This window comes from Mucilaginibacter gossypii (assembly GCF_900100945.1).
Classification (GTDB): domain Bacteria; phylum Bacteroidota; class Bacteroidia; order Sphingobacteriales; family Sphingobacteriaceae; genus Mucilaginibacter; species Mucilaginibacter gossypii.
Genome location: NZ_FNCG01000011.1, coordinates 1 through 230,686 on the forward strand (window position 1 = coordinate 1; position 230,686 = coordinate 230,686).

192 protein-coding genes and 3 tRNA genes are annotated in these 230,686 nt (G+C 43.2%); 110 read left to right on the forward strand and 85 right to left on the reverse strand.

The genetic code is table 11. The features are described from left to right. Nucleotides 1-531: 531 nt before the first annotated feature. A complete protein-coding gene (locus BLS28_RS18770; protein ID WP_091171000.1) occupies nucleotides 532-1,110 on the reverse strand; it encodes a Crp/Fnr family transcriptional regulator in 579 nt (192 codons plus the stop codon). A 130-nt stretch (nucleotides 1,111-1,240) separates the two neighbouring features. Between BLS28_RS18770 and mgrA the strand changes: the two genes are divergently transcribed. From mgrA to BLS28_RS18785, 3 genes are all read left to right on the forward strand, one after another. Further along, nucleotides 1,241-2,236 (forward strand): L-glyceraldehyde 3-phosphate reductase, encoded by a 996-nt coding sequence (gene mgrA, locus BLS28_RS18775; protein WP_091171003.1) that lies wholly within the window; start codon nucleotides 1,241-1,243, stop codon nucleotides 2,234-2,236. A gap of 225 nt (nucleotides 2,237-2,461) precedes the next feature. After that, nucleotides 2,462-3,172 (forward strand): RNA ligase family protein, encoded by a 711-nt coding sequence (locus BLS28_RS18780; protein ID WP_091171006.1) that lies wholly within the window; start codon nucleotides 2,462-2,464, stop codon nucleotides 3,170-3,172. Then, nucleotides 3,141-4,271 carry an AAA family ATPase gene (locus BLS28_RS18785; protein ID WP_256337485.1) on the forward strand — a complete coding sequence of 377 codons (1,131 nt, stop codon included), beginning with the start codon at nucleotides 3,141-3,143 and terminating at the stop codon, nucleotides 4,269-4,271. The genes BLS28_RS18780 and BLS28_RS18785 overlap by 32 nt, the downstream gene beginning before the upstream one ends. Before the next feature lie 50 nt (nucleotides 4,272-4,321). Here BLS28_RS18785 and BLS28_RS18790 read toward each other — a convergent pair whose 3' ends face one another. From BLS28_RS18790 to BLS28_RS18815, 6 genes are read right to left on the reverse strand one after another with little or no spacing between them, the layout of a single operon-like run. Next, nucleotides 4,322-5,401: a hypothetical protein gene (locus BLS28_RS18790; RefSeq protein WP_091171012.1), complete on the reverse strand. Its 1,080-nt coding sequence runs from the start codon at nucleotides 5,399-5,401 to the stop codon at nucleotides 4,322-4,324. Beyond that, nucleotides 5,388-7,073: an FAD-dependent oxidoreductase gene (locus BLS28_RS18795; protein ID WP_091171015.1), complete on the reverse strand. Its 1,686-nt coding sequence runs from the start codon at nucleotides 7,071-7,073 to the stop codon at nucleotides 5,388-5,390. The genes BLS28_RS18790 and BLS28_RS18795 overlap by 14 nt, the downstream gene beginning before the upstream one ends. Continuing rightward, the gene (locus BLS28_RS18800; RefSeq protein ID WP_176844511.1) at nucleotides 7,051-8,559 is read right to left on the reverse strand and encodes a polyamine aminopropyltransferase; all 1,509 of its coding nucleotides are present in this window, start codon (nucleotides 8,557-8,559) and stop codon (nucleotides 7,051-7,053) included. The genes BLS28_RS18795 and BLS28_RS18800 overlap by 23 nt, the downstream gene beginning before the upstream one ends. Nucleotides 8,560-8,564: 5 nt before the next feature. Beyond that, on the reverse strand, nucleotides 8,565-8,744 hold the full coding sequence (locus BLS28_RS18805) for a hypothetical protein (protein WP_091171023.1): 180 nt from the start codon (nucleotides 8,742-8,744) through the stop codon (nucleotides 8,565-8,567). Continuing rightward, nucleotides 8,741-10,225 carry a DUF4178 domain-containing protein gene (locus tag BLS28_RS18810; protein WP_091171026.1) on the reverse strand — a complete coding sequence of 495 codons (1,485 nt, stop codon included), beginning with the start codon at nucleotides 10,223-10,225 and terminating at the stop codon, nucleotides 8,741-8,743. The genes BLS28_RS18805 and BLS28_RS18810 overlap by 4 nt, the downstream gene beginning before the upstream one ends. Nucleotide 10,226: 1 nt before the next feature. Further along, nucleotides 10,227-10,580 (reverse strand): S-adenosylmethionine decarboxylase family protein, encoded by a 354-nt coding sequence (locus BLS28_RS18815; RefSeq protein ID WP_091171030.1) that lies wholly within the window; start codon nucleotides 10,578-10,580, stop codon nucleotides 10,227-10,229. A 409-nt stretch (nucleotides 10,581-10,989) separates the two neighbouring features. Here BLS28_RS18815 and BLS28_RS18820 point away from each other — a divergent pair, with 409 nt between their 5' ends. From BLS28_RS18820 to BLS28_RS18855, 7 genes are all read left to right on the forward strand, one after another. Continuing rightward, nucleotides 10,990-11,613, forward strand: a complete 624-nt coding sequence (locus BLS28_RS18820) for an RNA polymerase sigma-70 factor (RefSeq protein ID WP_091171034.1) — start codon at nucleotides 10,990-10,992, stop codon at nucleotides 11,611-11,613. Between the two features lie 56 nt (nucleotides 11,614-11,669). After that, the gene (locus BLS28_RS18825; RefSeq protein WP_091171038.1) at nucleotides 11,670-12,752 is read left to right on the forward strand and encodes a FecR family protein; all 1,083 of its coding nucleotides are present in this window, start codon (nucleotides 11,670-11,672) and stop codon (nucleotides 12,750-12,752) included. Nucleotides 12,753-12,912: 160 nt separating this feature from the next. Beyond that, nucleotides 12,913-16,257, forward strand: coding sequence for a TonB-dependent receptor (locus tag BLS28_RS18830; protein ID WP_091171041.1), 3,345 nt, complete (start codon nucleotides 12,913-12,915; stop codon nucleotides 16,255-16,257). A 30-nt stretch (nucleotides 16,258-16,287) separates the two neighbouring features. Further along, nucleotides 16,288-17,844 (forward strand): RagB/SusD family nutrient uptake outer membrane protein, encoded by a 1,557-nt coding sequence (locus BLS28_RS18835; RefSeq protein ID WP_091171045.1) that lies wholly within the window; start codon nucleotides 16,288-16,290, stop codon nucleotides 17,842-17,844. A gap of 236 nt (nucleotides 17,845-18,080) precedes the next feature. Then, on the forward strand, nucleotides 18,081-19,523 hold the full coding sequence (locus BLS28_RS18840) for an arabinan endo-1,5-alpha-L-arabinosidase (RefSeq protein ID WP_256337488.1): 1,443 nt from the start codon (nucleotides 18,081-18,083) through the stop codon (nucleotides 19,521-19,523). 538 nt (nucleotides 19,524-20,061) lie between these two features. Continuing rightward, entirely contained in the window at nucleotides 20,062-20,496 is a 435-nt protein-coding gene (locus BLS28_RS18850; RefSeq protein WP_090524079.1) for a CBS domain-containing protein, read from the forward strand. A gap of 99 nt (nucleotides 20,497-20,595) precedes the next feature. After that, a complete protein-coding gene (locus BLS28_RS18855; protein WP_091171057.1) occupies nucleotides 20,596-21,888 on the forward strand; it encodes a DUF885 domain-containing protein in 1,293 nt (430 codons plus the stop codon). Nucleotides 21,889-22,011: 123 nt separating this feature from the next. Here BLS28_RS18855 and BLS28_RS18860 read toward each other — a convergent pair whose 3' ends face one another. Continuing rightward, nucleotides 22,012-22,638 carry a CatA-like O-acetyltransferase gene (locus BLS28_RS18860; RefSeq protein WP_091171060.1) on the reverse strand — a complete coding sequence of 209 codons (627 nt, stop codon included), beginning with the start codon at nucleotides 22,636-22,638 and terminating at the stop codon, nucleotides 22,012-22,014. A 143-nt stretch (nucleotides 22,639-22,781) separates the two neighbouring features. On the opposite strand from BLS28_RS18860, the gene BLS28_RS18865 reads away from it, so the two are divergent. Next, nucleotides 22,782-23,624 (forward strand): isocitrate lyase/PEP mutase family protein, encoded by an 843-nt coding sequence (locus tag BLS28_RS18865; protein ID WP_091171062.1) that lies wholly within the window; start codon nucleotides 22,782-22,784, stop codon nucleotides 23,622-23,624. Nucleotides 23,625-23,789: 165 nt separating this feature from the next. After that, nucleotides 23,790-25,034, forward strand: coding sequence for a beta-ketoacyl-ACP synthase II (fabF, locus tag BLS28_RS18870; RefSeq protein WP_091171066.1), 1,245 nt, complete (start codon nucleotides 23,790-23,792; stop codon nucleotides 25,032-25,034). Nucleotides 25,035-25,093: 59 nt separating this feature from the next. Here fabF and BLS28_RS18875 read toward each other — a convergent pair whose 3' ends face one another. The 4 genes from BLS28_RS18875 to BLS28_RS18885 form a co-directional block, all read right to left on the reverse strand. Next, a complete protein-coding gene (locus BLS28_RS18875) occupies nucleotides 25,094-26,767 on the reverse strand; it encodes a patatin-like phospholipase family protein (RefSeq protein WP_091171069.1) in 1,674 nt (557 codons plus the stop codon). Between the two features lie 93 nt (nucleotides 26,768-26,860). Then, the gene (locus BLS28_RS30950; protein ID WP_176844512.1) at nucleotides 26,861-27,034 is read right to left on the reverse strand and encodes a hypothetical protein; all 174 of its coding nucleotides are present in this window, start codon (nucleotides 27,032-27,034) and stop codon (nucleotides 26,861-26,863) included. A gap of 311 nt (nucleotides 27,035-27,345) precedes the next feature. Next, nucleotides 27,346-28,173 carry a hypothetical protein gene (locus tag BLS28_RS18880; RefSeq protein ID WP_091171575.1) on the reverse strand — a complete coding sequence of 276 codons (828 nt, stop codon included), beginning with the start codon at nucleotides 28,171-28,173 and terminating at the stop codon, nucleotides 27,346-27,348. Between the two features lie 14 nt (nucleotides 28,174-28,187). Continuing rightward, nucleotides 28,188-30,005, reverse strand: coding sequence for a PAS domain-containing sensor histidine kinase (locus BLS28_RS18885; RefSeq protein ID WP_091171072.1), 1,818 nt, complete (start codon nucleotides 30,003-30,005; stop codon nucleotides 28,188-28,190). Nucleotides 30,006-30,291: 286 nt separating this feature from the next. Here BLS28_RS18885 and BLS28_RS18890 point away from each other — a divergent pair, with 286 nt between their 5' ends. The 6 genes from BLS28_RS18890 to BLS28_RS30955 all read left to right on the forward strand — a co-directional run bounded on the left by BLS28_RS18890 (nucleotide 30,292) and on the right by BLS28_RS30955 (nucleotide 36,555). Continuing rightward, nucleotides 30,292-30,759: a hypothetical protein gene (locus BLS28_RS18890; RefSeq protein ID WP_143020820.1), complete on the forward strand. Its 468-nt coding sequence runs from the start codon at nucleotides 30,292-30,294 to the stop codon at nucleotides 30,757-30,759. 122 nt (nucleotides 30,760-30,881) lie between these two features. Then, complete coding sequence (locus tag BLS28_RS18895) at nucleotides 30,882-33,842, forward strand: ligand-binding sensor domain-containing protein (RefSeq protein ID WP_143020821.1); 2,961 nt, start codon at nucleotides 30,882-30,884, stop codon at nucleotides 33,840-33,842. A 2-nt stretch (nucleotides 33,843-33,844) separates the two neighbouring features. After that, on the forward strand, nucleotides 33,845-34,471 hold the full coding sequence (locus BLS28_RS18900; protein WP_090524105.1) for a response regulator transcription factor: 627 nt from the start codon (nucleotides 33,845-33,847) through the stop codon (nucleotides 34,469-34,471). A 277-nt stretch (nucleotides 34,472-34,748) separates the two neighbouring features. Then, nucleotides 34,749-35,114: a VOC family protein gene (locus tag BLS28_RS18905; protein ID WP_091171082.1), complete on the forward strand. Its 366-nt coding sequence runs from the start codon at nucleotides 34,749-34,751 to the stop codon at nucleotides 35,112-35,114. A gap of 12 nt (nucleotides 35,115-35,126) precedes the next feature. After that, entirely contained in the window at nucleotides 35,127-35,993 is an 867-nt protein-coding gene (locus BLS28_RS18910) for a helix-turn-helix transcriptional regulator (RefSeq protein ID WP_091171085.1), read from the forward strand. Between the two features lie 388 nt (nucleotides 35,994-36,381). Then, nucleotides 36,382-36,555 (forward strand): hypothetical protein, encoded by a 174-nt coding sequence (locus tag BLS28_RS30955; protein ID WP_176844513.1) that lies wholly within the window; start codon nucleotides 36,382-36,384, stop codon nucleotides 36,553-36,555. 80 nt (nucleotides 36,556-36,635) lie between these two features. Here BLS28_RS30955 and BLS28_RS18920 read toward each other — a convergent pair whose 3' ends face one another. The 11 genes from BLS28_RS18920 to BLS28_RS18970 form a co-directional block, all read right to left on the reverse strand. Beyond that, nucleotides 36,636-38,708: an alpha-amylase family protein gene (locus tag BLS28_RS18920; protein WP_091171093.1), complete on the reverse strand. Its 2,073-nt coding sequence runs from the start codon at nucleotides 38,706-38,708 to the stop codon at nucleotides 36,636-36,638. A 161-nt stretch (nucleotides 38,709-38,869) separates the two neighbouring features. Then, nucleotides 38,870-41,209, reverse strand: a complete 2,340-nt coding sequence (locus BLS28_RS18925) for a glycoside hydrolase family 95 protein (RefSeq protein WP_091171578.1) — start codon at nucleotides 41,207-41,209, stop codon at nucleotides 38,870-38,872. A gap of 31 nt (nucleotides 41,210-41,240) precedes the next feature. Then, complete coding sequence (locus BLS28_RS18930; protein ID WP_091171095.1) at nucleotides 41,241-42,548, reverse strand: alpha-L-fucosidase; 1,308 nt, start codon at nucleotides 42,546-42,548, stop codon at nucleotides 41,241-41,243. 95 nt (nucleotides 42,549-42,643) lie between these two features. Then, nucleotides 42,644-43,873, reverse strand: a complete 1,230-nt coding sequence (locus BLS28_RS18935; RefSeq protein WP_091171098.1) for a DUF4998 domain-containing protein — start codon at nucleotides 43,871-43,873, stop codon at nucleotides 42,644-42,646. A gap of 27 nt (nucleotides 43,874-43,900) precedes the next feature. After that, a complete protein-coding gene (locus BLS28_RS18940; protein ID WP_091171126.1) occupies nucleotides 43,901-45,139 on the reverse strand; it encodes a DUF5000 domain-containing lipoprotein in 1,239 nt (412 codons plus the stop codon). 47 nt (nucleotides 45,140-45,186) lie between these two features. Continuing rightward, nucleotides 45,187-47,097, reverse strand: a complete 1,911-nt coding sequence (locus BLS28_RS18945; RefSeq protein WP_091171129.1) for a RagB/SusD family nutrient uptake outer membrane protein — start codon at nucleotides 47,095-47,097, stop codon at nucleotides 45,187-45,189. A gap of 26 nt (nucleotides 47,098-47,123) precedes the next feature. Beyond that, complete coding sequence (locus BLS28_RS18950) at nucleotides 47,124-50,441, reverse strand: SusC/RagA family TonB-linked outer membrane protein (protein ID WP_091171132.1); 3,318 nt, start codon at nucleotides 50,439-50,441, stop codon at nucleotides 47,124-47,126. A 194-nt stretch (nucleotides 50,442-50,635) separates the two neighbouring features. Then, entirely contained in the window at nucleotides 50,636-52,624 is a 1,989-nt protein-coding gene (locus BLS28_RS18955) for an SGNH/GDSL hydrolase family protein (protein ID WP_091171135.1), read from the reverse strand. 401 nt (nucleotides 52,625-53,025) lie between these two features. After that, nucleotides 53,026-54,324 (reverse strand): L-fucose:H+ symporter permease, encoded by a 1,299-nt coding sequence (gene fucP, locus BLS28_RS18960; protein ID WP_091171138.1) that lies wholly within the window; start codon nucleotides 54,322-54,324, stop codon nucleotides 53,026-53,028. Between the two features lie 15 nt (nucleotides 54,325-54,339). Then, nucleotides 54,340-55,104: an SDR family NAD(P)-dependent oxidoreductase gene (locus tag BLS28_RS18965; RefSeq protein WP_091171140.1), complete on the reverse strand. Its 765-nt coding sequence runs from the start codon at nucleotides 55,102-55,104 to the stop codon at nucleotides 54,340-54,342. 9 nt (nucleotides 55,105-55,113) lie between these two features. Further along, complete coding sequence (locus tag BLS28_RS18970) at nucleotides 55,114-56,343, reverse strand: enolase C-terminal domain-like protein (protein WP_091171143.1); 1,230 nt, start codon at nucleotides 56,341-56,343, stop codon at nucleotides 55,114-55,116. Between the two features lie 219 nt (nucleotides 56,344-56,562). Here BLS28_RS18970 and BLS28_RS18975 point away from each other — a divergent pair, with 219 nt between their 5' ends. From BLS28_RS18975 to BLS28_RS18990, 4 genes are all read left to right on the forward strand, one after another. Continuing rightward, complete coding sequence (locus BLS28_RS18975; protein WP_091171146.1) at nucleotides 56,563-57,438, forward strand: AraC family transcriptional regulator; 876 nt, start codon at nucleotides 56,563-56,565, stop codon at nucleotides 57,436-57,438. 378 nt (nucleotides 57,439-57,816) lie between these two features. Beyond that, nucleotides 57,817-61,257, forward strand: coding sequence for a ThuA domain-containing protein (locus tag BLS28_RS18980; RefSeq protein WP_091171149.1), 3,441 nt, complete (start codon nucleotides 57,817-57,819; stop codon nucleotides 61,255-61,257). A gap of 125 nt (nucleotides 61,258-61,382) precedes the next feature. Further along, complete coding sequence (locus tag BLS28_RS18985; RefSeq protein WP_091171152.1) at nucleotides 61,383-62,240, forward strand: sugar phosphate isomerase/epimerase family protein; 858 nt, start codon at nucleotides 61,383-61,385, stop codon at nucleotides 62,238-62,240. Between the two features lie 3 nt (nucleotides 62,241-62,243). Further along, nucleotides 62,244-63,179, forward strand: a complete 936-nt coding sequence (locus BLS28_RS18990; protein WP_091171155.1) for a sugar phosphate isomerase/epimerase family protein — start codon at nucleotides 62,244-62,246, stop codon at nucleotides 63,177-63,179. A gap of 183 nt (nucleotides 63,180-63,362) precedes the next feature. Here BLS28_RS18990 and BLS28_RS18995 read toward each other — a convergent pair whose 3' ends face one another. Then, nucleotides 63,363-63,884 carry a protease gene (locus BLS28_RS18995; protein ID WP_091171157.1) on the reverse strand — a complete coding sequence of 174 codons (522 nt, stop codon included), beginning with the start codon at nucleotides 63,882-63,884 and terminating at the stop codon, nucleotides 63,363-63,365. Nucleotides 63,885-63,997: 113 nt separating this feature from the next. Here BLS28_RS18995 and BLS28_RS19000 point away from each other — a divergent pair, with 113 nt between their 5' ends. Next, nucleotides 63,998-65,140, forward strand: a complete 1,143-nt coding sequence (locus BLS28_RS19000) for a metallophosphoesterase family protein (protein ID WP_218134477.1) — start codon at nucleotides 63,998-64,000, stop codon at nucleotides 65,138-65,140. Nucleotides 65,141-65,188: 48 nt separating this feature from the next. Here BLS28_RS19000 and BLS28_RS19005 read toward each other — a convergent pair whose 3' ends face one another. Next, a complete protein-coding gene (locus BLS28_RS19005) occupies nucleotides 65,189-65,785 on the reverse strand; it encodes an FMN-dependent NADH-azoreductase (RefSeq protein WP_091171585.1) in 597 nt (198 codons plus the stop codon). 419 nt (nucleotides 65,786-66,204) lie between these two features. Here BLS28_RS19005 and BLS28_RS19010 point away from each other — a divergent pair, with 419 nt between their 5' ends. The 21 genes from BLS28_RS19010 (at nucleotide 66,205) to BLS28_RS19110 (ending at nucleotide 98,945) form a co-directional block, all read left to right on the forward strand. After that, nucleotides 66,205-66,789 (forward strand): Pvc16 family protein, encoded by a 585-nt coding sequence (locus tag BLS28_RS19010; protein WP_090524152.1) that lies wholly within the window; start codon nucleotides 66,205-66,207, stop codon nucleotides 66,787-66,789. 39 nt (nucleotides 66,790-66,828) lie between these two features. Then, nucleotides 66,829-68,013 (forward strand): hypothetical protein, encoded by a 1,185-nt coding sequence (locus BLS28_RS19015; RefSeq protein ID WP_091171160.1) that lies wholly within the window; start codon nucleotides 66,829-66,831, stop codon nucleotides 68,011-68,013. Nucleotides 68,014-68,031: 18 nt separating this feature from the next. Further along, nucleotides 68,032-69,486: a phage tail sheath family protein gene (locus tag BLS28_RS19020; protein WP_091171163.1), complete on the forward strand. Its 1,455-nt coding sequence runs from the start codon at nucleotides 68,032-68,034 to the stop codon at nucleotides 69,484-69,486. A gap of 11 nt (nucleotides 69,487-69,497) precedes the next feature. After that, complete coding sequence (locus BLS28_RS19025) at nucleotides 69,498-71,489, forward strand: phage tail sheath C-terminal domain-containing protein (protein ID WP_091171165.1); 1,992 nt, start codon at nucleotides 69,498-69,500, stop codon at nucleotides 71,487-71,489. A gap of 124 nt (nucleotides 71,490-71,613) precedes the next feature. Beyond that, a complete protein-coding gene (locus BLS28_RS19030; RefSeq protein WP_090524162.1) occupies nucleotides 71,614-72,045 on the forward strand; it encodes a phage tail protein in 432 nt (143 codons plus the stop codon). Nucleotides 72,046-72,047: 2 nt separating this feature from the next. Next, nucleotides 72,048-72,506 (forward strand): phage tail protein, encoded by a 459-nt coding sequence (locus BLS28_RS19035; protein WP_091171169.1) that lies wholly within the window; start codon nucleotides 72,048-72,050, stop codon nucleotides 72,504-72,506. Nucleotides 72,507-72,510: 4 nt separating this feature from the next. Continuing rightward, nucleotides 72,511-72,693 (forward strand): DUF5908 family protein, encoded by a 183-nt coding sequence (locus tag BLS28_RS19040; RefSeq protein WP_091171172.1) that lies wholly within the window; start codon nucleotides 72,511-72,513, stop codon nucleotides 72,691-72,693. Continuing rightward, a complete protein-coding gene (locus BLS28_RS19045; protein ID WP_091171174.1) occupies nucleotides 72,693-73,364 on the forward strand; it encodes a CIS tube protein in 672 nt (223 codons plus the stop codon). The genes BLS28_RS19040 and BLS28_RS19045 overlap by 1 nt, the downstream gene beginning before the upstream one ends. A gap of 6 nt (nucleotides 73,365-73,370) precedes the next feature. After that, nucleotides 73,371-75,122, forward strand: coding sequence for a type VI secretion system tip protein VgrG (gene vgrG / locus BLS28_RS19050; protein WP_091171176.1), 1,752 nt, complete (start codon nucleotides 73,371-73,373; stop codon nucleotides 75,120-75,122). Between the two features lie 9 nt (nucleotides 75,123-75,131). Then, nucleotides 75,132-75,422, forward strand: coding sequence for a PAAR domain-containing protein (locus BLS28_RS19055; RefSeq protein ID WP_091171180.1), 291 nt, complete (start codon nucleotides 75,132-75,134; stop codon nucleotides 75,420-75,422). Nucleotides 75,423-75,425: 3 nt separating this feature from the next. Continuing rightward, nucleotides 75,426-75,848, forward strand: coding sequence for a GPW/gp25 family protein (locus BLS28_RS19060; RefSeq protein WP_091171184.1), 423 nt, complete (start codon nucleotides 75,426-75,428; stop codon nucleotides 75,846-75,848). A gap of 9 nt (nucleotides 75,849-75,857) precedes the next feature. Beyond that, nucleotides 75,858-79,154: a baseplate J/gp47 family protein gene (locus BLS28_RS19065; RefSeq protein ID WP_091171187.1), complete on the forward strand. Its 3,297-nt coding sequence runs from the start codon at nucleotides 75,858-75,860 to the stop codon at nucleotides 79,152-79,154. Beyond that, the gene (locus tag BLS28_RS19070; protein WP_091171191.1) at nucleotides 79,151-81,862 is read left to right on the forward strand and encodes a baseplate wedge protein; all 2,712 of its coding nucleotides are present in this window, start codon (nucleotides 79,151-79,153) and stop codon (nucleotides 81,860-81,862) included. The genes BLS28_RS19065 and BLS28_RS19070 overlap by 4 nt, the downstream gene beginning before the upstream one ends. Before the next feature lie 18 nt (nucleotides 81,863-81,880). Then, nucleotides 81,881-86,071, forward strand: coding sequence for a hypothetical protein (locus tag BLS28_RS19075; RefSeq protein ID WP_091171195.1), 4,191 nt, complete (start codon nucleotides 81,881-81,883; stop codon nucleotides 86,069-86,071). 9 nt (nucleotides 86,072-86,080) lie between these two features. Next, nucleotides 86,081-87,553, forward strand: a complete 1,473-nt coding sequence (locus tag BLS28_RS19080; RefSeq protein WP_091171199.1) for a contractile injection system tape measure protein — start codon at nucleotides 86,081-86,083, stop codon at nucleotides 87,551-87,553. Then, entirely contained in the window at nucleotides 87,550-91,119 is a 3,570-nt protein-coding gene (locus tag BLS28_RS19085; protein ID WP_176844514.1) for an eCIS core domain-containing protein, read from the forward strand. The genes BLS28_RS19080 and BLS28_RS19085 overlap by 4 nt, the downstream gene beginning before the upstream one ends. Continuing rightward, a complete protein-coding gene (locus BLS28_RS19090) occupies nucleotides 91,116-92,099 on the forward strand; it encodes a tetratricopeptide repeat protein (RefSeq protein ID WP_091171206.1) in 984 nt (327 codons plus the stop codon). The genes BLS28_RS19085 and BLS28_RS19090 overlap by 4 nt, the downstream gene beginning before the upstream one ends. A gap of 7 nt (nucleotides 92,100-92,106) precedes the next feature. Further along, a complete protein-coding gene (locus BLS28_RS19095; RefSeq protein ID WP_091171211.1) occupies nucleotides 92,107-93,060 on the forward strand; it encodes an eCIS core domain-containing protein in 954 nt (317 codons plus the stop codon). A 1-nt stretch (nucleotide 93,061) separates the two neighbouring features. After that, nucleotides 93,062-94,390, forward strand: a complete 1,329-nt coding sequence (locus BLS28_RS19100) for an ATP-binding protein (RefSeq protein ID WP_091171216.1) — start codon at nucleotides 93,062-93,064, stop codon at nucleotides 94,388-94,390. 289 nt (nucleotides 94,391-94,679) lie between these two features. Beyond that, a complete protein-coding gene (locus tag BLS28_RS19105; RefSeq protein WP_091171219.1) occupies nucleotides 94,680-96,992 on the forward strand; it encodes a sensor histidine kinase in 2,313 nt (770 codons plus the stop codon). 3 nt (nucleotides 96,993-96,995) lie between these two features. Beyond that, nucleotides 96,996-98,945, forward strand: a complete 1,950-nt coding sequence (locus BLS28_RS19110; protein ID WP_091171222.1) for a sigma 54-interacting transcriptional regulator — start codon at nucleotides 96,996-96,998, stop codon at nucleotides 98,943-98,945. 67 nt (nucleotides 98,946-99,012) lie between these two features. Here the strand turns inward: BLS28_RS19110 and BLS28_RS19115 are convergent, their stop codons facing one another. Together BLS28_RS19115 and BLS28_RS19120 are read right to left on the reverse strand one after the other, a co-directional pair. After that, nucleotides 99,013-100,170 (reverse strand): trans-sulfuration enzyme family protein, encoded by a 1,158-nt coding sequence (locus BLS28_RS19115; protein WP_091171223.1) that lies wholly within the window; start codon nucleotides 100,168-100,170, stop codon nucleotides 99,013-99,015. A 2-nt stretch (nucleotides 100,171-100,172) separates the two neighbouring features. After that, nucleotides 100,173-101,501: an APC family permease gene (locus BLS28_RS19120; RefSeq protein ID WP_091171226.1), complete on the reverse strand. Its 1,329-nt coding sequence runs from the start codon at nucleotides 101,499-101,501 to the stop codon at nucleotides 100,173-100,175. 399 nt (nucleotides 101,502-101,900) lie between these two features. Here BLS28_RS19120 and BLS28_RS19125 point away from each other — a divergent pair, with 399 nt between their 5' ends. The 3 genes from BLS28_RS19125 to BLS28_RS19135 all read left to right on the forward strand — a co-directional run bounded on the left by BLS28_RS19125 (nucleotide 101,901) and on the right by BLS28_RS19135 (nucleotide 106,399). Further along, nucleotides 101,901-102,932, forward strand: coding sequence for a LacI family DNA-binding transcriptional regulator (locus BLS28_RS19125; RefSeq protein WP_218134478.1), 1,032 nt, complete (start codon nucleotides 101,901-101,903; stop codon nucleotides 102,930-102,932). A 342-nt stretch (nucleotides 102,933-103,274) separates the two neighbouring features. After that, nucleotides 103,275-103,946 (forward strand): basic secretory protein-like protein, encoded by a 672-nt coding sequence (locus tag BLS28_RS19130; RefSeq protein WP_091171233.1) that lies wholly within the window; start codon nucleotides 103,275-103,277, stop codon nucleotides 103,944-103,946. A gap of 164 nt (nucleotides 103,947-104,110) precedes the next feature. Further along, complete coding sequence (locus tag BLS28_RS19135) at nucleotides 104,111-106,399, forward strand: GH92 family glycosyl hydrolase (protein ID WP_091171236.1); 2,289 nt, start codon at nucleotides 104,111-104,113, stop codon at nucleotides 106,397-106,399. A 229-nt stretch (nucleotides 106,400-106,628) separates the two neighbouring features. Here the strand turns inward: BLS28_RS19135 and BLS28_RS19140 are convergent, their stop codons facing one another. From BLS28_RS19140 to BLS28_RS19150, 3 genes are all read right to left on the reverse strand, one after another. After that, nucleotides 106,629-107,705 (reverse strand): DNA polymerase beta superfamily protein, encoded by a 1,077-nt coding sequence (locus BLS28_RS19140; protein ID WP_091171239.1) that lies wholly within the window; start codon nucleotides 107,703-107,705, stop codon nucleotides 106,629-106,631. After that, a complete protein-coding gene (locus BLS28_RS19145; RefSeq protein WP_091171243.1) occupies nucleotides 107,702-108,457 on the reverse strand; it encodes a nucleotidyltransferase domain-containing protein in 756 nt (251 codons plus the stop codon). The genes BLS28_RS19140 and BLS28_RS19145 overlap by 4 nt, the downstream gene beginning before the upstream one ends. A gap of 903 nt (nucleotides 108,458-109,360) precedes the next feature. Beyond that, complete coding sequence (locus tag BLS28_RS19150) at nucleotides 109,361-110,932, reverse strand: TROVE domain-containing protein (protein WP_091171247.1); 1,572 nt, start codon at nucleotides 110,930-110,932, stop codon at nucleotides 109,361-109,363. A 422-nt stretch (nucleotides 110,933-111,354) separates the two neighbouring features. Here BLS28_RS19150 and BLS28_RS19155 point away from each other — a divergent pair. From BLS28_RS19155 to BLS28_RS19165, 3 genes are all read left to right on the forward strand, one after another. Beyond that, nucleotides 111,355-111,428: transfer RNA gene (locus BLS28_RS19155), tRNA-Pro, on the forward strand. Between the two features lie 14 nt (nucleotides 111,429-111,442). Continuing rightward, nucleotides 111,443-111,514: transfer RNA gene (locus tag BLS28_RS19160), tRNA-Ile, on the forward strand. A gap of 6 nt (nucleotides 111,515-111,520) precedes the next feature. Continuing rightward, nucleotides 111,521-111,594: transfer RNA gene (locus tag BLS28_RS19165), tRNA-Cys, on the forward strand. Between the two features lie 610 nt (nucleotides 111,595-112,204). Here BLS28_RS19165 and BLS28_RS19170 read toward each other — a convergent pair. After that, the gene (locus BLS28_RS19170) at nucleotides 112,205-112,996 is read right to left on the reverse strand and encodes an NIPSNAP family protein (RefSeq protein WP_091171251.1); all 792 of its coding nucleotides are present in this window, start codon (nucleotides 112,994-112,996) and stop codon (nucleotides 112,205-112,207) included. Between the two features lie 192 nt (nucleotides 112,997-113,188). On the opposite strand from BLS28_RS19170, the gene BLS28_RS19175 reads away from it, so the two are divergent. Then, nucleotides 113,189-113,875, forward strand: coding sequence for a DUF2461 domain-containing protein (locus BLS28_RS19175; protein ID WP_091171254.1), 687 nt, complete (start codon nucleotides 113,189-113,191; stop codon nucleotides 113,873-113,875). Here the strand turns inward: BLS28_RS19175 and BLS28_RS19180 are convergent, their stop codons facing one another. Continuing rightward, entirely contained in the window at nucleotides 113,876-114,196 is a 321-nt protein-coding gene (locus BLS28_RS19180; RefSeq protein WP_091171258.1) for a hypothetical protein, read from the reverse strand. A 134-nt stretch (nucleotides 114,197-114,330) separates the two neighbouring features. Continuing rightward, nucleotides 114,331-114,486 (reverse strand): lmo0937 family membrane protein, encoded by a 156-nt coding sequence (locus BLS28_RS30570; protein ID WP_112652139.1) that lies wholly within the window; start codon nucleotides 114,484-114,486, stop codon nucleotides 114,331-114,333. Between the two features lie 162 nt (nucleotides 114,487-114,648). Here BLS28_RS30570 and BLS28_RS19185 point away from each other — a divergent pair, with 162 nt between their 5' ends. Next, a complete protein-coding gene (locus tag BLS28_RS19185) occupies nucleotides 114,649-114,984 on the forward strand; it encodes a hypothetical protein (RefSeq protein WP_091171261.1) in 336 nt (111 codons plus the stop codon). An 86-nt stretch (nucleotides 114,985-115,070) separates the two neighbouring features. Here the strand turns inward: BLS28_RS19185 and BLS28_RS19190 are convergent, their stop codons facing one another. From BLS28_RS19190 to BLS28_RS19205, 4 genes are all read right to left on the reverse strand, one after another. Further along, nucleotides 115,071-116,204: a glycoside hydrolase family 76 protein gene (locus BLS28_RS19190; RefSeq protein ID WP_091171264.1), complete on the reverse strand. Its 1,134-nt coding sequence runs from the start codon at nucleotides 116,202-116,204 to the stop codon at nucleotides 115,071-115,073. A 483-nt stretch (nucleotides 116,205-116,687) separates the two neighbouring features. Then, nucleotides 116,688-118,121, reverse strand: coding sequence for a tetratricopeptide repeat protein (locus BLS28_RS19195; RefSeq protein WP_091171268.1), 1,434 nt, complete (start codon nucleotides 118,119-118,121; stop codon nucleotides 116,688-116,690). Nucleotides 118,122-118,204: 83 nt separating this feature from the next. Then, entirely contained in the window at nucleotides 118,205-118,384 is a 180-nt protein-coding gene (locus BLS28_RS19200) for a hypothetical protein (RefSeq protein ID WP_090524279.1), read from the reverse strand. A 233-nt stretch (nucleotides 118,385-118,617) separates the two neighbouring features. Continuing rightward, nucleotides 118,618-119,220 carry an NUDIX hydrolase N-terminal domain-containing protein gene (locus tag BLS28_RS19205; RefSeq protein WP_091171274.1) on the reverse strand — a complete coding sequence of 201 codons (603 nt, stop codon included), beginning with the start codon at nucleotides 119,218-119,220 and terminating at the stop codon, nucleotides 118,618-118,620. A 374-nt stretch (nucleotides 119,221-119,594) separates the two neighbouring features. Here BLS28_RS19205 and BLS28_RS19210 point away from each other — a divergent pair, with 374 nt between their 5' ends. Then, nucleotides 119,595-120,188, forward strand: coding sequence for a dihydrofolate reductase family protein (locus tag BLS28_RS19210; RefSeq protein ID WP_091171276.1), 594 nt, complete (start codon nucleotides 119,595-119,597; stop codon nucleotides 120,186-120,188). Nucleotides 120,189-120,208: 20 nt separating this feature from the next. Here BLS28_RS19210 and BLS28_RS19215 read toward each other — a convergent pair whose 3' ends face one another. From BLS28_RS19215 to BLS28_RS19225, 3 genes are all read right to left on the reverse strand, one after another. Then, nucleotides 120,209-120,952, reverse strand: coding sequence for an AAA family ATPase (locus tag BLS28_RS19215; RefSeq protein WP_091171278.1), 744 nt, complete (start codon nucleotides 120,950-120,952; stop codon nucleotides 120,209-120,211). A gap of 36 nt (nucleotides 120,953-120,988) precedes the next feature. Beyond that, the gene (locus BLS28_RS19220; RefSeq protein WP_143020822.1) at nucleotides 120,989-121,768 is read right to left on the reverse strand and encodes a hypothetical protein; all 780 of its coding nucleotides are present in this window, start codon (nucleotides 121,766-121,768) and stop codon (nucleotides 120,989-120,991) included. Nucleotides 121,769-121,969: 201 nt separating this feature from the next. Next, complete coding sequence (locus BLS28_RS19225; protein WP_091171283.1) at nucleotides 121,970-123,424, reverse strand: RtcB family protein; 1,455 nt, start codon at nucleotides 123,422-123,424, stop codon at nucleotides 121,970-121,972. A gap of 271 nt (nucleotides 123,425-123,695) precedes the next feature. Here BLS28_RS19225 and BLS28_RS19230 point away from each other — a divergent pair, with 271 nt between their 5' ends. The 3 genes from BLS28_RS19230 (at nucleotide 123,696) to BLS28_RS30960 (ending at nucleotide 125,769) form a co-directional block, all read left to right on the forward strand. Then, a complete protein-coding gene (locus tag BLS28_RS19230; RefSeq protein ID WP_091171286.1) occupies nucleotides 123,696-124,757 on the forward strand; it encodes a helix-turn-helix transcriptional regulator in 1,062 nt (353 codons plus the stop codon). A 24-nt stretch (nucleotides 124,758-124,781) separates the two neighbouring features. Then, entirely contained in the window at nucleotides 124,782-125,336 is a 555-nt protein-coding gene (locus BLS28_RS19235) for an RNA 2'-phosphotransferase (RefSeq protein ID WP_176844515.1), read from the forward strand. Between the two features lie 295 nt (nucleotides 125,337-125,631). After that, nucleotides 125,632-125,769, forward strand: coding sequence for a hypothetical protein (locus tag BLS28_RS30960; RefSeq protein ID WP_167516184.1), 138 nt, complete (start codon nucleotides 125,632-125,634; stop codon nucleotides 125,767-125,769). 229 nt (nucleotides 125,770-125,998) lie between these two features. On the opposite strand, the gene BLS28_RS19240 is transcribed toward BLS28_RS30960, so the two are convergent. Continuing rightward, on the reverse strand, nucleotides 125,999-127,564 hold the full coding sequence (locus tag BLS28_RS19240; RefSeq protein ID WP_091171288.1) for a M20/M25/M40 family metallo-hydrolase: 1,566 nt from the start codon (nucleotides 127,562-127,564) through the stop codon (nucleotides 125,999-126,001). 354 nt (nucleotides 127,565-127,918) lie between these two features. Between BLS28_RS19240 and BLS28_RS19245 the strand changes: the two genes are divergently transcribed. Next, nucleotides 127,919-128,380, forward strand: coding sequence for a hypothetical protein (locus tag BLS28_RS19245; protein WP_143020823.1), 462 nt, complete (start codon nucleotides 127,919-127,921; stop codon nucleotides 128,378-128,380). Between the two features lie 182 nt (nucleotides 128,381-128,562). Here the strand turns inward: BLS28_RS19245 and BLS28_RS19250 are convergent, their stop codons facing one another. Then, nucleotides 128,563-128,772, reverse strand: coding sequence for a hypothetical protein (locus tag BLS28_RS19250; protein ID WP_090524308.1), 210 nt, complete (start codon nucleotides 128,770-128,772; stop codon nucleotides 128,563-128,565). 171 nt (nucleotides 128,773-128,943) lie between these two features. Between BLS28_RS19250 and BLS28_RS19255 the strand changes: the two genes are divergently transcribed. Continuing rightward, nucleotides 128,944-129,951: an ABC transporter ATP-binding protein gene (locus BLS28_RS19255; protein ID WP_091171294.1), complete on the forward strand. Its 1,008-nt coding sequence runs from the start codon at nucleotides 128,944-128,946 to the stop codon at nucleotides 129,949-129,951. A gap of 160 nt (nucleotides 129,952-130,111) precedes the next feature. Here BLS28_RS19255 and BLS28_RS19260 read toward each other — a convergent pair whose 3' ends face one another. Both BLS28_RS19260 and BLS28_RS19265 read right to left on the reverse strand, forming a co-directional pair. After that, nucleotides 130,112-131,068, reverse strand: a complete 957-nt coding sequence (locus tag BLS28_RS19260; protein ID WP_091171296.1) for an EamA family transporter — start codon at nucleotides 131,066-131,068, stop codon at nucleotides 130,112-130,114. Between the two features lie 6 nt (nucleotides 131,069-131,074). Next, entirely contained in the window at nucleotides 131,075-131,554 is a 480-nt protein-coding gene (locus BLS28_RS19265) for an Lrp/AsnC family transcriptional regulator (RefSeq protein WP_091171299.1), read from the reverse strand. Between the two features lie 237 nt (nucleotides 131,555-131,791). Between BLS28_RS19265 and BLS28_RS19270 the strand changes: the two genes are divergently transcribed. From BLS28_RS19270 to BLS28_RS19280, 3 genes are all read left to right on the forward strand, one after another. After that, nucleotides 131,792-132,367: an RNA polymerase sigma factor gene (locus BLS28_RS19270; RefSeq protein ID WP_243770747.1), complete on the forward strand. Its 576-nt coding sequence runs from the start codon at nucleotides 131,792-131,794 to the stop codon at nucleotides 132,365-132,367. Nucleotides 132,368-132,387: 20 nt separating this feature from the next. Then, nucleotides 132,388-132,789 carry a hypothetical protein gene (locus BLS28_RS19275; RefSeq protein ID WP_176844516.1) on the forward strand — a complete coding sequence of 134 codons (402 nt, stop codon included), beginning with the start codon at nucleotides 132,388-132,390 and terminating at the stop codon, nucleotides 132,787-132,789. Nucleotides 132,790-132,876: 87 nt separating this feature from the next. Beyond that, complete coding sequence (locus BLS28_RS19280; protein WP_091171302.1) at nucleotides 132,877-133,092, forward strand: hypothetical protein; 216 nt, start codon at nucleotides 132,877-132,879, stop codon at nucleotides 133,090-133,092. Between the two features lie 240 nt (nucleotides 133,093-133,332). Here BLS28_RS19280 and BLS28_RS19285 read toward each other — a convergent pair whose 3' ends face one another. From BLS28_RS19285 to BLS28_RS19305, 4 genes are all read right to left on the reverse strand, one after another. Beyond that, nucleotides 133,333-133,821 (reverse strand): VOC family protein, encoded by a 489-nt coding sequence (locus BLS28_RS19285; RefSeq protein ID WP_091171304.1) that lies wholly within the window; start codon nucleotides 133,819-133,821, stop codon nucleotides 133,333-133,335. A 1,035-nt stretch (nucleotides 133,822-134,856) separates the two neighbouring features. Beyond that, nucleotides 134,857-135,057, reverse strand: a complete 201-nt coding sequence (locus BLS28_RS19295; protein ID WP_091171309.1) for a hypothetical protein — start codon at nucleotides 135,055-135,057, stop codon at nucleotides 134,857-134,859. Nucleotides 135,058-135,167: 110 nt separating this feature from the next. Next, the gene (locus BLS28_RS19300) at nucleotides 135,168-136,025 is read right to left on the reverse strand and encodes a glycoside hydrolase family 16 protein (protein WP_091171312.1); all 858 of its coding nucleotides are present in this window, start codon (nucleotides 136,023-136,025) and stop codon (nucleotides 135,168-135,170) included. Between the two features lie 170 nt (nucleotides 136,026-136,195). Next, the gene (locus BLS28_RS19305; protein ID WP_143020824.1) at nucleotides 136,196-136,408 is read right to left on the reverse strand and encodes a hypothetical protein; all 213 of its coding nucleotides are present in this window, start codon (nucleotides 136,406-136,408) and stop codon (nucleotides 136,196-136,198) included. A 181-nt stretch (nucleotides 136,409-136,589) separates the two neighbouring features. Between BLS28_RS19305 and BLS28_RS19310 the strand changes: the two genes are divergently transcribed. The 3 genes from BLS28_RS19310 to BLS28_RS19320 all read left to right on the forward strand — a co-directional run bounded on the left by BLS28_RS19310 (nucleotide 136,590) and on the right by BLS28_RS19320 (nucleotide 141,354). Continuing rightward, the gene (locus BLS28_RS19310; RefSeq protein ID WP_091171319.1) at nucleotides 136,590-137,855 is read left to right on the forward strand and encodes a metallophosphoesterase; all 1,266 of its coding nucleotides are present in this window, start codon (nucleotides 136,590-136,592) and stop codon (nucleotides 137,853-137,855) included. 86 nt (nucleotides 137,856-137,941) lie between these two features. Continuing rightward, nucleotides 137,942-138,157, forward strand: coding sequence for a hypothetical protein (locus BLS28_RS19315; RefSeq protein WP_091171323.1), 216 nt, complete (start codon nucleotides 137,942-137,944; stop codon nucleotides 138,155-138,157). A gap of 356 nt (nucleotides 138,158-138,513) precedes the next feature. Next, nucleotides 138,514-141,354, forward strand: coding sequence for a TolB family protein (locus BLS28_RS19320; protein ID WP_091171326.1), 2,841 nt, complete (start codon nucleotides 138,514-138,516; stop codon nucleotides 141,352-141,354). 13 nt (nucleotides 141,355-141,367) lie between these two features. Here BLS28_RS19320 and BLS28_RS19325 read toward each other — a convergent pair whose 3' ends face one another. From BLS28_RS19325 to BLS28_RS19340, 4 genes are all read right to left on the reverse strand, one after another. Then, a complete protein-coding gene (locus BLS28_RS19325) occupies nucleotides 141,368-142,129 on the reverse strand; it encodes a hypothetical protein (RefSeq protein WP_091171330.1) in 762 nt (253 codons plus the stop codon). Nucleotides 142,130-142,133: 4 nt separating this feature from the next. Next, complete coding sequence (locus BLS28_RS19330; protein WP_091171332.1) at nucleotides 142,134-142,880, reverse strand: copper homeostasis protein CutC; 747 nt, start codon at nucleotides 142,878-142,880, stop codon at nucleotides 142,134-142,136. Nucleotides 142,881-143,033: 153 nt separating this feature from the next. After that, entirely contained in the window at nucleotides 143,034-144,044 is a 1,011-nt protein-coding gene (locus tag BLS28_RS19335) for a glycosylasparaginase (protein ID WP_091171335.1), read from the reverse strand. A gap of 149 nt (nucleotides 144,045-144,193) precedes the next feature. Continuing rightward, on the reverse strand, nucleotides 144,194-144,634 hold the full coding sequence (locus BLS28_RS19340; RefSeq protein ID WP_091171339.1) for a putative signal transducing protein: 441 nt from the start codon (nucleotides 144,632-144,634) through the stop codon (nucleotides 144,194-144,196). A gap of 54 nt (nucleotides 144,635-144,688) precedes the next feature. Between BLS28_RS19340 and BLS28_RS19345 the strand changes: the two genes are divergently transcribed. The 4 genes from BLS28_RS19345 (at nucleotide 144,689) to BLS28_RS19360 (ending at nucleotide 147,177) form a co-directional block, all read left to right on the forward strand. After that, the gene (locus BLS28_RS19345; protein ID WP_091171343.1) at nucleotides 144,689-145,636 is read left to right on the forward strand and encodes a helix-turn-helix transcriptional regulator; all 948 of its coding nucleotides are present in this window, start codon (nucleotides 144,689-144,691) and stop codon (nucleotides 145,634-145,636) included. A gap of 122 nt (nucleotides 145,637-145,758) precedes the next feature. Continuing rightward, nucleotides 145,759-146,214: an EVE domain-containing protein gene (locus BLS28_RS19350; RefSeq protein ID WP_091171346.1), complete on the forward strand. Its 456-nt coding sequence runs from the start codon at nucleotides 145,759-145,761 to the stop codon at nucleotides 146,212-146,214. After that, nucleotides 146,202-146,624: an SRPBCC family protein gene (locus BLS28_RS19355; RefSeq protein WP_091171350.1), complete on the forward strand. Its 423-nt coding sequence runs from the start codon at nucleotides 146,202-146,204 to the stop codon at nucleotides 146,622-146,624. The genes BLS28_RS19350 and BLS28_RS19355 overlap by 13 nt, the downstream gene beginning before the upstream one ends. A gap of 94 nt (nucleotides 146,625-146,718) precedes the next feature. Beyond that, entirely contained in the window at nucleotides 146,719-147,177 is a 459-nt protein-coding gene (locus BLS28_RS19360; RefSeq protein WP_091171354.1) for a GyrI-like domain-containing protein, read from the forward strand. 166 nt (nucleotides 147,178-147,343) lie between these two features. Here BLS28_RS19360 and BLS28_RS19365 read toward each other — a convergent pair whose 3' ends face one another. From BLS28_RS19365 to BLS28_RS19375, 3 genes are all read right to left on the reverse strand, one after another. Further along, the gene (locus BLS28_RS19365) at nucleotides 147,344-148,678 is read right to left on the reverse strand and encodes a dihydroorotase (protein WP_091171358.1); all 1,335 of its coding nucleotides are present in this window, start codon (nucleotides 148,676-148,678) and stop codon (nucleotides 147,344-147,346) included. Nucleotides 148,679-148,774: 96 nt separating this feature from the next. Further along, on the reverse strand, nucleotides 148,775-149,338 hold the full coding sequence (locus BLS28_RS19370) for a hypothetical protein (protein ID WP_091171361.1): 564 nt from the start codon (nucleotides 149,336-149,338) through the stop codon (nucleotides 148,775-148,777). An 11-nt stretch (nucleotides 149,339-149,349) separates the two neighbouring features. Further along, nucleotides 149,350-149,766: a winged helix-turn-helix transcriptional regulator gene (locus BLS28_RS19375; protein ID WP_091171363.1), complete on the reverse strand. Its 417-nt coding sequence runs from the start codon at nucleotides 149,764-149,766 to the stop codon at nucleotides 149,350-149,352. Between the two features lie 80 nt (nucleotides 149,767-149,846). Here BLS28_RS19375 and BLS28_RS19380 point away from each other — a divergent pair, with 80 nt between their 5' ends. The 9 genes from BLS28_RS19380 (at nucleotide 149,847) to BLS28_RS19420 (ending at nucleotide 160,299) form a co-directional block, all read left to right on the forward strand. Next, nucleotides 149,847-150,731 (forward strand): NmrA family NAD(P)-binding protein, encoded by an 885-nt coding sequence (locus tag BLS28_RS19380; protein WP_091171367.1) that lies wholly within the window; start codon nucleotides 149,847-149,849, stop codon nucleotides 150,729-150,731. A gap of 245 nt (nucleotides 150,732-150,976) precedes the next feature. Beyond that, nucleotides 150,977-152,329 carry a DEAD/DEAH box helicase gene (locus BLS28_RS19385; RefSeq protein ID WP_091171370.1) on the forward strand — a complete coding sequence of 451 codons (1,353 nt, stop codon included), beginning with the start codon at nucleotides 150,977-150,979 and terminating at the stop codon, nucleotides 152,327-152,329. Nucleotides 152,330-152,338: 9 nt separating this feature from the next. Beyond that, nucleotides 152,339-152,605 carry a hypothetical protein gene (locus tag BLS28_RS19390; RefSeq protein ID WP_091171373.1) on the forward strand — a complete coding sequence of 89 codons (267 nt, stop codon included), beginning with the start codon at nucleotides 152,339-152,341 and terminating at the stop codon, nucleotides 152,603-152,605. Nucleotides 152,606-152,613: 8 nt separating this feature from the next. Beyond that, nucleotides 152,614-152,946 carry a gliding motility protein GldC gene (gldC, locus tag BLS28_RS19395; protein WP_090524371.1) on the forward strand — a complete coding sequence of 111 codons (333 nt, stop codon included), beginning with the start codon at nucleotides 152,614-152,616 and terminating at the stop codon, nucleotides 152,944-152,946. A 10-nt stretch (nucleotides 152,947-152,956) separates the two neighbouring features. Continuing rightward, complete coding sequence (locus BLS28_RS19400) at nucleotides 152,957-153,394, forward strand: hypothetical protein (protein ID WP_091171377.1); 438 nt, start codon at nucleotides 152,957-152,959, stop codon at nucleotides 153,392-153,394. Nucleotides 153,395-153,480: 86 nt separating this feature from the next. Then, nucleotides 153,481-156,933, forward strand: a complete 3,453-nt coding sequence (locus BLS28_RS19405; protein ID WP_091171380.1) for a response regulator — start codon at nucleotides 153,481-153,483, stop codon at nucleotides 156,931-156,933. A gap of 2 nt (nucleotides 156,934-156,935) precedes the next feature. Further along, on the forward strand, nucleotides 156,936-157,766 hold the full coding sequence (locus tag BLS28_RS19410; RefSeq protein ID WP_176844517.1) for a CheR family methyltransferase: 831 nt from the start codon (nucleotides 156,936-156,938) through the stop codon (nucleotides 157,764-157,766). Next, nucleotides 157,756-158,343: a chemotaxis protein CheB gene (locus tag BLS28_RS19415; RefSeq protein ID WP_091171384.1), complete on the forward strand. Its 588-nt coding sequence runs from the start codon at nucleotides 157,756-157,758 to the stop codon at nucleotides 158,341-158,343. The genes BLS28_RS19410 and BLS28_RS19415 overlap by 11 nt, the downstream gene beginning before the upstream one ends. A 27-nt stretch (nucleotides 158,344-158,370) precedes the next feature. Next, nucleotides 158,371-160,299 carry a hybrid sensor histidine kinase/response regulator gene (locus tag BLS28_RS19420; RefSeq protein WP_091171388.1) on the forward strand — a complete coding sequence of 643 codons (1,929 nt, stop codon included), beginning with the start codon at nucleotides 158,371-158,373 and terminating at the stop codon, nucleotides 160,297-160,299. On the opposite strand, the gene BLS28_RS19425 is transcribed toward BLS28_RS19420, so the two are convergent. Further along, nucleotides 160,296-160,781, reverse strand: coding sequence for a methylated-DNA--[protein]-cysteine S-methyltransferase (locus BLS28_RS19425; protein WP_091171391.1), 486 nt, complete (start codon nucleotides 160,779-160,781; stop codon nucleotides 160,296-160,298). The genes BLS28_RS19420 and BLS28_RS19425 overlap by 4 nt on opposite strands. A gap of 92 nt (nucleotides 160,782-160,873) precedes the next feature. On the opposite strand from BLS28_RS19425, the gene BLS28_RS19430 reads away from it, so the two are divergent. The 9 genes from BLS28_RS19430 to BLS28_RS19470 all read left to right on the forward strand — a co-directional run bounded on the left by BLS28_RS19430 (nucleotide 160,874) and on the right by BLS28_RS19470 (nucleotide 170,259). Further along, on the forward strand, nucleotides 160,874-161,557 hold the full coding sequence (locus BLS28_RS19430; RefSeq protein ID WP_091171395.1) for a heme exporter protein CcmB: 684 nt from the start codon (nucleotides 160,874-160,876) through the stop codon (nucleotides 161,555-161,557). Between the two features lie 191 nt (nucleotides 161,558-161,748). Beyond that, nucleotides 161,749-162,933: a carboxypeptidase-like regulatory domain-containing protein gene (locus BLS28_RS19435; RefSeq protein ID WP_091171399.1), complete on the forward strand. Its 1,185-nt coding sequence runs from the start codon at nucleotides 161,749-161,751 to the stop codon at nucleotides 162,931-162,933. Between the two features lie 79 nt (nucleotides 162,934-163,012). Then, a complete protein-coding gene (locus BLS28_RS19440) occupies nucleotides 163,013-163,723 on the forward strand; it encodes a leucine-rich repeat domain-containing protein (protein WP_129567542.1) in 711 nt (236 codons plus the stop codon). An 82-nt stretch (nucleotides 163,724-163,805) separates the two neighbouring features. Beyond that, complete coding sequence (ccsA, locus tag BLS28_RS19445; RefSeq protein ID WP_426589359.1) at nucleotides 163,806-164,480, forward strand: cytochrome c biogenesis protein CcsA; 675 nt, start codon at nucleotides 163,806-163,808, stop codon at nucleotides 164,478-164,480. Nucleotide 164,481: 1 nt separating this feature from the next. Then, nucleotides 164,482-164,691 carry a CcmD family protein gene (locus BLS28_RS19450; RefSeq protein WP_091171407.1) on the forward strand — a complete coding sequence of 70 codons (210 nt, stop codon included), beginning with the start codon at nucleotides 164,482-164,484 and terminating at the stop codon, nucleotides 164,689-164,691. A gap of 152 nt (nucleotides 164,692-164,843) precedes the next feature. Then, nucleotides 164,844-166,280, forward strand: coding sequence for a Glu/Leu/Phe/Val family dehydrogenase (locus BLS28_RS19455; RefSeq protein ID WP_091171410.1), 1,437 nt, complete (start codon nucleotides 164,844-164,846; stop codon nucleotides 166,278-166,280). A gap of 375 nt (nucleotides 166,281-166,655) precedes the next feature. Further along, the gene (locus BLS28_RS19460; RefSeq protein ID WP_091171412.1) at nucleotides 166,656-167,066 is read left to right on the forward strand and encodes a cytochrome c maturation protein CcmE domain-containing protein; all 411 of its coding nucleotides are present in this window, start codon (nucleotides 166,656-166,658) and stop codon (nucleotides 167,064-167,066) included. Between the two features lie 9 nt (nucleotides 167,067-167,075). Continuing rightward, on the forward strand, nucleotides 167,076-169,538 hold the full coding sequence (gene ccsA, locus BLS28_RS19465) for a cytochrome c biogenesis protein CcsA (protein WP_091171415.1): 2,463 nt from the start codon (nucleotides 167,076-167,078) through the stop codon (nucleotides 169,536-169,538). A 10-nt stretch (nucleotides 169,539-169,548) separates the two neighbouring features. Beyond that, nucleotides 169,549-170,259, forward strand: coding sequence for a phytanoyl-CoA dioxygenase family protein (locus BLS28_RS19470; protein ID WP_091171418.1), 711 nt, complete (start codon nucleotides 169,549-169,551; stop codon nucleotides 170,257-170,259). Here the strand turns inward: BLS28_RS19470 and BLS28_RS19475 are convergent. After that, on the reverse strand, nucleotides 170,256-170,642 hold the full coding sequence (locus tag BLS28_RS19475; RefSeq protein WP_091171420.1) for a hypothetical protein: 387 nt from the start codon (nucleotides 170,640-170,642) through the stop codon (nucleotides 170,256-170,258). The genes BLS28_RS19470 and BLS28_RS19475 overlap by 4 nt on opposite strands. A gap of 8 nt (nucleotides 170,643-170,650) precedes the next feature. Next, nucleotides 170,651-171,571: an alpha/beta fold hydrolase gene (locus BLS28_RS19480; RefSeq protein ID WP_091171422.1), complete on the reverse strand. Its 921-nt coding sequence runs from the start codon at nucleotides 171,569-171,571 to the stop codon at nucleotides 170,651-170,653. 82 nt (nucleotides 171,572-171,653) lie between these two features. Between BLS28_RS19480 and BLS28_RS19485 the strand changes: the two genes are divergently transcribed. The 6 genes from BLS28_RS19485 (at nucleotide 171,654) to BLS28_RS19510 (ending at nucleotide 175,449) form a co-directional block, all read left to right on the forward strand. Beyond that, nucleotides 171,654-172,436, forward strand: a complete 783-nt coding sequence (locus BLS28_RS19485) for a Rossmann-like and DUF2520 domain-containing protein (protein WP_091171426.1) — start codon at nucleotides 171,654-171,656, stop codon at nucleotides 172,434-172,436. Between the two features lie 19 nt (nucleotides 172,437-172,455). Next, on the forward strand, nucleotides 172,456-172,788 hold the full coding sequence (locus tag BLS28_RS19490; protein WP_090524420.1) for a 2Fe-2S iron-sulfur cluster-binding protein: 333 nt from the start codon (nucleotides 172,456-172,458) through the stop codon (nucleotides 172,786-172,788). Nucleotides 172,789-172,878: 90 nt separating this feature from the next. Continuing rightward, nucleotides 172,879-173,121 carry a Fe-S cluster assembly protein IscX gene (iscX, locus tag BLS28_RS19495; protein ID WP_091171429.1) on the forward strand — a complete coding sequence of 81 codons (243 nt, stop codon included), beginning with the start codon at nucleotides 172,879-172,881 and terminating at the stop codon, nucleotides 173,119-173,121. A 149-nt stretch (nucleotides 173,122-173,270) separates the two neighbouring features. Then, complete coding sequence (locus BLS28_RS19500; RefSeq protein WP_091171433.1) at nucleotides 173,271-173,792, forward strand: KdsC family phosphatase; 522 nt, start codon at nucleotides 173,271-173,273, stop codon at nucleotides 173,790-173,792. 185 nt (nucleotides 173,793-173,977) lie between these two features. After that, nucleotides 173,978-174,550: a Maf family protein gene (locus BLS28_RS19505; protein ID WP_091171436.1), complete on the forward strand. Its 573-nt coding sequence runs from the start codon at nucleotides 173,978-173,980 to the stop codon at nucleotides 174,548-174,550. A 233-nt stretch (nucleotides 174,551-174,783) separates the two neighbouring features. Further along, a complete protein-coding gene (locus tag BLS28_RS19510; RefSeq protein WP_091171439.1) occupies nucleotides 174,784-175,449 on the forward strand; it encodes a DUF4136 domain-containing protein in 666 nt (221 codons plus the stop codon). A gap of 48 nt (nucleotides 175,450-175,497) precedes the next feature. On the opposite strand, the gene BLS28_RS19515 is transcribed toward BLS28_RS19510, so the two are convergent. From BLS28_RS19515 to BLS28_RS19525, 3 genes are all read right to left on the reverse strand, one after another. Next, on the reverse strand, nucleotides 175,498-175,698 hold the full coding sequence (locus BLS28_RS19515) for a hypothetical protein (RefSeq protein WP_091171442.1): 201 nt from the start codon (nucleotides 175,696-175,698) through the stop codon (nucleotides 175,498-175,500). 16 nt (nucleotides 175,699-175,714) lie between these two features. Next, nucleotides 175,715-180,358 (reverse strand): DUF8693 domain-containing protein, encoded by a 4,644-nt coding sequence (locus BLS28_RS19520; RefSeq protein ID WP_091171444.1) that lies wholly within the window; start codon nucleotides 180,356-180,358, stop codon nucleotides 175,715-175,717. A 682-nt stretch (nucleotides 180,359-181,040) separates the two neighbouring features. Then, a complete protein-coding gene (locus tag BLS28_RS19525; protein WP_256337486.1) occupies nucleotides 181,041-183,026 on the reverse strand; it encodes a M1 family metallopeptidase in 1,986 nt (661 codons plus the stop codon). 160 nt (nucleotides 183,027-183,186) lie between these two features. Here BLS28_RS19525 and BLS28_RS19530 point away from each other — a divergent pair, with 160 nt between their 5' ends. From BLS28_RS19530 to BLS28_RS19545, 4 genes are read left to right on the forward strand one after another with little or no spacing between them, the layout of a single operon-like run. Next, nucleotides 183,187-183,894, forward strand: a complete 708-nt coding sequence (locus tag BLS28_RS19530; RefSeq protein ID WP_091171451.1) for a carboxypeptidase-like regulatory domain-containing protein — start codon at nucleotides 183,187-183,189, stop codon at nucleotides 183,892-183,894. A gap of 22 nt (nucleotides 183,895-183,916) precedes the next feature. Continuing rightward, entirely contained in the window at nucleotides 183,917-184,669 is a 753-nt protein-coding gene (locus tag BLS28_RS19535) for a prolipoprotein diacylglyceryl transferase (protein WP_091171455.1), read from the forward strand. Continuing rightward, the gene (locus BLS28_RS19540; protein WP_091171458.1) at nucleotides 184,662-186,059 is read left to right on the forward strand and encodes a radical SAM protein; all 1,398 of its coding nucleotides are present in this window, start codon (nucleotides 184,662-184,664) and stop codon (nucleotides 186,057-186,059) included. The genes BLS28_RS19535 and BLS28_RS19540 overlap by 8 nt, the downstream gene beginning before the upstream one ends. Then, nucleotides 186,056-186,334 carry a hypothetical protein gene (locus tag BLS28_RS19545; RefSeq protein WP_091171461.1) on the forward strand — a complete coding sequence of 93 codons (279 nt, stop codon included), beginning with the start codon at nucleotides 186,056-186,058 and terminating at the stop codon, nucleotides 186,332-186,334. The genes BLS28_RS19540 and BLS28_RS19545 overlap by 4 nt, the downstream gene beginning before the upstream one ends. Nucleotides 186,335-186,613: 279 nt before the next feature. On the opposite strand, the gene BLS28_RS19555 is transcribed toward BLS28_RS19545, so the two are convergent. From BLS28_RS19555 to BLS28_RS19575, 5 genes are all read right to left on the reverse strand, one after another. Then, complete coding sequence (locus BLS28_RS19555) at nucleotides 186,614-187,540, reverse strand: Ppx/GppA phosphatase family protein (RefSeq protein ID WP_091171468.1); 927 nt, start codon at nucleotides 187,538-187,540, stop codon at nucleotides 186,614-186,616. Nucleotides 187,541-187,635: 95 nt separating this feature from the next. After that, nucleotides 187,636-188,889 carry an ABC transporter permease gene (locus tag BLS28_RS19560; protein ID WP_091171470.1) on the reverse strand — a complete coding sequence of 418 codons (1,254 nt, stop codon included), beginning with the start codon at nucleotides 188,887-188,889 and terminating at the stop codon, nucleotides 187,636-187,638. Continuing rightward, nucleotides 188,882-189,802 (reverse strand): ABC transporter ATP-binding protein, encoded by a 921-nt coding sequence (locus BLS28_RS19565; protein ID WP_091171473.1) that lies wholly within the window; start codon nucleotides 189,800-189,802, stop codon nucleotides 188,882-188,884. The genes BLS28_RS19560 and BLS28_RS19565 overlap by 8 nt, the downstream gene beginning before the upstream one ends. 55 nt (nucleotides 189,803-189,857) lie before the next feature. Then, the gene (locus tag BLS28_RS19570) at nucleotides 189,858-190,517 is read right to left on the reverse strand and encodes a hypothetical protein (protein WP_091171475.1); all 660 of its coding nucleotides are present in this window, start codon (nucleotides 190,515-190,517) and stop codon (nucleotides 189,858-189,860) included. Nucleotides 190,518-190,652: 135 nt separating this feature from the next. Beyond that, nucleotides 190,653-191,807 carry an exo-alpha-sialidase gene (locus BLS28_RS19575; protein WP_091171477.1) on the reverse strand — a complete coding sequence of 385 codons (1,155 nt, stop codon included), beginning with the start codon at nucleotides 191,805-191,807 and terminating at the stop codon, nucleotides 190,653-190,655. Between the two features lie 229 nt (nucleotides 191,808-192,036). On the opposite strand from BLS28_RS19575, the gene BLS28_RS19580 reads away from it, so the two are divergent. Beyond that, a complete protein-coding gene (locus BLS28_RS19580; RefSeq protein ID WP_091171594.1) occupies nucleotides 192,037-194,010 on the forward strand; it encodes an alpha/beta hydrolase family protein in 1,974 nt (657 codons plus the stop codon). Between the two features lie 17 nt (nucleotides 194,011-194,027). Here BLS28_RS19580 and BLS28_RS19585 read toward each other — a convergent pair whose 3' ends face one another. After that, nucleotides 194,028-194,399, reverse strand: a complete 372-nt coding sequence (locus BLS28_RS19585) for a hypothetical protein (RefSeq protein ID WP_091171479.1) — start codon at nucleotides 194,397-194,399, stop codon at nucleotides 194,028-194,030. A gap of 234 nt (nucleotides 194,400-194,633) precedes the next feature. Between BLS28_RS19585 and BLS28_RS19590 the strand changes: the two genes are divergently transcribed. Next, nucleotides 194,634-196,526 carry an alpha/beta hydrolase family protein gene (locus tag BLS28_RS19590; protein ID WP_218134479.1) on the forward strand — a complete coding sequence of 631 codons (1,893 nt, stop codon included), beginning with the start codon at nucleotides 194,634-194,636 and terminating at the stop codon, nucleotides 196,524-196,526. 335 nt (nucleotides 196,527-196,861) lie between these two features. Here the strand turns inward: BLS28_RS19590 and BLS28_RS19595 are convergent, their stop codons facing one another. The 5 genes from BLS28_RS19595 to pyrG form a co-directional block, all read right to left on the reverse strand. Further along, on the reverse strand, nucleotides 196,862-197,398 hold the full coding sequence (locus BLS28_RS19595) for a pyridoxamine 5'-phosphate oxidase family protein (RefSeq protein WP_091171485.1): 537 nt from the start codon (nucleotides 197,396-197,398) through the stop codon (nucleotides 196,862-196,864). Between the two features lie 176 nt (nucleotides 197,399-197,574). Further along, on the reverse strand, nucleotides 197,575-198,183 hold the full coding sequence (locus BLS28_RS19600) for a transposase (RefSeq protein ID WP_091171489.1): 609 nt from the start codon (nucleotides 198,181-198,183) through the stop codon (nucleotides 197,575-197,577). Next, entirely contained in the window at nucleotides 198,183-199,547 is a 1,365-nt protein-coding gene (locus BLS28_RS19605; RefSeq protein WP_091171493.1) for an exonuclease domain-containing protein, read from the reverse strand. Before BLS28_RS19605 ends, BLS28_RS19600 begins: the two co-directional genes overlap by 1 nt. 225 nt (nucleotides 199,548-199,772) lie before the next feature. Then, on the reverse strand, nucleotides 199,773-201,623 hold the full coding sequence (gene yidC / locus BLS28_RS19610; RefSeq protein WP_091171497.1) for a membrane protein insertase YidC: 1,851 nt from the start codon (nucleotides 201,621-201,623) through the stop codon (nucleotides 199,773-199,775). A gap of 22 nt (nucleotides 201,624-201,645) precedes the next feature. Next, nucleotides 201,646-203,256: a CTP synthase gene (gene pyrG / locus BLS28_RS19615; protein WP_091171501.1), complete on the reverse strand. Its 1,611-nt coding sequence runs from the start codon at nucleotides 203,254-203,256 to the stop codon at nucleotides 201,646-201,648. Between the two features lie 156 nt (nucleotides 203,257-203,412). On the opposite strand from pyrG, the gene BLS28_RS30965 reads away from it, so the two are divergent. Next, the gene (locus tag BLS28_RS30965; RefSeq protein WP_176844519.1) at nucleotides 203,413-203,556 is read left to right on the forward strand and encodes a hypothetical protein; all 144 of its coding nucleotides are present in this window, start codon (nucleotides 203,413-203,415) and stop codon (nucleotides 203,554-203,556) included. Between the two features lie 234 nt (nucleotides 203,557-203,790). Here the strand turns inward: BLS28_RS30965 and kdsB are convergent, their stop codons facing one another. From kdsB to trpS, 4 genes are all read right to left on the reverse strand, one after another. Then, entirely contained in the window at nucleotides 203,791-204,525 is a 735-nt protein-coding gene (kdsB, locus tag BLS28_RS19620) for a 3-deoxy-manno-octulosonate cytidylyltransferase (protein ID WP_091171504.1), read from the reverse strand. After that, complete coding sequence (locus BLS28_RS19625) at nucleotides 204,522-205,196, reverse strand: hypothetical protein (RefSeq protein ID WP_091171510.1); 675 nt, start codon at nucleotides 205,194-205,196, stop codon at nucleotides 204,522-204,524. The genes kdsB and BLS28_RS19625 overlap by 4 nt, the downstream gene beginning before the upstream one ends. Before the next feature lie 14 nt (nucleotides 205,197-205,210). Further along, nucleotides 205,211-205,825 carry a deoxynucleoside kinase gene (locus tag BLS28_RS19630; protein WP_091171513.1) on the reverse strand — a complete coding sequence of 205 codons (615 nt, stop codon included), beginning with the start codon at nucleotides 205,823-205,825 and terminating at the stop codon, nucleotides 205,211-205,213. Between the two features lie 125 nt (nucleotides 205,826-205,950). Beyond that, entirely contained in the window at nucleotides 205,951-206,946 is a 996-nt protein-coding gene (gene trpS / locus BLS28_RS19635) for a tryptophan--tRNA ligase (protein WP_091171518.1), read from the reverse strand. A 37-nt stretch (nucleotides 206,947-206,983) separates the two neighbouring features. Here trpS and BLS28_RS19640 point away from each other — a divergent pair, with 37 nt between their 5' ends. From BLS28_RS19640 to BLS28_RS19660, 5 genes are all read left to right on the forward strand, one after another. After that, entirely contained in the window at nucleotides 206,984-207,739 is a 756-nt protein-coding gene (locus tag BLS28_RS19640; RefSeq protein ID WP_256337487.1) for a lysophospholipid acyltransferase family protein, read from the forward strand. A gap of 40 nt (nucleotides 207,740-207,779) precedes the next feature. Then, on the forward strand, nucleotides 207,780-208,166 hold the full coding sequence (gatC, locus tag BLS28_RS19645) for an Asp-tRNA(Asn)/Glu-tRNA(Gln) amidotransferase subunit GatC (protein WP_369596633.1): 387 nt from the start codon (nucleotides 207,780-207,782) through the stop codon (nucleotides 208,164-208,166). 179 nt (nucleotides 208,167-208,345) lie between these two features. After that, a complete protein-coding gene (locus tag BLS28_RS19650) occupies nucleotides 208,346-209,086 on the forward strand; it encodes an ABC transporter ATP-binding protein (RefSeq protein WP_091171524.1) in 741 nt (246 codons plus the stop codon). Nucleotides 209,087-209,141: 55 nt separating this feature from the next. Then, complete coding sequence (locus BLS28_RS19655; protein WP_091171527.1) at nucleotides 209,142-209,975, forward strand: helix-turn-helix domain-containing protein; 834 nt, start codon at nucleotides 209,142-209,144, stop codon at nucleotides 209,973-209,975. 44 nt (nucleotides 209,976-210,019) lie between these two features. Then, nucleotides 210,020-211,669 (forward strand): serine hydrolase domain-containing protein, encoded by a 1,650-nt coding sequence (locus BLS28_RS19660; protein WP_091171530.1) that lies wholly within the window; start codon nucleotides 210,020-210,022, stop codon nucleotides 211,667-211,669. A 93-nt stretch (nucleotides 211,670-211,762) separates the two neighbouring features. On the opposite strand, the gene BLS28_RS19665 is transcribed toward BLS28_RS19660, so the two are convergent. From BLS28_RS19665 to BLS28_RS19675, 3 genes are all read right to left on the reverse strand, one after another. After that, a complete protein-coding gene (locus BLS28_RS19665; protein ID WP_091171533.1) occupies nucleotides 211,763-212,170 on the reverse strand; it encodes a hypothetical protein in 408 nt (135 codons plus the stop codon). Between the two features lie 47 nt (nucleotides 212,171-212,217). Next, a complete protein-coding gene (locus BLS28_RS19670; RefSeq protein ID WP_091171536.1) occupies nucleotides 212,218-212,841 on the reverse strand; it encodes a hypothetical protein in 624 nt (207 codons plus the stop codon). A gap of 72 nt (nucleotides 212,842-212,913) precedes the next feature. Continuing rightward, a complete protein-coding gene (locus BLS28_RS19675; protein ID WP_091171538.1) occupies nucleotides 212,914-213,921 on the reverse strand; it encodes a chitinase in 1,008 nt (335 codons plus the stop codon). Between the two features lie 241 nt (nucleotides 213,922-214,162). On the opposite strand from BLS28_RS19675, the gene BLS28_RS19680 reads away from it, so the two are divergent. The 3 genes from BLS28_RS19680 (at nucleotide 214,163) to BLS28_RS30575 (ending at nucleotide 215,287) form a co-directional block, all read left to right on the forward strand. Further along, nucleotides 214,163-214,711: a cob(I)yrinic acid a,c-diamide adenosyltransferase gene (locus tag BLS28_RS19680; RefSeq protein WP_091171542.1), complete on the forward strand. Its 549-nt coding sequence runs from the start codon at nucleotides 214,163-214,165 to the stop codon at nucleotides 214,709-214,711. 94 nt (nucleotides 214,712-214,805) lie between these two features. Further along, nucleotides 214,806-215,027, forward strand: coding sequence for a DUF2795 domain-containing protein (locus BLS28_RS19685; protein ID WP_002996718.1), 222 nt, complete (start codon nucleotides 214,806-214,808; stop codon nucleotides 215,025-215,027). Between the two features lie 110 nt (nucleotides 215,028-215,137). Further along, nucleotides 215,138-215,287, forward strand: a complete 150-nt coding sequence (locus BLS28_RS30575) for a lmo0937 family membrane protein (protein WP_110585189.1) — start codon at nucleotides 215,138-215,140, stop codon at nucleotides 215,285-215,287. Nucleotides 215,288-215,328: 41 nt separating this feature from the next. Here BLS28_RS30575 and BLS28_RS19690 read toward each other — a convergent pair whose 3' ends face one another. Together BLS28_RS19690 and queA are read right to left on the reverse strand one after the other, a co-directional pair. After that, nucleotides 215,329-216,057 carry a 2-C-methyl-D-erythritol 4-phosphate cytidylyltransferase gene (locus BLS28_RS19690; RefSeq protein WP_091171545.1) on the reverse strand — a complete coding sequence of 243 codons (729 nt, stop codon included), beginning with the start codon at nucleotides 216,055-216,057 and terminating at the stop codon, nucleotides 215,329-215,331. 151 nt (nucleotides 216,058-216,208) lie between these two features. Next, on the reverse strand, nucleotides 216,209-217,258 hold the full coding sequence (queA, locus tag BLS28_RS19695; protein WP_090524496.1) for a tRNA preQ1(34) S-adenosylmethionine ribosyltransferase-isomerase QueA: 1,050 nt from the start codon (nucleotides 217,256-217,258) through the stop codon (nucleotides 216,209-216,211). Nucleotides 217,259-217,519: 261 nt separating this feature from the next. Here queA and BLS28_RS19700 point away from each other — a divergent pair, with 261 nt between their 5' ends. Next, nucleotides 217,520-218,767: an ABC transporter permease gene (locus BLS28_RS19700; protein WP_091171548.1), complete on the forward strand. Its 1,248-nt coding sequence runs from the start codon at nucleotides 217,520-217,522 to the stop codon at nucleotides 218,765-218,767. Nucleotides 218,768-218,774: 7 nt separating this feature from the next. Then, the gene (locus BLS28_RS19705; protein ID WP_091171550.1) at nucleotides 218,775-219,308 is read left to right on the forward strand and encodes a DUF3347 domain-containing protein; all 534 of its coding nucleotides are present in this window, start codon (nucleotides 218,775-218,777) and stop codon (nucleotides 219,306-219,308) included. A gap of 383 nt (nucleotides 219,309-219,691) precedes the next feature. Here BLS28_RS19705 and BLS28_RS19710 read toward each other — a convergent pair whose 3' ends face one another. Continuing rightward, nucleotides 219,692-222,973 carry a PAS domain-containing hybrid sensor histidine kinase/response regulator gene (locus BLS28_RS19710; protein ID WP_091171553.1) on the reverse strand — a complete coding sequence of 1,094 codons (3,282 nt, stop codon included), beginning with the start codon at nucleotides 222,971-222,973 and terminating at the stop codon, nucleotides 219,692-219,694. A gap of 132 nt (nucleotides 222,974-223,105) precedes the next feature. Here BLS28_RS19710 and BLS28_RS19715 point away from each other — a divergent pair, with 132 nt between their 5' ends. Further along, nucleotides 223,106-224,392 (forward strand): citrate synthase, encoded by a 1,287-nt coding sequence (locus BLS28_RS19715; RefSeq protein ID WP_091171554.1) that lies wholly within the window; start codon nucleotides 223,106-223,108, stop codon nucleotides 224,390-224,392. A 344-nt stretch (nucleotides 224,393-224,736) separates the two neighbouring features. Here the strand turns inward: BLS28_RS19715 and BLS28_RS19720 are convergent, their stop codons facing one another. Genes BLS28_RS19720 through BLS28_RS19730 form a run of 3 tightly spaced genes read right to left on the reverse strand, consistent with a single transcriptional unit; the run spans nucleotide 224,737 to nucleotide 230,469 of the window. After that, nucleotides 224,737-225,765 (reverse strand): SusE domain-containing protein, encoded by a 1,029-nt coding sequence (locus BLS28_RS19720; RefSeq protein ID WP_176844520.1) that lies wholly within the window; start codon nucleotides 225,763-225,765, stop codon nucleotides 224,737-224,739. A 58-nt stretch (nucleotides 225,766-225,823) separates the two neighbouring features. Further along, nucleotides 225,824-227,413 carry a RagB/SusD family nutrient uptake outer membrane protein gene (locus BLS28_RS19725; protein WP_091171562.1) on the reverse strand — a complete coding sequence of 530 codons (1,590 nt, stop codon included), beginning with the start codon at nucleotides 227,411-227,413 and terminating at the stop codon, nucleotides 225,824-225,826. A gap of 32 nt (nucleotides 227,414-227,445) precedes the next feature. Further along, on the reverse strand, nucleotides 227,446-230,469 hold the full coding sequence (locus BLS28_RS19730; protein ID WP_091171564.1) for a SusC/RagA family TonB-linked outer membrane protein: 3,024 nt from the start codon (nucleotides 230,467-230,469) through the stop codon (nucleotides 227,446-227,448). Nucleotides 230,470-230,686: the final 217 nt, after the last annotated feature.

Sequence of the window (230,686 nt, forward strand, 5' to 3'; positions counted from 1 at the left end):
CACTGGTGAAAGTCTCAAACGAACGAACCGGCTGGCCTTCAAGACCCACAAATACCTTGCGGGCTCCAATATCTATACCTGCCGCATGAAAATGCATCTTTTCCATACTTATAACGCTTTTTAAACCGTGCCCGAAGGAGTTTAAAGAAAAGACAGGCTACCCATCGGACAAATCACCCACACAAGGGATCGTACCATACCTTCAGACTCTTGCTTCGGAACCATACTCAGCAACAGGCAATAAGCACTATAACTCGGTCGGCCACACTGCACGGTTCAGCAAATCTATGTCATTTCACCTTCAGAGGCCACGGATTTAAACACTCAGGATGACAATAAGCGTTAATGTCATACATCCTTCAGAGGCCCCGGATTTAAACACTCCGCATGACACTCATTTTTAAACATATCAAGGGTAAGAACTAAACAATCCCCGATTAGCAGATTCTTCCTGCCTATTTGGGATTGCTTCGTTCCTCAATGATGCCTCTTATATTAATTAGTATAAAAATCAGACGGCAAATGAATATCTTACTTCTTCAAACTCCTCGTCCTCAATTTACTTAAAAACTCGGGCGAGATTCCTAAATATGAAGCTATATAATGCTGCGGCACCCGTTGCGGGATGCTGGGATAGCGGTTAATAAATTCAATGTATTTTTCCATGGCTGTGGTTGCTATGGTTTTAAACAGCCGTTTTTGAACTACCGTTAAATGCCTTTGCAGCATGAGCCTGAACATGCGCTCAAGCTTGGGTATTTCATTAAGTAAGCGTTCTTTTGAGGCGCGGGTGAGGATGAGCAATTCGCAATCTTCTAACGTTTCGATGTACATACTGCATGGGGTTTGATCCTCAAAGCTGGCCAGGTCGCTTACCCACCAGTCTTCAATGGCAAATTGCAGGGTTACTTCGGCGCCGTTTTCGTCGATGATATACTCGCGGATGCAGCCTTTGTTTACGTAGGCTTCAAAATTGCAGATATCTCCGGCTGCAAGTAAACGTGTTTTTTTAGGTATTTTCCGGTATTCCAATATCTCATTAAACAGCGCGGTTTCTTCTGTAGTTAAACTAACCGACCGCGCCGCGTAATGATTGATATTTTGAAACATGGCTCAAATATAAGCCCGGAGCGGGGGATACCCACAAATATGCGCCTGTAAATAATTTTATTTCTTGTCCCAGTTCAATGGATTTTTGTGGCAGATAAGCCAACTTTGGACTTTACTAATTATTTAAGATATGACTTATCTACCTGATGCAAACCGTTACCAAAGCATGGAATATCGCCGTTGTGGTAACAGCGGTTTAAAGTTGCCGGCGGTATCGCTTGGCTTGTGGCACAACTTCGGCGGTATCGATAGCCTGGAGAATGCTCGTAACATTTTACGTTTAGCCTTTGATAAAGGCATCACCCATTTTGACCTGGCCAACAACTACGGCCCGCCGCCGGGCTCGGCCGAAGAAAGTTTTGGCCGTATTTTTAAAGATGATTTTAAAAACTACCGCGATGAACTTATTATTTCAAGCAAAGCCGGATGGGGTATGTGGGAAGGCCCGTATGGCGACTGGGGCTCAAAAAAATATTTGGTAGCCAGTTTAGATCAAAGCCTTAAACGTATGGGGCTTGATTATGTAGATATTTTCTATCATCACCGTCCTGACCCTGAAACCCCCATCGAAGAAACTATGGGCGCGTTGGATCTGATAGTACGCCAGGGTAAAGCCCTGTATGTTGGGATCTCAAGCTACAGCGCTTCCGAAACTGAAAAGGCAGTTGCCGTATTGAAAGAGCTGGGCACACCATGCCTCATTCATCAGCCTAAATATTCCATGTTCGATAGGTGGGTTGAAGGTGGCTTGCTTGATGTGCTGGAAGACAAAGGTGTAGGCTGTATACCATTCTCTCCGCTGGCACAGGGGTTATTAACCAATAAATATCTGAAAGGTATTCCGGAAGGATCGCGGGCAGCTGCCCATCGTGGTAACGGCGCTATCGACGAAGATGCCATAACCGAACAAAATATAGCCAAAGCAGCCAAGCTAAACGAAATTGCATTGCAGAGGGGCCAAAACCTGGCGCAGATGGCCTTATCGTGGATCTTGAAAGATAAACGCATCACTTCGGTGTTGATCGGTGCAAGTAAGCCGGAGCAGGTTACAGATTCTATCGGTTGTTTAGCCAATACATCATTTAGTGATGAGGAGTTAAAGCTGATCAACAATATACTGGCGTAAGACTAACCAATTCTGATATATTACAATCGACTATTGTTAGCCTTCGGTGTAAACCGGAGGCTTTTTTGTTTTTAATTATAAGGTAGTTTTTTACCTTTGCACCAGTAACAACAAAAACTCTCAAAAATTTGAGCCATGTAATCTCATTAGCATAAACGTTTAATGAGCTTCCCCATCCCAGGGGAGGAGGTGAATTTCTATTTCTTTTAATTAAAATTTTACAACATGGCTATATCACAAAAATATGGTCGTACGTATCATTATCCGTTTTCGCCGGGTACAACCAGCGATGACAGGATACAGCACGACTATTGGCAACACATACAAAAAATACCCGCGCTTATCCATACTGAAAAGCTGGATGGCGAGAATAACTGCTTATCGCGGCACGGCGTTTTTGCACGGTCTCATGCAGCACCAACGGTCTCTGCCTGGACGGAGAGCATCCGTAGGTTTTGGCAGTTGATCAAAAATGATCTGGGTGATATGGAGATCTTCCTTGAAAATCTCTACGCTGTCCATTCTATCGAATACCGGAACCTCGAACATCATTTTTATGTGTTCGGGATCCGCGAGCATAACCGTTGGTTAAGCTGGGAGGAGACAAAGTTTTATGCCGCAATGATCGGTTTGCCAACCGTTCCCGAACTGGGCGTTGTTCATTTGCCTGTTGAGCAGTTAAAGTTTGAGCATGATGTTTTGGCTCTTACCAAAAGCAGGGGGACTTTTGAGCCTTATGATGTGTTGGACGGAAAACCTGCAACTATCGAAGGCATAGTATCCCGCAATGCGGATGGATATGCAGCAGATGATTTTGCGTATAATGTATTTAAATATGTAAGGAAAGGGCACGTTAAAACCAGCCAGCACTGGACACGAAGCTGGAAACGTGCACCATTAAAAAATGAAGGAGGTAACTATGTGGGCCATTACTAAAAATAAAGACTGGACATATCTCGAAACCCGTTTTGATTGGGTACAACGGATGAAGGATGTACCGCAGGATGCCATATACCATGCCGAAGGCAATGTTGCCATCCACACCCAAATGGTACTTGAAGCACTAACTGCTGAGCAAATTTATAAGGAACTGTTAGCCCAGGAACAGGAAATACTTTGGGCAGCTGCTTTGCTGCACGATGTTGAAAAATATAGCACGACAGTAATTGAGCCGGATGGACGGATTACTTCAAACGGACATGCCCGTAAAGGAGCTATGACAGCCCGGCAGATATTGTACAGGGAAATACCAACGCCTTTTGCTATACGTGAACAGGTAGCCGGGTTGGTGCGTTATCATGGTTTGCCACTTTGGATATTCGAAAAAAGCGACCCGGTAAAGTCCCTGATTATGGCAAGCATGGAGGTTAACACGCAATGGCTTGCTTTGCTTGCCCGTGCTGATATGTTGGGCCGAACCTGTGAGGACAAGGATGAAATGTTGTACAAAGTGGATTGCTTTGAAGCTTTTTGTCGGGAGCAAAATTGCTGGGGTGTTGCCCGGGCATTTACAAGTGATGAAGCGAAGATATATTATATGCAGCACGAAGATGGATATGCAGATTATGTACCTTTTGAACAGCCCGTTAACGAAGTGATATTGATGAGTGGCTTGCCCGGAGCAGGTAAAAATACTTATATCCAAAAGAATTATCCTGATATGCCGGTAATATCACTCGACGATATCCGTGCAGCAAAAGGTATTTCGCCTACGGATAAAAGCGGTAATGGTATAGTAATACAGGAAGCCAAAGAACAGGCCCGTGTGTTTTTGAGGAAACAAAAAGGCTTTATCTGGAATGCTACCAATATTACCCGGCAAATGCGTTTACAATTGATCGAACTATTTGCCACTTACAAAGCCGCGGTAAAGATTATTTATGTGGAAGTACCCTACGTCGGATTACTAAAGCAGAACAGGAACCGCGAAGCAGCCATACCAGATGCGGTACTTGAAAGGTTGATTGATAAGTTGGAAACTCCGGCATTGTGGGAGGCTCATACAGTGGTTTACCAGGTGAATGATACAGTTTGAAAATTAAGCGCCGCCAATGCTGGCGGCGTTTTTACCAATCCCAGTTGGTGCTATGCTTCTTGTTGCTTTCGCATACGCCATATAAAACCATCAAGTACATAATGGGTTGACTGTGGCAAGGCTAAAAGCGGAACGGTTAAGGCGAGGATCATATCGCTGTTAATGGATGGTAACCCTGCAAAGATCCTGAATACCGAAACGTGCTCTTTCCAGATCAGGCCATCCCAAAGACCTTCTTCTACATAAGCAAACAAAATAAGCAGGCCGATAAATGAAAGTACCCCGTATTTGCTAAAAGTAAGTTTCATGAACCCTGTCTGGTAGTTTTTTTGACCGGTAAATTTTTTCTGCTCATAAAACCACACTAATGCCATGTACGGAATGCCATGCGATACCACGTTGAGCGTGGTGAAAGCCATATCGCCATTATAATATACAATCCCGAAATACCACGACAGGAACGTGCCAAGCACCACCATGTTTTTGGGTAAATTAAACTGTTGTTTTTTAATGTAAAGCCATACTTCCTTAATGATAAACAGCGCTATGCTAAGGAGGTAGATGACTTTGGCGGCTATAAGTAAACCATCAAAATGGAATAAAACAAAATCCCCGTTAACAAACCAGTTGAAGTTTTTTTTGTAGCCTGCAAAATGCCAGTATAGCAAGGGATATATGGTAGCTATATAAATAGCTGTATTGTCAATATACTTTAATAATGATGTTTGATTTTCCCGGCGCGAGTAAATGCGCAGAAAACCATACTGTTGCCTGATAAAGTGATAGACGGCAAGGTAAGCTAATAGCCGCCAAAAAAATATACCGCCGGCCAGGTAAAGCATCACACCACCTATATAACAAAACAAGGGAACAGCTATCAGTATATGCGGCTGCTTTTTAAATTCGGGCGGATTAAAATAAGTTCTGTAAAGGGTGCTGTAAACATGGGCTACATCAATCATTACAATCAGCACAACCCAATACTGCACCGGCATAAGCGCTGAGTTTTTAAATTGTGCCGGAAAAAGCGCTACGGTAAGCAGCGCAATAAATGGAGGCGACAGGATGAAGACCCCATCGGTAAGGCTATTCTTTACCCATGGTTGGGTACCTGTTTTAAGCTGCTCCATTGTTATGTTCAATAACTTGCTGTGCTGCCCGGATGCCCTGGTGAAAGGCCTCTTCAAAAATGGAAATCCCGCTTAGATCGGTATGCGCAAAAAAGATTTGATTATTGATAGCCTGCTTTGCTTGTTGGCGGTTACTGCCCCAGATATAATTTACCGACGGTGCTATCATGCCATGGCCCCAAAGCCACATATCGGCCTGTTCAATATGCTCCGTTATACCGGGGTGCATCTGTTCCATTTCACTTATTACTATATCCAGCCATTGTTCATACGTACGGGTATAGGCTGCAAGACGGGCTAATCTGGGCTCTTTATCGCAAAGCGGTAGGTAGTAGGTAATGACCTTTTTTGCTTCAACCAGTTTTGTGTCCTGCTGGTTGGCATTTACATAACCTACTGATGCCGTGTTGTAAGCCACATTATCCCAGCAAAGCACCATGCCTTTAGCAGCCGTTGGGATTTCGTTAACGGTAAGGTTGGCGATGAGCCATGGCGAATAATGCAGCATACTTGCATCAAAGCCAGGTCGTGCTATGTTTTTAAGAAGTTTTTGATTAACAAATTGAGGCGAGGCCATGATCACTTTATCTGCATGGAAAATAGCAGATGTATTTTGTTTCAGATCAAGGACTTTTACTGCTACTTTACCGTTTTTATCCAGTTGAATATCATAGGCTAAATGCGATGTTTGCACGTGATCTTTAACAGTTTCCCTTAGTCTTTTCATTAGCCAGCCATTACCCTCGGGCCAGGTAATTACTGCATTGGGATCGGCATTGGCAGCTGTTCCTTTCCTGGCCGAAAAATAATGAAGGCCGGCCCATGCACTAACATTCAAGGCCGGTGTACCATAATCATCCTTGCAGCAATAGTTTAGGTACCACAATAAATAAGGAGAATTAAAGCCGTTTTGTTGTAAGTAATCATGAAAACTTATCCTGTCGAGCTTACGGTAAGTATCATCGGCCGAGCTGTTATCCAACGGGATATCAAAAACGTATTTGCTATCGTTGCCCCGGGCGTTTTTGAGTTGGGTTATCAGGTTGAAAAAGCGAATGACCTGTTTGCGGTCATTATCGGTAACACCAAAATCGGGTACTATGCCTTCCTGCCAGTGGCCGTTGATGAGCAGGCGTTCTTCAGGGTCGAAACAGAGGTAAAACTCGTTGTAATAAGGCTGCCCTTTTTCGTCGAAGTGGGTTATTACGCCGTTCTCCTGTAAAAAGTCTACCAGTGGTTTATCGTAATTATTTACAATAGGAATGTAATGAGCTCCTAAGGGGTAAGAGGAAACACTATTTGTGCCAAAGAATGCGTTGCCACCAGTGTGATCTTCCAGTTCCAGTAATTTAAAATCTGTTTCTCCCTGTTTCTGCAGCCATCTTGCGGCCGATAGCCCGGAGATGCCGCTGCCGATGATCAGTGTTTTAACTGATTGCTGCGAGGATGGAATTGGCATAGGCAACTTATCGCGCAGTGCATGACCCGCTTTTGCGTTCGGCCCCGAAAGTTTACCTTTTATGTGTGCATAAGCCGGTTTACCACCACCTATTTTTCGGATGCACCCGTTAAAAAAAATAGCGCCTGTTACCAGGCCAGCCTGCAACAGGAATGACCGGCGGCTTAAAGGTTTTACGCCAGATGAGCGGTTATAAAACAGTCGACCACTCATCTTCAAAGTATTTTACTAAGATCTGGTTGTTTAGCTTGTTTACCTGCGCCGGTACCCGGGCCATATCCTTGGGGAAGTAAAGCATTTGCTCAAGACATTGTTTCGACATAAAGCGCAAGCCCGGCAGGTAATGATCTGGTACCTTATAAACAGGTTTGCTCATGGCCATGATATAGCCCCATTCGCCAAAAGATGGTACATAGTTGTGGTATGGTACTGTATGCAAACCAACAGATTGCAGTGTTTTTTCAACCGTGTAGTATGATTTTGGAGCTATATATGGTGATGTAGACTGCACCACCATAATGCCATCGGGTTTAAGCAGGTGTTTAACAATAGCATAAAAAGTATTGGTGTACAGCTTGCCTACCGAGTAATTTGATGGATCCGGAAAGTCGATAATAATGGCATCATAAACTTTACGTTGCTCGCGGGCCCATGAAAAAGCATCAGCATTAATAACCGTAACCTTGGGTGAAAGAAATGAGCGGTTGTTCAGTTTCAACAACATTTCGTTGGTGCGGAACAGTTTGGTCATTTCCTTATCCAAATCAACAAGGGTAACGGTTTGAATTTGTGGATATTTCAGGATCTCGCGTACCGCCAGTCCGTCGCCTCCGCCCATTACCAGCACGTTTTTAGCATCAGGCAATGCCTGCAATACCGGGTGGATCAATGCTTCATGATACCGGTATTCATCAACCGAACTGAATTGCAGGTTGCCGTTGAGAAATAGCCGCAGATCGCGCCCTTTTTTGGTGATGATAATGCGCTGATATGGCGTGCTTTTTGAAAATATAATGGTGTCGCTGTACGTTAAACTTTCGGAAAAATTAGTGATGGTGTTGGCGTATATAAAGCCGGTTAATAACGCCACAAGGCTAATGATAGATGCGCTTTGCAGGTATTTAGCCCCTTTAATTTCATGTTTAAAGTTGATGCAGGTAATCAGCGCTACCAGTACATTCAACATGCCAAATAAATAGGCGGTACGGACAATACCCAGGTAGGGGATAAGCAGCAACGGGAACACCAGTGATGCTATCAGCGCGCCAATATAATCGAAAGTGAAAACCTTTGATACGAGGTCCTTAAATTCAAACCTGTCTTTCAAAATCCGCATTAACAGAGGGATTTCCAGGCCAACCAATATCCCGGTGATGGAGATAAGGCCATACAGGATGATGCGGAATGAACTTACACTTTCAAATACCAGGAAAAGGATTGACGAGCTCGTACCGCCTACAAGGCCTACCAATATTTCAATGCGGATAAACCAGCCTAACAGGTTTTTATCAAAATATTTGGATATCCATGAGCCCAAACCCATCGAGAACAAATAAACACCAATAATGGTTGAAAATTGGGTAACCGAATCACCAAGAAGATAGCTGGCCAGTGTACCTGCTATCAACTCATAAATAAGGCCGCAGGTGGCAATTATAAAAACCGAAACGAGTAATAATACGGGGAGTTTTTTATTCATATCCATTATTTGTGATAAAACCTAACCCCATACCCAGAGTGCGCTACCGTACCATGATATCCTGCATTACGTTCTACATCATTACTTTGCCAAAAGGCTATGCCATTAAATGCATCGAAAGTAAAATACACTACTATCAATGATGCTATAACTATATATGCTATGTTTGATTTGATGAGTTTCATTCGTCGTCGTCTTTTTGATAAGGTGAAAAGTCGCTGTTCATCCAGCGGTTAACTTCAAATCTGCGTGCGCGGTACCAGCAATACAGCGGATAAAGGCACAGTATTAAAAATGTGATCAGAATATTTCTCCATAAAGTCACGCTTTCGGTAACCTTTACATCAAGCGAATTGACCAAACTTGAACCCGAATAGGGATACATGTTTACATGGTATTTGCCCGGCGGGATCTCTGAAAGCAAAACCGTTTCATGTAAGCCGCCTTCGGACCAGCTTTCGCCGTCCTCAACACCGTGATAGTATTCAATGTCTTTGGTAAGGCTCCAGGTTTGATTGTCTTTTTCGCTTACCAGTTCAATAGTTGTGGAAAGCCAGTTATTATCAACTTGCGATGATAGTTCTATTTCCAAAGGCACCGGGCCATCTTCTATTTTAAATGTTGGCGTTTTGAATGATTTAAATTCAAAGTTGCCTGCGCTGTCAGGCTTTACATTTGCACCGGCAGTGTCCCGGGCAAATGAGTCAATGGCTTTGGCGCTGTCCTGTAATATGTTACCTATAGCGGTAGCTGTACTATCGGTTGTTTTATGATCTCCCGTAACCATAACACTTTTTCTTTTTGCAGTATCTGCAGGCCGGGGCCGTAAATCAAGCGAATAGCTATGTTCAAGTAAAACTGTTTCGGGCCGCAAGTATCCAACCCAAAGCTGTATCAATAAAAAAGCGATAATGGCAATGCCGCTTATCATCAAGGCGCCATTCCAGCGTGCCCTGTGTTTGGACGCCTGGTTTGCCCCAATACCAACTTTTGAAGGAAAGTTACCCAATGGAATTTTAAAAGCAGCTGCGATCTCTCGCTCTTCAATGTATTCGCCAAGATACCAGTCCTCTTGTTGGGTACGCTGATTTTGCTCCCATGTTAGTAAAAATGGTGGCCTGATGTATTCACGCGCTTTGATCCTTTCGTCGCGGATATCCCAGTCAAATTCTCCGATGAGCGAGTGAATTACGGGGCGGTAAGAGTTAAAAAGGTTAAACTCAAGCCCCTGGTATAAGGCTGTATTTTCGAGGCTCTTTTTTGATTTTTCAAGATCTGGAAAAAAGCTTTTGCCTGCAATTAGCGACCAGTGCCCATCAAATTCGGCCAAAAAAGCGTAGCCTTTGGCGTAATTGTAAAGCATGTATTCGCGCCATTGGTATTGGTTGTAGGCTGCTTCCTTCTTTTCGATATAGGCTATCACTTTATACTCCACATCGCGGAGCAGACCTTCGGTACCTATGGGCAAAACAGGTTTGTTTTGAATTGAAACAAGGCGGTCTTTAACGTAAGATTTGCCATCAGTGCCAAATAACAGATAGGAGTAGCATGAAGGGCAAGCCGCTGCCTCACAAGCAATATGATCATATAGTGTGATGGGCTTGTGGCAATTAGGGCAGGTAATCGAATCCGAAAAAGGAAATGCTTTAGGGTTTAATGTGGCCATGCTATCTCTTTATTTCGTTTTTCTGTAGTTCAACCCCTTCAAAAAATTCAAGCACGCTGCTGTATAAAGCACGGGTCTTGTCATCATTTTCGCGCTGGTAATTAGAAAGGAACACATCAAAGGTAGCTGTGCCATATTCGGGCCAGGTATGGATAGACATGTGCGACTCTGTAAGGCAAATAACCGCAGTAAAGCCGCCACCCTCAAAATCATGATAAACCTCACCAACCTTATTTAGCTGGAAGTGGGTAATAAGCTCATCGAATAATTGATGACAATCTGCACTGGATAACAGTTGGCTATGTTTAGCAGATGTAAATTCAGATAAAATGTGAAGTCCAGGTTTGTAGGGCATTAGTGTAAATAAATTCGGAACTAAATATATGAAAATATTTATTGTACCTGTTTTTTGATTTTATTCCCCTGAAGCGGTTAATTGGGATGGGAAACATTAATTTAAATCAAAAAATGCGTTGTTTTATTATTGTTTATTTGACAATTAAAATTAATATTAAGTACAGGTAAAAGTCAGGCAGTTGGATTTTATGCTATTTGAAGGCGTTTTTTAGCTGTTGTATGTTTTAGTTGGATAAAACAATTTAGCATACCGTATTTTGTAAAGGCAAAAAAATATTTTAATTGTTTTTTGAACAATTAAAATAAAATGTCATATCTTAGATTTTAATTAGGGCAATGACTTTGCTTTAATGAAGACCAATAGCCAATTATATTAATTTAACTATACAAGAACTGTTTCACGGTTTTTGATCAAAGTAAATACAACCGATAAGGAGATGCTGGACACCGAGATTAGGTACTTACTTAATGATATTGCTTTAAACAGCAGCAGGGCTTCCTTTAAAAGGCTGTACCTGGCTTATTATGGTAAATTATTTAACCTGGCAAAATCACTGGTAAAGCAGGATGAACTGGCCGAAGAAATCACCAACGATGTTTTCATGAACCTTTGGGGGCGCCGGGCTTCTATTGCGGAGATCAATAACCTTACTTATTACTGCTATACATCGGTTAAAAATAAGTCGCTTACCTGCCTATCCAAAAATCAGCTTAAAAGCGTAAATATTGATGATATAAACGTAGACGTTGCCGATTCGGGCGCTACAGGTGAAGACAAGCTGGTTTATGAAGATCTTACCAAACTCATCAATACTACTTTAAACAAACTTTCCGAACAATGCCGCCTGGTTTTTAAGCTGATAAAAGAGGACGGCTTGAAATATCGCGAAGTAGCCGACCTGCTCGATATCTCTATAAAAACGGTTGAATACCATATGGGCAACGCGTTGAAAACCCTTGCGCAAGGGTTAAAAGACACCGAAAAAGCGGCGATGCCTGCCAGCCCCGAAAAAATTTCAAAAAATATTTGATCTGCCCACTGGGGTATCCTGATTATTTACAGTCTTTATATATAGAGCTGTAAATAATGATCAACAACATCTGGATACTTATTGGTAAAAAGTTAAATGGTGAAGCTTCGCCCGAAGAGTTACTTGAACTTGAACAACTGTTGCAGCAACAGGAAGCCGCCGGTATGTACCCAATGGATGGACTGGAAGCGATCTGGAAAAATGATCAGCAAGCAAGCCAGGATGAAAAGCTGTTAAGCAAATGGGATGCTTTTGAAACCGAACTTGATGTCATTGAAGAAAAAGAGGCTGAACAAGCCGCTCAAATTATCTCAATCCAAAGCAAAAGAAAAAAAAACGGGATCATTAAACTGGGATCGTTATTAGCTGCCGCATGTTTGATGCTGGGCATATTTTGGTTTACCCGCAAAGAAACTATCACTACCGGGAAACCCAATGAAATAACTGCTCCTAAAAACGGCATCAGCAAAATTCAATTGCCCGATGGCAGTCGTGTTTGGCTTAATATGGGCAGCAAGCTTACTTATAATAATGATTTTGGCACCGAGGAAAGAAAAGTATCCCTGGTGGGTGAGGCTTTTTTTGATGTTGTTAAAGATCCGCAGCACCCTTTTGTAGTTACTACCACAACTATCAGTATCAGGGTGTTAGGTACTAAATTCAATGTGCGTTCATATAATAATGATAAAACATCCGAAGCCGCACTCATTCGCGGTAAAATTGAACTTACCGTTTTAAAAAATCCCGAAAAAAAGATCATCCTTAACCCATCAGAAAAAATTACGGTGATCAACAACCAGGAACTGCAACTTAAAAGTAATACCCCAACATATAAGATAGCCGAAGAAACTCCGCTTATAGCACTGAGCCGCATTCACCAGGCCAAAAAGGATACCTTGCCGTCAGAAGCCTTATGGCTTGAAAATAAACTGGCCTTTGACGCTGAAGATTTTGAAAACATCGCCCAAAAAATGGAGCGCAGATATAATGTGAACATCGTTTTTGAAAATGAAGATGTAAAAAAGCTGCGCTTTACGGGGAAATTTCAAAAAGAATCGATTAATAAGGCTTTATTGAGCCTGCAGAAAACGGCGGCGTTTCGTTATAAAATTGACACTAACCAAATTGTAATTTATTAATTAATAAACCTTTATGAAAGAGCCTATGCGTAAATAAGTATCAAATCTGAAACCATAAAAAATGGGAAGATGTTCCCGCATCCCCCCATTATAATGTGGTACAAGTTAACTACCAGTCCTTCTATAAACCAAATAGTTAAAATAACCTTAATGCTAAATTATGAAAAAAAATGCACACCGCATTAACCCATTGCGGCTGAACCAATTTTTGAAAGTACTTCTTATGTTTAAATTTATCTGTATCCTGGTACTCGCCTCCTCGTTGCAGGCGTTTTCAAAGGGATATGGTCAGACCCGCATCAACGTTAATTTTCAAAACATGCCCCTGAAAAAGGCGTTAAAGGAAATCGAAAAAAAGTCTGACTATCGCTTTTTGTATAACGACGATATGTTGTTGAAAAACGATATGCCCGCCAGTTTAAATACAAAAGATGCATCGCTTGAAGAGGTGATGAAAATTGTACTTAGCAATACCAACCTGAGTTATACGCTGGGTGATAATAACCTGGTTATACTTACAGAAAAGGGCAAGGCAATGGCCCCCGGTACTGTGAGTGGTAAGGTAACCGATGATGAAGGCCTGCCTTTGCCTGGCGTTACTGTAAAAGTAAAAGGGACGAACGTAAGTGCACAAACCGACGTGCAGGGCCGTTATAATATAAAAATACCCGATGTTAACACGGAAGGTGTGGTGCTTGTATTTTCATTTGTTGGCTACACTTCACAGGAGGTGACAATAAGTGGCAATTCGCTCATCAATATACAGTTGAAAGCAGCATCCAATTCTTTAAACGAGGTAATTGTGGTTGGATACGGCACACAGAAAAAGGAAAATCTTACAGGTTCGGTTGCTGTGGTGAACGTAAAGGACGCCAATAAACGTGTAACTCCCGATGTTGCAAGGGCCTTGCAGGGGCAGGTTGCGGGCGTACAGGTAAATGGTTCAGGTGTACCGGGCGAAGGCGTTTCTATCCGGATTCGTGGTGTGAGCTCGCTGATCAACAACAACCCGCTATATATCATTGATGGTGTACCAACTATGGAACCTTTCGATTTCCCTACAACTGATATCGAAAGCATGCAGGTAATTAAAGATGCGTCGGCAGGTGCCATTTATGGTTTCCGCGGTGCCAATGGTGTGGTTATCATCACTACTAAAAAAGGCCGCAACGGCGCCATGAAGATCAACTACAATGGTTATGCAGGCTTCCAGAAAAATCCAAAAACACTGTCTGTTACTGACAGGGTAGGGTACCAAAAAATTGCCAATGCTGCCGAAACCAATGCTGGCTTATCATTGGCTCCGGGCAATGATCCGTCATCAAGCAAATTTATCAGCAACGTAAATACCGACTGGCAAAAATCGGGCTTCAGAACAGGCTACACCCAAAGCCATGACCTTGGCTTATCCGGCGGTAACGAAAACATGAGCTATAACGTCGCCTTTGATTATTTTAACCAAACCGGCACAACCGTGTCTGGCCCTTCATATACGCGCTATAACCTGAGTGGTAATATCCAGGGTAAAAAAGGCATCGTGTCTTTCGGTACTAAGTTTGCCTATACCGAAGGCGATTATAACAATCTGGCATATCCACATTTACATGGTACAGGTAACCAGATAGTTGATCTTGTTACAGCTATCCCTACCATGCCTATTTACGATCCTAACCGTGTTGGTGGTTATGGCGGTGTTGATCAAAATACCCAAAGGGCCATCTCTTTGAATATTATTGGTGTAAATAATTTGTTAAACAGCACGGGGCAACGCAATCGTATGCTGGCATCGGCATGGATGGAGATTGAGTTTATCAAAAACCTGAAATATCGTCTTAACGCAAGCTATGACCGTAACGATTTCAAGAACACTTATTTCGACCCTATTTATGACCTGGGCTGGTTTTATCCCAACACAACGGCTTACTACAGCGATGCCCGTGGTAATTACTATACCGCCCTTGTTGAAAATACGCTGAGCTACAAATTCAATATCAAAAAGCATAATGTAGAATTACTGGCAGGTACGGCTTATCAAAAAGATAAGAATGATAACCTTACCGGTATAGCCTATAATCTGCCGCAGCCATACCTGTTTGCGTTTGATAATGTGAGTAACACTACCGATAAAACAGTATTTGGCAACAGCAACGAGCGTAAATTTTACTCGCCAATATTTGGCCGCGTAAACTACAACTATGATGATCGTTACCTGCTAACCGCCAATTACAGGCGTGATGGTACATCGCAGTTGCCAGCGTATAACCGCTTTGGTAATTTTGCCGGCGTATCTGTTGGCTGGAATATCAATAAAGAAAAATTCCTGCACCTGCCCGAAGCTATTACCCAATTAAAATTAAAGGCGGGATACGGTACATTGGGTAACGTAAACGCGCTTGCATTTTACCCATACCAGGCCGTTGTAAATGCCAATGCCAGTTATGTATTTGGTAATACATTGGCGCCTGGCGCAACCCAAACACAGGTATTTGACCAAACTAACAAATGGGAGCAAAAACGTACCAGCAACGTTGGTTTGGATTTGAGCCTTTTTCAGGATCGGTTAAGCTTTTCGTCGGAGTATTATGTTAACAAAATTATAGGCATTCTTTTACCTGTGCCAATCCCGGTTTCCGTAGGCGCTATTAACACTCCACTGGTTAATGCTGCTTCTTTTACCAATAAAGGTATTGAGTTTACGGTCACTTATCGCAGCAGGGATAACGGTCCGTTCAATTACACCATCAGCGCAAACGCTTCAACGGTTAAAAATAAAGTATTATCCTTAGGCAATGGTGGTAACCCAATTTACGGTGCATACAGCAAAACAGCTGTTGGCGGTGAGGTAGGCGAGCTGTATGCATTTAAAACTGAAGGTATTTTCAAAGATGCAGCAGATGTAGCGGCTCATGCCACCCAAACAGGGGCAGCCCCGGGCGATGTTAAGTTTGTTGATACTGATCATAACGGCATCATCAACGATAACGACCGTGTTTACTTAGGCTCCGCTATACCAAAACTTTACTATGGCTTTAACTTCAGTGCTAATTATAAAAGCTTTGATGCATCAGTATTTATACAAGGTAACTATGGCAGTAAAATAGCCAATGGGGTGTACCAGTCTTTAATGACAGGCCAATATACCAACGCCAGCACTGATGAATTAAATTACTGGACACCAACTAATACCAACACCAACGTGCCCCGCCCTATCATAGGTGATCCTAATGCCAATAACCGCAATTCGGACAGGTTTATTCAGAGCGGCTCTTACGCCCGCCTGCAAACCGCGCAATTGGGTTATACGCTCCCAACAAGTTTGCTGAACCGTACACATGTGATCAGGAGCTTGCGGGTTTACCTGTCTGGACAAAATCTGTACACCATCACTAAATACAAGGGCTTCGACCCGGATTTTATTAACGATGGTACCATTAACCGCGGTTTTGATTACGGTTCGTTCCCTAATCCGCGCACTTTACTGGTAGGCTTACAATTAGGATTATAAAAACTGATTAACGATTTAACATTATTTATAATGAAAACGATATATACAAAGGCATTATTAACGCTATTGTTGGTAGCTGCATTTGCCATGGGATGCAAAAAGAGTGATTTAACCACAGTAAACCCTAACGCACAAACCACCCAAACGTTTTGGCAAAATGCCAGTGATGCCGTAAAGGGAATCAATGCGGTATACGGCAGTTTAATCATTGATGGTTCATACATGCGCTTTTCGCCGATAGTGGAAAACACAAGGGGCGATGATGCGACAAGCTATAGCCCCTGGGACCAGATCTATAACATGGGTAAGTTTAATATGCAAAGCACCGGTGCCGGTGTGCTGTTTTCATGGACAGCCTACTACCAGGGTATTTTACGCGCAAACGAAGTGCTGAAATATGTACCCGCCATTAATATGGATGCCGAACTGAAGAAACGTGTATTAGGCCAGGCTTATTTTCTGCGAGGCCTGTACTATTTTCACCTGGCCGATTTTTATAAAAACGTGCCTATGCCGTTGGTTCCTGCCGGCTCAAGTGCCGATTATTTTCAAAAACAACAGCCCCAGGATGTAGTTTGGGCGCAAGTGATCAGCGATTTTAAAGCTGCCGAAGGTATGCTGCCAACAACTTACAGTGGCTTATCGCCCGATGGACAGATAGGTCGCGCTACCAGGGGAGCAGCAGCGGCGTTTCTGGGGAAAACCTACCTGTTTACAAAAAAATACGCCGAAGCTGCTGCCGAGTTCAAATCAGTTATTGATATGGGTACTTATAGCCTTGTGCCTAATTACTACGATAACTTTTTTGCCAATAATGAAAATAACTCCGAATCAATTTTTGAGGTTCAGTTTTCAAGGGATGCCGGAGGTACTGATCTGGGCTGGGGAGGCGATCCGTCATCAGGATGGGGCCGTACATCTGCCCGTGCCATCACCTTTGGCGCGGCGAGCTTTGGTTTTACAGATGTGCAGCCAACGCCTGCATTATACAATGAATATCTGCAGGAGAAAACAACCAGCGGCGGTGTCGACCCACGTTTGGATGTAACCATGTATTACAACAAACCCGGCGAAAAATTATATAACCAGGATTTTGCCGCCCGCTACGCCGGCAGCTCCTCATTAAATGCCCTGTTTTGCCATAAGTATGAAAATGGCGACAGCGGCCAGGCCGATGAGTATGACTGGAGATCAGGTATCAACGAAAGATTGATGCGTTATGCTGATGTACTGCTGATGTACGCTGAGTGTTTGAACGAATTGGGCCAGACAAACGATGCTTATCAATACATCCAGCGGGTACGCAGCCGTGTTGGTTTGCCAAACTTAGCTACGGTAAAACCGGGCATGAGCCAGGCTGAGATGCGCGATCAGATAGGTCACGAACGTTTCCTGGAGTTTTCGTTGGAAGGTCACCGTTTTGATGATATCCGTCGCTGGGGCTGGTTACAGGATGCAACTAAACTGGCCTGGCTAAAGTCCCGCGACCCGGAATTTAATACCTATACCGCAGGTAAGGAGTATTTGCCGATACCGCTTAGCGAAGTGCAAACCAATGTTGGTTTGGTACAAAATACGGGGTATTAGCCCCATCCAACCTTAGTTAACAACCCTTGTCATTTCGATAGAGCAAGGGGGGGGACGAGCGAGGGGGCGAGAGAGAAATCTTGTACGATACACAAAGCGGATAAGCAAGTCCACAAAGTATGTAGTATAAGATTTCTCGCTATCACTCGAAATGACATGAGTTTTTAGATAAGAACGAGACGAACACGACGATGAATACAGCGAAAAATCTATATTTAATAACCGCATTGACAACAGTGCTGTTTTCCTGCTCAAAAAAGGAGACACCTGCGCCAACTAAAACGGATACTACCACGACTCCACCGGTAACAACAGCGTTTGATATCAACAGTATCAGTGATACTTATGCGGATATTGCGGCATTTACCTATTATCCTAAGTGGACAGTGTATAACGTGCATGACCCATCCATTAAAAAGTTTGGTGATTATTATTATTGCTATAGTACTGATGTGGCTTTTGGTACTGATGTAAGGCCGGGCCTGCAAATCCGCAGGTCGAAGGATTTGGTGCAGTGGGAGTATGTGGGTTGGGTATTTTCGTCATTGCCGGCGCAGGGATCTGCCTATATTACGGGTAAAGGCGGTACGCCTTACAACGCCTTATGGGCACCTTACGTAATGAAGGTGGGTTCGGAGTACAGATTGTATTATTCGCTTTCATCGCCTGTAGCACGCCTGAGTGTTATCGGTATGGCGACGGCTTCATCGCCTGACGGCCCCTGGACGGAGAAAGGCCTCGTTGTAACATCAACCAATGATGCCAGTATCCAAACCAACGCTATCGACCCAACCGTAATAACTACAACCACCGGCGAGCAGTATATGTACTATGGCTCGGCCTGGGACGGGATCTATATCCTTAAACTTGATCCTTCAACCGGCCTGGCGGCCAGTTCGGGCGATAAGGGCAAGCGCATAGCTAACCGCGGTTTTACCGGCGGCAAATACAATGGTAACATTGAAGGCGCGGAAGTGATCTACAACCCCGATCTGAAAAAGTATTTCCTGTTTATCAGTTATGACTGGCTGCAAACCAAGTATAATGTTAGGGTTGGGCGGGGCGATAGCCCGACCGGTCCGTTTTATGATTATAACGGGCATGACATCAATACCAATGAAGATCATGGCCCTATGATCCTTGCGCCATACCAGTTCAGCAACCAAAGCGGCTGGCAGGGCACAGGGCATTGCGCAGTGTTTGACAACGGTAGCGGGCAATATTACATGGCGCACCAGGGCAGGCCGGGTATTAACTCGTACTTTATGGACCTGCACGTTCGTAAAATATCATGGACAACCGACGGCTGGCCAATAGTATCGCCTGAGCGCTATGCCAATGTTGCTCAAACAACTATAGCTGCGACCGATGTGGCAGGGACCTATGAAAAAATCACGCTGAATTATCATGTTGTACCGGGTTATGGTACCGAGCAAACCAATCCGGATTTCCAGGTTTCAACAACCTTTAAACTGGACGTTGCCGGTACTATTGATGGTAACGCTGCTGATAAATGGACATTTACCGCTCCATGGCTTGAGCTTAAATACAGCAACGGCGATAATTACAAGCTAAAAGTTGAACGCGAGCGCGACTGGGAAAACAAAATAACATCAACCCTGATATTTACCGGGTTAGATAACCATGGCACTGCCATTTGGGGAAAGAGAAAACAATAGGTTTGTTTTTATATAGGTTGGTAGCCCTTCGGTTTAATTACCGGGGGGCTTTTTTAATCAAAGAAACCGAGATTGTTGGTGAAGCTATTTTGTCAGCGCCTTTTATTATTAGAGTAACTTATTCAAAAAGTTACGATAAAAACAAAAAAAGAGGTTGAATAAATATGGCGTCAAATCTTCTGTAAAACCTCCGCTGTTTTTACTCTTATCAGTTTTATTATCTGATTTTTAATTAGTTATGTATGTTTCATCGAATATACTAATTAGCTGATTATCAATTTGTTTTATTTTTATGCTGTCCCGCGTTTCAGACTCAAAAAATGGAACATTTGTTTTTCTGCAAAAAAGACAGCCGGCATTTTTTTAATTTTTTTTCGGGAATCAAAAAATTGGGACACCCGTTTTGTTACAATATAAGGATTGGTTTAACTGCATGGCCGAACGGTTTTTTTAGCCTGAATAGATTTTGTTTTCCACAATCCATTGTTTTTCTGTTACTTATTCGTATCTTGAATTTACCAAATTAACCTGAGTATTTATGAAAAGTGTAAAGCATATCCTGGCCCGTAAGGGAAACAATGTTACTGCAGTACCTGCTGATACCACCGTGTTTAACGTGTTGAAACTGATGGCCGAAAAAAACATCGGCTCGGTAGTGGTAACTGAAAATGGCAGGTATATGGGCCTGATGACAGAGAGGGATTACTCCCGTAAAATCATTTTAATGGGTAAACACTCCGACGAAACCACCGCTGGCGAGATCATAAGTACCAATTTCCCGAGGATCACCCCCGAATCATCAGTTGATGAATGCATGCTGATCATGAGCGAAAATAATATCAGGTATTTACCGGTGTTTGATGTGGCCGATCAGCTATGCGGTATTATTTCAATGAGTGATGTGGTGTACGAAACTATCCATTCGCAACGGGAAACCATTGAGCAATTGCACAGCTACATCCAGTCAACTTAAGCAAAATGCTTTTGGATTGCTGATAATGGTTAACAGGAGTTTTGTTTTTGCATAAATTAATCAAAGCAAATATTTAGGTTTGTTAACCACTCCGTTGTTATGAGGCGACCTCTTGTTTTTTTGTTTTTTATTTTAACTTCTTCTTTTGCTTTTGGTCAGCAAACGTTTGATGCTTTTTGCAATGATTTTGTAGCCGGCTACACTAAATTGCATTTGCCCCAACTTGAACTAAGCTACACAAACGGATTAGAACATATCGGCACCGCTGCTGATGTGCAAAAACAGTTAGCTTTTTTTAAAAAAGTTAAGACTGATTTATCAGCCTTCAAAGCAGGTCAGCTCAGCGAACCGGAAAACGTAGATTATCAGCTGATCAGCTATGAAACCGCCCTTAATTTAGAGCGGATTAAACTTGAGCAGGATTGGTTAAAAAATAAACCTGCTGTAATCCCCACAGGCGGCATTATCACTATCCCCAACGGCAAAGCCTGGTATGCCTACCTGCTAAAACGCTGGACCAGTGCCAGCGCCACTCCTGATGAGATCTACCAGTTTGGCCTTAGCGAAGTGGCCCGCGTTCAAAAGCACATCGAAGCTATCCGCCAGCAAACCGGGTTAAACGAAGATGATTTTTATAAGCACCTCAATGATCCTTCCTTTTTTATCATCGACCCGAAGTTAGTTCAGCAAGCCTTCGAAAATACCAAAGAGGTTATTTATGCCAACATGCCCAAACTTTTTAGTAATACCAACATAGCCCCGCTAAAAATTGTAAAAGGCGAAAACAGGCAACTGGCACAAACGCCCGGCTATTACGATAATAATGCGTTTTACTATAACCTTTTTGATAAGCCATACAATAAGCGGCAGGTCGACTGGCTTTTTATGCACGAGGGAGTTCCCGGCCACCATTACCAGGCGGGTACGGAGGCGCAAACCAAAACGTCGGCAGTGCAGCAGTTGTTTTATTATATGGGCTTTGCTGAGGGTTGGGCGGCATATACCGAAGAGTTAGGCAAACAACTTGGCGTATACAAAATGCCTTATGATGAGCTGGGTAAATGGGAGTGGGATATTGTACGGTCGGTACGCGTACCCTTGGATGTAGCGCTTAATTATTACGGCTGGACAGATGAACAGGCGCTGGCATTTTGGAGAAAGAATATCCGGGGGCAGGATGATATTGCCATGCGCGAAATTGCCCGCATGCGCCGCTGGCCGGCACAGGTAGTTACCTACAAGTATGGCGCATTACAAATACTGCACTGGAAAGAGGAATTGCAGCAAAAGCAGGGTGCCCAATTTAACATCAGGGATTTTCATTCACGCGTGCTTGATCATGGCTCGCTGCCATTGTTTATGGTTAAGGAGAATGTGTTTAAAAAAAGTTAAACTTTTTATCTTGTAAATCAATAGATGGAAAGATAGCACCAGAGGTGCTAAAGGGTTGTAGAATAATTATTAAAGGGTTTTAGCGTGCCTGAGGTACGCAACTTCTGCGCGTTTTACGGTAGCCTAAAATCCTTTGTTCAGCAGCTCCTGGTAACAATCTATATACTGGCCCACGTGGATGCCATCAATCAACGCGTGATTTACATGCACGGATACCGGCATGGTGCGCTTACCATGATGTTCTGTCATTTTACCAAACGAAACCTTAGGGCAGCTATCCATAAATGAAAACATGCGTGCATGTGACAGTGAGGTGAAATTGATCCAGGGTAGCGAAGAAAAACGGATTACATTGTTTAAAGCCTTGCGTTCAAGCAGGTTGTTACTTTGTACCCGTTCAATTTCCTTGTTGGCGTCGCGGGCAAAATCTTCGAACAAGGGATGAAAGGGCCATTCACCAAAGCCAAACGTGCCATTAGCCCGCGGAACTGTTGAGCTGGCATCAATCTGGTCGTAAATAAAAACATCATTGCCCTCCATACGATATTTGAAAGGCTCAATAATTTGCGAGGCAGCTAAAGACTGATACATGGTATAAAGGAAAAATGAGATCCCGTTATCCTTCACAAACTTATAGGCGGCTGTTACATCAACGTTTACGTTTACGCCATAATAGGGCTCCTCAAACTGTTTAAAAAAGTTGTAATGCTCTTTCCTGGTCCAATTTTCAATATCTATTTTTTGTTTCATAACTATTGCTGTTGCAATAATAGGGATATTAAGTCGGAAGTTAGAAGTCGTAAGTCTTAAGTCAAAAAGCAAATTTGTGGCTTAAGACTCATGATTGCAGGTTAACTTTTGCTTAATTTCGATAAACACTAATCTGCTTTCAAATGTCATCTGCAATAAACGATTCCCAATATCAAAAAGCCGAAGTTTTTAAAGCCCTGCATGAACGTGATGGCCTGTTTGTTATCCCTAATCCCTGGGATGCCGGTTCGGCTAAGATTTTAACAGGGTTAGGTTTTGAAGCTTTTACTACTACAAGCGCCGGATTGGCCTATGCGCTCGGCCGACCGGACGGGCATGCGATGATCGGTCGGGAGGAAACGCTTGATAATGCATTGGCTATTATCAATGCCACACATTTACCGGTAGCTGCCGATTTGGAGAATGGTTTTGGCGATACGCCGGAGATTTGTGCCCAAACTATCTTAGCCGCAGCGGGAGTGGGACTGGTTGGCGGCTCGATAGAGGATGCCACAGGTAACGACCGTGATCCCATTTACAATTTTGAGCTTTCGGTTGCACGGGTAAAGGCTGCTGTTGAAGCGGCGCGGAGTTTACCTTTTCATTTTATGCTAACCGCCAGGGCCGAAAATATGATCCACGGGAAAATAGACCTGCAGGACACCATAAAACGCCTTGTTGCTTTTGCCGATGCAGGTGCTGATGTTCTTTTTGCGCCAGGCCTCAAAACGAGGGAGCAAATAAACGAAGTAGTGAAGGCCGTAGCCCCCAAATCAGTAAATATTGTACTTGGCGCAGCAGGTTTTGATATTAGCTTCAATGAACTTGCCGGCCTGGGTGTAAAAAGGGTAAGTCTTGGTTCGGCATTGGCAAGGGCTGCTTTGGGCGCTTTTCAGCGGGCCGCTGTTGAACTTTCACAGGGAAGTTATGGTTTTGTAAATGATGCTGTTCCTTATTCGGAATTAAATAAGATTTTTGGAAAATAATCGAATCTGTTTCCTTGATTTAACCATGATGGTTTTTGAACTATTTTAACTTTTGGTCATGCCATAACCTGGTAATTTTCAGCGTGTAAAACCGATACATGTTGAATTGTCAAAATACCATTTGGTATATTGTTATATCTTTGCGCCGATTTTAATAAAACCATCATGTTAAACAGAGTAGTTATAACAGGTCTGGGCGCTTTGACACCGCTTGGAAATAATGTAAAAACTTATTGGCAAAACTTAATTGCCGGTAAAAGCGGCGCTGCAACCATCACCCGTTTTGATGCATCATTATTCCGTACGCAATTTGCCTGCGAACTGAAAGATTTCAATATCACAGATCACCTGGATAAAGCCGAATTAAAACGTACCGATACCTTCACCCAGTATGCGCTTGTTGCAGCCGATGAAGCTATCAAAGATTCGGGTTTTGATCTGAGCAAAATGGATCCCTTTGATGTTGGTATTATCTGGGGCAGCGGACAAGGCGGTATGGAAACTTTTGAGGAGCAGGTAACTGAGTATGCCAGGGGTAACGGACAGCCCAGGTTTAGCCCGTTCTTTGTACCTAAGTTCATTTCTAATATGGCTTCGGGAATGATCTCTATCCGTAACGGTTTTATGGGGATTAACTACACAACGGTTTCGGCCTGTGCAACATCAAATACAGCTATTATGGATGCTTTTAATTATATCCGTTTGGGTAAGGCTAAGATCATAGTTACTGGTGGTTCTGAAGCGCCTATAACCCCGGCTTCAATTGGGGGTTTTAGTTCGATGAAAGCTATGTCTGCCCGTAATAATGATCCGCAACACGCTTCAAGGCCATTTGATATTGATCGTGATGGTTTTGTTATGGGCGAAGGCGCAGGCGCTTTGGTGCTTGAAGATTATGAACATGCAGTGAGTCGTGGTGCCCATATTTATGCTGAAGTTACCGGAGCATCTATGACTGCTGATGCATACCACATGACAGCCACTCACCCGGAAGGATTAGGTGCTGCCCGTGCCATGCAGCAGGCCCTTACCGAATCGGGTTTAAGTATTGAAGACGTCGACTACCTGAACATGCATGCTACCTCAACTCCGGTTGGTGATCTTTCAGAGATCAACGCCCTGCTTGCGGTTACAAAAGGCAAAGCAACAGATACTATTATAGGTTCAACCAAATCCATGACTGGCCACCTGCTGGGGGCCGCCGGAGCTATTGAAGCTATCGCAGCCATAAAATCAATTGAAAATCAAATAATACCACCAACAATCAATACCACAACTTTAGACCCCGCTATTCCGGATAATTTGAAGTTTGTATTGAAAGATGCCATCGACCATAAAGTAAAAGTAGCCATGAGCAATACTTTTGGCTTTGGCGGGCATAACGGAATAGTGGTATTTAAAGCAGTATAAAAGCCATTGAAGCCTTACGAAGTTTTAAGAAACTTCGTAAGGCTGAATTTTTTAGACCGCTACGGCAGCAGTTTCCATGTTTTAAGTTCTTCTTTGATCACTACCATTATTTTGTTGGTTACCATACGGTTCAGGATCACTTTAGCGCCTATCCATAATAAGCTTTTGGTGAGCCAGCCAAGGTCTGCCACATTAAGCATAATGGTTTGGATACGATCTTTCAAGCCGCTGCTAAACCTGTCGATATCTTTTTCTTTAAGCGTGGGCCAGTTGGTACCCGAACTGAATTTAATATCGGGGAATTTGATATCTTGTTCAAATACCGGGATGATTTGGTAGCTATCGTTTTGTGTCGATTTAAATCTGGCCAGATCTGCATTAGCATAGCCATCTTTAAAAATGGGGTTAGTGGTAAGTGCTTTGGCTGGTATGGTAAAGTAATCACGCAAAAAGATCTTACAATTGTGCCGGCCTAAAAAGAAATCATGTACCCTGAATTCTTTATTTAAAAATCCGCTAAAACCGCTCAACGCACCACAGGCAATGGCTTGTTCGCCGGTTAGGTCTGTCGATTTGCCATCGGGCGTATCTACACGGCGCGATGGCGTGATCAGGTACTGACCTGCGCAATCATCATCCATTGCGTCTTTAATATTAACCGCTTTTGAGCGCATTTGCGATAGCATGGATGATAGCGTTAAACCTATCACATTTAATATAGCCCGTGATTGCGAAATTGGTTTTGGCGGTTGGGTAGGAAAAGGTTCAATCATCAGTACGGTTGAAACAAATTTGTTAAAGTTGTTATAATCAACGCTCGGTTGGGCTGTAAGGTCGTCTAAAACACTGCGTACTTTATCAAACGGCTCGTTGTTGATCATACCACCGTCGACGTTCAGGGTTTGATAACCGCCTGCATCAATTGGAGCATTGGTTAAGTAATTGCTTAACCATGGGTTATTGTTAACATACTGGGCGTCGCGTTTAACTATCCTTGATTGCAACCCAACCGGAAAGGCGCCGGTAGCCATTGCAGCGTCGGCGGCTATATCCGTGTTAATATTATTTTTCAGGTCAAGCGGCATCCATCCGTTATTATGCCCGGCAATGGCGTTTTCGGTAAGCTCAAAGCATGCGTAATCATTATGGATGCGCATATTATATTTGGTACGCTGTGAAGATGACGAATTGAACGGAACATTGTAGGCGTAGCCCTGCAGGTTTGTAAGCGTGGTAAAGATCTTTAAACCGGGTTTAATATAAGTGGGCAGCGGTTGCCATTGTTTTGGATCGGCGGTAACTACCCGTTTGGCAACATCATTAATAAAATCAGAATTCAGTGCCGATATTACACCCGAGCTTTTAATGTCGCTGGTATCCAGCATTTTTGTGAACATATCAGCCTGAATAAGGTCGACCCAGGAGTGGTAGAGCTTGTTTTCGGGATGCTCGGCTAAAAGATCTCCTGATGGCTTGTCGATATGGGTTATCGGGTTGTTAAGGGAGGATGCGGCCATTATACTGGTCATACCGCCTGCCGACGCACCGCCCATTACCGGGATCTGCACTTTGTGCGATGGTACGCCTGGCTCACTGCGGTGCTTGTCCCATTCGGCTAATGCCTGGAGCAGGTAATCAATAACGCCTGCTGTGTAAGCCCCGGCAGACACGGCTCCGGCCATACAAAGTCCTACATAAAATACTTGCTGATCTGAAGTTTTATCTGCTTCCATGAGATAGATATTAGGTTGGGTTGCTAAATTTAAAAAAATGACTGCACAAAATGATACGTGAAACTACGTGAGTTGATAGCGGGTTTTACCCGATCACATGGCTTTATCGGCTTTTTGCGGTTTGGGATGTTCCCTTGGTTTAAGTTCCCGGTCAATAATTTGTTGTTCAAAGCTTTTCTCGTCTTTGCGGTCGGTTTTTACTATCCATACTATTAATGTTATTAACAAGGTTATTACAATGCCTACTGTAAAATAATTGATTTGCATGTTTATATATTTGGTTAGCTAAATTTACCCCGGCTGTATTAACTGACAATTAAATTTAAGCATGAAATAAAATCAGCCACAAACCCTGATTCATGATTGGATAGGATCTAATAAAAAAATACACTATGCAGGCCCATGTAGCCGCATTACTCTTGCAGTTAAAGATCTTTGAGGCTGGCAGAAGTACAAATCCTGAAGCATCCGGCTGAACCTTTCTGGGGCGGTTATGCCGGTTTTATTGCCCATCCTGAAGGCAATTCCTGGGAAATCTGTTATAATTCGTATGTTGAAAAATGATGAATGCTTTAAACCTATAGTTGGACATGAATATGGTCGTCATGCCTTACCGCACGGCATCCGTGAAATCGTAGCTTGGGTGTTTGGATGCCCAGACGATTTTTTAAATGAGGTTCGATAAATATTTTATTGATGACATATTGCGATGCAAAGAGGGTTACAAGTGCCTTTGTTCGTAAACTATCAAAAGTAAAATTAACTTTATTGCTCTGGGGAACCATTTTAGTCAAAAAGCTGTACTGCCAATAACCCTTTATCAGGCAGGCCTGTGTTGTGTTGATTTCACCGGCGCGCGGCTCTTCACTAATTCCGTATCCGATTGGCGAAGGTGTTTTATCGGTTTCTAAGCCTGTTTTGTTATCAATATAAAAAAATGCAAGATCGAGTTTTTTACCATCGTTATGACTCAGGTGGGGCATAAGCGGAAACCCATTAATGAACGGAAAGCTCGCGTCAAGATAATTCAGGGCACTTCCCGGATATTTATGGTTCATTTCGGCAGCTACGGCAAATGCAGCCTGCTTAAGTTGTGGGCGAACATAATTACGATTGAACAGGCAGGTTAGCCGGTTTAGCGGCTTTAAATGATTGATTTGGGAGAAGGGGAGCGGCACCCTGCCCGAAAGTCTGGCAAGCGGAGGTACAATTAAAAAAGTGGTAAGGCAATATAACACCATAAAAACTACAGCCTTGGTGATTTGGCGGTAATATTTATTATTTAAGGTTTTGTTGATTAGTTTGTGCAGGCTAATTGAAATGAGATAAACCAGCCCACCAATTTGTGTAAAAACAGTGAGCAGGCAAAACAATAAAACGATGATTATGGGTTTTACTATTTTCAATCGGGATTTAAATTTCAATTTAGCGGTATCGTAAACCAAAAAGTACTGCCTTTGTCCACTTCGCTTTCAACCCCCATTTCGCCGCCGTGAAGCTCAATGATCTCGGCGCTGATATATAAGCCAAGTCCAAGCCCTGAATATTGAATACCCGAAGTATCAACCCGGTAGTAGCGTTCAAATAAATGCGGGATGTTTTCCGGCGGGATTCCCCTGCCGAAATCCTGTACCGATATTTTGGCCATGTTGTCCTGTTTACTGATATTGATGACAATCCGGTTGCTGTCGGGCGCATATTTAACCGCATTGTTTACAAAATTAACAACAACCTGGTCTATCCGTTGCCTGTCTGCGTATAGTTCCAGATCGGTGTCGCCTGTAAGCTCAAGTTCATGCGTACCTGCAAGCCTCACGTGGTCGCAGCATTCATTGATCATTTGGGCTGCCAAAAAATGTGTTTTATGAAGTGCAAGCTGCCCGGCGGTAATTTTTGAAACGTTAAGTAAGCTATCAACCAGCTGCTGCATTTTATTCAGGCTGCTGTTGCCGCGGTTAATAAACTGAGGGATCTTATCAGATGAGGGATCAACCTTGATCAATCTGTCGAGCAATTGCATGGACGCCTTGATCGATGTCATCGGTGTTTTTAGCTCATGACTGGCAACGCTTATAAAATCATCTTTTTGTTGTTGCAGGTGTTTAAATTCGGTTATATCAAGCAAGGTGCCCAGAATACGCAACGGTTTGTTTATTGAACCATAATAAACTTTGCCTTGCGCCCTGATCCAGCGTAAAGAGCCATTTGGCCAGATAATTCTTGCCTCATAAAAAAGTTTTCCGGTAGTAAGCGCGGTTTTATGAGCATTATTACGTAGTTCAAGGTCATCGGGATGCAGTGCTTTCAAAAATAAATCGCGGGGGGCATCTCGGCCAACTCCAAAAATAATGTTAAACCTTTCGGATGTAAGTATCTCTTCGGTAACCAGGTCAAGATCAAAGGTGCCTATTTCAGCAGCTTCAACGGCCAGCCTGGCCCTTTCTTCAGCTTCCTCAATTTTGCGGCGTGCAAAAACTTTTTCAGTTACATCAATGGCAATTACCATAATGGCGCTTATCTCGCCGTCAAAACCTTTAACAGGTTCATAAACAAAATCAATAAATACCATTTCGGGTACGCCATTGCGTACAAGCAGCAGTTTATGCTCCTTGGCGGTAATCGGTTGCCCTGTTTCAATAACATTATCCATTACGGGGGCATACAATTCGGCCGTTTCAGGGATGGCTTCCCAAACGCCCCGGTTTTCCATTTCTACACGTTTACGGCCTACCAGCTCAAGATACGAGTCATTCACTACTTCAATTACCAGATTATCGCTGTTTATAATGCAAATGCCCACGGGTGCTTGCCTCACCATGTTATACAAGGTATGCCTGCTCTCTTCCATAGCCTGTCTGGCATGTTCAATTTCGGTAACATCTGTCGAGAAACAAATAACGCCAACTATTTTACCGCGCGAGTTACGTACAGCCTGATAGGTAAACTTGTAATAATTAATTTGCCGTTTGCCGTTAATTATAAATTCGGCAGGTGCATTGTTGCCGTGATAAGTTTCGCCGGTACGGTATACTTCGCTTATGAGGCTGCTGAACGGCTGGCCCTGAAGGTCGGGTAGCGCCTCGTCAAAAGGTTTTCCAATTATCGACTTATCTTTCCCCCATGCCTTTAAGGTAGCATCATTGGCTATGGCAATGAGCTTATCCGGGCCCATACACATATACACCGGAAAAGGCGAGGCCTCAATAATGCTTCGGAAAAAGTTTTCTGTAGGTTCCAAGTTATGGCGTGGTTTTATTCGGTAAAAGATGCTCCCAAAAATAAAAATATTTTCGTACAGATTTAAATATGCAGGGCAGGTTCTGTTATGGTTTATTGATAATTAAAGAATTATCCGCACAGATTTTCAGATTAATTGCAGATCTGCTCAAAAAGTGCAAAAAATGATCTTTATAGGCGAAAGACACCAGCTTGCTGTATGGCCGGGTACGGTTGCATTGCTTAGGTGTGATAGGCATATTTTTTTGATCAAAGCCTACCCACATTTGATCAAAAAAATATCACAAATGAAAAATAAATTTTTATTGGCATGTATAGTAGGGTTATTATCTGCCAGCACCATGTATGGCCGTACGGCCGCCGAAACAGGATACGCCGGCGTGATCCGCGATTTCATTGACAGCCACATGACCTCCAACTTTAAAAAATTAAAATCAATAATGAGTGACAATTCTGTATTGAAGTTACCCCGCGGCGAAAAGGTACTTGTACAGGAAAAAGACGACCTGGTAAGCATGATGAAAAAGGATGCCGGTACCCAGCAAAATTGCCAGTCGGGTTACGAAGTGCTTGCCAAAAGCGATGCCATGGTAATTGCACGGGTTGATTTTAATTATGAAAACTGCACACAGCATGATTACCTGATCATCGAGAAAAATGAGCGGCAGGACTGGAAAATTACCCAGGTTTGCAAAATGTTTGAGGACATAAAAACACCTTTAAATAGCGACAATTCTGTGGTAGCCAAAAACTAAATTTTACTTCCTTAACCGACAATAATTAATCACCCTATTGGGGTGATTTTTTTTATTTTAATTAGCTTTAATTTAACTTTTTAATTGCACCCCCATACAGGTAATTTAATTTACGTTTTTAATTGAATAAGCTATCGCGTTTCCCCGTTTTTCTGGTTTTGTGTTTCCTGGCAGGTATGCTATTGTTTACAGGCCGGGCCCATGCACAGAAATACATTTTTGCGCACTATGATATTGAGGATGGGCTCATCCAGTCGCAAATAAACAAGCTATCCATGGATACCGATCATCGTTTGTGGATAGGTACATTTGGTGGCGCCTGCCGTTTTGATGGAAAGGATTTTACTGCTTATACCCGCTTAACAGGTTTACCTGATAATTACGTTGCAACCGTTTTTTCGGATAAGGGGGGCTGTACCTGGTTTGGTACCATGAACGGGCTTGCAAGGCTTTATAATGGGCGGATTATAAAGTATAAACCGGATATACCGGTTAAACGCTCTTTTGTAGGTAACATAACCCAGGATGGAGAGGGGACTATCTGGGTTACAGCTGCAGGGATGTTGTTCAGGGTGAAGAATGATAAGATGCAGCATGTCCCTATTAATGATGATCCTGATATTTTTATCACCAGTTTGGCTGTTAATAGCACAGGTTCGTTATATGTGTCTGTTTACAAAAAGGGTATATATCGCCTTAAAGGGCAAAAATGGGAACATGTAATTGATATTGATTCCCAATTTAGTGAGCAAATTATCAAAAGGATTTTTTTCGACCGTTTTGATAAAAACAAAACTTATCTTCTAACCCGCTCGGGTTTGTTATGCGCCAGGAATGGTATGGCTAAACCACTGGATGAAAAAAATATTACCGGAAAAATAAAAGGTCAGTTATTGTGCATTGAACAGGACGCTGATGCCAATATTTGGCTAGGTACCGATAATGGAGCCTATTGTATTATGAGTGATGGTGTGATCCACTATAACTCATCAAACGGACTTACCGATAACTCTGTCCCTGATATTTATTTTGATGCAGATAAAAACTTGTGGCTGGGCAGCCTTGGCAATGGCCTTTACCGCTGCGAAGGCGACAGATATACCGTTTTTGATCGTACACAGGGTATCCCCGAATCAAAAATAGTAATGTCGGTGACTGAAGACTGGAACAAAAATGTTTTAATGGGGATAGATGGAGCCGGTCTTTTGCGATATGACGGGAAAAAAACCAGCGAGGTACCTGTACCAATTGGTTCGCCATATTTAAAGGGGGTGCAGAGTTTATATACGGATAAAAACGGCACTGTTTGGATTGGTACCGGGCAAACCGGTTTATGGCAGTATGATAAAAAGGGTTTCAGACAGGTAAAAAATAGTTCATCTTTTGCCTGCAATTTTATTACTGCCGATGATAACGGTACTATATGGCTGGGCACGTCAATGGGCTGCTTCTATTACCAAAACGGCGGGCTGAAACAATTGGAGGGTATTCCCCCTTATTCGTCTGCAATGCTTAGCCTGGGGCGCGATTCTATTTTGATAGGCACCCAAAACGGTGTTATGCTTGCTGTAAATAAAAAGATAGTTTCGGGGTTTAAACTTAAATCTTTCCCGGCAACGGCTGTTTACAGCATGATCCGATATCGCGACCTGCTGCTGGTTGGTACAGATGATAGCGGGTTATACACCTGGGATATGACAACCGGGGCGGTAAATATCTATAATGTTGATGACGGACTCAAAGCGAATAGCATTTACAGTCTTGTTGCTGATGAACGCGGCCGCCTTTGGATGGGTACCGGTAAGGGAATTAACCGGATGCAATATGACCCTGCAAAGAAAACTTTTTGGGTAATTGATAACATAGGCTCAAAGGAGCCAGTGGTAGAGGCCAACCAAAACGCTATTATGCACCGTGGGCACGAGGTTTGGATAAGTACCACCAAGGCTGTTATGGTGTATAATACCATGACAAAAATGGTTCCCGCGCCGCCACCGCATGTGTTCATCAAATCGGTACAGTTGATGAAGGAGGATGGCGAAAAACGCTCTTCAATTGACCTTAATGACTGGGCCGAGCTTAAACATAATCAAAATCATTTATCGATATCTTTTCTTGGTGTTTACCTCAAAAATCCTGACGCGGTATCTTACCAGTATAAGCTGGTTGGGCTGGATAGTGCTTTTAGTTCGCCCATGCGCAATAATGTGGTCAATTATCCTTCGCTGCCGCCGGGTACATATACTTTCAAGGTAAAAGCCATAAGCCCCGACGGGCAGGTATCGCCCAAGATGGCCAGTTTCAGTTTTGTGATCATTCCGCCTTTTTATCAAACTTTTACCTTCAGGTTATTAGCCATTATATTTTTAGTTCTGCTGGGTTTCGGGGTACAAAATTTAGTTCATCAACGTAAAATAAAACGTCAAAAGGCAATTGAAGCCATGAAGCGTGAAGAGAAATTAAAGATCCGCCAGCAAACAGCCGAAGATTTTCATGACGATCTGGGTAACAAATTAACCCGGATCACCGTCTTATCAGAAATACTGAATGCCAAAATAGATAAAGAGCAAGCGGATCAGCGCGGAATTGTGGATCAAATAAAGCAAAACGCGGCATCACTATACAACGGTACAAAGGATATCCTGTGGGCGCTCGACCCTAAAAGTGATAACTTATATGAAACCCTGAACCATATCCGCGAAATAGGGATAGAGGTTTTTCATGATGTATCGGTTGATTTTGAGTTTGCTGCCGTTGATGAAGATATACAGCTGGTAAAACTGCCTATGGAATACAGCCGTAACATCACCATGATATTTAAGGAACTGTTAAATAACATCCTTAAACATGCCGATGCCGGACAGGTAGTTTTTGAGCTTGATCAGAGCGATAAAAACGCGATAGCACTCCGGGTTACCGATGATGGTAAGGGGTTTGATAGCAGCGCCGCCCATCGCGGCCGGGGGATCAATAACATTAATGCCCGCGCAAAACGGATCAATGCATCATTGCTCATTAATTCGGAAACAGGTAAAGGCACATCAGTAACATTAAAGTTTAGTAAAAATCAGTTAAGCAATTAAGCATGGCCCGTAACATTAAGGTAAGTATTATTGAGGATGATGAAACCCTGCGCGATGGCTATGCCTTTTTAATTGGTGCTACCGAGGGCTATGATGTGATAAGTACCTATTGTTCATATGACGAGGCTGCTAAAAAAATAGCTGCGGATAAACCCGATGTAATCCTGCTGGATATAGAGCTGCCCGGAGTTAACGGCATTGATGCTATACCCAAATTAAAAAAGCTGTTGCCCAATTGTTATATCTTGATCCTTACTGTTTATGAATCTGAAAAGCAGATTTTTAACGCGCTGGCCAACGGGGCATCGGGCTATCTTACAAAAAACACCCCATCAACCAAGATCATCGAATCGATAAAAGAAGTACGTGAAGGCGGCGGCCCTATGAGTATCAACATTGCACGCCTGGTGATCCGCTCATTTCAAAAAAACCAGGAATCGCCCTTATCCAAGCGGGAAACCCAGATCCTGGAGTTGATAGGCGAAGGCAAAAGCCGTGGTCAGATTGCCAATGAATTGTTCATTGACCTTGAAACAGTACGCAGCCATATCAAAAATATCTACCTTAAGCTTGATGTAAACTCCCGTGCTGATGCCATTAAACTGGCCAGGCAAAATAAGTTGATATAGTTAACGATGCTCCAGTGTTTGGGCACGGTCGCCTCGTTAGATAATCATATCCCCGATTCTGTCCCCACAGATTGCCTATTGTGAACTGATTTCACTAATTCACAAATCCCCCAAATAGGGGGATACTATCCCCCCGCGGGTAAAGTACCTTTGATATGTTAAGTAGTTTTAACTGACCGGCTACTGTAAACCCGCTTCAAAAATTATCCTGTTTGCTGCCCCTGACTAACAGGTTGGTTTCCATCATTAAAATCTGGTTTCCGTTAGCTACTGTAAAATGAAATTGAAATATATACCTGTGTATACAGCCGACTTTGAGGGGCAAATTGATTTTTATACTCAAAAATTAGGTTTCAAAATAACAGGTACAATGACATTTTACGAAGGCAGGGAAAGCACGGTGATCCAGTCGGATAAATTAAATGTGGCGTTGCTTGTAACTAATAATGACAGCAACAGTGATAAGAGTAATATTATCATTAACACTGCCGACTGTTTGAACGATTATCATGTGCTCCGTACGGCTGGCGTATTTTTTTGCAAATCGCCTGCGTATTTACCGGCCGGACTGGCAGCCGAATTTTTAGACCCGGCGGGGAACAAATTTATGTTACTGGAAGAAAGAAATTATAACGAACAATAAAATCATATCACAATGGACTATTCAAAAGTATTACGCAACAACAACAAGATTGTAAGCCGCACCGGCGGCCAGAGGCAGGGGCCGCAGTATACTTCAGATTTAAGCCTTCGCTTTGTATTAAGCGGTAATGAACGTTATGATATTGGCCGCAGGCATTTGTCCATATATCCCGATTCGTTCCTGATCCTGAACAGGGGTACACAATATTCAACCGATACCGATCTGGGGCAGCAGGTACAATCATTTGCCATCAATTTTGATCAGCAGTTTTTGCAGGATTTTAAAGATTGCTGGACCTTTGACAATGACACTTTGTTAACTAAAGGCTATGATAACGGCAAAATACAGCCCGAGTTTAATGAAACTATATATCCGTTTGCGGGCGATATCAAGTACAATGTATGTCACCTGAAACAACACCTGGATAATGGGATGCAGGATGAAATGCTGATCAACGAATACCTGCACCATACGCTCATTAATTATTTTCATATTTATAATGATGAGATCTGTAAAAAAGCAGAAAAACTCGACTTTTTGAACCAGGGTACCCGGGTTGAGATCCTGCGCCGTCTTAACCTGGCTAAGGAGTACCTGTACAGCAATTATAATCAGAATATTAGCCTTGAAGACCTTGCCGAACATGCCTGCCTTTCGGTTAATCACTTGCTGCGCACTTTTAAGCAGGCTTTTGGTTTAACACCGCATCAGTTTTTGATCCAGCTGCGTTTAAGACGCTCATTAATGTTGCTGAAGGACACCCGGTTTCCTGTAAATGAGGTAGTTGGCATGGTGGGTTTTGAATGCCCAAGTTCATTTATCAGGCTGTTCCGTACGCATTATAAAATAACACCGTTAAAATACAGGCAATCAGCATGATACGAAAATTTTTTTTGTGTGCCAAGATGGTGCTTTTCACACATGTAGCACGTACTTAACACACTATGTTTGCAGTACCAGATAGTTTTTTGTTAAGGATATTTGGTCAGTTAATAGTTAATGAAAAAGTCAGTAACGCGAGGTCACTGACTTTTTGTTTTTGAGGGTAGGAGGATGAGGAGAACATACAAATGATGTCATTGCGAGCGTAGCGCGGCAATCGCACGGAAGCATGACCGCCCTGTACGGTATGCGATTGCTTCGTCGTTCCTCCTCGCAATGACATTGAATGATGGTCCTGTCAAAAAAATATGCGAAAATCAACATTTGCCTTCCTTGCTGTAACATTCGCAAAAAAACATCGTCTTTTAAGTTAAAACCTACTGCTATGAAATTTTTTACCATACTGGCCGTTACCGGCGGATTGTTTTTTACTTCGCTCCAGATAGAAAAGACTAACATTGCGGGCATTAAACACAAAAACAAATGCTGCATGGACGCCAAAAAATCAAAATGCCCGCTTGCATGCAAACGGGCAAAATCGGCTAAATTGAACAGTTAAAAACGATACAGGGTTTCATCCCCTCAAAAGGCGTCCGGCGATTAAAGGGGAATCTGTTGCCGGCGCCTTTGCAGTGTTTATTAGTTCAGTTCAAATTTTAATAATTCAGCATCTCCTGCTTTTAGCAAAACGCTTTTTGTGTTTACATTAGTGCCTTGCAGTAACGATTTCGCATTTGCTGCTTTTCCGGCCTCCATACCAATCCTTTTCGGGTCGATAGTATAAACTTTATCAGTTTCACCATAATTAAACAGGGCCAGGTAAAAGCTGTTGCCAATTTTTTGCGTAAACTGCTCGGTTGTACCTGTTTTGGTGTTACCTTCAACTGGCCTGAAGGCTTTTCCATTTTGCACAATTTTCAAAATCTCAGGATTCTGGTACATAGCTTTTGCTCTGCCAGTCCATTGCCCATGTGTCGAAAAATCATCACCGGTTATGAACGTGCCGGTAACAACTGCCGAGAGCATCCTTGCCCTGTTTGCGCCCTCACTTTCGGTTGAAAGTACAACATGGTCGGCATCAATGTAATTATATAAGTAAGTTTGCCACCAGCCGTAATTTACGCTGTTGAGGGTATAGCGGGTATCTTTTACAGTTTTAAAAGCATCGCATGCAATGCGCCTCATATGCGCGTAACGCCCGGTTGCCAGGCTGGGAGAAATGGCAGCGTAAACCAGCATCTGATCACCCAACTGATCAATCAGGTGTTCCATCCCCCTTTTATACGCCTGCATACCGGTGGTGATTTTCGGGTCATAAAAATGGCTTGATTCGGCAGCCGCATGACCCAGAAAGTCGATCTTGATCATTTTAAAACCACAGGCTTTTAATTTACCAATTACATAGTCAATATGTTGAAGGGTACCCGGATGGGTTGGATCGGTTGCACGCGCACCGTCAATATCATGATAGGTGTCGCCAACTTTTGTCCATGTTTCGCCGTAGGTGTAGTTGCTGCCTAAAACTTTGCGGTCGGGGCCGCCTTTCCAGCCCCAGTCGGTAAAGGGGGCCCAATACACGCCGGGTTGCAGGCCTTTGCTTTTACAATAATCCGCAAATGATTTCAGCTTACCAAAATCACCTTCCCAGCCACCGCTGATCATATTATCCCAAAACGAATCGAGATCAATAAACGCCGTATTGCCGTTGCGGAATGCAGGGATGCTATCGGCAAAAAAATCCGCTACTTTGATAGCTTTATCGTAGTTGAGTTTTTCCTGCATAACGCCCCAGCTGTTCCAGCCAACAGGAGTGGGTTTTGTCCAGTTAAAAATGTAAGGTGGTTCGGCAATGCGGTTGGCTTTACCAAACTCTTCCATGCCTTTGCGCCAGTCGGCAAACCAGCCTACAAATACTTTAGGCGATTTAACTGTATTGCCGCTGATATAGCCATGGGCAATTTTATCGCGGTTTACAGCTTCCTCGGTGTAGCCTCCCCATACTTCAAAGGTGTTGGCACTATCTTTTTTGGCGATGGTACGCACACCAGTTTTCCAGGTTTCATGCTCAACGGATCCAAACACCAGGCCTTTGCGACTACTGTTATCAAAAACAGTCCCTACTTCGGCACTGGTATTGGTGAGCGGTGCTTTAAATGCTTTTGAATCATAGCTAATGAAGGTATCATTATCAAAAGGCACAAATACCGAACGGGTATCGCCGGGTATTGCTGCCATATTACCGGCTATTGGCTCCATGTAATTTGTTTTCAGGTTTTTGCCTTCAACATAAAGCTCCACAAAAAAGTAACCTTTATGCGATGGGTAAGTATAAAACACCTGCATCATGTTTGGCAAATTATTGCCTGTTAAAGTGAAAGTGTGTTTTACACCTTTGCCAAAGCCATCGGTTATTAAGGTTTTGGCATAAGCAATGCTTTTGTATGCTGTTGAAGTAATAAATTTTCCGTTGACGCTTGCCTTGCTATAGCAATTGCTAAGTACAGTTTTGCCGTTTTCGATAACAGAAAAAGTGCCGGTTTTTTGGTCATAGCTGATGTTGCCGGCCGGGCTATATGAAAATGATATGCCGCCTTGTTGGGAGGGTTGATTAGTGCTGGTTTTAGCTGATGCTGAAGCAATTGCCGGCTGCCAAACGCAAAGCAAACCGGACAATTGCACAGCAATTATAAAACAATTAAGAAATTTTCGCATGAATTTTAGGTTATTAAATGTCTAAGTTACATTTTATTAATTATGTACAAATATGCTATTGGAATTTTAGCGGATTCGTTACACCGTGTGGATTTAATAAAGAAAAACTTGTTGTAAATAAGGCGTCCTTTTAGGATGCCTTATTTGTTTGTAAGAGCTTATTAAGCTTTAACGGCCATTATGCTCTTGATCTGTCCGTTAATTTTTACTTTAACTGTGCGCGGAGTGGGTGAGGTTACTTTGTAAGAGGTTATTTTACCATCTTTCCATTTCATATCGACGGTAAAATTGCCGCGGGCTTTAAGGCCTTTAACCTCGCCCTGTGCTTTCCATGCATCAGGGATAGAAGGAATAAAATCAATAAACCCTGCATGGCTCTGGATCAGCATTTCAGCAATACCTGCTGTTGCTCCAAAGTTACCGTCGATCTGAAACGGAGGGCCTGCGGATAACAAGTTAGGGTATACGCCGCCGCCTGCACCGTAGTTAATATCGGTTTTGATGGTTGGCTTCATCAACTCTTTAAATAGTTTGTAAGTGCGGTTTCCGTCATGCAAACGTGCCCACCATAGTATTTTGTAAGCGATAGACCAGCTTGGGCCGTCGTCGCCACGTACTTCCAATGTTTTCTTAGCGGCTTCGGCAAGGGCGGGAGTAGCTTCCGGAGTTATTTCAGATGCAGGGAATAAACCATACAAGTGGGATACGTGGCGGTGTTGCGGTTCGGTTTCTTTATAATCCTCCAGCCATTCCTGGATGCGCCCATCCTTAGATATAACACCCGGGGGCGGGAGCTTTTTCACTTTAGCAGCCAGTGTTTTGCTGAATGCCTCGTCCTTACCCAGCACTTTACTTGCGGTGATCACATTGTTGAACAACTGGCGGATGATCTGGTTATCGATAGTTGGACCTACGCAGATGCTGGCATGTGTGCCATCGGGCAGATAAAAACTGTTTTCGGGCGATGATGAAGGTGAGGTGACCAACCAACCTGTTTTGGCATCACTGATCAGCATACTGTTGTAAAATTGGGCGGCACCTTTCAGTATCGGATAAATTTGTTTCAGGTAATTTTTATCGCCTGTAAAATCATAATGTTGCCACAGGTTATCGCAAAGCCAGCCCGAACCTACCTTACAAATGCCCCATGATGCGCTTTCGCCAGGCTCGGTAAAGCCCCAGGGGTTAGTAATTACGTGGGCTACCCAACCATCGGCGTTATAGTAGGCTTTAGCTGTTTTTTCGCCATGTGGTACCATGCCTTTAACCAGGTCGGCAAGGGGCAGGTTAAGTTCTGACAGGTTAGAAACTTCAACCGGCCATTGGTTCATTTCAATGTTAATATCCAGGTGATAATCGCCGTTCCACGGGGTGTGCACTTCGTTAGCCCATAAACCTTGCAGGTTGGGTGGCAACAGGCCTACACGGGTGCTGCAGATGCTGAGGTAGCGGCCAAACTGGTAGAATAAAACAGGAAGCCCTTTATCCGCATCTGGATTAGTATGGAAAGCGAGAAGCCTTTGATCGGTGGTTAGTTTATCTGCTTCTGAAGCGCCAAGATCAACTTTTACGCGGTTAAAGAGTTTCTGGAAGTTGGCGATATGCTGCTGTTTTTCCAAAGCATAAGGCTTTTTCATAGCGGTCTTTAGTGCGCCGTCCATTTTGCTGAGATATTGCGGATTCTTAAAATCTGTACCCGCCGATATATAAATGATCACCTCGGTTGCGTCTTTAATAACCAGCGAAGTAGGGGTGCTGCTTAATGAACCGCCGGTTAGTTGCGCCTTTACCCTTGCTTTGTAAGCTACGCCTTTGCCGTCGGTACCATTATCCAACTGACCGGTAAGATCAAGCTCGTTACCTGCTGTACTGGTAGCCCCACGTTCCGGGCGACTGATATTAATGTTCAGGTTAAGCATTCCCGGTTTATCAGCGCTTAGTTTAATCACGTCTACATCATCGCCAAAACTGGTAAAGTACTCACGTTTGTAAGTAACGCCTTTTACCTGGTAAGTGGTTTTGGCCAGCGCGTTGTTTAATGAAAGCTCACGTTCATAGTTTTCGTATTTTACGTCATTGCCCTCAATGCCATTGTATTGGTAGTTCAGGTTCAAGTCGCCCAGCATCTGGAAGCAACCGAAAGGCACTCCGCCCGATCCTTTACCCGTGCATACAAATGATTTATCGATAATGGCTTGCGCTTCCACATTTTTTCCGGCGGCAAGCAAGCTTCTTATTTCGGGCAGTTTTTTATAAGCTTCGTAGTTATTGGCATCCTGCGACGATCCTGACCACATGGTGATATCATTCAACACTACTTTTTCGGCAGTAACATTGCCATCGGGCATCATTCCTAACCTTCCATTGCCAAGTGCAACGGTTTCTTCCCAGCGCTGTGCAGGCTGTTTATACCAAAGTTTTAATTGTTTTGTTTGTGCGTGAGTAAACGTTGTAATACCTGTTATTATTACAGTTATTAGCAGGGGCGTTCTTTTTAGCATGTTTATGTTAATTAGGTTTTCTGTTTTTATTTTATTTACCTGCGGCAATTACAGGGATTTCTTCGGCGTTTTTATTCAATTCCAACACAATCACATTGCTGTTAGCATCGGGTAAGGTTTGCGGCAGGTCAATGATATAGCCTGTGGCATCCGGTTTATAATTTACTTTGGTCCCGCCCAGCACGTAGGCATTGGTTATGTTAACACCCGGCAGGTTAGGCAGCACAATTTTATCACCTTTTTTCTGAAATATGTGCAAATAGATCTTGTTTCCCTTGCGTGTAACAGCATAGTTATCATTAGGGGCAATGGGCCCGCCTTTGGTGCCATAAATGCTTTCACCGTATTTTTTTAACCATAAGCCCATTTGCTGCAGGGTTTCAACCTGTCGTGCTTCAATGCGGCCATCGGGCATTGGCCCAACGTTAAACAACAGGTTCCCATTACCGGCGGCAGTTTTCACCAGAGTTTGGATACATTCCTGCACTGTTTTCATTTTATCATTAGGTTTCCATGCCCATTGCTGGCAGATGGTAATGCAGCTTTCCCAGGGCTCATTCATATTAAGCTGACCGATGTGCTGCTCGGGGGTAAGATAATCACCTACCGATTGATCGTTCAGCTTTTCACTTTCTTTGCCTAAGCGGTTGTTCACAATAACGTTTGGGTCAATACCTTTGATGAATTTGTAAATTTCCTGTCCGTCGGCGTTGGTCCAGGGTTTTTCCCAGTAACCATCAAACCAAAGCAGGTAGGGATGATATTTGGTGATGAGTTCTTTCAACTCATTCTTCATTTGCGTTTTAAAAGCTACCATATCGCCCTTAACGTTCTTTGTCGAATCGTAAGGGTTTGGGATAGGATAGTTAGGGTCGTGCCAGTCGAGCACAGTATGATAGATACAAAAAAGCATGCCCTGCTTTTTGCAGGCTGCGGCAAGTTCGGCTACCATATCGCGTTTATATGGCGTTTTGCTGATGTTATAGTCGGTAAATGCCGATGGCCATAAGGCAAAGCCATCATGGTGTTTAGCAGTGATTACCAGGTATTTCATGCCTGCATCTTTGGCAGCTTTTACAATGGCATCGGCATTAAATAAAACCGGGTTAAACTCCTTGTACAGGTTATCATAATCACCCTGCGCTACTTCTTTGTTGCGGCTCCAGCCAATTTCGGTACCGCGTAAGGTTACCGGTCCAAAGTGTACAAACATGCCGAAGCGTTTGGTCATGAAGTCATCCAAAACCGCTTTGGGCGTTTTTACAGATGCAGTTTGCTGAGCAAAGCTGAGTTTGATTACAGAAAACAGGTAAAGGAGAATAATTGCCGGTTTTTTCATTGCGGAATTTTTGGGGTGAACATTATAGAGGTCTTGGTCTTTATACTTTGTAAAATATGACCAGGCCGCAAGTCAGCCCGGTCATTGGGGTGTTATTAAAGTAGTGCGTTATTCCAGAAGGTAAGCTCGCTCATATTGGTGTAGTTACCCTCGTTGTTTGAGTTGTGTTTGATCCTGATGCGGATGTAACGTACCGCCGGAGGATTAGGATCGAAGTTTACCTTTAATGGCGCGCTGCCGTCGTCGGTTCTTTTGATCTCTTTAAGCAGTTTCCAGCCTTTGGAAATAGATTCGGCAGTCCAGCCAGCATCATTAGCTTTCAGGGTAGTAGCAGCGTTGGTAATATCCGCAATGCCCCATACTTCAAAATTATCGGGGTTGTGGCAGCAGTTACGGCCGGTTTCTTCAATAGCTACCAGGCCTTTGTACAGTGCGCCCATATCAAAAGTGATAACTACAGGCAGCGGACCATTGCCATCGCTATGGAAAATGTTAGGGAAACCCTGCGGGCCTGTACTGCCATCCCAAAGTCTGTCGATATCAGTATCTCCTTCATAAGGCTTGGCATCATTGGCTAAATAAACTTTTTTGAAGAGTTTTTTATCGCAAACAGCAACAGAATTAATGGTTGGGAAATCCTCATAGTTAGCTACATAAAAGGTGTCAAGAGCATTTACCGTTGGTTTAAAGGCTGACAGGAACTGGATCTTCGTATCCGCCTTATAGTCTGCAAGGGTAACCGACATGCTATCAGCACTAAGTTTTCCGAAACTTTCTTTCCCGGCTTTGTTAGTGTATTTTATGTTTGTGAACACATTATGAGCACTGGTATCAACCTTTAAGAAATTAAGTGTGAGCTTTCCATCGGCACTAATTCCATATGGATTGGTAACATTATACCCCCTGTTTGATAAGCCCGATTGATAAATAGGCCCATAAACTCTTACATTGTTGATATCAAGCGGAATAGAGCGGTTGCCTTTGGCATCGTACGAGAAAACAGTGAACGAATAAATGTATTCGTTCAGGTTTGGTATAACAACCGTTAAACTATCCGACGTATTGTGGTTGGTGGAATTGTAAATGATGGAATCAGCCTTGTTGTTCCAGTATATTACGTAACGGGTTATGCTGGGATCGGAGCTTGGGTTCCAGGTAAGGGCTGCGCGCAGGTTTCCGGGGCGCGAGTGTGCGTTGGCAACTGTACCCGGATACTTAACTTCATGACCGTTTAAGTATGATTCAAACTGTGTGTCTTGCTTGCTGCAACCATACAACAGGTATCCAAGCAAATAGAAAGCAGCTATTCTGACAATATTTTTCATGTTCGTTTAATCTAAATGAGTTAATACCTATTGTGGGTTACCATAAATTGAAAGCTCCATCATGTGTGCAAAGTCACCGTTTGACCACGTGTCATGCACCATAAAGCGGAAGTATTTAATAGGCGTTGAACCCGGAGGGATATTAAAGTTAACCCCTGCCGCAACAAAGTCGGCATCGGCAGCATTGGTGAAGCCGGGTGTAAGGCCCGACGGCGGGTTTGGATAATGGTAGTTACCGATATTAATCCAATCGCCAATTACGGTTCCAACAGGGGCATAGTCTGGCAATCTTACATCCTGTGGTGCGTTAATGTTTGATCCCCAAATGCTGAAATCTTTAGGGTTACCATGCGCGTAGGCATACTGATTTGGCCTTTCCCATAATACAAAGCGGCTTAATTGTGCTGATACACCCAGGCTAAAGGTAACCTGTATGGGTGCGGGTGCTCCCGGAGCAGTGTGCCAGCCGTTTGAGTAGCCGTCGGTTTTGTTATCCCAAAGATATGGTACTTCCCAGCCGTATGCGGTCGGACTGTCGGTAGGGGTTTTATATACTGAGAATTTGCTCTTATCCAGCAGTGTTTCAAATATGGGTGTGATATTTACAACGGTAGTATCAGAGATATTGCCAAACTTATCCGTTACATATACACCGAATTTTTGGGATACCGCCGGATACCCTCTTATAGAGTAATTAATGGTATCGACCTTGGTATAATGCTGATCTACAACTTCCAGTGCCTGCGTTGATTTATCAAAGGCCAATAAAATTACACCTATATCTTTTTGATTAGGGTTCATCGCCTTGATGTTTACGCCGCCAAAATCAGATGTGATAGTTAATGTTGGTTTGATGAGCTTGTAAAAAGGCGTATCAGGGTGTACTTTAACGACAAGCGGATCTGACTTTACGTTAGCCCGGCTCACCGAGTAAAGAGTTACCTCGTATTCCTGGCTTTTGGCAAAACCATCAACCGTAACGGTATCTGAGTAATAGCTCGATTTTGTTTGGCGTGTAGTTTTATCATTGATGCGGTACTCGGCCTGCACGTATAGCAGGTTATCTGAGTTTGGCAAATCGTAGGTAATATAAGCACCGCCGTTAAAGTTTTTAACTTTAACATTGGTCACTGCGGCAGGCTTGCTCATATCGGTCGAAACCTCTTTAACGTACCCGTCGTTTTTTTTGCATGAATTTAAGCACGCCATAAACAACGCTGCTGCAAGCACCAGTGCCGTTACCGAATAATTTTTAATGCGTTTCATAATTCTTATCTATGTTGAATTAATTCATTTTTATTTGATGGAGACACTTACCAATAGGTAGTTTGTACCAGGTTGTTGTTAACGATCAGGTCATTATCCTTTATAGGCCAGAAGTAGTTTTTTAGCCCGAAAACCGGCGTTAACACGGTATGCAGCCTGTAATAGTTGCCGGCTTCGGATTCATATATATTCCAGCCCTGTAGCGGTACACTCAATACGCCCTGAATCTCTTTCCAGCGGCGAAGGTCCCATCCGCTTTGTGCCTCAAAACATAGTTCGATACGTCGCTCACGGTGTATGATATCCCGTAGTCCTTCTTTAGTTGTTGGCTTGCCCGGATTTTTTGAATAGGTTGACCATGACTCCAACACCCCTTTTAAACCTGCTCTTGCCCTTACTTTATCAATATAGTTGTAGGCGTCGGCAGTTGGGCCGTTTGCTTCGTTCAGGGTTTCGGCATATAACAGATATAAACCGGCGAGCCTCATTAGCGGCAGGTGATACTCAATAGGCTGAAAACCATCATCATAAACTGAAAGATAATTAGCCAGCTTTTTAGGCCAGTAACCGGTAATGTTAAGGGTGTTCAGGTCTTTAGGGCCTGCCAGTGATCCCGAACCGCGTGCTTCAACATGGTAAGCCTGGTCCTGGTTGTAAATGCCGTTACCATACCAGATGCTGCCATCAAAAGCGATATTAGCATAAAAGCGGCTTTCGCGGCCATAATGCTCATTGATAGTTGTATATCCTTGAGCTATATAGTATTTATCGGCGTCGCCTGCTGTTTTCAGGGCGAAACGGTTGGCATAATCATAATCTTTATCCTCTGTTAACGGTACGCCGTTAGCAGTATAAAAAAGCTCCTGCGTTGAAATCGGAACAGCGAATGTTGACGGGTTTGAGAAGATATTAACGGCTGATTTTGGCGTTAACCTTGGTGTTGCATAGCCCTGGCATGGGAAGGTAGGGTTTAATGCCCAGATCAGCTCGGGGTTTACATCCCATTTTTCGGTAACCGCGTTTTGGATGGTTAGCTCGTTACGCAACTGATCTGAAAGGGAACCAACTGTAGGTGGTGCGACAAAGGTGTAAAGTTTAAGCCCGTTGGCTTCGCAGGCATCAATGGCAGCTTTACAGGCATCGGCGGCACGTTTCCATTTTTGCGGGTCGGCAGTACTTGAAAATAAAGGCTGGCCATCTTTGTTTTTCATGCTGGCGTAGTCCGGGTTGCCGTTGAAAAGGGGACTGGCCTGAGTGGCTAACATTTCGGCTTTAATTGATAAAGCGGTTAGCTGGGTAATGCGGCCAAGCTCTTTTGCCTGGTTGGTGATAACCGGCGGTAAATCTGGAATAGCCTCATCCAGTAATTGCACGCAATAGTTAAATACCGAATCAACCGGCGAGCGTTTTACCCTAACCTCTTCGGTGCTTGCTGTTATATCAATATTGGTTTTTACCAGTGGTACAGGGCCGTATAAGCGGCACAGGTAATAATGGTAATATGCTTTAAGGAACTTTACCTCGGCAATCCATCTTGCTTTTTCAGATGGTGAAAGATCAACAGGCTTGTCAATGTTTTCAAGCATGATGTTGCACCTGCGGATAGAACGGAACAACGCCTGCCCGCCATTTTCTCCATCCCACCAATTTACACCGGGGCTTGCGCTGTTTTGCGTGCCACGGATAAGGCTAAAGCCATTTTCATTTAGCGGGTGGTTGGTGAGGTTGTTTGGATAAATGATCTCCGATGATGTGGTGAAGCCGATATTTGATGTAGGATCTGAAAACTGCTGTAAAGTTGCATAGCAGGTAAACAGGTAGTTTTCGGCCTCATTACGGTTCCTGAACGCGTACTCAAGGGTGCCGGTATTATCTGGCGTAACATCAAGATATTTTTTACATGATGCGCCCGAAACCAGGAGACCTACCAGTAATAAAATTTTATAATATTGTTTCATAATACTAAGTATTGATCAGTAAAAAATTACAGGTTAACGTTTATGCCTAAGTTGAACACCTTTTGTATTGGGTAGGCAAAGCCATTACCGCCAAGTTCAGGGTCCCAAAGTTTAAAGGCGCTCCATGTGTACAGGTTAAGGCCGTTAAAGTAGATGCGGCATTTGGTTACATTTAAGCGCTTTAAAATAGATGGCGGTAATGAGTAACCTATCTCCACCGATTTAAGTCTGAGGAAACTACCATCGCGCATCCACCACGTACTGTTTTGACGGTTGTTTTCGATCTGGTTCCCGGTTACACCTAACCTTGGATAGGTTGCATATAAATCCTGGTTTTCTTCGCTCCAGTGACTATCAGCAAATGCTTTGATCAGCTGGGTATTGCCATATATGTACGGATCGGGGCTTTGAATGAATGGACTGGTACGGCTCGGATCGATAAAGAACGACACACGAGCCTGGCCCTGGAAAAAGCAGGAGATATCAAAGTTTTTAATCCCGGCTGATAAGCCGTAGCCATATACAATTTCGGGCACCGTTGGATAACCAATAAAAGTTTGATCGGCGCCGTCAATTTTACCGTCGCCGTTTAAGTCGCGGTATTTAATATCGCCACCACCCGGAGGAATGCCGTTGGTTGAAAAAATCTGCGAAGGGGAGTTTCTGGCTTCGTTATCGTCTACGAATAAGCGTTCGGCAATATAGCCGTATTGCCTGTTTATTTCCTGGCCTTGATGGTAACGGTAAGCTTCTTTATACTGGGGCTCTTCATAGTTACCGTATTTACTGCTGGCCAGGGTAAAGTTGCCGCGGCCCTGCAGCCAAACATCTTTGTTTATAGCGGCCTTATAATCCATTTGCAGGTCGATACCTTTTGTATCGGCCGTGCCTATATTGGCAGTAACATTTGGGTTTCCATATTGGTCAAGTGCCTCAAGACCCAGTGTTGTTGGCAGCGAACTGCGTGTTTGAAGAATATTATAACGGTGATATTTGTAAACCTCGGCTACTACATTGAGGTTTTTAAACATGGTGAACTCCAGGCCAAGATTTAGCTGGCGCGATGTTTCCCAGGTTACGTTAGGGTTTTCGTAGTTGTTAATGTAAACGCCCTCGCGCCTGTAACCGTTAAAGGTACCAAAATAGGCAGGGTTGCCGCCGTTAAGATTAACATCCGAAAGGAAGAAGAAACGTTGTGAACCGATGGCATCATTACCTACTAAACCATAGCTGGCCCTCACCTTCATGCGGGAGATAACGTCATAAAGCCCCTGTCCCCAGAATTTTTCGTCAGATACGATCCATGAACCACCAATGGTAGGGAAGAAACCATATCTATGACTTGACGAAAAGCGCTCGGTACCGTTATAACCAAAGTTAAATTCCAGGAAATAACGGCTTTTAAATGAATAAGTAGCGCGGCCTGCAAGGGTGAGGTTACGGTAAGGCAGCGAGTATTGAAGGGTTGGCCTGTCAAGTACCGGATCTTTAGCTGCCGAATAAACCGTTTGCTGGCGCGTACCTATCAATGATGCGCTCAGGTTATGGCTGCCAAAAGCGTGATTATAATCCAATACACCCTGAAAATAGATGTAGGTATTTAGGTTATCGGTGCTTGGGTCGCGGTAATAGCTTAGGTACTCGGTGGCTACGTTATTGCCGGTTGGCTGCGGGTTAAGCCAGGTTAAAGTATATTTATTAGTGGCTTTATCGTAGGTATTTACATTATAGTAAAATGGAGAGTAACCCATTTGCGACTGAAAGTATGAATACCTGTTGGTATGGAATAAGCCATGAAAGTTAAGCCCGTCGGTTATAAAATCCAGTTTCTGATTTAACTCCAACTGGGCAGATAACCTTGATTCTGAATAATTTTTATGGCCACGCAATAACGCAGCATATGGGTTATTATATGCGATGGCATTTGATGTTGACCCTGCGTTTGCTGGTGCCGCGTTACCGAACAGGATGTGCTTAACATCGCGGTTGGCCGAATCTGCGGGGAAGTAAGCAGGGAACAATACCGGGCTGGTGTGTACGGCAACGTTATAAAGGTCGGTCGAGAATGAAGCATCGGCAGTAAGAGGGCCATTATACTCATTGAATGAACCGGCAAGCCTTACAATAAGCTCGGTGCTTTTACTTAAGTTGATATTAACGTTTGACCGCAGCTGGTAGTTTTCAAACTTTACGTTGTTGTTGTTATTGTTGGCAATATCCTGCCTCAAAATGCCATGGTCAACATTGTATGAGCCTGACACATAGTAGCGGGCTACGTCGCCGCCACCGCTTACGCTCATATCTGCACGCTGCGTAGCTGTGCGTTTTTTGAAAAGCATATCCAGCCAGTCCACGGCAGGGTAAACATATTTATTGCTACCGGGTGCATTACTGAGCGTTGCTTCGGTATTTAATATTTTATTTTGAGAGAAGGGGAGCGGGCTTAACGGATCGCGGGTTATGGTAGCTTCGTTAAACAGCTTCATATAAGTGATAGGATCGGCCAGCTGCAGCGTTTTGGCCGATTGCGATATGGAGTTTTCCACACGTACATTGATCTTGGCTTTGCCAATTTTACCTTCTTTGGTGCTTACTAAAATTACACCGTTGGCACCACGCGCACCGTAAAGTGCAGTAGCACTTGCGTCTTTCAGTATCGAAAAGCTGGCGATATCATCAACCTGCAGGCGGGCAAGGTCGGTTGTGGAAAGTTCAACGTTATCTATCAAAATAAGCGGATCTTTTTTGTAACCAAAAGTGGTTACACCGCGGATAAAGAAACTGGAATTATCCTGCCCTGGCTGGCCGCTTGGCTGAAAGGCGATGATACCTGCAACCTGTCCGGCAAGTGCATTGGTTAAGTTACTGGCGGGTATTTTCAGGTCGGCGGGTTTAACGGTGGTTACCGAACCTACTACGGCTTCTTTTCGTTCTTTTTTGCCGTAGGCCAATACCACAACCTCATCGAGGCCGCGTTTGGATTCTTTAAGCACAATATTTACTACCAGCTTACCGGTCGAAACGGTGAAGGTTTGATCAATAAAAGTTACGTACGATACTTTAAGGATAGTACCGGGCTCGGCATCTATCACAAACTTGCCGTTAACGTCGGTAGTAGTGCCCAGGTTTTTGCGGTTGACAGCCACAATATTGGCACCTGCAATTTTGCCGCCCAGTGTGTCGGTCACGAGGCCGGTAATGGTTACCTTACTTTGCGCGTGTGTAAATTGCGCTGAGCAGATAAAACTCAGTAGTAATAATACAAAGCAATAAAAACCCGGTGCAGGCCTGTGAAACTGTCTAGGCTCCCGCCGGTTTTTGATCCGTTGGTAAAATTCTTTCATAAAAAATGGTTTGATAATGGTTCTTTATTTTTGAGATTTGGTTGATGGGTTTATTGGTTTCAGGCACCGTTTAAATGCGCAAATGGTAAAAGGTTTTTCCAATGGTAAAAGGATTGATCATTTTTAAAATATGTTAAGTTGACAATTAAAAGTTTTGAGCTGCGTTTACAGCGTATTGCTGTTTTTTAAAAAAATCAATTGGTTAAAAAATAGAGTACCTGGCACGTGTTCCCCTTGCTGTTTTTGTTGCTATCGGTTTCAATTTTCAGGCTGAGCGTATGCGGGCCTTTTTTGAGGTCGGTACTAAAGGTTACATACCAGGGCAGATAAATCCATGAGCTGAACTCTGTGTACAGGTCCATCTTTTTTTCAATGCCACCATCGATATTGTAGCTGATGATTCCTGCATCAGGCCCGGATACAATGGCCATGCCTATAGCGGTGCCGGTAAATGGCAATGTTAATGATGAGCCCGGTTTTGTGGCAATAAGCATTGGTTTGTGTACAAAACCTTCGCGGGTGCTCAGGTTATTGTTGGGTGCCCAATCGGGATTAAAGGCCCATCCGTTCAAATTTTTTGCGTTTTGAATACTGTAATAGCGGCCATTATTGAGGTTAAGCGCGTTAAGCGGTTTGGGCAAGGGATTTGCTTTAGTAGCAGCAGCCGGCTGTTTGTTAAAACATGAATTGAGCAGGCTTTTTATGGTGGCGAAGTAAAGTTCCTGTCCGTAAATCGCTGGGTGCAAGTCTTTAAAATCATATTGCCATGAAAACTCATGGTTATTAAGTTTATCCGTAACCTCTTTGGCCAGGTTAATGGATGGCAAGCCATAATGTTCTGCAATTAATTCGTGATTTTTGATTTGCATCGGGATTTTGCCATTGTTGTAATCTTTGATCTTATCCGGATCAACAAATGACATCATGACGATGTCAATCAGCGGATTGGCTTTTTTTGCATGCCTTACAATTCCTTCGAGGGCCTGTACCTCGGTAAGGCTGTCCAGTCCGTTCACGTTATCGTTTACCGCGGCTTCAACAAACATCAAATCAACCTTGCCCGAATCAAGCACATCCCGCTGTAAACGGAATGCATGCGGTACACTACCTAACGAGGGTATGCCGGCCTGTATAAGATGAAAACTGGTTGCGGGAAAACGTTCGGTAAGGTAACGGCTTATCTTTTCGCGCCAGCCGGGGTTATAAGTAATTGATCCGCCTAAAAAAGCTACTGTAGCTTTCTTGCCTGCACTGAATACACTAAGACTGTTGGCCAAGCCGTTACGGGTTATAAAGTAATCGGTATATGGCAGCACTTTTTTTACAGGATAGCAGTAGCTTATGATCATATCAGCCCAGTGCCCGGGATTTTCGATAGGGAAGTGGTGCCCGTTCAATTCCTGCGGACCGGCAGTTACCGGATATATCATCATCGGCCCGCCTAATGCGGTATAACGTTGAGCAAGGATGTTGGTGTTTTCGGCATTGGGTACCAGTTTATCATTGATACCTATGATATGCATAACCGGTACCTTAAAAGCAGCAAGGCCGTCAAGGTTATCAATAGGATTGTCTTTGTAATCAAGCGCTTGTTGTTCGGTAAAGTGATACACCTGTTGCAGCTGTTTCCACAGAGCGGCATCGCCCGGGGCACTTAGTTTACCTCCCGGCCAGCTTTCAATATTGCAAACAGGGGCTTCATTATAAATGCAACTAATTTTATCAGGATTGCGTTTGGCCCAGCCATATACATATAAACCGCCACGACTAACGCCTTCAAGGGCAACTTTGGCAGCGAAAGCTTGTTTAGCTGTTAAATACTGATAAAAAGCATCCCAAACCTGCAATGCATAGGGGCTGCCATATTGATCATCAACATTTACGAAAGCTACATGAAAGCCTTTGGCTAACAGGATACTATCAATATCGGTATGCCAATCCGGAAATGAAGCCCGCCAAACCCATGGATTACCTTCGAGCGCCTTTTTAGGTTTTACATAATAAGCTTTGTGGGGGCCTATGGTAATATTAACACGTTCAAATCCCTTCCAGGTATCGTTAGGTGCATTTTGAATAGTATATACGGCGTGGGTATTGCCCGCACTTACATTTTCATGATCTTGTGCTGAGGCAATACCGGCCGTGAACCCAAATAATAGCGTAATTAGTAAAGTTTTAATCATTCAATTTTGGATATAAAAATTCCACTTCAAAAACTTCGTCCTTTTTTTGGATTCTGGTTTTTGATTAAAAAATGTTTTGTAAACTTTTAGTAGCTGGCGTTTATAATCAAGGGTAAAAATATGGAGGGTATTGGCAATAAATTGTACTTAAATTGATTTGTTTCGATACTATTTTGACATCGGTTTTTTGATTTTGAGTAAAAAATGACTTACTGAAACAATTTAGTTGTATTAAGTGTAGTTTTCACAACAAAATAATATTGAAACGCAAAAAGTTGCGCAATATGGTATTGGCTACTTTTAGTTAATGGTTCATTGTTGATGGTTCACGGCAGCATCAGGTGCAGCGAACGCTCAGAAACTTGCGAGGTATTTAAAACTTCGTAAGCTTAATAAGTAGGTTAGTGTCCTATTGCTGTCAACTGTGGTTCTTCGGATTCATTCGAATAAGTTTTGTTTTTTACCATATAGCCTTTAATTCCGTAATATAGTACGTACACATAGCAAACCAGTGGTGCAATGAATGCCATCTTAATGCCTGAATGATCTGATATCAAGCCCATTATTGGCGGAATAATGGCTCCGCCTACAACTCCCATGATGAGCAGTGATGAAGCTACCTTGGTATAGTCCCCTATGCTTTTGATGCTAAGCGTAAAAATGATAGGATACATCACCGAGGTAAACAGTCCTACTATTGACAGTGAAATTATGGATAAGTAACCGCCGGTAAGTACCGATATCAATATCAGCGTAAATGCTCCGATACTGCATAGGGTAAGCACTTTATTGGGTTTAACCTGCTTAAGCAAAAACGCACCCAGCAAGCGCCCGGTTAAAACCAGCGCCATGTAAAGTGTAATAAACAGGGCCGATTTTTGCTCGGTAATACCAGTAATATTCAATGATTTTGTATAGCGAATGATAAAACTCACCACGCCAACTTCGGCACCCAAATAGGCAAAAACTGCTAATACGCCCAGCATAGTATGCCTGAATTTAAATACTCCCGATAGTTTTTGACGGTTGTTACCCTCATGGATAACCGGCAATTTCAAAAAATAAAGTACCACGCAAAGGGCAATAAATAGCGCAGCCAGTGTCAGATAGGGTGGGATAACCAAATGCGCCTCGTTGTTTAAAAACGCCTTTAGTTGTTCGGGGCTAAAGGATTGGATAAGCTTTGCAGGGATATCCTTTTCGTGCAATAAAAATTTAGAACCGATGAATGGCCCTATAGTGGCGCCCATTGAACCAACGGCCGCAGCTAAGCTTAGCCGGCTCGACGCATGATCCGGATCGCCAAGTTTTGAAATATAGGGAGTAGCCGTAACCTCCAGTATGGCAAAACCCGATGCCATGGTAAACAATGCCAGCAGGAACACAGGATAATACCTGGTGGTTGCTGCCGGATAAAATATGGCAGCTCCAATAGCAGCTAATATAAGCCCGGTAAGCATCCCGGCCCTGTAACCCATGTTTTCAATGAAACGCCCTGCAGGCAAGGCCATCAAAAAATAAGCCCCAAAAAATGCCGACTGGATTAGTGACGATTGCAGGTCGGTTAGCTGGCAGGCACGCTTGAGGTGTGGAATAAGCACATCATTGATATTGCGGCTCAGGTTCCAGAAAAACATCAGGCTCATTACTATCAACAGCGGAGCCAGATATTTTGATGCATTACCATTGATTTTGTTCATGGTTAATATCTTGTTTTATCGTCTGTATCCAAGTTCGGCGCCACCGCTTACGGGCATAATGCAGCCGGTTACAAACCGGGCCGCGTCCGAAAGCAGGAAAACTGCGGCATCTGCTACTACATCGCCCTCAGGGCAGTAACCTAATGCATGGATATCGTTTAAGTATTTTTCTATCGATCCTGGATCGGGTTGTTCGGCAGCCCATTGTTTAAGCAATGGTGTCCATACGCCGGCAGGCGAAACAGCATTTACCCTGATACCATATTGTGCATAATCAAGCGCCATTGATTTGGTTAGGGCATTGGTGCCGCCTTTAGCTGCTGTATAAGCAGCATGCAGGCTTTGACCTATATCCCCGGCCATACTGCTGGTGTTTAAAATGCAGCCTTTTGAAACTTTGAGCAGATCAATACCATATTTGGTTGTCCAGAACAGGCTTTTGAGGTTAATGCTCATAAGTGCGTCCCATTCGTCTTCTTCGGTTTCATCAACCGGTTTTGAGGGATGGGCTATAGCGGCATTGTTATGAATAGCATCAAGCCTGCCGTAGTGTTTCCGTATGGCATCGAAAGCAGCCTTTACATCAGCCGCCTTTGATACATCACCAGGAATACCTTCATGGTTGCCACCAAAACGGTCGAGGGTTTTATACAGGGCGCGCTCATTTACATCCATTATAAAAACGGTTGCTCCCTCACGGATATAAGCTTCGGCACAGGCCAAACCAATGCCCGATGCCCCTCCGGTAATAAATATTACTTTGTTTAATAATTGGTTCATCTTTGGTTTTTAGCTGGTTACAAGGTCGCTGCTGTTGCCTGCTTCGGCAGGTACGGCGTAATAGCCCCCGCTAATATTGGCCGGATTTTTAAAATACTTGGCCAAATGCGGTATATGTTCCAAAAATAAGTTTTCGTGTCCAATAGCCACATGGTTGAACAGCACTAAGTGTTGATGGATCTGCCCCATGTCGCCAACGTGCGGAACTACCGGTATGTTGAATTTTTTTGCCAGCAGGCTTATCGTCAAAAACTCGGATACACCGCCAACACGCACGCAATCAACCTGGCAAAAATCTATGGCGCCGGCCTGAAAAAAGTTTTTAAATATGATTTTATTAGGGATATGCTCGCCCGCAGCGATTTTAAGGGGCGCAATATCTTTAGCTAATGTTTGATGCGCCAAAACATCATCAGGGTGCGTGGGTTCCTCTATCCAGTAAGGGTTTATGCTGCTCAATTCTTTACAAATAGAAATAGCCTGAGGCAGGTTCCATTTTTGGTTGGCATCAAGCATAATGGTTGTTTTGTTGCCGGCTTCGGCCCTAACCAGCTTTGCCCTGCGGATATCACGTTGCGGATCATCTGAGCCAACTTTTAACTTCATGGCGGTAAATCCCCGGTCAATGGCGCGTGCTACGTTCTCTTTGATCTTCTCATCCGAATAATTAAACCAGCCCACTGATGTATCATACGCCTTATAACCTGTTTGCAAAACGCCGTTGCGTAATGTGCGGCCTGTAAAATTGCCCTTTAAAATATTTTCTGCTTCTTCAACAGTCAATACATCTTCAAGGTAGTTGAGGTCGAGCGTTGCCACCAGTTCTTTCGGGCTTAAATCAAGCAAAAGTTTCCAGAGCGGTACCTGGCGACTCTTGGCCCAAAGATCGAAGCATGCATTTACTATAGCTGCAAGGGCTAATTGCATAACGCCTTTGTGCGGACCCAGCCAGCGGTAGGTGGGCGAATCCAGTATCGAACGGTAAACCGAACCAAAATCGGCCATAAGTTCCTCAATTTCTCGCCCCTGTAATGTTTCGGAAAGGTATTGGATGGCTTTGCATACCAGGTCATTACCGGCACCAAGGGTAAAGGCCAGGCCAATGCCTTTTACGCTACTATCGGTATGCAGTTCGCAAATGGCATAAGCATACTGGGTTGAATCGTTTACTGCATCAGAGCCGGCGCCATTGCCTAAATTAAAACGCTTGTCGGTAACTTCAATTTTATTGATATACATGTAGGTAAATATATTTTGCAAATAGTTTCAGGCCGTTCTATGTCGAAAAGCCCTAATGAAATTTTGTTCCTTGTGTTTATAAATCGGTTTATTATACCTTTCCGGATAAGGTATGGTGCTGTAAAATTAGTGCCGTTTGATTTTTTACTTTCACTTTAATTGGCAACTTTCGATAGTATTTTTGCTTATATTTAGCTTTTCTCTTCATGTTTTGTTAAAATGAAACCAATTTTAGCCGTATTGTCTGACGGGGTACAGTCGGATGACCTATTTGTTGCACGGGAGGTGAAACTTCCTTTTTTCTCAAGTGAGTTCCATTTTCATGAAGAATGCCAGTTGGTGCACATTGTAAAAGGCTCGGGTAAGCGCATCATCGGCGATCTGGTTGATTATTTTGAAAGCGGCGAGCTTATTTTTCTTGGTTCAAATATTCCGCATGTTTGGCATAATACCCAGGAACAACCCAATGAGGATGACCCTGAACATTATGCGCATTCACTATCTATTCACTTCAATCCGTCAAAATTGCTCATGAATCTTTCGGCATTTGGTAACATACGCAAAGTGGAGTTGTTTTTAAGTAAGGCGCAAAGAGGGATGGAGCTAAAGGGTAAAAGCCGTGATATGGTAATAAAACTGATGTACCAGATAGTACAGCAGGAAGGGTTGCAAAGGATCATCACCCTGCTCGAGATCCTCAATATCATGAGTGCAGACCCGGAGCATAACCTGCTGGCCAGTATCAACTATATCAACTATTATCAATATCATGATAGTAAGCGCATGGACCAGGTATTTAAGTATATCTTTGATAATTTCAGAGAGGATATTTCACTAAATACCATTGCCGATGTGGCTAACATGAACACTTTTGCCTTTTGCCGGTTTTTTAAGGCGCGTACCCAAAAGTCGTTTACTCAGTTTGTAAATGAAACAAGAATTGGTTATGCCTGCAAACTGCTAAGTAATAAAGATTACAGTATTACAGATATAGCCTATGAATGCGGCTTTAATAATGTATCAAACTTTAACCGCTTTTTTAAAGTGATTAAAAAGGTAAGCCCGCGCCAGTACCGGAACCAGATTTTGTCTTAGTATATGATAGTTACTTACCGGCGAAGTGAGCTTTCGCTGCAAGGTGACTTACTTCCTTAAAAATGTCCCTCACCTTACCTTCAGAATGAAGCCGGCGGAGGCTCGGTTATGCACTTCTGCATCCGGCAGATCTCATCTTGTATTGATGGTAGTAACAATTCAATTACAAATCCATTCCTGCTAAAAATAAAAGTGTAATTAATACACAGTGAGTTTTTTAAATAGTAATATTGTGTTAGCCAATTGTTGAACAGCCTTTTTAGCGATACTGCATTTCATATTTTTTGCCTTGTTTATAAATCCTTTTAGCAAGGCGATGGGATTAATGCTGCTTTTATGGCTATTCATTAAAAATGTAAACCAATAATAACCTCAAACATGTCATTAAAAACAAAACTCACCTTCGTTTTTTTGACAGGATTAACTTTCCTGCTCTATTCCTTTAAAAAACCATCTGATAAGCCGCGGGTGCTGGTGTTTTCAAAAACTTTAGGCTGGCACCATTCATGTATCCCGTTTGGGATAGCGGCCATTCAAAAATTAGGTAACGAGAATGGCTTTGATGTGGATACCACCACCAACTCTGCTAATTTTAACGACGATAATCTGAAGAAATACCGGGCAGTAATATTTAACTGCACTACAGGCAATGTGCTTAATGCGGTTGAGCAGGCAGCTTTTGAACGTTATATACAGGCAGGCGGTGGTTTTATGGGTGTACACTCTGCGGCTGATACCGAGTACGACTGGCCATGGTACGGCAAGCTGGTTGGGGCTTATTTTTCAAGCCATCCTAACAACTCTAATATCCGGAAGGCTACTATTGATGTAACCGATAAAAGCCAGCCGGCCACCGCCAACTTGCCCACAAGGTGGGAGCGTACTGACGAATGGTACAATTACAAATCTATATATAGTGGCATCCATGTGCTGGCAAGCCTCGATGAAAATACTTACGACGGTGGCACCAACGGCGCTAATCATCCCATAACCTGGTATCATGAGTTTGATGGCGGCCGGGCATTTTATACAGGCTGCGGCCATACCGACGAAAGCTACAGCGATCCCCTGTTTTTGGGGCAAATGCTCGGCGGGATCAAATACGCTATGGGCAGTGGCAAACCGCTTGATTATGGTAAATCATATTCTAAAGTAGCGCCCGATCAAACCAGGTTTATTAAAACGGTGCTGGTAAGTAACATTGCTTCGCCTATGGAACTGTCGGCAGCAAAGGATGGTCGTGTGTTTTTCACCCAGTTATTGGGCAATTTTTCCGTTTATAATACAAAAACCAATAAGTTTAAATTAATCCATAAATTCCCGATCACCTATGAAGGCGGCACGGGTGTTATCGGCCTCACGCTCGACCCTGATTTTGACAGGAACCAATTTGTTTATATCTACTATATGCCCGCCGGGCAAACCATTGAACCGCTTAACTTCCAGCTTTCGCGCTTCAAGTTAAGTCCGGCGGATGTGCTCGACCTTAAATCGGAGAAAATCCTGCTTAAAGTACCGGTACAAAAGGTGAGCGGTGCTCACCATGGTGGTTCGCTGGCCTGGGATAAGAATAAAAACCTGTACTTGTCAACGGGTGATAGCTCAAGCCCCTTTCCTTCTGATGGTTATGCACCGCTGGATGAGCGCCCCGGAACGGAACATTACAGCCTTGACGCGCAGCGGAGCGCCGGCAATACCAACGATTTTAAAGGCAAGATCCTGCGGATCCACCCCGAGGCTGATGGAACTTACACCATCCCCGAAGGAAACCTTTTCCCGAAAGGGATGGCTAAAACCAAGCCCGAAATTTATGTTATGGGCTGCCGTAATCCATACCGGATTGCGGTAAATCCTAAAACATCGGTTTTATACTGGGGCGAGATTGGGCCGGATGCAGGTAAAGATTCACCGCGCGGGCCACGCGGGTACGATGAGTTTAACCAGGCGCGCAAAGCAGGAAACTTTGGCTGGCCATATTTTGTGGGCAACAACTTTGCTTACTCGCACTGGGATTTTGTGAATGCCAGGCCAGGGCCAAATTTTGATCCTAAAGCACCGGTAAATAATTCGCCGAATAACACCGGCTTAAATATACTACCTCCTGCTACCCCGGCCATGATCTGGTATCCTTACGCCGCTTCCGACGAGTTTCCGGAGTTGGGTATGGGAGGCCGTTGCGCCATCGGCGGCGATTTTTATGAGTTCGATAAGCATATTAAAAACCCGAACAAATTCCCTGAATATTATGACGGCGCCTTGTTTGTGGCCGACTGGATGCGCAACTGGGTGATAGACCTGAGGTTTGATAAAGATGAGAACTATTTACGCAACGAAGCCTTTATGCCTGCCAACGGCGATTTCCGCCGACCAATTGATATGGAGTTTGGCCCGGATGGCGCCCTGTATATGCTGGAGTATGGCTCGGTTTATGGTGCCCAAAATGAAGACGCCCGTTTGGTTAAAATTGAATACAATACCGGTAACCGTGCGCCGATTGCTAAAGCAAGTATTTCGGATACAGCGGCATTTAATAAATTCGCCAAAACCAGGTTTTTAACCGCGGAGTTAAAAGAGTTTCCTGCTAAAAAGGAAATAGCCGGCCAGGCCCCGCTTAAAGTAACTTTCAGCAGCCAGAACAGTAAAGATTTAGATGACGACGATAAGATCACTTATCAGTGGTTGTTTGATGGTAAAACTGTTGGGGCTGCCACTCCATCGGCAAGTTATACTTTTACTAAGCCGGGTGTTTATAAAACCATATTGAAAGTAACGGATAAGGGCGGCTTGTCCGGTCGGGATACGGTAATTGTAAGGGTTGGCAATACCAAACCCGAAGTGACCATAGCCAGTGCTGATAATAAATCATTCATCTGGAAAGGCAAGCCTTTCCGCTACCATGTAGTGGTTAGTGATAAGGAGGACGGTAAAATAGATCCCAAAAGGGTAAAATTATTTTATATCTACAACCCGCAGCCCTCGGCCAATAGTACCACACAAAACTTAACGGCTTTGTCAACTACCGAGGTAAGCTATCCGGGTAAGGGGCTGATGGCTAATAGTGATTGCAAATCGTGCCATACTGTTAATAAAACTGCCGTTGGGCCAAGCTTTTTAGCTATTGCAAAACGGTACAAAACACAAAAGGGAGCTATTGATCAGCTCTCCAAAAAGATAATTGCGGGCGGCGCGGGTAGCTGGGGTACCGAGCATGTAATGAGCGCGCATCCGCAACTATCAAATGCCGATACGCGAGAAATAGTGAAATACATTTTTTCGCTTACGGATAAAAAGAGCCCGGTATTGCCTTTGCTCTTAACCGGAACACTCAATCTGAAATTTAATGATGCCGAACCGCGCGGAGAATACACACTGCTGGCATCTTATACCGATAAGGGCGGTAAAGTTGTTGGTCCGCTGAAAGCTACGGATATGGTGGTGTTGCGGAATGCTGCAGAGAAGGCTGTTTATGCCGATGAGTTGAAAGGCTTTAATAGATTTAAAGATGACCTGTCGGCGGGTAACCATAAATCATATGTACTGTTTAGGAATATTGACCTGACCAACATTAGCAAGTTTGCTTATAAATATGCTTCGAAGGATTATGACGGGGAGATAGAGGTGAGGCTCGATTCGCAGGCCGGGCCGGTGATCAGCTCTGTGGCTTATTCAACCACGGGTTCCTGGGATAAAACCGGTGAAGTAACCGGGGTGTTGGGTAAGCCAGTAAGGGGAAAACATGATGTATATTTCTTCGCCATAAAACATTCTAAACCGAGTGATGGTATTTTAAATTTAAAGGATATTCAGTTTGTTGAGTAACGATTTCGAAGCGCAAAAACATGCAACCTCTGAAAGTGAAATGACAAAGCAGCTAAAGACTTACGAAGTTTTTAAAACTTCGTAAGTCTTTAGCTGCAATTATTAATCGTTAACCAATTTTAACCATGAAAAAATCAACCATTTTTATAGCCCTCGTAGCCGTCATGGCTTGGGGACAAAACAAAGCTTCAGCACAAGGCAAACCATTATTTACCGGCCCGATAGGGGTGCAGGCTTACACATTTCGCAGTAGTATGCCAAAAGCTACCGCTGCCGTGCTGGATACTATAAAATCATTGGGCATCACTGAAATTGAAGGCGAAGGGCCGAAAGGGATGCCACCCGAAGAGTTCAGGAAAATGTGCGATGACCGCGGTATCAGCATCCCATCAACCGGGGCAGGGTATGACGCAATTGTTAATGATCCGGGTAGTGTGATCAAGCTGGCTAAAATACTGGGCGCCAAATATGTGATGGTTGCCTGGATCCCACATGGTAAAGAGTTTACTTTGGATGATGCCAAGAAAGCCGCTGCCGATTTTAATCGGGTGGGTAAGATCCTGAGTGAAGCGGGTTTAACCTTCTGTTACCATAATCACGGTTACGAGTTTGGAACTTATAACGATGGTACATTGTTTGATTATATCGCCCAAAATACCGATCCGAAATATGTCTCGTTCGAGATAGATATCCTGTGGTCGTTCCATGGTGGGCAGGACCCGGCTGCATTGATCAATAAGTATCCGTCGAGGATGAAACTGATGCATCTGAAAGATATCCGCAAAGGCGTAGCTAACGACCTTACAGGTGGCACCGATACCAAAAATGATGTTGCCTTAGGCACCGGGCAAATTGATATCCCCGGAGTGTTGAAAGCTGCAAAAAAGGCAGGGATCAAACATTATTTCATCGAGGATGAAAGTCCCTCATACAGCCAGCAGCTACCCATTACCATTGCTTATATAAAAGGTTTAAAAGATTAATATATGAGTAATTTAAACCGCCGACAAGTGTTAAAGGCTATAGGTTTAACAGCGGGGGCTGCCGTATTGAGCGAAACTGGAGCGGTAGCAGCGCCCATAGCTCCAAAAGCTGGCAGCGGCTTTGTTTACTCATTAAATATGAGCACCATCCGCGGGCATAATCTTGGTTTTGTTAAAGAGCTTGAAGTAGCTGCCAAAGCCGGTTTTACCTCAGTAGAGATCTGGATAGATACCCTGCAAACTTATCTGCAAAGCGGCGGGTCATTAACCGAAGCCAAAAAGATCATCAAGGGATTAGGCCTTAAAGTTGAAGATGCTATCGGTTTTGCCCCATGGCTGGCTGATGATGAAACTATCCGTAAAAAAGCGCTGGAGCAGCTTCAACGGGAAATGGAAATGCTGGCACAGATAGGCTGTTATCGTATTGCAGCCCCTCCGGCGGGCGTGACCAAAGGCCCTGTACTTGATCTGGATGTGGTAACCGAACGATATCTTACCATCCTGAAAATGGGTGAACAAACCGGTGTTATGCCTCAACTGGAAATGTGGGGCGGCTCACAAAATCTGAAACACATAAGCCAGGTACTTTATGTAGCTACGCAATGCGGTAAAGCGAATGCCCGCATTTTGCTCGATGTGTTCCACATTTTTAAGGGTCAATCGGCTGTAGAGAGCCTGAATTATGTTGGTCATCGCGCACTGGATATTTTTCATGTAAATGACTATCCGGCAGGTATCAGTCCTGAGCTGATCTCCGAACCCGACAGGATCTATTGCGGAGATGGTATCGCCCCGATTAAACAGATCCTGCAAATAGTTAAAAACCCCGAACGGCCGCTGGTGATCTCGTTCGAGGTTTTTAATAAAAGTTATTATGCACAGGATGCTTTAACGGTGGCTAAAACAGCATTGAAGAAAATGAAGGAGGTAGCCTCTTGATTTTCGGAGGGATTAAGCACCGTATAGACTTACCCCGACATCGCTGCGCTCGTCACCCCTCTCTACGCGAGCGTAAAGAGGTGGGCATTTTTATTTTCGTTTCCCTCTTTGCGGCGAAGCCGGAGAGAGGGTGGTCCAGCGAAGCGCAGACCGGGTGAGTTGACTGTGCGCGAAGATGGGGGTTTACTTCCCTTCATAAACAAAAGCTACACTGTCTTTCACGGTAAGCCCGCTCATATTTTGCCCTACGTAAATAACAGTATATTTTGATGGTTTACTGATATCATAAGCCTTTAGCAGGTCAATAGTAGCCATTAAGCTATCCTTTGGATTAACTTTAATATAGCTGCTGGGCGGGGGCGGCATGATTCTTTTGGCCATAGCGCCTTTGTATAGTATTTCCTGACCACTTGCATCTTTTACGTCGAGGTATTTGCTCATCAACGGCTCAAATGGGGTATGCCATTTGCAAAATTGACGGGCAGTGTCGGCATCGTTGTAAACGGTGAATTTTAGCTCAACGGCGGCTCCAATTTTAATTGTTGGCTTTATTTGCATTTTGGCAAACAGGCTGGCGCTTATAGCAGGGGCAGAACTTTGATTTTTAGCAGAATCAGAACCGGCAGATGTGTTTTTAACATGATTAACACTACATGCCGATAAAGTAAGCAGGGTTGCAGATAAGATTGTTTTGTAGTTTTTCATGCCGCAAAGGTAAGCACTTCAATTACCATTGGCCTGATAGAATTTTGAACCCGTGATCTCAGGCTGGCCCTGTTAAACCCTAAACCCCAATTTAACCCTGCCTTAATATTAGGTTGCGTAATTTTGTTGACATCATGGAGCAGATGGCTTTAATTTCCTCGTTAAAACACACAGGCCCGGTCATCAAAAAAGATCAGCCGGATGACAGCTATAAATTTCAGCCCCTGCCCGAACCCTCCGGCAATTATCCCTATCATCTATCCATACATGATGTAGTGCCCGGCATTGCTGATGACAAAATGGTTTTTCATATGGTAGGGGATACCGGCAGCATCCGTAATCCGGGTTCGCAAAGGCGCATAGCAGCTTTAATGGCTGCACAGTATAAAGTGCTTTCCGGCGCCGGTAAACCAAAGTTTTTGTACCATTTAGGTGATGTTGTTTACAACTACGGAGAGGCTCAAAACTATTATGAACAGTTTTTTGAACCCTATAGCCTTTATCCGGGGCCGATATTCGCGATAGCCGGTAACCATGATAGTGATGTAAATCCTTCCGCTGCGATGCCGTATCAAAGCCTTGATGCTTTTACAACTGTGTTTTGTGATACTGTTTCGCGCCAGGTAATGCTGAGCCGAAGGATAGACCGCAAAAGCATGCCGCAGCCCAATATTTACTGGACAATGGACACCCCGCTGGCAACCATCATCGGTTTACATACCAATGTACCTAAGTACGGCGTTGTTACCCGCGAGCAGCGTGAATGGTTTATGGAGGAACTGCGATCTGCCGATATGCAGCGGCCAGATAAGGCAATTATCCTTTGTATGCACCATGCCCCTTATTCGGCAGATATTAATCATGGAGCCAGTTTGCCGATGATTGATTTCCTGGAAGGTGTTTTTGAAGAAACCGGCGTCAGGCCTGATATAGTTTTTAGCGGGCACGTACACAATTATCAGCGTTTCAGTAAGCAATATGATGACTTAACCATGATGCCTTATATTGTAGCCGGTACCGGTGGTTTTGATGAGTTGCATCCAATTGCTTTGACCGACAATACGGGTTTTACTGCCGAAGATTCCAGGTTTGATGGGGTTAGCCTTGAATACAGTTGCGATACCCGTCATGGTTTTTTAAAGATCGCTGTTGAAAAGATTAACAATGGGCTCACCTTAACCGGTGAATATTACACCGTAGCTGATGAGGACGAAAATACAGCTGTTTTAACGGATAGCTTTGTTATTAAAATTTAAAACAAAAACACCCGAAGAAAGCAACTACTTCCTCCGGATGTTTTAATATTAAAGCTCAATTGCCTGTATCGCTTTATCTAAAGCAATTTCCTGCATGCCCGGTACCTTTACGCCTTCAACTCTAAATGCTTTAATATCCGTCATCCCCATAAAGCCCAGTACAGCCCTTAAATAGGACTCGGTGAAATCATAAGCTTTCATGAATCCTTCAGAATATACTCCGCCAGATGAAATGGCAAGGTATACTTTTTTATTTTTAACTAATCCCTCAGGTGTTTTTCCATCGTATTTGAAAGTTTTGCCCGCACGGGCAATATGGTCTATCCATGTTTTTAAGGTTGACGGAATGCCGAAGTTGTACATTGGTGCATCAATAACTACAGCATCGGCATTCATTAGTTCGGCAATTGCCTCGTCCGAATGTTTAACGGCTTCAACAAGCGCTGGTGTCCTTTTTTCTTCAGGAGTGAAAAAAGATGTTATGTGTGCTTCTTCCAGGTGCGGGAATGGAGTAGTGGTTAAATCATGAGTAGTTAATGTATGATCGGGATGGGCCGATTGTAATTCACTTACGATGGCCCTGCCTAATTTTACGCTGAATGATGCTTCGCCCCTCGGGCTGCTGATTAGATGTAATATTTTCATTGCTGTATGTTTTGTAGCAGCAAAATTACCTCTCATAACTATCAAAAAGATACTACTATCCTAAAGGATACCGGTATCCTTTAGGATAGTAGTATCCTGATTTTGAGATATTTGTTTGAACATCAATTAGATACGAGGTTCTCCGGTTATGTCGATGTTACGCCGCGCTTAAATTATGGAATTTGAAGAAGAGTGCGCCGTGACAACTGGTTATCCATTTTAAAAAGTTCGTTTTTGATGAAATTTTCAGGTTTTGTGTTGTTTTAACCTGTTCATTACCACGTATTTATACGTGCCTTAATTGCGTATAAATACGTGGTAATTAGCGTGCATACACTTGCAGGTTACTAAAGCCTGATGCCCAATTTTGGATTAACATCAGCAGCTAACCTGCAAACACCTATAAACATCTAATTATCATGATTTACCAAACCGTAAGTTTTTTAGCCGAGCAGTTGAATAACTATCTCAAAACAACCGACGGGAACAGCGGGCTCAGCTCAAGCTTCACCCAGCTTAAAAACGTAGCCCACCTGAGCGATGATGAGATCAAAGGGCTTGAGAATATCCTGGTAACGCTGGTAAATATATCCGAGGAGTTTACCATGAAAAATATACCCAATTACGTACGCAACGGCGATGATATTAACTATCGTAACGCGCCGATGTACCTTAACCTGTATGTTTTGTTTTCGGCCTGTTTGCATTCTTCTTATGAAAAATCACTGATCTTCCTGTCGCATATCGTCGAATTTTTTCAGGGCAAGAGCACTTTTACCAAACAAAACAGCCCGACCACGAAAGTTGGCCTCGGCGATTTTCGCCTTATACTTGATATCTACTCGCCCACATTTGAGCAGGCCAATTATCTGTGGAGCACGTTGGGTGGTAAACAATTTCCATATGTATTGTACCGCGTCAGGCTGATTGAAATACTGCGCGATAATGTGACCGAAACACGTGGCATCATTAAAAAGATAGAACTGAGCGATAAACTGAGCTAACGATTAGTGCCGGCGATTAACCTGTAAATTATAAACCCGATGGTACTGGACCTGAACTACGAAACGCTTTTTGAGGTTGACATCCGTCATCATTATCACCTGGATGACGGGATCACACTCTTTGACACGCTGAGCGCCGATGCGCGCCTGGCCATGCTGGAGCGTTATGACATAGGCAGTTTCATGAGCGTAACGCCTACTAAAGCTACAAGGGCGAAGTTCGCAGGCTTGCACATGGTTTATAAACAAACCGAAACCGGCATTATTACCGGCATCCCATACACCTTGAACGGGGGCAAGGAGCAGCCGCAGATAGTACCGCCGGATAACACCGTTTTTAGCTTCAGTTTGGCTATTAACGATGGGCTTTTTGCCAACTACAGCTCACTGCCTTTAAAGGCGCCGGATGGTATGGTATACTTTTTTACCAACGATCCTTCGTATTCGCCGCGTGTGGCGCCGTTTTTAACAGCGACACCGAATGTTTACAAGGCTGCTACCGATTATTACCCGGGCGATATGCTGGTAGATAACCAGGCTGCGCCAACTAAATTGTTCATCGCCCAGAAAAAAAATAACCTTGATCCGGCAGCGGGCGCTACCCCGGCGGGCAACTGGGTAACCGATCCGCTGGTAGGCGGAAAACCGCTGGCCTACGCAAGTAATAATGATTTGATCCGCCAGTTTGGGCGCATATTTACCTACCAGGTAACGGTGGCAAATAAAACCCCGGCACTCACTATAAAAGATCGCTTTGGCAATGTGGTAAACGTGTCCGGCAGTGTGGAAACCGGGCCTTTGAATATCATCAAAGCTGATATGGGCAATTTGCCTGAAGGCTTATATACTGCCCACCTGGCAACTGCAGGTTATACTGACGACTTTCCGTTTTATTACAGTATGGACTCATCGGCCTGGGCTTTTATTGATATCTGTGTTAAAACAAGCGGTGCAACCTATAACCTGTTACAGACGGATACTACGCTTAAATCGCCGGTGTTTAGCTTACGGTTTAAAAACCGGGCGACCTACTGGCGCTACATAGGTAAAACCTTTGGCGCGGCATCAGTAACTGATAATGCGCTGCCCCTTACCCGGCAGGGTTTTATAGCTGTGAAAGTAAAGGATAAAAATAATCATCCCACCACTATCGACCTGCCCAATGCAACGGCATCCCTTATTAAACCAGAAACCAATCAGATTTTTTCAGACATATTTTTTTAGGAAGTAAAAAACAGTAATATGGCAACAACATACAAAACTCCGGGTGTTTACGTGGAAGAAATTCCACTCCTACCTCCATCGGTAGCCGAGGTTGAAACGGCTATCCCGGCCTTTATAGGCTATACACAAAATATTAGCTATAACGGGGCATCGCTGCAGTACAACCCTGTCAGGATCAAATCGCTTAAAGAGTATGAGCAGATCTTTGGTTTTGCCGAGGATACCCTGTTCACCACAACCGGAACAGCAACCGGTATCAAGATCAAAAAGGCGGCCGGTGTATTTTCATTTGATGCCGCGGTTGACGATCCTTACGCAGCCTTGAAATTCAGGATGTACTATTGCCTGCAGCTTTACTTTGCCAATGGCGGCGGCCCTTGTTACATTGTTTCAGCAGGCCAAACTGGTGCAGCTGTTAATGTTGACAAAGCTTTGCTTGGAAACGCGCTTGCCGCGGTTCAAAAGGAAGATGAGCCCACAATCTTGCTGTTTACCGATGCCGTAACCCTTACCGCACCTGCAGACTATTATGGCTTGTTTACCGCAGCATTGGCCCAGGCTGCATTTCTGCAGGATAGGGTAGTACTTATTGACCCCTATGTGGCGGTAGCCGATAAAGGGAAAAAAGCGTTTGGCGATATCGCAACTGCGTTCCGTACGGCTATTGGGGTTAATAACCTTAGTTATGGTGCTGCCTATTATCCATGGCTGCAAACCAGCATCAACTATTTCAGCAATGAAAGCAAACAACTGATCGTTTCCGGAACAGGCGTTACACCAACGGATTTTCCGGCCACTGCCGTTCTGCGCGATGATGCCAACACAGCCAATTCTATCTATCACTTAAACAGTGATCTGTATAATTATATCAAACAGCAAACCAGCCTGTTCTCGGTTATTTTACCTCCCGCAGCGGCAATAGCAGGTGTATACGCTTCTGTTGATAATACGCGGGGTGTTTGGAAAGCGCCGGCAAATGTGAGCCTTAACATGGTAGCAGCCCCAATGGTAAAAATTGATGATGCCGACCAGGAAGATATGAATGTTACCAGCACCGGTAAATCGGTAAATGCCATCAGGGCATTTTCGGGCAAGGGTGTATTGGTTTGGGGAGCACGTACGCTGGCAGGTAATGACAACGAATGGCGTTACATATCCGTAAGGCGTTTCTTTAACATGGTTGAAGAATCGGTTAAAAACTCAACCCAACCCTTTGTATTTGAGCCTAATGATGGTAATACATGGGCAAAGGTACGCGGTATGATAGCCAACTTTTTAATACTGCAATGGCGTGCGGGAGCTTTACAGGGCGCCAAGCCTGAGGATGCCTTCTTTGTACACGTTGGCCTTGGCGAAACCATGACCTCGTTGGATATCTTGGAAGGCAGGCTCATTGTTGAAGTAGGCATGGCTGTGGTCCGTCCGGCCGAGTTTATCATTCTTCGTTTCAGTCATAAAATGGTTCAATCTTAAATCAATTAGTCATGGCTTATAAAACACCCGGAGTTTACGTGCAGGAGATTGCACTGTTTCCGCCATCAGTTGCCCAGGTTGAAACCGCTATACCCGCCTTTATAGGTTTTACAGCTTTTGCATTAACTCCTGAAGGCAAATCATTGGTAAATGTACCAACCCGCATAAAATCGTTGCTGGAGTTTGAAAGCTTATTTGGCGGCGGCTATGTACCGGCAACCATTAAGGTTACTGTTAACCCGGCTACAAACCAGATCCTGAATGTGGTACCCGATAAGCGGTTTCACCTGTATGTATCGCTCAGGCAGTACTTTGATAACGGCGGCGGACCGTGTTATATCGTTTCGGTAGGAGATTTTTCATCTGCAGTAACAGCGCCACCCATATCAGGAGGTATCGATACCCTATCGGCCGAGGATGAGCCTACACTGATCCTGTTTCCTGATGCGGTTGAGCTGGTAAGCGGCGGTAACCCCGACCTTGTTGCTTTTAGCGGTTTGCAAACCAAAGCGTTGGGCTTGTGCGCTTCTATGCAAGACAGGTTCTCGATACTTGATGTGCTGCAGGGCGATAAACGCCAGGATGTTAGCAATAAGCCTATTGACAACTTCCGCAGCTCGATAGGGATCAATAACCTCAATTACGGCGCGGCTTATTATCCCTGGATCATAACCACTTATGATGTCAATGTTGATTTCAGGCAGATGGAGTTTTGGAACAATGCAGGGGTACCGGCCAAGATCACCAATTATGATGGTTTTTCAAAAAGCACTGATGAAAAGGCGCTGGTAACCAACCTGCAAAATGCTATCAAAGATACTGATAAAGTAATCGGATCTGTATTTAGTAACGCCGCCGACGCTACTGCGTTGAGGGTAGGCGGGGTTGATGCAGTTAAGTCAAAGTTAACCGCATTGGCAAATAATATTGCTCAAAATGTAACTCCCGATGTACAGTTAACCAGTTACCTTGATTTGTTGGCCGCCATTGTTACCGCGGGTAAAAAGGCAAAAGATGCACCCGCTGTTGGTGCGTTGTATGGCAAAGATATTGATGCATTGAGCAAAGATGCAAAACTTGCCGCTGCCATCACCAACCTCATTGCCTACGAAAAAAATGCCAAGGTGGCTGCTAATACAACCGCCGGTCGTAATCCAACACCTGTTTATTCGGTATTAGATAATACAGCATGGATAACCAATTCAACCTATGCGGCAATAGCTGCCAATGCAGATAATTTTACCAAAGATGCAGCCGGTGCACTTTCCATTGTACAGGCATTACAGGATACTGTTGCCACTATTTTAACTGGTTTCGGCGCATTAATAAACGGTGCCCTGTTTTATGAAAACCTTGCTGAGCAGGCTTTATTCTCGGGCAACGTATTTTTCAGCGCTGCTAACTCGGCAATAACGCTTAAAATGAGCACTATTCCGCCATCTGGGGCAATAGCAGGGGTGTATGCCAATGTTGACGGTACCCGGGGTGTTTGGAAAGCACCTGCCAATGTAAGCCTTAACAATGTCATAGGCCCCGCTGTGAAAATTGATAACAGCGACCAGGACGATATGAACGTTACGGCTACGGGTAAATCAATCAATGCTATCAGGGCTTTTGCGGGCCGGGGCACTTTGGTTTGGGGCGCGCGTACCTTAGCAGGTAATGATAATGAATGGCGCTATATCCCTGTCAGGCGTTTCTTTATCATGGTTGAAGAATCAGTTAAAAAGGCTACTTATCCTTTTGTATTCGAGAACAATGATGCTAACACCTGGACAAAGGTGCGGGTAATGATCCAGAACTTTTTAACGCTGCAATGGCGTGCCGGGGCCTTACAGGGCGCTAAACCCGAAGACGCATTTTTTGTACACGTTGGCCTTAACGAAACCATGACCGCACTCGACATTTTGGAGGGCCGCATGATAGTTGAAATTGGTATGGCTGTAGTAAGGCCTGCCGAGTTCATCATCCTCCGCTTCTCACACAAAATGCAGGAGAGTTAATTATATAAAAGCTTAAAGCGGAATGCATAAAGCTTAGATCTACCAGATTCATTATTAACTACTTGATGTGAAGCTAATTAATAGGTTCAATATAAATCAATGAATTTCATTTAAAACAAATAAAATGGCAAATTATCCTCTACCCAAATTCCATTTCCAGGTTGACTGGGGTGGCACACGCATCGGTTTTACCGAAGTAACCGGCTTACAAATTGAAACCGAAGTGGTTGAATACCGCGAAGGCAGCAGTAAGGAATACAATAAGGTAAAAATGCCCGGCATGCGCAAATACGGTAACATCACCCTGAAACGCGGCACATTTGCTAATGATAACGAGTTTTATGACTGGATGAACACCGTAAAACTAAACCAGATAGATCGCCGCGACCTTACCATTAATTTGCTTAACGAAGAGCATCAGCCGGTAGTTACCTGGTCGGTTAAAAATGCCTTCCCGGTTAAGATCCAGTCGGCCGATTTGAAAGCAGATGCCAACGAGGCTGCAATTGAAACGCTTGAGGTTGCGCACGAAGGTTTAACCATCAAAAACGGCTAATCATGGCCTTCGACGCTAAATCGGGTTATCCGCCTTTAGGTTTTCACTTTAAGGTGGTGTTTACGGGCATTGGCGATGAAGAAATCGACAGCCGGTTCCAAAACGTATCGGGCCTATCCATGGAGATGGAAACAGAATCCAAGAAGGAGGGCGGCGAAAATCGTTTTGAACACGCGCTGCCGGTAAGGGCCAAGTTTCCGGCACTGGTGCTGAAGCGAGGGCTCATTACCGAATCAAAACTGTTGATGGATTGGTGCAATAACGTGTTCAATAATTTTATTATCGAACCCAAAGACCTGACCGTAAGCCTGCTTAACGAAGAACATGATCCGCTTTTAACCTGGAACGTAGTGCAGGCCTGGCCCAAAAAATGGAGCCTGAGCGATTTGAATGCCGAGCAAAACAGTATCGCTATTGAAAGCTTTGAGCTGCAATACCAGTATTACACCCTTCAAACCTGATGTTATGCCAATTGAGATCAGAGAACTGAACATCCGCGTGAGCGTAAACCAAAGCCCTGCCGAACAGGATTCAAAGCCCTCAGGTGGCGGTGGCGGTAGTGGCGGCGGAGGCGGTGATAAAGATGAGATCATTGCCGAGTGCGTAGAACAGATACTGGAGATTTTGAAAAATAAAAACGAACGCTGATGGCCGATAACGTAACCAAAATGAAGATCGTGGCCTGGTCCGATCCGAAGAGCAAAAATGAAGAAGGCTCTATGACGGTGCAGGTTAACCCCGAAAGCTATAGCCAGAAGATCGAGATCAAGTATTCTGACAAGCAGGCGCAGGGAACCTCGGGCAAGCTGCCCAAGTTTTCCAAGATTGAGCCGCAGAAGATGGATTTCGAGCTGATGTTTGATCGTACCGGGGTAATCAATGGTGCCACCGCCGGTGAGTTAGGGGTTGACGAGGATATCGATAACCTGCAAAAGCTCATCATCGAATACCAGGGCGATAAGCACCGGCCAAGGTTTGTAAGTATCTATTGGGGAACGCTTCAGTTTGACGGTGCGCTGGAAACAATGGATATCAGTTATAAACTGTTTGACAGCCAGGGCCGCCCGCTCAGGGCCATTGTAAAAGCTTCGTTCATTGGTTCGGTTGAGGATAAAAAGCGGGTAGCTAAAGAAAATGCCCAGTCGCCCGATTTAACAAAAGTGAGGGTAATTAACGAAGGGGACACATTGCCGCTGCTCTGCTACCAGATATACGGCGATTCAAAGTATTACATAGAAGTCGCCCAGGCAAACAGCCTCAACGATTTCAGGTACCTTAAAACAGGCACAAAGCTCAAATTTCCACCATTAAATCAATAACAGATCATGGCAGATAGCCGCACCATAGAAACCACCCGGTCAAGTACCGTTGTTACCCCGATTGTAAAAATTGAGGGCACCGAGATACCCCGCACCATGCAGGTGGAGGCTATGGTGATTGATAAAGGCATTAACCGGATAGCCGCCGCTAAACTGGTGATCATTGATGGTGACACTTCGGCCCAAAAGTTTGATGCCAGCAATGGCGACTTGTTTGTGCCGGGTAAAAACATCGAGATTTTGTGTGGTTACGAATCGGATAATTATACGCTGTTTAAAGGTGTGGTTATTAAACACAGTATCAAGCTGCGCAACAGCGGCTCGCAACTGGTTATCGAATGCCGCGATAAGGCCATTGCCATGACACTTGCCCGCCACAGCAAGTACTTTGGCGAAAACGTGAAGGACAGCGATGCTATAACTACTATAGCTGGCACTTACAGCGGTTTAAGCATCGATGTTGCCGATATGAACATCACCACCAGCGACCTGGTGCAATACGAAGCCACCGACTGGGATTTTATAACCGGTCGAGCCGAGCTGAACGGGATGTTGGTTTATACCGATGATAATACCCTCTCCATCAAAAAGCCGGAAATAAGCGGCGCCGCGGTTGTGGAATTATCATTTGGCGCAACCATGCTGGAGTTGGATGCCGAGATTGATTCACGGATCCAGTTCCCCTCCATAACAGGCCGCACCTGGAACCCGGCATCACAGGAAATTGAAAAGGTTGATGCTAATCCGCCATCGGGCGAACTGAACGGCAATCTGACAAGTGATGATCTGGCTGGCGTATTTAATGAAAGTAAATATCAGCTTAACCATGGCGGCAAGCTTTCACAGCCCGAGTTGCAGGCCTGGGCAACATCGCTCAAGCAAAAACAGGTGCTTTCAAAAGTGCGGGGCAGGGTAAAGTTTAAAGGCATTCATACGGTGAAACCGGGAATGATCATTAAGCTCAGTAATCTGAGCGATAGGTTTAACGGCAACACCTTTGTAAGCCACATTCAGCATCATATCTCGGCCGGCGACTGGCAACTGGAAGTACAGTTTGGTTTGGATCCGCAGTGGTTTACCGAAAAGTTTGAAACCAGTATAAAGCCCGCTTCGGCTTTGATCCAGGCAGTGCCCGGTTTGCAGATTGGCGTTGTAACCCAATTGGAAAGTGATCCCGATGGCGAATGCCGCATCCTGGTACGTATGCCGGTGATCAGCGCTGATGATCAGGGGATTTGGGCGCGGGTAGCAACTTTAGATGCCGGAAAGGAACGCGGAAGTTTCTTTTTGCCCGAAGTTGGGGATGAGGTAATTGTTGGTTTTTTAAACAGCGATCCTCGTAAGCCGGTGGTACTGGGTATGCTTAACAGCAGCAACAAAACTGCTCCTTTAACCGCGGCCGATGCTAACAACCAAAAGGGTTTTGTAACCCGCAGCAAAATGAAGCTAATTTTTGATGACGATAAAAAATCAGTAACCATTGAAACGCCGGCCGGGAAAAAGATAACTATGGATGAAGACGCCGGGGCGATTGAGTTAAAGGATGAGAACAATAACTCGATAAAAATGAACAGCGATGGCATCACCATCGAAACCCAGGGCAAACTGGTGCTTAAAGCCCAGCAGGATTTTAACGCCGAAGGGATGAACCTGGGCCTGAAAGCCAATACCGCCCTTTCGGCAGAGGGATCAGCGAGTGTAGAAGTAAAATCAAGCGGTACGGCGGCACTGAAAGGCTCAATTGTACAAATAAACTAATAACAAAAAATGGCAGCAGCAGCAAGGATAGGCGATATGCACGTATGCCCTATGTTCAACGGGCCTTCGCCTCACGTAGGCGGGCCGGTAATAGGGCCGGGGGTACCAACGGTGCTCATTGGTGGTATGCCGGCCGTATGCGTGGGCGATATGTGTACCTGCGCCGGTCCGCCCGACTCGATAATCATGGGTTCGGCAACGGTGCTGATAGGGGGGAAACCCGCTGCCCGCATGGGCGATAGCACAGCCCATGGCGGATCAATAGTGTTAGGCTGCCCAACAGTAATAATCGGAGGCTGATCAATGGAACCAAAAATACCTTTTATAGGCAGGGGATGGAGTTTCCCGCCAAGCTTTGACAAGGCTGCCGGTAAAGTTGAAATGCTTACCGACGAGGCCGATATTGAAAGCAGTTTGGGCATACTGTTCAGCACCCGGCTGGGCGAGCGCATTATGCAGCCAACTTTCGGGTGCGATTTACAAAAGATAGTTTTTGAGGCTGTAAACCTCACCCTCAAAACCTATATCAAAGATTTGATTGAAACCGCCGTACTGTATTTTGAACCCAGGATAACGCTCAACAGCACCGAGGTTGACACCAGTATGGATAACGAAGGGATATTGCTTATTAAGCTCAATTACACGGTACGTACCACCAATTCAAGGTACAACTATGTGTTCCCTTATTATAAAAATGACATTACCAGCATAACTACCAACCAATAAGAACTAACCATGGCCTGTAACGATAAAAATCCGCTTCAACGTGATGGCTCAAGCCAGTCACAGCGCTTCCTGAAAGCGCTTGACCCAGCAAGTGCCCCAATTGAGGAATTGGGCATGGAAGACTGGCTGACGTTCGCTGCTGCTTATGCCGATAAAATAAACTATTATACCTTGAAAGACAGCAATTACCCCCAGGGCGATTGGAAACCGTTTTTCATCCAGGATAAAAAAGCGCTGCAGGATTTTTTGAAGCAGGTTGAGGTTAAAATGCAGAATGCCGGCCTGGGTTTTCCCGACTCAAGTATCAAAAGCGATGTTGAACCGCATCTGGCCCTGTTTATGTGTTTCATTATGCTTTTACAGCATTCGGAAGATGCATTGAATCAGTTTACCGGCCGGCACCTTGATTTTTATTTTAAACGGGTATTGCAGCTGCGCAACCGCCCCGAAGTACCCGATAAGGTACATGCAATATTTGAGCTTGCCCGCAACCTCACCGGTTTCCTGTTGCCGGAAGGCACATCACTTGATGCCGGTAAAGATAAAAGCCCCAAACCCAAACCGGTTGTTTTTAAAACAAACGCAGAGCTGGCTGTAAACAGCGCCACTATAGCGGCTATGAAAAGCTGGTACCAATCGCCTGCGGATAAGAAGGTAGCCTATGCCGATGTTACTTTTTCGGCCGATGGTTTGGGTACGCCTTTTAAAGATGATGTACCTAAGTGGAACCCTTTTGGCAGCAAGAGCTGGCCAACGGCATCAATGGGCTTTGCTTTTGCATCAAAAGTATTGCTCATGAGCGAGGGTGACCGTACCATAACTTTAACACTCAACTTTTCGGGGCTCGGTACTATTGATCCTGCACTGCTTGCCCAACTGTTTAAGGTTTTTTTAACATCCGAAAAAGAGTGGCTGCAGGCCGATTTTCCAACTACAGATGCCTTTAAGGTTAATCAGCAGCAAATTATTATTACTGTTAATATACCGGCAAAGGCTAAGGCTGTTGTGCCCTATGATCAGGCTATTCATAAAGAAAATTATAAAACCGATTTCCCGGTAATCCGGCTGCTGATGAGTGTTCAGGATAATGCCTATCCTGTTTATATCGCGCTGAGTAAAGCTAAGCTCAATAATGTGCAGATAGATGTGACTGTGAAAGGCATGAAAAACCTGGCCGTTGAAAATGATAACGGTAAAGTTGACCCATCAAAGCCCTTTTTTGCCTTTGGCGCACTGCCAAAAGTTGGCTCAACCCTATACATCGGCAGTACTGAGATTTTTCAAAAAGAGTGGACAGAAATTACGCCTCATATAGATTGGAAAGGCGTACCTGATGATCTGAAAAGTTATTATACGGCTTATCGTACAGATTATCTCAAGTCAACGTTAAGCCCCGGTGCATATAACATTAACGCCAGTAATGAGGCTTCAGATACTACGGGGACTTCGAGGGAGGTAACTGCCAAAAGTGATTTTAAAGCAAAAGTAGCCTACATCAAAAACGGTGCATTGTTCCCAAGCGAAGGCAGCGAGATCAATGTGCTCGATAATACCTTTACACTTAAGCCGGATGGCGTTCAGCAAGCGGTAAATCCCGCACCTTATTTTATTAATAAATACCTGTATTTTAATGTATCGGGCTCTTTTAAGCAGGGTAGCTGGCCACAGGCCGAAAAGGCATTGGTGCAACAGTATGTGCAACCAATGCAGATGTTTTTCCCGGTGCTGGGTTTTGTTGGTTTTCAGCAAACTGCTACCACACTTCAAACACAAACCGAAAATTTCTCAGCAGGAGTTAAGGATAATTATATCCTTATAAGCCTTGTAAAGGATTTTATGCATAGTATATATCCGCAATTGTTTGCCGCTGCCATGACAGATACAACAAGGGCCGCGCTTATTCCTAAAGAACCCTATACTCCCGAAATAGCATCGCTAAAGCTCGATTACAAGGCATCGGCTAAAAATAAGATTGATGATTTGACCGGCAGTAATGATAACCCTGGTCTGCTGGCTGATTACGTGAACCATAACGTCCAATTTTTTCACGAAACACCATTTGGCCAGGCCGAACAGCATGCTTTCCTCAAAAAACAATATCACGGGCTTATCGACGGGAATATTACAGCCATACCGCAAGCTCCTGATCTTGCAGCTTTTTACATAGGTATTGCAGGTATTGAAACGGGGTCTGTAGCCAGTATTCTTTTCCAGGTAGCCGAGGGCAGTGAAGACGCGCTTGCGCCGTCGTTCTCGGATACTATTCAACCTAAATGGTATTATTTATCAGGCAATGAATGGCTTGCTTTGGATAAAAGCAATATCATCAGCGACGATACCAATGATTTTTTGCGCTCGGGGATCATCAAGTTTTTAATCCCCGAAGGCGCTACAACCAACAATACATTCCTAAACCAAAGCCTCACCTGGCTTGGGGTTGAACTGCCAACTGCAGTAACGATAGATTCGGTTTGTAAATTCATCAACGTACATATCCAGGCTGCCGAAACCGAATTTGCCGATAATGATAATGAACTTTCGCACCTGGAAACCGGGTTGCCCGCAGGTACAATCAGCAAACTGGTCGACAGGCTGCCGCAAATCAAATCGGTTACTCAGCCATATGCTTCGTTTGGCGGTTTGCTGCCGGAGGATGATGGCGCTTTCCGCCTGAGGGTAAGTGAACGGCTGAGGCATAAACACCGGGCTATCACCATCTGGGATTATGAGCACCTGGTAATGGCGCAGTTTCCGCAGGTGTTTAGGGTTAAATGCCTTAACCATACCAACGATAATATTGAAGTTGCCCCGGGGAGCGTAAGGGTAGTAGCCATACCTGATATCCGTAACCAGATCAGTTTTGATCCATTTAAACCTCGCGTAAGCAAAAATACCCTGAGCGAGATTACCAAATACCTGTCGGGATTAAACTCTATGCATGTTGACCTGCTGGCTATTAATCCTGATTACGAAGAAGTGATCCTTGATTTTAAGGTGAAATTTTACTTCGGGTTGGATGAAAACCTATATGCAGCCAGGTTGAACACCGATGTGATTAATTACCTGTCGCCTTGGGCTTTTAACCGTAATGCCGATATTGATTTTGGCGGCATCCTGTACAAAAGTGTGGTGATCCGCTTTATTGAAGAACTATCCTATGTTGATTATATAGCTGATTTTAAGATGTACTTCACAGCATCGGGGCCCGCAAACCCCGATGTTTTGGAGGCAGGCAATTCAAAGGCAATCCTTGTATCGGCAAAGCAACATTTAATTGATACCAAAACCATACCTACATGCCCATGATTGATCAGTTAACCATACCGAAACAAATTGATACCAGCCTTGGGCCCGAGTATAATACTTTGCGCACCGAAGGTATGCAGCATATCCGCGACCTGGCCAGTGCCATTTGGTCGGATTATAATGTGCATGACCCAGGTATTACCACGCTGGAGATGCTTTGCTATGCACTCACTGATTTGAACTACCGCATTACCCTGCCCGTTGAAAATATTTTAGCGGTTGATCATGACAATACCACCAGTATGCATGAGCAGTTCTTATCTGCCATAAAAATATTGCCCACTTACCCGGTTACACCCGACGACTACCGTCAATTATTTGTGCGGATAGATGGTGTACGGAATGCCTGGATCAAAAAATCGCCCCATAGTATTATAGCCAACTATAAACAACCTGATGGTAAACCGCTGCTTCGTTACGCCAAACCCGGCGAAAATGCCTTGACCGGTAAAGAGGTTAAATTCGATTTAAAAGGCATCAACGATATCCTGATAGATTTTGAGGATTTTCCTGAATTGGGGGGCGATGCAGCCAAGATCAAAGCCAAACAGGATGACATCATCAAACAAATAAAATCGGTATACCATTACTTCCGCGAATTGTGTGAGGATCTTGACCAGGTAAAGGCCGTTGAAAATCAGGAGATCGTGATATGTGCCGAAATTGAGCTTCAGCCCCAGGCCGATCCTGAAATGATCTGGGCGCAGATCATGTTTAATATAGAGCAATACCTTACACCCGATATTAAATTTTACCTGCTTAAAGAATTGCTGGATAAAGGCATGCAGACCGACGAGATCTTTGAGGGCCCGGTACTTGATTTTGAAAACCTGCAGGGTATTGATGCCAAATTTGCTAAACAAGGGTTTATCATCCCGGCCGAACTTGCGGCCTCGCAATTGCGTACAGAGGTGCGCCTATCTGATCTGTACCGCATTATCATGGAAATTGACGGTGTACGATTGGTGAAAAGAATTTCCTTTGGTTTTTGTGGCTGTACCGCGCCGCAGAGCGAGGTTGCCGATAAGATCTATAAATCGAATGAATGGTTGCTTTGTGTGCAGGAGGGGCATAAGTCTGTTTTGTGCGAAACCAATTCATCATTTACCTTTTACAAGGATGTGGTGCCTATCGAACTGAAACAGTCCGAAGCCCAGGCCGATCTAAACCAGCTTCGGAAAGACTGGCAGGACAATGTAGAGGCTAAAAAGATAGTTGATTTGCCGGTACCCGAAGGCGATTACAGGGATATAGGGCACTATGAAACCCTGCAAAATCAGTTTCCTGAAAATTACGGTATCTCGCCGCTGGGCCTGCCCGATACTGCTACAACTGAGCAAAGGTCGCTGGCCTTACAGCTTAAAGGCTACCTGCTGTTTTATGACCAGGTGCTGGCCAATTACTTCGCCCAGCTTTCAAATGCCAGGATTTTGCTTACTGCCGATGACAGCATCCGCAAAACCTATTTCAGTAATACGGTAAATGGCATCCGCGATGCGGAAAAGCTGTTGGATGGTTATGCCCAATGGGAGAAAACGGTTGATGATGTAATTAAAGAAACCGGGCAGGATAACTATCCCGAACGGAAAAATAAATTCCTCGACCATTTGCTGGCCCGTTTTGCCGAGCAGTTTAACGAGTACGTATTTTTAATGTACCGCATTTACGGCGAAGATTACCAGCGCAACATCATCAGGCATAAGGTTAAGTTTTTGAAAGACTATGACCAGATGAGCATTTGCCGCGGCAGCGGGATGGATTTGTACAATACCAAAACACCGGATCAGCAACTGGTGAATGTATCGGGCATGGAAAAGCGGATCTCAATGCTGCTCGGTTTCTCTAACTATAAAATGCAACAGCTAAGCGTTGAGGATTACCTTTTGTTTAAGGCCGATGCCCTGCATTACAACTGGACAATATCGCAGCTTGGCGTAGTTAAATTTAAAGGCAATGCCAACTTCCTGAAGGAGATAGATGCTTATGAAGATCTTGGCCTGGTATCCGTGCTGGCCTGCGACAGGGAAAATTACCGCTTAAGTCCAGGAGCTACCGCGGGTAAGTATGTTTATAATATAGCCAACTCCGCAGGTACTTTGCTTACCCATAATGATATGGAGTTCAGCGCCGCCGCCATCGAAACCGAGATTGCGTTCATCATCAAATTTATGCAAAACGATTTCAAGATGGAGGGCATGTACGTGATAGAAAATATCCTGCTGCGCCCGCCATTTGATTATACCGGCGATGACAGCACTCATCACCAGTTTATGCCGGTATGCCTTGATCCTAATGGCGTGTACTGTGAGCCGCTTGATCCATACTCGTTCCGGGTTTGTGTGATACTGCCGGGATATAGCGTAAGGTTACGTAACACAGCTTTCCGCACCTATGCCGAGCGGCTCATCCGCACCGAAACGCCCGCTCATATTTTGCCGCGGATCTGTTTCATCGGACATGACCAGATGGTTGGTTTTGAAGCAGTTTATAAAGACTGGCTTGCAGCCAAACACATAGCGATAAGTACGGATACGCCTATCGATCCGGTATTGAACAGCAAATTCATCGACGTGATTGAAAAACTGTACACTGTTTATCAGCAGGGCCAGCTAAGTGATTGCAATGACGACACCCAGGAAACCAACCCGATAATATTGAACAAAACCAGCCTTGGCACCTTGCAGGGCGGCACAAATAATAACAGTTAAAACCTAAATGAAAAAGCCATGCCACCAGTAACCAACATAAAGCTCACCGATATAACTTTAGAGTATAACTCCTTTGTTGACAGCCAGGTGCTTACAGCCAAACAGCTGAATAATATTGTAGAGTTTTTTGAAGATCAGCAGCGCCTTACCCGTACCTGTTTAATTGGTGTTGGCCTGGTATGCGGCTTAAGTTTCAAAGGCGACGCCAACGGCATAACCATAGGCAAGGGCTGCGGCGTAACTACCGACGGCGATTTGCTTTATATGCCCGAAACAACCTATAAAAACTTCAGGGCCTATGATAATTCGCTGATCAAATACCCGCCGTTTTATCCCATGGGCACCGATGCCGCGCAAATGGCTTTATGGGAGCTGGTAACGCCCGATGATAAAGGCGCTTTCCCGGTTGATAGTTTTGCCCTTACCAATTTTAAATCAAAGGCCGGTAAGGAACTAACTGAAATGTACGGCCTGCTTTACCTGGAATATTACTCTAAGGATCCCGATGCCTGTACCGCTATTGATTGTGATAACCAGGGCCGCAAGCAGGTAGCCAAACCCAAAGTGTTGCTCATTGCCCAGGCTGATATGAACCAGATCATTGAGCAAACCGGTTCGGAGGTTATTTATGATGATATTTACAAAAAGTATTTCAACGCTTATAATGCCTATTTTGATGCTCCTGTATTAGCTGCAAAACGCGTGTTCTTTAACACGCAAACAACCGCTTCATCATCAGCGCTTACCGCTGCCTTTTCAAAAATTGCAAATGACGGCGCCGGTGGTTTATCAAGTGCTGTTCAAACGCTCTACAACACATTCAAATTTGCGCTCGATCCGCAATCTGTTTATCCTATTACAGGCATTGTTGCCAACATCAATACTACGTTAAGCAAAGCTACAGCCCCAATGCAGGCACAGTACCTGTATGATTTTTATAAGGACCTGTTAACCGGCTATAATGAATTGAGGGCCATACTTTCGGATATCATTTACCAGTGCTGCCCCAATATTTATGCTTTCCCCAAACATATTATGCTGGGTGCTTTAAATATTACACCAACGGCCAAGCCAACGCCTTATCGCCATAAGTTTTATGCTTCACCGGCTATCAGCGCCAATAAAGATAAGCTGAACATTGCTATTAACCTGCTCGACAGGCTGAACGTTATGAGCAGCGGGTTTACGCTGCCTCCGAGCCCGGTGGTGAAAATAACACCATCTACCGATAACAGTAAACCTTTAGAGGCAAGGGCTATCCCTTTTTATTACGGCAAACCGATTGACCTGGCTCAAAAATGGAGTTATAGCCGGTGGCTGCAGGGTACAGATAAGCTGATACTTGGTTATAATGCCGGAGCTTATTCGCCTGCAAATGATATGGTGGTAAACCCGCTGGCCTATTCAATCGACTCCAATAATTTTTTCAGGATTGAAGGGCATATCGGTAAAAAATATACCGAGGCTATTGCCGCGGTTGATAAGATCAGGCAGGACAGTAACCTGCCATTTGATGTAGTGGCCATCAGGCTGGGGGACGTTACCCTTAGTGATATTAATATTGATGATTATGCCTGTCAATTTAATGATCTGGAAGCTACATTAAGGGCTTTCCAGGCCGAGCAAAACTGCCTTTACAGCGATGTAAGTAAGTTTTTTTCGAGTTTTGATACTAAAACCGGCTACGTACTTGCAGACGAAATTAAAGCACAGGCAGCTCAGCAGCAGTTGTCATTCGCCAACGAGGCGCAGGCAACTGATACCGTTACAGCTGATGCCGGTGCTACCAAAGTGAGGATGGCCGCGGCCAAAATTGTTGAGACGGCAGATGCAATACCAGGAGCACGGATGCAGGTAACCAGCGACCTTGCAATCAATAAAAGTATCAGTAATATCCTGATTAATGGCGGTATCAATGCTGTTGATAATAATATCAATGTAGCAAAGGACAGTGTTGGCTCCTATTTGGATCAGATCCGCAGGCAGGGCGGGGCTGTAAGTATTTCTGATTACGCAGATGCTGCCGGCAAAGCTATTGACACATCGGCAACCGGCTCTTATGAGCAGGCTATCGCTGTTGATATTCCGGTGCGTGTGATTGCTGGTACCCGGAATATAAGCCAATGGTTACCCAACAGGCTGGTTGATATTGACGATGACACTATTACTAACTTCTCGGCGCGGGTAGATGACCTGTGCAACGAGGTAAAATCGGCAAGCGTAAAAAGCCGCCAGATTTTTGCCAAAGCCGATTATGTGCGTAAGGGGTATGAAGATGATTACGAGCTGCAATTGTGGCGCTTGTCTGAAAACTGCTGCGCAGGCCAGGCGCTTGCCGTTATTTTAAAAGAAATTCAGGACCGGAAAGCCAAGCTGTTGGCTCAGCTTACTTTTTCGGCCTATGCTGCAAATCATACTGGTTTAGAACACTTGGCCGGTGTGCCGGCGGGTGGCACATTTGTAATGGTGTACGCAACTACCATGACTACCCCGAGCCCAACAATACCTCCAAATACACTTTCGCTCGATGACAGGTTAAAGGCTCTTCAGACTAACCCTCAGTTTGTAAAAGGTTTTGCAAGTGATGCCGACGCGATGACGTTCATAGCTCAGAATAGCAACTTTGAAGATATTACCGCCGCTGTGAAATTTTATCAGGTACAGTCGCCGCGTAAATTTACACCAACAATTGAAGCTGATGTTATCAGTAAAACTCGGGCCTTAGCTATCGATCTTGGTAAATCACGGGCTGTGGCCGCTAACCCCGATGTGCCCGAAGATATAGTATTTGCCGATTTTTGCCTGCCGTATATGTGCTGTTCCGATTGTCCGCCGGTAGCATTTATCATGCCTAAGCCACAGGTAGGACTTAGTTTACCGAAAGCCGTAGCATGTTCTGACGAAGGGTTGCTGCAGTTTAAAGTTAGCCCGGCTGATGGCGTTATCAAAGCCTCGGCTGGTTTTGAAACTACAGTAGTAACTAAAGACGCAATAACCTATTTTGATACAACTAAAGTTAAAGACGGTGCATTTGGTCAGCAGATTAAATTTACGGTAAATGATCAGCCAACCGATTGCACTATTACCGTGTTTAAACACCCGGCTGTTAAACCTGCGGCCAGCATAAGTGATACAACCCAGTTTGCCGTATTTATTCAGCTAACAGCTACAACCAATCAGGCAGCAGGTGATACATTTGCCTACACATGGACAATGCCCGATGGACAGGTACATGCTAACCTTACCACACCGGATGATAACATTACCTTCCAATATGCTGATCTTCGTGCCAAATTCCCTGATGGCAAGCTTACGTTCACCTTATCTGCCAATAACCATGATTGTACCGATTCTGAGCAGGTTTCTATTACAGTAGAGATTCCTGAGGAACCTGTAGACCTGCAGTTAGCCGCCAGCGAAGTTTGTTCAGATGAGGGTAATATAAACTTCACTGCCGTACAACCCGCAACAGGGATTATCACCTCAAAAATAGCGGGAGATGCTGTGAAATTGCTGGGCAGCCAGTGGGTTGTTGATCCATCGAAAGGGCCTTATGATGTCAGCATCAACGACTTTATGGTGAACGGCAAACCGGTTCCTGCTTGTATGCTCATAATCCATGAGCATCCGCAGGCTTCGTTTGACTATAAGGTAACTATGGATAATGAAAAAGGTGCTGCTACGGTTACTTTAACAAATAAAACACCTAATCCGGGCAGCTTCAAGTTTACATGGACATTTGACGATGGAACTACCAGTAATGAGGTAAACACAGTAAAAGTGTTTGATATGCGCCAGTTTCCGCGTGGCCGTAATACAGTTATTACACTTACAGCAGTGAATGGTAAGTTTGAGAAGTGTCGTGCCGTGTTTACGCCTACGCCGCCTGTTGCTTTGCCTCCTATAACCACCACTCCGGTACTTACCCACTTGCCGCCGGAAACCACTACACCGGTAGTTACTAAAGTTCCGCCTGTGGTTACTACGCCGCCAACGGGTACTACTGTACCGCCGGTGATTACAGTTAGGGATACACCTGCGGTAACACCAACACCAACGGTAGACCCATCTGTGATTAAAACGAGTACAACTGTAACACCGGCGGCTACACCGAAGACAGATCCGGCTGTAACTCCTGTGGCACCCAAAATAGCTTCGAAGATTATCAAAAAAGATCCGGGTACTACAGATCCGGGCACTGTTAAATAATGTTGAGCTATGGCAGGAAGCACACATATCATCCATAAGCTGGTACTTGATATAGAAGTATCGCATCGAAGCACTGCCCAAAAGGTGCAGGACGAGGCCGTGCGGTACTTTGAACAGGTGCTGCTCAAAAAACTGGAGCAATTGCTGGATGATATGGATCTGCCTGCCCATGTTTTGATAGATAAGATTGATCTTGACTTGGGCTCGGGTAAACTGGAGGATGTATTTGAACAATTGCAGGCAAGCCTTGCTAAGGTGCTTGAGCCGGTTTTAAATCCTGCCGCATTACCCGTAGGTGATGTGCCAGATAACGAGATAAGCTATTCATTGCTTACTGAAGAGCAGCAGGCCTTTAATGTATTTGTTTATTTCCTTAACACGGGCAGGCTTCCTTGGTACGCAGTGGCTGCAACAGAATGGCTACAGCAGGAAAATGTTTGGTTGAGTGAACTGTCAGAATTGTTGACAAAAGATCGAACTTATCAATCAAAACTTATCAATCTTTTTAAAGGCTCACAGCTTACAGTACGCAGGTTCTTTAGCCAGTTTGGTATAGCGTTTATTAAAAAGCTTGCAGCGGTTCTGCTGGATATAGATGTACATAAACTCCAAAAAAGACTTGACGCTGCTATAGTCGAAATTAAGGCTTTGATAAGCAGCCAGTCAACAGATGGCCGTACAGGTTTGTCATTGGCAGAACTTACCGGTAACAAGGAGTATATCATCGAAAAACTTTTGCTGAGGATATCCCTCCGCATAGGCCTTGATGAATTACCTGTTGATAGCACAATTCTGAAAAAGTTAGCCACTTTAATATTGGGAGAGTCAGCTAACACGACTTCATTGTCAGCAACGAACTTTATTCAAGTTGCAGAAGCGTTTATCCAATCGACAGAAAATAAACCGCTACTACAAAGTAATAAGCCTATAACCACGCCCGATAATACTCCGGAAACAAGCTCAAAAAAAGAAGAAGAAATTGCCGGGACTTATGTAACTCAGGCCGGTTTGGTGATCCTGCACCCCTTTTTGGAGTATTTCTTTAAAGATTTCGGCTTGCTGCAGGATAACGATTTTGTTGATCTGCCTGCAAGGCAACTGGCCGTTCACCTGCTGCACTATTTAGGTACCGGTAATGTGAACGCTTTTGAATATGACCTTTATTTTGAAAAATTTTTATGCCGGTGGCCACTTGACGAGCCATTGGAACGTGAAGTTGAAATACCCCAACGCATGCTTGATGAAGGCGACAATATGCTCCGAACCGTGATAAAATACTGGAAAGCATTAAAAAATACATCGCCCGGCGGCTTGCGCGAGGCATTCTTAATTCGCAAGGGGAAACTGATTGAAGCAGAACAGCCTGCCCGCCTTATTGTAGAGCGGATGGACCTGGATATCCTGCTTTCATCATTGCCATGGGGCATTGGCGTAGTTAAACTGCCCTGGATGAATGAACCTTTTTACGTGGAATGGCAATGAAGACACCGCAAAAGGCAGCACCTGCAAACACCAAACAAAACCAGCCCGCAAACAAGCAGGGGGCAGGGAAAGATCCTTTTTTCTCTGCCGCTCATGATGTTGAACAGGTGCAGGAAGCGCCCTTTTTTGAAGGGAATAAGGTTCAGCGTAAAATGACGGTGAATGAACCTGGCGATCATTTTGAACGGCAGGCCGACCAGGTGGCTGATAAAGTTGTTCAGCATATTAATCAGCCTAAAACCGTAGCCAACGCTGCAACTGGTTCTACTACTACCACGGGTCCTGCTAATGCAGCTACCTCCGCTGTGCAAAAGAAAGAAGATAAGAAGGAAGATAAACAGGAAAAAGAGCAGAACGGAGCCGATAAAGAATTACAGCGTCGTCCCGTTTTTGAAAGTGATGGCGATCCCAACGAGGGGAATACATTAAAACGCAGCAGCCAGTCGGCCGCTCCGGATGTATCTCCACAAACGCAACAAAAGATCGAATGCAGCAAAGGCGGCGGCGAGCCATTGCCTGCCAATACCCGCGAGGAAATGGAAGGTGCAATGGGTGCAGATCTGAGTGCGGTACGGATCCATAATAACAGTGAAGCCGCCGGATTAAGTAACGATTTACAGGCGCAGGCGTTTACCCACGGCAATGATATTTATTTCGGGGCTGGTAAATATGATCCGCAAAGTAAATCGGGGCAGCACTTGTTAGCGCATGAGGTGACGCATACGGTACAACAGGGTGGAAATGGTGTTAAAAAGAAAGGGGTTATTCAACGGGCGGAAACCGGCGTTGCAGAAAGTGGAAAAGCCAAGGCGCACACTGGTGATGATAAAATTGACCAAACCAATAAAACTATAAAGGTTGAGAAAATAGATATTCCAGGTTTTAAATATGACATGATGCCATCTAAAACCGATTACTCGTTTAAAAAAACGACAAGAAGCGGGAAACATTTGGCTACCTGGGAAAAAGATGCAGCTACAGATGCCGGCTTTGGGAAAAAGTTTGATGATCTGAAAAAGGTTGAGTTACCAAATGGCGGGACATCTCCCGCGGGAAATAATACTTATTTCATGGTATCAAAAACCAATGTTACCGGGGGCATATTGTTTGGTAATCCCGATGAGATAAGGACCCGGTCGGTAAGGCCTAACTGGCGGCGGGCGGGGCAAATGCATGAGTTTGAAGTTGACCATAAAGTAGAGTTGCAAATTGGAGGGGCCGATAACGATATCGGCAACTTATGGCTTCTTTCCCAAAAAATTAACGGCTCATCAGGCGGCACTATTCAGGCCAATATAAAAAGTGCTGTAGACGAAACTATTAAAGCCGAGAAAGCCAAGGACCCTGAAAAAGTAAAAGGTCTGTCGGTACAGGGCATTGTAGATAATTACAGTATCACCACTGCAAAGTTAAATAAAGCCGGATCGCCGGACAGTGTGGGCGACCAGGAAAAATATTCGCTTTCTGAAATTCAGAAGGGAGAGCATCTCAACGGTATGCGCTTTTTAGTGCCCGGCAAAGATGATAAGATTTTAAAAGAGCTTGTAGATACCAATACTGTACACCTGTTTTTGAATGAGAGGCGGAGCAAAGCTATCAAAATGCCTAAAAAAGGGCCTTTTAAACTTCAAAACTCAAAAAAGTATACTGCCAATATCGATTCTGTTACCTATGACCCCCAAACAGATATTATGCAACAGGGTGGAGCCGGCAGCATAACAGTAACCATGTTTAAAACCAGTAAAACTGCCGACAAGATTACTGAAAGTTTTACATTGAATCCTATTCCGGGGGTGTACGGGGGATACGTTTCGAGACAAGACATTTTAGATAAATTACGTCCGCAGGTCAAGGCCTTAAGTCCTGTTCAACTCTCTGAAGCCGGCTTTAGTGATGATGGCGAGCTTGAAGCAAAAGGAAAAGTACATACAACCATTCCACTTATCGACAATGCGGATATTGATATTATCATAAATAGCAGCGGCTTAAGTATCCGGAAAGTTTTTGATGGCGGCGAGATCAAGCTTCCCCCTCCATTTAAAATTACAGATACTTCGCTCGGTATTACTTTGGGCGATTCGGGTTTGACGGTTGATGGTAACATGAACTTTGAGATCAAAAAACTCGGGAAAGGCGAAGTTCATGCAAAAGCAGGTACTTCAGGGGCTTTCGCGCTGGGTGGTTCATTTGATTTCGACTCCAAAACTTTTAATCCTGCCCGTATTACGGTTGACTATGTTAAGCCGGGTGATGGCGGCAGTGGCGGAGGTTTATCTGCTACAGGCGAGATAGGAATCGGCCCTAATAAGATAAAGGGGATCAAATCGGCCCATATTAATATAGCTTATGCAAACAATGAGTTTACAGCTACTGGTACTGCCGAACCGGATATTAAAGGGGTAAAAAGTGCCGAGATCCACGTTAGTTACGCTAATGAAACCTTAGTTATAGGAGGCAGCTTCGTTCTTGACGAGAATATGCCGGGCATTCAAAGCGGCAGCGGCAGTGTGGAAGTTACACGCGGGCCGGACGAAATTTACCATGTTAAAGCCAGCGGTAAAGCCATTCCCAAAATACCGAAAATCAATACAGAGCTGTCAATATCATATGACGATGGCGCGCTGACTATTGAAGGCAAGGCATCTTACGCTGCCGACAGGGTATCAGGTGAGGTGATGGTAGGGGCCACCAACCGTGCTATTGCCGCTGATGGCACGCCATCTGGCCCGGCAGGTGACAAGTTTACCGCCTATGGATCGGGTAAGTTAACGCTTAAAGTTACCGATTGGCTGCAGGCATCGGCAAGTGTAAGGGTGACCCCGGCCGGCGAAATTGAAGTCGTAGGCCGTTTGGACCTGCCTTCGGCGGTTGATGTTTTTCCGAAGAAGAGCATTAATAAAGAGCTTTTTAAAGTACCAACCATCCAGATCCCCATATTCGCCATCCCGCTTGGTCCTAAAAGCATAGGTATCGTAGCTACTATTGATGGCGGCCTCGATTTTGACGCCGCGGTTGGCCCCGGCCAACTCAAAGACGTTTTTGGACAGATAGAATTTAACCCTTCACATCCCGAAAATACCCGGATCAGCGGTGGGGCAAAATTTGTGATCCCGGCGCATGCCGGTTTAAAGTTAAAAGCCGCGCTTGGTATTGGTTTAAGTATTGGCCCGGCCAGCGTTACCGGTGGTATTCAGATAGTCGGCGGATTAGGGTTGGAGGGTGAGGCAAGCGCGGCTGCCGACCTGGCCTGGTCGCCCACAACCGGGTTTGAGTTTAACGCTTTGGGCGAGATCGAGGTACACCCTAAGTTCACGTTTGATGTAAACGCATTTATTAAAGCCGAACTTGATCTTTTGGTTACAGATATTTCAAAAGAGTGGACTAAAAACCTTGCGTCATTTAGTTATGGCCCGGATCTGCAGGTTAAAGTTTCGCTGCCAATCCACTATAAGGATGGCGAACCGTTTGATGTGAAAACCGATGATATTAAAGTTACCTATCCTGAAATCAGCATTTCTGATATAGCAGGTGGTATAGCAGATAAAGTAAAAGAAGAAATGTTATGAGCAACCGAAGCCAACTAACCGAACTGATAAACCTTGGTGCTATACAGCAGCTTAACGGCAATTTTGAAGCTGCCGAGGCGTATTATGCCAAAGCTGCCGATTTAAATGAGCCCAATGTTACTCTGCTCAATAACCGGGGAATGTTGTTTTACCAGCAAAATAAATTTGCCGAAGCGAAGCTGCTGTTTGAACGTGCTTTAGAAATTGACAGCCAAAATGCTTCGGCATGGCTTAATTTGGCTAATACCGAAGTTTTGCTGGGTCAGTATGATAAGGCTCTAAACGCTTTCAGGCAAACCATTACGCTTAAGGCCGATCAGTTTGAAGCCTGGGAGGGCTTGGCAAAACTGTATATGTTATCGGCAGATATGGAAAGCGCCGAAACATGCTGGCTTAAAGCGGTGGAACTTAACCCCACAAGTTTAAATTTATTGATGGGACTGGCGCAGGTCTATCTTTCAACCGGGAGGTATGATGAAGGTTTTGAAATGGCCGACTATGTTTTATCAGAGAACCCGCAAAACAGCAGGGCATTGCAAACTGCGGGTCTGTCCCAATTAATGATAAAAAACTATGCCTTGGCTACCGGCTACCTGATCAGGTATCTGATGTTGTTTCCTGGCGATATTGCGGTACGTAACCACCTGGCCGTTGCTTATTTGCAAAGCGGCCAGTTAAATGAAGGGGCGGCAGAATATGAGCGGATCTTGGAATATGACCCTGAAAACGAAGAAATAAGATTAAATACAGGGGTGCTTTGCCTCGGCCTCAACCGTTTTGATGATGCGCTGGCACACCTTGACCTATTACTTGAACAATACCCCGAAAATAAGAAAGGACAGCTTTACCGGGGGATAGCTCTGGCTAATTTAAACGAGAAAGATAAAGCGAAACGGGTTTTTGAAGACCTGCTGCATGATGCCGGCGAATGGGCCGCCCATGCCAAAAAGCAATTGGATCTGTTAAACAATTTAAACTAAACCTCCTATGAAATACATCCATAATACACGCCAGCCGCTTAGTCAGAAACAGGCTGATAAAGCAGATAAGCCCTTTTTTAATGGCAGCCGCGAAAAAAGCAAGCAGGATGGAGATGCTTTTTTCCAGGCCAGGAAAATTGATGGCAACCAGGATAGCGCCCTCGAGCAGGAGGCCGATGCAGTAGCACATAAGGTAACCATGTCACAGCAGGCAACTGCTAATTCATCGCAGCGAATGGGACAAATGAGCGTTCAGAAAAAGGGAGCGGATGAGGAAAAGGATGCGAAATCGACTCAGAAAAAAGAACAAAAGGACGAGAAGGAGGAAGGCAAGCCGCAGAAAAAAGACGAAAAGAAAGAAGAAGAGAAACCAACTCAGAAGAAAGAGGAGGATAAAAAAGATAAAGAGCCCCAAAAGAAAGAAGAGGATAAAAAGGATAAGGAAGGCGTTCAGAAAAAAGAGGAAGAGAAGAAGGATAAAGAACCACAAAAGAAGGAAGAAGATAAGAAAGACAAGGAGCCGCAAAAAAAAGGCGAAGAAGATAAAAAGGACGAAGGCAAGCCTCAGAAAAAAGAAAAAGGCGACGAAAAAGACGATAAGGCTGCTGCACAAAAAAAGGAAGAAAAAGGCGGCGGTGTAGAAAAAACCGAAGGCAGGCCCGAACCCCCGGAAGCAAAGTTTGACAGGTTGCTGAACGAAAGTAAAGGTGGAGGCAGTCCCTTACCTGCCAAAGTACGTACGCAATTGGAGCATCAGATGAACGCCAATTTTGAACAGGTGAAAATCCACACCGGGCAGCAGGCTGTTGAGCTTTGCAACCTTTCAAAAGCACAGGCGTTTACGCATGGTAACGATATTTATTTTAACGCAGCCAAGTTTGACCCTGAAAGCACCGCCGGTATGAACCTGCTGGCGCACGAGTTAACCCATGTTGTACAGCAAAACGGTCCGCGTAAATAAAATGGATACTAATATTAAGCAATTAAAAGCGCTGATGCAGTATACAGCCGGTTGTGTTGAAGCCAGGTTGCAAACTGTATTTGGTAACGACGCAACTTATTTGCCTCCGCTGCTGCCCCAGTTAGAGCGAAATGGTAGTGTGCTCGAAAAATTAATTGATGATCATGGCTTGAACAGCAATGAGGTTATTATACTAATGATGGCCCTGGTACCTCATTTACAGGTTGAGTTTTTTGATGAAATTATTCAGCCTTACATGTGTGAATCGGGTGATTTTCAGCAGATTGGTGGAGTTAGGAGCCGTAACGGACGCAGCTTTTTGCCAACCGGTCAAACAGCGGTTTTTGTTTTGGCTGGCGATGATCTGGAAAAGCGGCTGGAGATAGCTGATCTTTTTCATCATCATAGTAATTTGACGAAGCAGCACATTTTATACCTGGAGGATGTGCCCGAAGGTGAGCCTGCCTTATCCGGCAGGTTATTGTTACAACCCGAATATGTTGAACTTTTGATCAGTGGTACCGAATCTATTCCCAAACTAAGTATGAACTTTCCGGCACAACACCTGGAAACTACCTATAACTGGGATGACCTTGTACTCAATGATAACACCCGCAGGCAAATTGCTGAGCTGGAAAACTGGGTGAACTACCAGCAGGTATTAATGACCGATTGGGGTATGGAGCGGAAACTGAAACCAGGCTATCGGGCATTATTTCACGGCCCGCCGGGAACCGGCAAAACGCTCACTGCATCTCTGCTTGGTAAATACACCGGCAAACCTGTTTTCAGGATCGATCTGTCAATGATCGTATCCAAGTTTATAGGCGAAACAGAAAAGAATCTCTCCAAGCTATTTGAAAAGGCCGATAATAAAAACTGGATCCTGTTTTTTGACGAAGCCGATGCGCTTTTTGGCAAACGGACTAACGTTAAAGATGCGCACGATAAATATGCTAACCAGGAAGCATCGTACCTGCTGCAGCGTGTGGAGCAGCACAATGGCCTGGTGATACTTGCAACCAATTTTAAAAATAACATTGATGAGGCCTTTATGCGCCGGTTTCAGTCGGTTATTAACTTCCCGCTGCCTAATGCCGATGAACGCTATACTATCTGGCAAAAATCATTTCCGCCTAAAGCCAACCTCAACGGGCACATTAACCTTGAGCAGATCTCGCGTAAATATGAGCTCAGTGGTTCCGGGATCTTGAATGTAGTACAATTTGCCTGCCTGCAAATGCTGGCCCGCAAGGAAAGCCGCATAACCTCTGAACTAATATTGGAAGGTATTGAAAGAGAGTATACTAAAGAGAACCGGGTTTGGTAGGAACCTCCGGGATATAAATCCGAAATTTTCCGTCGATCTATAATCTGTACAATGGAATCCATGATCTGTACATTGACCGGTTCAGCAGCGTTCGGGATTTTTATGCCGGTCCGGATCCTGGTTATTTCAGCAATAAAGAAAATTTAGCTTTCTGCTTATTGATGCCGTTTGCATAAAATTGAATAAATTTAGCAAATCATCGCCTATCACTATTCCGTGACTTTCACAGGAGATGATTTCGTTATGGTTTTGTCGGTAATTATCTCTGGGGCAATAAAATACTAAGTGTATGTTTAAATATATAGCGACATGTTTTATTGTTTTAATTTTTGCCCCAAGCGTATCCGGGCAAAAAAAGATGGACATTGCTACCATTAAACTAAACCTCGATAACCAAAAAAACAAAGCCGACACCAATACAATTAAACTACAAATACAATTAGGCAGCTATTATCTAAACAAGCAAGGCGACCACAAAGAGGTGCTGGATAGCGGCATCAACGCTTTTAATAAAGCCATACAAATGAGTGTTGCCATCCATTCGGCAAAGTGGCTTAACGAAGCTATGATGCTTAAAGGGGCAGCGTATCTCAAGCAGTACAACCTGAAGCAGGGTAAAGCTGTTTTTATGGAAGTGGTTGGTTATTACCATAAAACAGATGATCAGTACCAGGAAGGTAAAACCCTGGCCCGCTTAGGCGATAATATATCGATAGACAATACAGTTGCCATTCCTGATAAAATAAATAGTTATGAGCAGGCCCGGGCCTTATTTCAGCAAACGGGCCATAAACTGGATGAGACTGATATGAACAAGAACATAGCCGACATCCATCTTAGCCAAAAGAAACTTGATCTGGCCGAAACCGAACTGCGCCAGGTACTGGCCCAATACAAAGCAATTGGCTATAAAAAGCTCCACTATACTTATCATTCCCTTGCCGAGCTAAGCAAACAAAAGGTTGATTTGCATAACGAGCTTTTATATCGCCACGAGGTAATAAAAAGTATAAACGCCACGGCTGATACGGCTTTGGCCGATTTTTATTACGCCAAACTTGCATTGGTGTATGCCGACCTGGATAAGTACGACCAAAGCCTTATTTACATCCTTAAATCGGCCGAGATATTAAAGCATAGAAAACAATACGAGGATTTTTATGGGTACCTGAGCCTCATTATTTATGATTTCATAACAGCTAAAAGGCCTAAAGAAGCACTGGCATACTTGAAACAGGCGGTAAAAGATGTACCACCAAAGATCTTGGCGCAAAAGGTTGATATGTATGAGGCATTTGGCAATATCTACGTTGCCCTGAAAGATTACCCGGAAGCCGAGCAATACTATCTGAAAATGATGGAAGTATATAAGGTTACTAACTTTAGTAAAGACTTTTATACCACCAACGAGCAAATGGTTACTGATTTTATTCATTACAACGAAACCATGGCCGGCTTTTACCTGCTTATTCAACAGTATAAAAAGGCAGGCATTTATACAAAACAGATCTTGTCGCTGCCATCTAATACCATCAGGCCTATCACACTCACCAAGATCCATCGCATGCAGTTTCGGGTCGATTCTGCATCGGGCAACTATGTAGCTGCAATAAAACATTTCGAGATCCATAAACGCCTTGATGACTCGTTGTTTAATGCCATCAAAAACAAGCAGATAGAGGAGCTTGATATCAGATATAGGACTAATGAAAACAAGCAGTCGATAAGGTTTTTACAGGAACAAAGTAAGAATCAAAAAGCCGAACTGCAAAAGGTAAACATGCAGCGTAACATTACTTTTGGCGGTGTGGCCATGCTTATCATTATAGCAGGTTTGGCATTTAACGGTTACCGGCACAAGCAAAGGAGCAATCAGCAATTACAGTTAAAACAAACGGAAATTAATAATCAGAACCTATCGTTACAAATCCTGCTTAACGAAAAGGATGGCCTGTTAGATGAAAAGGACTGGCTGTTAAAAGAAGTGCATCACCGGGTAAAAAACAACCTGCAAATTGTAATGAGCCTGCTTAATACGCAATCGGCATTTTTGAAGAACAACGCGGCACTTGCCGCAATCCGGGAAAGTCAAAACCGGGTACAGGCTATAGCGCTTATTCATCAAAAGCTGTATAGTAATTCGGATGTGGCTTATATCGATATGTCGGTTTATATTAATGAGCTGATTAATTACCTGGCCGATTGTTATGATCCTGGCGGCAGGGGAATTCGTTTTGAGCAAATGATACAGTCCGTTAAGCTTGACGTTGCCCAGGCCGTACCCGTAGGCCTGATACTAAACGAGGCCATTACAAACGCCATAAAATATGCCTTCCCTGCGCAGCGGGGCGAAATTAAAGTGGCCTTACAACTGGCCGAGGAAACCATTATACTCACCATAGCCGATAATGGAATAGGCTTGCCTGTTGATTTTGACATCCAAAAAGCAAGCTCATTAGGGATGGAAATGATGAAAGCATTAAGTAAACAACTGGGCGGTTATTTTAAAATAGAAAATTACGGCGGCGCTATAATCACCGTGGAATTCAGGGCCGAGGAGATGTTAAATAATATTGAACGAAAAACTTTTGCAGCTAATTAAAATATGAACAAAAAGATATTAATAGTTGAGGATGAGTCGCTGGTGGCGTATGATCTGAAATTAATATTAACCCGTGCCGGTTATAAAGTTTGTGGCATTGCCGATTCTGTACCCGAAGCCTTGGAGATCATTGAGGAGCAAAAACCGGAAATGGTATTACTTGATATATTTTTAAAGGGTAGCCTGAACGGTATCGACCTTGCCAAAGTGCTCACTTCAAAAAATATAGCATTTGTATACCTGTCGGCTAATTTTCAGGAAAGTATCCTGGAACGGGCAAAGGCTACGCAGCCCTATGGTTTTTTGGTAAAGCCATTCCGCGAAAAGGAACTACTTATAACCCTGGATGTTGCTTTTTACCGACATCAAAACAGTATCGAATCAAAATTGCGCCAGGAGCAGGCCCTGGAGCAGGTGTTTAAAAATATTGTTGCCGAACCGATAAACTGGAAACAGAAGCTGTTGAAAATAGCAATGAGCATCCAGCCGCATGTACCGTTTGATTATTTGACCGTTACTATGAAAAATGATACGGGTTTTCCTGATAACGCCCTCTCATTTTTACGCACAGGGTTTGATGAATACCAGGTTATTGGCAAGGATGAATTGGTAAACATCACAAAAACAAACAAGGCACAATTGAGCCAGATGCAGGAAGACAGTCCGCGGATAACCAAGGCTGATTTTTATAATGCTGCTAATTTTGTTAAGATTTGGCCGCAGTTTCCCGTTAAAAAGCTTATTGCACAGTTTTTTAATATGCAATCGTTTTTAGGATTGCCTTTGCTTTCGTCAGGAGGGGATGTTATTCATTTTTCGTTTTACAGCCGCAAAACCGACTGTTATACCCATGATCATTTGATCTTGTTAGATCGACTGCACAGATTACTGCTGAGCACGGTGGAGGAGATCATCCCATTTGATGTGCCTGAGCCGTCACTAACGAGGGTTGATAAATTAGGCCAAAATCAATTGAGTGAGAAAAGCAAAGCTGCAGGTTTTAAAGATATTATCGGTAAAAGCCATCAAATGCTCACCGTACTTGACCACATTGGCATAGTAGCTCCGCTTGATACATCGGTATTAGTTTTAGGCGAAAGCGGTACAGGTAAGGAGCAGATAGCTAAGAGTATCCACTATCTGTCGCCTCGTAAAAACAAGCCTTTGGTAGTGGTAAACTGTGCCTCCATGCCGGCGACCCTGATTGAGTCCGAATTGTTCGGACACGAAAAAGGTGCTTTTACCGGAGCTGTTGAAAAGCGTACCGGTAAGTTTGAGCTGGCCGATGGCGGTACTATTTTCCTGGATGAGATAGGTGAAATGCCGGCCGAATTGCAGGTTAAGCTATTACGTGTTTTACAGGAGCAGGAGATTGAACGCATTGGCGGCAGGGGCCCGGTGAAGATCAACGTACGCATAGTTGCGGCTACGAACCGCAACCTTGAAAAAGAAGTTGAAGAAGGCCGCTTTCGGCTCGATTTATATTACAGGCTGTTTGTGTTCCCGATCATAATTCCACCTTTAAGAGAACGTAAAGATGATATCCCGGTATTGGCTAATCATTTTCTGGCACGTTACGCGCAAAAGATCGGTAAAGCGGTAACGGGGATCTCAGCAAACGTAATGGCCCAACTGCTTGAATACCAATGGCCGGGCAACGTGCGCGAGCTGGAACATTTTATTGAACGTAGTATCCTGTTAACGGATGGCCCGGTAATAAAAGACGCTTACCTGCCCAAGCTGCAGGGAAAAAAAGAAAGCCCTGTTTATGCCGAAATGCCGACTGATAGATTAAAAACCATTGATGAACACGCCCGCGACCATATTTTAGATGTACTGAAACGTTGCAATGGCAAAATAAGCGGTAAGGATGGGGCAGCTTCGAAATTAGGTTTGCCGCCATCAACGCTGCATTCAAAAATGCAAAAGCTGGGCATAAAAAAATGGGAATGAATGTTTGAAATTAAACAGTATTTATTTCCAAACCAAACAATAAATCCCGGCGCGGGGCCGGGACTGCTTACTTTTCTAAAGCCTGTTTAATATCCGCTATCAAATATTGAGGATCTTCCAAACCAATATACATCCGGATTAATTGATGATGGTCGTTATCCGCCGAATATTCATCCTCGCTAAAAGAGGCAATGGCCGGCACAACAAGACTTTCATGGCCTCCCCACGACACTGCAAGTAAAATATGTTTCAGGCTGTTGCAAAACCTTTCAATTTTACTAAATGAACTGTGTTTTAATATGAGGCTAAATAAACCTCCGCAGCCCTGCATTTGTTGGCTAACTAAATCGGCCTGATTGAATTTGGGACTAAAAGGCCAGATCACATCCTGTACAGCCGGATGAGAGGCAAGCCATTCTGTAATGATCCTGGTACTTTCAAAACTGCGTTGCAGCCGCAGGGGGAGCGTTCTTAATCCCCGCAAAAGCAGCCATGCCGAGTGGGGCGACAGCGCCGGGCCGGTATTCATGAACTCGTGATCAAAGATTTTTTTAAGCACAGCTTTGCTGCCGGTAAGCACACCTGCCACAACATCCGAATGGCCGCCAATATATTTGGTAGCTGATTGCGCCACAAGGTCAACCCCCATAGATATTGGTTGCTGGTAAAGGGGGCTGCAATAGCTGTTATCAATCATGGTTATGATACCTCTTGATTTCGCAAAATCGGTCACTTTCCTGATGTCCTGCAGCTCATAGCAAAATGTGTTAGGGCTTTCGAGGTAAATTAGGCGTGTTTGCGGAGTTGCGGCTTGTCCAAAATTTTCAAAAACTGTTCCGTCAATAAATGTGGTTGTAATGCCAAATTTGGGTAAAAAGTCTTTAAATAATTTAATTGTCCAACTGTACAGGTTATCCACGGCTATAATATGATCACCTGATTTTAACAGCGATAAAATTGGGACACTTATAGCACTGATACCGCTGCTGAACAGCAGGGCGTCTTCCGCGCCATCTAACGCGGCAAGTTTTTTCCTGAGTATAGTGAGTGTGGGGTTTTGCCCTCTTGAGTACAGGCTGCTTTCAAATTCATCATTCATTGCCCCCCTAAGTGCCTCAACGTCTTTAAAAGAGAAGTTGCTTGATTGCATAATCGGCGGCGAAATGGCGTTAAAGTAGTTCTCTCTTTCCTCCCCAAGCTCATTTAAAATAAATGACAAATCCATAATTAAAGTATAGTGTTAGGTTTTTGGCTTCGTTTTGTGATATAGTAAATAATAAGGCCGGCAATAAAAGCACAGATGCATATTAAAGCAGCCTGCGGATTTTCAATAAAAATGCTGATAGTAACAAACCAATAAGTGGTAATAAATATGACAGGTATAACAGGGTACCACTTCATGATATAGATGCCGGTATTATTGAGCTGTTTGGTTTTACGCCGCAAAATGAAGATGGTTATAGCTGCAGTTGAAAGGCCAATGGTATCAAAAAACATTACATAATTTAATATGGTTTGAAACGAATTGGCAAAAAACAGGATAATGAGCACCGCACCAACAAAAAAGCTCAATCCAAACTCCTGTACCTGGGTTTGGCTGTTTACACGTTTAAAGCGGGCAGGTAATATACCATCTTCGGCCATGGCATAATAAACACGCGGATTGGCCATAATATTAACGTTAACGAAAGCCAGTACCGAAACAAACATAAGCAGCGATACTATTTTATAGCCGGCTGCACCAAATAAAACCCCTGCAAGTGTTGCCGCAAGCGTTGTTTTATGCTGAAGGCCGCTAATGCCTAAAACTGAGTAATATGCAAAGTTGATAAGCATGTATAATGATATCACTGTAGCTATTCCAAAAAATATAGCCTTGGGGATATTGATCTTCGGGTTTATAATATCGCCTCCAAAATTTATAGTTTGCTGGTAACCGCCATAGGTAAAAAATACAGCTACCAAACTTATTCCGAACGCGCTTATATTGTTATTATTATGATATGCGATAACTTCTTTGGTAGTATTGATGTTACCTTTAAATACTGCCGCACACAAAATCAGGATCATGCCTATTTTAAAAAGGGTAAGCACATTTTGTGTGCGTGCACTCATTTTAATGCCCAGGTAGTTTATAATATATAAAACAACTACGGAAGTTATAGTCATGATTTTGATGCCCGCATCGTTTTGCAGGCTTTGTGGCATAATAATGGGGTTAATGTATTCCGCCCCTATAAGCGCTACGGCAGCAACGGAGGCCGCGTTGCTTATTACCAGCACCCAATTGATCATAAAGGCAAAAGCCGGGTGAAAGCAGTACGAAAAAACCTTGTAAAAGCCACCGGTGGTGGGGTAGCGGGCGCCAATTTCGGCAAAGGTGAGCGCCCCACACAGGCTTACTGCTCCCCCAAGCAGCCAGGCTCCGAAATACAAAAGAGGTGTGCTTGAGTTTTTTGCTACTTCTGCCGGTGCTGCAAAAATGCCCATGCCTATTACCAGGCTCACAACAATCATTGAAAGATCAAAGCGGTTGAGTTTCGGGGTTATACTCATGAAGTTTTAAAATACCAATTAATCAGGGAAAACACAAAATCTAAATTTAGCATTAATTTGTTAGCAATTGATACGATGAAAGCTTTTATACACAGGTCTTCTATTTTAATTTTTTAATGATCTTAATGAAAGTTTATAACTGTATTGCAATAAATTGTTGTTGAAAAGGTCGAAAATGGAAGCCATACGCTATATTTACCAGGCCGGTTTTAAATGTTTATATTATAAGGTTAAAATATTGGCAATTAGCAAAATTAACTTGCCGGGTTTGATTGAAAAAAAGCAAAAAGTTGAATTTTGACAGAGATACCTGTTTGACGAATTGCCGGTTTAACATAAAAATTGATAAGACTTTAAGATGTCGGGCATACTAAACCTTAAACCTGAATTTAAAAAACGATGATGAAAAAAAAAATATCCATTAAGGATATAGCCAAACTTACCGATACATCAATAACTACTGTTTCATTTGTTTTAAATGGCAAGGGCCGTATTAGCAAAGAGATCAGTAAGAAGATATTGGATGTGGCCCAAAAAAATGGTTATGAACCTAATCGTATGGCGGTTGGTTTGCGTACGGGTGTTTCAAAAGTTATCGGACTGATAGTGGAGAGCATTGGCGGGCCGTTTTTTGGAGAGATGGCAAAGGTAATTGAAGAGGAGGCTGAAAAAGACGGCTATCGTATTATTTATTGCAGCACCAATAATAACCTGCAAAAAGGCAAGGACATGATCAGGATGCTGAGCCAGCAACTGGTTGATGGTTATATTATTACCCCGATGAAAGGGCTGGAAAAAGATATCCAGAACCTGGTTGATAATGAAAAGCCTGTAGTGCTCATTGACGGATATTTCCCCGGGACAAGCATCCCTCACGTGCTGGTTGATAATTATGCAAGCGCTTATAACGCGGTTGATTGTTTTGTACGATCGGGATATAAAAATATCGGGATGGTAACTGCCGACCTCGGGCTGATCCAGCTAAACGACCGGAGCCTGGGCTATAAAGCTGCTTTAAAAGATAATAACCTGAAAGATAGCAGTAAGATGTTTTTAAAGGTTCCCTTTGATATGGACAAGAATGAAGGGGTTGAGGCTGTTAAAGCATTTATTGTAAAGCAAAAACAAATGGATGCTGTTTTCTTTACCACCAATTATTTGGGTACCATGGGTTTGCAGGCCATCAAAGATCTTAAGCTTAGTATCCCGGATGATTTGGCCGTGATAAGTTTTGATGATAATGAAGTGTTTAGTCTATACCCGCCGGGTATTACTACCATACAACAACCTACTTACGACATTGCAAAATCGGCAATTGATATTTTAATGGCGCAAATCAACACACACAAACTTGATGCTTCAAAAATTGATCTGAAGATCCCGTCGAAACTGATTGAGCGGGGATCAACCCTGTCGAAGGCTACAGCGTGACAATAGTTTAGTATTGGGTCCACTAATTTCCTTAGAAATCATTTGGTAAAACGTTTTATTTAATTAGCTTTGAACATTGATGCTGCTCACCTGGTTAGTTAGAACCGGTTGAGGTAGTTGGGGGGCTAACTCCACCATAGTTCAACTGCTTCATAGTTCTTTTTCGATAATATTGTTTAATTAATAAAACGCCTGTTGTTTGAAGAGCAACAGGCGTTTGTTTTTGAATAAATTGAAAGGGAACTATTAATAATATTACAGAGTAATATGTTTTAATGATAAAACGTTTTATCTATATTTGGATGGTTTAATTATTATCAATCGTAAAAACCAAAACTATTCATGAAAAAAATATTTATTTTCTCACTATTCTTAATTTCGGGCTTGTTCATGGGTTTGAATGCCAATGCGCAGGAAGTTTTTAAACAAAAAGGCTACCAGGTAACTTTTATCAGTAAGGATGCTGCATTTAGCACAGATTTGAAAGACAGGCTGATCAAAACCTTTTTTGAAGTGTATCCAAAACTTTCGAAGGAGTACAACAAAAAAACATCTAAAAAAGTAACGTTTGTTATCGACACTGCTTATGACGGCGTAGCTGCTACCGGAAATGATACCGTAGTATTCAGCGCGAAATACATGACCAAACATCCCGGCGATATTGACGTGGTTACTCACGAAGTAATGCACATTGTACAGGCTTATGGCAACAGCGATGGCCCCGGATGGTTAACCGAAGGGATTGCTGATTATGCCAGGTTTAAATTTGGAGTAGACAACGCCGGGGCCAAATGGGCATTGCCAGCATTTAAATCAACCCAAAACTATGATAATGCATATCGCGTAACTGCACGCTTTTTGGTATGGGCAGAAAAAAACGCAAAGCCCGATCTGGTAAAAATACTTGATAAGCAACTGCGTGAGCATACTTTCACCAACGAGAGTTGGAAAAATCTAACAGGAAAAACAGTGGATGAATTGTGGGCCGCTTATGCTTTAAATCCCGCGGTTTAAACCGTTTTTACAGGTATCTGTAACAAATACCACGTACTCCCATATTTAGCGGGCTGCTTTACATAAATTAGTTGCTTTGTTAAAAAAAGATTACAAGGCCAGCGGTCACGACGCAGAGTTTCCTCGTATATGAGAGGAAACAATGAATATACTTAAAGATTACAATGAGAAGATTACTTACAGCATTATTAATAGGTACGGCCGTTTATAGCCAGGCTCAAACCAAAACAGAAAAGCTGGTTGATTATGTTAACCCTATTATAGGCACACAACGTATGGGGCATACCTATCCGGGAGCAACGGTACCTTTTGGTATGGTGCAACTAAGCCCCGAAACAGACACTGCCAGCTATGAAAAGGACGGTCATTACAATCCGGATGTATACAAATATTGTGCAGGATATCAGTATGACGATAAAACGATAGTAGGCTTTAGTCATACCCACTTCAGCGGTACCGGTCACTCAGATTTGGGCGACTTTTTAATTATGCCAACCGTTGGGGCTTTAAAACTCAATCCAGGTGTGGCCGATAAACCAGGCAGCGGCTACCGTTCGGCATTTTCGCATCAGAATGAGGTTAGCGGTGCCAATTATTACAAGGTGAAATTGGATGATAATAACATCACAGCCGAGCTAACCACCACTGCAAGGGTTGGTTTTCATCAGTACACCTTCCCTAAGTCGGATCAGTCGCACATTATACTCGACCTCATGGCGGGGATCTATAACTATCCCGATAAAAACGTGTGGACTTACCTTAAAGTAGTTAACGATTCAACAGTTGTAGGCTACCGCCAAACCAATGGCTGGGCCCGCACACGTACTTTATATTTCGCGATGGCATTTTCAAAACCATTTTATCAGCATGGGTATAAAAAATATGACAAGCGTGAGGTGTACGGTGGTTTCTGGGGTAAATTCAATCAAACCAAAAACTTCCCTGAAATTGCAGGCAGACAGATCCGCAGCTACTTTGACTTTAAAACAGAAGAAGGGGAGAAGATCAAAATTAAGTTTGCCATATCTCCTGTAAGTATGGACGGCGCGCTGAATAACATGCGCACCGAAGCACCGGGCTGGGACTTTGATAAGGTGAAAAGCGATGGTCAGCAACTTTGGGAACAGGAACTGCATAAAATTGAGATAGCCGGAAGTAAAGAAACCAAACTGAACTTCTATACTTCTATGTACCATACCATGATCAACCCAACTTTGTATATGGATGCTGACGGACAGTATAAGGGGCTTGATCAAAATGTACACAAGGCAGATGGTTTTACTAACTATACTACATTTTCGCTTTGGGATACCTACAGGGCGCTACACCCGCTGTTTAACATTATTGAGCCGAAACGTAACGCAGATATGATCCAATCGATGCTGGCTCATTTTGATCAAAGCCCGGAGCATATGCTGCCGGTTTGGTCAAATTCCGGTAACGAAAACTGGTGTATGAGTGGTTACCACAGTGTTACCGTAATTGCCGATGCTGTAATAAAAGGTAATGTGAATTTTGATGCTAATAAAGCACTTGATGCCTGCGTTGCCACAGCCCGTCACCGCGATTATGAAGGCATTGGCGAGTACATGGATAAAGGTTTTATCCCTGATGAAAAAAGTGGTGTATCGGTCTCTTCAACCCTGGAGTATGCTTTTGACGACTGGGCCATTGCTCAGCTCGCAAAAAAACTAAACAGAAACGATATCTACGAAGAGTTTATCAAGCGCTCAGAAAACTATAAAAACGTTTATGACGCCTCAATAGGTTTCATGCGCCCAAAACTGGCCAATGGTTCATTCAGGACTAAGTTTGACCCGTTGAGCACCATTAACGAAGGTTTTATTGAAGGTAACAGCTGGAACTATACTCTGTTCGCTCCGCAGGATCCCGAAAGCCTGATCAAACTGATGGGGGGCGATAAGCGCTTTGTACGTTACCTGGATTCATTGTTTACCATGAACCTGCCTGATAAATATTTTGCCGAAACAGAAGATATTACCCGCGACGGCATTATCGGTAACTACGTGCACGGCAACGAGCCGTCGCACCACGTAGCCTACCTGTACAATTGGACAGATAAACCATGGAAAACGCAGGAACGCGTACGCATGATTTTACCAATGATGTACAAACCAACTCCTGATGGTTTAGGTGGCAACGACGATACCGGCCAGATGAGTGCATGGTACATATTTACTTCGCTTGGTTTTTACCCGGTAGCGCCGGGTTCAGATCAATATTCAACCGGCAGTCCGGCTGTTGATCATGCGGTTATTAATTTGGATAACGGTAAAAAGTTTACTATCAACGTGAAAAATCAAAGCGCCAGAAATGTTTATGTGCAAAAGATGGTACTTAATGGCAAACCGCTTGATAAGTTGTTCATCAGCCATGATGAGATCATGAATGGCGGTGAGATAACTTTTTATATGAGCTCGAAGCATAAATAGAGATTGGTTTTGATTTCGGATTTCGGGTTTTCGATTTCGGAGTTAAAAAAGGGCTTTCCGTATTGGAAGGCCCTTTTGTGTTTGACTTTATTGGAGGATAGCTCACGATTGCAACATGTCAAGGAAACGTTATTGCTGGGCACGAAGCAATGCCAAACTCCACAAAGCGGCTTTGCAAACCGGATTGTTTCGTGTTTTAAACAGCTTTTAAGTATAATATGGCAGTGGGCTATAGTTGGCTGTTTTCATAAAATTCGGTTCTTATTTGCAATAAGATAACTTCAGCCTTTTGCAGGTCCGGTTTGTTGGGCAGGGCAGAGGTTCGATATAGTTCATTGATTTGCTCCATTTTTTCGTTAACCATATTCATCAGTTTATCAAATTCAAACTCGCCGTTGCGGATTTTTAGCAGGAAATCCCTATCGGGCCGGTTTACGATTACATGGCCGTATTGTGCTATTTCTCCGGCCATATTGAGCAGGCGAAAAGTGTGCATCATGTTTTTGGCATCGTAGCTTTTGCCGTGCGATAACGTGCTTTGATAGCGCGCCTCATTTCTTTTTGCTTCCCATTCGCGGTACTCCTTATACTCTTTACAGTATACCGAATAGCCATCTTTATTAAAGTTCATCACCGCCAGATGTTCTACTCCTTCGGGTACCGGGCTCAGTTGTACATCATCAGCGTCGGCACCAGATATTATTCCCCTGAAGTAGCCTGCCTTCAATTGTTTTTGGTGATAAAGCAGGTATACATCCCTGAAATGGTCCAGGTTTACCAGGCCGCATTGCTGCTGCTCAAAGTTGTTTACCTGAAGCCATTCCTTTAGTGTAATACTGCCATTATCATGGATCACATAGCAAAAATCCAGTACTGTCTTACAGGTTTCGTCTATTGACTTGTTGATTTTTTTGTTTAAACCGCGGGCCTTTTTTATTTGCGAGTGCGCATATCCGGCAAAGGTATCCAGGCAAAGTTTCGACAAGAAATCTTCCGGTTTTATTAAATCCATCAACGGGTGGCGGTACAATACAAATTGGCTGGGCGTGCTTAACAACTCCAGTATGTTGGGGTTGTTTTTGGTAAGCAATTCCATAAAACGACCGATCTCAAAATAAACCTCATCGTTTGTATTGTTGGCAACCTGATCGGTTTGGGTAAAGCCATAAAGCTGTTTTTGAGGCATGATGAAGATGCCCTTCCTATCCGTGTCAGATCCCTTAACGTTAAGATTATAAGCAGTGCTCCCGCTGATACAATCAAGCAGGAGCAGTTGCGGGTTTTGTTGCAGATGATCAAAAGTCATAATAGTATGTATTTTCTGAACAATTGGTTCAATTCGTCCGGCTGTTTCCTTTTTGAAGGATGCAGCGGTATCTGCTGCTGGCAATAAGTCAGCGTATCCTGCAGCCAGGTTTGTATTAGCGGCACCGGTTGTATCAACGTTTTTTCATCGGCCGTTTGCTTTTGAACAAGTAGGTCGTCTAAGGTATCCTGAAAATGCGTGTCGCTTATCAAACGTCTCAATTTACTAAACTCCATTGGCGGCACTGTTTTGCGGTCCGCTATCCAAAGACAGGCCAGTGTTGATCTTAGTGCATAAAAATAGCGTTTCAGTTTAACTTCGCTTCCCTGCAAATCATCTCGTACGGTGTTAAAAACCAATGATGAATAGTGATTAGCTGATGCCCTTGGCGAAAAATATTCCGGCATTATGCTTCTTATGTCAGCGGTAAAATCACTGCCTTCCCGGTAAACTATGGGCGATTGTATCCATTCAAACAATGATATGTTTGATTTCAGGAATAGCTTCAGCGCCTTGCGTATATCCCAGCCTCGTATATCCAATACATCATTTATCGGCAGATCTACAAAATCGGGCATATCTGTTATGCCGAGGTAATAATTTACAGGACGGGCGTATATAAAACGCACATCAAAATCACTATCGGGCGAGGCAAAGCCCCAGGCCCGGCTTCCCGATTCGCAGGCGTAAAGTATTTTTATGTTTTCAGTTTGCTCTAATTCAAGCAGTTTTTGTTGTATAGTATCAGTCATTGTTTTTAATATTAAAAGTTGAAAAAAATGAAAGAGCTACAGGTAGCAGGTGTATTCCGGATTCGAACCGGCACTCATGTATTGCTACATGTTTTCAACCATCGAAGTAGCACCCACTTACGGCATCTTTCATTACTTACCCCCGAAGGGTGAAGTTTCTTTGTTTAAAATCAGGGAATAAAGAGCGATGAATGGTAGCGCTTGGCTTGAAAGGCGAAGTAACGCTTACCAACGGCATCTTTATTCCTGATTGCAGCGGGTTTAGGTAAAAGAAATTTATGAACAACAGGCCAAAGGCAATGGCTAACAAGTGGTTCAGTCGTCCCATGCTCCAAACTGTCTGAGCTACCTTAGCTTGCGGGGCTAAAGGCCGGATTTTTACCGGCGACCCTGGGGTTAAAAAAGCGAAGTAATACTTGTTTACGGCACTTTAACCTATTGTTCATTTTGAAAATAAGGGCAATGGTCAACAAATCTTCTGCATTATGCTCTAACCAACTGAGCTACCGCGGTTACCAGCGGGCCGGGTTCGAACCGGCGACCCTAACGTCCCAAATCGAAGTAGTACTTGTTTACGGCACCTTATTTTATTTTCAATTTTTTAAAAGAAGGGTAATAGGCGATAAGTGCTTGCTTACTCTGCGTTTTAACCATCTCAACTACCCTTGCGGGGCCGGACTCGAACCGACGTCTCAGTTTTGGAAATCGAAGTAACACTTATAAACGACACCTTCTTTTATAAAGAGCAAAGGCGGCAAGAGACTTGGGGGCTTGCAAGCGAGGACTCGAACCTCCATCATGGCTTTCGCCACAATGCCCTCCCCATTATTGGCTGCGAAGTAACTCTTGCCTACGGCATCTTTATTTCTTTAAGTGCAGGGCTGTTAGCTTCCCTGCACGTTTTTATAAATCTATATTGTTAATAATGTTCAGTGCCGAGCGTCCGTTTTCAATTGCTGCTAACACATCAAAAACTTTATCGCTCCAACCTGCAATTAAATACACGTCGTTTTGAAGTAACTGCAAAGGTGCCTGTCCATAGCCCGCCAGGTCAAACAGGTACAGTTTTGCCTTTGGAGCAATGTGTTGTTTGTAATAAACCCACTGCTCCTGTATGTGATTGCTGCCGCCATTACTGTTCCATAACTGGCAATCGGTAAATAACATTACCTTATCCATTTGCAAACGGCGGGTACTCAGGTCATGAATAACGAGGTAGCCATTGGTTGAGTAACCCACTTCACCTTCGCGGCGATAAAACTCCTGCACGTTGCCCAAAATGTTACCGCGTGGTACTGTAATGGTTTTCCAGCGGTCGCCAAACATACCTACCTCCACATTTTTACAGCGCGATTGCAGCAGCATGGCCAGCATTAAACCAATATCATACAACAGCACTTTTGACTTTGCCGATATAGGTTTCTGCATTGATCCGGATACGTCGCAGGCCAGCAATACACGGGTATTTTCGTCAAAACCCCTGATATTGGCTGCGCTTGCTTGTACCGCTTTTTCCAATGCATCCATCAGTTCTCCGGTGTAGCCTTTGTTGCCGGTTATGGCTGCTTTGGCTGCCCTTGCAATGTTTTGCACCGCCGAGGTTGGCGTTATCAGCTCACGGTAAGCAGCCAGGTAGCGGAATGGAAACTGTTTGGCTTTAGCCACCTGTTCGCCGTCGGCAATGGTTGCGCACACTTTTTTAAAGTGGGCATAGCTTACGCCTGCATCCTGTATGTTGCGCAGGTTACGCAACAAGGCCATATAACCAACTTTACCGCTGTCAATTAGTTCTTCCCATTTGGCACGGAACGCTATTGCTTTGGCTTCGGCGCTATCAAAATTCAGTTGCCCAAGGGCCGAGAGTTCTGTTTCCCAGGTGTAAGGTGTTTGCAGTTCGTTTGTGGCTATCTTGTTAAAGATCAGCTGCTGCAAATCATCTTTGGCACGTGGGTGTACCAGGAACAAAGCATCACGCATTTTTATGGCGCCATCGCGGTTATATTTAGCAAACTGGTATTCGTCAAAGCGGTTAAACGCCTGCGATAAACCTTTTTGCATTTGCTTTGATAAGCGGTTGAGCTTTTTAGTGCCCTTGCGCTGGTTTAACGTTTCATAGCAAGCCAATAACTCGGTGATCTCATCGGCACGGCCGATAACCCCGTCGGTAACCCGGGCAACCAGATCGTTGCCCGAGTGCAGCTTAGCCAATTCGGTAACCAGCACCAGCGGCACCGAACGCATATACATTTTGGTACGTGCATAAACTGCCAGTTTACCAACAAATACCGGGTTGCATTTAGCTATCAAATTACGCAGGCGCTCCACGCGTGCCTGGTCTTTTTCATAAAAGGTGTCGTTTAAGCTCCAGGTAACTACCGTGGTGTACAATTCCATTTCGGCGCTCATGATAAAAGCTTTTGCGCCTTCATGATTTACCGTTTTGGTTTTTACTCTGCTTAACAGGTTGAATTTCATTTTGAACCTCCTTTATTTCGTTTTGTTGATACAAAGGTTGGAGGCTACTGCGCAGTGTATTTGCGCAGTGAAAAATATTTTTATTTTTTTTCAGAACTTTGATTCGTAGGATTAAAAGATGGACTTGATGCTTTAATGATTTATAGAAATTCGGAAGCTTAAATGTTACTTTGGAGTTCTAACTCAAGTATTCCTTTAATCCTACGAATCAAGGTTCAAATTCAATTGAAAAAAAATATTTTTCATAATTATTTTTTAATTTAAATATTGTTTGTATAATTGCATCATGAAAACAACAATATGTATACAGTGTCCATCACCCATACTGATTTATCAGAGGAGATAGCTGTGTATATATAGTAAGTATATAACAACATTGAAAAATCCTCTTAGATAAAAACTAAGGGGATTTTTTGCTTTACAGGGTAGTATATCAATTGGTCAGATTACCACATTTGGGATGTGGAGGCTCCCGGTTCAAGTCCGGGTTACCCTACTGATTTACAGCTAGAAATATAGCTCAATGGTAAGAGCAGCACCCTTATACGGTGTCGGTTAAAGGTTCAAGTCCTTTTATTTCCACAACATGGCCGGTTGCCCGAGTGGTTCAAGGGAGTCCTCTGCAAAAGGAATGTTCGCAAGTTCGAATCTTGTACCGGCCTCTTTTATTTTTGCCTGCGTAATGGCATTACGCCGGGCCTTAACTTTCATAATCCCGGCGCAGAGTCGGGTATGGGTAGTTATTGTTTTTATTTATTTAATAGTATTTTTAATGATATTTTATCGAGTATTTTTGTTTTTTTTTATAATGATTGATAAAAGGTCATGAGTCTCAGAAAAAATTGCGCTCCGTTTGGCCCCTCTCAAAACCAGGGGTCTTTTGGCTCTAACTAAGGCAGTATTTATTTAAAACAAATGTTGAAACAGGCAGTAGGGGAATTAAGGGGGAATATGGGTTTTGGAAAGGCTTAATATTTCCTCGTCAAATACATCCACAGATTATTTGCTGATATATGGTTTATTTACTATCGAAGCCTTGCTCATGGTTTGTTATATCTTGTACAAACGGGTGGCCATTTGAAAACGCTCTTTATAACCTCGTTTCAAGCCTTCTTTCAGAAGTTCAATCTCAGCTTCGCTGAGTGTTTGCCTGTTTTTCTCCATATCGTGGCTAATCAAATTTAGGAAAAATAAGCTGTATGATGAAATTCGAAAAGACCGTTGATAAGCAAGACTTACGAAGTTTCCAAAACTTCGTAAGTCTGTAAAAAATTAAATCTGTGAGTAAGTTGTTGGCATCAGCATAGTTGATGTTATTTTGCTCACCAGCAGGGCATCGGCATATTCCGGTACGGCGCTGATCTTTTTCCATTGCGGATCACTACCAAAAGCTTTCCAGTGAGCATTCTTGGCATCAAGGTCATCAAAGGTGATCATATAGGTAAGATTAGGCCTTTGTGAACCTATTACGGTTTCGCCCCAAAAAACAGGTTTGAAACCGAGGCGTTTAAATACGTCTATTTCGCCTTCATCATTAAACATTTCAATCTTCTTTTTACCTGCGGCTTCAGTTGCGCTTTGATACTGCCTCAACTCAAAGATCCTGGTTTTATTTTCAGGTGCTTCCAGGTGCGGCATGTGTACAAATGCTTTTAACAAAGAGCTTTCTATCCGTTCATAAGCAGGTGCAGCGGCCGGGGCATTAAGGTAAGCAGCGCCTTTGGCCTGCAGTTCTGCATCGCCGGCGAAACTATCGGTCACTGTTGCGAAATGGGCAAGACTGTTAAACTGCACCAGCACAAAAAGCCTGGTTTGGCCTTCGGGCTTCATTTCGGTAAATACCCCTACATGTTTTACACCTAACCGGTTGAAGGCCGGTATAGCAGTATCTTTCAGGAAATCCTCTACCAGTTTTTGCTGTTCCGAATTTTTCAGGTTGTATACCCTTAGCTCATAGTATTCGGCAGCTTTGGGAGAAGTTTCTGTAGCTTTGCTCATGGCAGGTAAAATAGTTGCGGTAACACCGGTTAACAGGGTTGATTTAACAAAGGAGCGCCTTTTCATAGCAGGTTTGATTGTTTGGCTAAGATAGGTTTTTCGGCAAAAAACAAGTGTCACATTTTTGTTTTGAGGGGAAATCCGGTTGCTTAAGCATCATCCGAATGTATTATTAAACAGTGCAGACGGAATCAATTTTGGACAGCCTGCAAATTTCTCTAATTTGGCTTTCCTGCTTTTTGCAGATTATTTTTAATTATGAGCCAGCTAATACTACCCGCCTCCACCTTTGATTTTATGAGGCAACTGAAACAGAACAATAACCGCGACTGGTTTGCTCAATATAAAGAGGCATATCAACAGCAGCTTGAACTGGTGGAGGTTTTTACGGCCGGGTTATTGAACCTGCTCAATACGCATGACGTTATCGAAACGCCCAGCGCAAAAAAGGCCCTGCACCGCATCTACCGCGATATCCGTTTTTCAAAAGATAAAACGCCTTTTAAAACTAACTGGAGCGGGAATTTTAAACGGGCGGGAAAGCACCGCCGCGGCGGTTATTATTTTCACCTGGAACCTGGCAATACATTTATAGCAGGTGGCTTTTGGGCCCCGGATGCACCCGATCTTAAGCGGATCCGCGATGATATCGCTTTTGATGCCTCGCCGTTGAAGCAAATCATCGGCAGTAAGGAGTTTACAAAAACTTTTGGCGTTTTAGAAGGCGAACAGCTGAAAACCGCACCCAAAGGTTATGCTGCAGATCATGAAGCTATTGAGCTGCTGCGTTATAAACAGTTTTTAGTAAGACGACGCTTTACCGATGAGGAGGCTTTACGCCCGGATTTCATCATAAAAGCTTCTGATACTTTTAAAAATATGCGCCCCTTTTTTGATTATATGAGCGATGTGCTCACTGCAAATGTAAATGGCGAGGAAGATTAACTATTCGTGCCTCGTTGAGCCGTCATTAGCCTCGGTGATCTTGCTGAGGTTGTAATGCATCTGCCCGTTATGTTCTTCGCCCTTAATAAGACCTTTATTGTAAAGGCTGACAAGAGTGGTTTTAACCAGCGCGGTAACCTGTTCGTTCATAATGCCGGGCTGCAGGGTTTCCAGCTCTTTCAGTACACTGTCTGCTGTTCCTTCGCCAATTTGTGCCAGCGCGTATATGGCTTTATTTTGCTGGGTATCCTGTGGATCAAAATGTGAAGGGATGTGCAGTGGTTTATATTCTTCCCTGAATTCTTCGTCGCTTAATGTCATCGTCGTAAAGCTTATAGTAACACTAAACAAACGTTATGGAAGTTTGTGTGACATTTTTAGCTTAAATCTCAAAACAATAAAATAAACGCGGACTTGCGGCCCGCGTTTATTGTTTTCTTATAGAAAAATAGTTTTTAAACTGTTGAAGGGCTTCTGATAATGCCAAGTAAAAATGAAATTACGGCAATTACCAATAATGCATGGATTAAACCTGTTGCCGAATAGGCAAACACACTGATCGCCCATCCTATTATCAGGATAACTGCGATGATATACAATAATGATCTCATAGTTTGATGTATTTAGTTTGTTATATGTAACACTTTAAAAATCGTGCCATAATTCAATCTCTATTGAAAAATATTATTTATACTGAAAGTAAATTAATTTTATCGAAATAATGATTGTGGCATCCCTCTTGCTATATCTTGATGCTACACTTAATGCTACATATGAAACCATTCTTTATTACTATAGCTAAAAATTTAACTCTTCTTATAGTACCGGACAGTGATGCCCATGCAGACGGTCACCCGGTGCTAACCTATACTTATAGTATTTATCGCCGCGATAAATCAACTGTAGCCAAGCTTAACCAGCCTGATAAGCTTTTACAGGCAAAAAAAAAAAACAACCCCGATTACCTGGGTTATATCGCTTTTGAGCAGCCGGGAAAAGTGTTTAGTTATGTTGCAGACGGCGAAAATGAACTATCGCCCGATGAAGTACTCGATGTGATTGAGGAGATCAATCATTTCAGGAATACGCCGCAAATGTGGATTATTTAAATTGTGTATAAGCACGCAAAAAACGCGAAGGCGCAAAAAAATATTTGGCGCATTCGCGTTTTGTGGGAAATAGCAGAACGTAATGCTTATTTCTTAGTTGGCGGTATCAATTGCATGAAAGTTACAATGCTGCTGGCCTCATATGATTGAATATCGCCGGTTGGGGTAGGTACGGCGTAATTACGATAAGTAAGGTTCCGGCCATCGCGATTATTCCAGCCTGTTTTAACATTGGTTTGAAGCCAGCTGAGGTATTGGCTTTGGGCACCCTCGTTGATCAGTTGCACTATATATTGCGCGAAGATAGCTTTCAGAACGCCCTGTTCGTTAAAATCTCCTTCGGCAGGTAATATACCGTTGGTGCACATATCGTTTTTTACATAATCGGCATATAGTTTGGCATCGTTAAGGTAAGCTGCATCGTTGGTTTGTTTGTATAAGGCCATGGCTGCGCCAATTGCAGTACCCGAGTTATAAGTATAATCCTGGCCACCCGGAGGGTTATTGCCTATTTTGTTATCGTTCACTTTGCCCGATGCGTCAACCAAATTAGTTTTCGACCATGAATAGATAGATTTGGCCTTGTTGAGATAAGAAACATCCTTAGTGATATTATACAATTTCATTGCTGCTATAACGGTAGGGAAGTTGATACATGAGTTTTTTCCGCTGTGCTGAAAATCCCAGAACATGCCGCCATCTATAGGGTCATAAGAGCCGTTCCAAACCCTGTCGAACCCGGATTTTGCTTTTTCAAGATAAGTGGCATTGCCGGTAAGCTGGTTGGCGCGCGCCAGGGCAATAACCCACCACATCATATCGTCATAAATAAACCAAACGGTGGTGTTGTTCCAGTTGTAGCCATCGTAATGATTATAATTACCCTGGTATATATCGCTAATGCGGGTAAGCTGTGCAGGGGCTTTGGTACGCTCATAAACATTCATGGCCATATCCCAGTAAATAGCCTGCGTCCATATAGCTGCAACGCCATCTTTTTTAGTGGTGCTGAAGTAAAGTTTATTATTTGAATCGTAAAAAGCGTTATTGAATGCTGTATAGGCAAGGTCGGCATCGGCACTGCTAAATCCGGTACTGTTATCGGTTTGGGTAGTATCCGTGCCCGGTTTAGCGGTAACGGGTATAATATCCTTACCCTTGCTACAGCTTACGATAGTAATGAACAAGCTCAGGATCAAAAAGCGGATTGGTTTTTTCATATGATAAATGTTGGTTAGTAATAGGCTTATGTCTGGTAGCGGAATAAGGTAGTTATTCGCAGGCAAGGCAATTATAGGTTAAAAAACAACCGCTAACCAACGTTTTAACCCACAAAAAATCATTAACCCAATTCTTAACCGTGATTTTAACCGGGTGAGGGGCGTTTTTACGTAAGACATAATAAACTTCGTCATGCTTGTTTCAACACCCCATTTGCTAAGCCGGCGGCAAGGCAAACATTTATTGAAATTGCTGTGTTTTGTGTTTAAAAGCTGGGTGATCTGCACGGCGGATACCTCAGGGTCCTCTGCGAGAGACCCTGAAGGGACGAGAATATCCTTAGCCCAAGTTTTGCGGGCCGGGATTGATGAGTCGGGTAACTTGGGCTTGCGTATCACAAGTCAGCCAGCACACATCCGAGCCCGCAAGACTTGCGCTAAAAAAGTAAATAAAAGCTCTAAAAAATAAAACTGTATTTAACCTTACGCAGGTTTACGTTTTGCGGCAGGTGGTTTAGTTTCCTTTTTCTCTGGCGAAGGTACCGCCGCGGTAACTGGGGGCTGTTGAGGTTTATGCCCGTGTACCAGCCGCTCATGCATGAAGTGTGTAAGCTTATGATGGAATGGTACCAGCACGGAGGCCAGGCATACCAGGATTACCAATTCAAGTACGGGTAAATGGTTACTGAGGCGCTGCACAAAAGGATGAATAAACAGGGTTAGAAATTCAAAAGCCAGCAGCAGGCATAACACGCTCATAAACTCAATCACCTTGCGGTGGGTACGGCTTTTGCTCAGCAGTAACACTACCAAAAAAAATGTCGGGATAAAAACAGCTATGCCTACCATTTGCAGATTAATTATCCGCGCCTCTTCTTCGCGGTGCTTTTCTTCGGCAATTTCTTCCTGCCGCGCTGCTTCGTTAAAACTTAAGGTTTGGATCTGCTTAATTTTTTCGGCATTGAACATACTGTCTTTGGCGGCGAGTGCGGTTTTTAAATAAAGCAGTTCAAGGTGCTCATTTTTGCCCCGGTACACATCGGTAAGCAGGTTGCTGGCGTGAAAAATCCCCTCGGGATATAGGGCGGCTTTTGCGGCATTAAGGGCCAGCGTTGCATAATAGATGCTTGAATCGGCCATACCTTTTTGCTTATAGAGTTGTGCTACGCTGTTATAGCTGTCGGCAAGGCTGTTTTGATCGTTTACTTTTGCAGCATAACTTATACTCACCCGGTAATAATCAAGCGCCAGGGCGGTATGTCCCATTTTATAGTTAATGTCGCCTAAAATGGATAAGGTGTTAGGCATGGTAGCCGTATCTTTCAGGGTTTGCTTTATGGCATAAGCCTGCATCTCATAGTTTAAAGCCGAATCAACCTTGTTAAGCTTGATGTAGCAGTTGCCAATATTGGCCAGGATAATCCCCAGGCGCGCTGTTTCATGCAGTTCTTCGGCAACAGCTTTAGCTTTAAAATGGTAGGATAGGGCTTTTACGTTATCCAATTGGTCGGAGTAAACGATGCCTATATCGCTGAGACTTTTTAAAATACCCAAACGGTCGTTAATTTCTTCGCGTATTTTTAGTGAGTTGAGTAAAAAAGAAAGGGCCTGGTCATACTTGCCATTTTTCCATAAAACCACACCCAGGCGGTTCATGCAATCGGCCTCGCCTTTTTTGAACGAGAATTTGCGGGCCAGCTCAAGCCCCTGCTGCGCATAAATCAGCGCGCTATCAGGCCGGGTGGCCTGCAATTGTAAGCTTAATTGGCGTAATGGTTCAACACCCGCGGTATCATTTTTATGCCGGGCCGCTTCTGATCTTAACCGATTTAATATGTTTTTTTGAGCATAGGTATCCGTGGCGATGCCGGTTAAAAGGCATACGCAAACCATTCCCTTTAGTATGTGGTTTAGCATAAATTATAAAATAAAACAAAGCCCCCATTTTAGGAAGGGGATAGATATACAGGGCAATGGCACCAGCCGGATAAAACAGATTCCTAACTATCCATCGAAGGTTCTTCAGCTGCATTATCCGGGTCGGGCGAAGCTACAAACCCGTCGGCGGCTTCGTCTTCGGGCTCAAGGCCTGTTTCATTATCAGCAAATCCCATTGAGGTATTTTTGTCCCTAAAACCCATAGAGGTGTTTTTGTCGAACGCTTTGGTTGATGTACTCATGGCTTTAATGTTTAAAAATCAGTTTGAGTTCAGTTAATTGCTAAGCGAGCAGGTATATAAATATACATTTATATTTTATTGATGGTCAAATCTTTACGCTTTATGTGAAATAGAGTGCCGTTTTATGCGGATAGTTGCCGGTTTTGCGGAAAGTATATTAAATGAGACTGAAAAAAAGAAACCGTCAGCTCATAAAGGAGTGGATAAAATAGAAGTGACCGAAACAAATTTATTTACACTTGCGACAGGGCTTTTTTTCGATGAAGTAAGGCCTCTTTTACATACTCTCCGTGGTTTTTATGCCAGGTGGTTATTTCGGCCGGATCGACAAATTTTATTTCGAGGCTTTCTATGGATGTTTCGATATTGCCGCTAACGTATTTGCATAAATAAAGCACTACAACTGAACTATGGGGCTGCTGAAATTGACCGGCGGGGACAGCGAAGAATTTAATGATCTCAACCGGTTCAACAATTAGCCGGGCCTCTTCCCAAAACTCACGTTTCATGGCTGTTTCCGGGTCTTCGCCAATATCAACCCAGCCGCCGGGCAAACCCCACAAAAGGTCGTCGCTGCGGTGCTCAACCAGCAGGCGGCCATTGTCATCAAACAAGATACCGTTAACTCCTACTTTGGGTGTGGCATATCCCAGATCGTTACGAAAGCGTTCTTTTAAAACTTCGGTTTCCAGGCCGGTAAATTCGCTGTACTCCTGTGTGGCTATATCCAACAGTTTTTGATAGCGCTCCATATCGAAAGGGCTTTTGGTATACCTGATACCGGTTTGTGCCAGGGCATAAATGTTTTCAAGCAGGTCGATATAATTCTTTTTCATATGGTGCCTGCAATATAGCTAACAGCTGATATAACCGGGGTAAAGAAATTATAAAATCATTGTTTAAAGATGTTTTGCGTATGGAGGGAATTTGTTACTTTTAAATACTCTGGGATTTTCTTGTGCCTGCTTCCTGCTGATTAGGTTCAGGATATACGAGTTCGAATCTCGTTCTGGGCACACTTTATAGTTTCACGGCAATCTATAACTCTTGAGAGTTCGAGTCTCTCTTCGGAAATGAGTACTTTATTATCTGTCGCATTCAACCTATCATTGGTCGCATATACACCGCAGGCATTATTGCCTTATTGCTGAGATTTGTATCATAATAAAAAACAAATTTTAAACATCAACCACTTTGGGAGGTAAATCTTATGAGAAAGATAATCGTTTTAACATTCATGACATTAGATGGCGTAATGCAGGCACCCGGCGGACCGGAAGAAGATCAATCAGGCAGTTTTAAATATGGCGGCTGGTCGGCACCTTTTATGGATGAAGTTTCGGGTAAGATGATGCAGAAGCAGATGGAAGCGACAGATATTCTGTTAGGCCGGAAAACGTTCGACATTTTTGAAGAGTATTGGCCTAAGCATGCGGATTATTGGCCTGGTATCAATGAGGTAACAAAATACGTGTTATCCAATACAAAGGATAAATCCGATTGGAACAACAGCGTGTTCCTTACAAGCATAGAAGATATTAAAAAACTGAAAGATTCAGAAGGTTCGGACATCAAAGTCTGGGGCAGCGGCGAACTGGTTAAGTTGTTACTGAAACATGACCTGGTGGACGAGCTTTGGCTTAAAATATACCCGGTACTGCTTGGCAAAGGAAAAACCATATTCAGTGAGGACACCGTGCCTACTACTTTGGAGGTAACAGAAAGCACCGTTACACCAAGCGGAGTGGTCTTTGTTAATTACAAACGCGCCGGGGAGGTTAAGACCGGTAATATGGGAGCTTAAAAAAGCTTGGAGGGAATTACTCATTCCCCAAAAAGGATCCGCGTCATCTCTGTATAGTTGTTCAGGAAATGTTTGGTAACCATGTAATGCTCCGTTTCTTCGTAACGTACCTGTTTAATACCCGAATCATCCAGTTGGTAAATGGTTGCACCCGGGTAGGCTAATAAAATGGGGGAGTGGGTGGCTATAATGAACTGTGAGTTTTCATTCACAAGCGTATTGATGAGCGAGAGTGCCGCCATTTGCCTGTTTGGCGATAAGGCGGCCTCCGGCTCATCAAATATGTAAAGCCCGTTGCCGGTAAGCCTGTTGGTTAGCGTAGCCATGAACGATTCGCCGTGTGAGCATTCATGAAGCGACTTTACTCCATATTGCCGTGCAAACGTGCCTTTGTCGTTTTCATAAACATTTTCCATATAGGTGGCTACGTTATAAAAGCTTTCGGCCCGGAGAAAGAAATAATCGGTTGGCTTTTTGTAGCTTTTTATACCGGTTAAATAATTGAAAAGTTGCGACGAATTATTATGCGTTTGAAACTGCGCGTTTTTTGAGCCTCCCTCGATACTGAAACCCATATGCAAAGCGATGGCCTCTACCAGCGTTGATTTCCCCGAACCATTTTCGCCAATGATAAAAGTAACATCGCGATGGAACTTTAATGACGACAAGTTCCTGATAGCCGGGATGTGAAACGGATAAGCATCAAACGATGGCACCATATCTCGTTTCAGTTGGATCTCCTGGAGAAAAGGTTTGGCTTCCATAGTAGGGTAAAGATAGGGAATGGAGGTGAATAAAGATTATAATCGAAATAGCTTAGCCAGTGCACGATATATCACCCATACAACAGGATAACACATCGCAATTGCAAATATTATTAATGATATAGCATAGAGATCATTACTGAATTTATATGTTAAATCAACCTTTGATAATATTACTATTTCGGCTCCCAATATCAATATATACAATGCCATTTTTATAGTAAACTGGTGTATAAAATTGATGGGGTTTTGCGCCTGCTTGAATGTCTCGTTTTGCTCAATTCTTTGTTGTGCTATATTAAAAATGAGCGTTTCGATTTGGTCATTTATGGAAGGCCACATATCGTAATTGTCCAATGCAAAATCTTTATAGATCGATAAAAATTCTAAAATTTCAATACGCAGATAGTCGTAGTGTTCCGGGCGGAATGCTTCCTGCAGCTCATCGCTAAACTGGTATAGCGAACCCATTTTGTCACCGGCCATCGTATCATTTAACGCGATGCGGTCCATTACTTCGCATGCTTTTTGTAACCCGATATTATTGCTATTGAGTTTATGATAAATTAACCCAAGCAATACATTGCCTATAATAGGTGCATTGCTTATACTTATTTTGTCTTTGATAAGCACCTTTGCTTCTGTGATGCTCTTGCTCATTGAAAGCTCAATGAAAAAATAATCCGGAATATCTTCTGTAGTGATGATGATATCATCGGCCCATTTTACAGCTTCGGCTTTTGTAATTAGTTCCCATTGCAGGCCCCAATAAAATACTTCAAGCAAGAGGTTATATGATTGCGACAATATAAGCATTCGTGATTCGGTTTAGTTGTTTGCCTACCCAGTCCCAGCTCCCGCAAGCGCCCTCGCTTGTGGGCATTATTAAGCAAACCGGTGGCTCTCCATGTAGATAACCTAAACGCGGGCCACAAGTGAGGACACTTGCGGCAGCGTTTAGAAATATAATTAAAAATCTGATTTTCAACTTCAAACTCCCAAGTTAAGACTCTTCTCCTAATCCTCCGGCTTTTCCTTAGCATCCGCCATCCGCACTATCCTCGGCTGAAAGCTTGCCAGTACATCAACCAGATCATGCTGGGCGGCCATCACAGCATGGATATCCTTGTACACCATCGGCGCTTCGTCCAAATCGCTTCCCATCAGGGTGATGCGTTTATCTGCGAGGTTAGCGGCAACTGCTTTCGGGTCGACAGTTTTGAAGGCGGCGCTTCGGCTCATTAAACGGCCTGCACCGTGTGAGGCGGAGTTGATAGAAGCCGCATCGCCTTTACCGCGCACTACAAAGCCAGGTGTGCTCATACTGCCGGGAATGATCCCTAATACACCTTCGCCTGCCGGAGTAGCGCCTTTTCGGTGTACCATTACTGCGGTACCATCGGCAAGCTGCTCTTTCCAGGCAAAGTTGTGGTGGTTTTCAATCATCATTACCGGTTTAAGGTTAAGCGCACGGGCAATTTTGTTATGGATTTCGTGATGATTGGCGCTGGCGTAATCGCCGGCCAGGTTCATGGCAATCCAGTATTCCTGCCCTTCGTCGTTATCTAAATTTAACCATGCCAAATGCTTGGCCTCCTGCGGAAGCTTGGTTTTGCTCATAGCAATTTTTGAGTAATGATCGGCAATGCTCCCTCCAAACCCGCGCGAACCTGAGTGCGACAATAAAGCGAGGTAACCACCGGCCGGGATGCCTTCAAGCGCTCCTTCGGCAACGGTAAGTTCGCCCCATTCAACAAAGTGGTTGCCGGTACCCGAGGTACCCAATTGTGAATAGGCTTTATTCTTAAGGTTCCGGATTGTCTTGGTTTCGCTCCATACAGGGCTGTCGAACAACGAGGTATCAAAATGCGTTTTGGTAACCCCGCCAATGCCGAAGTTGGTATGATCAAGCAGAAGCCCTTTAAGAATGTCGGTTTCGGTGTCAACCACACCGGCAGGCAAATCAAAAATACTCAAACACATACGGCAGGCAATATCCACCCCAACCGCAAAGGGGATGATGGTATTGGCAGTTGTAGCCAGCACACCGCCAATAGGCAAGCCGTAACCCTGGTGGGCATCGGGCATTAAAGCACCTGCTACGGCTATGGGTAACTTAATCGCGGTTTTCATCTGCGCAAGCGCACCCACTTCAATATGCTCAAGGCCGTAAACCGGGAAATCGGCAATTTCCTGTTTCAGTGCGAAGTTGGTTCGCGGCTGTTTTAAAAATTTTCCTTCTTTTCGCAGATCAATTACCGCCTCGGCCAGGTTCTTAAACTTGCCGCCTTTTTTAAGGGCATAAGGCATTGGGTCGTCAATAAGGGCTTCCAGGTTGGCCAGGATCTGTTCCTTATCCATTACGCCGTGTTTTAGCAGGCCATTCGCCACACGGCTAAAGTTCTCCAATATTTTTACGTCGTTAATACCTAATGCGGTTAATTCGTTGTTGCTTATTTTTATCTTTTCCATAGCGCTCTTAAACCTCCGCCAATTGGCGGAGGGGTTTCTTGTTTAGCTGCTTTTGTTATTTAACGATACAAAGTAAAATTTCAACTGCGCAATGTATTTGCGCAGTTGAGAATAATTTAATAATATTATAAAAAAGTCATGAACTGGTGTGTCGACTCACCCCGACATCGCTTCGCTTGTTGACCCTCTCTCCGGCTTCGCCGCAAAGGGGGTAGGGAAATTAAAGAATAAATAAATCCGAAATCTAACATCCTAAATCCGAAATCAAAATATGCCTGTAAACCGCAACGCCCTTATCCGCTACCGAACCATTGATAGCTGCCTGCAAAACCGCCGCCGGCAGTGGACACTTGACGACCTGATTGAAGCCTGCTCCGAAGCTTTGTACGAATACCAGGGGATAAACAGCGGGGTAAGCCGCCGCACCGTGCAGGCCGATATGGAGATGATGCGCAGTAATAAGCTGGGGTACGAAGCGCCTATTGTAGTGGTTGATAAAAAGTATTACACCTACTCCGACAAGAATTACAGCATCAATAACATCCCCCTCAATAACCAGGACATGCAGGTGTTGAGCGAGGTAGCCGGTTTGCTGGGCCAGTTTAAAGGCCTGGGGCATTTTGCCGACCTTAACGAAATGGTAACCAAACTGGAAGACAAGATCTACAGCCAGAAAACACACAGTGTGCCAGTGGTTGATTTTGAAAAGAACGATAACCTGAAGGGGTTGGAATGGATTGAGATTATTCGTAAGGCTATTGTAAGCAAGAATACGTTGTGTGTTAGCTATCAGTCATTCAAAGCAAGGGAGGCCAGTACATTTTGCTTCAGCGCTTATTTGTTGAAGGAGTACCGTAACCGATGGTTTGCGCTGGGCGTATCACACGTAAGGAATAAACCACTGCTTACCCTGGCGCTCGACAGGATTCAGACTGTGGAGGTACATATTGACGAGTACATTGAAAACACCCGGATCAATCTCGCTACTTATTATAATGATGTGCTTGGCGTTACCAAATCGCCGGGTCAGCGCGATAATGAAGTCATATTTTGGGTAGATGATAAAAATGCCCCGTATGTTATTACCAAACCATTGCACCACACGCAAAAAATATTAAAAGTTACGGCAGACGGAACAATATTCAGCATTAGGGTGATCATGAACTTCGAGTTGGAGCGTGAATTGCTCGGTTTCGGGCCTAAACTGAAAGTGCTTGGTCCGCGGATCCTGGTTAAACAAATGAAGGATCTGTACCGGAAATCTCTGGAGCATTATGCTGGGGATAGCCCTGTACCGCAGGGTAAGAATTTGAGCAGTTTGTTAAATTCGTGACGTAAAGCATTTATATTAGTGCTAATGATAAGCGAAAAAGAAACTACCAGCTTAAGTAAATTTTTAAGCCTAGTATTACGTCATCAGCCCGAAGCAATAAATATTAAACTTGATGAGCAGGGCTGGGTAGCCGTTGACGAATTGCTGCTAAAAGCGGCTGCACATGGTAAAGCCATAACTCTTGAAATACTGAACCACATAGTTGAAACTAACGCCAAAAAGCGTTTCGCATTTGATGATGCCCGGCAGAAGATCCGCGCCAGCCAGGGGCATTCGGTTGAGGTTGAGCTGGGTTATGAAGCACAAATACCACCGGATGTGCTGTATCATGGCACAGGGAGCCAGTCGATTGAGGCGATTTTGCAAACCGGGCTCGAAAAGCGGAGCCGGCAGCACGTACACCTAAGCAACGACCTGGAAACGGCTGTTAAGGTTGGTCAACGCCATGGTAAACCTGTGGTGTTAACCGTTGCGGCGGGTGAAATGCACCGGCTGGGTCATAAATTCTATCTGTCAGAAAACAAGGTGTGGCTTACCGATTTTGTACCGATAGATTTTATCGGAAAATATTCCTCTTAACCTATCCATGACGACTTAAAAAATGGGTGTCATACTGAGCCCGTCGAAGTATGGCGGACAGGGCCCCTGCACACGAGTCTTCGACAGGCTCAGACTGACAGGCCCTCTTTGTCATCTAACCTTCAGAGTCCATGGATTTAATCACTCAGGATAAATCCCAAATCGAACATCCGAATTCCGAAATTGGAAAATGACATTTTTTTGACTTTTGTACCAAATTAGTCGAAACTTTATTTTAAAAAACGCTTGCAGGTTAAGTAGCAAACCTGTTACATTTAGGAAATTATAAACTGAAATGCCAAAGCACATCCTAATTATTTACGTATTGGTTGCCTGTTGTATCCTGGTTATTATGGTCAACTCATTTGTTAAAAACAGGTTAAACAAAAAAGCTGAAGACCGGCGGATCCTGAAACCCGTTAACCGTTCTTAATTGTTTTTCAAATCCATTAAGAGGGCCGGCCCTGTGATCAAACCGGGGCCGGCTCTGCAAAGCATCGATATCTCCTGATGCTCATATTGTTTATCACCAGTCGTTTTTTTGAAGTTTAAACAAGCCTTTATTAAAATATACGTTGAGGAAAATATTTTTCGCTAAGACGCAAAGATTTTTTTCCCTTTGCGTCTTAGTATGCTTATTTAATCACGGACGTGCTATTCTGCTAAAATCCATCAAAAACAAAGGTTTCGTTTACAAGCGGTTTCCTTGGCAGCATTTCAGGTCGGATACTGGCCTGGTACACAAATGAGGCTACGATGATGGCGGCCTGTTTCAGATCATCTATCATCAGGTGGTCGTAGTCGTCCATATTGCTGTGGTGCGTGCGGGTTTCATAATCAATAGGGTCCTGCACAAACTGGAAACCCGGTATGCCAGCCCAATCAAACGCCAGGTGATCGGTTGACCCGGTATTGGCCATAGTTACCGTTGTGGCACCAAGGTCATTAAAGGGTTTTAGCCACTGTTCAAATATCGGTTTCATTTTTTCGTTGTTTTGCGCAAAGATCCCCCTGATTTTTCCGGTACCATTATCCAGGTTAAAATAGGCTGATACTTTAGCCTGCTCGGGCTTTACAGTAAATTTAACGCCATCCCTGAAATGGCTTTTAACGTACCCGAATGAACCCAGCAAACCCTGCTCTTCCCCGCTCCACAGTGCAATGCGGATGGTGCGTTTAGGTTTAAGCCCAAGCGAATCGAGCAGGCGAACGGCCTCCAGCATTACAATGCAGCCTGCGGCATTGTCGGTTGCACCGGTAGCTGCCTGCCACGAATCAAGATGACCGCCCAGCATCACCAGCTGCGATTTTAGTTTGGGGTCGGTGCCGGGGATTTCGCCCACTACGTTGTAGCCGTTTGTATCTTCGGTAGATGTTTTGTCCGTAAAACTCATGGCCAGTTCAACTTTCTGGCCCGATTGGATCAGCCGTTTGATCTTCTGCCCGTCCTCCGAAGCCATGGTAACCTGCGGTACGGTTTCCGGATCAGTTAATTTATAGCCGTAGCGCCCTTGCACAAAAACGGTTCCGTTAACATTACTGCGGCCCGCGCTAATGAATGCCAGCGCACCAGCGTTTTTCAATATGCGGTCTGCTGTTTTAAAGATCTTCAGATATTTAGTAGTATACATGTCGATCATGGAGCGGGACACCATATAAGTATCCTTCAGGTTGGCTAACGCGGTGTCGGCCAGTCTTTCGGCCGATGGCTCAAAGTCCTTTTTATAATCAGCCGCCTCACCGGTAACCAGTACAAATTTGCCTTTAAACCCGGTAGCGTGGCTATTAAGATAAACAGTATCTATAGCCTGTGCCGATGTAATTATCATAACTTCACCTTGCAGCAAGCCTGTGCTGCCCGGGCTCCATGGATTAGGATAAGCCCTGATCTGGGCATTATAGGGTGCGCGCATCATCATACTGAAATCCTGCACTTCCCATTGTTTGCCAAAAGTGCCCCAGGGCTCGGTAGCGGCATTGGTCATTCCCCATTTTTTCATGGTGGCAACTGCCCAGCTTGCTGCCCGGGCATAACCCGGCGAATTGGTTAACCGCGGACCGGATACATCGGTTAAATAATGCGCTATCTGCGGAATTTGTGAGCTGCTAAGCTCTGCCTTGCGGATGCGACTGAAAGCTGCAGTATCAATAACTTCCTGCTGGGCGTAGCTACCGGTGCTGGCAAACAACAGCGCGCCGAAAATAAAATTGAGTTTTATATATTTCATAATGAGGGTTTTATATTTGAATATAAGGTTTTAGTTTGAAAAATATAAATAAGAGGGGGTAAAACCTGAACTAAGCCGTGCCATTAACACAATAAAACATTGGCAACACCCCAGATGTCATTAAATAACGTAAAAACCGCATCCCGAAAGCGTATAAACACTATGTTACCCGGCTGTTTTTATCGTCAATTTTATCTTCTCTAAATAAAGTCATTTAACCCGAAGGCTATTTGTAGTTTTCTGAATCAGCAAATAGCTTAAATCAATGGTATTTATAGTGTTCGGGTCGCCTGTATATGGCTTTAAACGTTTGTGAACCAACAATCAAATTATATAAACTTAAAACTACAACCTATGTCTTTTTTATCAAAAATGTGGGATAATGTAAAATCCCTGTTCCACAACGCTTCAGACGCTGTACATGAAATCATTACCGTAGCCGACAAAGTTGCTAACGGAATCAAAAACCTTGAAGCAAGCCAGGCCGGCCAGTTTTTGGAAATGACGCTGGAAACCCTGGTGCCGGCATCAGCAGTAATTGTGAACGGCATTAAATTATGGCTGCCCAAAGTGGTTACCGATTTAAACTGGGCTGTACAGGAAGATGGCAAAACAGATGCGCAAAAAATAGCCGACGCGGTGGCTTATTTAGCAAAACTGAAAGGCGTTAACCCGGATGCTTATGCCAGCCAGCTGAACACGTTAAATGCACTGATCCAAAAATGGATGTCGGACCAGCAGGGTGCCGGGCTCAACATTCAGCAGGCGCTTACCATTAGCCAGGTTAACCATAATCCCGATCTGGTTTCGGCTTAATGATATTAAATTGCTGAGGGGCAGCATCCCCGTGGCCGCATCATAAAACAAATGATGTGGCCTTCTTTTTTGCATATATATAAATATGACCTGTTTTTTCTTAAGCTTGTGGTTGGCCCATTTGCAACTGCTTGCCGGTAAGGATATTAGCGTACTTAAAGTGGCAGATAATAAATAAGCCTCTATTTTTTTGAAGTAGCAACTACAACAATACCGCCTATAACTAATAATCCGCCAAGGTAGGGCGGCCAGTTAACAGTTTTTTCCCTGTCGGCCGATACCTGTATAGGGCCGGCATCAATGATCTTTTCTTTTTTGGTGTAAGTAAAACCTGTCCAGATGAGCATGGCCGCACCTACAATAATGAGTACAATCCCTATGGCTTTGTTCATGGTTATATAATTTGGTTATTGATAATAAATAGCGTTTAGTTACTATTTGTTTTGCGCTTGTCGTTCAGATTGGCATATTAAGTTTTTTTGCTTTCAACTTTTCTTTAGATTAGAAGCCTGGATCCGGGGTGAATGGTTTTCCTATAACATCCTGAAAATTAATTACCGTAGATGCAAGATAATCTGATACTGGAAACCATATCGGTTACTAAAAACTTTTTTGGGGATAAGTCTTCGGGGGTTAATAACGTTACCATTTTTATTCCAAAAGCAAAAATAACAGCGATAGTAGGTGAAAGCGGCAGCGGGAAAACCACTTTGCTCAACCTGTTATATGGTACCCTGGAGCCCGACCATGGTGAGGTGTTTTTTAAGGAGGAGCAGGTATTAAGCAGGCAAAAAGGTATTCAGCATGCCCATAAGGTTATGCGGATGGTAGCGCAGCACGATAACGATCTTGATCCGCGAATATCGGTATGGGACACTATATGTGAAGGTTTGCCTGCCGAAGATCAAAGTCAGGCTATCCATCATGTTACTGAAGCCTTGAACCTTTTAAATATCTACACCATTAGAGAAATGCCCTTTGGTAAATTAAGCGGTGGCGAAAAGCAGCGTGTAACCATTGCCAAAGCATTGATTAGCCGCCCGGAAGTTTTACTGCTTGATGAACCCTTTAACCAGGTAGATGCAACCTATCGGGAAGGTTTACAGCACGATATCAGGTATATTGTAAAGGAATGGGGAGTTACCGTAGTATTGGTATCGCATGATCCTGCCGAGATCCTTTCCATGGCCGATGAACTTATTGTACTTAAAGAAGGGGAGATTGTGGAGAACGGCAGTCCTGAGCAGTTATATCATGCGCCTAAATTATTGTACACGGCACAAATACTGGCCAGCTGTACCCGGCTAACATCGGCCCAGGCAAAAGTTTGCAGCATAAAAAGTAAACGCAGCGTGGTGGTGGTTTACGCCGAGCATATTAAAATTAGCAGCCTGGGCAGCAAATGGCTGGTGAAAATGGTATTGTTTAAAGGCTTTTTTGAAGAACTTATTGTTGAAAAAGATGGTTTAACACTGCGGGTAATTAATTACGACAGGCGTAAGTACCCGGTTGGCAGTAAAGTTGGCATCAGTATCAGTAAGTATTTTGAATTTGGAAAATGGGAGAGTTGATTTATACTTTTGTCTCTTTGGGACTTTTTAATAAAAATGCCATTGCGAGGAGGAACGACGAAGCAATCTCGTAGCTACGCAAGCCGGCTATGTATTGACTACGAGATTGCCGCGCTGCGCAATGACATAGTTTTTATTTTTTTCGTTTCAGCGCTTGTGTTCACTTTGCTACTGCCAGTTCTCTATGTTTTGCCTTCCTATACTTCGATAAATTGATCAGCAACACACTGCTCAATATTACAACCAGTCCAATAACCTGGATCAGCGTTACATGTTCGCCTGCAAAAATTACCCCCAATAATACGGCTATCACCGGGTTAACATAGGCATAGGTACCAACCTGGGTAGCCGGTCTCACCTGTAAAAGCCATACATAAGCGCTAAATGCCGCTATCGATCCAAATATAATGAGATAAGCTAGGGCATACCAGCTTTGTACCGGTATGGCATGCCATTGTACGGTTTGTACCTCGTTGTTTAAAAAACTTGCGGGAATAAAAAATATGCCGGCTCCAAGCATTTGCCAGGCCGTATTTACCGATACCGATCCTTTAGTGTTATAATGTTTTGAATATAATGAACCGGAGGCCCAGCCCAGTGTACCAAGTAAAAGCAATATCATTCCTGGTAATTTTGATGGACCTGCCGATGATCCCAATACGTCCGCGATCTGATCCCGAAATAAAAGTATCACACCTATAAAGCCAATGATGAGGCCGACAATGGTGCTTTTGCTTTTAAAGTTGGTGCTCCAGTTGGGTTTATCAAGCAGCACGAACCAAATTGGCGGCGATGTTACCATAATGGCCACCATCGCGCTTGGTAAAGTTTGTTCGGCCCATATTACTGCACCGTTACCTATTACCAACAGCAGGAAACCGCTTACTGCTGCATGTAATATGTTTTGTTTTACAAAAATCTTTTCACCCTTAATTGCACACCACGCCATTAACAGCAAACCCGCTGTGAAGAAGCGCAGCGCGCCCAACAGCAGCGGCGGAAAACCAGCTACTGCAATTTTTATAAAAAAGTAGGTAGAGCCCCATACTATATAAACAGTGGCGAAAGCTATAATAACTAATAAGGGCGAAGTGGATTTTGCAGTAGTAGGTGCCATGGTATATTATTTTTCGGGTATAACCAATTGTTGTTGTTCTTTTTTGGTTTCGAGCACTATGGTGGTGCGGGTGCTCAAAATATTGGGTATTTTACTGAAGTGAGTGCGCATTAAATTCATTAGCGAGGCGGAGTCATAAGTACGCACTTTTATTAAATAGCAATCGTCGCCGGCTATGTGGTGCACTTCCTGTACTTCGGGTATCTTGGCCAGCTCGCCTGATGTAGCATCGCTTCCTGGCCCATCGGCCGCTTTCATAAATATAAAAGCAAGCATTTTTTGCTGCAGGGCCGCCGGATTGATGCGCATTGTATATTGTTGGATCACATTTTTTTGTTCCAGTTTTTTTACGCGCTCAAGAATGCCGGATGGCGCCATGCCAAGCTCACGGGCCAGGTCGGCATTAGAGATCCGGGCGTTTTCCTGCATCAATCGCAAAATATGCAGGTCGGTTTTATCTAAAATAATTTCCGGTTCGTTAATCATACAGTAATATTCGGTATAAATTGAATAAAGTTCAAATATTTTTAATTAAAATGAATTTAATTCAACAAAACTGTCTTTATGATGTTTAAACATCAGTTGCTTAAGTCGCTTCTGCAATCAAATAAATACTGTTTTAGCTGTCTGAAATGACTTTTTGATATGCAATAGATTTTTTTGAAAAAAAATTAAAATGTTTTTAAATCACAATCGTCTTTATCTTTAAAAAGGATAAAGAAATTGACAACAGCGATAATGCCCCAGGACAAAAACAGCCACATCATACAAACAATTGCGTCGTATGGTAAAAGCCTGTTGGGATTTATTCGCCGGAGGGTAAAAAACGATGCCGACGCCGAGGATATACTCCAGGATGTTTGGTACCAGTTTAGCGCTGTTATTAATTCTGAACCGATTGAACAAACCAGCGCCTGGCTATACCGGGTGGCCCGGAACAAAATAACTGATAAGCATAAAAAAAAGACGGAAACCCTGCTTGATGATATGCTGGCCGATGATGAGGATTATGACGATGAGGCACCGGACTTTAAAGCCATACTCCTTACCGAAGCTACCACTCCCGAAACCGAGTATTTGCGCAACCTTTTTTGGGAGCAGTTATTTTTTGCGCTGGATGAATTGCCCGAAGAACAAAAACAGGTATTTGTTTGGCATGAGCTTGAAGATATCCCCTTTGAGGAAATTGCCAAACGTACCGGGCTAAATACCAACACGCTGGTATCAAGGAAACGTTACGCCGTACTACACTTGCGCAAACGGCTTGCCCAGCTTTACACCGAAATTACTGAATATTAAAAATTAAGACATTATATAACATGAAACCATTTTTTTATAAAAGGCGATTTTTCTTCATTCCGCTTGGGGTGATCGCTTGCCTGGCCGTCATCAGCTTTGTGGTAATGCAGCTGTGGAATAATTTATTGCCGGATATTTTACATGTAACAACCATTACTTACTGGCAGGCCGTTGGCATATTTATTTTATGCAAGATTTTGTTTGGTTTTGGGAAAGGCGGCCCTAAAGGCGGAGGAGGTGCGCCCTGGATGCGCGGACGCATGGCTGAACGTTTTAAAAATATGAGCCCTGAAGACAGAGATAAATTCCGCGCTCAGTGGGAAGACCGCATGTGCGGATGGAAAGGCCACGGGCATGGCAGGTTTAGCCGTGACTGGGACGATTTTAAGACTACCACAAACGAAGAAAAGAAGGCTGAGTAAGCGATCAGGAATATCAGCTTTAAGCTTTATGCATTCCGCTTTCAGTTCTAAATAAATTTATATTTATCTACCTCAAATAACATAACAATGGATGTACTGGTATTTGCAACAAGTGTACGGCAGAGACGGCAGGTGAGCCGGGTACAAAATTTATTAACCAAAATACCCGCCATAGCCCAATGGAACTTTGACCTGGAAGACTGCGATAATATTTTACGGGTGGAAGCTAAGGATCTTTCGCCTCGTTATATCGAATCGTTGTTGCAAAACGCCGGCATCTATTGCCAGGAGCTGGATTACTAATACCTGTTTACAATGACGGCCGCGCTTGAACGTAAGGTGAGATCCGATGGGACCATATCTTGTTAAGCATCCCTGTTACAGGATACATTTATGGCCCGGTGGTTCAAATCCCTAACGCTGCTGCGGCGGTAATATGGGTGTTCTTCCCAATAATAGTGCTTTAGGGCTTTTGGCTGTGCAAAGGCTATTGGTTAAAAAGAAATTCAAAAATTTAGTTAAGTGATTGTTTGGCAGCCCGGCTTATTTTTTAGCCGGGCTGTTTATTTCAATCCAGTAGCCATCCGGATCCTGGAAATAAAGTTGCAATACGCCATCTGCCCGGTAGGTAGGTTCTTTACTGTCACCTTTCCAGTTTGAGTAAGGGATATTCATTTGATCGAGTGTTTTTGCAAACTCTTTTACCGACGAAACGGTGAAGCAAAGGTGTACGCCTTTAACCTGTTTTTCGTTGCGTTCAGCCTGTATAACATGTAGTTTCACATTATTGCCAAGGCTATACCATTGGTGTACGGTATCGGCAAAGGGGTTGTCAACTTTTTTAAGGTGTAATACTTTGGTATAAAATTCGGTGCTTTTTTTAAGGTTACCGGTAGTAATGGCAATATGATCAATTACCGGTGAGATATCGGTACCGTTTTGGGCTTTGCAAACCACAGGCAAAAGCACAGTTATTGCCAGCAGCAACGTGGTTAGTTTGGCTGTTTTAAAGATTATTGATAAAGATCTCATTGTTAGGATTTGTAATTTAAATGCCTAAAGATATAGGTTTAGCATTATGGTTAAAGTAATGCACAAATAAATTACACAAGCATTCAATGAAAACTGAATATCAATTTTTCGTCCTCGTGATTAATACAATTGATATTGTGTAAATTCCAGTCATTAATATCAATAAGGCCCGCATCGGTCCTGTAATGACTGTCATCAACAGGGCATTTTACTACATATCCAATATCTTTAATCAGCACAATTATTGGTCTTGCACCGCAAACCTTGCAGCAGTTACAATCAACCGATCCTGGTATATTAACATAGCCCCTCATACTTCATCCGGCGTTTAATTAAGTTTTTAATTGCGATTGGTTATCAGGTCAATCAACTTGTTAAAGTAGTCGTATTTTATCCCAAAAAGTTAAAAAAATACTAATTGAGAATAAAATCCTCCATGAAAATATAATACGTATGAAACTGGGTTTATGTTACTGCCCTTTGCAGATTATTATTTATTTAAGGAGATAATAATAGTTGTTTGTGTTTTGCAGTACCGTTTTATATTAATTTAACGCTGCAAACAGCTATGGAGCAATATGATTATTAATGCTTATAGCCTTTCTGGCCATCGGTTTTCTGTTTGTTTGGATTAATCAGGTTATGGAGCGACGGAGTTCCTGAGTTGTCGCTTGAAATAGTTTTCGACTGATGATTATCCTACTGTAACATTCCTTTTACCGCTTTGTTGCCGCACTCTTATGGCATGATAACTGTTTGGCCATAGTTTATCTATCGAAAACTAATAAATCATTTGCTATGAAAACTACTGTTTCACGCTCAATTTCATTATTAATATTAGCAGCAATGGGCTTTACAAGCTGTTCGACCGAATACCGGGAACGACACAGGCGACGACACGACGAAAGGGTTCGTGTACACGAACGCGTAGTTATACATAATTAAAACAAGTAAATACAGCAAAACAGGCCGTGCTGATGAAGCACGGCCTGTTTTGTTTATGGCGTTTAAAAACCGGGATTGTTTATGGTAAAATCAATCGTTCCAGAGGTGCCGTGAATGAAGGCTACCTTCCAGTTTGTTTTTAATCATAAGGTCGTCTTTATGCAAAATGCAATCGCCCTGATTGATGTCTTCTTCGGCAGTAACTTTGATGATGCTGCCTGATATCTGTTCAACTATACTTGATAAAGTAAAGATCTCTGAGTCGGGTATTTGTACGGTTAATATTGCCATGGGTAGATGATGTTATTTTTAATAATTCAAAAATATGGCAATAAAATTTACCCAATGTTTTATGAAAGTAAAATTTAAATAACCTTTATTTTACAAATGTATCAACAATATTAATTCACAGTTTTAGTTATCAGCACCCAGTCGACAATGGTTTTGGCATCACCGGCTTTTATTTTGTTAACTGTATTTTCTGATAAGCCATGATAGGGTTTGGTAACCTTGTTAACACCACCAGGATAGCCACCACCTAATGCAAAATTAAGGATGATGAATTTTTTGTTATCAAAAGCCCAGCGGCCATATTTTTCAACCATTGCTTTTGTTACTGTATAGGTAATTTTGCCATCAACCTTAAAAACAAGGCTCTCAGGCAACCAGTCTACCGAATATACATGCCACTGGGTAACATCAATGCCTGCGGGGAAAAATACACGTTTTGCAAGCGGCGTATCGCCAAAATAGCCGGGGCCATGTAAAGCATGGCTTACCCAGCTTGAGTCGCCTACGGTTTCCATTACGTCAATTTCGCCGCAATTGGGCCATTTACCGTTTCCAAGCAGCCAAAAGGCTGGCCATAGGCCTGCGCCTGCCGCCATTTTCATTCTGCATGAGGCAGTACCATATGTAAACTCCATTTTAGCTCGGGTATTAATGCGGCCTGAAATGAAATCATATTTACGCTGCTCTTTACTGGTAAAGCCGGGTTTATATAAAGCCTTTAAAACAAGCGCGCCGTTTTCTGCACCTTCGGCTTTACCATCTATCATATAAATGGTAGCCGCCGAATCAACATAGGCCTGCTGCTCGTCATTAACAGTGTTGCCCGTAACTTCAACATTCCACCTGCTCCTGTTGAGGGTTGGTTTATTAAAATCTTCAAAGAAAACAGTATCCGTAGTTTTATTCTGAGCGAATGCCTGTAATGCTAATAAAAGTGGAGCTGATAGCAGCAGATATTTTAGATTCATTTGAAGTGTGAGATAAGGGTTTAAAAGTAGATAAATTGGATGACACGAATTTAGTATTTACCAATTGCGATCATAATTTTACAGTAACGTCCCGGTTTGAAACTTAGAAGATACATTGACAAATAAACAAATTGAGAATCTCTGCTTGCATTGTTATATTTGTGTAATACTCATCTTAAGGTCATGGGTAATACCACAGCAAATTTATATTTCAGGTCAAAACAGGTTTCATTAATAATGTTGGCGGTAACAGCTATCATTTGGTCCAGGTTGCTATTCTTTCTTTTTAATGACCCTGAAGGCCCAAATCTTTTAATAGTTGGAGGTTTGGCACTGGCTGTATTTTTGTTATCCTGGGCAGTATATATATTTATCCCGTCCAAAATGAATGGTTTTAAACGCATTTCTGCAGCAATTTGTATCCAAATACTATTGATTATTGGTCTTTATTTTTGCATGAAGTAATTTCCCGTCTTTCTCAAAATCTTTAAACCTGGCCTGCATCAGCAATTTTACCCTCTAATTACCTTTACTTTTTTAAATTGCAGTCTTATACATATTTATATGCACAGTAGTGGTTTTTTGAAGGTATTCGCAATTATTGCGTTGATTAGTTTGTTGTTTGATTGGTACATCCATTCCGGCCTTAAAACCTTAACTGCCGACTGGCAATCAAACCTGTGGCGCAATGTTGTTTTATGGGGGTATTTGATCACATCTGTTGGTGTAACTGCGTTGTTTTTAATTGGCTTTGGCGCTTTTAGTACAGCAAGCGGCATGCGCCCGTTTCATGAGTGGATGCTAAGCCTGTTCCTGACGTTTTTTATTACCAAATTGGTTTTCATAATCGTGCTATCCCTCGGCGATCTTGGGCGGTTTTTCGTAGGTGTATTCAACTTGATCAGTGATTCGGGCAGGGTTGCCGGGCAGCCGGCTTTTCCGGGCCGGCGTAAGTTCATCAGTGAAATAGCGGTACTGGTGGCTGCCGTGCCTTTTACTTCGTTTTTTTATGCCATGCTTAAAGGTAAATATGATTATAAGCTGCACAAAACCACCCTTTATTTTGATGATTTGCCCGATGCTTTCGATGGCTTTACCATCACCCAGCTTTCTGACATCCATTCGGGAAGTTTTGATAATACCGAGGCTATGCAACGCGGTATCGACCTGGCTAAAGCGCAAAAAAGCGACCTGTTTGTTTTTACCGGCGACCTGGTGAATAATGCAGCATCGGAAATTGAGCCTTATATTGACAGGTTTGGGCAGATCAAAGCGCCTTACGGACAGTTTTCCATTTTAGGTAACCACGATTACGGTGATTATATCCATTGGGATAACATGCAGGAAAAGGCAGCCAATCTCGATAAACTTAAACAACATCACAAAGCCTTAGGCTACCGTTTGCTGCTGGATGAAAATGTAACCATTGAAAAAGGCGGGCAATCGATCTCCCTCATCGGGATCCAAAACTGGGGCAAAGGTTTCATCCAGATAGGCGATTTGAATAAGGCGCTTCAGGACGTACCCCAGGATGCCTTTAAAATACTGCTTTCGCATGACCCTACCCATTGGGAAGAACAGGTTCGTTATAACCCAACAACCATTCATCTTACCTTGTCGGGCCATACTCACGGCGCGCAGTTTGGTGTAGAGATTCCCGGCTTTAGGTGGAGCCCGGTAAAATACCGTTATGTTGACTGGGCCGGCCTCGCTAATGAAAATAACCGATATCTGTACGTAAACCGTGGTTTTGGTTTCCTGGCATTTTCTGGAAGGTTAGGTATTTGGCCGGAGGTTACAGTTATTGAGCTGAAGAAAAAGGTGGTGTAACGTTATAAAATAAGGATTTGATTTATCCGGCTTGATTTGTGGCAGGGTTTTTATGCTTATTATACTAAGCATTTAAACTTAAAATTATGGCAACTAATAATATAAAAAGGATAGGCAAACAAGGTCCCCAGGTACAGCATCAGCATAGCAATGCCTGGCAAGTGATGAAGCCTTTTGTACATTTTGGTGTGAAAGCGATAAGCGCAATAGCCCATACGCTGATCTACATTATAAAACATATTCCCAAACCTGATTCGCCTAAACCTTCCGGGCAAAAAGGCGGTAAGGTCATCAAAATATGAAATAGTAAGCCCGGTATATTCATATCGGGCTTTTGGGTAATCCAGTACTGGTTATCAACCGTTATTAAACGGAATAAAATACCGTGTTTTCACGGGTTGCGGGACCGTTTTTAAATGGCGAGATTTAAGCGTTGATTAAATCATGCAAAACAAGAACTGCCATTACCTATCACTGGTTGCTAATATTGCCTTCAATAATAATTGATATAATATTGAAAACCTAAACCTTAACTTTAACCTTGTCCTTACACCCGTCAGTTTGATGGGTGTTTTTTGTTTTATACCAGGTCAAATTCATAAGCGTTCAGTAAGTGGCTTGTTGTTTAAATTACAATTTGTACTTACTTTCACCCTCAATGAATCATCTGTTTACCGGTTACAAAACGCTTCAAAAATTAATACTTCCGGCGCTGTTACTTTCTGCTACATTGTCAAAAGCGCAGGTGTTTGGCGGTAATCCGCCATCTATAAAATGGAAACAGGTAAACACACCGCCAGCCCGGGTGATATTCCCGACCGGCTTGGATTCGGCGGGGTTAAGGGTTGCCAATATCGTGCAGCAAATGAACGGCCTGATCCGGCCAACAATCGGCTTTAAGCAAAAACAAATCAGTATTGTATTGCAAAATCAAACTACCGTAGCCAACGGTTATGTGGGATTGGCCCCCTTCAGGAGCGAGTTTTTTTTAACTCCCGAACAAAATAGCTTTGATATAGGCAGCCTGCCATGGCCGCAGCAACTGGCTATTCACGAGTACAGGCATGTGCAGCAGTACAATAATTTTAATGTAGGCCTGTCGCATTTACTCCGCATAGTTTTTGGCGAGGGCGGGCAGGCGCTGGGTAACGACCTGGCTGTACCCAACTGGTTTTTTGAGGGCGACGCTGTTTTTAACGAAACCCTGGTGAGCGAACAGGGCAGGGGCCGGTTGCCTTATTTTTTTACCGGTTACCGTGCGCTGTGGGCTGCGGATAAAAACTACAGCTATATGAAGCTTCGCAATGGCTCGTACCGCGACTATGTGCCCGACCATTACCCCCTTGGCTACATGATGGTAGCCTACGGCCGCGAAAAATATGGAAGCGAACTCTGGAAAAACGTAACACATGACGCTGCGGCTTATCGAGGTGGCTTTTATCCTTTTCAATGGGCTGTTAAAAAATACACCGGCGAAAGTTTCAAAACCTTTTCAAATAATGGGTTTGCTTATTTCAAACAGCAATTTGCCGAAGATAACAATCAGCCCATTGCCGAACGAAAGAAACATTTTGACGCCAACCGGCAATACCCGGCTTTTGTGAACGATAGTACGCTCATCTATGCCAAAAATACTTACGATCATTTGCCTGCCTTTGTCATTAAAACCGGTGATAAAGAATTGAAAATCAGCACCCGTTCCTATTCATTGGATAGTTATTTTGATTATCACAACGGTAAAATAATTTATACATCCTATCGGCCGGATTTACGCTGGAGCTACCGTAATTATAGTGAACTGATGCTGCTTGATACAAAAACGGGGCTGGAACACCGGATCACATCAAAAGCAAAATACTTTTCGCCTGCTTTTAGTGCCGATGGCCAAAGCATTGTTGCTGTACGGGTTGATCCATCAGGATTGAGTCAGCTGCATATTTTGGATACTGCGGGTAAACTACAACAGGAAATTCCAAACCCGAAGGGGCTATTTTATACTTACCCTAAGTTTTACGGCGATGGCAAACTGCTGTCGGCAGCGCGCAATAAGGATGGTAAAATGGGGATAGCGCTTATTGAGATCGCTACCGGTAAAACAGCGTATTTAACACCCCCGAGTTTTCGCCCGATAGGTTTTATCGCCCTAAAAAAAGACACGTTGTATTTCACGCAAACCGATGGTAAAAACGACCGCCTGTTTGTGATGATGCTTAACGATAAAAGTGTTTATGAAATGTTGCCAACCGGTAATTTTACAGGTTTAGGCTACTATCAGCCGGCAGTAAGTGATAATAAACTGGCCTGGGTAGGTTTTACTGCCGATGGTTACCGGATTAACCAGGCCAATAAAAAAGATTTGAAATGGATAGCCGCCGGGGGAGATTATGCACGCTACCTGCCCGATCTGGGTATCACAGCACTGAAAAAAGATTCGGCTGCCAATTTAGTAACAGGGATAGTTGATAAGCCATTGCCGGTTACCAGCTATCCCAAAGCGCATGGTTTGTTCAATTTTCACAGTATCATCCCCAATATCAGCGACCCTAATTATTCATTCGCTATCACGGGCGAGAATGTGCTGAATACTTTTCAGTCCGAGTTGTCTTTTGATTATAATACCAACGAAGGCTACAAGCAGTTTGGTTTCGATGCCATTTACGGGGCTTTGTTCCCCTATATTTCGGCCGGGGCCGATTACACACTCGACAGGCGGAGCTTTTATAAGGGCCAATACGTTTACTGGAACGAGACTGCTGTGCATGGTGGTTTGCGGGTTCCCCTGAATTTTAGTGAGGGCAAGCGCTTAACCAGTCTTACCTTTGGCAGCGACCTGTATTTTAACAGTATCAACTTTCAACAAGCCTACAAAGGCAGTTTTGCTGACCGGTCATATAGCTATTTGAATAATTATTTCAGCTTTAGCAATCAAACGCAACAGGCACAGAAAAATATTTATCCCCGGTTTGCGCAAAGCATAGGCGTCAATTATAAATCGGCAGTTTCAGGATCGGGCGCAACGCAGCTATTGGCTACGGGAAGTTTTTATTTCCCTGGTTTGTTTGTGAACCACAACTTTGTCATCAGCCTGGCGCACCAGCAAAAAGGGAAGGACAACGTGATCAGTTTCTCTAATGATTTCCCTTTCTCCAAAGGTTATACCGCCGAAAACCTGGATGATATGAATAAGATTGGCTTAACATATCATATGCCAATAGCTTATCCTGATGCAGGTTTCGGCAACCTGTTTTACCTGTTACGCCTGCGTGCAGCATTGTTTTTTGATTATACCCATGCCAGCGCATCAAACTTTTTTACCGATGGCAGCGGTTTTAAGCAAAACTTCAGGTCGGCAGGTGGTACCCTGTATTTTGATACCAAATTCTTTAATCAAAACAGTATCACATTCGGTATCAGATATAGCAGGCTGCTGGATGAAGATTTTTTTGGCGGGACAGGGCGCAATAGGATAGAGCTGGTTTTGCCGGTAACTTTCTTTTAGTTGGATGGTTGATCTAATAATCAGTACTTATGATGCCCACTATACAACCCGAACAGGTGATCAACTCTGATTTTCTATCGTTAACATAGGAGGCTATTCGAATGATCTCAACAGGAATTTTGACATTCTTTTTTTGAAGAGTTTTTATTCCGGCAACGCCGTAGGCTTGTTCCTCGCAGCAAAAGCTGAACAACAGATTTTTAAGTTTTTTGATATCCCTGTTTTTTACAAGCTCGTCAATATATTCCCCCATCTTCGTTTTAGGACTTGCGTCACCGCAATAAAAGGCATACATTTTATATAGATTTAACTCTTTTACTAAATCTTCAATGTTTTTGGATGATTTGTAAAAGTCGTTGCGTCTTTTTAAGTATTGCAACACTTTCGTAGTATCTATTTTTGGATGATTTTCTCTTTTATTTAGTTTATCGTAAAGCGGATCTCCAAAGAATGAGTTATCATAGCACACAGAACTAATTAGAATGCTGTCGCCCATTGTTAGTAAATTAACATAGTAACGATTCGATCCATTAAAAATAACGTTTATCCGTTGATGCTTATAACCAAAATCCACATCTCTGTTAAAGTAAGTAGTTACTTTGCTATCATGGGGCTGCCGGGTTTGTTTAATGCTGTCAATTCTTTGGAAAAGCCTGGTAGCGCTCTTTTCATTATTAGATACTGATTCTATTTTGTGATAATAAGTCTGAAGCTGGGCATAACTTTTTAAAACGGTAACTTGGAATAAAAACAGAAAAAGTATTTTTCTATTCATAAATTTAACTGTTAGCCAGCCTGATGAGTTCCTTAACCCGGTCAACGCCGGTAACATCAATACTATATTCATCGCCGGCTTCGGCGCTCATCATGATGCTTTCATTGTGAAACTTCATTTTACTGGCAACCTTGATCCTTGCTGATGAATGAACTTCTTTTACCCCGGTGTAATGTATGAGATCGGCAACATTCGCTTCACTTACGCCGCTCCCGGGCATAATGCTGATGCGGCCGGCGGCTTGTTCAACGAGGCGGTTTAAATTGCTGGCACCCTCAATAGCGGTGCTTTTGCCTCCTGAGGTAAGTACGCGCTCGCAGCCCATTTCAATGATTTCTTCAAGGGCTTTATGCTGATCGGCACACATATCGAAAGCCCGGTGAAAAGTTACACCCAGGCCCCATTGCCGGGCAAGGCGTACCATTTCGGTACAGCGTTCTATATCGATAGAGCCATCTTCTTTAAGAATACCTATTACCACACCGTCGCAACCGGCATCAATACAATACCTGATATCGGCCATCATGAGCTTGTACTCCATATCATTGTACAAAAAATCGCCGCCGCGAGGACGGATGAGCACATACAGCTTGATATGGAGCAGGCTGCGGGCCATTAATATGGTGCCGTGCGATGGGGTGGTGCCGCCATCCTTCAAATTTTCGCAAAGTTCAACACGCACAGCGCCGCCCTCCTGGGCCGCCAGGGCCGATGTTACCGAATTAGCACAAACTTCGAGTGATACCTGCATGTTTTTTTAAGTCCATAGACCATAGTCAATAGTCCATGGCCTTTTTTTGTTTATTGTCTATGGTCGATAGTTCATAGACTACTACTGTTAAGTTAACTATATTCTACAATATTAAACTATGGACTATCGACTATGGTCCATCGACCAATAAATTTACTTATAATAACTTTTTCCTGGTATTAACAGGTCCTGTTGTTGTGCATTACAAACGGCGTATGAAAAACCACTTTGTATAGCATAGGCACCATATTCGCCTTTTTTATTAATAGCTAAAAAGCCAACCTGGATCTTTTTGGCTATTTCCGGTTTCTTTTTAATAATACGGTTTACAGCTTCCTTGCAGGCATCCTCCGGAGATAGGCCCTGGCGCATTAATTCAACCACCAAGAAGCTGCCCACATTGCGGATCACCTCCTCACCAACACCGGTTGATGTTGCACCGCCAACCTCATTATCTACATAAAGACCTGCACCTATAATCGGGCTATCACCAACGCGGCCGTGCAGTTTAAAAGCCATGCCGCTGGTAGTACATCCGCCTGAGATGTTGCCTTTGGCGTCAATAGCAAGCATACCAATGGTATCATGGTTGTATTTATTGCCCGGTTTACCGCCGTTTTCGATATTCATAACGGGGCTGTACTGAGCTTTTTTAAGCCACTCCTTCCAGATCTTTTCTGTTTCGGGGGTTAGCAGTTTTTCTTTTTTCATACCCTGCTCAACGGCAAACTGGGTAGCACCTTCGCCAACCAGCATTACGTGAGGGGTTTTCTCCATCACTAAACGTGCTACCGAAATAGGGTGGGCTATATTCTCCATGGCAGCTACCGAGCCACAGTTGCCAAACTCGTCCATGATACACGAGTCGAGGGTTACATGTCCGTCACGATCGGGCAAGCCGGTGCGGCCTACAGTATGATTGGTGATATCTTCGGCTTCAGGGATGCGGGCCCCGGCTTCAATAGCGTCGAGCGAACGGCCTCCGGCTGATAATACTTTCCAGGCTCCTTTGTTGGCTATAATGCCAAAATCCCAGGTTGAAATTACGATAGGATAACCGCCTTCGGGCTTTGATATGACGGTTTTTGCGATGGCAGATTTAGAAAGCGCTGCAAATGAAGCACCTGCGGCGGATAATTTAATGAACTTACGGCGGTTGTACATACCGCTAATATATGAAAAACAGTTTTAAGTCATAAGTTCTAAGTCTTCAGTCTGAAGTCGTAACTCTTGAGTTTTAAGTTAAGACCCTATCGGGTTATAAAAATGAAGATTTTTGACTCGCGACTTAAGACTTTCGACTTTGAAAAAAGCTATTCAAAATCCCGCTGGCAATTAAAACAATGCCATGCTTTGCGGCTATAAAAAGGGAATATCATCAATAAAAATGAGATGATGGCGGTGAACCAATGAACCCTTTTTTCGGTTGCTGAACCATAACGTACATTGGTTGAGCCACAATAAGGGCAAATCACGGCATTAAGCGTTTCGTCATCAATTTCAATATGGTCCTGGTCGTGCAGGTCACCTTCGGCGGCTAAAATCTCCCGGCATCGCTCCAGGTCGCGCTCAAATATTTTGAGTTTAATGCCGCCTACAGCCTGGTTGTAAAGGGGATTGGACCCAATGGTGTTTTCATCGGCAATAAAGCAGGGGATACCATAACCTTCCAGTTTGGTGCGGATGATATGTGCAAGCATCACATCATAATAGGTTTCAAACGTTATGATCTTTTCTTCGGGTTGAACGGCCATATTGTAGATAAATATTAATCAAAGGTAAATTGTTTTTTATTTAATTTGGACGCCATGAACCGCATCGACCGAATATCAGCCATTTTGATCCAACTACAATCACGCAGGGTGGTAAAGGCAGGAGATATTGCCGATAGGTTCAATATTAGCCTGCGTACGGTTTACCGCGACATAAAAACGCTTGAAGAAGCTGGCATCCCGCTCATAGGCGAAGCCGGCGTTGGCTACTCCATTATGGATGGTTACCGCCTGCCCCCGGTAATGTTTACCCGCGAGGAAGCCACAGCTTTTTTAACCGCCGAAAAGTTTGTTGAAAAGCTTACAGATACCTCAACCATGGCACAGTACCAGTCGGCCATGTACAAGGTGAGGGCTATTCTTAAATCATCTGAAAAAGATGCCCTGGAAAACCTTGACGGCAGCATCGAAGTACTGAAAAGCCATAGTCAGAAAAGGGCCGGAAGTACCGATCATATCCAAACCATACTGGATTGCATTATCTGTAAAAAGATCATGAGCATTGATTACTTTGCCGCCCACTCGCAGGAAAATACCAAACGCGAAGTTGAACCGGTAGGCGTTTTTTTCCTGGATAGTTTATGGCACCTGATAGCCTACTGCCGTCTGCGTAGTGACTATCGCGATTTCAGGATGGACCGTATCAGGAAGCTGGTGGTTACAGATAAAAGTTATGTAAACAGTAAGCACCCTACGCTAAAAGATTATATTGACAAAATGGCCTGCGAAAAGCAGCTTGAACAGGTGGTGATAAAAGTTGACAAGGAGATTCACAGCTATCTTGATCATCAAAAATACTACGGCGGTTTTGTATCTGAGAAAACTGTAGGAAGTAAAATTGAGATGACTTTTTTGACCATCTCATTGGAAGGTTTTGCCCGATGGTATATGACCTTTGGCGACCGTGCCGAGATCATCAGACCCGACACCTTGTTGCAGCGTGTACGGGAGATCACCGCAACCATCGCCCAAAAAATAAATTAATTTCTTTTCTTTTTTTCCTGCTGACATAAGGCTGTCACCAGCGCGTTGTTACTTTGTTTCATAATGGCAGGGGCAGGGCTTTTATTGGTCGTGTTTTTGCGGTTAATTTAAACCATACACTTATGAAACATTGGATAATAGTAGTATCAAAAGATCACATTGGCCGTGGCATTTCCGGGGGATTTATTCAGGCCAATCATGGTAAACTGGCGCCGCTTAAACGTATGGAAGTTGGCGACTGGGTGGCGGTATATTCGCCCAAACAAAAGATGAACGGCAATGAGCCTTTGCAGGCTTTTACAGCCATTGGCCAGGTGCGTGACGAGGATATTTATCAGAAGCAAATGGCTATTGATTTTATCCCATACCGCCGCAATGTAAATTACTACGAATGTGCCGAAGTTCCGATAGCCCCGATGATTGAAAAGCTCGATTTTATCACCAACAAAAAAGCGTGGGGCTACAACTTCAGGTTTGGATTTTTTGAAGTTCCCGGCGCAGATTTTAAGAAGATAAAGGAACAAATGATCACTGCAAAACAACCACTATTAAATAAGGCTACGTTATGGAAAAATTAACAGTAAATGTGCAGGTAAAATTTAAAGCCCCGATGGCTAAAGTTTGGCAAGGCCTGACTGATCCTGCTATGGTGAAAAAATATTTTTTTGGTACCGATCTTGAATCGAGCTGGAGGGTAGGGGAGCCCATAAAATTCAGCGGGGAGTGGGGTGGTAAAAAGTATGAAGACCATGGAACTATACTGGATATTGATCCGGGCACATTTGTAAAATACAGCTACTGGAGCAGCATGAGCGGCACTGACGACAAGCCCGAAAACTATGCCAATGTTACCTACAACCTCACCGAAAATAATGGCGAGACTGAACTTACCGTTACCCAGGACAACGTAAAAAACGAGGAAGCTAAAGCGCATTCAGAACAAAACTGGAAAGGGATTTTTGAAGAATTGAGGAAACTGATAGAGTAATTATAATATTAAATTAATAATTTATATAATCATTATAATTGTTTGTAAAAAAGTTGATTATAAGTCAATATAACAAATAGTAATAACTCCGAAAATGGATAAAGTAACAATAAAGGGTTTCTATTTAGTTGGGATTTCGGTACGTACTACAAACCAAAACGGGCAGGCAATGAAAGATATAGCAGGGCTTTGGAACTGGTTTATGAGTGAAGCGGTTTTACAGCAGGTGGTGAACCGTCTTAGTGATGATATTTATTGTGTTTACACCGATTATGAAAGCGATAAGAACGGCTTTTATACCACAGTACTTGGTTGTAAGGTAGCTACTAAAGACAATATACCTGAAGGCCTGATTTGCATTACAGTACCACCCGGAAGCTATAACCGGTACGTGGCTAAGGGTGCATTGCCGCAGTCGGTAGGCGAAACCTGGCACCAGATCTGGACAAGCGATATTGACAGAAGATATATGGCCGATTTCGACGTATATGGAGAAAGGTCACAAAATGCTGATAACGCCGAGGTAGAAGTTTTTGTGGGAGTGAATAACTAACTATCGTCATGCTGAACTTGTTTCAGCACCCCATCAGAAGAGCCGCGTGGAATCTTGCTTGTGAGGTGCCGAAATAAATTCGGCATGACTTTTTAGTTAAAAGAATATAGCGTTTAGACTCCAGAAAACTCTGTAATTTCCAAAATTCTATAAATTGTAATTAATATTACCTGTTAAAAGTCAATCGCTTGCCGGCTTTACCTTCAATAAGACTTCCATTCGCATATGCCAGATTTCCTGATATCAATGTGTAAGCCACTTGCGAGCGGAAAGTATTGCCTTCAAATGGGCTCCAGTTACATTTATACAGGATATTACTTTTATTAACGTTCCATGGTTTGTTCAGGTTAACCAATACCAGGTCGGCCCAGTAACCTTCGCGGATGAAGCCGCGTTTTTCTATTTGAAAAAGGGTAGCTACGTTATGCGCCATTTTTTCTGCAATTTGCTCGAGGCTTATTTTACCATGGTGATACAGCTCAAGCATGGCTGGCAAAGCATGCTGAACCAATGGGCCACCGGATGGCGCCTGCAGGTAAGGCTGCTCTTTTTCTTCTATAGTATGCGGGGCGTGGTCGGTAGCAATAACGTCAATCCTTCCATCAAGTACAGCACGTAAAATACCATCACGGTCTGCCTCTGTTTTTACTGCCGGGTTCCACTTAATATAGTTGCCTTTTATGTCATAATCTGCATCGGTAAACCACAGGTGATGGATGCAGGCTTCGGCAGTAATTCGTTTATCTTTTAATGGAATTGTGTTGTCAAAAAGATGTGTCTCCCGCTCTGTAGAAATGTGCAAAATATGCAAACGAGTGTTGTGCTTTTTTGCCAGCTCAACCGCCATTGATGAAGACAAATAGCAGGCCTCTGCACTCCTGATTTTTGGATGCATCCGCACCGGAATATTTTCGCCAAGCAGTTGTTTGTAATGGGCAAGATTGCTCTTGATCGTAGCCTCATCTTCGCAGTGTGTAGCGATGAGCATGGGTGATTGCGCGAAGAGTTTTTCGAGGGTGTGAGGGTCATCAACAAGCATGTTACCGGTAGAGGATCCCATGAACACTTTGATGCCACAAACCTTACTGATATCGGTGCGCAAAACCTCATCTAAATTGTTGTTAGACGCGCCCATAAAAAACGAATAATTAGCCAGCGAATTGCGCGACGCGATCTGGTATTTATCTTCCAAAAGTTCCTGCGTTAAAGTGTTGGGAACGGTGTTTGGCATCTCCATAAACGAAGTGATGCCGCCCGCAACAGCAGCTCTTGATTCTGAATAAATATCGGCCTTATAAGTTAAGCCCGGCTCGCGGAAGTGCACCTGGTCGTCGATGCAGCCAGGTAACAAATGCAGTCCTTCTGCATTAATCACTTCATCTGCCTGGTGGTCGATAACTGAGTCGATACGGTCTATCAAACCATCTTTGATCAATACATCGGCAACGTATTGTTTATGCTCGTTAACTATGGTGGCTGCTTTTATCAGAATTGTAGACATGTTTTGAAATTTCGGATTTGGGATATTCGATTTCGGATTTGTTGATTGAGCTCAAACTTACGAAGTTTTTAAAACTTTGTAAGTTTTGAAGGGAAACTACTGAAGCATGAAGCCCTGTTGCTCCAGTATTTCGGCATTTTTCAATATACCGTATGTTCCAGTCTTTTTAACGGCCATTTTGTTATGGATGTGGTATTTTAGTTTCCGCGAGGCTTTATTGATTTCCTCCCAATTCCATACACTTGCCGGTCCTATAATTGAGTTGGGTAATTCATGACCAATTGCACCTTTCTCATTAAAATGCCCGATGTGTGATTTGCTAAGTACGTTCCCCTTAATTTGTCCCAGATAAAGTCGTATCAACCCCCAATCCATGGTTGAGTACCGGAACGTATGCCCTTTACAGCGCTTAGGATCAAGATTGATTTTTTCGAAAACAGGTTGCCCCTTAAACTCCGGTGACCATAAAGCGAAATTTGATCCAAAAGAGCCTCCGTTGTATAAATCAAATTTTGCGGTTATATCTGTTGCCGATGTATAACGAAGCACCTCTTCGTCATAAGCAGAATAATGATCAATAATTTGAAGTTTAGTCTCGGTCAAAATAAAATCGAGTAAGTCAATTTGGTCTTGTTTAATCGCGTAAAAGTCGTAAGTCATTCTATTCGTTTTTACATTTCGGCAAAAGTTTCTTCAGATGGAAACTCTCCTAAACTTCTATAAATTGCATTACCGCTCGCCTCGCTGTCCTTCACTGCCCATGTTGCCATTGCGTACATTACCGGCCGCAATTCCATGCCTGATTCGCTGAGCCGGTAGGTTACATGGGGCGGTACAACCGGTTTGGATTCCCTGATCAGCAGTCCGTCGGCTTCCAGTTGTTTCAGGTGCTGGATCAACATTTTTTCGGTGATGGTTGGGATAGATTTTTTTAGCTCGCTGTAACGCTTGCTTCCGGCTAAGAGGTGAAACAAAATGATCGGTTTCCAATATCCACCTATGCGTTCCATAACATAAGTTACCGGGCATTCTTTAAATGCGGCTTGTTTGTTTTCCTGTATAGTTGAGCTTTCTTTTATCGCTGTCATGGTAATACATACTTTAGGGTAAGTACTTGTAAAAAAGTAAGTGTAAAAATACCTTTGCTTTCAATAAAAACAAAAACATTATGAAAATTATAGTAACAGGTTCAACAGGCAATATAAGCAAACCTTTAACACAAACTTTAATAGCCGCAGGGCATAACGTAACAGTAATTAGCAGCAATGCCGATAAGGTAACAGAAATAGAATCATTAGGCGCTAAAGCAGCAATAGGTTCATTAGCCGATGCTGATTTCTTAACACAAACATTTACTGGTGCCGATGCGCTTTACGCCATGGTGCCGCCAAGCTTCAGTGCCGAAAGTTTAAGGGCATACCAAAACGAAACAGGTAAAAGCTATGCCGAAGCTATCAAACGCTCGGGTATAAAAAAAGTAGTTGCATTAAGCAGCATAGGTGCGCATTTGGATAGCGGCGTAGGCCCTATAAAAGGCATTCACGATGTTGAAGGTGTTTTGAGCGGATTAGATGGTGTGGCCGTTAAATTTATCCGTGCACCATTCTTCTATATCAATTTTTTCAGTAATATCCCGCTTATTAAGCACCAGGGTATCCTTGGATCAAATTATCCTGCAGATGCAAGACTAATCATGGTACACCCTAAAGATATTGCAGCCGCAATAGCAGAAGAGTTGCAAAAGGATTTTATTGGTAAAAGCGTACGCTACATTGTAAGCGAAGAGTCGACACCCGGCAAGGCAGCTGCAATTTTAGGTGATGCAATCGGCAACCCTAACTTGCCATGGATTGAGTTTACTGATGAACAGCTTGCAGAAGGCTTATCACAGGCAGGCGTTCCTCCCGAAATGACCCGCAACTTTGTTGAAATGGGCACTGCGGTAAAAAGCGGAAAAATCTGGGAGGATTATGATAAGCATAGGCCTGTATCGTCCGGTAAGGTGAGTTTGCAGGATTTTGCCAGGGAGTTTGCTGCGGTATACAACGGCTAAATTTTCTCATGTAAAAGTCATTATTGCTGTGAAAGCAGTAGTTGGCCTCACCCACCCCCCACCTCAGGTGCGGGGTGTTTACTTTTTTGAAGGCTTCACTTTTGGGAAATTTAGAGGTACCCACTGATTTGTACCCAGCGATGATCACTTGTGAACGATACGCTCTTCTTGTTTCCTGGTTCTTACTTTCCTGACTCGCACTTTCCGCATTGTTCCTACTTCAACAAAAAGCCTATCTTTGCGGCATGGCAGTAACCTTTGAAGATCTTAAATTTAACCGGCAAATTTTAAACGCTATAGCCGATGCCGGTTATACCGAAGCTACGCCTATTCAGCAAAAAGCTATTCCGCCGATATTGAACGGACAGGATGTAATGGGTATTGCACAAACCGGAACCGGTAAAACCGCGGCCTATGTGTTGCCCATTATCATGAAGCTTAAATATGCGCAGGGCGAACATGCCCGGGCGTTGATTATTTCGCCGACGCGTGAACTGGCCATGCAGATTGAGGAAAACATTAAAGCATTTGCCGCTTATACCGATTTACGGGTTGTTTTACTTTACGGAGGTATTGGCCCCAAAACACAAATAGAGCAGGTAAAAAAGGGTGTCGACATTATTGTGGCAACGCCCGGCCGTTTTATGGATATTTACCTTGCCGGGCATATCATGACCAAACCATTACAGGTGTTGGTGCTTGACGAGGCCGATAAAATGATGGATATGGGCTTTATGCCCCAGATAAACCGGATATTGGAAGTAGTGCCGGTGAAAAGGCAAAACCTGCTTTTTTCGGCTACCATGAGCGAGAAGGTGCACCAGCTTTCGGCTAACTTCCTGGAGTTCCCTACGGTTATTGAGGTTACGCCACAGGCTACGCCGGCGCAAACGGTTAACCAGCATTTATACCATGTGCCCAATATTAAAACCAAAATAAACCTGCTCAAAAAGTTGCTCGATAACGAAGGGGAGATTACCAAACTGATTGTTTTTTGTAAAACCCGTGCAGTGGCCGAAGACGTATTCAAATTCCTGACCCGCAAATTTGGCGAAGAGGAAGTGAAAGTGCTTCACGCCAATAAAGGGCAAAATACGCGCATCAACTCCATCAATTCATTCAAAAACGACGATGTGAAGATATTGGTGGCTACCGATGTGGCATCGCGAGGTATTGATGTGAGCGATGTAAGTCATGTGATCAATTTTGATGTACCGGTGGTGTATGAGGATTATGTACACAGGATCGGTCGTACAGGTAGAGCGCTGCAATCGGGCGAAGCCATTACTTTTGCTACACCGTCTGAAGAGTATTATATCCGCAAGATTGAGAAACTCATCAAGCAAACCATTCCCGTTGAGCGAATCCCCGACGATGTGTTTATTGAAGAAACCCCATATGAGGAAAGGCAGGACCAGGCGCGGGAAATAGATATGCAAAAGCGCAAAGAAGACCCCGATTTTAAAGGTGCCTTCCACGAAAAGAAATCCCTTAACCAGCGCAAAAAGTTTGATGCCAATAAGGATAAAGCTAAATACGGCTCAAAAGCAGCAAGGCAGGGTACAGGCCGATCATCCAAAAGCAAAAAAAGACACTAAGCTCCATCAATGAAATTCAGATTTACCCCTTTAAACTTTTTTACCGCGTTTTTGGTGGCGGTAGCAGCCTATGTTTTTATTTATGGGGCTGGTATGGCCGGACGCCCGCTTGAACATTGGGGCGGCACCATAGGTTGGATCTTTTTATTGTTTGCCTTCGTGGTTTTTGTGATTGATATGATGTTCCGCAACTTTTTTATCGAAACTAAAAAAATATGGATGGTGGAGACCTTCTTCATCGTTCTGGTTATAATTATATTCTTACTTGTTAAATAAATTTTGAAATGAAAACCGCTGAAATAAAGCTTACCGTTACGCTTGATGATAATAATGTTCCTGAGCACATTCTTTGGGAATCGACCGACTCAACCAACAAAGAAGCGTTGCCTGTAAAATCAATGATGCTTGCCCTGTGGGACCAAAGCTATAAAAATACCCTGCGCATTGACCTTTGGACAAAAGATATGCCTGTTGATGAGATGAAGCGATTTTTTTATGAAACCCTGCAAACCATGGGCGACAGCTTTTTACGTGCAACCGGCGAGAAAAATATTGTTGAAGACCTGCGCGACTATTGTGCCCACTTTGCTGATAAAATGGAAATAACACAAAAATAACAACCTAAATATGCGCCTTAGCTCAATTTTATCATTTGCAGGTTTTGCATTGCTTTTTGCTGCAACCTACTGCCCGCTGCTGCGGGTATTCCACGTAACCAGCTGGAATATTTACAAGCTTAACCAACCTTATGGGCTGGTACTGTTGTTGGTAGCTGTTGTTGGCATTATTGTATCGTTCCTTAACCAGGCTAAGATTATGCGTGTGGCGGCCTGGCTGTCGATAGTACTTGTTGTACTGTTGCTGGTTGCTGCCATTTTTAAAGTAAATTCGGCATTTAGCTTTATTCCGTTTAAAGGCATTAACAGGTTTTTAACCAGCCAGCTTAAATTTCAATGGGGTTGGTATGTGATGTTTGCCGGTCCTGTTTTGGCTTTGATCGGCGCTTTGAGCAGCCGCCCTAAAGTTTTTATCTCAAACACTACCGATACTACGACAGTAAATTAATATTCCTTGTATGTTTAATTAGCTGTAATATTAACATTACAGCTTTTTTTAAACATATTTGTAATTCAGATTAATACGGATACCTAATGTTAAAGTTTTCCTTCCGCCAGCAGGTTTTAGCTGGCTTTGTAGTATCAATCATTCTTGTTTTTGTGGTGGGCATCTTGTCTTTTAACAGCCTGCGCCAATTCGAGGAGGATAACACCTGGGTTAATCATACTCAAAGGGTGATCCGTACTTCAACAAGTTTATTGCAGGAGTTAATTAATGCCGAAACAGGCATGCGTGGTTATGGAGCTACCGCTAAAAAGGTATTTCTTGAACCGTATAATGCCGCTTTACCTAAAGTAGCCGATGACCTGGCCACGCTAAAAGACATGGTGAAGGATAACCCTGTGCAGGTAAAACGCGTCGATTCAATCAATAAGCTGGTGAAGGAGCAATTGCTGATCCTTAAAACCAATGTTGAAACGCGCGATAGCCAGGGGCTTGATTACATGGTGCAGCGCAACATGTTTGTAAATGGCAAGGAAAATATGGATCAGGTCAGAATGCTGATCGACCATATGACCAACACAGAGGAGAGATTGCTTGCCAATAGGAAAGAAAATTCGCAGGATGCATCAACCTTTGCCAAGTTCGTAATTGCATGCGGTTCGTTGGTTTTCCTGTTCATCATCCTGTTGCTGTTCTTCTACATTCAAAAAACTTTCGATCAGCAAAAGAAAATTGAGGATGAAATCAGGGTTGCTAATATTGAACTTGGAAAAGTGCTTGCCGATAACGAAGCCAAAAACTGGCTGCTCACCGGAACCGGTCAGCTGAATGAAAAAATGCAGGGCCAGCAGGTTGAAAAAGAATTATCCAATAATATATTAACCGAAGTTTGTACCTATACCAATGCCGCGGCAGGTACATTTTACCTTTATAACGAAGCAAGCAACAGGCTTGATTTTTATGCTTCATACGCGTTCCACAATCCTGATTTTGTTAAAAAGTCGGTACAAATGACCGAAGGCTGGCTTGGCCAGGTAGCTAAGGATGGTAAAGCGGCGGTTGTAAAAGGTAAACTGAACGATAAGCTTGAGCTTTCATCATCGGTATTAAAAACTGAACTGGCCGAATCATTTATCATACCTTTCTTTTTTGATAAAAAGCTTAAAGGAGTAATGGAGGTTGCTTTTAATGAAGGGATCTCGAAAAATAAATCAGAATACATTTTAGCTATCGCTAATGATATAGGTATAGCTGTTAATACATCGCAGGCGCGTACTATTATGCACGACCTGTACGAGGAAACCCAGCAGCAGGCCGAAGAGCTGGAAGCACAGCAGGAAGAACTGCGGGTTACCAATGAGGAGCTTGTTCAAAAAACTGAAGAGCTGCAGGCCTCAGAAGAAGAGCTCCGGGTACAGCAGGAAGAACTGCGTACCACCAATGCCGAACTGGAAGAAAAAGCCAGTTTGCTTGAAGAAAAAAACCAGGCCATTGAACAGGCCCGCCAGGCTATCAATCTTAAGGTTGAGGAACTGGAAACCACGGGTAAATACAAATCGGAGTTTTTGGCCAACATGAGCCATGAGCTGCGCACGCCGCTTAACAGTATCCTGGTACTGGCACGGATACTTAAAGATAACAAGCCTGCCAATCTTTCTGAAGACCAGATCAAATATGCCAGCGTTATCTTCAACGCCGGTAATGACCTGCTTACTTTGATCAACGATATCCTCGACCTTTCCAAAATTGAATCGGGCAAGCTGGATATGCAAAATGAGGATATTAAAGTAAGCGATATTGTTGGCGATATGGAAATGCTGTTTGCCGAAGTAGCCAGCAACAAAAAAATTAATTATACAACAAGTATAGACAGGCAACTGCCGCAAACCATATTTACCGATAAGGTACGTATAGAGCAGGTGATCAAAAACCTGTTAAGTAACGCGTTTAAGTTTACTTCTGAAAATGGTTCTATCGCTATCAATGTAAAACCGGGTATTAAAGATAAAACCATCAGCTTTGCTATCAAAGATTCGGGGATCGGGATCCCTGCGGATAAGCAAAAAGTAATATTTGAGGCATTTCAGCAGGCCGATGGTTCAACAAGCCGTAAATATGGCGGTACCGGTTTAGGTTTATCTATAAGCCGCGAACTTGCTTTCCTTTTAGGCGGCAGCATAACCCTGAGCAGTGAGCCGGGCATAGGCAGCGAATTTGTACTTACCGTGCCTTTTGAAGCTAAATTAACACCTGCGGCCTTAATTGAAGAAGTATTGCCAACTGCCGAGACTTTTAAACCTGTAACAGAGTTCCTGAACCCGGTTAAAGCGGCCCCGCGTGAGCCCGGTAAAGAACCTTTGGTTGTAATTGTTGAGGATGATAAAAACTTTGCAAACATATTGCAGGATTATGCCCGCGATCATGGTTATAAATCAATCATGGTGTATGAGGGTACCCGGGCGGTTGAAATTGTGAAGGAAGCCAAACCTGATGCGGTGATCCTGGATATTATGCTGCCGGGTAAAGACGGCTGGCAGATTTTGAAGGAGTTAAAGAATGATGAGGATACAATGCACATACCGGTTCACCTGATGTCGGCCGGGGATGCCGCAGCAAACCGCGTACGCCGGGAAGGTGCCATCAACTTTATGAAAAAGCCTATCAATACCGAAACGCTGGATAAACTTTTTGCCGATATCATGGTACAAAGCGGCACCAGGTTTAAACAGATCCTGCTGGTTGAAGATCACAAAGCCCAAAGCCAAGCTTTGAAAGACCTTATGCAAGGCCAGGGCATCACCGTCGACCAGGCTTTTGACGGCGAATCTGCATTTAGGATGTTGCATGAAAACGAGTACCAGTGTGTGATCCTTGACCTTAACCTGCCTGATATTTCGGGCTTGGATTTGCTGGATAAGATCAAAGAGGTTGACCGCTTTGCGTCACTGCCGGTTATTATCAATACTGCAATGGAGCTTGACAAAACATCGGTTAACAGGCTAATGCATTATGCCAACGCCATGGTGGTTAAAACCAATAAATCATCCGACAGGCTGATTGATGAGGTTAACCTGTTCCTGAACAAGATAAGCGAAACGGCGATTGCCCCGGCACAACAAGCGCCATCATCGGCCAAACCTAAAACACTAACTAAAGGCAAGGATGCCATTAAAGGCAAAAAGGTGCTTATTGTTGATGACGACATGCGCAATATTTTTGCGCTGAGCAGCGCCCTGCAAAGCTATGACCTCAATGTAGAGATAGCTAATGATGGTGAAGAAGCCATAGCTAAACTTGAGGATATAAAGGATATTGACATAGTGCTCATGGATATCATGATGCCTAAAATGGATGGCTATGAGGCTACCAGGCATATCCGTAAGCAAAACAAATGGGCTAAATTACCCGTAATAGCATTAACTGCAAAAGCAATGAAAGACGACCGCGAAAAATGTATAGCGGCCGGCGCCAATGATTATATCACCAAGCCAGTTGATATGGACAGGTTGATATCGCTCATGCAGCTTTGGCTTGAAAGTTAGTTATGGATACAGAGCAGGGAATTATATCACATGCACAGGTTCATGAGCTTATTGATATTGTAAAAAAAGTTCATGGGTTTGATTTTTCGGGTTATACCAAAGCTTCATTAAAACGGAGGTTAACCCGTATTATGCTGCTCAACAAGTTTGAGTTTTATGACCTTAAACATGTGCTTATTAATGATGCAGACTTTTTTCAGAATTTCCTGGAAGAGATTACGGTTAACGTAACCGAAATGTTCCGCGATCCTTCATTCTATCGTGCGGTTAACTCACAGGTTGTTCCATATCTTTCAACTTATCAGCACGTCAAAATCTGGAGTGCAGGCTGCTCAACGGGCGAAGAGGTTTACTCTATGGCTATATTGCTGAACGAAGCTGGTTTGGGAAAAAAGTCGTTCATATACGGCACGGATATCAATACCGAGGTTTTAAAGGAGGCCCGCAAAGGGATCTACAGTTTGCGTAATATAAAAAGCTACGCGGAAAATTATCAATATACTGATTTAAAAGGTTCAATTACAGATCATTTTACCATTTTGTACGATGCCGCGTCGATACATAATGAATTAAAACAAAATACACTGTTTTCGGTACATAATTTAATATCTGATACTGTATTTAATGAGTTTCAGATGATAAGTTGCCGGAATGTTTTTATTTATTTTGAAACGTATCTGCAGGAACGGATCCTTGACCTGTTTTATAAAAGCCTTTGCCCTCTGGGCTATTTATGCCTTGGCAGTAAAGAAACTATCCGGTCAGATTCGTTTAAGAGCAAGTTTAAGGTGATCAACCAAAAAGAAAACATTTACCAAAAAGTTGGGACCTGATAAAAAGTTACTGGAAAGATGGCACGCCGCCCAGATCGTATTATTGGGCGGATCGGCAGGCTCGTTTAAAATTTTATTCCGGATCATAAAAGATCTTCCCGAAAAACTGGGAAAAACCGTAATTCTTATCATACACAGGAAAAAAAATTTTTTCAGCGAAATAGAAAAACTATTTGCCGAGAACAGTCGTATGTACATGCGCGAAATTGAGGACAAGGATATTCTTAAAACGGACACTATGTATATTGCCCCGGCAAACTATCATACCTTAATTGAACGCGGCGGTTATTTTAGCCTGGATGTTTCGGAACCGGTATGGTATTCAAAACCATCAATTGACGTTACTTTTGAAAGCGCCGCCGAGGTTTATGGTGACAGGTGCATGGCGATATTGTTGTCGGGAGCTAACCAGGATGGCGCCGAGGGCCTATTAAAATTAAAGAAAAGCGGCAGCCTTACCATAGCGCAGGAGCCCGGCGACGCAGAAATGGCCGAAATGCCAAAGGCAGCTATAAATTTAGGTGCTGCTGATTATATTTTGACACAGGATGAGATTTTTAAACTTTTACTTTCATAACAATCACCACCCCCTAATTAATATTAAATGACCCCTGTTAATATTCTAATTGTTGATGACAGAGAAGAGAATATTATCGCGCTTGAAGCATTGCTTAAACGCGATGATATTAAAATGTTCTCTACTACCTCGCCAAATGAAGCCCTTAAAATTGCCTGGGAAACCAATATTGCCATTGCTTTAGTTGATGTTCAGATGCCCGAAATGGACGGCTTTGAACTGGTGGAAATGCTTAAATCAAACCCACGTACCAAAGATATCCTGGTTATTTTTGTTACAGCCATTTCAAAAGAAGCCAAGTATGCTGTTAAAGGCCTCGGTACCGGCGCTGTAGATTATCTTTACAAACCGCTCGATCCTTATATTACATCGGCCAAGGTTGATTCATTTGTACAACTGGCCCGTACCCAGGCCGAAATAAAACAAAAGAACGATGAGCTGCAGAATTATGCCATCGTTGTAAAAAACTCGGCCGATATTATAACATCGGTCGACGCGCAAAGTCTCCGCATTGACAATATCAACCCCACCGTCGAAAAGATAATGGGTTTCAGGCCTGATGAACTTATTTGCAAAAGTATTGTTGACCTGGCCATAGACGATCATAAGCCGTCGTTTCGCAAAAAATTGGGTGAAATCATAAAAGACAACCTGGGCTATGCCATTTTTGAATTTAAGTTTGAAACCTTTGATAAAAGGGTAATTTGGGTGGAGTGCCGGGCGGCATACCGTAACAAAACGATATTTATTAATATCAGCGATATTTCTCCGCAAAAAAGTTACCAGGAGCAGCTTATCAAATCAAAAGAAAGCGCGGAGTACAGCAAAAAGGTGAAAGAAACCTTTTTGGCCAATATGAGCCATGAGCTGCGTACACCGGTTAATGGCATTATAGGTATCACTTCGCTTTTGCGTAAAACAGGCCTTACCGATCAGCAAGTGGGTATGCTTGATTTGCTTGATACCTCCTCAAAATCGTTATTGGGTGTGATCAATGATGTACTTGATATCTCAAAAATTGAGGCTGGTAAATTCAGTATCATCCGTACGGCCAATAATGTTTATGACATTGTAAACTCGGTTTTTAACCTGCTTAAATTTAAAGCCGACGAAAATAATATTGAGTTTTTGCTGGATATTGAAGATGAAGTACCTGAATACCTCATGGTGGATTCATTGCGCCTGAACCAGATATTGATGAACCTGATCAGTAACGCCCTTAAGTTTACCGAAAGGGGCTATGTAAAGCTCAAGATTACCGTACTTCAAAAACACAATGAAAAGGTAAAGCTGAAATTCAGTGTTGAGGATACGGGCATCGGAATCCCGGCCGACAGGCTTAACAGCATCTTTGATTCATTTGAACAGGCCGAAGACGATACCGTAAGCAAATATGGTGGTACCGGGCTTGGGTTAACCATAGTGAAAAAGCTGGCCGAGCTAAAGGGAGGCGAACTTACCGTAAGCAGCCAGGTAGGCAGGGGTAGTACTTTTAATTTTGTATGCTGGTATACCATCACTGTTAAACCCAAAACTAAGGTAACTCCCAAAACTGATAAGATATTGCCGCCGTTTAATAACGTACGGGTGCTGGTAGCTGAAGATAACATGGTTAACCAGTTTATGCTCTCCAAAATATTAAAGGACTGGAATGTAGAGGTAGAGATGGTTGATAACGGCCGCAAGGTTATTGAGAGGCTTACCAATAAAGACTATGACATTATTTTAATGGATACCCATATGCCCGAAATGAACGGTTACCAGGCAGCTAAAACCATCAGGGTTGATTTTGAGGAGCCTAAACGGAGTATTCCCATCATATCGCTTTCGGCAGCAAGTTATGACCATGAGCAGCAGGAAGCATTATCGGCAGGGATGAACGATGTGCTTTCAAAGCCGTTTCAGCCATACCAACTGCATGAAAAAATGTCAAGGTTATTGAAGGTGGGCGTTTAAAACTCAAGCCTGGTTTGCCCAACACCCATTACCTTTGCCTCATGCTCAAGCAGCCATTTTTTGCGCCATATACCGCCTGCATAGCCGGTTAAGCTGCCATTTGAACCTATTACCCGGTGGCAGGGTACTACAACCCATAGGTTGTTACGGCCGTTGGCAGATGCTATTGCCCTTATAGCCAACGGATTGTTCATTTGGTTTGACTGCTGGGCGTAAGTAATGGTTGTTCCATAAGGGATCTGGATCAACTCGTCCCAAACCTGTTGTTGAAACTCACTGCCTTCCTGCTTTATAGGAAAAGTAAATTCCTTCCTTGTACCGGCAAAGTATTCATTTAACTCATCAATAGCAGCTTGCAGCAACGGGGTGGGAGCAGGAGCAATCTCATATTCCTCATCGCGTATCGATACTGATGCTATAAAGCCATCTTCTTCGGTAATGCGGGCAATGCCAACTGGCGTGCGGAAATAAGCTACAGGCATGGTAATTGGTATGTTATATTCAAAATTAAGCTAATTTTTTTAGCTTGTCAAATGCCCTTACTCACTCGCAGGTAATTATTACATTTGCGGTGATGAAACTTGTTAATGAAACCTGGTACCTGCTCAAAAAGGAAGTTTTGCTGGAGTGGCGGTCCAAATATGCTTTTAATGGCGTTTTGCTGTATGTGGTTTCAACGGTTTTTGTTTGTTATATCTCCCTCAACTTAAACCCCGGCTTTTCCAACAGCAGCGGTTACCCCATAGTTTGGAACGTGTTGTTCTGGATCATCATGCTGTTTGCATCGGTAAATGCCATTGCCAAAAGCTTTATGCAGGAAAGTAAAAGCCGGTTACTCTATTATTACTCCATTGCCAGCCCGCAGGCTATCATCCTGTCTAAAACAATCTATAATATTTTGCTGATGGCTTTGTTAAGCACATTGGCATTGGTGGTATTTAAAGTGTTTTTTCCCAATACTCTTGGCGACCCGCTGTATTATTTCCTGGCTGTGTTGTTGGGGAGCGTCAGTTTTTCCACCGTGTTCACCATGATCTCGGCCATTGCATCAAAGGCCGGTAACAATGGTACACTGATGGCTATATTAAGCTTTCCGGTTATTATCCCTGTTATATTGGTGCTTATTAAGTTAAGTAAAAGCGCAATGGACGGGGTAGACCGGAGTTTCTTTTACGGCAACATAGGCGTTCTGTGCGCTATTAATGCCATTGTAATAGCTACTGCCTTACTGCTTTTCCCATACCTGTGGAGGGACTAATTTGAATTGGCCGAACCGGATTTAAGAATCAAGAAACAGGCTGAATTAAAAAGATTAAAAATATAAATTCTCTAATTCAATAAATTCGGGTTCAGACATTCCCGCAACAAAAATTATACACCGGCAATTCATTAACCGTTCATAAAAAATGCGTTTTTTAGCGGATTGAAAAAACATTCTAATTTTAATTAATGCGTTTTTATTGGTTTTTGCTTATCGCGTTTATATGTCCGCTCATAGTTTCGGCACAAACCGGTACTATTACAGGTAAGGTAGTGCGGGCCGATACTAAAAGCCCGGTAGCCAATGCCAGCGTATTTTTAAATAATGCCACCTACGGTACTTCCACTGCCGAGGATGGGACCTTTACCCTGGCCGGAGTTAAACCAGGCCAATACCAGTTGGTGGTTACCGGCGTTAGCATTGAAGAATACTCCATAACGGTACTGGTTGGCCGCGAACCTGCAAAATTAAGTATCGAGGTTAATCAAAAAGTGCTGATGCTGCGCGAAGTAGTGATCAGCAGCAGCGCCGACTGGAAAAAAAATTACGAACTGTTTAGGAAGGAGTTTGTTGGCGATACCGAAAATGGCAAGGAGTGTAAGGTTACTAATCCACATATTTTAAATATTATCTACCACAGGGGAAAGCAGCAATTGGAGGCCTCTGGCGATGAGTTTTTGGTGGTAGAGAACCTGGCGCTGGGCTATCGTACCAAATTTTTGTTGAAGAACTTTTTGTATGATGCTATTGAGCACACCATATCCTATTCGGGAAGTGCCCTGTTCGAGAACCTGCCCGGCAGCGCAGCGCAGAAGAAACTCTGGAAGCAGAAACGCGAACAGGCCTATTATGGATCGGCTCAGCATTTTTACCGCTCGCTTTATAAAGGAAAGTTAAAAGAAGAAGGGTTTGAAGCACACGATTTTACAAGGCAAATTAACCCTGAACGACCTGAGGAAGCGGTATTGATGCAGAAGATGAAAAAATACCGGGAAGGCCCGCGCGATTCGGCCATGCGTTATTATAACCTGTCGAAGATGACCAAATGGTACCGCGAAAACCTCGCGAAGCTGCCTTACCAGGAGTTTGAGATCTTGCGGAAAACACCACAGGATGGGATTTACGCGCTCACCTTTCCGCACTTTTTATACGTAGTATATACCAAACGCGAAGAGACTACCGAGTTTAAGGATGTTTATCACCCGCTGGATATGCCTAATTATGAAACCAGTATCATGACCAAATATTCGGGCTATATTGCATTTGATATGAACGGTATCGTAGTGTCGAGCCCAAGCCCGCTTTACGAGGGTTCATGGTCGAAGGCAAAGCTTGGCGATTTGCTGCCGGTGGATTATGAGCCGGGGGATTGATTAATTTCAGGAAGACTTTGCTTATTTCGAATTATATTTGCCGCCACCATCGCAGATATAATTCTTGTTACCATCCTTTATGAAATATATAAGCTATTTAGTGTTAGCTGTTGTTTTTGTTGCGCAGGGAGTTTCAGCACAACAAATAGTATTTAAAGACCAAAATTTAAAATCGGCTTTACTTAAAAGAGGCTATGATTTTAATAAAAACGGCGAAATAGAAGTATCCGAAATTGACACTGTGGCGAATTTAAACATTGCCAAAAGTGATATTAGGCTGTTAGATGATTTAAAATATTTTAAAAGTTTAGAAAGGGTTTATGCAATGTCTAACCAGATTGCGAACCTGGATGTGTTTTTTGACAATAATACGATTAAGGAAATTTATATCGGAGGCAATGTTCTCGGAAAAAAGTTGACGCTAAAGAATCTCAGAAATTTGACCGTTTTGGCGGCGGCCCATAATGACTTGGAAACAGTCGAATTAAATGGCACTGATAGCATAAGACAACTTTATTTACAGAGCAATGCGTTTAAAAACATCAAATTGGAAAATCTGACTAATCTCAGCGTATTAGAATTAATAGATAATAAGGCGTTAAAGACCATTGACATCAGACCAAACGTTGCTCTCACTTACATTGGACTGCTTTCAACGGCTGTATCCCAATTAGATATTTCCAATAACAAATTGCTGTCAACGTTTTATGTAAGTAATACTGTGAAAGTAATAAAGAGTGCCGGTCAGGAGAATTTTAAGTCCGCACCAGTTATAAGAGAGATTCACTAAAATGTGTAATACTTTATGTTTGCCTAAACTTAGTGTCGAATCAATGAGCAAATAATTAGTTACATTTGCCTGCATAAATCATATGAAGTTTATTTATCAAACATGGTGGAAGGTTGCGGCTGTTTTGCTGGTGCTGTCTACCTTTTACACGGGCCTGGTTCTCAAAGCGCCGAGGCTGCCAATTATTCACGAAACCATCCGTAATTTGTATTTTCACGTACCCATGTGGATGGGGATGCTGACTGTTTTTGTGGTATCGGTTTATTTCAGTATTAAATACCTGCAAACGGGTAAAGAAGAGCATGACCTTGCTGCTGTTGAGAGCGTTAATACCGGGTTGCTGTTTTACACCTTAGGCCTTTTAACCGGTATGCTTTGGGCAAAATTTACCTGGGGCGAATTTTGGAGCGGCGACCCCAAACAAAACAGCGCGGCCATTGCATTTTTGTTGTACTGTGCTTATCTGGTGCTTCGTAATTCTATTGATGAGGAGCAGAAGCGGGCCAAGATTTCGGCTATCTACAATATCTTCGCTTTCCCCATCATGATTGTGCTGATATTTGTTTTGCCCCGCATGACAGATTCATTGCACCCCGGCAGCGGCGGTAACCCTGCATTTGGTAAATACGACCTTGATAACGGTATGAAGATAGCCTTTTACCCGGCTATGTTAGGCTGGAGTTTTATTGCCCTTTGGATAGCAACTATCCGTTACCGCATCCGTTTAATTGAGAATAAGAAGAACGCTATAAATTAAGATGAAGAAATTAACGCTTTTATTGCTACTGCTTACGTTTTGTACCGCTGTTTTTGCTCAGCCAGGGCAGCAGGTTGAAATGGCAGATACCCTGCGCCAGTCGGGAAAAATTTACGTGGTTGTAGCAACTATTTCCATAATTTTTGTTGGACTGGCCATTTACCTGTTTACTATAGACCGCAGATTAAAAAAAGTCGAAAACGAAAAGTAGTTCAAATAATATGTTTAAACAATTTAAACATATCATTCGTGACGGTGTTGACTGGTGTATAGGGCACACTAACTAAGAAATATTTGCAATATTGATAAAAATTGTACCAAATTTGCTCACTTTTTTAAGAGATTAATATTTATACAATAGTTATGGCTACGAATATTTTGATTGCCGACCAGGAAACACACTTCTTCAGCGACGTGTGCAAAAACTTCGATCATGCTGCCCAATTCACCAAACACGATGCAGGCCTGCTTGATCAAATTAAATCATGTAACAGTGTTTACCGCTTCCGTTTCCCCATTCGCAAGGGTAACAGTTTTGAGGTAATTGACGCCTGGCGCGTTGAGCACTCGCACCATCAGTCGCCAACCAAAGGTGGCATCCGCTACAGCGAAATGGTGAACGAGGATGAGGTAATGGCCCTCGCCGCGCTCATGACTTACAAATGTGCCATTGTTAACGTTCCGTTTGGCGGTGCCAAAGGCGGTATCAAAATAAACCCTAAAAACTACACCGTAAGCGAGCTGGAAAACATCACCCGCCGTTATACCGTTGAGTTAATCAAAAAGAATTTTATTGGCCCAAGCATTGACGTGCCTGCACCTGATTATGGATCGGGCGAGCGCGAAATGAGCTGGATTGCCGATACTTATGCTACCATGAACCCCGGTCAGTTGGATGCTATGGGCGCCGTAACCGGTAAGCCTATCGCCCTGCATGGTATTGCTGGCAGGAGGGAAGCTACCGGCCGTGGTGTGGCCATCGCTACCCGCGAGTGTGTAAGCGTTGGTGAGGATATGCAAAGGATTGGCCTGCTGCCGGGTTTATCAGGTAAAAGGGTAATTGTGCAGGGCCTTGGTAACGTAGGCTATTATTCGGCTAAGTTTTTATCCGAAATGGGTGCGATAATAGTTGGCTTATGCGAATTTGAAGGCGCTATTTATAACGAGAACGGTTTAGATATCGAGGCTGTATTTCAGCACCGTAAGGCAACCGGTTCTATTTTAGGATACGCTGCGGCAATACAGGAATTTGCCAATACCATGGAAGGCCTTGAGCAGCCGTGCGATATCCTGGTACCGGCAGCCCTTGAAAACCAGATCACCGAAACAAACATCCGCAACATACAAGCTAAAATTATTGTTGAGGGCGCTAACGGCCCAACCTCACCCGAAGCTGAAGCTATATTTTACGCCAATGGTGGGATGATAGTTCCGGATATGTTTGCCAATGCCGGCGGTGTTACCGTATCATATTTTGAATGGTTGAAAAACCTGAGCCACGTAGCTTTCGGCCGTATGAACCGCAGGTTTGAAGAGAATTCAAATCTTAACCTGGTAAACATGGTTGAAGGGATTACCGGGGTAGCTTTAACTCCGGTACAGCGCTCAACCATTATCAAAGGTGCATCAGAGCTTGAACTGGTAAATTCAGGACTGGAAGATACCATGATCCGCTCATACCACGAGATCAGGGAGATCTATAAAAGCAATCCTGAGATTGGCACCCTGCGTAACGCGGCCATGGTTGGCGCAATCAATAAAATAGCGGTATCGTACCAAAATTTAGGTATCTGGCCATAATTAAGGATTTAATAGTTTCGATATATAGCGAGGTGGGTTTGAAAAAGCTTACCTCGTTTTTGTTTTTAATTATGCCGCGATAGGGATCGCAGCGGATACCGGCCAATGAGCGTAGAGCCCGGGCCGAAGGCATCGCCATAATAGTTTCAGAACTCGCATTAAACTAATTTCAAGAATTTCTTCGCTTTTCGCAAAAGCACGTTTAATAGATAAGCACAAGTATTAACATTCGACCAATTCTTAAAATTCATCAAATTCGAGTTCTGACGTTTCTATTAAGAATGATTCTAAATAATACATATGTCTTGTAATAAACATTATTCGCTGCACGTTTTGTATTTTTGCAAATCGTTATTTTAATAATATAAACCGCAGATGAAAAAAAGTGCAATTTTTGGTCTTGTTGTTATCGCTATAGCCATAGCGGTTATCATAAGTGTTTATTCAAGCTCAAGCACCTATGCAACCTTTGCCGAAGCGCAGCAAACCAGCAGCGAACTGCATGTAATAGGCCACTTCAGCAAGGGAAAGGAAATGGTTTATGACGCTGCTAAGGACGCCAATTATTTTTCATTTTATATGAAAGATAATAAAGGCGAAGAGCGTAAAGTTGTTTTTACCGGTACCAAACCGGAAGACTTTGAGCGTTCGGAGCAACTGGTACTTACCGGCCAGATGGTTGGCAGCGAGTTTCATGCATCAAAGATCCTGATGAAATGTCCTTCCAAATACACGCAGGATAAGTTAGAAGTTACAGAAGCGAAGGCTAAACAAGCCAGCATTTAATCATTTTTGATGAATACAGTTTTTAAGGGCGAACACCTTTTACCGGGACAAATCGGCCAGTTTTTTATTGTTCTTTCGTTTGGTGCAGCCCTGCTGTCATTCATAAGTTACTATTTTGCTACTACAGATGATGCCGGTAAGGCCGACAGCAGCTGGCAGCGTTTAGGACGTTTAGGTTTTTACGTAAATTCCATCTCTATTTTAGGAATGGGCACCTGCCTGTTCTATGTGCTTTATAATCATTATTTCGAATATCATTACGCCTGGGCCTATACCTCGCGTTCGCTGCCCGTTTATTACCTGGTATCGGGTTTCTGGAACGGACAGGAGGGCGGCTTTTTGCTTTGGGCCTTTTGGCAGGCCGTTTTAGGTAATGTACTTATTGCAAGGGCTAAATCATGGGAGCGCCCGGTGATGACTGTTGTTGCCCTGTCGCAGGTTATTCTGGGAACCATGGTACTTGGGATCGATATTTTCGGTCAGCGGATAGGCAGCTCGCCATTCTTGTTGTTGCGTAATTCAGGTATCGAAGCGCCTATATTCTCGCAGCCAAACTACCTCGACTTTATAAAAGACGGGCAAGGAATGAACCCATCGCTGCAAAATTACTGGATGGTTATTCACCCGCCTACCTTGTTCCTGGGTTTTGCATCTATTATAGTTCCGTTTGCTTACGCGGTTGCCGGGCTTTGGCAAAAGCGATATAAAGAATGGGTACAGCCCGCTATATCATACGCCTTGTTTGGTTCTATGATATTGGGTACCGGTGTGATCATGGGCTCGTTCTGGGCATATGAGTCGTTAAACTTCGGTGGCTTTTGGGCCTGGGACCCGGTTGAGAACGGTTCGATATTTCCGTGGTTAACAATGGTTGCGGCATTGCACGTACTTATCGTATTTAAAAATACAGGCCACTCATATTTTACAGCTACACTGCTGGTATTGCTGAGTTTTGTACTGGTATGGTATACTTCATTCCTTTCAAGAAGCGGTATTTTGGGTGAAAGCTCTGTGCATGCTTTTACCGATTTAGGTATGTTTTGGCAGCTGGTTATCGGCATCCTGATATTCCTTGTTTTATCTGTTTGGGTTTTGGTATGGCGATGGAAAGAACTGCCTATCACCAAAAAAGATGAAGAAACGTACTCGCGTGAGTTTTGGATGTTCGTAGGTTCAGTATTTTTAGGGTTATCTTGCTTCCACCTTATTGTAGTAACATCGGTGCCTGTATGGAATGCCATGTTTGGTACCAAGATTGCACCTCCTTCTGATGCTGTTAAACATTATAATGTGATCCAGTCGTCATTTGCGTTTGTGGTGACTTTACTTACCGGTTTTACGCAATTCCTGAAATATAAAAAGACTGATATTACCCGGTTTTTCATTACTACAGGCGTTTACCTTTTGTTTGCCATATTGGTAACGGCGCTTGTTGTTTACTTAACCGGTGTTTATCGCCTTAACTTCGTGTTCAATTTGGTGATGTGCGGTTCGGTTTATTCGGTTATTGCCAATGCCAAAGTATTGGTTGATGCTTTTAAAGGTAAGTTCAAGCTGGCCGGTTCGGCAGTGGCGCATTTAGGTTTTGGTTTGCTAATGGTTGGCGCGGTGATAGCGGCAGGTACCAGCAAAGTGGTTTCTGAAAATGCAAGCGGTGTGGTTAATGTGCAGGGCTTTGATGCCAAAGCAGGTAACGCCCGCGAAAATATCATGATCTATAAAAACACCCCGGTAAAAATGGGCGATTATACAGTTACCTATCTTGGCGACTCCATTTCATCACCTTACCATTTTTACAGGGTTGATTATAAAAAGTTTGACGCCAATGGTAAACTGCTTGAAAACTTTGTGCTTAAACCCAAAGTGCAGGCCAGCCGTGATGCGGGAATGTCTTCATCGCCTGACACCAAGCATTATTTATTAAATGACCTTTATACTCACGTTACCGCTATACCAAGCGAAGGTTTTGCCATGCAGGGCGAGGCCGGGCATGACGAAGGTAACGATGATAAAAACTACGATGAGCCTGTAGCACACGAAGTTGCCATTGGCGATACCATCAGGTACCGCGACGGCTTCATGCTGGTTAAATCATTAAACAAACAGGCTACGGTGCAAAATATCCCGCTTACAGCCAACGATGTGGCTATCGGCGCCAATATTGAAGTTCATGCGCATGATGGCAAGGTGTATACTGCCGAACCTGTGTTCATGATCAGGGGCGGTAACGTGTTTGATTTTGCCCGCAAGGTTGAGGATGCCGGATTAAAACTGCGTTTCTCAAGGATCAACCCCGAAAATAAAAAAGTAGAAATCACTGTTTACCAGCAGCCGCAAAACAAACGCCCATGGATTGTGATGCGCGCTATCAGCTTCCCGTATATCAACTTCTTCTGGAGCGGTACTATCATTATGGTGATTGGCTTTTTGCTTTCTATCCAAAGGCGTAATAAAGAACTTAAAACCGTTTAATTTCTGTTAGATGGATTTAACCGGGCACCGGTATAATATTGATCATGACGGGTTCACCGTTATTGATGATATTTATACCAGTGCCGAAATTAATGCCATTATTAACATTATCGAATCGGCCGACAGGTCGGGGCCGTTGTTCCGGCAAACTGATGATGTATTTGCCATAAGGCAATTTTTAAAGGCTGTTCCGGATGTTTCCCCTCTTTTATTGAATGACAGGTTAAAAAACGTTATCTCCAATGTTTTTGGCGATGGCTACTTTGTTGTAAAATCCATCTATTTTGATAAACCGGGATCGTCCAACTGGTTTGTAGCCTGGCACCAGGATTTGACCATCTCGGTGGATAGGAAAATTGATATAGCGGGTTACGGCCCCTGGACGGCTAAGCAAAATCAGTTTGCTGTGCAGCCTCCGCTTTATGTTTTGCAGGATAATTTCACTGTCCGCATTCATCTGGATGACACCAATGAAAATAATGGTGCATTGAAAGTATTGCCCGGTTCACACCTTAAAGAAATTTATCGCCCCGAAAACATCGACTGGCAGCAAGAAACTGAAGTAAGCTGCAATGTACAGGCCGGTAGTATCATGATCATGCGGCCGTTGCTCATGCACGCCTCAAGCCGAACCACCAATAACAAAAAGCGTAGGGTAGCACATATTGAGTTTAGCAGGGCAACGCTTGCTGATGAGATTGATTGGGCGGAAAAAGCTTAGGTGGAGTATACTAAGGTTAAAACCGGCGCGGAGCTGCTGATAACATCTGTAATATCATCATTACTACAGATAAGATAATGGACAAGTCCCGCTTCATTGTAAATGCTGTGTGTTTCCTCTTTAATCCATCTTAAATATTGAGTATCTGTAGAATAATTTATTCCGTTTTGAAATTTATCATTGTAAATGGAATTGATTCTGAATGATTCATTTGTGTTTCTGAATGAGAAATGAGTTTTAAACGTGACTTTTAAAATAGGGTCATTTTCGTTTATACTTTTTAAAGTGATCGTGAGACCTTCGTCGTTATAGCTTATATTATCCAGGTATTTATCCTTAGCGATAGAGTTACCTTGTTCCCATACATTAAATTCGTCGGCCATATAGTTTATTACCCCTTCAAAAACGAAAGGATTTTAGCATTTACGGTGTCGGCCTTTTCAATCATGGGTAAATGTGCTGCGCCATCAACAGGGAAAAAGTCGGTCTTCAATACACTACGGATGGAATCACTAAAACGTAGGGGTAGGGTTTTATCAGCTTTGCCCCATATCAGTAATACGCTTTTGCCTGCACTGTTGAGGCAGGTATTGCTTTCGCGACCATTTTGATTGTAATTGTACAGGGTTGAAACCAGCGCGTTTCTAAACCCCTTATACTCCATTTGCGGCAGGTAGCGGTTTACCCATTCGGGGTGGTTTCTCGGATAAAGAAAATCGGTTGTTTGTCCTTTTGCTCTTTCGTCGGAGTTCACAGCTTCGTTGTAGAGTGTGAAATATTGCGGAGCTACCGGCTTTTTTTGTTCATATACCGGGTCAACAAGTATTAGTTTGTTAACCATACCGGGGTGACTGCAGGTAAAATTGGTTATCACTGCGCCACCGAATGATACGCCTGCTAAATTTATTTTCCCGTTTAATTTAAGTTGATTAATGAGATCGAGCAGCTGCGTATTGTAAAGCTCCTGGTTATAGGGCACATTGGGCCTGTCTGAATAACCACGGCCAAACATATCATAGCGTAATACCCGGTATCCTTTTTTTATCAAAAAATCGTACGTTGGGTCCCAGATATAATAGGGTACGCTAAAGCCGTGGACAAGTATAACAACCTGGGCACTATCAGGGCCTTCGAGCTGGTAATGGGTTACGCCCTGACTTAATTTGATGAAGTTGCCGGGAACATTTTTGCGGCTGGTATCGGTTAAGGTTTTGGTTTCTTTATTGTTATATCTATAGAAGCCGTATAGTATTAATGACGCGGCCCCGACAAGAAATATCACAATTATAATGCTTACTTTAAGTATTTTCATGCGGTATTAGATGTTGGTTTCTAAAATACAGAAATATTTATACTACAGTTAGTTAAATAATTATATCTATTGTAAAGAATATATGAACATTACCATAATAGGCTCCGGCAACGTAGCAACCCATATGGCAGCAGCGTTTAAAAATGCAGGCCACCGTATTGTGCAGGTATACAGCCGCGATATACAGCATGCCGCTTTATTGGCCTACCATGTTAGCGCCGAAGCGATAGATAACCTTGACAATATTAATCCTGATACGGGATTGTTTGTTGTTTCGGTTAAGGACGATGCTATAACGACTGTTGTTAAAGCGTTGTCGGCCCATAAAAAGTTAATAGTAAATACATCGGGCTCAACCGATTTGAACAGTTTGCTGGCTTTTACCCCAAAGGCCGGTGTATTTTATCCCTTGCAAACGTTTAGCAAAATAAGAGAGGTTGATTTCAGATCTGTCCCGCTCTGTCTTGAAGGTGCTGACGACGGTATACTTGCTGATTTAAAGCAGCTGGCATTTACCATCAGTAATAATGTATATAGCGTTAACTCCGCCCGGCGCAAAATATTGCACCTCGCCGCGGTATTTGCCTGTAATTTCCCCAATTATTTGTACGGGGTTGCCCAAGACCTGCTTGCGCAAAATCAAATGGAGTTTAACATGCTGCGCCCCCTGATCCTGGAAACTGCCCAAAAAGTGCTTGAACAGGAACCACGCAATGTACAAACCGGCCCTGCAGTACGCAATGATGAGGGCACTATGGCCACTCACATGCAGATGTTAAGCGAGATGCCTATGTTACAGGATATTTACAGTTTGTTAAGTCAGGGTATTATCAAAAACAACAAAGGGGTTACCGCACCCGAGTAATTTTGTTACTTTTGCTTAAATGAACATTTATAAAATAAAGATCAATTTCGAGGAAAAAGGGCACGAAAGCGTTGAGTTACCTATAGCCGAAGGAGAATCTGTATTAGACGTATGCCTGGAGAATGGCATTGAACTACAGCACAATTGCGGTGGTGTTTGCGGATGCAGCACATGCCATGTTTATGTAAACAAGGGGATGGATAATATCCAGGAGATATCCGATAAAGAAGAGGATTTTATTGACAGGGCTGTTAACCCGCGCATTAATTCGCGCCTGGGTTGCCAGTGTGTGATTGTTGATGGCGACATTGAAGTTACCCTGCCGGATCAGTCGCAGTTTTTAGGCCACTAATATTTGCATCAATCCGTTTAAACAATAAATAAAACGTATAATTTACAACGTATTAGCGCAACCCCCGGGTAGTACGTAAAATCAACAAAAATGAGCGATAATAAATTTGCCTTACCAATTCACTGGAATGATTATGAAGATATTGCCATTGAACTTTATGAAAAGTTTGGTGACGATTTTGACGAATCAAGAATATACCGCATCCGTTTTACCGAACTGCTGGAATGGGTATTGAGCCTGCCTAATTTTGCCGGTACCCGTGCCGAATCAAACGAAGGCCACCTGGAGCAGATCCAATCGGCCTGGGTATACGAGTGGCGGGATAATCAATAATTCAGTTGGCAGTTTTGAGCCGGCGGTTTGCAGTTTTAAATTTGCGATTAGCAGTTTAGCACAAAGCAAACATTCTGTAATCAAAAAATCGGTGAAATCACCTCAACAAATCGGTGGGATCACGAAACAAAATCGGTGTAATCATAACCATGGAATCATTCCTGAATAAATTAAAAGATGTTACTACCCTCATTTTTGATGTGGATGGCGTTTTGACCGACGGGTCTGTTTTTGTAACGGAAGCTGGCGAACAAAGCCGCGCCTTTAATATTAAAGATGGCTACGCGCTACAGTTAGCTGTTAAATGCGGTTATAATGTTTGCGCCATATCGGGCAGCCGCTCAAAAAGTGCCATGTACAGGTTAAACAGCCTTGGCATCCAGGACGTGTATATGGGCACACATACCAAATCGCAAAGGTTCAAGATTTACCTGGAAGAAAAAAGCATAATCGCCACCAACGTTTTATACATGGGCGATGATATTCCCGACCTGGAAGTGATGAAGCTTGCAGGCCTGCCTGTTTGCCCTGCCGATGCTGTTGAAGAGATCAAAGCAGTTAGCGCCTACGTATCGCCCTACGGCGGAGGCAAAGGCTGTGCCCGCGATATCATTGAAAAAGTGCTTAAGGTTCAGGATAAATGGATGAGCAAACAGGCGTATAGCTGGTAGGGTTTGGTCCATAGTCCATAGCCCATAGCCCATAGTCGATAATCTACAGATCATGGTTCATGGAATAAACTCGGCAGATCATGGTTATCAATAGTTTTGTTGCTACTATGATCTATGAACCATTTGCTACGAACTAATCAATGCAGCTACCATGATCTATGAACCATCAACCATGAACTAAAAATATGAACATCATCCCACCCGTAATTCTCGCATCAAAATCGCCAAGACGGCAGGAGTTGCTCCGGCTTATGGATATTGATTTCAGGGTTGTGCTTAAAGAGGTTGATGAGTCTTTCCCCGATGGGCTTACCCCAACAGAGGTTGCCCTACATATAGCCCGTAAAAAAGCAGAAGCATTTGACGAAACGGTAGGAGATGAGGTTGTGCTTACTGCCGATACTATAGTTTGTATTGATGGCCTGATACTGGGTAAACCCGAAACCCGCGCACATGCTATCGAAATGCTGCAAATGCTATCGGGCCGTGTACACCAGGTTATTACCGGTGTATGTTTGTTATATAAAGGGCGTTATAACAATTTTTATGATCTTACCGAAGTGCTCTTCCGCAAGCTTTCTGATGCCGAGATCAGTAATTATGTAGATAAGTACCAGCCGCTTGATAAGGCCGGATCATACGGCATCCAGGAGCTGATAGGCCTGATAGGCATCGAACGGATTGAAGGCTCATATACCAACGTTGTCGGCTTACCTACCCAAAAGGTTTATGCGCAATTGCGCAGCTTAAGCAAATAGATTTCCTGGTATTGCAACTCACACACCACATACAGGCGCAAGTATTGTGCGGCTGCCTGTGCGGGGATTACTTGTGCCTTTCGCAAACCATTTTATTCGTCGTTACAGTTTCGCTAAACATCGTCAATTTTGATAAAGCGTGTTTTTTCCGGTACAATTAAATAAATAATTATTTAATTTAAACCTTTGTTTCCTGCATAGTCTAACGTATTAAATAAAGGGAGTAATTTGTCATGAAAAAAACTATTAATACAGGGCTGGTGTTACTGCTGGTGGCTGCCTTGTCTGCATGCAGCAGTTACAACTATTACACCGCAGCCCGAAACAAAACAGATTTATCCGCTTACCGTACATTTGCCTGGCTACCTCCTGCAACCATGACCAATAAAGCCGGCGCAGTTGTAAAAAAGGAAGTGGCTGATGAAAAGGTTAAGGACGCGGCTATTTCGGCATTGGAAAACAAGGGGTTAAAATTTCAGGAAAATAACCCCGATCTGTTGGTAAGCTATACCACAGTTACCGGCAGGGGAATGAAAACTGAGTTTTATCCTTATTACTATGGCGGTTACCCGGGCTTCGGTTTAGGATTTGGCTGGGGTTGGGGAGGTGGCTGGGGCTATCGTCCGTTTTATGGCTATGGCGGTTGGGGTTGGGGATATCCTTATGGTTACGGTTATGGCGGCGGCGGTTATGCCCGCGTGCCTTACAAAGAAGGTACCCTGATTATTGACATTATGGATACCAAATCGCGCAAACTGGTATGGCGTGGTTTTGGTGTTGGCGAACTGCACAACCCGCAAAAAACTGTAAAGGAACTGCCCAAAGTAGTTAACGGCATTATTGAACAACTACAGCTTAACCAGGTACAGCAAGACCAGGTGCCAATGAAAAAAGCATAAGAAATTTGCTGATCAATTATTGAACTAATGCAAAAATCCCTTCGGGCGCTAAGCCTGGAGGGATTTTTGTTTGCGGTATAAATGGGTTACAGTAAAAATAAGGACGGCTACAGCTAAAACAATAACCCAGCCATCAAGCGGGCAGTTAGCGTCGCCATCGGCATTATCACAGGGATTATCTAACTGGGCAAAACAGCTTAGGGTGGCAGCCGCAAAAACAAGGGCGGTTAAAAAGAACTTTTTTTTCATATGCGCAAATCGCTTGTTATTGTTTTAAAAATTTACCGGTGCCAATCAACTGTTTGGTTTTATTATCGGTAACCCTTATAATATATGTTCCCGGCACTAAACCGGTTACGTTGTTTTTCCAGTAAAGCTGTGTGATATTTACTGCCTTCAGTATCACACCACTGCTGTTGGTTAACTGAATATTATAGTTTGCTGAAGCGTTGGTTTGCCCTATGGTTAGGTTTAATGTTTCTGTTACAGGGTTTGGATATATCGTAAGCAGGCTATTGCTTATGTTATTTTTTGTATTGGCATACATTAATGGCAGCTCTTTTGACAGGCTGATATCATTGTTTAAATCAGTTAACTGAACACGGTAATTATTTAAGCCTTTTGCCGGGTTAGGGTCAGTATAAGAGTAAGTTCCCAAACCGTTCGATTTTATCACATCCAGGTTTTCCCAGGTTTTGCCGTTATCTGTGCTTCTTTGCAGCGTAAATGTGGTGTAGTTTGCCTCATTTTCAACAATCCAGGTTGTTTTAGCCCCGCCGGTTGCTTTTACGGCATTAAAATCAAGCAGCCGCAAGCCCAATGCAGGTGATTGGCGCAATATCAGCTGAAAACGTTTTTTACCAAAAGTAGCCGGGGTACTTTTATCAATATTGTAGCTGTAAATGTTGTTGTGTTTAAGATCCAACGAATCTTTAGTAAAGTTATCCTTAAGCCATATTTCATAAATGGCAGGTACGTTGCTAAGTGCTCTTAGTTTTAATTGATAAGGCCCGGATGAGGTAGCGTCAGACGTTAGGGGAATGATCTCCTGTTGCTTTTTGGGGAAAGGCCGGTGATGGATAACGGTTTTAACGCTATCGCTTGACAGGGCCGACAAGGCTATCTGTGCACCATTGGTGCCCAGGTCTTCCGCATCTTTACTATTTTCAAACGCTGTACTCGCGTCGTTATTAAATGCAATAACAATATCATCGGTATTAATGGAGTCCTTTATCATTTGCAGCCTTAATATCGGTTCGGCCAATGATGATGAAGTTTGTTGTGATGCTGCTAATTGTGCTTCGGCAGCCTTCAATATGTCCATGTCGGCAGCTGTGGCCGCCAGTTTCTGTAACCCCTTATCAGCAGGGGCACTTAATAAGGCTATCAGATTTGATGCCGTTGGTTGCGTTGTTGACTTCGCCGATTCCCTGAAAGTTAATGATTGCGAAGCTGAGGTAGCCTGTATAAAAAACGCCTGCCCGCTGGCTATCATATTACTTGCATAGCCATCGCTCGAAATACCGGGGTTAATATTGGTAGTCGTATCTGCTGTAGATATAGCAGTGGCCTTTTGCATGTAGCTGGCATACTGCTTTGTTTTTGGATTGTAAACCCATATTTTGCCCGGAGCAGATAGGGTTGCAGCCGAAGATACCTCTGAGGGGAAACCGGCCCCGTAAATTGAGGATGTGGCGGAAACGGTTGTTGTTGTGCCCCTGCGGTTAAATTTTTCCCAATTGATGGTGGCTGCGTAAGGATTTCCAACCAGGTTATATCCGTTAACCTGGCTGCCTGTAGTATTGCTGAACAAGAGGCTGGTTGTGCCGCTGTACCAGTTGGTTACTGTAATGTCACCTGTGTTTAATGTACCTGTTGTTGTTAAAGTGGTGTTGGTGGGTACATAGCTTGCGGTTGTTGAAGTTGCAAGATCGGCGGCTGTCCTGTCTCCCCTGAAAAAGAAAAGGAAGCCGTTTCCGACAGGTATGGTATGTGAACCGTCGGTATCAAAAATATAAGTTGGCGGGGAGTTGATATTGTTGATGCCCCTGAAATTACCGGCTGTAAAAGACGCTTGCGACGAGGCTATGTTTTCCCTGAAGCAATAAATTGTGGGATTGCCCGATTTATCAAAGCCGCCCGTTGTGCCTGTAGTGCCGGTTATCCATGATGAGTTTTTAAGATAATTTATACTGATTACCTTGGCTGATGAACCTGTATTAACGGGTGATGAAAGTAACCTGTACCCCCGGTTATATGAATTGCCGCCGCTTATAAAACGCTGTACGTTTACATTGCCTGTAATTGCTGTGCCGGAAGGAATAGCATCTACAGTGGCTGAGCCTGTTGCATCGGAGTTTAACGTTAAAACACCGCCGGCAGCAAGGGTAGCTGTACCGCCCATAGTAAGTATACCCGAGGATGATACCGCGAATTTACCGGCGCCCGACATGGTTTTTATACCGCTGCCATTAACAGTAACATTATTAAATTTTGTGCCGTTGGTGCTGTTGTCTGTAAGAGATTGAGCGCCTGCTTTACTAAAAAACACTGTTCCGGTGCCTGCCGTAAACGTACCCGTGTTGGTGTAATCGCCATTTAAGGTTAGTGTGCCCGCCCCGCCTGTAATAACAGCGCTGTTAGTAGTGTTGCCAGTAATACTAATATTGCCAGAACCCTGGGTTACGTTTGCCGAATTGCTCCAGGTTCCTGTAACAGTTATAACAGGGTTGTTCGTGTTAAGGCCTATTGCACCCCCGCTTGTGATCCAGTTTCCGCTTACGGTTAGCGCGCCGCCGTCGACAGTTTTGGCTGCCGCCCCTGATAAGGTGAGGTTATCATAGTTGGAGGGGGTTGTACCTATAAAGCTGTCATTAGTGGCGTGTACAGTTTGCGTGCCCGAAGTAGCTGCGTAGTTAACGAGTCCGGTGCCGCTGCCGCCGGTGGTGAAATCGATAGTGCCACCTGTAGCGGCACTTATTGGGGTATTGCCTGTTAAGTTTAAAGTAGTAGCCCCGGTACCAGTATCCATATCAACGAGGGCCGCATTGGTAATAGTAAGACCCCCGCTGGTCATGTTTACGTAGCTTGAATTTGTGGTAGCTATACTACTTATTGTTAATATTCCCGAATTTAGATGGAACGTGGCGTTATTAACAGAGTAATTTTGTAATCCTGATGTATAGGTTCCCAATGCCGAGGAGGTAGTGTTTAAACTTAACGAATTGGTGATATTGAATACCGGAACCGTTGTATTTATTATGGTTGTATTGGATGTTGGGCTGACGCTTCTTGTAGGCGTAGGAGGAGTGGTATTATCGCCAACTACAAATGAGCTACAGTTTAATGTACCAGTACCTGTACCGGTAATGGTTGTTGTCACGCCGCCGGCACTACTGTTGTGATTTTGCGTGATGGCGCCGGTAACCGTAAGGGAGTAGGTATCTTTGATGGTTAATATAATAGATGGGGTTCCGCTCATTGTACTTTTTAAGGGGCCTAATATCAGGAAAGCAACATTAGGCACACTGCTTTGAACGGTGGGCTGGTTATAAAATGAAACAACGCCTATGCGTGCCGCATAGCTTGTAGTAGGAATAGTTGCTGGGCTCCAGTTACGGGTATCATTCCAGTTGCTGTCATATGCGCCTGTCCAGTCAATGGCATCATCAAAAGTTATAGTATTACCATTTGAGGATGGGCCTGTATAAGTAATGGCTGAGCTGTTTCCATTCCCCGTAAGGGTGTTAATACTGGTGACGGTAATAGTGCCTGTAGGGCTGCTGCCATAGTTTAGCTGGCTTTTTACTGTACCTGTATAAAAATAATAACCGGGGACAGAGTAAGATCCATCTGTATTGCCCGAGCTTGAGATAAGGTCGCCCACACTATAATCTTGTATAGCGTTGCCGGTGTAAGTTACTGAACTTATCAGTGCGTCTGTTGATGTGGAGTAATAGGAATCATCTGAACGGTAGAGACTTCCTGAACCATTGAAATATGCCTCGAACCCGGAGCCTGACGTGTTCAGTACCAATTGGTTGATAACGAAATTGCCTCTTGATATTATTTTTAACCCGTAAAGGATTACGCTTTCGCCGGCGTAGTAAGGCGGCTGTGTAACATTATTTGCCGTTCCGTTTGCGTCTGTTGTGGTAAATTGGAGTACACGGGTGTACATATCAAAATTATCCCATTGAAATCTGCCGGCAGTAGTACATGTTGATTCAAGATAGGAATAATAATAGCTGCTGAACCCGCTACCAGTTGTACTTGTACTTGAAGCAACAAGGGTTTTGGCTGTGGTCATGCCGGTTACAAAAACATCTTTAAATATTGCCCAACGACCGTCTTTCAACCGTTGCACTTTGATCATGTAGGTTTGCTGGTCGTTGGCCATGGTGGCATTGAGCAGCTCATTGTAACGGCCCGTCCCGGTATTTGAGTCATACCTATACCTTAAACTGAGTGTTGTACCGGTATGGGTTATATAAATGCCCTGCATGGTATTGGCTGTATACCCGTTGGCAATAAGCCAATAGCGCCATGAATTATTACCTACAGCCATCGCATCGGGGTCATCCGGGCCGGTTGCACTATTATTTTTATAAATGAAATTCCACTCAAAATCATTCTGAGTAAGATCTACGCTCCCTGATGTGCCGCTTCCGACAAAATCCCACCTGATAGCGCTTATGGCGTTGGTTGCAGGTACCGCGGATCGCAGGCTTACCGAGCCGTTTAAAGGACTTGTAGTTGATGCATCTATGGTAACCGACGAACTTGTGCGGGCGGCATTACCAACCCCGGTTGCTCCTAATGATGTTATATTACCGGCAGAGGAAGTTTCAAAGTTATTGTAATAGTAGGTAAGGTTATCGCTGGTTTCCTGGGCCGCAACTGCGCTCATCAGGCATAGCAGATATCCGGTAAATAAAACGCAGCGTAATTGTGATTTCAAATTTAATAGGGTTTCGGGCAAGTAATATCAATAATGATGCTGGTTCAATAAAACCGGATTAAAGTACAAATTTCAACTCAAATATGCGGTTGTGTTGCCAATGGCATCGGTTGTGATGTTTTTTATTGAAAAAATGGAAAATTTAGAGAAATTAATTATTGATTATTGTTTACACATTTTGGGGAATATTTTCTACTATGCTTTTAATCAATAAGCAGGCTGTTAACTTACAGTAAGAGCTAATTAATCACCGGGTAACGATAAATATTTAAAAATATTCCTGTTAGGAGTGAGGATTTTTGTTTCCGGTAATAAACTGTTCAGGTTTGATTGGGGTAATATGTCCCGTAATAATCATCACCATTGACTTTTGTCAACCGAATGCCGGTTAATGTAACGATGACTATATGTTACATGGGGGTTTCAGAGCGACGTTGGATAAGTGTTCAATTTTTAAAAAGCGGGTGTTCAACTTTTTGTGGTGCGGAATTGTAATATTCTGATTGTCAATGTATATGTGTTCAGTTTGTGTTTTGTGTAAAATGCAAGTATCTGATAATCAGTATTTGTTTATTTAAGAAAATACGCCAGGTGTTCCACTTTAAAAATTGAACACCTGGCATTATATGCTTTATTTAACCTTTTGGCTGTTATTGCCGCGGTTAAGATCAGGCAGGGCGTTGTCGGGATCAATGCTTACCGATTCAGCTTCCTGTTTAGTAGGCAGTGTATAAGTGATTTGCCCGGATTGCAGCCAGGTTTCAACCGGCAGGTAAAAGCGTTTTTTGCCGCCGTCTTTAAATTTTACCTCAACAGTAAACGGCATGGGCAACTGCTCTTTGTTTACCGCTTTGATGGTGATACCTTTGGATGCATCTTTACCTGCATATTTCGCGTCGATAAGCGCTATATCAACCAGCCAGTTATTGTAAAACCAGCCCTTCCAAAACCAGGAAAGGTCTTCGCCCGCCCCATTCTCTATCGAACGGAAAAAATCATCAGGTTGTGGGTGTTTGTAAGCCCACTGGTTAATGTAGTTTTTAAAGGCGTAGTCAAACCTGTCTTTCCCTAAAATTTGCTCGCGCAGCAATACCAGGCCAAATGCCGGCTTATAGTAGGTAAGCGGATGGCGGTATTTTTCGGGGATGGCATCAGGAGCCGTCATAATACTTGGCGATTGCGGATCAAGCAATGATGGGATAATTTCATCGGCGGGGTTGCCGCCGCCGGGAGCGTATTCACTATCGCGTTTAGGGGCATATTCACCTTTATTAAAGGCATCGGAAGCATATATATCGATAAAGGTGTTAAGGCCTTCATCCATCCAGCCATAGCGGCGCTCATTTGATCCCACAATCATCGGGAACCAGTTATGGCCTATCTCATGCGCGGTTACCCAGTAAAGCACGCTGCCTTTATCGGTGATGTCGTCAAACACAATACCCGGGTATTCCATGCCGCCGGCAATACCAGCTTCGTTAATAGCAACCGGGTAAGGATATACAAACCACTTTTCCGAAAAGTATTCAATTGATTTTTTGAGATATTCGGTAGCCCGGCCCCAGGCATCGTTGCCATAGCTTTCGGCCGGGTAAACGCTCATTGCTAATGATTTTTTACCGCCAGGCAGGTTAACCCTTGCTGCATCCCATATGTAAGCTTTTGATGCACCAAAGGCAACATCGCGGGTGTTGAGCATTTTGAAATGCCAGGTGAGGGTACCCTTGTTAACCGGGCGACTGGCAGGATCATTAACCTCGGCCAAATCACGGATCATGATGGTTTTATCACTGTTGCGGGCTTGGTCTAAGCGGACTATTTGTTTAGCCGTCAATACCTCTTTAGGGTTAAGCAATTCGCCCGATCCCGCTACGATCATATCCCATGGCACGGTTACCGAATAATCTATATCGCCATAATCTAAATAAAACTCACCGCTGCCCAGAAATGGTAGGGTATCCCAGCCGTGACTGTCGTCATAAACACACATGCGCGGAAACCACTGTGCAATTTCGTAGATCTTGCCATTTTTGGTATCGCAATAATCAGTACGGCCTCCAAAGGCACCGGGAATGGTGTAATGATAATTAATACGCAGTTTTATTGCCCCCTTTTGCAGCGGGTGTGCAAGGCGTACCTGCATGCGGGCATCTGTAATTACAAATGGTACGGGTTTAACTACATCGCCATTATCAACCGAAACGGATTCTATCTGGTAACCGCTGGTATGCTGATCTACACCGGGGGTATGGTCTGTGAAGAAGTTAGAGCGGGCATCCTGTTTATAAGTATTTTGATCAAGCTGCAGCCAAAGGTAAGGCAATGCATCCGGGCTGTTATTGGTATAGTTGATCACCACCGTACCGCTGATTGTTTTCTTAACGGTATCCAGGGCAACTTTCAGATTATAGTCTGCCCGGTTTTGCCAATACCTTGGACCGGGTGCGCCATTAGCCGAATGGAAATCGTTACCTTTTTCGGTATAAAACATAGGCGAGAAAGCCGCCGACGGGTTGTAGTTTGATGAAGTATCGTTTGGATTGAGTTTCCCTTTTTGCGCCGATGCGCTGAGTGCTAAAATCGACAGTAAACCAATGTCGATAAATTTTAATTTCATGGTGTGCATTTAAGCACCCAATATACAAAGGATGGCCGGAAAACAGTTTGTTAAAAAAGTTTTAAATAATTATGGAATTTTATGCCTGGTAGCATCATTGTAATAAACTGCTTAATCACCCGGATGAATTAATATATTTATCAATTAAAACGTCGGTATAATGTCTATTCAACAAATCAGCATACCTAAACCCTGCCACGAGCAATGGTCACAGATGGTGCCCGCTAACAGCGGTCGTTATTGTTATCACTGCTGCAAAATGGTTATCGATTTTACGGTAATGAGCAATGACGAGATCATTAAACTTCTTTCGGCAAAGGATAATGTTTGCGGCAGATTTGGCCAAATGCAGCTGATTGAAATTAATGCGGGTATTGGCGCAAATAAAAAGCGATCCTTATCATGGATTGGTATCCTGACAGCAGCAATAATAAGCTTAACCCAACTTGAAAAAGCTGAAGCCAAAACCAGGCACAACCTTGAGCAAGGAGAGTTTCAACGTAAAAGCAACTTGCTCATACCTGTCCCTACCGGTGTTCAAATATTAGTAAAAGGCCTTGTAACCGAAAAAGGGACTAATGTTCCGATTCCCGGCGCTACAGTCCATTGTAAAAACGGTGAAAGTGCAAGCACTGATGTTGATGGCGAATTTAAGTTTTTGGAACTTTCGGAGACAGATACCCTTGTTGTTGGCTTTATCGGTTTTAAGACACAGGAAATAAGGCTTGCCGACATAGCTGACAGGTCGCAAATAAAAATAGAATTAGAGCCGGAACCGCTAACTGAACAATTTGTTGTGGTAGGAGGTGTATTTGTGCGTCATTCTTTTATTCATCGCCTGTGGCATAAAATAAAAAACATATTTTAGGGCTTTATTATAAAAGCTAAACTTGCATTTTCCTGTAAATCTACCTTTAGGCAATTCATCAATTCCCGTACATTTTATTTGCGAGACACTGTCGTACTTTTTAGGTTATCAGTATTATGCCTGGTTGCGGAAACATACTGCCGATAAGATCAGTACCGAACATCGACTTATCATATTTATCGGTGCAGCGGCAGGCGCATTTATTGGCTCGCACCTTGTAGGGATCTTTGAGAACCCACCTTTGCTGTTCTCGCATTTCAATATCATCTATATTATGGGCAATAAAACCATAGTGGGTGGGATGCTTGGTGGATTGATAGGTGTTGAGCTTACCAAAAAACAATTGGGGGTAACCGCGTCATCTGGCGATTTGATGGTTTATCCGTTGATCCTGGCTATGGTTATTGGCCGTACCGGGTGTTTTTTGGCCGGGCTGGAAGATGGGACTTATGGCATAGCCTCCAACCTGCCCTGGGCTATTGATTTTGGTGACGGCATCCACCGACATCCTACTAATTTATATGAAATTGTATTTTGGGGAATGCTTTGGGTTGTACTCAAACTCATTGAACAAAATTATCGTTTTGCCGATGGCGCGCGATTTAAAGTATTCATGGCAAGTTACCTTGTTTTCAGGCTACTGGTTGAATTTATTAAGCCCGATTACTTTTTTGGTTTTGGTTTATCGGTAATTCAGTTAGTTTCTCTCGCCGGTATTTTGTATTATTATAAAGTATTTTTATATCCTAAAAAGCTGTTTGCAAACCATGCCTGAACGCCCGTATATATACTATGATTTTACGTTAAGCATTTGCTCCACCTGTTTACGACGGGTTGATGCCAAGATTGTTTTTGAGGATAATAAGGTTTACATGCTTAAAAACTGCCGCCGGCATGGTTTTGAAAAGGTGCTGATTGCCACAGATGTGGAATATTATAAAAACTGTCGCAACTATGCAAAGCGAAGTGAGATGCCGCTTAAGTTCAATGCCAAAATGCATTATGGTTGCCCTTATGATTGCGGCTTGTGCCAGGATCATGAGCAGCACTCGTGCCTTACCGTTGTTGAAGTAACCGACAGGTGTAATTTAAGCTGCCCTACCTGCTATGCCATGTCATCGCCCACCTACGGCAGGCACCGCACTTTGACCGAAATAGAACAAATGCTGGATGTTGTAGTGGCAAATGAAGGTCAGCCCGATGTGGTGCAGATCAGCGGGGGAGAACCTACGGTGCACCCGCAGTTTTTTGAGATCCTGGATATTGCCAAGAAAAAGCCTATTAAGCATTTAATGGTAAACACCAACGGCATCCGCATAGCTAAAGATGAAAATTTTGTAAAGCGGCTGGCCACATACATGCCCGATTTTGAGATTTACCTGCAATTTGATTCTTTCAAAAAAGAGGCACTTGAGCAGTTGCGCGGTGAGGATTTGCGCGAAGTAAGGCAGAAGGCTATTGAAAATCTCAATAAGTATAATCTGTCCACAACGTTGGTAGTCACTTTGCAAAAAGGTTTAAATACCGATGAATTAGGTGCAATTATTGAATACGCGTTGCAGCAACCCTGTGTTCGCGGCGTAACTTTTCAGCCTACGCAACAGGCCGGCAGGTTAGAGAATTTTAATGAACAAACCGACCGTTACACCCTAACCGAAGTACGTAACGCGATACTTGAACAAACCAGTGTATTCAATAAAAACGACCTGATCCCGGTACCTTGTAACCCGGATGCCCTGGTGATGGGTTATGCCCTTAAGCTTGGAGGCGAAGTGATTCCGCTGACCCGGATGATAAACCCGGATGACCTGTTGGATAACTCAAAAAATACCATTGTTTATGAAAACGATGAACGCCTGAAGGGCCATCTGCTTAATATGTTCAGCACAGGTAATTCGGTTGATAAAGCTAAAGAACACCTGCACTCGTTGTTATGCTGCCTGCCTGAAATTGACGCGCCAAGTTTAAGCTATGATAACCTGTTCAGGGTGATCATTATGCAATTTATAGATGCGCAGAATTTTGATGTTCGGGCTATCAAAAAATCATGTGTGCACATCGTAAATAAAGACATGCAGATCATCCCTTTTGAAACCATGAACATTTTTTACAGGGACGATAAGCGGGAATATCTTGAACAATTAAGAGGAGAAATTTTGGTATGACAGAGGAAGAACAATTACAACCACCCAATCAGCTTCCTGGCAACAAGCCCCAAGGTGGAATCAAGATAGTCGGAATTAACCTGGCAGTATTTGTTGGTTATACCTTGCTTAGTCTGCTGACCGATGGCGGTGTAATAGCTGGGCTGCTAATGGTTGCCCAGGTGATTGTTTGTATTATACTTTCATTGTATTTCCGTAAGTGGAGTTGGTTTTTAGGCGGCTTACTGGTTTTAGTAATTGGTTTTTCAACGTGTGTTGCAATGATAAGGATTTAGTATCTCACAAGTTGCTATAATGGAAACGCAGAAGAAAGACCCTGGCAGCAAAAAAATGATAGTTGTAGGTATCAATCTATCGATATTGGTAGCTTATACCATATATTTCAGATGGGTTGCTAATGAGGAGCTTATTATATTAGCTGAAGCGATTTTTATTTTTTTGCACGTAGTACTGTGCCTAATATTGGCAATTTTTGCTTTGAGAAAAGAATTTTTGTTTAGTGCGCTTGTTGTTCTGCTGATCGGTTTTTCGTCATGCTGGGTTGTTTTCTCCATTTAGGTTAACATCCCCGCCAAAACCCCTTCTTTTAACGAATTGGTACACATACTCACCTTATGAATATCCAGCGCATGCATAATGAAACGGGTAACTAACGATGCAGCTACAATCATATCAACCCGTACCGGGATAATCCCCGGATTACCCAAACGTTCTTTATGGCTCGAGAGGATGAGTTTATTGGTGATGGTTAACAGTTCTTCCTCATCAAAATCATAATGCTGAATACTCTTTAAATCAAAGGGCTGGGCCTTTTCTGTTTCAATCAATCCTGCAAAAGTTTCAAATGAGCCCGACGAGCCAACAAGGGTGTCAATTTCAATGCCTGTAGTGGCAATGAACAAATCATTCAGTGTATCCTCAAGATATAAATTCATAGCCTCGATAGATGCCGGCGGAATAGGATCGGTACGGTGGAACTGGTCCATAAGGCGTGCCGCGCCAACTTCAAAACTTTGTTTCCACAGGATCTTATCGGCGTTGCCCAAAATAAATTCAACGCTGCCTCCGCCAATATCCATGATCAGGGAGTTTTTGGCCGATAAGCAACCGCTTAACTTTACACCATTATAAATAAAACCGGCTTCCTGTTCGCCATCAATAATTTCAATACCAATGCCTGTTTTGGCCTTAACTTCTTTGATGAAATCTTTGCCGTTTGATGCGCTCCGCAAGGCCGAAGTTGCTATCGCCCTAACACCGTCAACATTATTGGCCTGTATAAGTTTCTGAAAGTGTTGCATGGTATTTATGCCGCGCTGAAAAGCATCAGACAAAATATACCCCTTGTTAATGCCTCCCTCTCCTAACTTAACAGCTTCAGTAATATGTACAATTTCATGATAGTTATGGATGTCCCCTTCGGCAATCAATAAATGGAAGGTATTGGTACCTAAATCCATTACTGCAACGCGTTTACTCATACGGCTAAAATAAATAATCCCCGAAATTGTTTAACTATTCCCGGGGATTTTATTCAGTAAATCCGAAATCGAACATCCGATGTCCGAAATAAAAATTATTCTTTATAAAAAAACCACTTGGCCAGTTCTTTATAGCTTGCTTTTTTACCGTACATTAATACACCTACCCGATAGATCCGTGCGGCCACATAAGTGGTAAATAAAAAGCCTACTACCATCATACACATGGATACTGCTACCTGCCATCCCGGTGGATCAAACGGGATCCGTACCATCATGGCTACAGGTGCAGTAAAAGGAATCATGGACAGCCATACTGCCAGCGGGCTATCCGGCGCGCGGAACAATACTGATACAGCTAAAAAATAAGTGAACAGTAAGGGCAGGGTAATAGGAAACATGAATTGCTGGGTTTCCGTTTCGCTGTCAACTGCCGAGCCAACAGCTGCAAACAGCGCTGCGTACAACAGATAGCCGCTTAAAAAGTAAAATATAAAGCAGCCCATGATATACCCAAATGGTATAGTTTGTAATACTGCAAGCGCATTTACCATAGGACTGGTAGGCGAGTTAAAAGAATGTCCGGCGATTTTGGTAGATATAATGGATAAAATTATCCAGGCACTAAACTGAGTTAAGCCAACCAGGCCCACACCGATGATCTTGCCGAGCATTAATTGAAATGGTTTTACTGAAGATATCACCACCTCTATAATACGGTTTGTTTTTTCTTCAATAACGCCGCGCATTACCTGTCCGCCATATATAAACAGCGAAATATAAATAATGATAGCACAAGCTATACCAATTAAAATATTGGCGCCGATATTAGCATTCTTATCGCCTTTATCTGAAATTTCAATGGCACTAACCGAGATGTTGGTTCGCTTTATGCTTTTTAAAAGTGCTGTATCAATATGATGCCTGATGAGGTTGTTTGAAAAGGCTATATCGCTCATCTGCTTTTCAATTTCTTCAGACAAGGGTATAGAGGCCTTCTTTTTTGAAAAGATCTGTACCGAATCTTTTTGTGTGTAATTTACAGGGATATACAAAATAGAGATACCCTCGCTATCCTTTAGCAGTTGTTTGGATGATTTAAGATCGGTGAGCGCATAGGTAAATTTTACATTATTGGCATCATGAAACCTATTAGCGAAATCACCGCTTTTATCAATCACGTTAACTGTTTGCAACGATGATAGTTTATCGCTGCTATCTGCAACCATCTTTACCACAATGCCCATAACCAATATCAGCAACGGCACCACGAATATCATGATGATGAATGATTTTTTGCGTACCCGTGTCAGGTATTCGCGCTGTATAATGAGTAATACTTTATTCATGGCCGGCTGAGTTTAGGTTAACTTTTTCAATGAAAATTTCATGCATGCTGGGTATTACCTCCTGTAACATATTTACCCTTGCTTTTGGGATAAGGTACTGCAAAACATCGTTTGAATTATTCTCGCGCGTAAGCTTTATCTTGATGGTATGACTGCCATCATCGGCATGGGTTTCGCTAACCAGTTCAAATGGCTGGTTGCCGTCAAATGCTATCTGTTCGCCGGTATATTCAACAAAATAGGTTTCATTGCGATACGAGTTGCGGATGTGTTTAACCTTACCATCCAGTATCTTATGCGATTTATGAATGAGCGCTATAGCGTCACAAAGTTCCTCTACTGATTCCATGCGGTGGGTAGAAAAGAGTATAGTTGCACCTTTTTCGTTCAATTCTAATATCTCGTCTTTAATGAGTTCTGCATTCACTGGGTCAAATCCGCTGAAAGGTTCATCCAGTATGATCAAATCGGGCTCATGCAGTACGGTTGCTACAAACTGCGCCTTTTGCTGCATACCTTTTGACAGTTCTTCTATTTTCTTTTTCCACCAGGTTTCCATCTCCAGCTTCTCAAACCAAAATTTAAGACGCTTTTGGGCTTCAGCACGGCTTAACCCTTTTAAACGGGCCAGATAGATCATTTGCTCACCTATCTCCATCTTTTTATACAGGCCACGTTCCTCGGGCAGGTAACCTATACGTTCAATGTGCGACTGGTTGAGTTTTTCGCCGTTAAAATAGATTTCGCCCGAATCGGGAGCAGTAATTTGGTTCACAATACGGATAAGCGAAGTTTTACCGGCGCCGTTAGGGCCAAGCAGACCAAAAATCTGCCCGCTTTCAACTTCCAAACTTACATCACTTAGTGCACGGTGACCGGCGTATTGTTTAACAATATTGCGGATGCTTAGCATTTATTAAGGTTTATGTATCTGTTTTTTTCTGTTAGATCAGGTTAAGCAGAAAAAGTTACAGGTTGGGTTTATCATATGGTGGCCAATTGGGCTTTTCAATGTCATAAAATGGCTTTTCCAATTGTTGGCTATTAAGCGCATTTAAAGCGGTTACTGCAATATAAATTCCGGTTGTCGGAACAATCAGATACACGAGCCCGATGTAGCGGATATAGAGAATATAGCTGGAAGTTCCGATAAGGGGAAGCACCATCGGTACAACCATGTAAAATACAATAATAAATAGCTCACTTAAGGTAAAAAGCAGCAGTGGTAACTTGAATACCGTATTACGTAATAAGGCGGCCATAATCACAATACATATTATTACCATCATGTTAATAGCTCCATGGATCTGGTAAAATATAATTAATGATTCTCTGGTAATTTGAAAAATGCCGATGGCTGTATTAACTAAGCCCGATATAACGCTATAAATCATATAAATGATGAACACGTTAACTATAAAAGGTTTTTCGTTGGTATATTTTAAAACACCTATCACAAATATCATTAACCAGGCAAAACAAATGACAGGTGCAAACGAAAGCGTAGGTCTTACTACATCCGGTACCGTGAATGAAATGGTTTGCATGGCGTACAGGAGTATCAGAGCTAACATACTAATAACGCATGCAGCAATAGTGAGGTAAGCGGTATCGCGTGTAGGTTTCATGAGCAGGATAGGTTGAATTAATAAATATTACAATTGGCTTAAAGATAATAATAAGGCATGGCTGTTTATTGAAATAAAAAAAACGGCGTGATTGTTTTGAAACAAATTATGCTGCTTACTTAATAGCCTGATTAGTTAATTTATTTCAGTTGCTTTTAAACTAAACCTGAGCGTTTCAATTGCTTCCTTTTGCCTCGAAATGATTATGTACATGTAGCCATTATAAACAATGGTGTGTGGGTAACCATATTGCCCGCCTTTCCATAAGCCTTCTTTTTTAAGGTGATACAATTCATTGGCAATAATATAGTTTTTGTCGAAGCTTTTTCCATTTTTTGACAACGAGAGCACCAGCGGATTACGGTCATAATGGTGCAGGGTATCGGGGATGCCCACATAATAAAAGCGTTTATCCGGCAACCTACCTAAGTGAAACTTGCTGTCATTATCCGAAAAGGGGGCCTCAACCGGCCGCGACCAGCTTTTGCCATTGTCGTTGCTTTCGGTGAGCCATAAATGACCTTTCCAGCCTTTACCGGTTACCCTGAGCAGCATGTGTAAAATGTTGTCGTCCGTTTGGAAAAACGATCCTTCGCAAAGCGGCGGCAACCCTGATTTTGCAGCGGGTGCATAAAACATAGCTGGGTTATCCTGTTTGTAAAGAGAATCGGGATAAAAACTGCTTAGCTTCCAGCCCGAAAGTCCGTGGGGATCATCTGTATAAGGAAAAGTGAAATTACCGCTGATGATCAGCCTCCCGCTATTGGTAACTTCAGGTCCATGGTTTGGTACAACAGGCAAATGCATATCAAGCGGCCCGCTCCAATGTTCGCCGTCGGTGCTGGTCTTAGCCCATAAATGGGTGCTATTGCGGTGTTTGTCGTAATCGCCGTAGTAGGCTACCAAGGTTCCTTTATACTGATAAAGCCCGGCGGCAGTGAGTACTGTGAGCGTATCGTTGATTTTACCCGGACTGGCTAATGTTTTCAACGGCGACCAGTGTTTAAAATCTTTAGAAGTTGCATAAACTACCCTTTGCCCCGGTGAATCCTCATCAACCATTCCATTGCTCCATATTGCCACAAAGCGGTCTTTGAAATGGATAATAGATGCGTGATGGTTGTAAAGCCACTCTTTATCCGGCGAGTAGATCATTGATCGTTCAATGTTTAGCCTCGGCACTCCAGCTTCGGTTTGATAATTGTTGCGAATGGCCGGGGTTTGTGCGTGGGTATTAAGAACGGATGAAAAAAGACAGATAACAAAAAGAAGCTTGAGTTTTGCAGACATGATCCTAATTAACACAAATTATCCGGTTAGTAAAAGCGGAGTTGAAATTTGCCAAATTAAAGCCAGGTTCCCGCGGGAGTAGTGCTAATAAAATGTAGCATCCGTTATTCTGAAGCCACAGTCATTAATAAATATGCCAATCTTTTGTAATAAAATCATGGCAATCCCTTTTATCCTAAAAATCAAGGTTCTTTTACTAAATTACGGGCTCTATCAAAATACATCATTTATGAAGCGAGCCTTATTCCTTATACTCACGCTTTCTGCTGTCTTTAATGTATCTGCCCAACAAAAAAAGCCTTTGAAACCTGCCGATGTCTATCGGATTCCAACGGTAAGTGATCCGCAATTATCGCCCGATGGCAAATGGGTTGCTTATAGTGTATCGGATGTTGATACGGCTAAAGACCGCCGCGTGTCCCATTTGTGGATGCAGAGTTTTGATGGTAAAGAATCTATCCAGCTAACTCATGGTGATGAAGCAGCCTCATCCCCGCGCTGGAGCCCGGACGGTAAATATTTGTCGTTCCTATCCTCGCGCGATTCAAAAACGGGCTCACAAGTTTGGTTGATCGACCGCCGCGGTGGTGAGGGTGCTAAGCTAACCAACATTAAAGGCGATCTGAGCGACTATGCCTGGAGCCCGGATGGCAAGCGCCTGGTAATGGTTATAGGCGACCCGGAAAACAAAGGTAAAGAGGAACCTAAAACTCCAAAGCCCATAGTTATTGACCGTTATCATTTTAAACAGGATATAGTAGGGTATCTTCAGCACTTGCATAGCCACCTTTATTTAATTGATGTTGCCACTAAAAAGCTTGACACCTTAACCCGGGGCGATAAAGACGAAAGCTCGCCGGTATGGTCGCCGGATAGCAAAACAATTGCGTTTGTAAGCAATCGCAGTGCCGATCCCGACAGGAATCAAAATACTGATATTTTTACTATTGATGCCCGCTCCGGCGCCAGCATGCTTCAGCTTACCACATGGAAGGGTAGGGACGGCAACCCTCAATGGAGCCCTGATGGCAGATTAATTTCCTATCTCCGTTCAACCAGTGATGCCGATTACATGATGTATGATCAGAGCGTGGTTTGCATTATGGATGTGGTTGGCCAAAATAATAAACCGCTCACGCTTCAGCTTGATCGTCCGGCCGGGGCACAAACCTGGGCTAAAGACAGCAAGAACATTGTATTTATTGTAACGGACGACCGTGCCCGTTATCTGGCCAATATCAATATCAACAGCGGAAAGATCACTACAATAAACAAGGGCGATTATGTTTTTAACGATATAGCTACCAATCTTTCGGGCAATTGGATAGTACAAAAAACAGATCCTTACACACCTGCCGAATTATTTGCCTTAGAAGATAAAAAGCTGCGCCGGCTTACATTTCATCATGAGGAATGGTTAAATACAGTGCAATTGGCATACGCAAAAGGCTTTGAGTCAACAAGTGTTGACGGTACCAAGGTATCAGGTATTGTTTTTACGCCCGATAGTGTTCCTAATAAAAAATATCCACTCATCCTGTTTATTCACGGCGGGCCGGTAGGGCAGGATGAATTTGGGTTTGATGCTACAAGGCAAACATTGGCTGCCGCCGGTTATGCGGTAGCAGCGGTAAATTACCGGGGAAGTAACGGCCGGGGCCTTGATTATTGTAAAGCCATTTATGCCGATTGGGGTAATAAAGAAGTTAAAGATTTGCTTGGCGCGGTTGACCAACTAGAAAAGTTAGGTATAGCAAATCCCGATAAGCTGGGCATAGGCGGGTGGAGTTACGGTGGCATCCTTACAGATTATACCATAGCATCTGATACCCGTTTTAAGGCCGCGGCCAGTGGTGCCGGCAGCGCGTTACAGCTTTCGGTTTATGGCAGTGACCAATATGTATTGCAATACGAAAATGAGATAGGCACACCCTGGAAAAATGCCGATAAATGGATCCAGATCTCTTACCCGTTTTTTCATGCCGATAAAATAAAAACGCCGGTCATGTTCATGTCTGGCCTGAAAGATTTTAATGTGCCGACCATCGGCAGCGAGCAGATGTATGAGGCGTTGAGATCTCAAGGTATTCCAACCGAATTGATATTATATCCTAATCAATTTCACGGTCTTACCAAGCCAAGTTACCAGGTTGACCGGCTGCAGCGCTACGTTGACTGGTATGACAAGTATTTGAAAAAGTAGGGTTAACGGGAAGTAGTTCAAGAATTGATGGATTGCATTGATCTCATAAATCTTACGTCTGAAGTGATCTGATCTTTGGCTTCCGGTGATAATTCGTCAAGTTCAGCTTCATCAATGAGTGTTTGCAGTATCTGATTTGCCAGGATGTTAAGAAAATGTGAACCGGTAAGGCGATCATACATTCTGGATATTTGTTTGTCGAAGTCCCGAACCTCGTTGTATAATTTATAATATTGTTCCTGTGGTGTTTCAGGGCTGCTTTTTAATTGCTGAATAAGCTGATCGAAATGTTGCATCCCGCGTTTAAAATCCTCGGCAATGCCTTTATCAATTAGTGCTCTGACGATCTTTTTGTCTTTTTTGCTTAATTTCTGATAGTCATTATGCATGATGCTGATTTTAATGGGTAATACAAATAATGGAACGTCGTTTTTTCAAAACAATGCAATAATAAAAACCTTGTGATAATATTGGGTGGTTTAATTAGTAATTTTCCGGTCAATTGCAATCCTATGCATAAAAACGTACTTTTAATTATAGCGGTTTTAATCTTTAACGTTGTTTCTGCTCAAACAACAAAAAAGCCGCTTAAGCCCACTGATCTTTATAAACAGCCAACGCTGATGGCCCCTCAGCTATCACCCGATGGCAAATGGCTGGTTTATGAGCTATCTGAGGTAGACACCGCAAAAGATAAACGCGTATCGCACCTATGGATGCAAAGCTTCGATGGTAAGCAATCCATTCAGCTTACTTATGGTGATGAGCCCGCATCTACCCCAAAATGGACGCCGGATGGTAAGTTTATCTCCTACCTGTCTGAAAAGGATTCAAAAAATGGTGGCCAGGTTTGGATGATGGACAGGCGTGGCGGAGAAGGGCATAAACTCACCGACATTAAAGGCGAGATAAAAGAATATGTATGGTCGCCAGATAATAAGAAGCTGGCATTAATTATCAAAGACCCTGAAAACAAAGGAAAAGAGGCACCGAAAACTACACCACCGATAAGGATAGACCGTTATCATTTTAAACAGGATATTGAAGGATATCTGCAGCATTTGCATTCGCATTTATACCTGTATGATGTGGGTTCAAAAAAGCTTGACACCCTTACCAGCGGCAACATGGATGATAGCTCGCCGCAATGGAGCCCGGACGGGAAAACTATTGCCTATGTAAGTAACCATACTATTGATCCTGACCGGAATGAAAATACAGATATTTTTACGATTGCAGCTAAAGCGGGAGCCGAGCCTAACCAATTAACAACATTTACCGGCCATGATATTAACCCGATGTGGAGCCCGGATGGCAAGCGCATAGCTTACCTGCGCTCCACAAGCGATGCTGATTATTTTATTTATCAGCACGATGTTTTGTACCTGATGGATGCCGACGGAAAAAACAACCGTTCATTAACTGACCAACTGGATAGGCCTGTCAGCAATATTGCATGGAGCAAGGATGGTAAAGACCTTGAATACTTGGTAAGCAGCGACAGGATCCGTTATATCAACAGATATAACTTGCTTACCCGTAAATCAATATTGGTTTATAAAGGTAACGAATGCAGTTTTTCTGATATCATCGGTCATTCCTTGGGTATATGGGTAGGCAAAATGACTACACCATACATACCCAACGAATTGGTGGCTATTGAAAATGGCAGGATCCGGCGCTTAACTTTTCACCAGGAAAAATGGCTGAGCGAGGTTAAGCTGGCTTATGTAAAGGGCTTCCAGTCGTTTAGCAGCGATGGTACACTGGTTTCGGGTATTTTGTATACGCCCGATAGCGTGGTGACTAAAAAAATGCCATTTATCCTTTACATTCATGGCGGCCCTACAGATCAGGACGAGTTTGAGTTTGACGAGATCAGGCAAACACTGGCCTGCGCCGGCTATGCCGTTGCCGCTGTAAATTACCGCGGCAGCACTGGCAGAGGGATTGAATACACTAAAGCTATTTATGCCGATTGGGGCAATAAAGAAGTGAAAGACCTGCTTGGTGCGGTAGATGAATTAGTTAAACTTGGCATAGCAGATAAAGACCGCCTCGGAATTGGAGGTTGGAGCTACGGCGGCATTCTTACCAATTATACTATAGCAACCGACCCCCGCTTTAAGGCGGCGTCGAGCGGAGCAGGCAGTGCGTTGCAATTAGCCATTTATGGATCGGATCAATGGATTGTACAATATGATAATGAACTTGGCGCACCATGGAAAAATGCTGATAAATACATCAAATTATCGTATCCGTTTTTCCATGCTGATAAGATAAAAACCCCAACGCAATTCATGTCTGGCCTAAAAGATTTTAATGTGCCAACGGGAGGAGGGGAGCAAATGTATGAAGCGCTACGGTCACAAGGGGTACCTACTCAGTTGGTACTTTATCCCGGCCAATATCACGGTATCACTGTACCCAGTTACCAGGTTGACAGGCTGCAGCGATATATTGAATGGTTTGACAAATATTTATCCCCCCAGCCCCCTAAAGGAGGAGCTTTTTGATAAAGCGCATTTAACGAGGCTGTATCATAAATAATCGTGATACGGCCTTTTTTTGACTTATTCGGATACTCAAGCTATATATAGTTTTGGGTCGGCTCTACTGACAAAAAGGGGGTTAACAGGGTTAACATAATTTAGTGGTAATTTTTACTTAAACTATTTATAATCAAATAATTAAGTGTTTTTAGGCCAAAAATGTGTTAACCCCCTTTTTGTATAAATATGATCGGCTAAACTTCAATTCAAAGGTAATACAACACCAAGGGGCGTCAATTTGATTTATGATACAACCTCGTCTTTTATTCTGTAATTCAATAATTCTGAAAATTCTGATTTCAGACAGTAAGCTTTCCTTCAACCGAATCATCAATGGTTTTACCAATAGCAGCACCGGCGAGCCGTTTTACAAATGCGATGGCATTACCATGCTTATTATCCCAGTAATAGCCCTCGGTAGGTTCAACTTTAATAACGCTGATGCGCGGATCGTCAATACCTTCGGTAAACCATACTTTTAATGTGGGTTCCCATAGTTCTTTGATCTTTTCCTTGTCTTCGGTGATAGTTGCAATTCCGTAGAGATTTAAAAAATCAGAATATCCTGATCCCTGGAAAAGCAGGTGAACAAATGGGTCTTTAGCCAGCTCGTCGTTTTTGTGGCTGTCATTAGCGCTTAGAAACCAGAAATTACCTTCCTCATCAATTTTCTGCGCAGACATTGGTCGCACGGAAGCAGGTACACCTGTTTTAATGTTACTTACAAAAAAGCAGCTTTTAGCACTTTCGGCAAGTTCCTTGATTTTAGCCAATGCCTCCTGACCGTTAAGGTCTTGCATGTTATCTTCCGGCTGTTGTTGATTGATACTATCCATGTTTTAAGTTTTGTTGGTAAATGTTATAAGAGTAACCAATCAAAAACTCAATTGTGTGCGGTGTTTTAACTTAATGGATAATTATTTATTTATAAGTGATGGTGTTTTGGGTGGATTTAACTTACGAAGTTTTCAAAACTTCGTAAGTTTTACAGTGCACCAAGAAAAGCATCGTGCTATTTTACATAAGGTATATCACGCTCATCAACAGAGATTTTGTGATCATTTATGAAATGTTCCAAACCTCCAAACCATTCTAATACATCATGTTTGTTCAATACAGTTTTTTTTGCTGATAAATAAGCTGGGTAAGATGAGTATTTATAATCGCTGATGTCTGTTACAAGATTGGCGATCACTGGATTTTGATGTATGTAAGTGATAATCCTTGTATAGTAACTATCAGAATCAATTTCTGAAGCTTTGTATCTACCTTGAAATAAGCTGCCAACTCTATTATATTTTTTATTGATTGCTTTTGAATAAGAGATAAAAAAGTTTTTGATACCAGTTTCAAACGACTGCTGATCGTTTACCATGATAAAAAAGTGAAAGTGGTTTGGCATCAGGCAATAAGCATATACTTCGCAAAAGGGTAAAACGTGTTTCTTGAATTGGTTCAGAAAGAAAATGTAATTATCGTTTTCGAAAAAGATAGGTTCTTTATTATTACCCCGGTTGTAAATGTGATAGTAGGTGTTGTCGCTTATTTTCACTTGTAGATTTGTCAATCGGTCAACCAAACTTACGAAGTTTTTAAAACTTCGTAAGTTAATATCAAGCATTACCCAAATACCACCATCCTATCGGGATATTTGGAAGCGTAAGTAGCTACAATATTTTTGATGTAATCATTCCCCGGGTAGGGTGTAAGATGGCTTTTGAGTTGCTGTACGTTATCCGCGTCAAAATAATGGGAGATATAACCCATACCATAAAACTGACCTTTTTCTACCAGGATACAACTATGTTCATCGCCGGTACGGCCTTCATCCCGGATAGCGTAAGTTGGCAAGGCTTGTTTAAGCTGATCAATGGCATTGTTTACCTTCTCATTATAACTTTCCGGAGTTTCAACACCTTCACACGCGCATGCACTCCCGGCTGTACCGGTACATGGCTCATTGTTTTTTTGTATAAAACAAAGCTTAGGGCAAAGGTCAAAACCTTCTATCAGTTTGTTGAGCAGGTTATAGCCATCAAGCAGAGAATTGCAGGTATATATCGGGTCGCTGTATTTACGGTATTTATCAACCGCCAGGCGAATATAGCCACGCTGATCTTCAAAAGCATAAAGACAAAAAGCGTTTTCAAAGCGTTTCAACGAACGGTTGTATTTAGGCCACAGGCGTTTAATTTCAATAGCTTCCAGTACAAAGGCTATAAGCTCGGTACCGCAAAGCTGATAGCTGATCTGGTAAATATTACGTAAAAATTCCTGGCGTTGAAAGCCTGGGTTATTGCCAGTGAAATGGCTGCTTACGCGTTTTTTAACGTTTTTGGCTTTACCTACATATATTACCTTGCCTTTTTGATCATGAAAATAATATACACCTGGTGTATAAGGCAACTGGTCTATATCCTTTTTAGATAGGTTAGGCGGCAACACCTGATCCTTTGAACCTTGCTTAAGGGATTGTTTGATATGGTTCTCCGTGTCGCTGTTCAGCAGCAAGGTAAATAACTCAGCAGTAGCTTCTGCATCCCCCATAGCCCTGTGGCGACTTTGGTTATCAATACCTAAATGTTTGCATAACCGGCCAAGGCTATATGATGGTAAACCGGGCAGTATCTTGCGACCAAGCCTTACCGTGCACAGCTTATTGGTTTGCAAATCATATCCCGCAGCAGCAAGGTGATATCTTACAAAAGAAAAATCGAAGTTTACATTATGGGCAACAAAGATCTTACCGTGAATAAGGTGATAAATATCTGCAGCTACATCTTCAAAAGGAGGAGCGTTCTGCACCATCTCATTGGTAATGCCGGTTAGCGCACTGATATAAATAGGGATTTCACGCTGCGGGTTCACAAGCGTTTCGAAGCGCTTCACAACCTTTTTGCCATCATGTATGCATATGGCAATCTCGGTAATACCATTAGCACTTGCATGCCCCCCGGTGGTTTCTATATCGACAATTGCATACATGATATTTCAAATGTAATACAAAATTTGCTAATTATTTTAGTTGAGTTTAAAAAAGTCGGGAAGTCGGAAAGTCCGCAGTCGGAAAGTTTTTTGTTTAAAAAGGATCGCCCAGCTTATAAAAACAGAAAGGCAAAAGAAAAGCCCCTGAGAAACTTTCCCAGGGGCTTAAATATCTTTCGGACTTTCCGACTGCGGACTTCCGACTAAAGACTAAAGACTAAAAACTTAAGACTTCTTATTCTTATTAGCCTGGATCTGTTGTTGCTGACGCATCATTTCTTCCATTTTGGCACCAAAGCCCGATTTTTTCTTCTTAGAGTTATCTTCAGGTTTCTTTTTGTTTTCCTGGATCTGGGCATGGATCTTTTTATCATCAACCATGAATTTGATCAGGTATTGCTGTAAAAAGGTGAACATGTTGGCCAAAAAGTAATAATAGTTCAAACCGGCAGGGTAGCTGTTAAGCGTGAACAGGAATACCAAAGGAGTGATGTAACCAATGTATTTCATTTGCCCTGTAGCACCGGAGATCTGGTTGTTGAAATAAGTATAGATCAACGTTGAAATGGTCATCAGTAAACACATTAAACTAATGTGGTTAACGCCGCCAAGGAAAGCTATCGGAGCGAATTTAATAACCGAATCATAAGTTGAAAGATCATGCATCCACAGGAAACTTTCGCCCCTTAGCTCAAATAAACTTGGGAAAAAGCGGAAGAACGCAATAACTATAGGCATCTGGATCAGCAATGGTAAACAGCCGCCCAATGGGTTAACACCTGCCTTTTTGTACAGCTTTAGGTACTCCTGTTGTAACAACGTAGGGTTATCCTCACCAACTTTAGCTTTAATTTCATCCATTTCGGGCTTCAGCACACGCATTTTGGCCATTGAAAGGTATGACTTGTAAGTAAGAGGTGATAATACCAGCTTAAGCAATACAGTCAATACCAGGATGATCAGACCATAGTTCCAGTTAAACTTGTTAAGGAAGTTAAATACCGGCAATACCGCGAAACGGTTGATGTATTTTAATGGTCCCCAGCCAAGGTTAACCAGTTTATCAAGGTCATGCCCCTGGTCTTTAAGCGTATTAAAACGGTTGGGTCCAAAGTAAAACTCCAAGGGTAAAGAACCATCTGTGCCGCGGGTAAGCGACAGGTCGGCTTTCATTTGTTTTACATCGGTGGTATCGTTAAAATCAGTAGCAACAGCAACATCTGTTTTGGTAATGCCGCCTTTAGCTATCAGCACATTTGAAAAGAAGTGCTGTTTAAAAGCAACCCAGGCCATTTTTTTATCGCTGATGCTTTTTTGATCGTTTTTGCCTTCGCTTAGGTAATCAGCATCCCCATCGGTATTATAATAGTACACCGTTGAATACTGACGCTCCATTTTGATGTCTTTTTCCTGTTTGCGCAGGCTGGTGGCCCAGTTAAGGTTAATGGTGCTGCTGTTGGCAATAACGCCGTCAAGACCGGTAGGCTTAATGGTTAGCCCAAGTTTAAAACCATCACCTTTTAAACTGTATACATAATCAATATATTGGGTGGGGCTATAGCTCAAACGCATAGTAACCGAACCTGAATCTTTTTCGGCTATGTTAAGTTCTTTTGCACTTGGGGTAAAATAGTAATTGTTGGTATTGATATTGGCAACACCGGCGGCAAACTTCAATCCAAATTGGTTATTGTCACCACTGAAAAGCACCAGGGGCTTCTTATCAAAAGTTTTGTAGTTTTTTAACTCAACGGAAGCTACTTTGCCTCCGTGGGTGCTTAATTTAATAAGCAACTCTTTATTACCAATGGTAACAAACTCTTCTTTACCAACAGATGCGGCGCCGAAAGGCATTTTTAACAAGGCCGAGTCAACTTTGGCTGTTTTGGCGGTATCAAACTTAGCTGTGGTTTTAGCAGCAGCGGCAGCTACAGCGGCACCAGCTTTTTTCAGCGAATCCTGGTGCTGTACCTCGCGCTCTTTTTTAAGGTCGGCTTCTGATGGCTTTAAAAAGTATATCGAGCCGGCAATGATCGCCATGATCAGGAATAATCCTGTAAACGTATTTTTATCCATTATCTAATTATCGTACAATTACTTATTTTTTGCGGGCATAAGCCAGCGAAGCGGCGACAAAGTTAATAAAAAGTGGGTGTGGATTAGCAACTGTTGATTTTAATTCGGGGTGAAATTGCGAACCAACAAAAAACGGGTGGTTTTTTAACTCAACAATCTCCACCAGGCCATTGTCAGGATTTATGCCGGATGGGGTAAGGCCGGCGGCCTCATATTGCTTAAGATACTCGTTATTAAACTCATAACGGTGACGGTGCCTTTCCGAAATGTGGTTTTTTCCGTAAATAGCCGCTGCTTTAGTGCCTTTTTTAATATCGCAGGGATAAGCGCCTAAACGCATGGTACCGCCTTTGTTGGTGATGTTTTTCTGATCTTCCATCATGCCGATAACCGGGTAAGGGGTTTCGGGATTCATTTCGGTACTGTTGGCACCCTCAAAACCTAATACGTTACGGCCAAACTCAACTACCGCACATTGCATACCTAAACAAATACCAAAGAAAGGGATATTATTTTCGCGCACATGGCGGATAGCCTGGATCTTGCCTTCAAAACCACGCTCGCCAAATCCTGGGGCAACCAGTACGCCATGCATACCTTTTAATTTTTCAACAGCGTTTTCGGGCGTAAGCTGTTCCGAAGGGATATATTCAACCCGCACTTTACATTCCTGTTTAGCGCCCGCATGGATAAAGGCTTCGGTAATAGATTTATAAGCATCCGGCAACTCCACATATTTACCAACCAGCGCAATGCGCACGTCAGCAGTTGGGTTTTTGAGGCGACCAAGAAACTCCTTCCAGTTTTCAAGGTTTGGCTCATTTTTGTGCGGAAGTTTTAATTTGGTCAATACGGTTTTGTCAAGCTGTTCTTTCAGCATTAACAGGGGTACATCGTAAATACTTGGTGCGTCAATCGACTCAATAACAGCATTGATATTCACGTTACAAAACAGCGCTATCTTTTTGCGGATATCGTTGGTAAGGTGGTGTTCGGTACGGCAAACCAGGATATCGGGCTGGATACCATACTCTAATAACATTTTTACCGAGTGCTGCGTAGGTTTGGTTTTTAATTCGCCTGCTGCTGCAAGGAATGGTACCAGTGTAAGATGGATAACCAGAGAGTTAGCCGATCCAATTTCCCAGCGGAATTGCCTTACAGCCTCAATATATGGTAATGATTCAATATCGCCTACAGTACCGCCAAGCTCGGTGATCACGATATCGTAATCGCCGCTTTCGCCCAATATGCGGAAGTTTCTTTTTATTTCATCGGTAATGTGGGGCACTACCTGTACAGTTTTTCCTAAAAAAGCCCCTTCACGTTCTTTATTAATTACATTTTGATAAATGCGGCCGGTAGTGATGTTGTTGGCCTTTGACGTAGGAGTGTTCAGAAAACGCTCGTAGTGGCCAAGGTCAAGATCGGTTTCTGCACCGTCTTCGGTTACATAGCATTCGCCGTGCTCATAAGGGTTAAGTGTTCCCGGATCAATATTGATGTAAGGATCAAACTTTTGGATGGTTACGCGGTAACCGCGCGATTGAAGGAGTTTGGCTAAAGAAGCAGAGATTATACCTTTTCCTAACGATGAGGTAACACCGCCCGTAACAAAAATATATTTAGTCATGATTTTTTTTGAAAATGACCGGGCTTTTATACCACGGCCAATTGTTTCTGTACGGGATACAAAAGTAAGAAAATTTTCACGCTTCGGTATATCTGTTTTTCAAAAAATAGAACTGTAAATATCTTTTGTTTGTAATCGGTTTTTACAGAGTGTATTATGCGCGTTTTTGAAGCGGATACTTTTATAAACGGAAGTGAACTGGTTGATGGCTTTAACGGCGATAATCCTGGTAAGGTTCCCGTAACGGGTGGTTTGGCCGGTGACGCTGCCCGGTTACCATCTGATATAATGAATACGTAATTTCAGCCTTTTTTCTCGAGCTGTGCCTCCAAAAAGCTGCTGTTTCGGCACTGTTGGCCTGTTTGTTTACATGGGTAGCAGTACAGACTATAATGACTTTTCCAACTCAACCGCGGTTACTGAAATTGTGTTTTAAAGCCTTTACGCGGCGCGCTTAATCTTATATGGATTAAGAATAACAATGTTATCACTACAAGAAGTGTTAACTTATAATTGGGAGGATTAAATCAGAAACTATATATCAAACTTCAATTTCTCCAAATCCTCCGGTACATCAACGGCATGGGTTTCCAGTTCGGTTTCTGCAACTTTAATGCGGTAGCCATTATCTATCCAGCGAAGTTGCTCAAGGCTTTCTGCCTTTTCAAGCGGGGATACCGATAGTTTGGTAACTTCCTGCAATATATCTGCGCGATAACCGTAAATGCCAATGTGTTTAAAAAAGGTGTGAAATTCGAGCCAGTTCTCGGGCTCCTGGCCGCGGATATGGGGCAGGGTAGCACGGGAGAAATAAATAGCTTCGGATAATTTATTGATCACCACCTTGGGCGAATTGGTATTATGCAGTTCCTGCTCGGTCAGGATCCTTTTTACAAGAGTGGCCAGTTGGGTATCAGGATCGTTAAAGCAGGCTGTTAATTTGGTGATCTGCTCAGGGTCAATAAAAGGCTCATCGCCCTGGATATTGATGATCACATCATACCCGGGGTGCAGGCGGGCAACTTCGGCACAACGGTCGGTACCGCTTTGGTGGTTGGCACCTGTCATCACCGCAACGCCGCCAAAACCGTTTACGTGGTTAAAGATCCGGTCGTCATCGGTAGCCACGATAACCTCACTCAGGCTCCGGCATTTTTTTGCCTGCTCATATACACGTTGGATCATAGTTTTACCGCCGATATCAACCAATGGTTTACCGGGAAAACGGGATGACGCGTAACGGGCTGGGATAATGCCTAAGATTTTCATTTGATTTTTATTACAATGGTTTTAAACATTTGCAAAGCTAATTCCTGATCCTGCTTTGATAAATTACGGCCTGACAGTTGGAAGTTTAAAGTTGATGATTTACTTTGATAATAAATACCAGTAATTCCTTTTGAAGGATTTTTTGGCCAGATTGTTTTTATAATAAAATCTTGTTTCGACTCTTCATTAAAGTTGTGATCTTTTATCTCTGCAGGGATTTCTATCGGAATATACACTGTGCTGTCCTTAGTAAGCATATTTGCGATGTAGTCAGCCTTAGGAAATTTGCTTTTTTGCTTAGCTGTAGGTTTATGTATTGAGATTTTGACTTTTATATTGGGGGCGTCACTATATGTACGTTCTCTATCGCAAAAATCACATCCGCGTTGCCAATCGTTAGTTTTTATATACTCCTGTTCTGATAGTAATGGGTTATTAGCGTACCCCATCGAACTGATTTCGAAAGAAAGAGTATCGGTTGGAGCAATAATTCTACCTACAAAAGAGTCTATGCCTTGTTCCTGTTGAAAATGCCAGTTAGGAGGCAACCATAGTTTGAAACCATTCAAACTGAGCAGATGCCATGTGCTGATATTTACTTGTTTTTCTGAACTATGTTCGCAGGAGAATAAAAGAATAGATAATAAAGCGAAGATCAAAAACTTCTTCATACCCTATTAAACTATTAAAACAGCCCGTTAATCTCCCTTTCAATAAGGTTTACAATGGTAGCCATATCCTCAGTATTGTTAGCAAAATCCAGATTATCCTTATCAAGGATCAACAGTTTGCCTAATTTATAGTTGTTGATCCATTTATCATACTTTTCGTTCAGTTTGGAAAGATAATCTAAACGGATACCTATTTCATACTCACGGCCGCGGCGCTGAATATTGCTTACCAGGGTAGGTACAGATGCTTTAAGGTAAACCAACAGATCGGGCGGTTTAATAAACTCGGTGATATTTTGAAAAATTGATTCGTAGTTTTCGTAGTCGCGCGTGGTCATCAGACCCATATCGTGCAGGTTTTCGGCAAAAATATAGGCATCCTCGTAAATGGTGCGGTCCTGTATAATATTACGCCCGCTTTTTTGGATATCGATGATCTGGCGGTAACGGCTATTCAGGAAGTAGATTTGCAGGTTAAAGCTCCAGCGCTTCATGTCGCTGTAAAAATCCTCTAAATAGGGGTTGTTATCTACTGCTTCATACAAAGGGTCCCATCCGTAATTTTTGGTCAGCATCTCGGTAAGGGTGGTCTTTCCGGCGCCGATATTTCCTACAATAGCTAAATGCATATATTTTAGTTCATGGGTTATAGTTCATGGTTCATAGCTGATGTTTTTAACGAAGAACACCCGCTGTTTTGAAATGAACTCCGACTAATATACATTATGAACTATGAACTATCAAAACCCGCTATTTAAAATTTCCTGAAGCCGATGATCTCTCTAACTTCCCTTATCGTTCTTGACGCGCTTTCACGGGCCTTTTCGGCACCCATTTCGGCTACTTTACGCAGGTAATCGGCGTCGTTGGCAATGGCGTTGATCCTGTCGCGGATAGGGGCTGTTGCCAGTACCATATCTTCGGCAAGCTGCTTCTTTAAATCGCCGTAACGGATAGCCATTTTGTTATAAAGCTCGTCAAAGTGGGCAAGTGTATCGGGTGTTGAAACAACCTTCATTAAATCGAACAGGTTTTGGATCTCCTGTGGTTTTTGCTGGTTTTCAACAGTAGGGCCGCTATCGGTTACCGCGCGCATTACTTTTTTGCGGATGGCTTCGGGTGTATCACCTAAAAATATAGCATTGCCTTCGCCTTCTGATTTGCCCATTTTTCCCTTGCCATCTAATCCCGGAATTTTTATCAAACTTTCGCCAAAGCTAAAGGCAAAAGGCTCGGGAAAATAATCATGGTTATATAGCCTGTTGAAACGGTTACCAAAAGTGCGGGCCATTTCAAGGTGCTGCTCCTGATCTTTACCTACAGGCACTTTAGTAGCTTTGTGGATAATAATATCCGCCGCCATTAAAACCGGGTAAGTAAGCAGGCCGGCGTTCACATTTTCGGGATTGGCGCGTACCTTGTCTTTAAATGATGTTGCTCGTTCCAGTTCGCCCAAATAGGCGTTCATGTTCAGGTACAGGTATAATTCGGTAACCTCCGGAACGTCGGATTGCACGTATATAGTAGCCTTTTCCGGGTCGATGCCCGCGGCTAAATATTCTATCAGCACCTGTTTTACATTGCCATGTAAATTGGCAGGTGTGGGGTGGGTAGTTAACGAGTGGAGGTCGGCAATAAAGAAAAAGCAGTTGTATTCATCCTGCATTTTTATAAAGTTTTGCAACGCCCCGTAATAATTTCCTAAGTGTAAGTTTCCGGTCGAACGGATGCCACTAACAACAGTCTCCATAGTGTGGCGAAAGTAAGGAATTTTTCTATTTTTGGTAATGATGAAAATGATATTGAGAAAAGTACACGCATATCTTTACATTGTGAGCGTGGCCCTGGGCTACGTTATATTATGGCCTTTTTTCTATTATTTTTCGCGTAAGCCCGAACGCTATCATACCCTCAACTCATTCAGAAGGGTTTGGGGATTAGTGAGTTCTGCTTTTGTGGGCATATTTTACCATTTTGAATATGAACAACCGATTGACTGGAGCAGGCCTTATATTATTTGTCCTAATCACACCTCAAACCTTGATATTTCGGCTATGTGTATCCTGGTTAAAAGCAATTGTTGTTTTATGGGCAAACATGAGTTGGAAAATGGCCTGGTAACTGGTCTGTTTTTCCGTACGGTGGATATTCCTGTAAACCGTGATAGTAAAATGTCGTCGTTCCGGGCGTTTAAAAAAGCATCAGAGAAATTACAGGAGGGCGTTTCTCTTATCATTTTCCCCGAAGGCGGAATTTCGGATCATTATCCCCCGCAGCTTTGCCCGTTTAAAAATGGTCCTTTCAGGCTGGCTATTGAGTTAAAAATACCTGTCATCCCGGTATCGTCGGCCAATACATGGCAAATACTTTGGGATACCGGCATTAAGCACGGCAGCAGGCCAGGGATCTCTAAATTTAAGGTTCATAAGCCTATTGAAACGGCACACCTGAGTATTGACGATGCCGATGCTTTACGGGATGAGGTATTTGAGATTATGAACAATGATTTAATGTTTGAAGGCGCTGTTTCTACCCTGGCTTAGTCAATTATATGACAGCAGACCGGGAATTTGTAATATATTTGTGCATAAACCCATTGAAGCGGCCCAGTTAAGCATGGATAATGCCGGCGCACTGCGCGATGAGGATTACGCTATTATAAAACAAAAAACAACAGGCATGACCATTGATAAAGAAACCGTTGAAAAAGTAGCCCACCTGGCCCGCCTTGAACTTACTGAAAGCGAAGTACAGGATACGATGAAGGATATGAGCAAGATCCTTGATTTTATGGCTAAATTGAACGAGGTGGATACCACGGGTGTTGAACCACTGGTTTATATGACCACCGGTGCCAACGTGCTGCGAGAGGACGTAGTTAAACAACAAATTACCCACGAAGAAGCTTTGGAAAATGCCCCTAAGCATGACGAAGACTACTTTTTGGTTGCAAAGGTGATTGAGAAATAGTTTTTTGTCCGAAAGTCGGGAAAGTCCGAAAGTCGGTAAGTCGGAGAAGTCCGAAAGTTAAGACGGTAGTAAGTTAGACTAAAAACTTGCGGACATCGGACTTACGGACTACCGACCACTAAAAATAAAAACCACTGTAACATTCGGCACCTCAGTGCAGTCCAAACAAAAAATAATTCATGGAGCCAATAAATACTGCCAAGCCGTTAATAACCATAAAAGATATCGGGCGTAAATATGTAATAGGTGCCGAGGTGATCCACGCACTTAAATCAGTTTCGCTTACTATTAACAAAGGCGAATTTGTGGCTTTGATGGGCCCTTCCGGCTCCGGTAAATCAACCCTCATGAATATTTTGGGCTGTTTGGATACCCCAACCAAAGGGCAGTACATCCTTAACGGAATAGATGTAAGCCACATGACCGATAGCCAGCTTGCTGAAGTACGTAACTCGGAAATTGGTTTCGTGTTCCAGACATTTAACCTGCTGCCCCGTAATACTGCTTTGGATAATGTGGCGCTTCCACTAATCTACGCCGGCGTTAATAAAGAAAAACGTAAGGAACGTGCCGGCAATGCATTGAAAAATGTTGGTCTTGGTCACCGTATGGATCACAAACCCAATGAACTTTCGGGCGGGCAAAGACAGCGTGTTGCCGTGGCAAGGGCGCTGATCAATAATCCATCCATTATACTGGCCGATGAGCCAACAGGTAACCTTGATACCAAAACATCCATCGAGATCATGGGCCTTATTGAAGATATCCACGCTAAAGGTAACACCATTATCCTGGTAACGCATGAGGAGGACATTGCCCTGCATGCCCACCGCATAGTACGTATGCGCGATGGTTTGATAGAGAACGATTACGTTAATACCAACGTGCAAACGGTTGACCGCAGGGTAGAGGAGGTGTAGCCCCCCGGCTCCTAAAGGGGGAGTTATAGCGTTTATTAACTCAATAATCTTCGCCGTGAAACAACTACAAACAGGCAGCTTCTACGGACAAACCAATCATACAACGCATTTACAGGGTATCACCATAACTGATACCGAATATACCCTTGATAAGGTGGACTGGCATTACCATGAAAATGCCTACTTCACTTTTATATTGGCCGGTAATGTTATTGAAGGCAATAAAAAGGAAGTTTATCATTGCCCGGCAGGCACTCTGCTGTTTCATAACTGGCATGATCCGCACTATAACATCAAGCCCAAAGGCTTTACCCGCGGCTTTCATATTGAATTGCAAAAGCGCTGGTTCGATGACCTGGACTTGAAACAGGATAAACTGGAAGGCAGCTTTGCCATTCAGGACCCGGATGTGAAATTTATTTTATACCGGATCTTTAAAGAATCAAAGATTTGTGACGAGCTGACCGCAATGACTGTAGAAATGCTATTGCTGCAAGCGCTCAATAAAATGCAGGTAAATAACTCCGGCATGTCACGACAAGTTCCTGCATGGGTTGGCAAGCTGAAAATATTGCTGGCCGATGATCCTGCCCGGAAGCATACGCTTGCCGAACTTTCCGGGCTATTACAGCTCCATCCGGTTCATTTATCCCGTGATTTCTCCAGGTATTTCAATTGTACTATGGGCGAATATATCCGCAAGCTCAGGGTTGAAAAAGCGTTTGGCTTATTAGCAGATGACGGGTCATCCTTAACAGATATCGCCTATGCCTGCGGATTTGCCGATCAAAGCCATTTTTTACGCTGTTTTAAGCAATTTGGCTGTGATAGCCCGTCTGCTTATCGTAAGCTTTTATTGAAAAAGCATGTTAATTCTGTTCTATTTTGAATGTATTAATTGGGGCAGTTTTGTAAATATCTAAACAGACAGCAATGAAACATTTTCTCCTTATATTCTTTATAATAACTGCAACCATTTGCAGGCTATCCGCTCAGGTGGGCAATATCATCGAACCTGAACCTATAACCTCCGCCCTTCAAAAAGCCAATATGGGTAAGGTTGTTTTTGAGGCGGATACTATCCCGCTTGAAAAACTGGAACAAACCGATCTGTTAACAAGCTATGAGGCTAAACCTGCCAATAATTTGTACATGCGGCTTTTGCTGGCCAATTCATTAACCAATTACCAGCATAGCTTAGCGCCGTCGTTAAGTATTGAACAATTGAACGGGGGAAATTTTCAATTTGTTTTTTATGTAGATGGCAGGCAGGTTTACCAGGAAAATCTGCATAAAGGGGCCAATTTGCCCATCGCAAAAAATACAAAGACCACTATTTTTGTTCCGCTCGTCAGTAGCCGGGGAGAAGATTCATGGGGACGCTTTTTGTGGGGACGGTTTATGGCCCATGGCGGGGAAGATGGGCTTACTACAGGTGCTCACCAGCTTAAAATTGAAGTTCGGCCTTATATTACTGTCCCTGATTTGAAAGTAGGTGAGCTAATAGCACAGGGAGAGATTAGGTTTATCGTACCGGCAATTGATCTAAAAGATGCCGAATTGCAACCCATAAAGCCCGGCAGCGGCTGGCAGGTATCAAAAGATGATTTTGATAAAAAGAAGGTCATGGAGATGAATGCCCTTATTGCCGGCAACAGGTTTAAACAGATCACCAGCGTGGTAGTGATCAAGAACGGCAAGTTGCTAATTGAGGAGTATTTTAACGGCAGCGCGCGCGATTCATTGCACAATCCCCGTTCGGTTGGTAAAACATTTGCTTCGGCCGTGATGGGGATAGCAGTTCATGATGGCTATATCAAAAGCGTTGATCAAACCTTAAAGGAGTTTTATGACCTCAAAAAGTTCAGTAACTACTCGCCTCAAAAAGAAAATGTAACACTAAAAAGCCTGCTTACCACGAGCTCCGTTTTTGACGCGGATGACAACCAAAGTGATTCGCCGGGGAACGAAGAAAATATGTACCCCACCGATGATTGGGTGAAATTTACCCTCAGCCTTAAAACAGACAGCAATAAAAGGGCAGGTAAACAATGGAATTATTTTACAGCCGGCGTGGTGGCATTGGGCGATATCCTGAATAAATCAGTGCCCGGCGGGCTTGATAAATATTCGGCCGAAAAGCTGTTCAAGCCATTGGGCATCAGTAATTATCGCTGGCAATACACACCGCAGAGTGTACCCAATACCGCGGGCGGCCTGCAAATGCGCTCGCTTGATTATGCCAAATTCGGGCAATTGTATAAAAATGGCGGTGTTTGGAATGGCAAACAGGTAATTTCGCAAAACTGGGTTAAGGAATCATTTACCAAACACCTTACGTTACCAAAAGATGTGGTAGGTGAGGGCTTTTACGGTTACCTGTTCTGGAACAAAACCTATACGGTAAACAACAAAGCTTACGAAACTTACTACTGCTCAGGTAATGGCGGCAACAAGATCTTTGTTTTTACCGATGAGCCGCTGGTGGTTATTATAACCGCCGAGGCCTACAACACGCCCTACGCGCATTCGCAGGTTGATAAAATGATGAAGGATTATATTTTACCGGCGGTATTAAAATGATTGCTGTAGAGGTGCATAACATGCGTCTCCGAATATGCAAATCAAAATTTTAACACAGTTAGACGCACGTGATACGTCTTTACCTTTTTACGGTTATTCAATTTTTAATCGAAATATCAAATTATCCCGTCTGCAATCGAAGTAATAGATATCAAGATTTTTTAGATGATAATACGCTTTTGTAGCTATGATGTAATTTAAGTAGACTTTTAGTGGTTGGTTTGTTTTGACTGAAGTTATTGCGATCCGTTTTTTATCGTTACTTAAAATATACAATCCTTTATCGCCCTCATAGCAAGGTGTGTCATTACCATATTCAACAGTTAATATATCTGCATCTTTTATACGTTGCTTTTTGATCAGAATTGGCTTTTTATCAAAATCGGTATATTCAGCTATTGTTTTATCGTTGTATTTAACATGCCAATAATCAACCGTATCGGGTTTGAAATGAGCATGGGTGTTAACAGCGAAAGCCAAAATTAGTGCGAATAGGCTCATATGGTATGGTTTAATATAGGTAAAGCAGGGCTAATAGCCTTACTTGCTCAATCGCAGGTGGTACACAACCTCGAAACAAACTCTGCCAGGTGCATAGCTTTTTCTGCAGATATGGCGTGGGTATTACCGATAATGAGGGTATGCTCAACAATTTCTATTACAAAATCATCCAGCCTGATATCCATTACCACGTTGCGGAAATTACGATCGGCCCCGGTAATTGCTTTTTGGCGGTCGCTTACCAGCATATAAAAAGTGTCACTAAAGGCCTTGTCTTCGGCAAAATCAAGCTCAACCGGGTGGATCAGTTCAATGATCTTGTCAACCAATGTTTCGCGCCTGATGAGCACCCGGCCAAAATCATGCTTTAAATAAGCCAGTGCCCAGGTTTGATATGGTGCGGAGGTTACAGCCTTGCCGTGATGATGCCCGTTATGTTTTGACTGGCATTCGGTGAATAGCATATAGCTATCGTTATTTTTATTTTTTATAGCGTATGATTCCTTTACACTAATGTCGAGATAGTCTTTGAAAATGCTAAACTGCTCTAAATGAAAATCAATATGCCCGGTTTGTTCAATCCTGAATCTGTTTTTCAGGCTGGCCAGGATATCACCGAACTGGTCGGTTGCCGGGGGATACAAACCGGCGTTTTCAATGGCGGATTCCAAATGTTAAAGTTTAGTGTTGTAAATGCTAATACAATAATAACTTTTTTGCTTTGAAATTCAAAAATACTGCCGTTAATAATGATAAGGCTTCATTTTACCGCATGAACAAGCGCAATTGGCATCGGTAATACCTAATTTCTTCAGGAAAAACTGGTAAAAGCCAATCCTGTCGTTCATATTATACATATTTTCGCCCTTGTTGCATTCTACTTCGCCGTTCACAATATTAATGGTCATACCAAAACCTGGCGTGCGGCCTGCGGCTTTATCTTCTGCATTGGGTTGCCATTTGCCTGTCATTACAGCATGCGCCGATGGTTTGTGGGTTTGAGGCGTCATCCAGAAATAGATGGCGGTTTTAAAAGCCATCACCGGGTCGGTTTCTACCATCTCGGGATTTTGGAGCAATATTTTATCATCGCCTAATATGCAATCTGAAGCATAGCCGTAATTGCCGTTATAGCTCAATTGCATCGGCCCGCGACCATAGTATTTTTTACCGGCAACGGGAGGGTATTCATCATTTTCGGCAATGTAAGGCAAACTGGTATTGCTTTCATGGATCAGCATGAGGCCATCGGTATATGTAGCATTTATGCCATGACGGGTTTCGTGCGCAATGTGCGCAAAAAAGGCGGCGAGTTCCTTTTTATTTACATCAGCACTGTATTCGGTGCAGAAATTGCCATAGTCAATAGTGTAGGTGCTATCTGGCTTGGCTTTGGCCCATTCTTCGTTCCAATCAACATCCTGGCGTACAACGGCCTTCTTTCCTGTTTTTTTATCGGTACGTATCAACTGGTAAACGGATGTTGCCCTGCGGGTTACTTTTACGCTGATCATGCCAAGCTCATCGGCTGCTTTGATAAAGGCAGCATACGTATAAAATTTATCGCGTTGCGGAAAAAGATCATTAAATTGTTTTTCGCTTAGCAAACTGGCCATACTTACCCTGGCTGGGGCAGCTTTTTTTTGAGTGGGGGTTTTGGTATTGCTGTTGTCGCCGCAGCTAAACCCGGTTGAAAGCAGGATGATAAGAGATAAGGAGAGCAGCTTTGATGATAATATGATCGGTTTCATGAGTTTCACGCTAAGTATGTTTGATGATATCACGGATGCAAGTTTAAGCTAACATATTAAAAATTACACTTTATTGGCAAAAAATATGCTAAAGTGTTATGAAATACAAAATTTAAGATGATAGATTTGAAATAACACCAATCATGAAAAAAAGATTTATCGGGCTTGGTTTTAATTGCCTGATAATCAGAGTTAGCTTTTTTGTAACCTGATTGTTGGCAGCTTATTTGTTAAATTAAGTATGAAAATATATACTAAAACGGGCGATAAAGGGTTTACCTCATTAATTGGCGGTACACGCGTGCCCAAGCATCATATCCGCATTGAAAGCTATGGTACGGTTGATGAGCTTAACTCGTACATCGGGCTTATTGGTGATCAGGATATTGATGCACATGATAAGGAGGTATTGAAGCAGATACAGGACAGGTTGTTTACAATTGGCTCTTCACTGGCAGCCGACCCTGAGCGGTCAAGGATGATTATTCCGGACCTTAACATGAGTGATGTGGAAATGCTGGAAGCAGAAATGGATACCATGAATGAAAGCCTGCCGGCGCTTAAACATTTTATTTTACCTGGTGGCAGTAATGTGATTTCATTTTGCCATATTGCAAGATGTGTTTGCCGCCGTGCCGAGAGGATAACCGTTCAGCTTGCCGAAGAAAGTACAGTTGATGAAAAAGTGAATATTTATCTGAACAGGTTGAGTGATTACCTGTTCACTTTGGCTCGCAAAATTGCTAATGCTAATAAAATAGCTGAAAATCAGTGGATACCACGGGTTTGAAAAATTGAAAAAAAATATTGATATTCAATTTGAAAATGTTATACTTTTGCGAAAAAGTAAATTTTACTGATAATTATAAATATAAATAAAAACGATGTATTGGACACTTGAACTGGCATCGCACCTGGAAGATGCACCATGGCCCGCAACTAAAGATGAATTAATTGATTATGCTATCCGTTCAGGCGCTCCTGTTGAGGTTATCGAAAACCTTCAGGCACTTGAAGACGATGGCGAACCGTACGAAAACATAGAAGAGATCTGGCCGGATTATCCGACTAAAGACGACTTCTTCTTTAATGAAGACGAGTACTAAACACGATAATGAAACCCTTAGCAATGAGGGTTTTTTTATTAACCGCTAATTTTGGAATGGTTTTGGTATAGGTAATTACACATTTACTTAACTACTAAAAACATAACAAAATGAGAGGTTTATTGTACATTATCGCTGTTATTCTGGTTATAGGATGGCTGTTTGGAGCATTTATACACCCATTTGGGGGTGGTTTGATTCACATACTATTGGTAATAGCTATCATAGCTGTACTTTTAGGTGTAATCAGACGGGCATAACAAATTTAACCTTGTATTGCAAATCGAAAAAGCCGCAGACTTTATAGCTGTGGCTTTTTGCTTAAAAGCAGTTCGGCAATAGCGATATCTTCGGGGAAGGTGATCTTGATGTTGCTGTGATCGCCTTCGGTAAGTTTTATTTCGGCGCCATATTGCTCAACAACGCTTGCGTCATCTGTAAACCTGGTATCAAATGGTTGTTCATAAGCTTTTCTTAATAGTGAAGCCCTGAAAGTTTGCGGGGTTTGCACCAGGTAAATCTCATCTCTGACCAGGCTTACCGAGCGGCTTTCTTTTACCTGACGTATCGAATCGCGGCTTTTAACGGCCACTACCGCTGTGCCATGCTTAGCGGCGCATTGGTAAGCTTCATCAATAATGTAGGGTGAAGTAAGCGGCCGTACGGCATCCTGTACAGCAACAAGGGCTTCCCGATCGGTAATCAGGTTAAGCCCGTTCTTAACCGAATGAAAACGGGTTTCTCCGCCCGTAATCAACTGATGGGGAATGGTAAATGAATATTCCTGAATCAATTGCTGCCAGTAAGTATGATAAGCTGCTGGTAAAACCAGTATAATGGCTGGTTTCGCCTCTGATTGCTCAAAGGCTTCAATGGTATGCATTAATATGGGTTTGCCGTGAAGTAGTAAAAATTGTTTAGGGACCGCCGATTGCATTCGACTGCCCGAACCTCCTGCTACTATGATAACGTAGTTTTTGTTTTGAGATGTGAGATGTGAGATATGAGATGTGAGATTGGACGTTGTCATAATTTAAGTTAACTAATATCTAACAAAATTGGCCGCAAAAAAAATTAGATCTGAAAACAAATAGAATGTCTCAGATCTAATAAACTACAAAAAAATGAGATATGAAACCATGGTCTCATATCTCAAATCTTATATCTCAAATCCAAAAAGATTAGATGATCAGCATCGCATCACCGTAGCTGTAAAAACGATATTTTTCTTTTACGGCAATTTCGTATGCATTCATTACGTGCTCGTAACCGCCGAATGCCGAAATCATCATCAATAGTGTTGACTCAGGTGTATGGAAGTTGGTGATCATTGAGTTAGCGATGCTGAAATCATACGGCGGGAAAATGAATTTGCTGGTCCAGTCGTTAGCAGCTTTCAGGGTTTTGTTTGCCGATACAGCCGATTCAATGGCACGCATTGAAGTTGTGCCAACTGCACAGATGCGTGCTTTGCGTTCAATGCCGCGGTTTACAATATCAGCTTGTTTTTGCTCAATGATAAATTGCTCCGAATCCATTTTGTGTTTGGTTAAATCCTCAACCTCAACCGGGCGGAAGGTACCTAAACCAACGTGCAAAGTAACTTCCGCAAAATCAACACCTTTTAATTCAAGGCGTTTCATAAGCTCACGGCTGAAGTGTAAACCGGCAGTAGGAGCAGCAACGGCGCCTTCATGTTTAGCGAAAATGGTTTGGTAACGCTCTTTATCTTCTGCAGTAGCTTTGCGTTTAATGTATTTAGGCAGTGGTGTTTCGCCTAAAATTTCAACGTTACGACGGAATTCTTCGTCTGTACCGTCAAACAAAAAGCGGATAGTACGGCCGCGTGAAGTGGTGTTGTCAACAACTTCTGCAATCAGCAAATCGTCATCGCCAAAATATAATTTATTGCCTACACGTATTTTACGGGCTGGGTCAACCAGTACATCCCATAAACGCAGTTCTTTATTCAATTCGCGTAGCAAAAATACTTCGATGGTAGCACCGGTTTTTTCTTTGTTGCCATATAAACGGGCAGGGAAAACTTTAGTATTATTAAGGATCATTACATCCTTATCATCAAAATAATCCAGCACGTCTTTAAATATTTTATGCTCAATTTTGCCCGAATCTTTGTGTAAAACCATTAAACGTGATTCATCGCGGGTGGCAGAGGGTGTATGGGCGATAAGGGATTCAGGTAAGTTGAATTTAAATTGAGATAATTTCATGCTTGTTTTTATGAATTTTCAAGGGCGCAAATGTACGAATTTTTTTGTTAATTTAACAGATTTTTTTAAGAAGCAGTTTAATTACACTACCATTATATTAATTGCAAAATGCTGTAACTTAAATCATGTACTGTTGTCTAAAAAAATATTAGCAGGCGGCTTAACATATCAGTAATAAAAGCGCCCGTTATATTATGTATTACCTCCACGCTTTAACCGTGCAATTAGGATTGATTAACAAGTAAGATCAAAATAAGTTATATGCTTTTTTTAAAACTTTTAAGGGAAAGTTTTTTGTTTGCCGGCGATGCCCTGCGGCAGAATAAAACACGTACGTTGCTGTCATTGCTTGGGGTAACTATTGGTATATTTACTATCATAGCTGTACAATCGGCAGTTGATACCCTGCGTAATAATCTGCAAAATAGTGTTAATAAGTTGGGTAATAACAGTATATATGTGCAAAAGTGGCCCTGGGTAGGTGGTAGCGATTTCCCATGGTGGAAATACCTGCAAAGGCCTGAATCTGACCTTCGCGATTTTAACGAACTTTCGCGCCGTATCACAACAGCCGAGGCATTATCATACGAAATAAATATTGATAACCGCACCATAAAGTATAAAAGCAACACGGTTGAAGGTGCCCAGGTAGACGCTGCATCGCAGGATCATGACAAAACCTGGAATTTTGACCTTGAGAGCGGTCGTTACTTTACCGAAATGGAATCAAAAACCGGGGCGCCTATAACCGATATCGGTTATGATATAGCCCAGGCCCTTTTCCCCGATGGCGACGCCGTAGGTAAGCAGATCAAGGTTATGGGGCGGTATGTGACCATTGTAGGCGTGTTTTCAAAACAGGGTAAGGATATGCTTGGTATATCTACAGATAAGGAGGTGCTGTTGCCCCTTAACTTTGCCCGCAACTTAATTGATATACAGAGTTCAAAATATGGTCCTTCAATTATTGTGCGCGGAAAAAAAGGAATCCCGACCGATGATGTTGAAAGTGAAATTAAAGGGCTTATGCGTTCTATCAGGAGGCTGAGGCCCGGTGCCGATGATAATTTTTCGTTAAACCGTACAACCATGATCACCCAGCAGCTCGACGATCTTTTTAAAGTGGTCAACATCGCCGGTGCTATCATTGGCGGGTTCTCCATTTTAGTTGGTGGTTTTGGTATCGCTAATATCATGTTCGTATCGGTAAAGGAACGCACCAATATCATAGGGATACAAAAATCATTAGGGGCTAAAAACTATTTCATATTATTGCAGTTTTTAATTGAATCGGTTTTGCTTTGTTTTGTGGGCGGGATCATCGGGTTGTTTTTTGTATATCTGGCCACGTTTGCCGTAAAGGCCGCTTTAGATGTACAGGTAATACTTGATGCCGCTAACGTTACACGGGGTTTAAGCTATTCAATTATAATAGGGGTGATAGCTGGCATTATTCCCGCGTATTCGGCCTCGAGGCTAGACCCGGTAGAAGCTATCCGTACAAACTAATTGTAATATGAAAATAATTAAAGGATTTTGTTTTTTAGCGGCTTTAGCCGTTGCCGCTGCATGTAATCAGCCTGCCAAACAACAGGATACTGCTAAAGTGGATACGACAGTTGCTGCAAAGCCTGAAGCGGAAACCCAGGTTGCAGATACAGGTAACACCAGTGATGTTTTTAAGGCTTATATCGCTTTAAAAGATGAGTTTATTAAATCGGACCCCACCGGCATAAAAACAGCCGCTACAGCTTTGGAAGGTAAGCTTTCGGGTATAAAAGGTTGCAGCGAAACAGCTGCTGTGGCGCACCAGATAAGCAATGCAGCAGATATCAAAGCCCAGCGTGAAGCGTTTTTGGTATTAAGTAAAGATGTTATCGCTTTGGTAAAAGGTGCGAAATTCAAGTCGGCGCCAATTTATGTTGATTTTTGCCCAATGGCCGATGGCGGAAAAGGGGGGTACTGGCTTTCGTCAACAAAACCAATTGTAAATCCCTATTTTCCGGAACATATGAAAGAGTGCGGAACGGTGAAAGAACAGATTAACTAAGATCGTTGATCTCACTGATTACGTTGATTTCGTTGATCATATTTAAAGCGATAGGCGATCCCTATCGCTTTTTTATTTTGAACCAGGATTTTCATGATTGAAGGATTTTATGATATTTTAAAGCGATTTGTATACTGATTGCTTCGCTGCCCGTAGACTTCGTCTACGGAGGATTTATGTATGTAGTTTGCAACCACGTACATAGGTTATTGTGACATGATTTCATTAGTGTGCAGGGCTGGAGTTACAAACTCCGGGTATAGTTTATTCGAAGGCATAGGCTTCGAATAGCGGGGACTTCGACTAGCGGAGGTTTTTAAACCTTTAGCCTTTAGGCTTTTACCTTTCGCCTCGATCCAAAATCGAACATCCGAAATCCGAAGTTACACTGATTGCCTGATATGTTTTACCAATTTGCTGTACAGTACTTCAGGAACAAAAGGTTTAGTCAGATAATCACACATGCCCGCTTCCAGCGCTTGTTGGTAGGTTTCGGGCATGGCGTCGGCCGTTAGGGCTATGATGGGCAAATCGGGCTGTTTTTGTTTAATCACCGCCGTTGCTTCAAAGCCGTTCATAACTGGCATTTGCAGGTCCATAATAATAAGGTCATAAGAATTTTGATTAGCCAGGTCAACAGCTATTTGCCCGTTTAATGCTTCGTGAACGTGGGCATTCCAGCGTCTTAAAAATTTGCCGGCTATCATCAGGTTCATTTTGTTGTCGTCAACAACTAAAATATTCATGCCCTGTAAATTGTTGGTTGGAGCATTAGCCGTAACAGCACCCTGTTTCAGAGCGGTGGTTTCGGGGGCGAGGGCGAAATTTATAGCAAAACTAAATGTGGTACCCTTACCCAGTTCGCTTGATACTGCAATTGTACCTTTATGCAGCTCAACCAGCCGTTTGGTAATAGCGAGGCCTAAACCGGTACCTCCATAGTCATTATCAATTACCTGTTGGTCCTGCATAAAAGGATCAAAAACAATGTTGAAGCTTTCGGGCGAAATGCCTATACCTGTATCGGCAACCGCAAATTTAATATTAACGGTGTTTGGGGTTATCACATCCTTATCCAACCGGATAATAACCTTACCTGTATGTGTAAATTTAATGGCATTACTGATCAGATTATTAAGTATCTGACTCAGTCGCATCGCATCACCAATTAAATCTCCGGGAATGGTATCATCTGCTATCAATTCAAGTCTTAGTTTTTTTTCGGCCGCCTTCGGCTCAAAAGATTGCTTTATTTTATGGATTAGCTGGTGAATGTTGAACCGTGAGTTATTTAGTTGCAGTTTGCCAGCCTCAATCTTATTATAATCTAAAATGTCATTGATAATGGCCAGCAGGTTTTCGCCCGAAAACTTGAGCGTATTGAGGTATTCCACCTGGTCGGGCCTTGGGTTTTCGTCAAGTAACAGGTTGGTTGTGCCAATAACCGCGTTCATCGGCGTACGGATCTCATGGCTCATGATGGATAAAAATTCCGACTTGAACTTAGACGACTTTTCGGCCATTTCTTTAGCCCAGATCAGGTCCTGCCGCGCTTTCTCCTGGTCTGTTATGTCTTCGCCAAGCGCTGTGGTCTCCTTAAAAACGCCGTTTTCGTCATAAAAAACCGTATTTTGCCAGCTTATTATCCGTTGCTCGCCGTTACGGCAAATAATAGGGTTAATGTAATGCGGTAAAAAACTGTCATTTATAAACCAGTTCTTTAAAAAATCTTTCAGATCATCGGGAATAAAATTGTCCATCCAATTCATGCCAATGATCTCGGCTTGACTATATCCTACCAGGTTTGCCAGGTATTTGTTGCAAAAGGTAACAATGCCACTGTCGTTAACCGTTATTGCTATCATATTAACAGTTTCTAATACCCGCCGGTATTTGCTTTCAACGTTTCTGAAATCAAGCTCAGCCTGCTTGCGTTCCGTAATATCCTGCAGGGTACCTATAATTTTACGCACACTTCCGTCGTCATTATACAGACGTTTGCCCGCTATAATGCTCAGGTGTTTGATATTGCCGCCAGTAGTTATGATGCGGTATTCATAGGATGAATCCATGTTGCTTAACTCGTTACGCAATAAGCTCCTGACAATAAACCTGTCGTTAGGATGTACATGCTTAAGCAGCAACTTTATAAAACAGCGCTGGCATGAAGAGGTATCCTGGTTAAGTTCATAAATGCCGTTCAACTCTTCCGACCAGGACAGGCGACGCGACGCGACGTCATATTTCCAGTTGCCTATTTTAGCAATGGCCTGGGCTTCCATCAGTTCAAGCTGGCTTAGTTTAACCGCTTTATCGGCAAGGCGGGCCTCGGTAATATCCTGGATAATGCCAAATGTGCGTGTAACTGTGTCTGACAGTAATTTCTTTTCGCCGCGTTGGATCCTGATATATTTTAAGTTGCCCGCCGGTGTGATAAATTTATGCTCAAGTTGGTTTTGTGTTGTTGTGCGGATGGATGCAAGGTATTCAAAAACGTTCTCCCTGTCGTCAGGATGTACCAGGCTTATATAATATTGAAAGTGGTTCATGCCTGTGGGGATATCTTCAATCCCGAGCAGGTCATTGAGGTTGGCCGACCAAAATGTTTCCTTACTCTCGTGGTCATACCACCAGTTGCCTATTTTAGCAATGTTTTGAGCTTCCAGTAACTGATCTTCGTTTTCTTTAAGGGCCCGTTCATATTTCTTTTGTTCGGTTATATCCACTACTGAAGCCGAGATCCGGCCGGTATAACCTGTTGTTTTATCAAATACGGGGGTAAAGTTAGCTGTAAAGGAATGTCCGCTTTCGTAGTCTGATAAAAACTCTATTGATATGGGTTTGCGGTTTTCTATTACATAGTTTAAAGCCCTGTCATACTTCTCGGCTTTTTGCGGGCCCACTACCTTATCGAGCGTTTTGCCAATCGCTATCCGCGGATCAACTACGCGCTCGGTCATTTCATTAAACCATACGTTAATACAGGTTTTGTTTTCATCAAACTCAAAAATGATGTCATTTAACGAGTTAATGAGCGCGTTGAGATGATTACGACTTTCACGCAGCTTGGCATCATTAACTATAAGGCTTTGGTTAAGCTTCATTACGTTATTAACAGCATTTTTTAACTGGTATTGATAAGCCATCACCACTAAAAATGAGACATAGGCTATTACAGTGAAAACCCAAATAAGCACTATCAGCACTGCGGGCGAAATGGCAAGCCTGGGTGCGGTAAAATAGGCGGTTATAATAGCCGCAAGGTTAGCTTCGCAGATAATTATGAATTCCCTGCTTTTTTTGCAAAAAAGGGTTAGGGCAATAAAAATGGTTATTGCGCTAAACAGGTACACATGTTCAAACCCGTTTTTGGCAAGTAAAATGCAGTTGTTTATGACCAGGAAAGACAAAACGGTTGCAAAAATCCCCGCTTTGTAAAAAATTTTATTGTTACCGAAAGAAAAAAATAGCGTTATAGCACAAAAAAAACAGTTTATCGCCCTTAGCCAAAACGGATCGTAAGAATTGTGGAAGCAAAGATAGTGTAACGAGGGACTTGCAATAAATAAGCCTATGAGTAAAAGGCGGTAAACGGTAGCTTGGTTTTGGATCATTACCAATGAGTTACCTTTTAACGACATGTTTTGCAGTAATTTTTTAATCAATTATTAACGTCTATAAGCACAAATACAGGTTGTAAAATAATAAATTTGGCCGAAAATTTTTACAAACAGTAAATTATATTAGCGGTTATTAATACGCAGATTTATTTACATTTGTTGCAGATACAAATTTCTATGGCGGAAACAGCACAACTAAAAATTGGTGATAAAACATTTGAGCTCCCGGTAATTGAGGGCACTGAAGGTGAAAAGGCAATCGATATTTCTAAGCTTCGCGATCAAACCGGTTATGTAACACTTGACATCGGGTACAAAAATACAGGCGCTACCAAAAGCGCCATTACTTTTTTAGATGGCGAGCAAGGAATACTTAAATATCGTGGTTATCCAATTGAGCAGTTAGCCGAAAAATCATCATTTATTGAAGTTGCTTATTTGCTGATCTATGGCGAGCTGCCATCTGCCGAAAAGCTAAAATCTTTCCAGTACGAGCTAAGCCGCCATACTTTGGTGCATGAGGACATGAAAAAGTTTTTTGATGGTTTTCCGTCAAAATCGCACCCGATGGGGCAGTTGTCGTCATTGGTATCTGCATTATCGGCTTTTTATCCCGAATCATTAAAGCCATCCCAAACCACCGAAGAACTTAACCAAAGCATTATTAAAATGCTTGCTAAAATGGCTACCGTGGTCTCGTGGATCTATAAAAAATCGTTAGGGCACCCTGTTATATATCCCCAAAATAAATACGATTACGTTACCAACTTCCTGCACATGACTTTTGGTCAGCGTACAGAGGAGGTGGAGATCGATCCGGTGGTTATTGATGCTATGAACAAGCTGTTAATTTTACATGCCGATCATGAGCAAAACTGTTCTGCTTCTACCGTTCGTATAGTAGGTTCGTCTGATTCCAATATTTATGCTTCGGTATCTGCAGGTATTTCAGCGCTTTGGGGACCATTACATGGCGGCGCCAACCAGGCTGTAATTGAAATGCTGGAGAAGATCAAAGAAGATGGTGGTGATACTGATAAATGGATTGCTAAGGCTAAAGACAAAAACGATCCTTTCCGTTTAATGGGTTTTGGTCACCGTGTTTATAAAAACTTTGATCCGCGTGCAAGGATCATCAAAAAGGCATGTGATGATATTTTAGAAAAACTGGGCATCAACGATGAGGTATTGGAAATAGCGAAAAAACTGGAAGAAGTTGCCCTGAAAGATCCTTACTTTGTTGAGCGTAAACTTTATCCTAACGTTGATTTTTACTCCGGTATCATTTACCGCGCCTTAGGCTTCCCTACAGATATGTTCACTGTACTGTTTGCGCTTGGCCGTTTACCAGGATGGATAGCTCAGTGGAAAGAAATGAAAGAAAACAAAGAACCTATCGGTCGTCCGCGCCAGATTTACGTTGGTGCCACCTCTAAAGAGTATGTGGAGATAGCAAACCGGTAAATTTATATGGTTCATAGTTGATGGATCATAGGTCATAGAAGAAAAAAATTACTTAAATAAAAAGGCGATGGGGGATGACCTCATCGCTTTTTTCGTCTTAACCTTGATTTTTAGGATTTGAGAATTTCCTTGATATCATATGCTTTTGGGGGATTGATCTTATCAAAAGAAGAGCCATGTTAATATTCGTGGTTAATCAGGTTATCTTTAAAACGTTGAAATCACCGTATTTTCAATCATCCTATAATCCTAAAATCAGGCAAATCAAGGTTCAGATAAGAAACCCCGCAGGTTTTCACCGTGCGGGGCCATATAAATAAATCAATCAACTGAAGTGGTTAAGCTTAAAGCTTAATAATAGTAAAGGTGTTGGCCTTAGTATCTAGTACTATTTTGTACGTACCGGCGGTTGTTATGGTATAATTACCTCCGCCTGGTGTAAGCGCCGCTGGCGTTCCGCCTAAGTTTAAATCCCAGCTGTGATTAAACCTGAATTTCATATCCTTGCCGGCAATTAAAGCAACTGTAACGCTCCAGGTTTTGGTGGTGGCATCATAAAGCATATCTGTATCGGTACTCCAGCCGCCGGGGGTAGCATCGCCGATAATGCTCCAGAACACAGGGGTAGCAGTAAATGTGCCTTTTGTTTTATCGTTTTGATCAATAACAGCATGCAATGCATAGTATCCTGCGGCAGGTACTGAAAGGTTACCGCCGGTAGTACTTATTTTTCCGCTGCCTGCATCTCCGTATGCAACGTCCCATACCTTTTTAGGAGTAAGTTTAAATTCAAGCTTACCTGCAGGGAAACCGATATAACCATCATACACACCGTCATTATTTGGCGAAGTAAGACTATCGGCAGTTTTGGGGTCCCATCCCTGGTAAGCACCGGGAACATAAATATAGCCTGTACCTTGGTATGGTAATACAGTTAATGTAATAACGTTTGAGTAGGTAGCAGCCAGGTTTGGAGCCGCTGATGATTTAATGCGCACCTCAACTTGCGATGGGTTGTCATAAGATAGCTTCAATGCTGTTAACATATCGTTAAGCACACCCACTTTAAGCGTTTGGGTAAGCTTATCGGTGCTTACTTCTCTTGCGTTTTTAAAACTATTGCCTTTTACATCTAACTGTATAGTATAGGTGATAGGGGCATTGTAACCAGTTACCGGGGTTGCGGCCCAGCTAAAGGTAATAGCATCATTATTAGCGTTGGGCTTTGAAAGTTCAGGGGCGGTTGTTGTTGATGTTAAAGCGCCTACTTTGCCCACGTTTGCTACAACCTTTACTTCATCTTTTTTACATGATGCCAGCATCAGCAGCGCGATACCGCCAATTGCCAGGAGCGTGGTAAATATTTTTTTCATATCCTTTTTAGGTTTTATGGTTTTGCGGGAGATGCTTGTGAACATCTCCCGGTATATTTTAATATCCTGTATTTTGTTTCAGATTAGGGTTGGCTGCAACATCACTTGTTGGTAATGGATAAATGGTGCGGTAGCTTTCAACACCTTTGCCATCTTTCGAGCCGCCTTTAAAAGGCCACAGGTAGCTGGATTCAACAAACTTTTTGTACCTGATCAGGTCGGTACGGCGGAAGCCTTCCCAATACAGTTCGCGGCCCCTTTCATCGAGGATCTGGTCTGTTGTGATGCTGGTTACATTGCCGCTTGCATTGCCATAGGCTCTTTCACGCAGCTTATTGATATAACTTACAGCAAGGCCCATATCGCCGCCTGTGCCGCCCCTTGTTGTTGCTTCGGCATATATTAAGTATTGTTCTGCAAGCCTGAAAATGGGAAGGTCCATATCTGCATAATCAAGGCTTGAACCCGGTTTGCCATCCGCTATTTTCACGTTTTTGAATTTTGAAATAGCATATCCATCTGTAAAGGTGCTGATATCTGAAATTTCAAGGTTTTGCCCGTTGGTATAAAACTGGGCACGTTTATCGGCACTTGAAGCACCATTTGGAAACAGGTTTACCAAAGCTTTGGTGGTACGCAAACCAGCCCATCCGCCGCTAATACCATAATCAGCCGCCGGCATTGAGCCACCAACAGGCGCGTGGGTCATAAAGGTAGCACCGCCGTAGCTTTGCGTGCGCAAGCCATCGTAGTTAATGGTTAAGATAAACTCATCTGTATTTACGTTATTGTCGGCGCGCATCAGTTTAGTATAATCACTGATCAATTTGTAACCGCCGTTTTCAATAACTTTCTTTGAGTAAGTGATAGCGTCAGTATAACGTGCAGTGCCAGTATAAACTTCGGCATTCAGGTAAATCCTGGCCAGCAATGCCCACTCGGCAGCCTGGTCGGCACGACCATATTCGTTGGCCCGGGGTTTTGCTAAAGTTCCGTCAATCGCTTTGAGTTCACTTTCAATATAATTAAATAGGTCTTTGCGGGTTATTTGTTTTGGTAAGGTTGATCCAAGGGCATCATTTTCGGTAACAAACGGAGGATTTGCAAAAAGGTCCATTAATACCGAATACTGATAAGCTCTTAAGAAACGTGCCTCAGCAGCATACATTTTTATATTGGTGGCATTAGCTCTTGAAATGCCCCTGCTGCTCAGGTTAGCATCTGTTGACTGACGAATAAAATCGTTAGCCAGCGTTATCTGGTAAACTGCTCTGTAATAAATGCCTTTCAGGAACAAGTTGCTTGATGACCAGGACATATTGTGAAAGTCGGGCAGACCGGGGTCGCCCCACCCAACTACGGCTTCATCAGTGGGTAGTTCTTCTGCACACCACATTAAACGATAAAAATCGGATGTTCCTTCATCAATACCCTGAACATCGCCATTACCAGCAGGACCTGAATTGCCTGTTAATGCATATGCGGCATATACTTTAGCAAATGCCTGTTTGTAACCTTCCGGAGAATTATAAACCTGTGCCGATGTCAGGTCGTTTGTAGGGATCAGGTCAAGCTTTTTATTGCATGATACTGAACCTGCGGCTATCAGGCCGCCGATTATTATAAGTTTTATTGAATTTCTTTTCATGTTGATTTCTTTTAAAATGATCAGCTATAAGGTTATAGTGATAAATTAAGCCCTAAAACATAGGTACGTGGCCGCGGATACAGGTTGTTATCGATACCTGTTCCTATTTCAGGGTCAACACCTTTATATTTAGTAATTACAAACACATTTTGCACGTTAGCGCTTAATCTTAAGTTTCCGGTATTTTTGAATACTTTACCAAAATTGTAACCTACGTTTATATTGTCCATACGGATAAATGAAGCGTTTTGGATATAGTAATCTGACAGCACATTTTTATCACTGTTTCCGGTCAAACCGCTTTGCAGTACATTGGTTGATCCATTGTTTATAACACCGATAGGGTTAATGATGCTTCTTTGGGTGCCAGTGCTTGAAAACACGTTGTTATATGCGTAGTTTCCTACACTCGCCCGTGCAGTAAAACCTGCCGACCATTTTTTGTAGTTTACATTTGATGTTAAACCAAAGTAGCCTTTAGGATCAGGGCTTTTATAATGGTACAGGTCCTGGTCATTGATCACCCCATCTTTGTTTCTGTCAACAAATACGCCATCAAGAGGCCTGCCGTCCGGGCCATAAACCTGCTGGTACACATAAAATGAATAGCGTGGATAGTTTACTGAGTTGATCTGGATGTTTTGACCGGTTCCGCCAGAAATGCCGCCGGTAGGGCTACCTGCATAGCTTGGATCTGGTGCTATAGTAAGTTTGGTGATTTTGTTTTGGTTATAAGTAGCGTTAAGGCCAACACTCCAGGTGAGATCGGTACTCCTGATTATATCAGCATTGATATTAAATTCAACACCGCTGCTGGTTGCATCGCCAATGTTAGCAACAATCTCGTTTGAGAAGTTTGAACCTGCAGGCTGGGAGATCCTGTTGAGCAGGTTAGAAGTTTTCCTGTGGTAATAATCAATAGTACCGGTAATACGGTTGTCGGCAAAGCCAAAGTCAAAACCAACGTTGGCGGATGTGGTTTCTTCCCAGGTTCTGTTAGGATAATAGCCACCCGGGCGGTACAAGTTATAAAACTTATCGCCTAACTGGTACTGAGCAGTATTGTTGCTGAGGTTGTAATATGATATATAGCTATAATTCTCGCCGATATCCTGCTGGCCTGTTTTGCCATAACCTAAGCGCAATTTCAGGTCAGATAAAACTTTTGATCCTTTAAGAAAATCTTCCTGGATCATTTTCCATGCAAAGGCCGCGGATGGAAAGGTACCATATCTTCTGTCTGGTGCAAACTTTGATGATCCGTCTCTTCTTACTGTACCTGTTAAAATGTATTTATCGTCATAAATATAATTTACACGGCCATAAACTGATATCAGCCGGTTTTCGGGTTTATCGAAAGGATAAACTGGTTTTGATACAATTGTACCATCGGCAGTCACATCAGGAAAATTGTAAGTTGTAGTTTTGAAATCCTGGTATGAATAACCTGCTACCGCATCGATATGGCTTTTAATGTCTTTTATATCTTTAGCATAGCTCAGATAGCCTTCAAATATTTTATTTGACTGCAATTGTTTGTATTGAGTGTTTGTACCGCCATGGAAAACCCCGGCGGCATCTTTATATCTTTTATAGCCAGATGCAGCGCTATCGTTTACAAACACAGTGCCACGACCGTTTGATACGTCATAACCAAGGTTCACGTTAGCATGCAGCTCAGGAAGGAAATGGAATTTATAATCTAAGATTAAGTTGCCGATGCTGCGGTAAACATTACTTTTATCATCGCGTTGTTCCAATAAACCAAGCGGGTTTAAAGGCGCGAGTGATTTAAGGCCGTTAACCGAAGATGGGTCAAGCCACTCATAGTATCCGCCAAAACGGTTATTGCCCGAATATACCGGAAGGGTAGGATTAAAGCTAACTGCCGAGCCAATAGCGTCCTGATTGGCAAACCTTTGCTTTACATTTGCGCCTTTAACGTTTAAATTAACTTTCAGGTGATCAGTAAAAAAGCTTGGGCTTAAATTAATAGCACCAGTAAAACGCCTTAATGAGCCGGTTTTTAAAATACCTTCCTGGTTAAGGTACCCTGCCGAAACACGGTATGGTAATACCTTGGTAGCGCCAGATACACTGATGTTATTATCGGTGGTTTGTGCGGTTTGATATATTTGCTTTTGCCAGTCGGTATTTGCTGTACCCAATAAAGCTTGTTGAGCGGTTGTGCCATTAGCTTTAACATAATCACGCAATTGATCGGCGGTTAAAACACTAACTTCCTTGCCTAATTTGGATACGGAAAATTGCGAACTGAAATCGACAGTTGGTTTTCCCTTTTTACCTTTTTTAGTTGTAATCAAAATTACGCCGTTTGATGCCCTATTACCATAAATGGCGGTAGCTGATGCATCTTTTAATACTGAAAACGACTCGATGTCATTAGGATTTATTAGACTTAAAGGGTCGGCAACACCGGATATTTTTGAAGTACCGTCGGCGTTGCGGGCGTTATCCAACGGCACGCCATCAATAACAATAAGCGGGTCGTTGCTGGCAGACAAGGAAGCACCACCGCGAATACGGATCTTGCTACCTGCACCAGGCGCGCCGCTGTTTGATATTACGGATACACCTGCAACCTTACCGGCAATTAATTGCTCGGGGGTAGTAATAACGCCTTTTTGAAAATCTTTAGCGGTTACATTGGTGATTGCGCCTGAAAGATCTTTTTTACGCTGGGTACCGTAACCTATAACTACTACCTCGTTAAGGCTTTTGCTTTCGGGAGCGAGGCTGAAGTTTTCGACCGTAGCACCGTTAACGGTTACTGTTTTTTTGATGGTAATATAACCGATAAATTTTACGCTTAGGGTGTAAGTACCGGCTTTAACATTGTTAATGGCATAGTTACCATTAGCGTCGGTAGTTGAACCAATAGTGGTACCATCGACGGTAACCGTAGCACCGGGGAGGGGCTGGTTGGTTTCGTCAGATACCTTTCCTTTAATACTCCCGGTTTGTGAAAACGCCATGAATGACATCATCAGGAAAGCACAAAGAAGAACATACTTTTTTGAGTAATTTTTTCTCATTTACTTATTGATTTTTATGAATAAAAAAAGGCTTATTTTGCCGTCTATAATTGGTTTATTATTGTGGCCGAAACAGCATGCGACTAATTTACATTTACAAATATCAATTGCAAATTTTATATAAAAGATAATTTTAAAGCGTTTAATTAAGGCTTCTTTAACTTTAAAGAAATACTGAAATTTATTAAAATAGTGGGAAAAATTATTGTTTTTATGC

Excerpts from the sequence above, each read along its gene's own strand:
- BLS28_RS18770 (WP_091171000.1), bottom strand. The coding sequence starts at position 1,110 with ATGTTTCAAAATATCAATCATTACGCGGCGCGGTCGGTTAGTTTAACT.
- mgrA (WP_091171003.1), top strand. The coding sequence starts at position 1,241 with ATGACTTATCTACCTGATGCAAACCGTTACCAAAGCATGGAATATCGC.
- BLS28_RS18780 (WP_091171006.1), top strand. The coding sequence starts at position 2,462 with ATGGCTATATCACAAAAATATGGTCGTACGTATCATTATCCGTTTTCG.
- BLS28_RS18785 (WP_256337485.1), top strand. The coding sequence starts at position 3,141 with ATGAAGGAGGTAACTATGTGGGCCATTACTAAAAATAAAGACTGGACA.
- BLS28_RS18790 (WP_091171012.1), bottom strand. The coding sequence starts at position 5,401 with ATGGAGCAGCTTAAAACAGGTACCCAACCATGGGTAAAGAATAGCCTT.
- BLS28_RS18795 (WP_091171015.1), bottom strand. The coding sequence starts at position 7,073 with ATGAGTGGTCGACTGTTTTATAACCGCTCATCTGGCGTAAAACCTTTA.
- BLS28_RS18800 (WP_176844511.1), bottom strand. The coding sequence starts at position 8,559 with ATGAATAAAAAACTCCCCGTATTATTACTCGTTTCGGTTTTTATAATT.
- BLS28_RS18805 (WP_091171023.1), bottom strand. The coding sequence starts at position 8,744 with ATGAAACTCATCAAATCAAACATAGCATATATAGTTATAGCATCATTG.
- BLS28_RS18810 (WP_091171026.1), bottom strand. The coding sequence starts at position 10,225 with ATGGCCACATTAAACCCTAAAGCATTTCCTTTTTCGGATTCGATTACC.
- BLS28_RS18815 (WP_091171030.1), bottom strand. The coding sequence starts at position 10,580 with ATGCCCTACAAACCTGGACTTCACATTTTATCTGAATTTACATCTGCT.
- BLS28_RS18825 (WP_091171038.1), top strand. The coding sequence starts at position 11,670 with ATGATCAACAACATCTGGATACTTATTGGTAAAAAGTTAAATGGTGAA.
- BLS28_RS18830 (WP_091171041.1), top strand. The coding sequence starts at position 12,913 with ATGAAAAAAAATGCACACCGCATTAACCCATTGCGGCTGAACCAATTT.
- BLS28_RS18835 (WP_091171045.1), top strand. The coding sequence starts at position 16,288 with ATGAAAACGATATATACAAAGGCATTATTAACGCTATTGTTGGTAGCT.
- BLS28_RS18850 (WP_090524079.1), top strand. The coding sequence starts at position 20,062 with ATGAAAAGTGTAAAGCATATCCTGGCCCGTAAGGGAAACAATGTTACT.
- BLS28_RS18855 (WP_091171057.1), top strand. The coding sequence starts at position 20,596 with ATGAGGCGACCTCTTGTTTTTTTGTTTTTTATTTTAACTTCTTCTTTT.
- BLS28_RS18860 (WP_091171060.1), bottom strand. The coding sequence starts at position 22,638 with ATGAAACAAAAAATAGATATTGAAAATTGGACCAGGAAAGAGCATTAC.
- BLS28_RS18865 (WP_091171062.1), top strand. The coding sequence starts at position 22,782 with ATGTCATCTGCAATAAACGATTCCCAATATCAAAAAGCCGAAGTTTTT.
- fabF (WP_091171066.1), top strand. The coding sequence starts at position 23,790 with ATGTTAAACAGAGTAGTTATAACAGGTCTGGGCGCTTTGACACCGCTT.
- BLS28_RS18875 (WP_091171069.1), bottom strand. The coding sequence starts at position 26,767 with ATGGAAGCAGATAAAACTTCAGATCAGCAAGTATTTTATGTAGGACTT.
- BLS28_RS30950 (WP_176844512.1), bottom strand. The coding sequence starts at position 27,034 with ATGCAAATCAATTATTTTACAGTAGGCATTGTAATAACCTTGTTAATA.
- BLS28_RS18890 (WP_143020820.1), top strand. The coding sequence starts at position 30,292 with ATGAAAAATAAATTTTTATTGGCATGTATAGTAGGGTTATTATCTGCC.
- BLS28_RS18900 (WP_090524105.1), top strand. The coding sequence starts at position 33,845 with ATGGCCCGTAACATTAAGGTAAGTATTATTGAGGATGATGAAACCCTG.
- BLS28_RS18905 (WP_091171082.1), top strand. The coding sequence starts at position 34,749 with ATGAAATTGAAATATATACCTGTGTATACAGCCGACTTTGAGGGGCAA.
- BLS28_RS18910 (WP_091171085.1), top strand. The coding sequence starts at position 35,127 with ATGGACTATTCAAAAGTATTACGCAACAACAACAAGATTGTAAGCCGC.
- BLS28_RS30955 (WP_176844513.1), top strand. The coding sequence starts at position 36,382 with ATGAAATTTTTTACCATACTGGCCGTTACCGGCGGATTGTTTTTTACT.
- BLS28_RS18920 (WP_091171093.1), bottom strand. The coding sequence starts at position 38,708 with ATGCGAAAATTTCTTAATTGTTTTATAATTGCTGTGCAATTGTCCGGT.
- BLS28_RS18925 (WP_091171578.1), bottom strand. The coding sequence starts at position 41,209 with ATGCTAAAAAGAACGCCCCTGCTAATAACTGTAATAATAACAGGTATT.
- BLS28_RS18930 (WP_091171095.1), bottom strand. The coding sequence starts at position 42,548 with ATGAAAAAACCGGCAATTATTCTCCTTTACCTGTTTTCTGTAATCAAA.
- BLS28_RS18935 (WP_091171098.1), bottom strand. The coding sequence starts at position 43,873 with ATGAAAAATATTGTCAGAATAGCTGCTTTCTATTTGCTTGGATACCTG.
- BLS28_RS18940 (WP_091171126.1), bottom strand. The coding sequence starts at position 45,139 with ATGAAACGCATTAAAAATTATTCGGTAACGGCACTGGTGCTTGCAGCA.
- BLS28_RS18945 (WP_091171129.1), bottom strand. The coding sequence starts at position 47,097 with ATGAAACAATATTATAAAATTTTATTACTGGTAGGTCTCCTGGTTTCG.
- BLS28_RS18950 (WP_091171132.1), bottom strand. The coding sequence starts at position 50,441 with ATGAAAGAATTTTACCAACGGATCAAAAACCGGCGGGAGCCTAGACAG.
- BLS28_RS18955 (WP_091171135.1), bottom strand. The coding sequence starts at position 52,624 with ATGATTAAAACTTTACTAATTACGCTATTATTTGGGTTCACGGCCGGT.
- fucP (WP_091171138.1), bottom strand. The coding sequence starts at position 54,324 with ATGAACAAAATCAATGGTAATGCATCAAAATATCTGGCTCCGCTGTTG.
- BLS28_RS18965 (WP_091171140.1), bottom strand. The coding sequence starts at position 55,104 with ATGAACCAATTATTAAACAAAGTAATATTTATTACCGGAGGGGCATCG.
- BLS28_RS18970 (WP_091171143.1), bottom strand. The coding sequence starts at position 56,343 with ATGTATATCAATAAAATTGAAGTTACCGACAAGCGTTTTAATTTAGGC.
- BLS28_RS18975 (WP_091171146.1), top strand. The coding sequence starts at position 56,563 with ATGAAACCAATTTTAGCCGTATTGTCTGACGGGGTACAGTCGGATGAC.
- BLS28_RS18980 (WP_091171149.1), top strand. The coding sequence starts at position 57,817 with ATGTCATTAAAAACAAAACTCACCTTCGTTTTTTTGACAGGATTAACT.
- BLS28_RS18985 (WP_091171152.1), top strand. The coding sequence starts at position 61,383 with ATGAAAAAATCAACCATTTTTATAGCCCTCGTAGCCGTCATGGCTTGG.
- BLS28_RS18990 (WP_091171155.1), top strand. The coding sequence starts at position 62,244 with ATGAGTAATTTAAACCGCCGACAAGTGTTAAAGGCTATAGGTTTAACA.
- BLS28_RS18995 (WP_091171157.1), bottom strand. The coding sequence starts at position 63,884 with ATGAAAAACTACAAAACAATCTTATCTGCAACCCTGCTTACTTTATCG.
- BLS28_RS19005 (WP_091171585.1), bottom strand. The coding sequence starts at position 65,785 with ATGAAAATATTACATCTAATCAGCAGCCCGAGGGGCGAAGCATCATTC.
- BLS28_RS19010 (WP_090524152.1), top strand. The coding sequence starts at position 66,205 with ATGATTTACCAAACCGTAAGTTTTTTAGCCGAGCAGTTGAATAACTAT.
- BLS28_RS19015 (WP_091171160.1), top strand. The coding sequence starts at position 66,829 with ATGGTACTGGACCTGAACTACGAAACGCTTTTTGAGGTTGACATCCGT.
- BLS28_RS19020 (WP_091171163.1), top strand. The coding sequence starts at position 68,032 with ATGGCAACAACATACAAAACTCCGGGTGTTTACGTGGAAGAAATTCCA.
- BLS28_RS19025 (WP_091171165.1), top strand. The coding sequence starts at position 69,498 with ATGGCTTATAAAACACCCGGAGTTTACGTGCAGGAGATTGCACTGTTT.
- BLS28_RS19030 (WP_090524162.1), top strand. The coding sequence starts at position 71,614 with ATGGCAAATTATCCTCTACCCAAATTCCATTTCCAGGTTGACTGGGGT.
- BLS28_RS19035 (WP_091171169.1), top strand. The coding sequence starts at position 72,048 with ATGGCCTTCGACGCTAAATCGGGTTATCCGCCTTTAGGTTTTCACTTT.
- BLS28_RS19040 (WP_091171172.1), top strand. The coding sequence starts at position 72,511 with ATGCCAATTGAGATCAGAGAACTGAACATCCGCGTGAGCGTAAACCAA.
- BLS28_RS19045 (WP_091171174.1), top strand. The coding sequence starts at position 72,693 with ATGGCCGATAACGTAACCAAAATGAAGATCGTGGCCTGGTCCGATCCG.
- vgrG (WP_091171176.1), top strand. The coding sequence starts at position 73,371 with ATGGCAGATAGCCGCACCATAGAAACCACCCGGTCAAGTACCGTTGTT.
- BLS28_RS19055 (WP_091171180.1), top strand. The coding sequence starts at position 75,132 with ATGGCAGCAGCAGCAAGGATAGGCGATATGCACGTATGCCCTATGTTC.
- BLS28_RS19060 (WP_091171184.1), top strand. The coding sequence starts at position 75,426 with ATGGAACCAAAAATACCTTTTATAGGCAGGGGATGGAGTTTCCCGCCA.
- BLS28_RS19065 (WP_091171187.1), top strand. The coding sequence starts at position 75,858 with ATGGCCTGTAACGATAAAAATCCGCTTCAACGTGATGGCTCAAGCCAG.
- BLS28_RS19070 (WP_091171191.1), top strand. The coding sequence starts at position 79,151 with ATGATTGATCAGTTAACCATACCGAAACAAATTGATACCAGCCTTGGG.
- BLS28_RS19075 (WP_091171195.1), top strand. The coding sequence starts at position 81,881 with ATGCCACCAGTAACCAACATAAAGCTCACCGATATAACTTTAGAGTAT.
- BLS28_RS19080 (WP_091171199.1), top strand. The coding sequence starts at position 86,081 with ATGGCAGGAAGCACACATATCATCCATAAGCTGGTACTTGATATAGAA.
- BLS28_RS19085 (WP_176844514.1), top strand. The coding sequence starts at position 87,550 with ATGAAGACACCGCAAAAGGCAGCACCTGCAAACACCAAACAAAACCAG.
- BLS28_RS19090 (WP_091171206.1), top strand. The coding sequence starts at position 91,116 with ATGAGCAACCGAAGCCAACTAACCGAACTGATAAACCTTGGTGCTATA.
- BLS28_RS19095 (WP_091171211.1), top strand. The coding sequence starts at position 92,107 with ATGAAATACATCCATAATACACGCCAGCCGCTTAGTCAGAAACAGGCT.
- BLS28_RS19100 (WP_091171216.1), top strand. The coding sequence starts at position 93,062 with ATGGATACTAATATTAAGCAATTAAAAGCGCTGATGCAGTATACAGCC.
- BLS28_RS19105 (WP_091171219.1), top strand. The coding sequence starts at position 94,680 with ATGTTTAAATATATAGCGACATGTTTTATTGTTTTAATTTTTGCCCCA.
- BLS28_RS19110 (WP_091171222.1), top strand. The coding sequence starts at position 96,996 with ATGAACAAAAAGATATTAATAGTTGAGGATGAGTCGCTGGTGGCGTAT.
- BLS28_RS19115 (WP_091171223.1), bottom strand. The coding sequence starts at position 100,170 with ATGGATTTGTCATTTATTTTAAATGAGCTTGGGGAGGAAAGAGAGAAC.
- BLS28_RS19120 (WP_091171226.1), bottom strand. The coding sequence starts at position 101,501 with ATGAGTATAACCCCGAAACTCAACCGCTTTGATCTTTCAATGATTGTT.
- BLS28_RS19125 (WP_218134478.1), top strand. The coding sequence starts at position 101,901 with ATGATGAAAAAAAAAATATCCATTAAGGATATAGCCAAACTTACCGAT.
- BLS28_RS19130 (WP_091171233.1), top strand. The coding sequence starts at position 103,275 with ATGAAAAAAATATTTATTTTCTCACTATTCTTAATTTCGGGCTTGTTC.
- BLS28_RS19135 (WP_091171236.1), top strand. The coding sequence starts at position 104,111 with ATGAGAAGATTACTTACAGCATTATTAATAGGTACGGCCGTTTATAGC.
- BLS28_RS19140 (WP_091171239.1), bottom strand. The coding sequence starts at position 107,705 with ATGACTTTTGATCATCTGCAACAAAACCCGCAACTGCTCCTGCTTGAT.
- BLS28_RS19145 (WP_091171243.1), bottom strand. The coding sequence starts at position 108,457 with ATGACTGATACTATACAACAAAAACTGCTTGAATTAGAGCAAACTGAA.
- BLS28_RS19150 (WP_091171247.1), bottom strand. The coding sequence starts at position 110,932 with ATGAAATTCAACCTGTTAAGCAGAGTAAAAACCAAAACGGTAAATCAT.
- BLS28_RS19170 (WP_091171251.1), bottom strand. The coding sequence starts at position 112,996 with ATGAAAAGGCGCTCCTTTGTTAAATCAACCCTGTTAACCGGTGTTACC.
- BLS28_RS19175 (WP_091171254.1), top strand. The coding sequence starts at position 113,189 with ATGAGCCAGCTAATACTACCCGCCTCCACCTTTGATTTTATGAGGCAA.
- BLS28_RS19180 (WP_091171258.1), bottom strand. The coding sequence starts at position 114,196 with ATGACATTAAGCGACGAAGAATTCAGGGAAGAATATAAACCACTGCAC.
- BLS28_RS30570 (WP_112652139.1), bottom strand. The coding sequence starts at position 114,486 with ATGAGATCATTATTGTATATCATCGCAGTTATCCTGATAATAGGATGG.
- BLS28_RS19185 (WP_091171261.1), top strand. The coding sequence starts at position 114,649 with ATGAAACCATTCTTTATTACTATAGCTAAAAATTTAACTCTTCTTATA.
- BLS28_RS19190 (WP_091171264.1), bottom strand. The coding sequence starts at position 116,204 with ATGAAAAAACCAATCCGCTTTTTGATCCTGAGCTTGTTCATTACTATC.
- BLS28_RS19195 (WP_091171268.1), bottom strand. The coding sequence starts at position 118,121 with ATGCTAAACCACATACTAAAGGGAATGGTTTGCGTATGCCTTTTAACC.
- BLS28_RS19200 (WP_090524279.1), bottom strand. The coding sequence starts at position 118,384 with ATGAGTACATCAACCAAAGCGTTCGACAAAAACACCTCTATGGGTTTT.
- BLS28_RS19205 (WP_091171274.1), bottom strand. The coding sequence starts at position 119,220 with ATGAAAAAGAATTATATCGACCTGCTTGAAAACATTTATGCCCTGGCA.
- BLS28_RS19210 (WP_091171276.1), top strand. The coding sequence starts at position 119,595 with ATGAGAAAGATAATCGTTTTAACATTCATGACATTAGATGGCGTAATG.
- BLS28_RS19215 (WP_091171278.1), bottom strand. The coding sequence starts at position 120,952 with ATGGAAGCCAAACCTTTTCTCCAGGAGATCCAACTGAAACGAGATATG.
- BLS28_RS19220 (WP_143020822.1), bottom strand. The coding sequence starts at position 121,768 with ATGCTTATATTGTCGCAATCATATAACCTCTTGCTTGAAGTATTTTAT.
- BLS28_RS19225 (WP_091171283.1), bottom strand. The coding sequence starts at position 123,424 with ATGGAAAAGATAAAAATAAGCAACAACGAATTAACCGCATTAGGTATT.
- BLS28_RS19230 (WP_091171286.1), top strand. The coding sequence starts at position 123,696 with ATGCCTGTAAACCGCAACGCCCTTATCCGCTACCGAACCATTGATAGC.
- BLS28_RS19235 (WP_176844515.1), top strand. The coding sequence starts at position 124,782 with ATGATAAGCGAAAAAGAAACTACCAGCTTAAGTAAATTTTTAAGCCTA.
- BLS28_RS30960 (WP_167516184.1), top strand. The coding sequence starts at position 125,632 with ATGCCAAAGCACATCCTAATTATTTACGTATTGGTTGCCTGTTGTATC.
- BLS28_RS19240 (WP_091171288.1), bottom strand. The coding sequence starts at position 127,564 with ATGAAATATATAAAACTCAATTTTATTTTCGGCGCGCTGTTGTTTGCC.
- BLS28_RS19245 (WP_143020823.1), top strand. The coding sequence starts at position 127,919 with ATGTCTTTTTTATCAAAAATGTGGGATAATGTAAAATCCCTGTTCCAC.
- BLS28_RS19250 (WP_090524308.1), bottom strand. The coding sequence starts at position 128,772 with ATGAACAAAGCCATAGGGATTGTACTCATTATTGTAGGTGCGGCCATG.
- BLS28_RS19255 (WP_091171294.1), top strand. The coding sequence starts at position 128,944 with ATGCAAGATAATCTGATACTGGAAACCATATCGGTTACTAAAAACTTT.
- BLS28_RS19260 (WP_091171296.1), bottom strand. The coding sequence starts at position 131,068 with ATGGCACCTACTACTGCAAAATCCACTTCGCCCTTATTAGTTATTATA.
- BLS28_RS19265 (WP_091171299.1), bottom strand. The coding sequence starts at position 131,554 with ATGATTAACGAACCGGAAATTATTTTAGATAAAACCGACCTGCATATT.
- BLS28_RS19275 (WP_176844516.1), top strand. The coding sequence starts at position 132,388 with ATGAAACCATTTTTTTATAAAAGGCGATTTTTCTTCATTCCGCTTGGG.
- BLS28_RS19280 (WP_091171302.1), top strand. The coding sequence starts at position 132,877 with ATGGATGTACTGGTATTTGCAACAAGTGTACGGCAGAGACGGCAGGTG.
- BLS28_RS19285 (WP_091171304.1), bottom strand. The coding sequence starts at position 133,821 with ATGAGATCTTTATCAATAATCTTTAAAACAGCCAAACTAACCACGTTG.
- BLS28_RS19295 (WP_091171309.1), bottom strand. The coding sequence starts at position 135,057 with ATGGCAATATTAACCGTACAAATACCCGACTCAGAGATCTTTACTTTA.
- BLS28_RS19300 (WP_091171312.1), bottom strand. The coding sequence starts at position 136,025 with ATGAATCTAAAATATCTGCTGCTATCAGCTCCACTTTTATTAGCATTA.
- BLS28_RS19310 (WP_091171319.1), top strand. The coding sequence starts at position 136,590 with ATGCACAGTAGTGGTTTTTTGAAGGTATTCGCAATTATTGCGTTGATT.
- BLS28_RS19315 (WP_091171323.1), top strand. The coding sequence starts at position 137,942 with ATGGCAACTAATAATATAAAAAGGATAGGCAAACAAGGTCCCCAGGTA.
- BLS28_RS19320 (WP_091171326.1), top strand. The coding sequence starts at position 138,514 with ATGAATCATCTGTTTACCGGTTACAAAACGCTTCAAAAATTAATACTT.
- BLS28_RS19325 (WP_091171330.1), bottom strand. The coding sequence starts at position 142,129 with ATGAATAGAAAAATACTTTTTCTGTTTTTATTCCAAGTTACCGTTTTA.
- BLS28_RS19330 (WP_091171332.1), bottom strand. The coding sequence starts at position 142,880 with ATGCAGGTATCACTCGAAGTTTGTGCTAATTCGGTAACATCGGCCCTG.
- BLS28_RS19335 (WP_091171335.1), bottom strand. The coding sequence starts at position 144,044 with ATGTACAACCGCCGTAAGTTCATTAAATTATCCGCCGCAGGTGCTTCA.
- BLS28_RS19340 (WP_091171339.1), bottom strand. The coding sequence starts at position 144,634 with ATGGCCGTTCAACCCGAAGAAAAGATCATAACGTTTGAAACCTATTAT.
- BLS28_RS19345 (WP_091171343.1), top strand. The coding sequence starts at position 144,689 with ATGAACCGCATCGACCGAATATCAGCCATTTTGATCCAACTACAATCA.
- BLS28_RS19350 (WP_091171346.1), top strand. The coding sequence starts at position 145,759 with ATGAAACATTGGATAATAGTAGTATCAAAAGATCACATTGGCCGTGGC.
- BLS28_RS19355 (WP_091171350.1), top strand. The coding sequence starts at position 146,202 with ATGGAAAAATTAACAGTAAATGTGCAGGTAAAATTTAAAGCCCCGATG.
- BLS28_RS19360 (WP_091171354.1), top strand. The coding sequence starts at position 146,719 with ATGGATAAAGTAACAATAAAGGGTTTCTATTTAGTTGGGATTTCGGTA.
- BLS28_RS19365 (WP_091171358.1), bottom strand. The coding sequence starts at position 148,678 with ATGTCTACAATTCTGATAAAAGCAGCCACCATAGTTAACGAGCATAAA.
- BLS28_RS19370 (WP_091171361.1), bottom strand. The coding sequence starts at position 149,338 with ATGACTTACGACTTTTACGCGATTAAACAAGACCAAATTGACTTACTC.
- BLS28_RS19375 (WP_091171363.1), bottom strand. The coding sequence starts at position 149,766 with ATGACAGCGATAAAAGAAAGCTCAACTATACAGGAAAACAAACAAGCC.
- BLS28_RS19380 (WP_091171367.1), top strand. The coding sequence starts at position 149,847 with ATGAAAATTATAGTAACAGGTTCAACAGGCAATATAAGCAAACCTTTA.
- BLS28_RS19385 (WP_091171370.1), top strand. The coding sequence starts at position 150,977 with ATGGCAGTAACCTTTGAAGATCTTAAATTTAACCGGCAAATTTTAAAC.
- BLS28_RS19390 (WP_091171373.1), top strand. The coding sequence starts at position 152,339 with ATGAAATTCAGATTTACCCCTTTAAACTTTTTTACCGCGTTTTTGGTG.
- gldC (WP_090524371.1), top strand. The coding sequence starts at position 152,614 with ATGAAAACCGCTGAAATAAAGCTTACCGTTACGCTTGATGATAATAAT.
- BLS28_RS19400 (WP_091171377.1), top strand. The coding sequence starts at position 152,957 with ATGCGCCTTAGCTCAATTTTATCATTTGCAGGTTTTGCATTGCTTTTT.
- BLS28_RS19405 (WP_091171380.1), top strand. The coding sequence starts at position 153,481 with ATGTTAAAGTTTTCCTTCCGCCAGCAGGTTTTAGCTGGCTTTGTAGTA.
- BLS28_RS19410 (WP_176844517.1), top strand. The coding sequence starts at position 156,936 with ATGGATACAGAGCAGGGAATTATATCACATGCACAGGTTCATGAGCTT.
- BLS28_RS19420 (WP_091171388.1), top strand. The coding sequence starts at position 158,371 with ATGACCCCTGTTAATATTCTAATTGTTGATGACAGAGAAGAGAATATT.
- BLS28_RS19425 (WP_091171391.1), bottom strand. The coding sequence starts at position 160,781 with ATGCCTGTAGCTTATTTCCGCACGCCAGTTGGCATTGCCCGCATTACC.
- BLS28_RS19430 (WP_091171395.1), top strand. The coding sequence starts at position 160,874 with ATGAAACTTGTTAATGAAACCTGGTACCTGCTCAAAAAGGAAGTTTTG.
- BLS28_RS19435 (WP_091171399.1), top strand. The coding sequence starts at position 161,749 with ATGCGTTTTTATTGGTTTTTGCTTATCGCGTTTATATGTCCGCTCATA.
- BLS28_RS19440 (WP_129567542.1), top strand. The coding sequence starts at position 163,013 with ATGAAATATATAAGCTATTTAGTGTTAGCTGTTGTTTTTGTTGCGCAG.
- ccsA (WP_426589359.1), top strand. The coding sequence starts at position 163,806 with ATGAAGTTTATTTATCAAACATGGTGGAAGGTTGCGGCTGTTTTGCTG.
- BLS28_RS19450 (WP_091171407.1), top strand. The coding sequence starts at position 164,482 with ATGAAGAAATTAACGCTTTTATTGCTACTGCTTACGTTTTGTACCGCT.
- BLS28_RS19455 (WP_091171410.1), top strand. The coding sequence starts at position 164,844 with ATGGCTACGAATATTTTGATTGCCGACCAGGAAACACACTTCTTCAGC.
- BLS28_RS19460 (WP_091171412.1), top strand. The coding sequence starts at position 166,656 with ATGAAAAAAAGTGCAATTTTTGGTCTTGTTGTTATCGCTATAGCCATA.
- ccsA (WP_091171415.1), top strand. The coding sequence starts at position 167,076 with ATGAATACAGTTTTTAAGGGCGAACACCTTTTACCGGGACAAATCGGC.
- BLS28_RS19470 (WP_091171418.1), top strand. The coding sequence starts at position 169,549 with ATGGATTTAACCGGGCACCGGTATAATATTGATCATGACGGGTTCACC.
- BLS28_RS19475 (WP_091171420.1), bottom strand. The coding sequence starts at position 170,642 with ATGGCCGACGAATTTAATGTATGGGAACAAGGTAACTCTATCGCTAAG.
- BLS28_RS19480 (WP_091171422.1), bottom strand. The coding sequence starts at position 171,571 with ATGAAAATACTTAAAGTAAGCATTATAATTGTGATATTTCTTGTCGGG.
- BLS28_RS19485 (WP_091171426.1), top strand. The coding sequence starts at position 171,654 with ATGAACATTACCATAATAGGCTCCGGCAACGTAGCAACCCATATGGCA.
- BLS28_RS19490 (WP_090524420.1), top strand. The coding sequence starts at position 172,456 with ATGAACATTTATAAAATAAAGATCAATTTCGAGGAAAAAGGGCACGAA.
- iscX (WP_091171429.1), top strand. The coding sequence starts at position 172,879 with ATGAGCGATAATAAATTTGCCTTACCAATTCACTGGAATGATTATGAA.
- BLS28_RS19500 (WP_091171433.1), top strand. The coding sequence starts at position 173,271 with ATGGAATCATTCCTGAATAAATTAAAAGATGTTACTACCCTCATTTTT.
- BLS28_RS19505 (WP_091171436.1), top strand. The coding sequence starts at position 173,978 with ATGAACATCATCCCACCCGTAATTCTCGCATCAAAATCGCCAAGACGG.
- BLS28_RS19510 (WP_091171439.1), top strand. The coding sequence starts at position 174,784 with ATGAAAAAAACTATTAATACAGGGCTGGTGTTACTGCTGGTGGCTGCC.
- BLS28_RS19515 (WP_091171442.1), bottom strand. The coding sequence starts at position 175,698 with ATGAAAAAAAAGTTCTTTTTAACCGCCCTTGTTTTTGCGGCTGCCACC.
- BLS28_RS19520 (WP_091171444.1), bottom strand. The coding sequence starts at position 180,358 with ATGAGCGCAGTTGCGGCCCAGGAAACCAGCGATAACCTTACCTACTAT.
- BLS28_RS19525 (WP_256337486.1), bottom strand. The coding sequence starts at position 183,026 with ATGAAATTAAAATTTATCGACATTGGTTTACTGTCGATTTTAGCACTC.
- BLS28_RS19530 (WP_091171451.1), top strand. The coding sequence starts at position 183,187 with ATGTCTATTCAACAAATCAGCATACCTAAACCCTGCCACGAGCAATGG.
- BLS28_RS19540 (WP_091171458.1), top strand. The coding sequence starts at position 184,662 with ATGCCTGAACGCCCGTATATATACTATGATTTTACGTTAAGCATTTGC.
- BLS28_RS19545 (WP_091171461.1), top strand. The coding sequence starts at position 186,056 with ATGACAGAGGAAGAACAATTACAACCACCCAATCAGCTTCCTGGCAAC.
- BLS28_RS19555 (WP_091171468.1), bottom strand. The coding sequence starts at position 187,540 with ATGAGTAAACGCGTTGCAGTAATGGATTTAGGTACCAATACCTTCCAT.
- BLS28_RS19560 (WP_091171470.1), bottom strand. The coding sequence starts at position 188,889 with ATGAATAAAGTATTACTCATTATACAGCGCGAATACCTGACACGGGTA.
- BLS28_RS19565 (WP_091171473.1), bottom strand. The coding sequence starts at position 189,802 with ATGCTAAGCATCCGCAATATTGTTAAACAATACGCCGGTCACCGTGCA.
- BLS28_RS19570 (WP_091171475.1), bottom strand. The coding sequence starts at position 190,517 with ATGAAACCTACACGCGATACCGCTTACCTCACTATTGCTGCATGCGTT.
- BLS28_RS19575 (WP_091171477.1), bottom strand. The coding sequence starts at position 191,807 with ATGTCTGCAAAACTCAAGCTTCTTTTTGTTATCTGTCTTTTTTCATCC.
- BLS28_RS19580 (WP_091171594.1), top strand. The coding sequence starts at position 192,037 with ATGAAGCGAGCCTTATTCCTTATACTCACGCTTTCTGCTGTCTTTAAT.
- BLS28_RS19585 (WP_091171479.1), bottom strand. The coding sequence starts at position 194,399 with ATGCATAATGACTATCAGAAATTAAGCAAAAAAGACAAAAAGATCGTC.
- BLS28_RS19590 (WP_218134479.1), top strand. The coding sequence starts at position 194,634 with ATGGCCCCTCAGCTATCACCCGATGGCAAATGGCTGGTTTATGAGCTA.
- BLS28_RS19595 (WP_091171485.1), bottom strand. The coding sequence starts at position 197,398 with ATGGATAGTATCAATCAACAACAGCCGGAAGATAACATGCAAGACCTT.
- BLS28_RS19600 (WP_091171489.1), bottom strand. The coding sequence starts at position 198,183 with ATGCTTGATATTAACTTACGAAGTTTTAAAAACTTCGTAAGTTTGGTT.
- BLS28_RS19605 (WP_091171493.1), bottom strand. The coding sequence starts at position 199,547 with ATGTATGCAATTGTCGATATAGAAACCACCGGGGGGCATGCAAGTGCT.
- yidC (WP_091171497.1), bottom strand. The coding sequence starts at position 201,623 with ATGGATAAAAATACGTTTACAGGATTATTCCTGATCATGGCGATCATT.
- pyrG (WP_091171501.1), bottom strand. The coding sequence starts at position 203,256 with ATGACTAAATATATTTTTGTTACGGGCGGTGTTACCTCATCGTTAGGA.
- BLS28_RS30965 (WP_176844519.1), top strand. The coding sequence starts at position 203,413 with ATGCGCGTTTTTGAAGCGGATACTTTTATAAACGGAAGTGAACTGGTT.
- kdsB (WP_091171504.1), bottom strand. The coding sequence starts at position 204,525 with ATGAAAATCTTAGGCATTATCCCAGCCCGTTACGCGTCATCCCGTTTT.
- BLS28_RS19625 (WP_091171510.1), bottom strand. The coding sequence starts at position 205,196 with ATGAAGAAGTTTTTGATCTTCGCTTTATTATCTATTCTTTTATTCTCC.
- BLS28_RS19630 (WP_091171513.1), bottom strand. The coding sequence starts at position 205,825 with ATGCATTTAGCTATTGTAGGAAATATCGGCGCCGGAAAGACCACCCTT.
- trpS (WP_091171518.1), bottom strand. The coding sequence starts at position 206,946 with ATGGAGACTGTTGTTAGTGGCATCCGTTCGACCGGAAACTTACACTTA.
- BLS28_RS19640 (WP_256337487.1), top strand. The coding sequence starts at position 206,984 with ATGATGAAAATGATATTGAGAAAAGTACACGCATATCTTTACATTGTG.
- BLS28_RS19650 (WP_091171524.1), top strand. The coding sequence starts at position 208,346 with ATGGAGCCAATAAATACTGCCAAGCCGTTAATAACCATAAAAGATATC.
- BLS28_RS19660 (WP_091171530.1), top strand. The coding sequence starts at position 210,020 with ATGAAACATTTTCTCCTTATATTCTTTATAATAACTGCAACCATTTGC.
- BLS28_RS19665 (WP_091171533.1), bottom strand. The coding sequence starts at position 212,170 with ATGAGCCTATTCGCACTAATTTTGGCTTTCGCTGTTAACACCCATGCT.
- BLS28_RS19675 (WP_091171538.1), bottom strand. The coding sequence starts at position 213,921 with ATGAAACCGATCATATTATCATCAAAGCTGCTCTCCTTATCTCTTATC.
- BLS28_RS19680 (WP_091171542.1), top strand. The coding sequence starts at position 214,163 with ATGAAAATATATACTAAAACGGGCGATAAAGGGTTTACCTCATTAATT.
- BLS28_RS19685 (WP_002996718.1), top strand. The coding sequence starts at position 214,806 with ATGTATTGGACACTTGAACTGGCATCGCACCTGGAAGATGCACCATGG.
- BLS28_RS30575 (WP_110585189.1), top strand. The coding sequence starts at position 215,138 with ATGAGAGGTTTATTGTACATTATCGCTGTTATTCTGGTTATAGGATGG.
- BLS28_RS19690 (WP_091171545.1), bottom strand. The coding sequence starts at position 216,057 with ATGACAACGTCCAATCTCACATCTCATATCTCACATCTCACATCTCAA.
- queA (WP_090524496.1), bottom strand. The coding sequence starts at position 217,258 with ATGAAATTATCTCAATTTAAATTCAACTTACCTGAATCCCTTATCGCC.
- BLS28_RS19700 (WP_091171548.1), top strand. The coding sequence starts at position 217,520 with ATGCTTTTTTTAAAACTTTTAAGGGAAAGTTTTTTGTTTGCCGGCGAT.
- BLS28_RS19705 (WP_091171550.1), top strand. The coding sequence starts at position 218,775 with ATGAAAATAATTAAAGGATTTTGTTTTTTAGCGGCTTTAGCCGTTGCC.
- BLS28_RS19715 (WP_091171554.1), top strand. The coding sequence starts at position 223,106 with ATGGCGGAAACAGCACAACTAAAAATTGGTGATAAAACATTTGAGCTC.
- BLS28_RS19720 (WP_176844520.1), bottom strand. The coding sequence starts at position 225,765 with ATGAAAAAAATATTTACCACGCTCCTGGCAATTGGCGGTATCGCGCTG.
- BLS28_RS19725 (WP_091171562.1), bottom strand. The coding sequence starts at position 227,413 with ATGAAAAGAAATTCAATAAAACTTATAATAATCGGCGGCCTGATAGCC.
- BLS28_RS19730 (WP_091171564.1), bottom strand. The coding sequence starts at position 230,469 with ATGAGAAAAAATTACTCAAAAAAGTATGTTCTTCTTTGTGCTTTCCTG.